The 230686-nt window shown below is 36.2% G+C and carries 239 protein-coding genes, 8 tRNA genes and 1 other RNA gene (1 of these 248 cut by a window edge); 131 read left to right on the top strand and 117 right to left on the bottom strand.

Features of this window, described 5'->3' with window-relative positions:
• Positions 1–198, bottom strand: partial view of a hypothetical protein gene (locus tag O5635_RS04465; RefSeq protein WP_036902166.1) — the 5' portion only. Its footprint begins 51 nt before the window's first position; 198 of the gene's 249 nt are visible here — the first part of the coding sequence; the start codon lies at positions 196–198; its stop codon lies beyond the left edge, outside the window.
• Between the two features lie 102 nt (positions 199–300).
• Positions 301–1602: a hypothetical protein gene (locus O5635_RS04460; protein ID WP_036902168.1), complete on the bottom strand. Its 1302-nt coding sequence runs from the start codon at positions 1600–1602 to the stop codon at positions 301–303.
• 115 nt (positions 1603–1717) lie between these two features.
• Here O5635_RS04460 and O5635_RS04455 point away from each other — a divergent pair, with 115 nt between their 5' ends.
• From O5635_RS04455 to O5635_RS04440, 4 genes are all read left to right on the top strand, one after another.
• Positions 1718–2410 (top strand): hypothetical protein, encoded by a 693-nt coding sequence (locus O5635_RS04455; protein ID WP_036902171.1) that lies wholly within the window; start codon positions 1718–1720, stop codon positions 2408–2410.
• A 13-nt stretch (positions 2411–2423) separates the two neighbouring features.
• Positions 2424–4154 (top strand): carbamoyltransferase N-terminal domain-containing protein, encoded by a 1731-nt coding sequence (locus O5635_RS04450; RefSeq protein WP_036902174.1) that lies wholly within the window; start codon positions 2424–2426, stop codon positions 4152–4154.
• A gap of 330 nt (positions 4155–4484) precedes the next feature.
• Positions 4485–5816, top strand: coding sequence for a sodium-dependent transporter (locus tag O5635_RS04445; RefSeq protein WP_036902177.1), 1332 nt, complete (start codon positions 4485–4487; stop codon positions 5814–5816).
• 101 nt (positions 5817–5917) lie between these two features.
• A complete protein-coding gene (locus O5635_RS04440; protein ID WP_036902180.1) occupies positions 5918–6403 on the top strand; it encodes a hypothetical protein in 486 nt (161 codons plus the stop codon).
• Positions 6404–6615: 212 nt separating this feature from the next.
• Here O5635_RS04440 and O5635_RS04435 read toward each other — a convergent pair whose 3' ends face one another.
• A complete protein-coding gene (locus O5635_RS04435) occupies positions 6616–6750 on the bottom strand; it encodes a hypothetical protein (protein WP_269608079.1) in 135 nt (44 codons plus the stop codon).
• A 389-nt stretch (positions 6751–7139) separates the two neighbouring features.
• Between O5635_RS04435 and O5635_RS04430 the strand changes: the two genes are divergently transcribed.
• The 6 genes from O5635_RS04430 (at position 7140) to O5635_RS04405 (ending at position 14429) form a co-directional block, all read left to right on the top strand.
• Positions 7140–8000 (top strand): hypothetical protein, encoded by an 861-nt coding sequence (locus tag O5635_RS04430; protein ID WP_036902187.1) that lies wholly within the window; start codon positions 7140–7142, stop codon positions 7998–8000.
• A 115-nt stretch (positions 8001–8115) separates the two neighbouring features.
• Entirely contained in the window at positions 8116–8562 is a 447-nt protein-coding gene (locus O5635_RS04425) for a hypothetical protein (protein ID WP_036902190.1), read from the top strand.
• A 491-nt stretch (positions 8563–9053) separates the two neighbouring features.
• Positions 9054–10151, top strand: a complete 1098-nt coding sequence (locus tag O5635_RS04420; protein ID WP_036902192.1) for a chlorophyll a/b binding light-harvesting protein — start codon at positions 9054–9056, stop codon at positions 10149–10151.
• 72 nt (positions 10152–10223) lie between these two features.
• Positions 10224–10964, top strand: coding sequence for a type 1 glutamine amidotransferase (locus O5635_RS04415; protein ID WP_036902194.1), 741 nt, complete (start codon positions 10224–10226; stop codon positions 10962–10964).
• 188 nt (positions 10965–11152) lie between these two features.
• On the top strand, positions 11153–12709 hold the full coding sequence (locus O5635_RS04410; RefSeq protein ID WP_036902196.1) for a hypothetical protein: 1557 nt from the start codon (positions 11153–11155) through the stop codon (positions 12707–12709).
• Positions 12710–12749: 40 nt separating this feature from the next.
• Positions 12750–14429 (top strand): ArnT family glycosyltransferase, encoded by a 1680-nt coding sequence (locus O5635_RS04405; RefSeq protein WP_036902199.1) that lies wholly within the window; start codon positions 12750–12752, stop codon positions 14427–14429.
• A 40-nt stretch (positions 14430–14469) separates the two neighbouring features.
• Here O5635_RS04405 and O5635_RS04400 read toward each other — a convergent pair whose 3' ends face one another.
• Entirely contained in the window at positions 14470–16095 is a 1626-nt protein-coding gene (locus O5635_RS04400; protein ID WP_052042887.1) for a 4-amino-4-deoxy-L-arabinose transferase, read from the bottom strand.
• A gap of 250 nt (positions 16096–16345) precedes the next feature.
• Between O5635_RS04400 and O5635_RS04395 the strand changes: the two genes are divergently transcribed.
• The 6 genes from O5635_RS04395 to O5635_RS04370 all read left to right on the top strand — a co-directional run bounded on the left by O5635_RS04395 (position 16346) and on the right by O5635_RS04370 (position 19305).
• Complete coding sequence (locus O5635_RS04395) at positions 16346–17140, top strand: pectate lyase (RefSeq protein WP_241462951.1); 795 nt, start codon at positions 16346–16348, stop codon at positions 17138–17140.
• A 77-nt stretch (positions 17141–17217) separates the two neighbouring features.
• Positions 17218–17670 (top strand): DUF2214 family protein, encoded by a 453-nt coding sequence (locus tag O5635_RS04390; protein WP_036902202.1) that lies wholly within the window; start codon positions 17218–17220, stop codon positions 17668–17670.
• Positions 17671–17812: 142 nt separating this feature from the next.
• A complete protein-coding gene (locus O5635_RS04385; RefSeq protein WP_036902204.1) occupies positions 17813–18172 on the top strand; it encodes a hypothetical protein in 360 nt (119 codons plus the stop codon).
• Positions 18172–18816, top strand: a complete 645-nt coding sequence (locus O5635_RS04380; protein WP_036902206.1) for a class I SAM-dependent methyltransferase — start codon at positions 18172–18174, stop codon at positions 18814–18816. Before O5635_RS04385 ends, O5635_RS04380 begins: the two co-directional genes overlap by 1 nt.
• 182 nt (positions 18817–18998) lie before the next feature.
• Positions 18999–19139 carry a hypothetical protein gene (locus O5635_RS04375; RefSeq protein WP_193742017.1) on the top strand — a complete coding sequence of 47 codons (141 nt, stop codon included), beginning with the start codon at positions 18999–19001 and terminating at the stop codon, positions 19137–19139.
• Position 19140: 1 nt separating this feature from the next.
• Positions 19141–19305, top strand: a complete 165-nt coding sequence (locus O5635_RS04370; RefSeq protein ID WP_193742018.1) for a hypothetical protein — start codon at positions 19141–19143, stop codon at positions 19303–19305.
• A 37-nt stretch (positions 19306–19342) separates the two neighbouring features.
• On the opposite strand, the gene O5635_RS04365 is transcribed toward O5635_RS04370, so the two are convergent.
• Both O5635_RS04365 and O5635_RS04360 read right to left on the bottom strand, forming a co-directional pair.
• A complete protein-coding gene (locus tag O5635_RS04365) occupies positions 19343–19633 on the bottom strand; it encodes a SemiSWEET family sugar transporter (RefSeq protein WP_036902207.1) in 291 nt (96 codons plus the stop codon).
• 325 nt (positions 19634–19958) lie between these two features.
• Positions 19959–20477, bottom strand: coding sequence for an adenine phosphoribosyltransferase (locus O5635_RS04360; protein ID WP_036902210.1), 519 nt, complete (start codon positions 20475–20477; stop codon positions 19959–19961).
• A 215-nt stretch (positions 20478–20692) separates the two neighbouring features.
• Between O5635_RS04360 and O5635_RS04355 the strand changes: the two genes are divergently transcribed.
• Positions 20693–20845 carry a hypothetical protein gene (locus O5635_RS04355; RefSeq protein ID WP_193742019.1) on the top strand — a complete coding sequence of 51 codons (153 nt, stop codon included), beginning with the start codon at positions 20693–20695 and terminating at the stop codon, positions 20843–20845.
• A gap of 78 nt (positions 20846–20923) precedes the next feature.
• Here the strand turns inward: O5635_RS04355 and O5635_RS04350 are convergent, their stop codons facing one another.
• From O5635_RS04350 to O5635_RS04320, 7 genes are all read right to left on the bottom strand, one after another.
• A complete protein-coding gene (locus O5635_RS04350; RefSeq protein ID WP_036902213.1) occupies positions 20924–21103 on the bottom strand; it encodes a hypothetical protein in 180 nt (59 codons plus the stop codon).
• Positions 21104–21321: 218 nt separating this feature from the next.
• Positions 21322–21504, bottom strand: coding sequence for a hypothetical protein (locus O5635_RS04345; protein ID WP_036902215.1), 183 nt, complete (start codon positions 21502–21504; stop codon positions 21322–21324).
• A gap of 163 nt (positions 21505–21667) precedes the next feature.
• On the bottom strand, positions 21668–21979 hold the full coding sequence (locus O5635_RS04340; protein ID WP_036903517.1) for a hypothetical protein: 312 nt from the start codon (positions 21977–21979) through the stop codon (positions 21668–21670).
• A 166-nt stretch (positions 21980–22145) separates the two neighbouring features.
• On the bottom strand, positions 22146–23558 hold the full coding sequence (gene murD, locus O5635_RS04335; RefSeq protein WP_036903520.1) for a UDP-N-acetylmuramoyl-L-alanine--D-glutamate ligase: 1413 nt from the start codon (positions 23556–23558) through the stop codon (positions 22146–22148).
• Between the two features lie 6 nt (positions 23559–23564).
• Positions 23565–23636: transfer RNA gene (locus O5635_RS04330), tRNA-Val, on the bottom strand.
• Between the two features lie 62 nt (positions 23637–23698).
• Positions 23699–24487: a photosystem II S4 domain protein gene (locus tag O5635_RS04325; RefSeq protein ID WP_036902217.1), complete on the bottom strand. Its 789-nt coding sequence runs from the start codon at positions 24485–24487 to the stop codon at positions 23699–23701.
• Positions 24484–25068 carry a hypothetical protein gene (locus tag O5635_RS04320; RefSeq protein WP_036902219.1) on the bottom strand — a complete coding sequence of 195 codons (585 nt, stop codon included), beginning with the start codon at positions 25066–25068 and terminating at the stop codon, positions 24484–24486. The genes O5635_RS04325 and O5635_RS04320 overlap by 4 nt, the downstream gene beginning before the upstream one ends.
• A 102-nt stretch (positions 25069–25170) precedes the next feature.
• Here O5635_RS04320 and serA point away from each other — a divergent pair, with 102 nt between their 5' ends.
• The 5 genes from serA to O5635_RS04295 all read left to right on the top strand — a co-directional run bounded on the left by serA (position 25171) and on the right by O5635_RS04295 (position 28965).
• The gene (serA, locus tag O5635_RS04315) at positions 25171–26757 is read left to right on the top strand and encodes a phosphoglycerate dehydrogenase (protein ID WP_036902221.1); all 1587 of its coding nucleotides are present in this window, start codon (positions 25171–25173) and stop codon (positions 26755–26757) included.
• Positions 26758–26770: 13 nt separating this feature from the next.
• Entirely contained in the window at positions 26771–27685 is a 915-nt protein-coding gene (gene prmA / locus O5635_RS04310; RefSeq protein ID WP_052042894.1) for a 50S ribosomal protein L11 methyltransferase, read from the top strand.
• A 162-nt stretch (positions 27686–27847) separates the two neighbouring features.
• A complete protein-coding gene (locus O5635_RS04305; protein ID WP_036902223.1) occupies positions 27848–28147 on the top strand; it encodes a ferredoxin in 300 nt (99 codons plus the stop codon).
• A 115-nt stretch (positions 28148–28262) separates the two neighbouring features.
• Entirely contained in the window at positions 28263–28652 is a 390-nt protein-coding gene (locus O5635_RS04300) for a hypothetical protein (RefSeq protein ID WP_036902225.1), read from the top strand.
• 118 nt (positions 28653–28770) lie between these two features.
• Positions 28771–28965 carry a hypothetical protein gene (locus tag O5635_RS04295; protein WP_036902226.1) on the top strand — a complete coding sequence of 65 codons (195 nt, stop codon included), beginning with the start codon at positions 28771–28773 and terminating at the stop codon, positions 28963–28965.
• 115 nt (positions 28966–29080) lie between these two features.
• On the opposite strand, the gene O5635_RS04290 is transcribed toward O5635_RS04295, so the two are convergent.
• Both O5635_RS04290 and rnz read right to left on the bottom strand, forming a co-directional pair.
• The gene (locus O5635_RS04290; RefSeq protein WP_036902228.1) at positions 29081–29635 is read right to left on the bottom strand and encodes a pentapeptide repeat-containing protein; all 555 of its coding nucleotides are present in this window, start codon (positions 29633–29635) and stop codon (positions 29081–29083) included.
• A gap of 67 nt (positions 29636–29702) precedes the next feature.
• Complete coding sequence (rnz, locus tag O5635_RS04285) at positions 29703–30665, bottom strand: ribonuclease Z (protein WP_036902230.1); 963 nt, start codon at positions 30663–30665, stop codon at positions 29703–29705.
• Positions 30666–30819: 154 nt separating this feature from the next.
• Here rnz and O5635_RS04280 point away from each other — a divergent pair, with 154 nt between their 5' ends.
• A complete protein-coding gene (locus O5635_RS04280; RefSeq protein WP_052042897.1) occupies positions 30820–32073 on the top strand; it encodes a SpoIID/LytB domain-containing protein in 1254 nt (417 codons plus the stop codon).
• Positions 32074–32082: 9 nt separating this feature from the next.
• Here the strand turns inward: O5635_RS04280 and truB are convergent, their stop codons facing one another.
• Complete coding sequence (gene truB, locus O5635_RS04275; protein ID WP_036903527.1) at positions 32083–33009, bottom strand: tRNA pseudouridine(55) synthase TruB; 927 nt, start codon at positions 33007–33009, stop codon at positions 32083–32085.
• A gap of 99 nt (positions 33010–33108) precedes the next feature.
• On the opposite strand from truB, the gene O5635_RS04270 reads away from it, so the two are divergent.
• Positions 33109–33858 carry a class I SAM-dependent methyltransferase gene (locus O5635_RS04270; RefSeq protein WP_036902237.1) on the top strand — a complete coding sequence of 250 codons (750 nt, stop codon included), beginning with the start codon at positions 33109–33111 and terminating at the stop codon, positions 33856–33858.
• On the opposite strand, the gene rpmA is transcribed toward O5635_RS04270, so the two are convergent.
• Both rpmA and rplU read right to left on the bottom strand, forming a co-directional pair.
• Entirely contained in the window at positions 33855–34121 is a 267-nt protein-coding gene (rpmA, locus tag O5635_RS04265) for a 50S ribosomal protein L27 (RefSeq protein WP_036902239.1), read from the bottom strand. The genes O5635_RS04270 and rpmA overlap by 4 nt on opposite strands.
• Before the next feature lie 23 nt (positions 34122–34144).
• On the bottom strand, positions 34145–34642 hold the full coding sequence (rplU, locus tag O5635_RS04260) for a 50S ribosomal protein L21 (protein WP_269608067.1): 498 nt from the start codon (positions 34640–34642) through the stop codon (positions 34145–34147).
• Positions 34643–34825: 183 nt separating this feature from the next.
• Here rplU and kaiB point away from each other — a divergent pair, with 183 nt between their 5' ends.
• Entirely contained in the window at positions 34826–35155 is a 330-nt protein-coding gene (kaiB, locus tag O5635_RS04255) for a circadian clock protein KaiB (RefSeq protein ID WP_036902244.1), read from the top strand.
• 125 nt (positions 35156–35280) lie between these two features.
• Positions 35281–36783 carry a circadian clock protein KaiC gene (gene kaiC, locus O5635_RS04250; protein ID WP_036902247.1) on the top strand — a complete coding sequence of 501 codons (1503 nt, stop codon included), beginning with the start codon at positions 35281–35283 and terminating at the stop codon, positions 36781–36783.
• A 17-nt stretch (positions 36784–36800) separates the two neighbouring features.
• Here kaiC and O5635_RS04245 read toward each other — a convergent pair whose 3' ends face one another.
• Both O5635_RS04245 and purD read right to left on the bottom strand, forming a co-directional pair.
• A complete protein-coding gene (locus tag O5635_RS04245; protein ID WP_052042901.1) occupies positions 36801–38831 on the bottom strand; it encodes a HAMP domain-containing sensor histidine kinase in 2031 nt (676 codons plus the stop codon).
• A gap of 56 nt (positions 38832–38887) precedes the next feature.
• On the bottom strand, positions 38888–40213 hold the full coding sequence (gene purD / locus O5635_RS04240) for a phosphoribosylamine--glycine ligase (RefSeq protein WP_036902250.1): 1326 nt from the start codon (positions 40211–40213) through the stop codon (positions 38888–38890).
• Between the two features lie 210 nt (positions 40214–40423).
• Here purD and purC point away from each other — a divergent pair, with 210 nt between their 5' ends.
• The 8 genes from purC (at position 40424) to O5635_RS04200 (ending at position 47764) form a co-directional block, all read left to right on the top strand.
• Positions 40424–41155, top strand: a complete 732-nt coding sequence (purC, locus tag O5635_RS04235; RefSeq protein WP_036902252.1) for a phosphoribosylaminoimidazolesuccinocarboxamide synthase — start codon at positions 40424–40426, stop codon at positions 41153–41155.
• A gap of 61 nt (positions 41156–41216) precedes the next feature.
• Positions 41217–43445, top strand: coding sequence for a BamA/TamA family outer membrane protein (locus O5635_RS04230; protein ID WP_052042903.1), 2229 nt, complete (start codon positions 41217–41219; stop codon positions 43443–43445).
• On the top strand, positions 43433–44296 hold the full coding sequence (lpxC, locus tag O5635_RS04225) for a UDP-3-O-acyl-N-acetylglucosamine deacetylase (protein WP_241462952.1): 864 nt from the start codon (positions 43433–43435) through the stop codon (positions 44294–44296). The genes O5635_RS04230 and lpxC overlap by 13 nt, the downstream gene beginning before the upstream one ends.
• 55 nt (positions 44297–44351) lie before the next feature.
• Positions 44352–44759, top strand: a complete 408-nt coding sequence (gene fabZ, locus O5635_RS04220; RefSeq protein ID WP_052043093.1) for a 3-hydroxyacyl-ACP dehydratase FabZ — start codon at positions 44352–44354, stop codon at positions 44757–44759.
• 4 nt (positions 44760–44763) lie between these two features.
• Positions 44764–45615, top strand: a complete 852-nt coding sequence (lpxA, locus tag O5635_RS04215) for an acyl-ACP--UDP-N-acetylglucosamine O-acyltransferase (protein ID WP_036902257.1) — start codon at positions 44764–44766, stop codon at positions 45613–45615.
• 2 nt (positions 45616–45617) lie between these two features.
• Complete coding sequence (gene lpxB / locus O5635_RS04210) at positions 45618–46793, top strand: lipid-A-disaccharide synthase (protein WP_036902259.1); 1176 nt, start codon at positions 45618–45620, stop codon at positions 46791–46793.
• Positions 46790–47386 carry a peptide-methionine (S)-S-oxide reductase MsrA gene (gene msrA, locus O5635_RS04205; RefSeq protein ID WP_269608061.1) on the top strand — a complete coding sequence of 199 codons (597 nt, stop codon included), beginning with the start codon at positions 46790–46792 and terminating at the stop codon, positions 47384–47386. The genes lpxB and msrA overlap by 4 nt, the downstream gene beginning before the upstream one ends.
• Positions 47387–47551: 165 nt before the next feature.
• A complete protein-coding gene (locus tag O5635_RS04200) occupies positions 47552–47764 on the top strand; it encodes a hypothetical protein (RefSeq protein ID WP_052043095.1) in 213 nt (70 codons plus the stop codon).
• Between the two features lie 19 nt (positions 47765–47783).
• On the opposite strand, the gene O5635_RS04195 is transcribed toward O5635_RS04200, so the two are convergent.
• The gene (locus O5635_RS04195; protein ID WP_036902267.1) at positions 47784–49268 is read right to left on the bottom strand and encodes a leucyl aminopeptidase; all 1485 of its coding nucleotides are present in this window, start codon (positions 49266–49268) and stop codon (positions 47784–47786) included.
• Positions 49269–49307: 39 nt separating this feature from the next.
• Positions 49308–49910, bottom strand: a complete 603-nt coding sequence (locus O5635_RS04190) for a hypothetical protein (RefSeq protein ID WP_036902269.1) — start codon at positions 49908–49910, stop codon at positions 49308–49310.
• A 289-nt stretch (positions 49911–50199) separates the two neighbouring features.
• Between O5635_RS04190 and O5635_RS04185 the strand changes: the two genes are divergently transcribed.
• From O5635_RS04185 to pyrF, 3 genes are read left to right on the top strand one after another with little or no spacing between them, the layout of a single operon-like run.
• Entirely contained in the window at positions 50200–50526 is a 327-nt protein-coding gene (locus O5635_RS04185; protein ID WP_036902271.1) for a DUF1825 family protein, read from the top strand.
• Positions 50527–50570: 44 nt separating this feature from the next.
• Positions 50571–51818 carry a tyrosine--tRNA ligase gene (gene tyrS / locus O5635_RS04180; protein WP_036902273.1) on the top strand — a complete coding sequence of 416 codons (1248 nt, stop codon included), beginning with the start codon at positions 50571–50573 and terminating at the stop codon, positions 51816–51818.
• A gap of 19 nt (positions 51819–51837) precedes the next feature.
• Complete coding sequence (pyrF, locus tag O5635_RS04175) at positions 51838–52566, top strand: orotidine-5'-phosphate decarboxylase (protein ID WP_036902276.1); 729 nt, start codon at positions 51838–51840, stop codon at positions 52564–52566.
• A gap of 5 nt (positions 52567–52571) precedes the next feature.
• Here pyrF and plsY read toward each other — a convergent pair whose 3' ends face one another.
• From plsY to O5635_RS04150, 5 genes are read right to left on the bottom strand one after another with little or no spacing between them, the layout of a single operon-like run.
• Entirely contained in the window at positions 52572–53183 is a 612-nt protein-coding gene (plsY, locus tag O5635_RS04170; protein ID WP_036902279.1) for a glycerol-3-phosphate 1-O-acyltransferase PlsY, read from the bottom strand.
• Complete coding sequence (locus O5635_RS04165; RefSeq protein WP_036902280.1) at positions 53183–54208, bottom strand: DUF3086 domain-containing protein; 1026 nt, start codon at positions 54206–54208, stop codon at positions 53183–53185. Before O5635_RS04165 ends, plsY begins: the two co-directional genes overlap by 1 nt.
• Before the next feature lie 29 nt (positions 54209–54237).
• Complete coding sequence (locus O5635_RS04160) at positions 54238–54672, bottom strand: DUF3119 family protein (protein WP_036902282.1); 435 nt, start codon at positions 54670–54672, stop codon at positions 54238–54240.
• Positions 54672–55418 (bottom strand): MlaE family ABC transporter permease, encoded by a 747-nt coding sequence (locus tag O5635_RS04155; RefSeq protein WP_036902284.1) that lies wholly within the window; start codon positions 55416–55418, stop codon positions 54672–54674. Before O5635_RS04155 ends, O5635_RS04160 begins: the two co-directional genes overlap by 1 nt.
• Positions 55418–56770 carry an MFS transporter gene (locus O5635_RS04150; protein WP_036903536.1) on the bottom strand — a complete coding sequence of 451 codons (1353 nt, stop codon included), beginning with the start codon at positions 56768–56770 and terminating at the stop codon, positions 55418–55420. Before O5635_RS04150 ends, O5635_RS04155 begins: the two co-directional genes overlap by 1 nt.
• A 134-nt stretch (positions 56771–56904) precedes the next feature.
• Here O5635_RS04150 and O5635_RS04145 point away from each other — a divergent pair.
• Positions 56905–56975: transfer RNA gene (locus O5635_RS04145), tRNA-Gly, on the top strand.
• A gap of 15 nt (positions 56976–56990) precedes the next feature.
• On the opposite strand, the gene O5635_RS04140 is transcribed toward O5635_RS04145, so the two are convergent.
• Positions 56991–59087 carry a glycogen debranching protein gene (locus tag O5635_RS04140; protein ID WP_152557304.1) on the bottom strand — a complete coding sequence of 699 codons (2097 nt, stop codon included), beginning with the start codon at positions 59085–59087 and terminating at the stop codon, positions 56991–56993.
• A gap of 76 nt (positions 59088–59163) precedes the next feature.
• Between O5635_RS04140 and O5635_RS04135 the strand changes: the two genes are divergently transcribed.
• The 6 genes from O5635_RS04135 to O5635_RS04110 all read left to right on the top strand — a co-directional run bounded on the left by O5635_RS04135 (position 59164) and on the right by O5635_RS04110 (position 62943).
• Positions 59164–59781, top strand: coding sequence for an MBL fold metallo-hydrolase (locus O5635_RS04135; protein ID WP_269608053.1), 618 nt, complete (start codon positions 59164–59166; stop codon positions 59779–59781).
• 158 nt (positions 59782–59939) lie between these two features.
• Positions 59940–60215, top strand: coding sequence for an HU family DNA-binding protein (locus O5635_RS04130; protein ID WP_036902288.1), 276 nt, complete (start codon positions 59940–59942; stop codon positions 60213–60215).
• 85 nt (positions 60216–60300) lie between these two features.
• The gene (gene gluQRS / locus O5635_RS04125) at positions 60301–61227 is read left to right on the top strand and encodes a tRNA glutamyl-Q(34) synthetase GluQRS (RefSeq protein WP_036902289.1); all 927 of its coding nucleotides are present in this window, start codon (positions 60301–60303) and stop codon (positions 61225–61227) included.
• Positions 61228–61692: 465 nt separating this feature from the next.
• On the top strand, positions 61693–61998 hold the full coding sequence (locus O5635_RS04120) for a hypothetical protein (protein ID WP_241462953.1): 306 nt from the start codon (positions 61693–61695) through the stop codon (positions 61996–61998).
• Positions 61999–62455: 457 nt separating this feature from the next.
• On the top strand, positions 62456–62632 hold the full coding sequence (locus O5635_RS04115) for a hypothetical protein (protein ID WP_193742020.1): 177 nt from the start codon (positions 62456–62458) through the stop codon (positions 62630–62632).
• 59 nt (positions 62633–62691) lie between these two features.
• Positions 62692–62943 carry a hypothetical protein gene (locus tag O5635_RS04110; RefSeq protein WP_036902292.1) on the top strand — a complete coding sequence of 84 codons (252 nt, stop codon included), beginning with the start codon at positions 62692–62694 and terminating at the stop codon, positions 62941–62943.
• A gap of 48 nt (positions 62944–62991) precedes the next feature.
• Here O5635_RS04110 and O5635_RS04105 read toward each other — a convergent pair whose 3' ends face one another.
• Positions 62992–63207 carry a hypothetical protein gene (locus O5635_RS04105; protein WP_036902294.1) on the bottom strand — a complete coding sequence of 72 codons (216 nt, stop codon included), beginning with the start codon at positions 63205–63207 and terminating at the stop codon, positions 62992–62994.
• Between the two features lie 60 nt (positions 63208–63267).
• Positions 63268–63528, bottom strand: a complete 261-nt coding sequence (locus O5635_RS04100; RefSeq protein WP_052042907.1) for a chlorophyll a/b-binding protein — start codon at positions 63526–63528, stop codon at positions 63268–63270.
• A 444-nt stretch (positions 63529–63972) separates the two neighbouring features.
• Here O5635_RS04100 and O5635_RS04095 point away from each other — a divergent pair, with 444 nt between their 5' ends.
• From O5635_RS04095 to O5635_RS04085, 3 genes are all read left to right on the top strand, one after another.
• The gene (locus tag O5635_RS04095) at positions 63973–64428 is read left to right on the top strand and encodes a hypothetical protein (protein ID WP_052042910.1); all 456 of its coding nucleotides are present in this window, start codon (positions 63973–63975) and stop codon (positions 64426–64428) included.
• Positions 64429–64538: 110 nt separating this feature from the next.
• On the top strand, positions 64539–65738 hold the full coding sequence (locus tag O5635_RS04090) for a glycosyltransferase (protein WP_036903547.1): 1200 nt from the start codon (positions 64539–64541) through the stop codon (positions 65736–65738).
• Positions 65739–65854: 116 nt separating this feature from the next.
• Positions 65855–66493, top strand: a complete 639-nt coding sequence (locus O5635_RS04085) for a sugar transferase (RefSeq protein ID WP_036902296.1) — start codon at positions 65855–65857, stop codon at positions 66491–66493.
• A gap of 7 nt (positions 66494–66500) precedes the next feature.
• Here the strand turns inward: O5635_RS04085 and cbiB are convergent, their stop codons facing one another.
• The 5 genes from cbiB to O5635_RS04060 form a co-directional block, all read right to left on the bottom strand.
• Positions 66501–67496, bottom strand: a complete 996-nt coding sequence (cbiB, locus tag O5635_RS04080; RefSeq protein ID WP_036902299.1) for an adenosylcobinamide-phosphate synthase CbiB — start codon at positions 67494–67496, stop codon at positions 66501–66503.
• 17 nt (positions 67497–67513) lie between these two features.
• Positions 67514–68509 carry a ketol-acid reductoisomerase gene (gene ilvC / locus O5635_RS04075; protein ID WP_036902301.1) on the bottom strand — a complete coding sequence of 332 codons (996 nt, stop codon included), beginning with the start codon at positions 68507–68509 and terminating at the stop codon, positions 67514–67516.
• A 116-nt stretch (positions 68510–68625) separates the two neighbouring features.
• Positions 68626–69228, bottom strand: coding sequence for an ATP-dependent Clp protease proteolytic subunit (locus tag O5635_RS04070; protein ID WP_036902303.1), 603 nt, complete (start codon positions 69226–69228; stop codon positions 68626–68628).
• A gap of 64 nt (positions 69229–69292) precedes the next feature.
• Entirely contained in the window at positions 69293–69976 is a 684-nt protein-coding gene (locus O5635_RS04065) for an ATP-dependent Clp protease proteolytic subunit (RefSeq protein ID WP_036902304.1), read from the bottom strand.
• Between the two features lie 34 nt (positions 69977–70010).
• Positions 70011–71114, bottom strand: a complete 1104-nt coding sequence (locus O5635_RS04060; RefSeq protein ID WP_036903549.1) for a PIN/TRAM domain-containing protein — start codon at positions 71112–71114, stop codon at positions 70011–70013.
• A 133-nt stretch (positions 71115–71247) separates the two neighbouring features.
• On the opposite strand from O5635_RS04060, the gene hemW reads away from it, so the two are divergent.
• Positions 71248–72471: a radical SAM family heme chaperone HemW gene (hemW, locus tag O5635_RS04055; RefSeq protein WP_241462955.1), complete on the top strand. Its 1224-nt coding sequence runs from the start codon at positions 71248–71250 to the stop codon at positions 72469–72471.
• Here the strand turns inward: hemW and panB are convergent.
• Positions 72440–73210 (bottom strand): 3-methyl-2-oxobutanoate hydroxymethyltransferase, encoded by a 771-nt coding sequence (gene panB, locus O5635_RS04050; protein WP_036902310.1) that lies wholly within the window; start codon positions 73208–73210, stop codon positions 72440–72442. The two genes, hemW and panB, sit on opposite strands and share 32 nt — an antisense overlap.
• 43 nt (positions 73211–73253) lie before the next feature.
• Between panB and ffs the strand changes: the two genes are divergently transcribed.
• Positions 73254–73350: signal recognition particle sRNA small type (gene ffs, locus O5635_RS04045), an RNA gene on the top strand.
• Between the two features lie 12 nt (positions 73351–73362).
• Here the strand turns inward: ffs and ftsZ are convergent.
• The 6 genes from ftsZ to O5635_RS04015 all read right to left on the bottom strand — a co-directional run bounded on the left by ftsZ (position 73363) and on the right by O5635_RS04015 (position 78559).
• Positions 73363–74481 (bottom strand): cell division protein FtsZ, encoded by a 1119-nt coding sequence (ftsZ, locus tag O5635_RS04040; RefSeq protein WP_036902311.1) that lies wholly within the window; start codon positions 74479–74481, stop codon positions 73363–73365.
• A 178-nt stretch (positions 74482–74659) separates the two neighbouring features.
• A complete protein-coding gene (locus O5635_RS04035; protein WP_052042917.1) occupies positions 74660–75424 on the bottom strand; it encodes a cell division protein FtsQ/DivIB in 765 nt (254 codons plus the stop codon).
• A complete protein-coding gene (locus O5635_RS04030) occupies positions 75421–75831 on the bottom strand; it encodes a hypothetical protein (RefSeq protein ID WP_036902313.1) in 411 nt (136 codons plus the stop codon). Before O5635_RS04030 ends, O5635_RS04035 begins: the two co-directional genes overlap by 4 nt.
• 47 nt (positions 75832–75878) lie before the next feature.
• Entirely contained in the window at positions 75879–76940 is a 1062-nt protein-coding gene (locus tag O5635_RS04025; protein WP_036902316.1) for a D-alanine--D-alanine ligase family protein, read from the bottom strand.
• A 37-nt stretch (positions 76941–76977) separates the two neighbouring features.
• A complete protein-coding gene (gene miaB / locus O5635_RS04020; protein ID WP_269608137.1) occupies positions 76978–78354 on the bottom strand; it encodes a tRNA (N6-isopentenyl adenosine(37)-C2)-methylthiotransferase MiaB in 1377 nt (458 codons plus the stop codon).
• A gap of 132 nt (positions 78355–78486) precedes the next feature.
• Positions 78487–78559, bottom strand: a tRNA-His gene (locus tag O5635_RS04015).
• A 43-nt stretch (positions 78560–78602) separates the two neighbouring features.
• Here O5635_RS04015 and O5635_RS04010 point away from each other — a divergent pair.
• Together O5635_RS04010 and O5635_RS04005 are read left to right on the top strand one after the other, a co-directional pair.
• Positions 78603–79889 carry an amidohydrolase family protein gene (locus O5635_RS04010; protein ID WP_036902319.1) on the top strand — a complete coding sequence of 429 codons (1287 nt, stop codon included), beginning with the start codon at positions 78603–78605 and terminating at the stop codon, positions 79887–79889.
• Between the two features lie 15 nt (positions 79890–79904).
• Positions 79905–81236 carry an FAD-binding oxidoreductase gene (locus tag O5635_RS04005; RefSeq protein ID WP_036902321.1) on the top strand — a complete coding sequence of 444 codons (1332 nt, stop codon included), beginning with the start codon at positions 79905–79907 and terminating at the stop codon, positions 81234–81236.
• 1 nt (position 81237) lies between these two features.
• Here the strand turns inward: O5635_RS04005 and O5635_RS04000 are convergent, their stop codons facing one another.
• The 4 genes from O5635_RS04000 to murA all read right to left on the bottom strand — a co-directional run bounded on the left by O5635_RS04000 (position 81238) and on the right by murA (position 85418).
• Positions 81238–82410 carry a bifunctional folylpolyglutamate synthase/dihydrofolate synthase gene (locus tag O5635_RS04000; RefSeq protein ID WP_072013288.1) on the bottom strand — a complete coding sequence of 391 codons (1173 nt, stop codon included), beginning with the start codon at positions 82408–82410 and terminating at the stop codon, positions 81238–81240.
• A 69-nt stretch (positions 82411–82479) separates the two neighbouring features.
• Positions 82480–83658: an aspartate aminotransferase family protein gene (locus O5635_RS03995; protein ID WP_072013268.1), complete on the bottom strand. Its 1179-nt coding sequence runs from the start codon at positions 83656–83658 to the stop codon at positions 82480–82482.
• 8 nt (positions 83659–83666) lie between these two features.
• Positions 83667–83748 (bottom strand) — tRNA-Leu (locus tag O5635_RS03990).
• 284 nt (positions 83749–84032) lie between these two features.
• A complete protein-coding gene (gene murA / locus O5635_RS03985; RefSeq protein WP_036902326.1) occupies positions 84033–85418 on the bottom strand; it encodes a UDP-N-acetylglucosamine 1-carboxyvinyltransferase in 1386 nt (461 codons plus the stop codon).
• Positions 85419–85663: 245 nt separating this feature from the next.
• Between murA and O5635_RS03980 the strand changes: the two genes are divergently transcribed.
• The 6 genes from O5635_RS03980 to O5635_RS03955 all read left to right on the top strand — a co-directional run bounded on the left by O5635_RS03980 (position 85664) and on the right by O5635_RS03955 (position 90007).
• Positions 85664–85746 (top strand) — tRNA-Leu (locus O5635_RS03980).
• A 22-nt stretch (positions 85747–85768) separates the two neighbouring features.
• On the top strand, positions 85769–86017 hold the full coding sequence (locus O5635_RS03975) for a hypothetical protein (RefSeq protein ID WP_036902329.1): 249 nt from the start codon (positions 85769–85771) through the stop codon (positions 86015–86017).
• A 24-nt stretch (positions 86018–86041) separates the two neighbouring features.
• The gene (locus tag O5635_RS03970; protein WP_036902331.1) at positions 86042–86899 is read left to right on the top strand and encodes a TrmH family RNA methyltransferase; all 858 of its coding nucleotides are present in this window, start codon (positions 86042–86044) and stop codon (positions 86897–86899) included.
• Entirely contained in the window at positions 86880–88334 is a 1455-nt protein-coding gene (lpdA, locus tag O5635_RS03965) for a dihydrolipoyl dehydrogenase (RefSeq protein ID WP_036902333.1), read from the top strand. The genes O5635_RS03970 and lpdA overlap by 20 nt, the downstream gene beginning before the upstream one ends.
• A 21-nt stretch (positions 88335–88355) precedes the next feature.
• Entirely contained in the window at positions 88356–89240 is an 885-nt protein-coding gene (gene trpC / locus O5635_RS03960) for an indole-3-glycerol phosphate synthase TrpC (RefSeq protein ID WP_036902337.1), read from the top strand.
• Positions 89241–89338: 98 nt separating this feature from the next.
• Positions 89339–90007 carry a hydantoin utilization protein A gene (locus tag O5635_RS03955; RefSeq protein WP_036902340.1) on the top strand — a complete coding sequence of 223 codons (669 nt, stop codon included), beginning with the start codon at positions 89339–89341 and terminating at the stop codon, positions 90005–90007.
• Between the two features lie 12 nt (positions 90008–90019).
• Here O5635_RS03955 and sodX read toward each other — a convergent pair whose 3' ends face one another.
• From sodX to O5635_RS03940, 3 genes are all read right to left on the bottom strand, one after another.
• Positions 90020–90361 carry a nickel-type superoxide dismutase maturation protease gene (sodX, locus tag O5635_RS03950; protein ID WP_269608135.1) on the bottom strand — a complete coding sequence of 114 codons (342 nt, stop codon included), beginning with the start codon at positions 90359–90361 and terminating at the stop codon, positions 90020–90022.
• A 23-nt stretch (positions 90362–90384) separates the two neighbouring features.
• A complete protein-coding gene (sodN, locus tag O5635_RS03945) occupies positions 90385–90858 on the bottom strand; it encodes a superoxide dismutase, Ni (protein WP_269608037.1) in 474 nt (157 codons plus the stop codon).
• An 81-nt stretch (positions 90859–90939) separates the two neighbouring features.
• Positions 90940–91539 (bottom strand): FKBP-type peptidyl-prolyl cis-trans isomerase, encoded by a 600-nt coding sequence (locus tag O5635_RS03940; RefSeq protein ID WP_036902347.1) that lies wholly within the window; start codon positions 91537–91539, stop codon positions 90940–90942.
• A 121-nt stretch (positions 91540–91660) separates the two neighbouring features.
• Here O5635_RS03940 and O5635_RS03935 point away from each other — a divergent pair, with 121 nt between their 5' ends.
• Complete coding sequence (locus tag O5635_RS03935) at positions 91661–93142, top strand: apolipoprotein N-acyltransferase (RefSeq protein WP_241462957.1); 1482 nt, start codon at positions 91661–91663, stop codon at positions 93140–93142.
• Positions 93143–93144: 2 nt separating this feature from the next.
• Here O5635_RS03935 and mnmA read toward each other — a convergent pair whose 3' ends face one another.
• Entirely contained in the window at positions 93145–94329 is a 1185-nt protein-coding gene (gene mnmA, locus O5635_RS03930; protein ID WP_052043097.1) for a tRNA 2-thiouridine(34) synthase MnmA, read from the bottom strand.
• A gap of 86 nt (positions 94330–94415) precedes the next feature.
• Between mnmA and O5635_RS03925 the strand changes: the two genes are divergently transcribed.
• Both O5635_RS03925 and O5635_RS03920 read left to right on the top strand, forming a co-directional pair.
• On the top strand, positions 94416–95993 hold the full coding sequence (locus O5635_RS03925) for a bifunctional ADP-dependent NAD(P)H-hydrate dehydratase/NAD(P)H-hydrate epimerase (protein WP_036902352.1): 1578 nt from the start codon (positions 94416–94418) through the stop codon (positions 95991–95993).
• A 132-nt stretch (positions 95994–96125) separates the two neighbouring features.
• On the top strand, positions 96126–97067 hold the full coding sequence (locus tag O5635_RS03920; protein ID WP_036902355.1) for an RpoD/SigA family RNA polymerase sigma factor: 942 nt from the start codon (positions 96126–96128) through the stop codon (positions 97065–97067).
• Between the two features lie 15 nt (positions 97068–97082).
• Here the strand turns inward: O5635_RS03920 and pdhA are convergent, their stop codons facing one another.
• Complete coding sequence (pdhA, locus tag O5635_RS03915; protein ID WP_036902357.1) at positions 97083–98168, bottom strand: pyruvate dehydrogenase (acetyl-transferring) E1 component subunit alpha; 1086 nt, start codon at positions 98166–98168, stop codon at positions 97083–97085.
• Between the two features lie 105 nt (positions 98169–98273).
• On the opposite strand from pdhA, the gene O5635_RS03910 reads away from it, so the two are divergent.
• The 5 genes from O5635_RS03910 to O5635_RS03890 all read left to right on the top strand — a co-directional run bounded on the left by O5635_RS03910 (position 98274) and on the right by O5635_RS03890 (position 104128).
• Positions 98274–100370, top strand: a complete 2097-nt coding sequence (locus O5635_RS03910; RefSeq protein WP_036902359.1) for an ARC6/PARC6 family protein — start codon at positions 98274–98276, stop codon at positions 100368–100370.
• Positions 100371–100418: 48 nt separating this feature from the next.
• On the top strand, positions 100419–101873 hold the full coding sequence (gene ffh / locus O5635_RS03905) for a signal recognition particle protein (protein ID WP_036902361.1): 1455 nt from the start codon (positions 100419–100421) through the stop codon (positions 101871–101873).
• An 82-nt stretch (positions 101874–101955) separates the two neighbouring features.
• Positions 101956–102336, top strand: a complete 381-nt coding sequence (gene rpsP, locus O5635_RS03900) for a 30S ribosomal protein S16 (protein WP_036902365.1) — start codon at positions 101956–101958, stop codon at positions 102334–102336.
• 8 nt (positions 102337–102344) lie between these two features.
• Positions 102345–103334, top strand: a complete 990-nt coding sequence (locus tag O5635_RS03895; protein ID WP_036902367.1) for a PhoH family protein — start codon at positions 102345–102347, stop codon at positions 103332–103334.
• A gap of 56 nt (positions 103335–103390) precedes the next feature.
• Positions 103391–104128 (top strand): Bax inhibitor-1 family protein, encoded by a 738-nt coding sequence (locus tag O5635_RS03890; RefSeq protein ID WP_036902370.1) that lies wholly within the window; start codon positions 103391–103393, stop codon positions 104126–104128.
• A gap of 67 nt (positions 104129–104195) precedes the next feature.
• Here the strand turns inward: O5635_RS03890 and O5635_RS03885 are convergent, their stop codons facing one another.
• Positions 104196–104714, bottom strand: coding sequence for a hypothetical protein (locus O5635_RS03885; protein WP_036902372.1), 519 nt, complete (start codon positions 104712–104714; stop codon positions 104196–104198).
• A gap of 51 nt (positions 104715–104765) precedes the next feature.
• Between O5635_RS03885 and era the strand changes: the two genes are divergently transcribed.
• The 7 genes from era to larB all read left to right on the top strand — a co-directional run bounded on the left by era (position 104766) and on the right by larB (position 109255).
• The gene (era, locus tag O5635_RS03880) at positions 104766–105713 is read left to right on the top strand and encodes a GTPase Era (protein ID WP_036902375.1); all 948 of its coding nucleotides are present in this window, start codon (positions 104766–104768) and stop codon (positions 105711–105713) included.
• 6 nt (positions 105714–105719) lie between these two features.
• Positions 105720–106424 carry a tRNA (guanosine(37)-N1)-methyltransferase TrmD gene (trmD, locus tag O5635_RS03875; protein WP_081934343.1) on the top strand — a complete coding sequence of 235 codons (705 nt, stop codon included), beginning with the start codon at positions 105720–105722 and terminating at the stop codon, positions 106422–106424.
• A 579-nt stretch (positions 106425–107003) separates the two neighbouring features.
• Positions 107004–107162, top strand: coding sequence for a hypothetical protein (locus O5635_RS03870; protein WP_269608030.1), 159 nt, complete (start codon positions 107004–107006; stop codon positions 107160–107162).
• Positions 107155–107481: a hypothetical protein gene (locus O5635_RS03865; protein WP_036902379.1), complete on the top strand. Its 327-nt coding sequence runs from the start codon at positions 107155–107157 to the stop codon at positions 107479–107481. Before O5635_RS03870 ends, O5635_RS03865 begins: the two co-directional genes overlap by 8 nt.
• Before the next feature lie 150 nt (positions 107482–107631).
• Positions 107632–108132 carry a 2-C-methyl-D-erythritol 2,4-cyclodiphosphate synthase gene (gene ispF, locus O5635_RS03860; RefSeq protein WP_036902380.1) on the top strand — a complete coding sequence of 167 codons (501 nt, stop codon included), beginning with the start codon at positions 107632–107634 and terminating at the stop codon, positions 108130–108132.
• 2 nt (positions 108133–108134) lie between these two features.
• Positions 108135–108587, top strand: coding sequence for a TIGR03792 family protein (locus tag O5635_RS03855; RefSeq protein ID WP_036902382.1), 453 nt, complete (start codon positions 108135–108137; stop codon positions 108585–108587).
• Positions 108584–109255: a nickel pincer cofactor biosynthesis protein LarB gene (gene larB, locus O5635_RS03850; protein WP_036902384.1), complete on the top strand. Its 672-nt coding sequence runs from the start codon at positions 108584–108586 to the stop codon at positions 109253–109255. The genes O5635_RS03855 and larB overlap by 4 nt, the downstream gene beginning before the upstream one ends.
• Before the next feature lie 235 nt (positions 109256–109490).
• On the opposite strand, the gene O5635_RS03845 is transcribed toward larB, so the two are convergent.
• The 4 genes from O5635_RS03845 to O5635_RS03830 form a co-directional block, all read right to left on the bottom strand.
• Positions 109491–109658 carry a hypothetical protein gene (locus O5635_RS03845; RefSeq protein WP_152557306.1) on the bottom strand — a complete coding sequence of 56 codons (168 nt, stop codon included), beginning with the start codon at positions 109656–109658 and terminating at the stop codon, positions 109491–109493.
• A gap of 403 nt (positions 109659–110061) precedes the next feature.
• Positions 110062–110274: a sulfur carrier protein ThiS gene (gene thiS, locus O5635_RS03840; protein ID WP_036902386.1), complete on the bottom strand. Its 213-nt coding sequence runs from the start codon at positions 110272–110274 to the stop codon at positions 110062–110064.
• Positions 110271–111308 carry a thiamine phosphate synthase gene (locus O5635_RS03835; RefSeq protein ID WP_036902388.1) on the bottom strand — a complete coding sequence of 346 codons (1038 nt, stop codon included), beginning with the start codon at positions 111306–111308 and terminating at the stop codon, positions 110271–110273. Before O5635_RS03835 ends, thiS begins: the two co-directional genes overlap by 4 nt.
• A gap of 158 nt (positions 111309–111466) precedes the next feature.
• Positions 111467–112384: a bifunctional riboflavin kinase/FAD synthetase gene (locus tag O5635_RS03830; RefSeq protein WP_036902390.1), complete on the bottom strand. Its 918-nt coding sequence runs from the start codon at positions 112382–112384 to the stop codon at positions 111467–111469.
• Between the two features lie 61 nt (positions 112385–112445).
• Between O5635_RS03830 and O5635_RS03825 the strand changes: the two genes are divergently transcribed.
• Positions 112446–113009 (top strand): DUF3611 family protein, encoded by a 564-nt coding sequence (locus O5635_RS03825; protein ID WP_036902391.1) that lies wholly within the window; start codon positions 112446–112448, stop codon positions 113007–113009.
• Positions 113010–113014: 5 nt separating this feature from the next.
• On the opposite strand, the gene surE is transcribed toward O5635_RS03825, so the two are convergent.
• Positions 113015–113803 (bottom strand): 5'/3'-nucleotidase SurE, encoded by a 789-nt coding sequence (gene surE / locus O5635_RS03820; protein ID WP_036902394.1) that lies wholly within the window; start codon positions 113801–113803, stop codon positions 113015–113017.
• 71 nt (positions 113804–113874) lie between these two features.
• On the opposite strand from surE, the gene pheS reads away from it, so the two are divergent.
• Positions 113875–114882, top strand: coding sequence for a phenylalanine--tRNA ligase subunit alpha (gene pheS, locus O5635_RS03815; RefSeq protein WP_036902396.1), 1008 nt, complete (start codon positions 113875–113877; stop codon positions 114880–114882).
• A gap of 93 nt (positions 114883–114975) precedes the next feature.
• On the top strand, positions 114976–115884 hold the full coding sequence (locus tag O5635_RS03810; RefSeq protein WP_036902398.1) for an NAD(+) kinase: 909 nt from the start codon (positions 114976–114978) through the stop codon (positions 115882–115884).
• Positions 115885–115893: 9 nt separating this feature from the next.
• Here the strand turns inward: O5635_RS03810 and O5635_RS03805 are convergent, their stop codons facing one another.
• Positions 115894–117186 (bottom strand): bifunctional cobalt-precorrin-7 (C(5))-methyltransferase/cobalt-precorrin-6B (C(15))-methyltransferase, encoded by a 1293-nt coding sequence (locus O5635_RS03805; protein ID WP_036902400.1) that lies wholly within the window; start codon positions 117184–117186, stop codon positions 115894–115896.
• Positions 117187–117275: 89 nt separating this feature from the next.
• Between O5635_RS03805 and O5635_RS03800 the strand changes: the two genes are divergently transcribed.
• The 13 genes from O5635_RS03800 (at position 117276) to O5635_RS03740 (ending at position 130878) form a co-directional block, all read left to right on the top strand.
• Complete coding sequence (locus O5635_RS03800; RefSeq protein ID WP_036902402.1) at positions 117276–117542, top strand: hypothetical protein; 267 nt, start codon at positions 117276–117278, stop codon at positions 117540–117542.
• Positions 117535–118065 (top strand): DUF3122 domain-containing protein, encoded by a 531-nt coding sequence (locus tag O5635_RS03795; RefSeq protein ID WP_036902404.1) that lies wholly within the window; start codon positions 117535–117537, stop codon positions 118063–118065. The genes O5635_RS03800 and O5635_RS03795 overlap by 8 nt, the downstream gene beginning before the upstream one ends.
• Entirely contained in the window at positions 118062–119153 is a 1092-nt protein-coding gene (ribD, locus tag O5635_RS03790) for a bifunctional diaminohydroxyphosphoribosylaminopyrimidine deaminase/5-amino-6-(5-phosphoribosylamino)uracil reductase RibD (protein ID WP_036902407.1), read from the top strand. Before O5635_RS03795 ends, ribD begins: the two co-directional genes overlap by 4 nt.
• Positions 119154–119258: 105 nt before the next feature.
• The gene (gene ftsH / locus O5635_RS03785; RefSeq protein WP_036902409.1) at positions 119259–121118 is read left to right on the top strand and encodes an ATP-dependent zinc metalloprotease FtsH; all 1860 of its coding nucleotides are present in this window, start codon (positions 119259–119261) and stop codon (positions 121116–121118) included.
• Positions 121119–121186: 68 nt separating this feature from the next.
• On the top strand, positions 121187–122143 hold the full coding sequence (gene argF, locus O5635_RS03780) for an ornithine carbamoyltransferase (RefSeq protein ID WP_036902411.1): 957 nt from the start codon (positions 121187–121189) through the stop codon (positions 122141–122143).
• Positions 122144–122210: 67 nt separating this feature from the next.
• Positions 122211–122825 carry a transcriptional repressor LexA gene (gene lexA / locus O5635_RS03775; protein ID WP_036902413.1) on the top strand — a complete coding sequence of 205 codons (615 nt, stop codon included), beginning with the start codon at positions 122211–122213 and terminating at the stop codon, positions 122823–122825.
• Between the two features lie 27 nt (positions 122826–122852).
• Positions 122853–122925, top strand: a tRNA-Ala gene (locus tag O5635_RS03770).
• Positions 122926–123189: 264 nt separating this feature from the next.
• Positions 123190–124890 carry a D-lactate dehydrogenase gene (dld, locus tag O5635_RS03765; RefSeq protein WP_081934289.1) on the top strand — a complete coding sequence of 567 codons (1701 nt, stop codon included), beginning with the start codon at positions 123190–123192 and terminating at the stop codon, positions 124888–124890.
• 217 nt (positions 124891–125107) lie between these two features.
• Complete coding sequence (locus O5635_RS03760) at positions 125108–126724, top strand: aldolase catalytic domain-containing protein (RefSeq protein WP_036902416.1); 1617 nt, start codon at positions 125108–125110, stop codon at positions 126722–126724.
• 3 nt (positions 126725–126727) lie between these two features.
• Positions 126728–127465: a 3-deoxy-manno-octulosonate cytidylyltransferase gene (locus tag O5635_RS03755; RefSeq protein ID WP_036902418.1), complete on the top strand. Its 738-nt coding sequence runs from the start codon at positions 126728–126730 to the stop codon at positions 127463–127465.
• Positions 127465–128136 carry an HAD family hydrolase gene (locus O5635_RS03750; RefSeq protein WP_036902419.1) on the top strand — a complete coding sequence of 224 codons (672 nt, stop codon included), beginning with the start codon at positions 127465–127467 and terminating at the stop codon, positions 128134–128136. Before O5635_RS03755 ends, O5635_RS03750 begins: the two co-directional genes overlap by 1 nt.
• Before the next feature lie 37 nt (positions 128137–128173).
• On the top strand, positions 128174–129220 hold the full coding sequence (locus O5635_RS03745; protein ID WP_052042928.1) for a 4Fe-4S dicluster domain-containing protein: 1047 nt from the start codon (positions 128174–128176) through the stop codon (positions 129218–129220).
• A gap of 53 nt (positions 129221–129273) precedes the next feature.
• Positions 129274–130878 carry a hypothetical protein gene (locus O5635_RS03740; RefSeq protein ID WP_036902421.1) on the top strand — a complete coding sequence of 535 codons (1605 nt, stop codon included), beginning with the start codon at positions 129274–129276 and terminating at the stop codon, positions 130876–130878.
• Between the two features lie 19 nt (positions 130879–130897).
• On the opposite strand, the gene O5635_RS03735 is transcribed toward O5635_RS03740, so the two are convergent.
• The 5 genes from O5635_RS03735 to rfbG are packed head-to-tail and all read right to left on the bottom strand — an operon-like array spanning position 130898 to position 135008.
• Positions 130898–131815: a glycosyltransferase family 2 protein gene (locus O5635_RS03735; protein WP_052042929.1), complete on the bottom strand. Its 918-nt coding sequence runs from the start codon at positions 131813–131815 to the stop codon at positions 130898–130900.
• Complete coding sequence (locus tag O5635_RS03730; protein ID WP_036902424.1) at positions 131808–132731, bottom strand: NAD-dependent epimerase/dehydratase family protein; 924 nt, start codon at positions 132729–132731, stop codon at positions 131808–131810. The genes O5635_RS03735 and O5635_RS03730 overlap by 8 nt, the downstream gene beginning before the upstream one ends.
• On the bottom strand, positions 132725–133486 hold the full coding sequence (gene rfbF / locus O5635_RS03725; RefSeq protein WP_036902426.1) for a glucose-1-phosphate cytidylyltransferase: 762 nt from the start codon (positions 133484–133486) through the stop codon (positions 132725–132727). Before rfbF ends, O5635_RS03730 begins: the two co-directional genes overlap by 7 nt.
• Entirely contained in the window at positions 133483–133914 is a 432-nt protein-coding gene (locus O5635_RS03720; protein ID WP_052042932.1) for a WxcM-like domain-containing protein, read from the bottom strand. The genes rfbF and O5635_RS03720 overlap by 4 nt, the downstream gene beginning before the upstream one ends.
• Positions 133905–135008: a CDP-glucose 4,6-dehydratase gene (gene rfbG, locus O5635_RS03715; RefSeq protein ID WP_269608001.1), complete on the bottom strand. Its 1104-nt coding sequence runs from the start codon at positions 135006–135008 to the stop codon at positions 133905–133907. Before rfbG ends, O5635_RS03720 begins: the two co-directional genes overlap by 10 nt.
• Before the next feature lie 134 nt (positions 135009–135142).
• Here rfbG and O5635_RS03710 point away from each other — a divergent pair, with 134 nt between their 5' ends.
• Positions 135143–136168: a DegT/DnrJ/EryC1/StrS family aminotransferase gene (locus tag O5635_RS03710; protein ID WP_036902430.1), complete on the top strand. Its 1026-nt coding sequence runs from the start codon at positions 135143–135145 to the stop codon at positions 136166–136168.
• A gap of 5 nt (positions 136169–136173) precedes the next feature.
• Here O5635_RS03710 and O5635_RS03705 read toward each other — a convergent pair whose 3' ends face one another.
• Genes O5635_RS03705 through O5635_RS03695 form a run of 3 tightly spaced genes read right to left on the bottom strand, consistent with a single transcriptional unit; the run spans position 136174 to position 139289 of the window.
• The gene (locus tag O5635_RS03705; protein WP_036902432.1) at positions 136174–137154 is read right to left on the bottom strand and encodes a hypothetical protein; all 981 of its coding nucleotides are present in this window, start codon (positions 137152–137154) and stop codon (positions 136174–136176) included.
• The gene (locus O5635_RS03700; RefSeq protein ID WP_036902433.1) at positions 137154–138314 is read right to left on the bottom strand and encodes a GNAT family N-acetyltransferase; all 1161 of its coding nucleotides are present in this window, start codon (positions 138312–138314) and stop codon (positions 137154–137156) included. Before O5635_RS03700 ends, O5635_RS03705 begins: the two co-directional genes overlap by 1 nt.
• A gap of 21 nt (positions 138315–138335) precedes the next feature.
• Complete coding sequence (locus tag O5635_RS03695) at positions 138336–139289, bottom strand: NAD(P)-dependent oxidoreductase (RefSeq protein WP_036902436.1); 954 nt, start codon at positions 139287–139289, stop codon at positions 138336–138338.
• Between the two features lie 158 nt (positions 139290–139447).
• On the opposite strand from O5635_RS03695, the gene O5635_RS03690 reads away from it, so the two are divergent.
• Together O5635_RS03690 and galE are read left to right on the top strand one after the other, a co-directional pair.
• Complete coding sequence (locus O5635_RS03690; protein ID WP_036902438.1) at positions 139448–140485, top strand: NAD-dependent epimerase; 1038 nt, start codon at positions 139448–139450, stop codon at positions 140483–140485.
• A 72-nt stretch (positions 140486–140557) separates the two neighbouring features.
• Positions 140558–141601 (top strand): UDP-glucose 4-epimerase GalE, encoded by a 1044-nt coding sequence (gene galE / locus O5635_RS03685; RefSeq protein ID WP_036902439.1) that lies wholly within the window; start codon positions 140558–140560, stop codon positions 141599–141601.
• A gap of 157 nt (positions 141602–141758) precedes the next feature.
• Here the strand turns inward: galE and O5635_RS03680 are convergent.
• A tRNA-Arg gene (locus O5635_RS03680) sits at positions 141759–141832 on the bottom strand.
• Positions 141833–141859: 27 nt separating this feature from the next.
• Here O5635_RS03680 and O5635_RS03675 point away from each other — a divergent pair.
• Positions 141860–142651: a hypothetical protein gene (locus tag O5635_RS03675; RefSeq protein ID WP_036903572.1), complete on the top strand. Its 792-nt coding sequence runs from the start codon at positions 141860–141862 to the stop codon at positions 142649–142651.
• On the opposite strand, the gene O5635_RS03670 is transcribed toward O5635_RS03675, so the two are convergent.
• Both O5635_RS03670 and rsmI read right to left on the bottom strand, forming a co-directional pair.
• Positions 142644–142880 (bottom strand): hypothetical protein, encoded by a 237-nt coding sequence (locus tag O5635_RS03670; RefSeq protein ID WP_036902441.1) that lies wholly within the window; start codon positions 142878–142880, stop codon positions 142644–142646. The genes O5635_RS03675 and O5635_RS03670 overlap by 8 nt on opposite strands.
• Positions 142881–142905: 25 nt before the next feature.
• Positions 142906–143802: a 16S rRNA (cytidine(1402)-2'-O)-methyltransferase gene (rsmI, locus tag O5635_RS03665; RefSeq protein ID WP_036902443.1), complete on the bottom strand. Its 897-nt coding sequence runs from the start codon at positions 143800–143802 to the stop codon at positions 142906–142908.
• A gap of 19 nt (positions 143803–143821) precedes the next feature.
• Between rsmI and O5635_RS03660 the strand changes: the two genes are divergently transcribed.
• Entirely contained in the window at positions 143822–144727 is a 906-nt protein-coding gene (locus O5635_RS03660) for a 3'(2'),5'-bisphosphate nucleotidase CysQ family protein (RefSeq protein WP_036902445.1), read from the top strand.
• 29 nt (positions 144728–144756) lie between these two features.
• Here the strand turns inward: O5635_RS03660 and O5635_RS03655 are convergent, their stop codons facing one another.
• The 12 genes from O5635_RS03655 to sppA all read right to left on the bottom strand — a co-directional run bounded on the left by O5635_RS03655 (position 144757) and on the right by sppA (position 155615).
• Positions 144757–146922, bottom strand: a complete 2166-nt coding sequence (locus O5635_RS03655) for a polyribonucleotide nucleotidyltransferase (RefSeq protein ID WP_036902447.1) — start codon at positions 146920–146922, stop codon at positions 144757–144759.
• Positions 146923–147113: 191 nt separating this feature from the next.
• Positions 147114–147416, bottom strand: a complete 303-nt coding sequence (gene rpsN, locus O5635_RS03650; RefSeq protein ID WP_036902449.1) for a 30S ribosomal protein S14 — start codon at positions 147414–147416, stop codon at positions 147114–147116.
• Positions 147417–147487: 71 nt separating this feature from the next.
• Positions 147488–148582 (bottom strand): RIP metalloprotease RseP, encoded by a 1095-nt coding sequence (gene rseP, locus O5635_RS03645; RefSeq protein WP_036902450.1) that lies wholly within the window; start codon positions 148580–148582, stop codon positions 147488–147490.
• Positions 148583–148585: 3 nt separating this feature from the next.
• Complete coding sequence (serS, locus tag O5635_RS03640) at positions 148586–149869, bottom strand: serine--tRNA ligase (RefSeq protein WP_036903575.1); 1284 nt, start codon at positions 149867–149869, stop codon at positions 148586–148588.
• A 7-nt stretch (positions 149870–149876) separates the two neighbouring features.
• Positions 149877–151355, bottom strand: a complete 1479-nt coding sequence (locus O5635_RS03635; RefSeq protein ID WP_036902452.1) for an AAA family ATPase — start codon at positions 151353–151355, stop codon at positions 149877–149879.
• A gap of 86 nt (positions 151356–151441) precedes the next feature.
• On the bottom strand, positions 151442–152590 hold the full coding sequence (yidC, locus tag O5635_RS03630) for a membrane protein insertase YidC (RefSeq protein WP_036902456.1): 1149 nt from the start codon (positions 152588–152590) through the stop codon (positions 151442–151444).
• Positions 152591–152693: 103 nt separating this feature from the next.
• The gene (locus O5635_RS03625) at positions 152694–153095 is read right to left on the bottom strand and encodes a PH domain-containing protein (protein ID WP_036902460.1); all 402 of its coding nucleotides are present in this window, start codon (positions 153093–153095) and stop codon (positions 152694–152696) included.
• On the bottom strand, positions 153088–153480 hold the full coding sequence (locus O5635_RS03620) for a ribonuclease P protein component (protein WP_036902462.1): 393 nt from the start codon (positions 153478–153480) through the stop codon (positions 153088–153090). Before O5635_RS03620 ends, O5635_RS03625 begins: the two co-directional genes overlap by 8 nt.
• 52 nt (positions 153481–153532) lie before the next feature.
• Positions 153533–153670: a 50S ribosomal protein L34 gene (gene rpmH, locus O5635_RS03615; RefSeq protein ID WP_036902465.1), complete on the bottom strand. Its 138-nt coding sequence runs from the start codon at positions 153668–153670 to the stop codon at positions 153533–153535.
• Between the two features lie 56 nt (positions 153671–153726).
• Positions 153727–154308, bottom strand: coding sequence for a DUF2808 domain-containing protein (locus tag O5635_RS03610; protein ID WP_036902467.1), 582 nt, complete (start codon positions 154306–154308; stop codon positions 153727–153729).
• 117 nt (positions 154309–154425) lie between these two features.
• The gene (gene aroH / locus O5635_RS03605) at positions 154426–154782 is read right to left on the bottom strand and encodes a chorismate mutase (protein ID WP_036902469.1); all 357 of its coding nucleotides are present in this window, start codon (positions 154780–154782) and stop codon (positions 154426–154428) included.
• A 23-nt stretch (positions 154783–154805) separates the two neighbouring features.
• The gene (sppA, locus tag O5635_RS03600) at positions 154806–155615 is read right to left on the bottom strand and encodes a signal peptide peptidase SppA (RefSeq protein WP_036903578.1); all 810 of its coding nucleotides are present in this window, start codon (positions 155613–155615) and stop codon (positions 154806–154808) included.
• Between the two features lie 52 nt (positions 155616–155667).
• Between sppA and O5635_RS03595 the strand changes: the two genes are divergently transcribed.
• From O5635_RS03595 to O5635_RS03585, 3 genes are all read left to right on the top strand, one after another.
• Entirely contained in the window at positions 155668–156624 is a 957-nt protein-coding gene (locus O5635_RS03595) for a DMT family transporter (RefSeq protein WP_269607988.1), read from the top strand.
• A complete protein-coding gene (locus tag O5635_RS03590; protein ID WP_036902473.1) occupies positions 156625–157740 on the top strand; it encodes a glycosyltransferase family 4 protein in 1116 nt (371 codons plus the stop codon).
• A 76-nt stretch (positions 157741–157816) separates the two neighbouring features.
• Entirely contained in the window at positions 157817–159577 is a 1761-nt protein-coding gene (locus O5635_RS03585; protein WP_269607986.1) for an ArnT family glycosyltransferase, read from the top strand.
• A gap of 462 nt (positions 159578–160039) precedes the next feature.
• Here the strand turns inward: O5635_RS03585 and O5635_RS03580 are convergent, their stop codons facing one another.
• Positions 160040–160177, bottom strand: coding sequence for a hypothetical protein (locus tag O5635_RS03580; protein WP_193742023.1), 138 nt, complete (start codon positions 160175–160177; stop codon positions 160040–160042).
• Between the two features lie 246 nt (positions 160178–160423).
• Between O5635_RS03580 and O5635_RS03575 the strand changes: the two genes are divergently transcribed.
• Positions 160424–161539 (top strand): glycosyltransferase, encoded by a 1116-nt coding sequence (locus O5635_RS03575; RefSeq protein WP_036902476.1) that lies wholly within the window; start codon positions 160424–160426, stop codon positions 161537–161539.
• Between the two features lie 65 nt (positions 161540–161604).
• Here the strand turns inward: O5635_RS03575 and O5635_RS03570 are convergent, their stop codons facing one another.
• From O5635_RS03570 to O5635_RS03560, 3 genes are all read right to left on the bottom strand, one after another.
• Positions 161605–163116, bottom strand: coding sequence for an ArnT family glycosyltransferase (locus tag O5635_RS03570; protein ID WP_036902477.1), 1512 nt, complete (start codon positions 163114–163116; stop codon positions 161605–161607).
• Positions 163117–163178: 62 nt separating this feature from the next.
• Positions 163179–164315 carry a DegT/DnrJ/EryC1/StrS family aminotransferase gene (locus O5635_RS03565; RefSeq protein ID WP_052042941.1) on the bottom strand — a complete coding sequence of 379 codons (1137 nt, stop codon included), beginning with the start codon at positions 164313–164315 and terminating at the stop codon, positions 163179–163181.
• A 226-nt stretch (positions 164316–164541) separates the two neighbouring features.
• A complete protein-coding gene (locus O5635_RS03560; protein ID WP_036902478.1) occupies positions 164542–165606 on the bottom strand; it encodes a pyruvate kinase in 1065 nt (354 codons plus the stop codon).
• A 297-nt stretch (positions 165607–165903) separates the two neighbouring features.
• Here O5635_RS03560 and O5635_RS03555 point away from each other — a divergent pair, with 297 nt between their 5' ends.
• Entirely contained in the window at positions 165904–167076 is a 1173-nt protein-coding gene (locus O5635_RS03555; RefSeq protein WP_036902480.1) for a hypothetical protein, read from the top strand.
• 281 nt (positions 167077–167357) lie between these two features.
• Positions 167358–168293: a glycosyltransferase family 2 protein gene (locus O5635_RS03550; RefSeq protein WP_036902483.1), complete on the top strand. Its 936-nt coding sequence runs from the start codon at positions 167358–167360 to the stop codon at positions 168291–168293.
• A 12-nt stretch (positions 168294–168305) separates the two neighbouring features.
• On the opposite strand, the gene O5635_RS03545 is transcribed toward O5635_RS03550, so the two are convergent.
• Positions 168306–169604, bottom strand: a complete 1299-nt coding sequence (locus O5635_RS03545; RefSeq protein WP_269607980.1) for a DegT/DnrJ/EryC1/StrS family aminotransferase — start codon at positions 169602–169604, stop codon at positions 168306–168308.
• The gene (locus tag O5635_RS03540; RefSeq protein WP_036902487.1) at positions 169601–171106 is read right to left on the bottom strand and encodes a GMC oxidoreductase; all 1506 of its coding nucleotides are present in this window, start codon (positions 171104–171106) and stop codon (positions 169601–169603) included. Before O5635_RS03540 ends, O5635_RS03545 begins: the two co-directional genes overlap by 4 nt.
• Before the next feature lie 515 nt (positions 171107–171621).
• On the opposite strand from O5635_RS03540, the gene O5635_RS03535 reads away from it, so the two are divergent.
• Positions 171622–172965, top strand: a complete 1344-nt coding sequence (locus tag O5635_RS03535; RefSeq protein WP_036902490.1) for a hypothetical protein — start codon at positions 171622–171624, stop codon at positions 172963–172965.
• Here the strand turns inward: O5635_RS03535 and O5635_RS03530 are convergent.
• On the bottom strand, positions 172943–173695 hold the full coding sequence (locus O5635_RS03530; RefSeq protein WP_269607978.1) for a class I SAM-dependent methyltransferase: 753 nt from the start codon (positions 173693–173695) through the stop codon (positions 172943–172945). The two genes, O5635_RS03535 and O5635_RS03530, sit on opposite strands and share 23 nt — an antisense overlap.
• A gap of 316 nt (positions 173696–174011) precedes the next feature.
• Between O5635_RS03530 and glyQ the strand changes: the two genes are divergently transcribed.
• Both glyQ and O5635_RS03520 read left to right on the top strand, forming a co-directional pair.
• Positions 174012–174890, top strand: coding sequence for a glycine--tRNA ligase subunit alpha (gene glyQ, locus O5635_RS03525; RefSeq protein WP_036902492.1), 879 nt, complete (start codon positions 174012–174014; stop codon positions 174888–174890).
• Between the two features lie 234 nt (positions 174891–175124).
• A complete protein-coding gene (locus O5635_RS03520) occupies positions 175125–176672 on the top strand; it encodes an iron uptake porin (RefSeq protein WP_036902495.1) in 1548 nt (515 codons plus the stop codon).
• Positions 176673–176743: 71 nt separating this feature from the next.
• Here O5635_RS03520 and O5635_RS03515 read toward each other — a convergent pair whose 3' ends face one another.
• Complete coding sequence (locus O5635_RS03515) at positions 176744–176983, bottom strand: hypothetical protein (protein WP_036902496.1); 240 nt, start codon at positions 176981–176983, stop codon at positions 176744–176746.
• A gap of 89 nt (positions 176984–177072) precedes the next feature.
• A complete protein-coding gene (locus O5635_RS03510; protein WP_036902497.1) occupies positions 177073–177738 on the bottom strand; it encodes a Fe2+-dependent dioxygenase in 666 nt (221 codons plus the stop codon).
• A 149-nt stretch (positions 177739–177887) separates the two neighbouring features.
• On the opposite strand from O5635_RS03510, the gene O5635_RS03505 reads away from it, so the two are divergent.
• From O5635_RS03505 to O5635_RS03485, 5 genes are all read left to right on the top strand, one after another.
• Positions 177888–178916, top strand: coding sequence for an extracellular solute-binding protein (locus O5635_RS03505; RefSeq protein ID WP_036902498.1), 1029 nt, complete (start codon positions 177888–177890; stop codon positions 178914–178916).
• An 89-nt stretch (positions 178917–179005) separates the two neighbouring features.
• Positions 179006–179090, top strand: a tRNA-Ser gene (locus O5635_RS03500).
• A 60-nt stretch (positions 179091–179150) separates the two neighbouring features.
• The gene (locus O5635_RS03495; protein ID WP_036902499.1) at positions 179151–179525 is read left to right on the top strand and encodes a hypothetical protein; all 375 of its coding nucleotides are present in this window, start codon (positions 179151–179153) and stop codon (positions 179523–179525) included.
• Positions 179526–179627: 102 nt separating this feature from the next.
• Positions 179628–179801: a helix-turn-helix transcriptional regulator gene (locus O5635_RS03490; protein WP_269607970.1), complete on the top strand. Its 174-nt coding sequence runs from the start codon at positions 179628–179630 to the stop codon at positions 179799–179801.
• Positions 179802–180006: 205 nt separating this feature from the next.
• Positions 180007–180936: a class I SAM-dependent methyltransferase gene (locus tag O5635_RS03485; protein ID WP_036902501.1), complete on the top strand. Its 930-nt coding sequence runs from the start codon at positions 180007–180009 to the stop codon at positions 180934–180936.
• Positions 180937–181213: 277 nt separating this feature from the next.
• Here the strand turns inward: O5635_RS03485 and O5635_RS03480 are convergent, their stop codons facing one another.
• Positions 181214–181723 carry a hypothetical protein gene (locus tag O5635_RS03480; protein WP_036902504.1) on the bottom strand — a complete coding sequence of 170 codons (510 nt, stop codon included), beginning with the start codon at positions 181721–181723 and terminating at the stop codon, positions 181214–181216.
• A gap of 139 nt (positions 181724–181862) precedes the next feature.
• The gene (locus O5635_RS03475; protein ID WP_036902506.1) at positions 181863–183230 is read right to left on the bottom strand and encodes a hypothetical protein; all 1368 of its coding nucleotides are present in this window, start codon (positions 183228–183230) and stop codon (positions 181863–181865) included.
• Positions 183231–183685: 455 nt separating this feature from the next.
• Here O5635_RS03475 and O5635_RS03470 point away from each other — a divergent pair, with 455 nt between their 5' ends.
• Both O5635_RS03470 and O5635_RS03465 read left to right on the top strand, forming a co-directional pair.
• Positions 183686–184285 (top strand): hypothetical protein, encoded by a 600-nt coding sequence (locus O5635_RS03470; protein WP_036902508.1) that lies wholly within the window; start codon positions 183686–183688, stop codon positions 184283–184285.
• 90 nt (positions 184286–184375) lie between these two features.
• Positions 184376–184936 carry a hypothetical protein gene (locus O5635_RS03465; protein ID WP_036902509.1) on the top strand — a complete coding sequence of 187 codons (561 nt, stop codon included), beginning with the start codon at positions 184376–184378 and terminating at the stop codon, positions 184934–184936.
• 249 nt (positions 184937–185185) lie between these two features.
• Here the strand turns inward: O5635_RS03465 and O5635_RS03460 are convergent, their stop codons facing one another.
• Positions 185186–186931, bottom strand: a complete 1746-nt coding sequence (locus O5635_RS03460) for a carbamoyltransferase C-terminal domain-containing protein (RefSeq protein WP_269607967.1) — start codon at positions 186929–186931, stop codon at positions 185186–185188.
• A gap of 350 nt (positions 186932–187281) precedes the next feature.
• Here O5635_RS03460 and O5635_RS03455 point away from each other — a divergent pair, with 350 nt between their 5' ends.
• From O5635_RS03455 to O5635_RS03445, 3 genes are all read left to right on the top strand, one after another.
• The gene (locus tag O5635_RS03455) at positions 187282–187746 is read left to right on the top strand and encodes a GNAT family N-acetyltransferase (RefSeq protein WP_036902510.1); all 465 of its coding nucleotides are present in this window, start codon (positions 187282–187284) and stop codon (positions 187744–187746) included.
• A 313-nt stretch (positions 187747–188059) separates the two neighbouring features.
• Positions 188060–188749 carry a PIG-L deacetylase family protein gene (locus O5635_RS03450; protein ID WP_036902512.1) on the top strand — a complete coding sequence of 230 codons (690 nt, stop codon included), beginning with the start codon at positions 188060–188062 and terminating at the stop codon, positions 188747–188749.
• A complete protein-coding gene (locus O5635_RS03445; RefSeq protein ID WP_052042951.1) occupies positions 188746–189426 on the top strand; it encodes a hypothetical protein in 681 nt (226 codons plus the stop codon). Before O5635_RS03450 ends, O5635_RS03445 begins: the two co-directional genes overlap by 4 nt.
• 19 nt (positions 189427–189445) lie before the next feature.
• Here O5635_RS03445 and pseI read toward each other — a convergent pair whose 3' ends face one another.
• Positions 189446–190501: a pseudaminic acid synthase gene (gene pseI, locus O5635_RS03440; protein WP_206537195.1), complete on the bottom strand. Its 1056-nt coding sequence runs from the start codon at positions 190499–190501 to the stop codon at positions 189446–189448.
• Positions 190502–190586: 85 nt separating this feature from the next.
• The gene (locus O5635_RS03435; RefSeq protein WP_036902514.1) at positions 190587–191018 is read right to left on the bottom strand and encodes a hypothetical protein; all 432 of its coding nucleotides are present in this window, start codon (positions 191016–191018) and stop codon (positions 190587–190589) included.
• 499 nt (positions 191019–191517) lie between these two features.
• Between O5635_RS03435 and pseF the strand changes: the two genes are divergently transcribed.
• Positions 191518–192213, top strand: coding sequence for a pseudaminic acid cytidylyltransferase (gene pseF / locus O5635_RS03430; RefSeq protein ID WP_036902516.1), 696 nt, complete (start codon positions 191518–191520; stop codon positions 192211–192213).
• A 76-nt stretch (positions 192214–192289) separates the two neighbouring features.
• Complete coding sequence (locus tag O5635_RS03425) at positions 192290–193291, top strand: N-acetylneuraminate synthase family protein (RefSeq protein WP_269607960.1); 1002 nt, start codon at positions 192290–192292, stop codon at positions 193289–193291.
• A 42-nt stretch (positions 193292–193333) separates the two neighbouring features.
• Here the strand turns inward: O5635_RS03425 and O5635_RS03420 are convergent, their stop codons facing one another.
• From O5635_RS03420 to O5635_RS03410, 3 genes are all read right to left on the bottom strand, one after another.
• Entirely contained in the window at positions 193334–194224 is an 891-nt protein-coding gene (locus tag O5635_RS03420; RefSeq protein ID WP_081934290.1) for a class I SAM-dependent methyltransferase, read from the bottom strand.
• Positions 194199–194858 (bottom strand): hypothetical protein, encoded by a 660-nt coding sequence (locus tag O5635_RS03415; protein ID WP_193742025.1) that lies wholly within the window; start codon positions 194856–194858, stop codon positions 194199–194201. Before O5635_RS03415 ends, O5635_RS03420 begins: the two co-directional genes overlap by 26 nt.
• A gap of 146 nt (positions 194859–195004) precedes the next feature.
• Positions 195005–195859 (bottom strand): hypothetical protein, encoded by an 855-nt coding sequence (locus O5635_RS03410; protein ID WP_036902521.1) that lies wholly within the window; start codon positions 195857–195859, stop codon positions 195005–195007.
• A gap of 315 nt (positions 195860–196174) precedes the next feature.
• On the opposite strand from O5635_RS03410, the gene O5635_RS03405 reads away from it, so the two are divergent.
• The gene (locus O5635_RS03405) at positions 196175–196969 is read left to right on the top strand and encodes a hypothetical protein (protein WP_036902523.1); all 795 of its coding nucleotides are present in this window, start codon (positions 196175–196177) and stop codon (positions 196967–196969) included.
• Positions 196970–196997: 28 nt separating this feature from the next.
• Entirely contained in the window at positions 196998–197699 is a 702-nt protein-coding gene (locus O5635_RS03400) for a cytidylyltransferase domain-containing protein (RefSeq protein WP_036902524.1), read from the top strand.
• 22 nt (positions 197700–197721) lie between these two features.
• Here O5635_RS03400 and O5635_RS03395 read toward each other — a convergent pair whose 3' ends face one another.
• The 4 genes from O5635_RS03395 to O5635_RS03380 form a co-directional block, all read right to left on the bottom strand.
• Positions 197722–199161, bottom strand: a complete 1440-nt coding sequence (locus O5635_RS03395) for an aminotransferase class I/II-fold pyridoxal phosphate-dependent enzyme (protein ID WP_036902525.1) — start codon at positions 199159–199161, stop codon at positions 197722–197724.
• Between the two features lies 1 nt (position 199162).
• A complete protein-coding gene (locus tag O5635_RS03390; RefSeq protein WP_036902526.1) occupies positions 199163–200014 on the bottom strand; it encodes a sugar phosphate isomerase/epimerase family protein in 852 nt (283 codons plus the stop codon).
• A 64-nt stretch (positions 200015–200078) separates the two neighbouring features.
• Complete coding sequence (gene gmd, locus O5635_RS03385; protein ID WP_036902527.1) at positions 200079–201179, bottom strand: GDP-mannose 4,6-dehydratase; 1101 nt, start codon at positions 201177–201179, stop codon at positions 200079–200081.
• Positions 201180–201345: 166 nt separating this feature from the next.
• A complete protein-coding gene (locus O5635_RS03380; protein ID WP_036902528.1) occupies positions 201346–202329 on the bottom strand; it encodes a GDP-L-fucose synthase family protein in 984 nt (327 codons plus the stop codon).
• A 137-nt stretch (positions 202330–202466) separates the two neighbouring features.
• On the opposite strand from O5635_RS03380, the gene O5635_RS03375 reads away from it, so the two are divergent.
• Positions 202467–203612 (top strand): hypothetical protein, encoded by a 1146-nt coding sequence (locus tag O5635_RS03375; protein WP_036902529.1) that lies wholly within the window; start codon positions 202467–202469, stop codon positions 203610–203612.
• Positions 203613–203655: 43 nt separating this feature from the next.
• Here the strand turns inward: O5635_RS03375 and O5635_RS03370 are convergent, their stop codons facing one another.
• From O5635_RS03370 to O5635_RS03360, 3 genes are read right to left on the bottom strand one after another with little or no spacing between them, the layout of a single operon-like run.
• Positions 203656–203889, bottom strand: a complete 234-nt coding sequence (locus tag O5635_RS03370; RefSeq protein ID WP_241462959.1) for a 2Fe-2S iron-sulfur cluster-binding protein — start codon at positions 203887–203889, stop codon at positions 203656–203658.
• Between the two features lie 14 nt (positions 203890–203903).
• A complete protein-coding gene (locus tag O5635_RS03365; RefSeq protein ID WP_269607954.1) occupies positions 203904–205418 on the bottom strand; it encodes a cobyric acid synthase in 1515 nt (504 codons plus the stop codon).
• Positions 205415–205789 carry an Npun_F0494 family protein gene (locus O5635_RS03360; protein WP_036902532.1) on the bottom strand — a complete coding sequence of 125 codons (375 nt, stop codon included), beginning with the start codon at positions 205787–205789 and terminating at the stop codon, positions 205415–205417. Before O5635_RS03360 ends, O5635_RS03365 begins: the two co-directional genes overlap by 4 nt.
• A gap of 67 nt (positions 205790–205856) precedes the next feature.
• Between O5635_RS03360 and O5635_RS03355 the strand changes: the two genes are divergently transcribed.
• Positions 205857–206483, top strand: a complete 627-nt coding sequence (locus tag O5635_RS03355) for a nucleoside triphosphate pyrophosphatase (protein WP_241462960.1) — start codon at positions 205857–205859, stop codon at positions 206481–206483.
• 91 nt (positions 206484–206574) lie between these two features.
• On the opposite strand, the gene psbC is transcribed toward O5635_RS03355, so the two are convergent.
• Together psbC and psbD are read right to left on the bottom strand one after the other, a co-directional pair.
• Positions 206575–207957, bottom strand: coding sequence for a photosystem II reaction center protein CP43 (psbC, locus tag O5635_RS03350; RefSeq protein ID WP_036902534.1), 1383 nt, complete (start codon positions 207955–207957; stop codon positions 206575–206577).
• Positions 207941–209017, bottom strand: a complete 1077-nt coding sequence (gene psbD, locus O5635_RS03345) for a photosystem II D2 protein (photosystem q(a) protein) (RefSeq protein WP_036902535.1) — start codon at positions 209015–209017, stop codon at positions 207941–207943. The genes psbC and psbD overlap by 17 nt, the downstream gene beginning before the upstream one ends.
• A 175-nt stretch (positions 209018–209192) precedes the next feature.
• Between psbD and O5635_RS03340 the strand changes: the two genes are divergently transcribed.
• Positions 209193–209774: a photosystem I assembly protein Ycf4 gene (locus tag O5635_RS03340; RefSeq protein ID WP_052042953.1), complete on the top strand. Its 582-nt coding sequence runs from the start codon at positions 209193–209195 to the stop codon at positions 209772–209774.
• Between the two features lie 3 nt (positions 209775–209777).
• On the top strand, positions 209778–210470 hold the full coding sequence (locus O5635_RS03335; protein ID WP_036902536.1) for a peptidylprolyl isomerase: 693 nt from the start codon (positions 209778–209780) through the stop codon (positions 210468–210470).
• Positions 210471–210492: 22 nt separating this feature from the next.
• Here the strand turns inward: O5635_RS03335 and ilvN are convergent, their stop codons facing one another.
• Complete coding sequence (ilvN, locus tag O5635_RS03330) at positions 210493–211023, bottom strand: acetolactate synthase small subunit (protein WP_036902537.1); 531 nt, start codon at positions 211021–211023, stop codon at positions 210493–210495.
• 13 nt (positions 211024–211036) lie between these two features.
• Positions 211037–211981: an alpha/beta fold hydrolase gene (locus tag O5635_RS03325; RefSeq protein ID WP_036902538.1), complete on the bottom strand. Its 945-nt coding sequence runs from the start codon at positions 211979–211981 to the stop codon at positions 211037–211039.
• Positions 211982–212075: 94 nt separating this feature from the next.
• Here O5635_RS03325 and petM point away from each other — a divergent pair, with 94 nt between their 5' ends.
• From petM to infA, 4 genes are all read left to right on the top strand, one after another.
• On the top strand, positions 212076–212174 hold the full coding sequence (gene petM, locus O5635_RS03320; RefSeq protein ID WP_072013271.1) for a cytochrome b6-f complex subunit PetM: 99 nt from the start codon (positions 212076–212078) through the stop codon (positions 212172–212174).
• 57 nt (positions 212175–212231) lie between these two features.
• Entirely contained in the window at positions 212232–213194 is a 963-nt protein-coding gene (locus O5635_RS03315; RefSeq protein ID WP_036902539.1) for an NAD(P)H-binding protein, read from the top strand.
• A gap of 76 nt (positions 213195–213270) precedes the next feature.
• Positions 213271–213486 (top strand): hypothetical protein, encoded by a 216-nt coding sequence (locus O5635_RS03310; RefSeq protein ID WP_036902540.1) that lies wholly within the window; start codon positions 213271–213273, stop codon positions 213484–213486.
• A gap of 73 nt (positions 213487–213559) precedes the next feature.
• Positions 213560–213832, top strand: coding sequence for a translation initiation factor IF-1 (gene infA / locus O5635_RS03305; RefSeq protein WP_036902541.1), 273 nt, complete (start codon positions 213560–213562; stop codon positions 213830–213832).
• A 3-nt stretch (positions 213833–213835) separates the two neighbouring features.
• Here infA and O5635_RS03300 read toward each other — a convergent pair whose 3' ends face one another.
• From O5635_RS03300 to O5635_RS03290, 3 genes are all read right to left on the bottom strand, one after another.
• On the bottom strand, positions 213836–215227 hold the full coding sequence (locus O5635_RS03300; protein WP_036902542.1) for an FAD-dependent oxidoreductase: 1392 nt from the start codon (positions 215225–215227) through the stop codon (positions 213836–213838).
• A gap of 136 nt (positions 215228–215363) precedes the next feature.
• Positions 215364–215609 carry a hypothetical protein gene (locus O5635_RS03295; protein WP_036902544.1) on the bottom strand — a complete coding sequence of 82 codons (246 nt, stop codon included), beginning with the start codon at positions 215607–215609 and terminating at the stop codon, positions 215364–215366.
• A 217-nt stretch (positions 215610–215826) separates the two neighbouring features.
• Positions 215827–216405 (bottom strand): hypothetical protein, encoded by a 579-nt coding sequence (locus O5635_RS03290; protein WP_036902545.1) that lies wholly within the window; start codon positions 216403–216405, stop codon positions 215827–215829.
• 131 nt (positions 216406–216536) lie between these two features.
• Here O5635_RS03290 and O5635_RS03285 point away from each other — a divergent pair, with 131 nt between their 5' ends.
• Genes O5635_RS03285 through O5635_RS03270 form a run of 4 tightly spaced genes read left to right on the top strand, consistent with a single transcriptional unit; the run spans position 216537 to position 220513 of the window.
• Positions 216537–217679, top strand: coding sequence for a Re/Si-specific NAD(P)(+) transhydrogenase subunit alpha (locus O5635_RS03285; RefSeq protein WP_036902547.1), 1143 nt, complete (start codon positions 216537–216539; stop codon positions 217677–217679).
• Complete coding sequence (locus tag O5635_RS03280) at positions 217679–217972, top strand: NAD(P) transhydrogenase subunit alpha (RefSeq protein ID WP_036902548.1); 294 nt, start codon at positions 217679–217681, stop codon at positions 217970–217972. The genes O5635_RS03285 and O5635_RS03280 overlap by 1 nt, the downstream gene beginning before the upstream one ends.
• 11 nt (positions 217973–217983) lie before the next feature.
• Positions 217984–219417 (top strand): NAD(P)(+) transhydrogenase (Re/Si-specific) subunit beta, encoded by a 1434-nt coding sequence (locus tag O5635_RS03275; protein ID WP_036902549.1) that lies wholly within the window; start codon positions 217984–217986, stop codon positions 219415–219417.
• On the top strand, positions 219401–220513 hold the full coding sequence (locus O5635_RS03270; protein WP_036902551.1) for an alpha/beta hydrolase: 1113 nt from the start codon (positions 219401–219403) through the stop codon (positions 220511–220513). Before O5635_RS03275 ends, O5635_RS03270 begins: the two co-directional genes overlap by 17 nt.
• A gap of 20 nt (positions 220514–220533) precedes the next feature.
• Here the strand turns inward: O5635_RS03270 and O5635_RS03265 are convergent, their stop codons facing one another.
• The 5 genes from O5635_RS03265 to O5635_RS03245 form a co-directional block, all read right to left on the bottom strand.
• The gene (locus tag O5635_RS03265) at positions 220534–220866 is read right to left on the bottom strand and encodes a (2Fe-2S) ferredoxin domain-containing protein (RefSeq protein ID WP_036902552.1); all 333 of its coding nucleotides are present in this window, start codon (positions 220864–220866) and stop codon (positions 220534–220536) included.
• Positions 220867–220881: 15 nt separating this feature from the next.
• Positions 220882–222120, bottom strand: coding sequence for a 1-deoxy-D-xylulose-5-phosphate reductoisomerase (locus O5635_RS03260; protein ID WP_072013272.1), 1239 nt, complete (start codon positions 222118–222120; stop codon positions 220882–220884).
• A gap of 84 nt (positions 222121–222204) precedes the next feature.
• The gene (gene cysS / locus O5635_RS03255) at positions 222205–223707 is read right to left on the bottom strand and encodes a cysteine--tRNA ligase (protein ID WP_036902555.1); all 1503 of its coding nucleotides are present in this window, start codon (positions 223705–223707) and stop codon (positions 222205–222207) included.
• 53 nt (positions 223708–223760) lie between these two features.
• A complete protein-coding gene (gene polA / locus O5635_RS03250; RefSeq protein ID WP_036903591.1) occupies positions 223761–226718 on the bottom strand; it encodes a DNA polymerase I in 2958 nt (985 codons plus the stop codon).
• Positions 226719–226756: 38 nt separating this feature from the next.
• Positions 226757–227785: an efflux RND transporter periplasmic adaptor subunit gene (locus O5635_RS03245; RefSeq protein ID WP_269607944.1), complete on the bottom strand. Its 1029-nt coding sequence runs from the start codon at positions 227783–227785 to the stop codon at positions 226757–226759.
• Between the two features lie 198 nt (positions 227786–227983).
• Here O5635_RS03245 and ychF point away from each other — a divergent pair, with 198 nt between their 5' ends.
• From ychF to O5635_RS03230, 3 genes are all read left to right on the top strand, one after another.
• Positions 227984–229075, top strand: coding sequence for a redox-regulated ATPase YchF (ychF, locus tag O5635_RS03240; RefSeq protein WP_036902557.1), 1092 nt, complete (start codon positions 227984–227986; stop codon positions 229073–229075).
• Positions 229076–229448: 373 nt separating this feature from the next.
• Positions 229449–230003 carry a hypothetical protein gene (locus O5635_RS03235; protein ID WP_036903595.1) on the top strand — a complete coding sequence of 185 codons (555 nt, stop codon included), beginning with the start codon at positions 229449–229451 and terminating at the stop codon, positions 230001–230003.
• A gap of 170 nt (positions 230004–230173) precedes the next feature.
• Positions 230174–230299 (top strand): hypothetical protein, encoded by a 126-nt coding sequence (locus tag O5635_RS03230; RefSeq protein WP_269607941.1) that lies wholly within the window; start codon positions 230174–230176, stop codon positions 230297–230299.
• Positions 230300–230686 lie beyond the last annotated feature (387 nt).

Below are 230686 nucleotides of genomic sequence, written 5' to 3'. Positions count from 1 at the left end.
TTCTCTTTCAGCTCTTTTCTTTTTGGCATTGCCGCCGCCGCCGCCGCCGCCGCCGCCGCCACACGCTATCCATTCAGGTGACTCACCCTTTGAATGGTTTGAGTTGTTTGACTTGGAAGATACTTCAGTACTTATTCCGATTAGTGCTGATACCAATAAAGAGGAAACCATTACAGGTAATAACTTCTTCACTTTCATGTGGCTTTCATTGAAAATACAACGTACCGACTTTAATGAATTGAGTGATTAAACTTGTATAAAAAAACTAATTGTTACAGAAAATGCAATAAATTTTACAAGTCATTTAATAAAAGGGATTAAATCGTTTGCTAAAGCACTACTTAATCGAGAAGCTCCATATTCAGTTAAATGGCTATAGTCTATGAACCAAGCTGTGCTTTCTGCTGCATTGGCATAATCCAATACTTGAATATCTGGATTTAGACGCAAGTTTTTAATAAGCTCTTCTCGGTAATCTCTTTCTATTAATTGCATCTCTTTTTCATAAATTTCCAAGGGAGCTTCTGTCCTATTAATAAGATGGCCTATCCCATTAATAGGAATATTTCTATTTACTTTGGGTTTTAAGGAGGTAAAGTAAGTTGGAGCATAAGCATATACATATTTACCACTCTCAATTAATTTTGCATTTGAATTTATATTCCTTACGACTGAATTGATCAAATAATCTCTGATATCATTATATTCTGCAATGGAAAGATTAAATCTTTTAGAAACTATTTCCTCTAACGAAGCATATGAGACTTTTGGAGATAATTCTATTATTATCTGACTTTTATCTTTAAGTTTAGTATCATTAACATCTAGATTGCTGCGGACTATGTTCATCATATAATATATATTACTATTTTTAGATATAGAAGCCATTAATGCATTGATACCACTCCTAATATTCCCATTATAGCTGCTAGTAATATCTTCTATGTAGTTAATGTTCTCTTTGGCAATCATCATTCCATTTGCATATTTATATTTGTTGATTTTGATGTCTTTTTTATTTGTTAGAAGCCTTATAAAATTCCAGAAATCTTGTATCCCTCCAAAACTTATTATTAAACTTGGCTTTGGGAGATCATCGTGGAGCGGCTCAGCATTTAGGTATCTCATTATCTCTACATGCTCTTGCCATGTGTTGTAGCCAGAGTATGCGGCATTGATAAGATCCAGCGATTTGTCTTGGATCCTTAAATTTCTTTCTAATTGACTTGCAAAAGTTTTTTTGTTTTTTGCAGCGTATAGCCCTTCTCCCATAGCAACACTATTCCCAACAAGTAATACTCCTTTAGCCTTGCTGGATGTTGACTTATAAGGAGTTTCAACTAATCCATGCTTGTTACAGCTTAAATCATTTAAACTATTAACCAAATTTTGTTTATCATTGCAATTTTTCCTCCATCCTGAAATCGGATCATAAATTGTAGTACTTGAATAGCTTGTTCTATTTAATAAGCTTTTATTTCGCTCCACAATGCTAGGTATTTTCATATACAGCCCTATAGTAAATTCAAGCATAAGAATCCCCAGAGGAGTTAAAAGAGCAGTGTATGAAAGAATTTTTTTTAGATCTTTGGAGCTAGCCATTTAAGTTATATTGTTATACTAGTAATTAATAGTTTTATTATAATGGAATTGGATTTGGAGAAAATTGTGGTTAATGCTAATAGAATCTTTGCATCATCAGATGCTGTCTTAAAACATGAATGAAGTAAATATTTTAGAGGTTTTGCATGAGACAGCATATGCAGAGCAAGGTTCTGCCTTGGAAATGTTAGCTGCTTGTAAGCATGCTTCTAAAAATACATTTGCATTTGGTTATTTTGAGCATGCTAAGGATGAGTATAAGCATGCAAAAATCTTTCTTGAAATCCTCGCAAAAAAGACCAGAAACTTTCCAGTAGAATTTTCAAAGCAATATCGCTTTACTCCTTTGGGGCTATTATCAAAAGGCTATATTTCAAAAAGTGGTTTTCTTATAGAGAGATTAAATTTAAAGGATTTCATCGCATTTGTTTATACAAATGAGTTATTAGCTAAGGAATCTTTTTCAAAAATATCTCAATTATTAGCATCAAATATAGACGAGCAAAAGCTAATATCTTTAATTATGTTAGATGAGCTTAGGCACCATGAGATGGCAAAAAATCATTTTCTAAAGTATTATCCTAATCTTCAACCATTCCATTTGTTGCTTTATCGTATCAGAGAAATTATTAAGAATAAGAGTAGAAAGTTGTATCATCAAAATCTTTTATTTTTAGAAAAAATCTTCTACCCTCTATATCGCTTAATCGCATATGGGGCTGTGCCTCTTTTAAGACTAATAAGTATTGCTGAATTCAATCGAACTAATGTTAACTTAATGTCCATTTCATCTAAAGGACTACTCTAGAGAATCTCCTTATATGTTCATTGGAATCTCCGCATATAATCATGAATCTGCTGTTGCTCTAGTAGATAGTAAGGGCACACTTGTTGATTATTATAGGGAAGAGTCATTAAGTAGAATTAAAGGAGATAAATCATTCCCTTTGCGAGCAATGAAAAGAATTATATTTCGCCATGATTTAAAGCTAAATACAATAAATTCAGTTGCTTTTTATGAAAAACCTTTAAGTGCATTTTTGCATCCTATTAAAGTCGCCTCTAATTATGTACCAAGTAGTATAGATTTCTTAGTTCATCAATTTCGTAATTTCAATAAAAGCTCCATAGCTTGCTATTTGGACATCTCGAAAGTATTGCCAGGTATAGAAAACAAGTTGATTTACCTAGACCATCATTTAGCGCATACGCTCACAGCTTTAGCCTATTCTGATATACATCAAAACATATGCTCTGTTGTTATTGATGGGTTTGGTGATAGAAGTACATCGTCAATAAGTTACGTTGAAGATTGTTTTAATATAAAAGAACTATGGTCATGTGAATATCCCTCATCACTTGGATTATTTTATTCAGCCATAACTGATTATTTAGGTTTTACGGTTAATGAGGGTGAATATAAAGTTATGGGCTTGGCAGCCTTTGGATCTACAAATAATCCCTATGCAAAGCTGATGGACGATCTCATATATTGGGATGAAATGGAGAAACAAATAAAACTTAAATTGGAATATTTTGATTTTTATAAGTCGGTTAGAAGGTCTTATAGTGACAAATTAGTTTGCTTATTAGGTGAGGCTAGGGACCCTTTTTCTAAGCTTATGCCCGGAGATTGTGGTTTTCAAAAATATGCTGACATAGCTAGAGCTACACAAGATTTAGTTGTTAATTTACTAATAAAAATTTTCAAGCATGCTCATCAAGTTACACAATCACGAAACTTTCTTTTTTCAGGGGGGGTAGCGCTCAATACAGCTGCTCTTCCTTATATTGCAAGACTATCATTTATAGACAAGATAATTATTCCCCCAAGTCCTGGTGATGCAGGAGCAGCGATAGGAGCTGCTTACTTTGCATACCTTCAATCAAACCTATCTGCGAAGACAATAATTAAACCATCTTTATACCCTTCTAATTATTCAGTTGTGGATCAAGAAGTACAATTAAGCAAAATACTAAATGAGAAATTTGAATTTCTTTCTCGGCAGCCTGAAGAATCTTTATTAATAGCGGCAGAATTAATTTCAAATGGGCAGATTGTAGGCACAATTGTATCTAATAATGAAACCGGACCTAGATCATTGGGTAACAGATCCATACTTTGCAATGGTAAAAATAGAGAAGTCGTAAATACATTAAATACTGTTATTAAAAATAGAAGTCCCTTTAGACCAACTGCGCCAGCAATGACATTGCAAACTGCAAAAAAATATTATCTAATAGATGATGCTCTTATAGAAAGTTATTTCTCTATGTCTGCAACTTGTTTCTGTAAACCAGAAAGCAATGCATTGAATTTCCCAGTAACTCATGTAGATGGCTCTGCAAGAATTCAAATTGTCCAACCAAACACACTCTTATCAGACTTGTTGCAAGAACTGGAGCCAATAGGAATTGATATACTTGCAAATTCATCTTTAAACATAAGTGGAGATCCTACTTGCTTTGATTTGATTGATGGAATTATGGTTTCTTCCCTTACTCCGTTAAATTATCTTTTGACTGACTTGGGTATCTTAAAAAAAAAGTAAATCATGGTTTTATTTAAATTTATTAAAAAACTTATTTTCTCAATTTGGAAGGAAACTTCTCCCTTGCAAGCCGCTTTGATAACTTCTTTAATGATATTTATTTTATTGATAATTATCTTTAGTGTTGTTCAGATTCTTGTCCCTTTTACTTATATAGCTATATAAGCACTTATTATTTCATAGATATTAAATCTATTTCAAATCTAGCCAAGAGCACATCCATGCGTGAGAAGTTCCAGGTGATATTCCTACAACATTTAAATATTTCTGTCTTAATTCTCTTATGTAACCATAATCAAAACAAATTCGTAGGTACCTAAGGGGTTATTTATGCAATCTAGGGAGAAATGGCGTTCAGGCCTCGGTTTTGTACTCGCAGCCGCGGGTAGTGCTGTTGGTTTAGGAAATCTTTGGGGCTTTGCTTATAGAGCTTCTGAAGGAGGCGGCATAGCTTTCTTACTTTTATATGTATTGATTGTCCTTGTTGTTTGCTTGCCTGTTCTTGTTGCAGAAATGGTTCTTGGAAGAAGTACAGCTACTAGTCCCCTATTAGCTCCATTAAAGGCTGCTGGATCACAATGGACTCCAATGGGCTGGCTTTTTGTAATAGCTCCTGTGGGCATAGGAGCCTATTACGCGGTTTTGATGGGTTGGACGGCAGATACTTTGTTGCATTCTCTTTTCTTTGGACTTCCTTCTGATATGACAGAAGCAGAAGCTTTTTTTGGTTCTATTAGTAGCGGCAGCAGCGTGTTATTAGGTCAATTGGTGAGCTTGGTTCTTACGGCAGTAGTTGTAGCGGCTGGAGTTAGAGGAGGAATTGAGCGACTTACACGTTGGTGCATACCAATTTTATTTGTTTTGTTATTGATTCTTGCTGTTTGGGCAGCAACTTTGTCTGGAACATGGGAAGGCTATAGAACTTTTCTATTTAAGTGGGATGCATCTCAATTTTTGAACCCAACAACTATTCGAAATGCTTTCACTCAGGCATTCTTTTCCTTAAGTCTTGGTATAGGAATAATGATTGCGTATGCATCATATTTAGATCGTCGAAGTCAATTGCCTAAGGAAGCAGTAAGTGTAGCGTCTTTAGATACTGCAGTTGGCCTTTTGGCAGGGATGATTACCTTCCCCATAGTTATGAGTTTTGGATTGAAGGAAGTAGTAAGTGAGTCCACTGTCGGAGCTTTATTTATATCCTTACCTACTGGTTTGGGTTCACTAGGAGTCACAGGAAGAGTTGTAGCGATACTTTTCTTTGCACTTGCTTATATTGCAGCTATCACTTCATCAATTTCTTTACTTGAAGTACCTGTTTCATCATTAATGGATCGACTTGGTTGGACTCGTTATAAGGCTGTCTTTTTCTCAACTGCGCTGTTATTTATTTTAGGAATACCTGCTGCTTTAAACCTAGACATTCTTGGTAAGATGGATAGCATTTTTGGCGGTGTTTTACTCATTTTAGGGGGTTTCTTGTTGTCTATTTTCCTTGGATGGGTAGTACCTTCTAAATTTGATGAAGATCTTGCTGGATGCAATTCCAGTATTAGTGTTCGTAGGTACTTAAAATTTATGCTTCGTTGGGTATCTCCCCCAGTTATAGCCTTTGGTTTGATTGTTAGTGTTATTGATTTGGTTAAAAATTGGACGGCATGAAATAAGTAGCTTTGTATGGTTTTTTTTGCATTTAAAACCTAAGCTAAACAGTTAGTTTAAGACCCTAAACATTAGGCTTCACTTAAGATTTATTTTTGTATATGGATAAAAAAGCTATAGAAAAATCGTCGCCTTTATATAATTATTGGCATTCTGATCAAAATGATTCTGATGAAGCAAACAGATTATTAATGGTAAATCCAGGAGACCCTGCTAAATATTTGTTTGAGAAAGAACCTTATAAGTGGGAAAATCTATATCAAGCGATTTTAAGAGAGATTGTTAGGGGGGATCTAGATTCAATAAGGGGTTTGAGGGTATTGATTAATACAATATCTCAAGTCGAGAGAGAGAAACTTATTACTTTATTGGAAAATCAAAAAATCCTCAATGATATATCTGTGAAAAAGTTAAGAACCATAGATATAGCTAATTCTGAAAAAACAAAAAAAAATATGCTTAGATTTTTGCGGATATTAGCTACAATCTTTTTGAACCCTTATCGGATACAGCAAAAGCGTCCAAGAAATCATCTTTATGAGAGAACTGGCTTTTACATATATCGTTTTCTTTCTTTATTTGGCTAGCTAAACTTTGGTTGAAATTTGCATAGCAATAGATCAGACTTGTCGTCACTATAATAGAAGCCTTCCTAGTAAGGATTTTGAAAATAAAATCTAATATCCTTGTGAAAGATTTATTTTAGTGGGTAATTTCTTTCTTTTTAGACTTTGAAATAGATCAACCTTCAGACAGTAGGAAGTAATTACTTTCAAAATCTATTGAGCTTTTCAAGGAACTATCGAATTACCAAAGTGAGTACCCCAAAAACTAAAGCTGCTGAAATGAAACCTATGCCCACCAGTACAGCAACTATCCCTGTATTGAGAAAAACCGATACAGTCGCTAATTCTTTACCTTTTTGCTCTGCCATGGCTCTTAAGAAAATTTTCCAAATAATAAAACCATTTCTTCGCATTTAGCGAGAAAAAGATTTCATTGATTCAATAATATTTGCTTTTGACCTTGGCAGCATTTCATAGGCCTCTCAATAAATGCTTGATTCGCTTCTGTAAAATTAGGCCTCAAGCTTCTTAGAATGGTTGGTATGACTCCTGCATTGCCTCCATGAGAAGAGGCTTTTGGTAACCCTAATCTCTTAGATTGGTTGAGCCTTCGAGTTGCTTTCAAAGCTTTTCAGCTTTTACTGATATTTCAATGAGAATTTCAAGAGATATGCAGGTATTTTCTTTTCAATGGATAAAATTAATCAGACACTTATTCTTTTTTTAAGATAATAGATATTGAAAAGACGCTAATAGCGTGTCAAAGGCATTAACTCAAAGAGCAGAAGAACTTCGATCGCTTGGATGGACCGATGATGGTGCAAAGCGTTATTCTGATTTACTAGATCAAAGTCAAATTAAGGAGGCTTTTTCAGAAATAGATATTGTTTTTGCCCTAGTAGCATTATTTATAATATTTTTTTGCGTAGCTGTTTATGTTAGAAACTATTATTATATACCCAATCAAAAAAGTGAAAAGCCTGTACTATTGTTTCAAGAGCCTATAGATATTCAAGAATCCATAGAAATTACAAATGTTGGCAAAAAGAATGTACCTGAAATAACTTTTCTTAAATCAACTGCAAATGTAATTACTTCTACAGCGAGTGCAATAGATAGAACGATTGATCCTATTATAAGCAACCAGGAAAACAAAAAGCCCTTTATAAGTTATTTCACAGATCAGTTTAAGGATACATCTATAGATACAAATAAATTGGCTGAGCATATACTTTTAGCTACATTGCTCACTTCCGAATCTATAGTAAAAGCCTTGAAACTTGCCTCACCATCTTTGAGATCACTTAATAGGAAAGATCCCAAACTCCTTGGCAAGGCAAAGGTTAAAGAGGCTCTCGCTGCTAAAAGTGATAACGAATTAAGAGATATCTTGGAAGGTGTAGAGGTGCTTTCTAATTGTGATAATAAGCAGTTAACTGAATTAATCTTATCTAACCCTAAAGCCTTTAAAAAAGCTTCTATTGAAGAGAGAAAAATAGAGTTATTGAGCATGAAAAATGCCGAGCTTCGAAAGCTTTTAAAAGGCGTTAATAATATATCTAGATTGAAAAAGAGCCAATTGGTTGAAAAGCTTCTTTCTATCGAATACGACCAATGAAAAAACTAGAATTCACTTTGCATAGGGATGGACAGCCCACTCCCGTTACTTAAATAAATATAAACTTGATAAACCATTAGGGTTAGGTAGTTTGATTATATATATGTAATTTCTGATGAATTTATTGCTGGAGTCTTCTAATAATAGAATAGAGCCAAGAAGTAAATATCATGTTATAAGGCATGGTTTTGCATCAGCTTATAATGAATTAAATAGTAAATTTACTTCAAAATTTCATCGGAATAAAATAGATCCTGCATCCACTTTTCAAGAGAAAAAAGTAAAGTTTTTGGTTAACTCTAAACTTTCTGATGTAACGAATAAGGATTACGTACCTAAATTTAAATTTCATGGTTTCTATAGTACTTTGTTCAAGCATTTATTTAAGGACTTTAACTATAGAATAGATTGGACTAGGAGGAGATTCTCTGGGAAGGTGGTATCAATAATTGTTGTTAATGGAGTAGTAACTGAAAAGAGATTTATAACAAAAAAAGGAGCTAAAATAACAGTGAGAAGAACTGATCTTGGCTTATTTTGCATGTTACTAGCAAGTTCATAAATGCATGCTTTTCGTAAGTCTAAATAATTATGAAAAAATATCTTATCTATATATGACTTGTTGAAAGCTTAATTTCGTATAATTATTAAAAGTATTGCAGTTATAGCTTATTTGCTATATGCCAAGGAACTAAAAATGTATACTAAAATACATTAAATTTCTTTCTAATTTGCTCCTGAAGGAGTGAAATAATTAATCTCTATACTTTAGAAGTTTATAAGAACTTATTTTTTTTCGTCTTTTTTTAGAGTCTTTTTTATTAATTTTCATGGTTTCGAAAATTAACTTTAGACAGATCTGTTTTGACACCTTTCAGCCAAATGAGTTTTATGCGTTTCTATAAGGAGGTTTTTAGCCTGAAAAGCGAAATAAATCCCAATTTAAGAGCAAAGAAAAAAAACACTATATTTACGGATGTTGAACACTGGCAGTCCAAATCGCAAAATGACTGTAATCTCTATACGTTTACACAAAAAAAGCCTTTTTAACTTATGCAAACCTATGGGAATCCAGACCCCACTTACGGGTGGTGGGTTGGTAATTCTGTAGTAACCAACAAGTCAAGTCGATTTATAGGCTCACATGTTGCGCATACAGGATTAATTGCATTTGCCGCTGGCGCAAATACTCTTTGGGAACTTGCTCGTTACAACCCTGATATCCCTATGGGACATCAAGGAATGGTAAGCATCCCTCATTTAGCATCAATTGGAATTGGTTTTGACCAAGCAGGTGCTTGGACAGGTCAAGACGTTGCTTTTATTGGCATCTTCCACTTGATTTGCTCTTTTGTTTATGGACTTGCTGGACTATTGCACTCAATAGTTTTCAGTGAAGATACTCAAAACTCTTCAGGGCTTTTCGCTGAAGGTCGCCCAGAACACCGTCAAGCTGCTAGATACAAGCTTGAATGGGATAACCCAGATAACCAAACTTTTATACTTGGGCACCATTTAATTTTCTTTGGTGTTGCATGCATATGGTTTGTTGAATGGGCCAAATGGCATGGAATTTACGATCCGGCTTTAGGAGCAGTCAGGCAGGTTGAGTACAACTTGAACTTGAATGCTATCTGGAGTCATCAATTTGACTTCTTGACCATTGATAGTCTTGAAGACGTTATGGGAGGGCATGCATTCTTGGCATTTGCTGAGATTCTTGGCGGCGCTCACCATATAGCAACAAAAATGGGTTCTGGAATTCTTGGAGAATATACAGAATTCAAGGGTAAAAATGTTTTATCAGCAGAGGCTGTTCTCTCCTGGTCTTTGGCAGGTATAGGTTGGATGGCAATTATTGCAGCATTCTGGTGCGCAACAAACACAACTGTCTATCCCGAAGCTTGGTATGGCGAACCATTAGCTATCAAATTTGGAATCTCTCCTTATTGGGTAGATACTGGAAATATGGATGGAGTTATTAGTGGCCATACTTCTAGAGCCTGGCTAACAAATGTTCACTACTATCTAGGATTCTTCTTTATTCAGGGTCACTTGTGGCATGCAATCCGTGCCTTAGGCTTTGACTTTAAGAGAGTTACTGATGCAGTTGGCAACTTAGATAACGCTAAAATTACCCTTAAAGGGTGAATTAATTTGCCGTTGCTAAGGTAAAAAGAGCCCCGCCATTTTGGCGGGGCTCTTTTTTATTATTGGACCAATATGTCTCGCTTGCTAATTATTCAACATTTGGAAAGAGAAAACGCTGGATTATTTCTTGAAGTTGCTCGAGAACGTGGAATGGATATTTGTATCTCAAGAGTTGATTTAGGTCATGAACTACCATCACCAGAAAAAGGAGATTTACTTTTGCTCTTAGGTGGACCTATGGGGATTAAAGATTTAAATAACCCTTCTTATCCATGGCTTCGAAAAGAATTAAATCTAATTAAGCAGTATTTAAATAATAATGATATTCGCATCCTTGGAGTATGTTTAGGTGCTCAATTATTAGCTTTTGCAGCAGGTGGTGATGTTGTTCCTCTGCTATCAAAAGAAACTGGATCAAAGCCTTTTCATGAGTTGGGATGGGGTCCTATTTCCCTCAGAGAATCACAAGAGAATAAAGCTTTTAATGATTTTTTAGATAAACCTTTATATGCACTTCATTGGCATGGGGACAGAATTATTTTGCCACCTTCAGCCACATTATTGGCTAGTAGTGCTATATGTACTGAGCAAGTATTTTCAATCTCGCAGAATAATTATGGCTTTCAATGTCACTTTGAGATTACCGAGGAAATGGTTAATACATGGATAGAGCAGGATAGAAATTTTATTGAAGTAGCCTTAGGTGTTCAAGGGCAAGAGATATTATATAATTCTCAAAAAATATATGGAGCAATTAGTCATCAATCGAGGCTTGGCTTTATAAGAAAAACCTTCCACTTGCTTTATCAATAAATATCTTTGAGTAATGGAAATGATAGTAATTTATAATTCCTTGATAATAACGGAACCTTGTTTATAAGAATTGCTTGGTTGCTTTAAAAGCTTCTTACCTTGAGTGCTAAAATTTAAACTTATTTATTTTTAGCATAAGGCTATTAAATTTAAACATTAGTAGTTCTGGTTAATGTTTGCTTGCCATTATGAAAACCTTGAGTAATTTCAAATTTATTAGCCGCATAAGACCCAATCAATTAGTCCCTTTTTTATTTATTTTTATAGGTTTAATAGGCGCTGCCAATCATGCTTTATGGCGTGATGAAATGCAGGGTTGGCTTGTTGCTTGGCGAAGTGACACATGGGTTGACCTTTGGAGAAACAATGCTCCTTCTGGTCACCCAATCCTTTGGTCTGCTTTGATTTATTCCATTAAAGATTTAACTGGAACTCCTTTAAGTATGCAACTTTTGCACTGGGTTTTAGGCAGTTCAGCAATATTGGTATTTTGGCGATGGAATCCTATGCCAACACTGCATAAGACTCTATTTACTTTTGGCTACTTCCCATTTTGGGAATACTTCCTTGTATCTAGGCAATATGTGCTTGCGGAGCTCCTAACCTTTATTTTTTGTAGTTCCTTCCCTTTAAGACGAAGAACTTATTTACCTGCTGCAATTTGTATAGGCCTTTTAACAAATACCCATGCTTTCTCCTGGGCAATTGCTTTTGCAATAGGTATGGCTTTATTTTTAGAATGGTGTCTTTCCCCTTATCAAAGATCTTCTTACAGAAGAAATAAATTATGGAAAGTAGATTTACTGATTAGCATTATTGTTATTTTGTTTTTAGTAGGTTTTGCTGCATTTAGCTTGTTACAAGTTAGTGACTCTGTGAATACATTAAATAGTGTGCTGGATTTGAGGCATTTATTTCGGGTTTTTGGACGAATTTTTGGAAGTTATTTTTTAGTTATACCTAATCATAATAGATGGATAGATTTAATTATTTGTGGCTTAATAACTACTTTTGTTCTAAATATAACTCTTTCCTTTTTAAGAAGATCAAAGGTCGCACTATCTTTCTTTTTATGTGGCATTTCATCTTTATTTTTATTTAATTACTTTATCTTTATTGGAGCAGGATCGCGTCATTACGGCTACTATTTTTTGATCCTGATTTCAGCTATTTGGCTTGTATTTCATGATTTAGAAGAAAATCAGATTAATACATCAAACATTATTGATTTGAATCAATCAGTTGACAAAACAAATCATTTCTTTTCTCTCTTGCTTACTTTCTCTTTGTCAATTCATTTTGTCGCGGGCATTCATAGAACCTTATATGACCTATACCTACCATATTCGGCTGGTAAGGCTACTGCGCAATATATCGAGCAGAAAGGTTGGGATCAAGCTGAAATATTTGCTAGCAGAGATGTAGAAGTGTCAACTATTGCTGGGTATTTAGATCGAGATTTATTTTATCCAGAGATACAAGGTTTAGGTAGTTATACACAATGGGATAAACGTAAGTCCCTTAGCAGAGAAGAAACTTTAGATCAACTAAAACTATATTTCGAAAAAAATTCTTCTATAAATAGAGTATTATTAGTATTGAGTAGAAGATCATCCTTTAGAGAATTACAAGAAGGGGAAGAAATGCTTGATGGATCTATTAGGGTTGTGGCTGATAAGAGTTTTGAAAGATCTTGGACTCACCCTGAAAAGTATTACCTTTATTGGGCAGAGAGGGTTAAATGATAAACCCTCTTATCTCTTCTCAATTAATCTGTGACTTTAAATGATTAATAAACTTACAAATCAAGAACATAAACCATACCAGAATGCAATCAATAAATATTTAAAAGTAAATTCATTTAAATTAGATAATTATTTACTAATTATAATTTTTATTTGTATTATATTTACTTTTGGTTGCCTTTTAAATGAAAACACACAAAGTTTTTTTGCTCATGATGAAGGCTTGTATGCAAGAAGGGCTAAATTGATTCTAGATACAGGGAACTGGTTCGCTCCCTTTGAAACTGCTCATCATAAGACTATTGGAAGTTATTGGTTAATTGCTTTGAGCATGAAAATATTTGGGGTAGGAGAGTTTGCCGCTAGGCTCCCAAGTGCTATATTTTCAATATTTTGCTCAATAATTATATATAAAATAGGTTATTTACTGTTCGACAAACGATCAGCATTTTACTCAGCAATAATATTGCAATCAATGCCATTATGGTTTCAATATAGCCATTATGCAAGCCCAGATATTTCTTTTGTTTTCTTTAATTTATTTTCCATATATATGATAGTGCGTAGTAATAGATATGTAGATAGTAAAAACTTATATAATCATTCCCTTAGCTGGTTTTTAGCAGGAGCTTCATTTTCCTTTGCTTTTGGCGTCAGAAGTTTTATGACTATATTGCCAATCGTTGCGCTTAGTCCTTATATATACTTATCACTAATTGAGCATAGAAAAAAGATATTCTATTATTTTAGTTTAGGCATCTTAATAGGATTAATTCCTGTTTTAATCAGTCTTTTTTATGCATACCAACAGTATGGGATTGAAGCTATTCTAGAGATTTTTGATTTCGCAAGAAGAAAGTCTTTGGGTGGTGGATTGTTTAAGGGCATTATATATTATCCCTTAATCCTATTTTTTTTATTATATCCCTCAAGCTTTTTAGCTTTATATGGCTTTAAGAAAATCAATATCTCTTCGCATAAAAAGTTAAAGGCAATACTTATTTTATTCCCTTTAATAATATTGATATTTCTAATGTCTTTTTCTACGGCCTTGAGTCACTATGCCATAATCATGGCTCCCTTAATTTCTCTACTAGCAGGCTTTTCAATTAATTCTTTAATCTCTTCTAATAATCCTATAGAAAGCAAGCGCTTTAGACTTTTGACAGCTTTTGTCTTGTTCTCCTTTGGACTAATAGTGCTATCTATATGCTTATTAACTATTTTTTCAATAATACCTTATGAATTATACTATCCAAAGCAAATATACATGGCAGTAATTATTTTAGGTGTCGCTAATATTATTTCTTCAATAGTTATTATCCTCGATAGAGATTTCAAAAAGTATTTCTTGTTATCTATTGCTTTTATTCTATCACTGCAAACCTTATCATTAAGTATTTTATATTCATTTGGTTTTATTGGAAACCCTAATCAAGCAATAAAAAAGTTCACAAAAATTCCACAAGTTGAAAAAATATTACAAACTGAAGTGGTGTATATTTTAGGCGCTGATAGTAATACTAAAGCACGAACTTTGCTCGAGTTTTATCTTCCTAATTATTTTCATTACGACCCAGCTGTTCATCAATTGAGAGATAATTCTTATTTAATGATTCAAAATAGATTCTTGCCAGGTATTAAGCAATCTAATAAATGGAGAGTGGAAAAAATAGCAAGCTACCTTGATTTTTCGTTTGTTAGAATATTAAGAAACTGAATTAATCTTAGCTTCATATGCCATAGTATACTAATGAACTTTACTTAGATTCTTTTGTAAAGCTATCGTCCTTAGTACAATAAAATATAGCCCACTCATCTTTAGAATCCTTTTTTGAGCAACTTTTGTCTTTTATTTCATATGTGTTAGCCATAGTTTTTACTAGATACCAATTATTCCCTTCAGATGATACGTAACTTCTGATTTTTCGATTTGAATACCAATTTAGACTTGGCCTCTCAAAACTTCCTTTAATTATTATATTAGTGGGATCATTTTTTATAACCATTTCTGCTATTGGCTTTACTGACCAATTCTCATTTAATTCCCAAATCCAATTTGGTGAGCCCATTAAAATGAATAAACTTATAAAATTACCTATTATCAAACAGCTAATACCCAATATCCTTAACTTAAATGTTTCTTTCTTTATGAAGAATCCACCACTAATCCATCCAGAACCAACAAATAGACTAATTATTCTATAATCATCGTATCCTTTTATATATCCAAAGCTACTTAGTAGGCCCAAGCAAAATAATATCGATCCAATCAATATCCATGCATTAGGAACAAATTTAAGCCATTTATCTAATCCAAACCCTTTGAATTTATTTTCTGTCAGTCTTGTCAGTGCCGGAGCGCAAATTAATGCGAAGGGAAGCCACATCGGATGAACGTACCATGGCAGCTGCGTTCTTAGAGAGAATATGGAAATTCCCATAATAAAAGACAAGCTTAATACCCACTTTCCCCACTTGGTATCTCTCTCCTTCCACGCCATGACTAGCCCAAAAGGTAATAGCAATATCCATGGCCAACCCCCTTCTGCTATTTCTATTAAAGGGACTAGAAAGCCAAGGTCACTTCCAATACCTTCCTCAAATAAAACTCTTTTTGCCCCATTATGAAACCAAAGAATTAAGGCACCTTCACCTGTATTTATACCGTTCCATATATGCCAAGCTATACCTGGAATTAATCCTATTAAATACCATTTAATCCATATAAATTTCACTCTTTTGTTGTCTCTAAACATAGCTATAAGTGCTGCTATAGCTGTTGGGATGAGTAAGGGTGCTTTTAAAAGCAGCATAAAACTACTGATGAGGCCAGCACTTAAAATTTTAAAAAGATCTTTTTTAGAATTGTCAATTGATATCAGTAAAAGCCAAAATACTGATATTGCTGTTAATTGTGTGCCATCAAGCATAGCCAATCGTCCATGCCTAATTATAGGAAGAAGAGTTAATAAAATAGAGCTTGTAATTAATGCTGATGACTTTTCATTGGGTCTTAATTTCCACTGAATTAGCCCACCAATTGGGATCACAATAGATGATATAAAAGCAGGAACGATTCTGATTATTAATTCGGAAGGTAAAATATTTGTTTCTGAAAAGGCATTTATTTTGATCATCCACGCAATTAACCAGTGAAGTCCTGGTGGCTTGTTAAGATAATTATTACCCCAAAGACTAGGTAGTAATTGATCTAACCCATCTTTTTGGCTAATTTCATAGGCTACTCTTGCGACTGTAGCTTCATCAAAATCTCGAAGTGCTACATCGCCTAAACCGTGATAAAAAAGAATAAAGGAAAAAATCCATAAAATTATTAAACCTATTAATGGAGACTTTTTAAAAGATAAACTTTTATGAATCATAGAGCTATTGCTTTTTAACTATTTTTATATACCTACTTGACCATTAAAGCAATTCTTGATTCCAAAAATCTTGTTATCTTTATATGATATTTGAATTCCTGTAAGTATGCTTGTCTGATCATTTTAAATTGTATAGGTTCAATTTTATCATTATAGTGGTACTTATCCCTTCTTAAGTATATTCTTTGTAGACCTTCACTGCTTTATCTTTGTAACCAATAATAATTCCATTAGTCAAAACTCTAACTCTATGCCAAAGTTAGTACAGTTAAGTCATTATCCCTTGGGCTCAGTATTAGCTAATTTAAACCCCTTTGCAGCTCTTGAGAAAAAAAAGATAAGAACTCCGTGGGGCAATCTAAAACCTAAGGTTGACCTCTTCCCTGTAATTTATTTGATTATTATTTATGGTTTCATTTATATTTTGCCTTACGGTAAATATGTCGTTGGCATGAGTTGGTTTGATTGGTTGCGTAGCGAGGATGGTCCGTTAGAGAATATGCAGTTCTTATTTTATTTACTTGCTTCTATTTTTGCTTTCTTAACTGCAAGAAAAAAGTTACGGGATGGTATCAACTTGAACTCTGTAATGTGGCTTCTATTGGCACTTTTGTGTCTTTTTATTGCTGGGGAAGAAATAAGTTGGGGTGAAAGAATTACAGGTTTTGGTTCTCAGGCATTACGCGATATTAATAGTCAAGGGGAATCAAATATTCATAATTTACCATTCTTCCATCATATTCTACTTGACCCTTCATTTGAAATCTCATGTATATTATTTGGATGGATTGGCTGGCACTTTTGGCCAAAATTAGACTTTCTACCAAAGAAAAGATATAGTTTGTATTTTCTTTTCGTAGCATTATTCTTTTTCTATTTTGACATTTCATACTCATCTACTATTAAGCAAATAAGAAATGATCAAGAAATCTTTGAATTTTTAATGTCTTTAGGGTTACTGCTTCACTGTTGGAGTAGTGCAATTGCTAGGCATAAAAATAGGAAACTTGATAAAAAACGAAAAACACTTAAATTAATTAGATAGCATCCGAATAATCGAATAGTTGTTGCTTATCATTTATACTTATATTGTAATCCACTGCTTGCCTTGCAAAACTTAAAATGTTTACTAGTTCTTTTGTCGCTTACTTGCATTATTTAAGTATTATTTTGTGTACGGGAGCTTTGTTATTTGAACGTCTTAAATTAAAAGAATCTCCTGATAGGTCACTTGCTATATCAATGGTTGTCGCAGATGTTATTTATGGTTTAGCAGGGATAGCATTATTAGTTACAGGTATTCTAAGAGTTATGTATTTTGGGCAAGGCTCTGAATTCTATACTCATAACCCAATATTTTGGATAAAGGTTAGTTTGTATATTGGAGTTGGCTTGCTATCCCTTTATCCAACAATCACTTATGTCCTTTGGGCGATCCCTCTAAGTAAAAATAAATTACCTGAAGTTAATTATGATTTAGTTTCTAGACTTCGGCTGATTATCAATATTGAACTTATTGGTTTTTGTATAATACCTTTATTTGCCACTTTAATGTCTAGAGGTATTGGATTATAATTCCCTAACTTCCTTTATTATTACTTTTTCATTTAAAGAAATTACTTCCAAAACTTACTCGAATCCATATTTGTGATATTTGTTTTGATTAGCTTGCGAATTTCTCTATTAGGTTTAATTTTAAGTTAGCTAAGCTATAAATTTGTACATTCATCAATTAAGTCTAACCAACCAAAGGATTAGGAATGCTTTACAGCAATACGATTCTAATACTGTTGCTCAAACAGTTCTTTTATTAGTTCATGGAGATCAAAAAAAGGCTGATCAATTGGCAACTTGGTTTAGGAATGTGGCTGAAAAATGTAAGGAAGGTGTAGATATTAATGCAGATATTGCAATAATGAGAATGTGGCAGATTGGCAATGCAGATATTAAAGATCTAGATGAGGAAGGAAGCCCCATCTTTGTTTTAACATATTCAGGTTCTCAAATAGTCAAACAAGTGCCAAAGGAAAAGTTATTTCAAGCATTACTTTTTGATTCCGAGGTGAAATCTGCATAATGTCTGTACAATATTTAGAAGATTATCAAAGGTATAAAGAGGATAATGACGATGATGAATTATTTTATACTTACCCTCGCTTTGTTAATCATTTAGATGATAGCTTTAGAAAGAGACTCACACAATTATATAGAGATAAGATTAACGTTGACAATGTCGTATTAGATTTGATGAGTAGTTGGACTTCTCATTTGCCAGAGGAAATAATTTATCAAAGAGTTGTAGGGCATGGACTTAACTTACAAGAACTTCAAAGAAATAATAGATTAGATAGTTTTTGGACGCAAAATTTTAATGTTAATCAAATACTTCCCTTAGAAGACAATTCTATAGATACTTGTTTAATGGTTGCAGCTTGGCAGTACCTTCAATACCCTGAAGAATTATCCTTTGAATTGAGGAGGGTGATTAAAGAAGGTGGACAATTAATAGTCTCTTTTAGTAATAGAGCTTTCTGGGTTAAATCTCCACAAGTATGGGTCACATCCTCTGATTCTGAGCGTATTAATTATGTTCGTCAGGTATTAGAAAGACAAGGTTGGCATAGCTTTGAAACTATATCTGAAAGAACTTCTAAAAAGTCTTTTTTACCTTTCAAATCTTTGGAGGGCGATCCCTTCTTTTCAGTTTTAGCTATTAATTGAGCTTTGCTTTAATTTAATAGTTTTGTTTGTCTCGATAGAGATCGAGACTTGATCTGCTGAACCTTAGGTGCTACATGCAAACACTTACATTCAGAAGCGAATATTACACTTCTGAAAAGAATATCAAAATGTCTTGCACTCTGGAGATTTATTTGTTTTATTCAGATTAACTTTGTAGAACAATGAACCAGACTTTAGAAACCTTTGATTATTTCATCGATGATTTACTTTTAAGTAATAGAACGATAAGTACTCTTGAATTAGATCTCTTAGTCACAGGAGTTATCAAGGACAAGGAAGATTTTTATTTAGAGCATATTTAGTATGAAAATACGTAATTCAGACCTTTTCAATTTGGCAAATGAAAATCTGCTAGGAGGAGCAGCTATGTCCATAGCAGACTTGGTTAAAATACAATCGCAAGAAATTCAGTGGTCATCACTTGGAAACAAAAAAGATCTATTCGATGAAAAAGAGTTTTCAGCATAATTTAAGAACTAACCTTGCCGGTGAGTTAATCACACTTTCAATTATTGATTCCGACATCGTTGTCTTTGTCAAAAATAAACTTTAGAATTAAAATAGTTAAACCTAAACAGAAAGTTATTAGATTAAATAGAATTACTGGCATAGAATGTATTTCCCATCCATATATCTCCCAAAGAACTATTCCAATTATAAATAGTATAAACATTAGGTAAGAAATATCTTTGGCAGACTTTGAATTCCATACCTTTAGCAATTGGGGAACAAATGCAGCTGTTGTGAGGGATCCTGCGATCAACCCTAGAATGTCAATAGAGCTTGGTATCTGCATAAGAACAACCTAGGTCTCCTATAAAAATGCCTTGTTGCCAATATAAAGTAACATGATGAGCCCATGAAATACGATCCACTGATTTGGCAGATTTTCACTCTTTACTACTTCAGCTCCTAGTAATATCAAGCCATTTGGCTTGATGTATTTTTTTTTGAGTGACTTGGATTAATTTCATAGAAGCCTTTTAGAGTACAGGCTTTCTTCAAATCGGCCTAATTAGAAAAATTAGTTGCCTTATCTCTAAACTATTTTTACTTTATTACTAACTAAATAGCATTTTACTTTTGGTTATTTGAGTACTTGAATATTGCTAAAAGCTTTATTAGTAAACCATTTCAGATGTGACTGGGAAGCTAAACTTTGCTCTCCCATTTAAATCTTTTAATTCTATGGCAACTGATAAACCTAATATTTTTTTTCTCTCAGAATCCAATATCTTTGCAATACAATCAACTGTACCTCCCGTAGCAAGTATATCGTCTACAATTACAAAATTTTGGAAATGTTTAATTGATTCCCTTTGGATACAAAGCTTATTCTCACCATATTCAAGCTTATAAGACTTGCAAATTATTTCACCAGGCAATTTCCCGTACTTCCTTGCCATAACAATGGGTTTGCCCGTTTTTATTGATATACTCGATCCTAATATAAAACCTCTTGCATCTACTATTATTATTGCATCAGCCATTTTAAAAGTTTTTGATCTAGCCATATTATCTATCAGACTGGAGAATGCTAAATAATCCTCTAGAATTGGTGAGATATCCCTAAATAATATCCCCTTCTCAGGAAAATCTTTATAAGTATTGACCTTACTTTTAAAATTTATTTTACCCATTAAGCTTGTATTGAAGTGCTAATGATAATTATAGTTTAATTCTTTCTTGATAACATTTTTTCCAGCTCGAGAGCGAAGAGACTGCTCCAGAATGTAAATAGATTATTAAAATAGGCTATAGTAATTATTACTTAGGTACTTTATATCTGGTAACTAAAAATGCTGAACTGAGAAGATCTATGCTAAAAATGAACTTCCTGAGAAAGTATCATTTTATGTCTGCCAATCGAGAACATGTAACTCTAATAGACGATATGGACTCAATAGATTCTTATTTTGAGTGCATTACTGCCTGTAGTCTCGGTGATGAAGGTGTTGAATGTGTAACTCAGTGTCTAGAAGTCCATCTTAAATCTGAAGTCGATTGAACTTTAAGGAATCCAGTTTGGGAAGTCATATAAGCGATATATTTCTAGTTATAAGAGATATCAATGAGTTTGATTGATCTAATCTTTTTTATTACTCACATCTTCCTTCCTTCCTTTCAAGTAATTGCTAATAAGAGCAGAGGCCGCGCCAAAAGCCCAGGAACCAATTAGAATTGCTATTACCACCAGAGCTATTGAAAAGGCCGATACCCCCGCATCGTTGGGGCCATAGTGAATTGCTGGGTCGAAAGGGTCCATTTTAAGGGTTTCAAAGTGAGAGTTGAAACTATTGCTTGATCTCTAAATTCTTACGATAAGGCGAGCGATTCTTTCTTTTCTGATGTCATTCTTTAAAGTAGACAGCGTTTTTAAATAGGAGAAAGCAATATGGAAGATTCATAGAGCAAAGTTTTTATAAGAAACCACTAATTATTTTCTTTAGCTTAATAAGCAGATAAGTTGCCTAACGACTTGCTCTAGTTGTTTGCGATTGAGGCAGGATCAAAATTCTGAACTATTTTTGCTTGCTTGAGATATCTTTTCCTCTGTCCACTTCCTTCTACTTCAACATGCCAGCCGCACGCCAGTCTATGGTCTTTTTCGTCAAAGCTATTCTGGTCAGAAAGCCTTTTGCTTAACTTTTTCTTTGGATTCGTCATAACACTTTTTACCTAGTTTTCAAGATTTTGTCAAATTTGCTGCTTTGAAAACGAGTGAATTCTTTTAATTAGGGGTATGTATGCAATACGGTTTAAAGTTATAAATCAATTATTGCTTAAAAGCTTTTTGCATAAAAGTGATCCCAGGAATTTTATAAATTCCTTATTTACTTTCTTCTGAAGCTTTCAACGCTTGTAATGCCATTCTTATATGAGCTTCCATTGCCCCTAGAGCTAAAATAGACTTAGGATTTTCTCTTTCACTTATTAAAGAATTTTGATTGCTCATGCTTATCAGAACTTCTTTACTAATATTTTCCCACTGGTCAAGGAGATTTTTTAATGACTTACTCTCGTCTTCTATAGTCCCTAATTCGATATCTATACTTGAAGTATTTTCTTTTCTTGCATTAACCATAAATTTGTTTAGTTTCTTGTGACTTACTGAAGAGGGAACTTGTGGAATTTCATTCATGTTATAGAACTTAGCTTTGTTTAAAGATATAACCATAAAAATTCTTTGGCTAGGCAATCTATGTCGAAATGACCGACCAAAAGTAACAAATACCTTCCTTGGAGTTAATAATTCAAAAGAACCTTTGAAAGAGAATTTGCACCCTAATAGACTTTGAAGAAGTCAATTAATTCATCAATATACTTAGCCATTGTCTAGTTAACTTTTTGAAGTGATCCCCCCTCTCTTCATAGTTTTTGTATTGATCAAAACTTGCACATGCTGGAGAAAATAAAATACTATTTACTTTTCTCTCGATAGCAAGCTCAAACGAAGCTTCTGCAGCTTCTTCTAAATCTTTAAAACAGCTTACCTTGCCAAGAAAATTAGAAGTTTTGATTAAACCTTCTATTTGCTTAGCGCTTTCACCAAAAAGCATTATGGCCGATGCCTTCTTCTTCAGTTCTTGAATCCAGCCATGAGAGTCCCCTTTTTTGCTTTGCCCACCTGCTATGACAATTGTAGGAGGCTGCATTGCAGCAAGCCCCATTTTGGCTGATTCATAGTTGGTTGCTTTGCTGTCATTGAAAATTTCTATTCCATGCAGAGATCCTATTTTTTCTAAGCGATGTTCAACTCCTTGAAACGAAGCAATCCCTTTTTGAATTTCATTGGGAGATAGTCCTATCTCTCTCGCCGCTGCAATTACTAACAAAAGGTTTTGAAGATTGTGGACTCCTCTAATTTTTAAGACAGAAGAATCTAGCAATTCTTTTGTGTGCTCATATATTTTCCCATTTTTGTGAATCCAATAATCTGCTTGGTTCTCTTTAGTTCCTGAGCCATTAGCACTAATCCAAACCCCACTTCTTAGAGTTGCTTTGTTTTTTAATAAAAACTCATCATCTAAGTTGTAGATAGCTTTATGTGCATTATCTAGAAGTCTCTTTTTTATGTCTGAATATTTTTTTAATGATTCATGGCGCTCTAGGTGATCAGGGGTAAGAGTTGTCCAAATACCTATTAATGGAGCTATCTCATGAGTAGTTTCTAATTGATAACTGCTTAATTCCACTACTAAAAATTGAGGATCTTTTTTCGCATCTTTCAGGTGATTTAAAGCAAGTTGAGCTACCGGAATCCCTATATTCCCTGCCATCTCTGAGTCGATTTCATTTTGCTTTAACACATGATTGAGCATCTGAGTCACTGTGGTTTTGCCATTTGTCCCAGTAATGCCTATCCATGGGATATGTTTCATTGATTTCCAGGCTAGAGAAATTTCGCTTTCAATCTTGATCCCCCTTTCTCTTAATTGATTAATAGTGTAATGATCCCAAGGTATTGCTGGACTAATTAGAACTGATTTAAGTTGACTTAGCCATGGCATAAAACTTTCAAGCTCTAGAGATATTCCTAGTTTCACAACTATGCCTAGGGCAAGGAGCTCTTTCGATAATTTTTCAAAATAGGAAGTATTTGCTTCTTCTATAACTACAACTTTTGCCCCTTGAGCATGTAGCAGTTTTGCTGCAGCCAAACCAGACCGTCCAAGTCCTACAACAATAGTGATTTCTTTTGAGGAATTAATTTGATCCACATTTAATGGGCGATACTGGAATCGAACCAGTGACTCCTACCGTGTCAAGGTAGTGCTCTACCTCTGAGCTAATCGCCCATCAGATTCCATCTTCAGATGGTCCTAAGACAAATAAGCTAGCAGTTAAGGTTTCAGATTTCTTATTCACGTTGTAACACTATGCGCCAGCGTTCTTTTTTCGTTTCTTCTATATCCTCAATTAATAAACTACCTTTGGCGGTTAATTGAATCCGATCGCCTTTATTAACTACACGATTTGCTTGATCAGTTTTGACCCAATTGATGCTTACTTTCCCAGTTTTAATTTGTGCCACTATTTTTGATCTTGACAGACCAAAGCCAGCTGAAGCAATAGCATCCAAGCGTTTCGAAGCCTCTACTGTTGTTATTTTTTTAGGAGCTTTTTTGTGTGGCAATTTCAACTTGCTTAAGTCGAGCATTTTATGTTCTATGGGAACGTCTCTAAGGATGCCTTTTTTCTTATCTAAAAACAAAGCTGTTTCTTTCTCGCAAATTAATTGTGCGCCATAATCACCTATGACCCATATGTCTCCAATTTCTTTGTGTGAAATTCCTATTGCTTTAAGTACTGTCAGAAAATCACTTGGTTCAGCTTTGTCAAATAAGAAGTTCCCTGAAATGTGGATCCCAGCAATAGGAGGCAAAGCTTGTAGATTCTCTTGCGGAACTTGAGTCCTTTGGAAAAAGATTTTTTTTCTTTCAGCCCCTTCGTACCCTCCATTGGTGTAATAGCTAATTTCAGCTAAAGAGGTAAATATTTTAGTGGCCTCTTCTATTAGTTCAGGATCAATAAAAGGGGACCATAAACCTTGCCAAGTTCTGAAAGCTTCTTCTCCAAGCTTTAAAAGTTCTTTTAAGGTCTCTGGGTTTTTAGACTTTTTTAATATTTCTTTGTTAGAGAATTTCAAAGTTGACCAAGGCTCACTATTTCTATTGGGTTAATTTCTTGGATTAATTGCCATGGCGGTTCTGTTTCAAAGGGTGTTTGTAAAAGTAATAGCCAATATCCTTGGTCGTGCTTTTTTCTAAGACTATCTATGTCTTCCTCATATGTATTTACACTTAATGCTGCAAAAAAGCTTCCTATCCACCCTGAAGCCATTCCTAGCAAGCCTCCAAAAAAGATTTCCCCAATTGGACCAAAGCCCATTTCTGCAAATGTATTCAAGTTTGTCATTCCAGAGAAAGTGATTCCTGCTAATAATCCAAATGGCATTAACCAACGGTTCATATTGCTTTGTCTCTCTTTGCGAGCAAGTTTTGGGTTCAGAAGCTTGACATCATTAATATTTAGTTTTCGCAACGGGGTGACTGAGCTTTTATTAGCAAAGGATTCTTCCTCTTTTAAGGTGTCTTTTATTTCAGCCTGCTTCTTTTGTGAAGGCTCTATAAGTTCTAGCTTCAGTATCTCTAGAGATTTTCCCCAGACCAGTTGATTGAATTCATGCGCAGATTGCTCATCCTTAAGGACAAGTATTGAAATGGTCATTTTCCCATCCCCTTAATTGTGTAAATTCTGACCCTAAAGGGTAGAAAAGTGATCAAGAACATTTTGCTTATTAAAGTCTACTTAGGCATATTCTCGCCTTAAATGACGAAAGTTTTGGTTTCTGATCCCATAGATCAGGCAGGTATTGAAATCCTTAGTCAGGTTGCTCAAGTTGATCAGCGCCTAGGTATTTCATGTGAAGACTTGAAAAAAATCATTGGTGAATATGAAGCTCTTATGATTCGTTCAGGGACTCAGGTCAATGCTGATGTTATTCAAGCTAGTCAGAAGTTGAAAATTATAGGCAGAGCAGGAGTAGGAGTGGATAATGTTGATGTTCCCTCTGCAACTAAGCAGGGAGTCTTGGTTGTTAATTCACCAGGAGGAAACACTATTGCGGCTGCAGAACACGCACTTGCGTTACTGCTTGCACTCTCTCGCAATGTTCCACAAGCTCATGCGAGCACCATCGCTGGTTCTTGGGATCGAAAGAAATTCGTAGGTAATGAACTTTATAAAAAAGTTTTAGGTGTGGTTGGATTAGGGAAGATAGGTTCCCATGTGGCGAAAGTTGCCAATGCAATGGGAATGAGTGTTATCGCTTTTGACCCTTTCGTGTCTTCAGATCGAGCCCAGCAAATGCAAGTTACTCTTAGCTCAATTAAAGAACTGTTCAAGCAATCGGATTACATCACTCTGCATCTGCCTAGGACTCCTGAAACAGAAAATTTAGTCAATGCTGAATTGCTTGAAACAATGAAAAGTACTTCAAGGATTGTGAATTGTGCTCGAGGAGGGATTATTGATGAAGATGCTCTGGCAGAAGCATTGGAAAAGGGAGTGATTACTGGTGCAGCCTTAGATGTCTATGCAAATGAGCCTTTAGATAAAGATTCCCCTCTATTGAAAGTGAAAAAAGGGCTGATTCTTACACCTCATTTGGGTGCTTCAACATCTGAGGCCCAAAAGAATGTTGCTATTGATGTTGCCGAGCAAATCAGAGATGTTTTGTTAGGTCTGCCTGCAAGAAATGCTGTCAATATTCCTGGCCTTAGTGCAGAAATAATGGATAGTTTAAAACCTCATTTACAGCTTGCAGAAACTCTAGGGATATTGGCTAGTCAGCTTTCAGGGGGACATATTCAAAAGTTAGAGGTTCGTTTGCAAGGTGAATTTGCTCAACATCCTTCCCAGCCTCTAGTAGTTGCTACTTTGAAAGGATTGTTAACCAGTGCTTTAGGAGACAGAATCAATTATGTTAACGCTTCTTTAGAGGCAAAAGGACGAGGGATTGATGTTTTAGAAGTGAAAGATGAAACCACTCCCGATTTTTCTGGAGGTTCACTTCAGCTAACTACTACTGCTGATGATGGCAGTCATAGTTTGACTGGTACAGTTTTTGCCGATGGAGAATTAAGGATTACGAGTATTGATGAATTCCCAGTAAATGTAGCCCCTAGTAGGCACATGTTATTTACTAGGCATCGCGATATGCCTGGCATTATTGGGAATATTGGTTCTTTGCTAGGTGTTCATAATGTAAATATTGCTTCTATGCAAGTAGGAAGGCGCATAGTTAGGGGAGAGGCTGTAATGGTTCTAAGCATTGACGACCCAATACCCTCAGATTTGCTCGCTTCGATTTTGCAGATTAAAGGTATTAATCAAGCTCATCCAGTAACTTTTTAAGTTAATTTGAAACGTGTTTGAGTTTCTACAGAATTATTTGTGGAGGTTGAAATTAGTCATACCTCAAGATCTTGAAGAGACATTGATTTGGAAATTTCAAAATCTCTCTATTCAGGCTTATTCAATTGAAAGTTCTAACGAACAAAATAATAAATTAGTCTTATTTGTATGGCTGCCTTCTAATAAATGGTCAAAGAAAAAGAGAGATGGTTTAGTGGAATCTCTTAAACCACTTGCGAAGTCTTTTGGTTTTAAATTGGATGCCCCTTGTTGGGAAAAAATCTCCCATGAAGATTGGAGTTTATCTTGGCAAAAATATTGGGAGCCGTGTCCTATAGGAAAAGAACTTTTAGTTTTGCCTGCGTGGATGGACTTGCCCGTAGTCTTTTCCGAAAGAATTATTGTAAAACTTGATCCAGGAGCTGCTTTTGGCACTGGAGACCATCCTACTACCAGGCTGTGCCTAGAGGCACTCCAGAGATATTCTGTCAAAGATTTAAGAGTGCTGGATATAGGTTGTGGTAGTGGGATTTTGGGATTGGCTGCCCTTGGATTAGGTGCAAAAGAGATTATTGCAGTCGATACAGACCCTATGGCTATAAGCTCAGCACGAAGGAATGCTGTTATAAATCAAGTAAATTTAAAAAATTTCCGGCTTTCTCTTGGTTCAATAGATGCTCTAGCAAATGAGTTACAAGGAGTTAAGGGTGATTTGCTAGTTTGCAATATTCTTGCTCCTGTGATTAAAAGTTTGGCAGCAGACTTTGAACAAGTGCTTAGCTCTAGTGGTCATGTAATTGTGAGCGGAATTTTAATTGATCAAATTGAAGATATAACTAGTTTTTTTGCTAGTCTTGGGTGGCAATTTATTGCTTCGAATTATCAGAAAAACTGGGCACTTATCCATCTCTGTAGGTCGGATACTTAAAGCATTAATCCATAAGCTCAGCTTATGGATTAATGCTTTTTGATTGGCTTGCATGTTTTTTCTTACATTTTTAAGTCTCTTTTTACCCAATACAGTGTAAAAAGGATTCGTCTCGAGGTAAAAATTTTTACCTCAAACCCCTAAGTCCCCCTTTTATATCCCATGGCTTCTTACAAAGTCACCCTTGTTAGCGCTAGCGAGGGTTTAAATTCGACCATTGAGGTGCCTGATGATCAGTACATACTCGATGCAGCAGAAGAGCAGGGTATTGACCTCCCTTATTCTTGCAGAGCAGGAGCTTGTTCTACTTGTGCAGGCAAAATCACTTCAGGCAGTGTTGACCAATCTGATCAAAGCTTTTTAGATGATGATCAGCTTGAGGCTGGATTTGTCTTGACTTGTGTTGCATATCCAACTTCTGATGTAACTATCACAACTCATGCAGAAGAAGAGCTTTATTAGTTAAGTCTTTACTTCTATCTAAAATAATTAGCTTTATGCTTGCTTTTAAAGCTCTAATCGGCCACCCTTTAAAGGTGGCTTTTTTTATAGGTAATAATTTACCTCAGTTGATTTTGTGAGTTTTCAATCCATCCCTGATAAGAAGATTGATTGCATCTTGGAGCACGGCAGTGTTTATCCAAGTGTTGGAGGGTTTTTTAGCTTTCGCGTAGTAGGGCCTTGTTGCAGATTATTTGATCGGGAAGAGCTCCCATGGCCTTGTTCTCGTTTGGCTTGGAAGAGTAAAGAGCCCAGCTGGAGGCGCATTGGTTCAAGGTTGGTTCCTGACTTTGCCTCTCGACGTTGTCCTTCCTATGCAGTTGAGATTCTGCAGCCTGGTTCAAAGCCTATGGCTACAACAATTACTTTGTTTACTGATCGTTTCACCCCAGCTATGCAGGAGTGGTGGTATAGCAGGCATCATCGCTCTAGAGACAAGGCAAATATTTCACCTGCATGCGGTTGATTATTTTAGAAATCGTAAATTTTATTGGTAAGGAATTTTGTTAATTTGACTTTTCACTTCAATATTCTCTTCTATTAACGATTTGCTGAGATACTCTTCTCAAAGGCTTAATTAACGAATGAACTTTGATTATCATGCTGTCGCAGCACTTTTGCATGCAGCAATCCCTCTAGCTGCAGGAGCTGCTGGTGTAGGTTATTACATTATGCGTTCTAAAGGTCTTGGTTTTGGTTCCTCTCATTTGCTTGTAGGGATACCAATGTTTGCTGTAGGTGCAGCAGCAGCAGCTTTTTACTACATAACAGCCCCATAATTTAAGAGACTAAAACAAACGGTTCTTGTCTAATAAAAAAAATAGACAAGGCTAAATAAAAAAGGGCCTAATAATAAGGCCCTTTTTTATTTCCTAGGTTAATGAAAATTGAAATTCAGCTAATGCCAGGGTTGAATTTGTTTTGTTCTTTTGAAGCAGGAACGTAACTCTGATTAAGTCCACCACATTGCAGGCTTTCTGCAGTCTTACCTGATGCTCTTTCACACAAAGCTTTCACTTGAGATAGATCAAGCACAGCATCTGTAAAATCTGTGCCATCAATAACTGCACCGTTGAAATAACTTTTCAACAGCTCAGCACCAGTGAAATTTGCATTTGTTAAATCAGCATTATCAAATCTAGAGGCATATGCAATAACATTTTGCATATTTGCACCGCTTAGATTTGCATTTTTAAGGTTGGAGACGCTGAAATATGAACCGCTTAGATCTGCATCGCCTAGATCCCTTCCTGAAAGGTCGTATTTGACATATTCAGTGTTCTGAAGGTTCTGGCCATGGAGACTAGTGTCAAGCGAATCAACTGATGATGGGTCGCTTGGATATAAAGCACCTACGGATATTGGACTGATAGTCAACCCAAGTATTACTGGGACCAAGATTAGTAATCTTGATAGAGACCGTTTCAAGGAAGAAAATAGAGAGGCCATTGAAGACACCAAAGACTTACGGAGCAACCGCACATAGACATTCTTTCATGATGTTGGATAAGATCGACTAGGTATCACGAACTGTTTCAGGCTTTTCTGTATCAATTTGGAGGAAATCCTTTGCTAGCAGGGTATTAGGGAAAATTTCTTTAGCTTCGTTAAGTAAGTCATTAGGAGATAATTCATTGCCTGGTGCATATCTTGGGCTCAAATGTGTAAGAACAAGCTGTTTGACTGATGCTTCTACTGCAGTTTGGGCAGCCATGGTTGATGTCGAATGCTTCCTTTGATAAGCCATATCAATGTCTTTATGCGCAAAAGTTGATTCATGTATTAATAGATCTGCTCCTTTAGCTAGTTTTATTGCTGCTTTTGAGAAAATCGTGTCAGTGCAATAAACAATGCTAGAGCCAGGCCTTTGTGGGCCGCAGAAGTCTTTCCCATGAAAGACTCGACCATCCTCTAGTTGTACTTTTTCCCCTAGTTGCAATTTGGAATAGATAGGGCCTGAGGGGATATCCAAAGCTTTTGCTTTCTTAATATTGAAACGACCTGGCCTTGGTTTTTGGTCGACTCTGTATGCAAATGCAGGGACTCTATGTATTAACTGAGTGCACCGAACAATAAAATCTTTATCTTCAAAGACTATATAGTTTTCATTATTTGATTTTTCTATTGAATGAATTTGAAAAGGGTAGGAAATTCTGCTTGAGCTGGTTTTTAAAACGCCTGATACATAACTTTTTAATTCATTTGGTCCATATAGGTCTATCCCGGAACTATTTCCTGCAAGGCCTAAACTTGCCAGTAGACCAGGCAAGCCATAAGTATGATCGCCATGCATATGAGTGATAAATATTCTGCGAAGTTGTGAAGTTTTCAGTTCACTACGAAGAAATTGGTGTTGAGTCCCTTCTCCGCAGTCAAATAGCCATAACTCTGATCTTTGTGGCAGACGCAAAGCCATTGCTGAGACATTTCTGCCTCTAGTGGGCACTCCAGAACTTGTTCCTAGGAAAGTAACTTGCAACTGCTTACTTAGCTTGATTCACTGTTTGACATTTCTGAGTCTGACCTTTTTTTGTGGAACTGTCTCCCTTTAAAAATTAGATTCGTATTCCTAGAGCTATTTATCAATCCCTTTGGGAAAAAAAATTCCGATTTTAATAGCATCGCTTTCCTTAGTGTCTCTTATTCCTTTGCAAGGAGTAAAGGCTGGTTATAGCAAATTTATAAGAGTTTTAATACTAGAAGCAAAAGATTTATCTTTTAGGTCTGATGGAGCCCAGCCAATTCTTGTAAGAGGACTTGACTTAAAATATAAAGAAAAGAGTTTAACCTCTCTGAAGCTAAAGATTGAAAACGGTCAAGTTAGATCTATTACCAATGGTTCATATGGTAGAAGTGCAAAAAAACCTATCAAAAGTGATCTTAGAATTAGGAGCAGAGATCCTAGGGGGATATGGCTTGGGACAAGAAGATATGCAGGCGAATTAAGGGTTTTTCAAGATGGCAATAAATTCAAAGTCGTAAATCATTTGCCGATTGAAAAATATTTAAAAAGTGTTGTTGGTGCAGAAGTGCCTAAATCTTGGCCTTCGGAAGCTCTTAAAGCACAAGCTATTGCCGCAAGAACATATGCTGTTAATCAAATAAAAAGTCAAAATAAGTTTGATATTGGATCTTCTATTAGTAATCAGGTTTATTTGGGACTTGAATCTGAGACACCTTCAATAGCTAAAGCTGTAGATGCAACTAATTCATTAGTACTTGTTCATAATGGAAATTTGATTCAAGCTGTATTTCATAGTAGCTCAGGCGGTAAAACCGAAAATAGTGGATCAGTTTGGAAGCATCAGAAGCCTTATTTGGTTAGTGTCAAAGATTATGATCAAAATTCTCCAAACTTTGAATGGAAGAAAAGTATTAAACCTGAAGAACTTTATTCTATTTTTTATAAAATTGGTGGAGTAAATGCAATTCGGGTAACTAAATTAACATCTACAAATAGAATACTAGAGGTACTGGTATATGGACCAAAAGGCAAGGCTTATTTGACAGGCAAGGAACTAAGAAAAAAGTTAAACCTGAAAAGCACTATGCTTAAATTTGATATGGTTCCTTATATGCCTGAAAATATAATTAAAGACAATAGCAGTTTACTTCTATCGTCTGAAAAGGCCAATAAGTCAAAAAGGGATAAATTCCCATTGCCTTTGCCGCCATTGACGAATAATAGTGCTTATGGATATCCTAAACTCCCATTCTTGCCTAGTCGATACTCATTATTAATTAGTGGGTTTGGTTCAGGCCATGGAGTAGGTATGAGCCAATGGGGTGCTTATGGAATGGCAATAGAAGGAGCAAGTTATCAAAGGATACTTCAGCATTATTATAAAGGGGTTAGGATAAAGAATTACTCTTATTTGTATAACTAATTTATCTAATTAGTAAGAATTAAATACTATTTTTGGCCTGATAATATTATCAACAGTTATTATACCAATTCCAGCAATTTTGCCTGAATGATCAATAGTTAATAGGTGATTGTTGAGAAATTCTTTATCAGTTGAATTAATATCATTACCAGTTTTTAGACGATTCTTTGATGTAATTATTTCTCGACCTGTCCTCCAAAAAAGCTCTTCTTCTGCAGTTAAATGGTAAGAACCCAAGTGATCAAGTGGTTCCGAAGGATTTATTAAAATTGGCTTTTTAACATTATGCTTTTCAAGGCTTGGCAAGGCTATTGCTTCACTCTCTTTAAATCCTAAGGCTTCGATTCTTCTTAGTTCTGCTAATAATCCGCCACACCCAATAAGGTCACCTATATCCCTAGCAAGAGAGCGAATATATGTTCCAGAAGAACAGTGAATATTTAACTCTAGGAGGCCACTCTCTTGGTCCCAAGATATAAGACTAAGCTCGTAAATAGTAATATCTTTTTTGGGAATAGAGAAAAATTCACCTCTACGAGCTTTCTTGTAAGCGCGTTCTCCATTTATATGAATACTTGAAAATAGAGGTGGTGATTGCTTGATATCTCCTCTGAAGTTATCAAGGAAGCAATTGATAGATTGCTCACTTAATTGGGGCCAGCTTTGATTACTGATAATTTCGCCATCCAGGTCATCGGTATTTGATTGTTGACCAAATTGTATTTTACCCTGGTATCTTTTAGATGTTTTGAGATATGGTAAAAGTCTTGTTGCATTACCTATTGCGATAGGAAGTACTCCTGTGACTCTAGGATCAAGAGTCCCGCCATGTCCAACTTTTTTTATGCCATACACTTTGCGAAGTCTACTAACACAGTCATGAGAGGTTATCCCAGCAGGTTTGTCTATGACCACAAAACCAAATGGATTTTCCAAAATATCAGGCTTCAAGAAAGTTTTTTGTAGTTGAGAATGTACATAGTTAAACATAAAGATATAGGTTAAGAATCGAGTCCAATTTAATTATTTTTGCTCATGGATAAATTCAATATTAATCTGAATGAATTTTTAAACACCGGTTTTTATCTTAAAGACCATTTGTCGGATTACTTGGATCTCTCTAGAGCGAATTTAGATTCCGAACTAAAAGATGGTTTGAAAAATATGGCTTCTTTTCATCCAGTTAGTTTTCAGACAGAAGAAGTGACAAGTTTCTACGAATCTAAAGTTGGTACGGCTCACCTTTTGGAATTGGCTGCTTGGCATTTGGGAAGCGCGGATTACATTGCTGATACAATCAGGCTTCAACAAATGTTTGCTCATGGAAAAGTTTTAGATTTTGGAGGTGGTATAGGGACACATGCCATAGCGGCATCAGCATTACCCTCGGTTGAGCATGTGTATTTTGTAGATTTAAATCCTCATAATAGAGAATTTGTTTCTTATAGAGCAAATCATCTTGGCTTAAATGAAAGGATTTCCGTGCATAGGGATTTAAGTAGCACTGGGGAAGTTTTATTTGACACTATTACCTGCTTGGATGTGTTGGAACATCTCCCTGATCCAGCTGAGCAGCTTTTATTATTTTTAAATAGATTATCAGCTAATTCAATTGCTTTAATGAACTGGTATTTCTATAAAGGTAATAATGGCGAATATCCATTTCACATAGATGATAAAAAAATCGTCAAAAACTTTTTCTTGACGTTACAAAAAAATTTCATAGAGCAATTTCACCCTTTCTTGATAACTACTAGAGCTTATAGACCTATGAAATCAAATTAGACTGCAATCCCTACATTTATTCTCTTCCTATTCTTAAGCCCTCTTCTGATTGTTTCGAAATTAACTACACCATCAACTAGTGCGAAGAGAGTATCATCTTTCCCTTTGCCTACATTAATTCCTGGAAGTACGGATGTACCTCTTTGACGTATAAGAATTGAACCAGCAGTAACTGATGTTCCACCATAGGCTTTTACTCCAAGTCTTTTAGAGTTTGAATCTCTTCCGTTTCTAGTAGAACCAGTTCCTTTTTTGTGGGCCATGTTTATTTAGAATTAGTGGTTTTTTAAGTTGTTTTTTCTTTGTCAACCTTTACTTTACTAGGTGACTTGCTTTTAGTGCTGGTTTTTGAAACTTTTTCTGTAGTTGCTTTAGTTGCTTTAGTTGCTTTAGTTGCTGTTTTTGCTTTGGCTGCGGAGGGCTTTTTATTCCCTAGAGAAATTGACTGAACCATTACTCTAGTTAATTCTTGTCTATGTCCATTTTTTCTGCGTGTTTTTTTCTTGGGACGCATTTTATAAACAATTATTTTTGACCCCCTCCTATGAGCCATTATTTTGACTTCAACAGTTGCACCCTCTACGTAGGGTTTCCCAATATTTAAATTGCCTCCATCATTTAACAAGAGGACCTTTTTGAGAGTTACGGTTTTATCTACATCAGCATGGATACGATCAAAATCGTAATAGCGGTTTTCTTCTAACCAGAACTGTGAACCAGAAGCTTCAACTATTGCGTAGTTGCGAACTGAGTCTGACGGGGTGTTTGTCTTATTAGGTGCCATTATTTTAAGGACATGAGCAGGCTCGGAAATTTATTTGCGTTAGTGTGAATTTAATCTCACCTTGGCTTTCCCCGATTAGGCCTGCTGCATAGTCGAAAGGAACTAACATTTTCTCTTCTAGAGGCCTATTTAGTCAAGATTTGATAGACACAAAATTAATCAAGGATTGAGAGGGTTATCTGCATGAGTCTAAGGAAAACTTACATTCTCAAGCTTTATGTAGCTGGGAATACCCCTAATTCTATGAGGGCATTGAAAACGCTTCATGAAATTTTGGAAACTGAATTTAAAGGGGTATATGCATTGAAGGTTATTGATGTTTTAAAAAATCCACAGTTGGCAGAAGAGGACAAAATTCTTGCCACGCCAACATTGGCCAAGATTCTTCCTCCTCCTGTTAGACGAATTATCGGAGATCTTTCCGATAGGGAGAGAGTTCTTATAGGTCTAGATTTGCTTTATGAAGAACTATCGGAAAAAGATTTTTTTTCTTTGAAAGCAAAGCCTTTGTAGAACAAGATCATTAAAATCAAGCTTTTTAACTTGGAGGCTATTAACCTTAATTGGAAGAATTCTTATCAGCGTTTAATTAAACCGATGTTTTTATCCCATTTTCTAGCGATTAATCGTTTCTCATAATGCATTTGCAAAAGTTGCCAACGGGTATCGAAGGATTTGACGATGTTTGTCAAGGAGGTTTGCCTTCAGCAAGAAGTACTTTGGTAAGTGGTACCTCTGGTACTGGGAAGACAGTTTTCTCTTTGCAATATTTGCATCATGGTATTTGTAATTATGATGAGCCTGGTATTTTTGTCACTTTTGAAGAGTCTCCATTAGATATTTCGCGTAATGCAGCTAGTTTCGGTTGGGATCTTCCAGAATTAATAGATCAAAATAAATTGTTTATTTTAGATGCATCTCCAGACCCTGATGGGCAAGATGTTGCAGGGAATTTTGATTTGTCTGGATTAATAGAAAGGATAATATATGCCATTAGAAAATATAAAGCAAAGAGAGTCGCTATAGATTCAATAACGGCTGTTTTTCAGCAATATGATGCTATATATGTTGTCAGAAGAGAGATCTTTAGATTAATAGCAAGACTTAAAGAAATAGGTGTAACAACTGTTATGACAACTGAAAGAATTGATGAATATGGCCCAATAGCAAGGTATGGAGTAGAAGAATTTGTTTCAGATAACGTTGTTATTCTTAGAAATGTATTGGAGTCTGAACGTAGACGAAGAACTGTTGAGATACTTAAATTAAGAGGCACTACACATATGAAAGGTGAATTCCCTTTTACTATGAGCAGTGAAGGTATAAGTGTATTCCCCTTAGGGGCAATGAGGCTTACTCAAAGATCCTCTAATGTACGAATTAGTTCGGGTGTCCCTGATCTTGATGAAATGTGCGGGGGAGGTTATTTCCAGGACTCAATCATTCTGGCAACAGGAGCAACTGGTACAGGCAAGACAATGTTGGTTTCTAAATTTGTTGAGGATGCATATAACAATAAAGAGAGAGCAATTTTGTTTGCATATGAAGAGTCCAGAGCTCAACTTCTAAGGAATGCTACAAGTTGGGGTATTGATTTTGAAAATATGGAGAGAGATGGTTTGTTGAAAATTATATGTGCATACCCTGAATCGACAGGCTTGGAGGATCATCTACAGATAATCAAGACAGAGATCGCTCAATTTAAGCCATCTAGAATGGCTATAGACTCACTTTCTGCATTAGCTAGGGGTGTCAGCCTCAATGCCTTTAGGCAATTTGTGATAGGTGTTACTGGTTATGCTAAGCAAGAAGAAATTGCAGGTTTTTTTACTAACACAGCTGAGGAATTTATGGGGAGTCACTCTATTACCGATTCTCATATTTCAACAATAACTGACACTATATTACTTCTTCAATATGTTGAAATAAGGGGAGAAATGGCTAGAGCAGTTAATGTATTTAAAATGCGTGGATCCTGGCATGATAAGAGGATTAGAGAATTTAATATAACAAGTACAGGCCCTGAGATAAAAGACTCATTTTCTAACTTTGAACAAATCTTTAGTGGTGCGCCTCATCGTATAAATTCTGACGAGACCATCCCTGGAGTATTTAAAGGTATTGATGTAAGAGACAAATAAAGAATAAATTCTACAAATCAAGTTAGTTCAACCTCTAAATCTTTTTCTCGCTCACGACTTTTTCTCTCGGACTCAACTAATAACTCATCAGCATCACTTTGTGATAGAGGTAGCTCGAACCAAAAAGTTGTCCCTATATCCTTTTCGCTGGCCATGCGAATTGTACTTCCATGCTTTTCTAGAATTCCTCGGACAATTGATAAGCCAAGGCCTGTTCCTGTCTCAGTATGAACTGCATTTTCTACTCTATAAAATCTCTCGAAGATTTTTAATTGGTCTTCTCTAGAAATGCCACACCCCGTATCTGATACTTCAATACGAAGTTTTGGTAGAGGAGAAATAACATCACAGCAAGGTGCATTATCAGACACTTTTTGAATAGAGTTTGTACATATATCTGGCCAAGTATATGCTCTAATTATTAATTTACTACCTGTATTACTAAACTTCAATGCATTGCCCACTAGGTTATCAAGTACTTGTAAAATCATATCCCAGTTGCCTAGTATAGAGGGCAAATTAGATTCAAATTCATTCATAAGTTGAACTTCTTTTTCATCAGCATTAAGCTTGTAGTTCTTTAGAGTTTGCTGTATCCCAGGGGCTATATCTATTTTTTCGAATATGGGCTTGGAACCTGTTTCTAGTCGTGATAAATCTAATACATCATTTACAAGCCTGGTAAGCCTATCGGTTTCTGAATTTGCCACACCTAGGAACTCGATTTTTTCCTTCTCACTAAGCTTGTCATTAAGATCATGTAAGGTTTCGACATAACTTTTTATATTAAATAATGGTGTCCTCAATTCATGAGAAACATTGCTAATAAAGCGACTCTGTGCGGCATTAAGCTCTACTTCCCTAGTAAGATCTTGTACAGTAACTGCTATTCCTTTTAGGTTTGAACCACTCGAATCTCTTACAGATTGTAATACAATTCTAAGTGTTCTAGCAGGCTCTTCAAGACTGCATCTAAGATCATAATTCTCAAGATCATTCTTCCTAATTGATGTGATGTAACTATCTAAATCATTAGATATCATTTCCGGTAATTCATTTAATAATTCTTGTCCTTCAAGATTTCGACCTTCCCAACGAAATAACCTTCTAGCAGTAGAATTAACTAATACAATTTTCCCTTCTTCGTCAAGCAATATAGCCCCATCAGCCATTGTCGCAATAAGAGATTGTTGTTTAACTTGAGCAGCTTTTAGTTCCTCAATATTTGCGGCATCATAATCTTCTAGTTGTGAAGCCATAGCATTGAAACCATTAAGAAGTTCGCCTAACTCTCCTCTTACTGGGAGAGAAATTCTTGATTTGAAGTTCCCTTGAGCAATTTCTTTTACACCACTTAAAAGTTCCCTTACTGGGCGGGTAATTGTTAATGCATTAAATACTGCTCCTATAATGACAAGTACCCAAATAGATATAAACACTGCAATAGTTATTTCTCTAGTTAAAGCAGCACTTTCAAGTGCAATTTTGTTAGGTGTTACACCAAGTGCAAGGTTACCTACATACTTGCCTTTGAAAAGTAATGCCACAAAAACATCAGTTACCTGTCCTTGAGGAGTTAGATGTTGCCTTACTAAAGGGAATTGAGGCCTTTTCTTTAATTCGTTAGGAAGTTGAAGACTTCTAGTTAATTGCAATTCACTATTTACCTCTCTTGGTGTAGCACTTATAGGTATGCCAAGATTGACAATTCCATCTGGATCTGTAAAGAATATATATCTAATATTTCTACTTGATCTCCAAAATTTCTCAGCAACATTAAACAGTTCCCTATCTTGATGGTTTGCTACTAATTCAGTTACATTCCCTGAGAGAAGTAAACCTAGGTCTCTTGCATATCTTGTATCATTCATTCCAGCATCACGTTGTATACTGCTTAAAGCAAAAAATGTGATGCCTGACATTAATAGGCTGACAACTAAAGTTGCAATGGCTAATAATTTAGAACGAAGACTAAATTCAGACCACCATATTTTTATATTGGTTGAGAAACCTTCTACTTTACCCTGGGTTTCATTTTCATTAATCATGTATCAATTATAGACAAGTTATGAGTCTTTCGAGTTTTCAATTGATTGACTTTTAGCTAGTCACACTTTTGGTTTCTAACTTGGTTACCAATGTCTTTTCTGTAATTCATCCCATCAAATTTAATTTTACTCAGTCCTTTATAAGCAATTTCAAAAGCTTGATCAAAATTTTCACCTTTGCCAACAACTGACAGAACACGTCCGCCAGATGTTAATAATTTGCCAGATATATCTTTTTTAGTTCCTGCATGAAAGATTTGCAAAGATTCATTTGATGTGGCTTCAATAAATATTTCATCACCTTTTTTAGGTGACTCTGGGTATCCATTTGCTGCAGCTACAACGCAAGCTGTAAATACATCTCTTGTTGTTAATGCAGGGGCTTTTTTGAGGTGCCCAAGCGCACAGGCATGAAGGATATAAGCAAATTCCGGACCCATTATTGGCATTAAGGCTTGGCACTCTGGATCGCCGAAACGACAATTAAATTCAATTACCTTTGGACCGTCAGGTGTAATCATTAGCCCTGCATAGATAACTCCTCGATAGTCAATCCCACGACTAATAAGGGCTTCCAAAGTTGGTAACAAGATTGTTTGTTTGATGGTATGTATTTCTTCTTGGTTAATAATTTGTGCAGGTGCATAAGCTCCCATTCCCCCAGTGTTGGGACCCTCGTCATTCTCAAGAAGTCTTTTATGGTCTTGAGCAGGGGGTAAGACCAAAATTTCTTTACCATCCGTCAGAGCAAAAACTGAGACTTCAGGTCCTTGAAGTAGCTCTTCTATTAAAAGTTTTTCTCCGGCATGACCAAACTTTCCTTCGAAAGCTTCGTTGATTGCATTTATTGCTTGATTTTTACTCTTGCAGACAGTAACCCCTTTCCCAGAAGCTAGCCCATCTGCTTTTATAACGCATTCTTCCCCAAAATTTTTGAGAATTTCTAAGGCTTCTTTTTTCGAACTAGCACTCAAATAATGAGCAGTAGGTATTTCAGCTTCGATCATTAATTTTTTTGCCCAATCCTTGCTAGCTTCTAGTTTTGCTCCAAAAGAACTTGGTCCAAAAACATTTAAATTAGCCTGCCGCATTTTGTCTGCAAGACCGGCTGCTAAAGGTGCTTCTGGTCCTATTACGATTAACTCAATTTCGCGCAACTTGCATTCGGAGATTAAAGATGAGCAATCTGTGGCTTCAAGGGGAATGCGTTTGCATCCCAGATGATCTTCTGTGCCACCATTGCCAGGTGCTACGAATACTTCTTCTATACCTTCGCTTCTAATTAGCGACCATGCGAGTGCATTTTCTCTACCGCCATTCCCAATGATGAGGATTTTTTTTAAAGAAGGAAGACTGTGGATAGTTTTTTTTGAAGATTCCATCGATTAAGAATTGCACATTTCTAGTAACTGGTTAAAGAAAAATGGAAGATAGGACTTTTGACCTTGTGTTCCTATTAATTCTGATGCATCTTTTAAAGCAATGTGGCATCAATCTCTTTGGGTAACCACTTTTCTTGGGTTTTACAAACCTTCTGTTAGTTTTCCCCTCAACCATAAGAATCGATTACCTCCTGTCAGTTTAATTATTGAATGAATTTACAAAAAAGAAGCCTGCTACTTGAGGGCAAGGCTAAAAAAATTTTTTCAACTGATCAAGAAGATCAATTGTTAGTTCATTTTAAAAATGACACAACTGCTTTTAATGCTTTGAAGAGGTCTCAGTTACAGGGTAAAGGGAGATTAAATTGCCAAATTTCCGCGCATATTTTTAAGTTTTTAGAGGAACAAGGTGTCTCTACTCATTTTCTAGGCATCCAGGAAGAAACTTGGATGTTAGTTCAGAAAGTAGATGTTATTCCTATTGAAATTGTCATAAGGAATGTCGCTTATGGCTCTTTATGCAAACAAACACCTATACCCATAGGCTTAGAACTCAATCCTTGCTTGTTGGACTTGTATTACAAGGATGATCAACTAGGTGATCCACTGCTTACGGATGCAAGATTGAATTTAATGGGTTTATTAACTCTTGAAAAAAGGTTAGAGCTAGAGAAAATAGCCTTAAATGTAAATAGCATTTTGCGGAAATTTTTCAACAGATTGGATCTTTTATTAGTAGATTTCAAATTGGAAATGGGTCTTAATAGAGAAGGTAAATTATTAGTCGCTGATGAGATTAGCCCTGATAGCTGCAGGCTTTGGGACAAACGATGCACTGACCCTAAAGGCAAGATATTGGATAAGGATCGGTTCCGTGAGGACCTAGGTGGCGTTGTCGAGGCCTACGGGGAGATTCTCAAACGTATACAAGGCAGCGTGTAAAAGTTGCTTTCCTAGATAATCTCTGCAGTATAAAAATCTTTTAGATTTGACATCAGAATCTATGCCCAAGAAAAATAAAGCCAAATTGATCAGTTCATTTAGGAAAAGTACCTATTTTCTGGCATTGACTGTTCCTCTTTTTGCCTCGTATGTACGTTCAGATTCTTTAAGAAATCTAGCTAATCCAAAAAATTCGAATCTTGATCTGAAAAAACTTGAGATTGCTGAATCAAAAAAAGTTTTTGAAACAGAAGCAGAGACTTCCTCAGATCCTTTGGTATTAATTTCAGAGATTGTGATTGAAGGTCTTGAGGGCCACCCAGAGCAAAAACGCTTGGAATACGCAGCTTACGATGCAATGAGCATAAGGCCTGGTAGCAAAGTTACGAGAGCGGAAGTAAAAAATGATTTAAATGCAATTTATGCAACTGGTTGGTTCTCAGGAGTTGGGATAGACCCAATTAATTCTCCATTAGGAGTTCAAATTCTGGTGAAGGTACAGCCTAATCCATCTTTAAAACAAGTAGAAATAAAACCCAAGAATACAAGACTTAATCAGGAAGTAATTGATAGTATTTTTAAATTTGATTATGGAAAAACCTTAAATTACAATGTTCTTCAATTGCGAATGAAGAAACTAAAGGATTGGTATTTGGAAGAAGGATATTCACTTGCAAGGGTTACAGGTCCAAACAGAGTAACCTCTGAAGGTGTGGTTCAATTGAATGTTATTGAAGGCACAGTTGAGGGAGTAAAAATACAATTTATTGATCAGGAGGGTAATACAGTTAGAGAGAATGGTAAACCCGTAAAAGGCAAAACAAGAAAATGGGTAATAGAAAGGGAGCTTGCTACTAGGAGAGGTTCTATTTTTAATAGAAAAGTTTTGGAATCTGATATTAAAAGATTATATGCAACTTCATTATTTAGTGATCTAAAAGTTACTTTAAATCCAGTTGCTGGTGAGCCAGGAAAAGTAATAGTGGTTTTGGGGATAAGTGAACAGAGAACAGGTTCTTTGACTGGTGGTTTGGGTTACAGTGGTGCTCAGGGATTTTTTGGTTCTATAGGCCTTCAAGAATCGAATTTACTAGGAAGGGCTTGGAAAAGTGATTGGAATTTTACTTATGGAGAGTATGGAGCTTTAATAAAATTATCTTTAACAGATCCTTGGATAAAAGGCGATAAATATAAAACTTCTTTTAGAACTTCGGTTTTTATTAGTAGAGAAGTTCCTCAGGAATTTAGAAGTGATGAAGGCGGCAAATTTGAAGGGGTGACAGATTATTCACAAGCATCAGGCTCTGCTGGTTCGGCAACAGTTTATGACATTGGCACGGCACATGGGGGAGGCGTTGGAGGGCCTTTCGCCTCAATATCTGCTGCAGAAGCAAGCAACGCAAATTTAAGTTGGTTTGATTATGCAGGCGATTCGATAATCCTTCAAAAAACAGGTGGAGGATTCTCTTTTACAAGGCCTTTTAATGGAGGTGATCCTTTTAAAAAAGCAGAATGGAGTGCTTTGATCGGGATGAACTTTCAAAAAGTTCAGCCAATAGATTATTCATCTCAAGAAAGACCTTATGGTGTAGCAAGTAAAAAATATTCAGAGGGGACTGCTACTAATGATGATGTGATTTGCGTAGCTTATAATTGTGCTCAAGAAAATACACTCGTTAGTGTAAGAACTGCTGTTAATAGAAATAAATTAAATAATGCTAGGAACCCTACTGATGGTGACTTTTTAAGTGTTTCCTCTGAACAATTTGTTTCTGTTGGTGAAAACTCTCCAACCTTTAATAGAGCTAAAGCTAGTTATTCATACTTCATCCCAATTAATTGGGTAAAATTACATAAAGGTTGTAGACCTAAATCTGGTGAAGAATATAACTGCCCTCAGGCTCTTGGATTCCAATTGAAGGGAGGTTCAATATTGGGAGATTTGCCACCATATGAGGCTTTTTGTTTGGGCGGGTCTAAGTCTATTAGAGGATGGAGCTCATGTGATTTGGGTGTGAGTAGAAGTTATGGCGAGGCTTCAGCTGAATATAGATTTCCTATTTGGCGAATGGTCTCAGGCAACTTATTTTTGGATGCTGGAACAGATTTTGATACTCAAGATAATGTTCCTGGTAAGCCAGGTGTGCTTTTAGATAAGCAAGGCTCTGGATTCTCAACAGGAGCTGGACTATCTTTTAATACCCCTGTTGGACCTTTAAGAGTAGAAATTGCAAGCAAGGATTTCGGAGATGATTGGCGTTATAACCTTGGGTTTGGTTGGAAGTTCTAGTGGATTGGCTCCCTGAGAATTATGAAGAAGCCTGGACTCTGAGTGAATCAGTGTCCAGAGAAGGTGTGTGTTTGCACAGTGGACTTAACTCATATGTAGTTCTTTCTCCTTCTGATTCATTAGGCTTTCATGTTGAATTCCTCGATCAAGACGCTTCCCCCCAAACACTTCATCCAAGCCAAGTAGTTAGCACACAACTTTGTACAACACTGAAACTCGGCAATAGGACCCTTGGGACTGTTGAGCATCTATTGGCTGCTTTGGTTGGGTGTGGTCTTACTCATGTGAATATTCAAGTCTCTGGTACGGAAGTTCCTTTGTTGGATGGCTCTTCTCTTGGCTGGGTAGAAGCAATTAAAGAAGCTGGTATAAAGTCTGCAGGCAGTGAACGCAATACAATGCGGCCTCTGAAGAACCCTTTGACAATTTATAAAGGTCAAAGTGTGGTAACGGCTGTTCCTTCTGACAGTCTCAAATTGATAGGAATAATTGACTTTCCATACCCAGCGATAGGGAAACAAATTTTTTCAATAGATCTCACTCCTAGAAAATTTGTTGGAGAGATTGCTCCAGCTAGGACATTTGGCTTTAAGGATCAAGTGGACGATTTGATGGCAAAAGGTTTAATCAAAGGAGGTAATCTTGAAAATTCCCTTGTGTGTGATGGTAGCTTTTGGTTGAATCCTCCATTGAGATTTGAAGATGAGCCAGTAAGGCATAAAATACTTGACTTGATAGGCGACTTGGCCTTGGTCGGCTTGCCAAAAGCACAGGTCTTGGTTTACAGAGGATCTCATGCCCTTCATGCTGAATTAGCAGCTGCCTTCTTAGAAGAAAACCTCTCAACTTAATCTTCTTTTGACTAAACCTCCATCTCAATCTGCTGTTTTAACCACCGAAGGAATAATGGGCTTACTACCCCATAGGTATCCTTTCGCTTTGGTGGATCGTGTAATTGAATATGAGCCAGGTAAAAGTGCTCTTGCGATTAAGAATGTCACGTTAAATGAGCCCCAATTTCAAGGGCATTTCCCAGACAGACCATTAATGCCAGGAGTTTTAATAGTTGAGGCAATGGCTCAAGTCGGAGGTTTAATTGTTACTCAGATGTCTGATTTACCTAAAGGGTTATTTGTTTTTGCTGGTATAGATGGAGTGAGATTTAGAAGACCCGTAGTTCCAGGAGATCAACTTATGATCAGGTGTGAATTAATTAGTATTAAAAGGCAACGCTTTGGAAAGGTCAAAGGAGAAGCAAAAGTTGATGGACAGCTTGTTTGTTCTGGAGAATTGATGTTCTCTTTGGTTGATTGAGTATATGAGCCAGTCAAGCAATTCTCAAAATTTGACTATTCAAAGGCCAGTGGAGGTTCATCCATTGGCTGTAGTCGATTCACGTGCAGAACTTGGTAATGGAGTGACCATTGGCTCTGGAGCTGTAGTAGGTCCAGAAGTGCAAATTGGAGACAATACTGTAATTGGTCCAAATGTAGTATTGGATGGCCGTTTGAAAATAGGGTCTTTTAACAAGGTCTTCCCTGGAGCTTGTATAGGACTTGAACCTCAAGATCTGAAATACAAGGGAGCACCTACTGAGGTTGTAATTGGAAATAGAAATACTATTAGAGAATGTGTAACTGTTAACCGAGCCACTAATGATGGGGAACAGACAAAGATAGGAGACGATACACTCTTAATGGCATATACGCATATTGCCCATGGTTGTGATATCGGGAATCAAGTAGTTATATCAAATAGTGTTCAGGTAGCAGGAGAGGTGGTAATTGAAGATCAAGCAGTAATAGGCGGTTGTTTGGGAATTCATCAGTTTGTTCATATTGGTTGTCTTGCAATGGTTGGTGGAATGACAAGGGTAGATAGAGATGTCCCTCCTTATTGCCTAGTGGAAGGTCACCCTGGACGAATGCGTGGCTTGAATCGTGTGGGAATTCGTCGTAGAGGACTTGAAAGTCAAAATCCAAAGGAATTTAAGGAGTTATTAGAGATTTGGAATTTGATTTTTAGGTCTAAGCATGTTTATGCAAAAGGCTTGGAATTAGCTAGAGAAAAAAAACTTATGCCTGCTGCTGAGAAACTATGTACTTTCCTCGAAGCATCTATTACTAAAGGACGTAGAGGCCCTATGCCATTTCTGAATTCTGCTCAGTGATTATGCGGTTGCTTATAAGCACCGGGGAAGTGTCTGGAGATTTGCAAGGCAGCTTTCTTGTAAAAGCCTTGAAAGAAGAAGCAGCAAAACGCTCTATCACATTGGATTTAATAGCTTTAGGTGGTGAGAGAATGCAAGCTGCTGGAGCGAAATTGCTCGCTAATACTTCTTCTATTGGAGCTATTGGCTTTTGGGAAGCTTTGCCTTTTGTTATGCCCACCTTGCGTGCACAAGCTGCAGTCAATGAACTCCTAGTTAAAGATCCTCCAGACGCATTAGTTTTAATTGATTACATGGGGCCTAATATTCGACTTGGGAACAAGGTTAAAAAGGCTTTGCCAAATATTCCTATTACTTATTACATAGCTCCGCAGGAATGGGCTTGGAGGATAGGAGATGGAGGCACTACAGACTTGATTGGTTTTACTGATAAAATTCTGGCCATATTTCAGGAAGAAGCTGAGTTTTATTCAAGTAAAGGGGGTAATGTCTCATGGGTAGGCCATCCAATGCTTGATAATTTAAAGAAATTACCCCCAAGAGAGGAAGCTTGTGCAAAGTTAGGAATAGATAGTTCTAACAAGGTACTTCTAGTTCTTCCTGCTTCTAGATCTCAAGAGTTGAAATATATTTTGCCAACACTCGCTGAAGCAGCAGCCTTATTACAAAAACTTGATCCCTCTATTTTTGTACTTGTTCCTGCTGGTATGGCAAGCTTCGAGAAAGAAATACAGAGGATACTTACCGATCATGGTGTAAATGGAAAAGTGATACCATCAAGTGAAGTAGATGCTTTGAAGCCAAGCCTTTTTTCTGTCGCCAACATTGCTCTGTGTAAATCAGGAACCATTAATATGGAACTAGCTTTGCATAATGTTCCGCAAATTGTTGGATATAAAGTAAGTAGAGTAACGGCATTCATTGCTAAATATTTGCTGAAATTTCAAGTGGATCATATTTCCCCAGTCAACTTGTTATTGAAAGATAGATTAGTTCCTGAATTAGTTCAAGACCTGTTTACTGCAAATTCAATTTATGAATCATCTATTAGTTTATTATATGATAACAAGGCTTGTTCTGATATAATTAATGGATACAAAAAACTTAGAGATACTTTGGGTGAAGAAGGTGTTACAAATAGAGCTGCAATTCAAATCTTAGATTTGTTAGATAAATGAAGATATCTCATCTAAAAAGAAACCTAATTTCTTTACTTTGTTTTGTATGCATTCTTTTTTCATTCCCATTATTTTCAATAGCAGTTGATGAAAATGCAATTTTAGCAGGAGGTTGTTTTTGGTGTTTAGAACATGATTTAGAAGAAATACCGGGAGTTATTTCTGTAGTTAGTGGTTACACTGGTGGGGCGTTGCATTCACCTACTTATAAAAACCATGATGGGCATCAAGAAGCAGTAATTGTAACGTTTGATTCAAATATTCTTACTTATTCCAATCTTTTAAAAAAGTATTGGAAGAATATTGATCCCTTTGATTCTGGCGGTCAGTTTTGCGATAGAGGAAACTCTTATCGCCCAGTTATTTTTGTTGCTAATTCGTCTCAATTAGAGGAAGCAAGGCTGAGCTTAAAAAATGCATCAAAGGAGTTATCTATTCAGCCAAATGAAATTAAAGTTGAGATTAGAGATGCAACACAATTTTGGTTGGCAGAGGATTACCATCAGGACTTTGCAAGAAAAAATAAGCTTAAATATAATTTTTATCGTTATAGTTGTGGAAGAGATAAGCGCCTGGAAGATCTTTGGGGCTAGAGCTAAGGTTTGAATTTGGCTCAGCAATAAGCGCAAGTAAATATTATGAGAATATTAAGAATTTAGCGCTATGTATTAAATCTTTAGTAAAGATTGTAGATATGAACATTTCTCGTACTGTTTTATAGCTATAAACTTCAAGCGTGATGTAAGTAGAGAATGCTTATGTATTTATTGATTGTAAAAGATGGTTTGGTTACTAGATATATAGGACCTTATCCAACCACTAAGACTGCATCAGATGACCTTCAGAGAGTTTTAATTTCTTGTTCTAATAGGGCTACTTGGCAAATACATGCTTTAGAGTCGTCAGCTCCTAAATCATTTAATTCTCAACAAGACCTCTTAGAAGATGAATATGAGTTGAAAGCCTCTTAGTTTAATTATCGTTTGTGGTTTAGTTTTGTTTGTTTTTCTGTGTCGCCCAGTTGACTAGTGTTCTGACTCCAAATCCTGTTGCTCCTGCTGGATCTATCCCCCTATCTTTATCTGCCCAGCAAGTGCCAGCAATATCAATATGTGCCCATGGAATTTCTTTATCAATAAATTCATTAAGAAATAAAGCCGCAGTAATCGATCCACCAGCTCTAGGACCAGTGTTTTTTAAATCTGCGAGCATTGATTTTAAACCTTCCTTATATGATTCTTTTAAAGGCATTTCCCAAAGGCCTTCTCCTGCAGCCTCTGATGAATTAAGGAGTTCTTCAGATAGTTCTTTGTTGTTACTCCAAAGACCAGCCAATTCTTCTCCAAGAGCAATCACGCAGGCTCCCGTAAGAGTAGCTAGGTCAACAATTGCATCTGGATTTAATTCACATGCATAAGTCAGTGCATCAGCAAGAGTGAGTCTGCCTTCGGCATCTGTGTTATTAATCTCAATTGTTGTTCCATTAGAAGCTTTGACAATATCCCCTGGATGAACAGCAGATCCATTGACCATGTTTTCACAAGTGGCAACTAAGAAATGGACTTCAGTTCGCTCAGGCTTTAGTTCCGCAATAGCTCTTGCAGCACCTATCACTGCAGCACTTCCACCCATGTCATATTTCATCATTTCTATCTGAGATGCACCTACTTTTAGATTGTATCCACCTGAATCAAATGTGAGACCTTTCCCAACCATTGCTATTCGGCGCGTTATTTCGCCTTTAGGTGTATAAGTTAGATGAATAAATTTAGGCTCTAGGTCAGATCCTTGGGCTACAGCGAGAAAGGCTCCCATCCCTTTTTCTTGACATTGTTCGCGATTAAGAATTTGCACTTTCAATCCAAATTTTTTAGCTATTGCAATGGCTTGATTAGCTAATTCTTCAGGAGTTAGGCTGTTTGGTGGGGCTCCAACAAGTTCTCTTGCCAGTTCAACACCTGAGCATATAGGTCCGATTTCAGTTAAAGATTTATTTGCAGAATTTGGGAGGCCTAACAGATCAACTCTTGCAGGAATTTGCCTTTCTTTTTTCTCATTGCGAAATCGGCAATCTTTAAAAATCGAAAGCCTTGCAGCTTCTCCAACAGCTTTAGCAACTATTCCTGCATCAAAAGAATCCCAAGGCAATAAAATTCCTATATTTCCAACAGTACCAATACTCTTTTTCATGCTTAGAGCAGTGGCATTGCGTAAATCATTGAGAAGAAGCTTTTCTGCTTGCCCAAGACCTATGAAAATGATTTTTTTAGGCTGTTTATCTATTAGTTGAAAAACTTCTATCTCTCCCTTTTTGGCACTAAAATCTTTTTCCTTTAGAGAATGACTTAAAACTTTTGTGTCACAAATATGATTTAAAACATTTAGCTGACTGTCAATATCCCCTTCTAGTAGACCTAGGACTAAAATTGATTCCTTCCAGCTATTAAGATTCTGCTGAAAAATTGAAACTTGCATTTTCCTTTAACGAGACCTTTTGATATTAGCTATTAGATGCTAAGGAGTGATGTCAGAGGTGAAAGGGGTGCCCCAGCGATTTCTAGTTTCTTTGTTGAACGGAGGCAGCCAAGCTTGAATCAATTTCTGCTCTAATAGCCTTCTGGCTTTTGTTTCTTGTGGCACATCACTCCAAAAGCGAATGCTTAGTTGTGCCTCCAGGCCGGCTTTCTGGAGTGACTGTAAGTAGGCTTCAACATACTTTTTGCAATCATGCTCTCCTTTCCAACGCTTTTCGGCAGCTAGAGTTTCTCCGATATAAAGCAGTAAATTTGAACTATTGCTTAGCTTATCCATTACTAGATATATAGCAGGACCTGTGTGATCACTTCTTGGCCATTTCCAGAAATTTATCGGCAATGGAGTTAATTTTAATGGATTCAAATTATTTCTAGGAGTCTCTGAGTTCTGAGAGAAAAGGGACCCTTGTAATCGAGTATTTAACTTTCCTTGAAATAAGTCTGATTGATGCGCACAAACTGTCCTTTGCCAGTTTTCGAGTACTTCCTTGCTAAGAAATAGTTCATTAGATGACTTGGCAGGTGATTGATAGAAGGAATCAAAATCATCAAACAACTCACCTTGTCTTTTAAATTGCTGCATGAGTGTATTTTTAGAGCACAGGCATGGGATCTTTAATATTCTTGAGAGAATGATTTAGGCATGCAAACTAAATTTTTACAGCATTCGTTTTTTAGAGAAATAGACTTGAGAGAATTTTTCCACCGGCAATCCCTACATGCCTAAATTTGAAACATAGTTCAAACTTATAACAAACCAAGCCCAAAGATTTTTGAATTTTTCTTTTGGCTTTCCCTAGAGTCATTTTAATTTTGCAACTGTTCAATTTTTAAAATTACTCCGCAGTAGCAACGTCATCAAGTTTGGCAGTATGGCTTTTTTTGAATCCGAAATTGTTCAGGAAGAAGCGAAGAAGCTTTTTACTGATTATCAAAATCTAATGAAGTTGGGCTCGGATTACGGAAAGTTTGATCGAGAAGGAAAAAAAATGTTCATCGGAAATATGGAGGAGTTAATGGATAGATATAAGGTTTTTATGAAAAGGTTTGAACTATCAGAGGATTTTCAGGCAAAGATGACAGTTGAGCAATTAAGAACCCAACTAAGTCAATTTGGTATTACACCAGAGCAAATGTTTGATCAAATGAATCTGACTCTAAATAAGATGAAATCACAACTTGATCAATCTTCTACCTAACAGCTAATTGTCTCACTAGTATTTGATTAAATAAAGATTTTCTAATGCTGGAGGAGCTAATTAAATTACCAAGTTGGTTGAATCGTGGAGTTGTTGATTTATTCCCGTTGACTCAAGTTGATGATCTAGGCCAAAACTTATCGCAAAGGCTTAGGGAGTCTTCTAAAAACAAGATCCCTCTGAGAGTTAAGTTAGGTATTGACCCCACAGCTTCAGATATTCATTTGGGACATAGTATTTTATTTCGTAAGCTAAGAGCTTTTCAAGATGCAGGACACACAGCAGTTTTAATCATCGGAGACTTTACTGCTCGTATTGGAGATCCAACTGGTAAAAGTAAAACAAGGACCCAATTGTCGGCTAATGAAGTTGATAGGAATGCAAAAACATATTTGGAGCAACTTGGACACGGCGAATGCAATGAGACATCATTATTAGATTTTCAAACTCCTGGACGTTTAGAGATACGTAGAAATAGTGAATGGTTAAATAACTTTGACATGGTAAAGACCATTGATCTTCTAAGTAATGCCACTGTTGGTCAAATGCTTGCGAAGGAAGATTTCTCAAAGAGGTATAGTTCAGGCACTCCAATTTGCTTGCATGAGTTCCTTTACCCTCTCTTGCAAGGTTATGACTCTGTAGCAGTTAATGCCGATATAGAACTTGGGGGTACAGATCAGAAATTTAATGTAGCTATAGGACGAGATATGCAGCGTTTATTTGGGCAGCAACCTCAGTTTGGCATGTTGTTACCTATTCTTATAGGATTGGATGGTGTTCAGAAAATGAGTAAGAGCCTTGGTAATACTGTTGGCCTGAACGAAGATGCTCTTTCTATGTATTCAAAGTTAGAAAAGGTACCAGATGAATTAGTTGATAGCTACTTTACTTTGTTAACTAATTTAGAACCTAGTGAAATATCAATGGACCCTAGAGAGAAACAGAAATTGATGGCATTAACTGTCACATCAAACATTCATGGAGTATCTGCTGCCAAGGCTGCACAGGAAGATGCTTCAAAGCTTGTCTCAGGTGTGCAAGAATCCTTACATGATGTTCCTGAAATCTCTCTTTCAAATATCACATTGCCAGTAAAGGCTTTCTATTTACTAAGCTCTATTGGCTTATGCGTGAGCAGTAGTGATGCCAGACGTCAAATACAAGGAGGAGCAGTTCGTCTTGATGGCAATAAGATCTTAGATCCAAATGTTGAGTTTAAAAATAAAGATCAACTTATAGGAAAAGTTCTTCAATTGGGCAAGAAGAAGTTTAGACGTTTTGCTAATTAATTCTATTTTTTAAATATAGATGTATTTAGCTAACCCACAAGACAAAATAATCCTTGCTTTAGACGAGATGGATGCGTTAGAAAGCCTTGAATTTGTAAGAAAAATACCTGATTTGATTTGGGTGAAGGTTGGCTTGGAATTATTTGTCGCTAATGGTCCCCAAGTGCTTGATGAATTAAGGAACGAGGGAAAAAAAATTTTTCTAGATCTTAAGCTTCATGATATTCCCAATACAATGGCGAGAACTTGTTATAGAGCTGCGAAGAGCGGAGCACAGTTAATAACAGTACATGCTTGTGCAGGCGAGAAGGCGCTGTTGTATGCAAATGAAGCTGCTCTAAAAGGTGCAGCAGAAGCTTCTTTGCCTGAACCGATCCTTTTAGCAGTTACTGTCTTAACAAGTTGGTCTACAAATGAATTTGCTAGAGATCTGAATATAGAACAGCCTTTAGGGAAAAGGGTTGAGCACTTAGCTTCATTAGCTCATAAAGCGGGCATCAAAGGATGTGTATGTTCTCCTTTGGAGGTTAAGGCTTTGAGAAAAACTTACCCTTATCCTTTTGAATTAGTAACCCCTGGGATTCGTTTGTATAATCAAGGAGTAGATGATCAAGCAAGGGTGATGACTCCTCGAGAGGCATTAACTTCTGGAGCATCGAGATTAGTTATTGGGAGATCAATAACTAAGGCTTCAAATCCAACTGAGATTTTTAAAAGGATATGCAATGAAATAAGTGAATATGGCTAATTCCTTTATTTGACTTTTGTTTCTTCTCCTTTCATTAGACGACTTATATTTGTTCTATGTCTCCAAAAAACCAACAACATTGCAGCAAAGCTTGCCAATACGTATGCAAGTGAACCTTCATCTCCTCTCAGGATAAACAGCATAAAAATAGGTAGACTAGAAGCTGCAGATAGGCTAGAGATCGAGACGATTTTAGTTGAACTAAAAATTGCAAGAAAAACGCATAAAGAAGCAAAACCTACTTGCCATGATAACCCTAGAAATACACCAAGACCTGTTGCTACTGCCTTGCCTCCTTGCCACCTCAACCATATTGGCCATATATGGCCTGACAAAGATGCAAGACCTGCAAAAACCTGCCATGTAGGACTTAGTGTTAACAATTTTGCCATTAGAACTGAGAGAATCCCTTTGCCAACATCGATTAAGAAAACTGTTAAAGCTGCTTTCTTTCCTACATGCCTTAAAACATTTGTTGCACCTGTTGAACCAGAACCAACATCTCTAATGTCTATACCTTTTAGATATTTACTAAAAATGAAGCCAGTAGGAATTGAGCCAAGAAAATAGCTGACGCCAAGGCAAATTAAACCAAAAAAGAGTTCGGATGGTTCCATTAGATAAGTTCTTCTTCTAAATAGATTTCATCTGCTGTAGCTGCAAAAGCAAGCCAAATAGGAAATTGAAGGATAGGTATCTCAACACTTCTTTCCGCTGCATCAATAATAATTAATGGAACTTCATTTCTTTCTTCTAACCTATCCGCCTTTTCAATTACTCCATCAGCTCTTTCAAATAGAACTATTCCACTGTTTGGACCAAAGTCTTCTCTGCTTAGACCTAACGCATCTTGTAGGCCTCGTCTCCATTCCCCTAGACGTTCTGGCTGACTTGCTAGCACAAGTACTTGGAACCTATCTCCATACAACTCTCCAAGAACAGAGATTAATGCAGCTGCTACTAAAATATTTTTTGACCTATTTCCTCTGCTTGGTTGTGCACCCCGGCCACCCATGCCGAAAAACCAATCTTCAAGAAGTGATATATCTTTGTTCTCAAGACTTCTGCGCAGTTTCCATGGTTCTGCATAAAAATCTGGCTCTCCTAGGAATTGGCTGAGACAATGTCTGATGAGTTCTTCATCTGGTTTGAAAGTATCTGCTACAGCAGATATTGTCTCGACGGACTCTTCAACTGTTTCATTGTTTTTATCTAAAGGAGAAGGTGCTACCACCACTGGGCTAACTACTAACTCAAGTTGTTCAACTGATTGGACCAAATCTTGAAGGGCGCCTGATAGATACTCTTGAAACCCTTTTACTTTTCTAGCGATATCGTCGGATTGACCTGTAAAAGAACTTTTAACCTCTTGCTCAATCTGAGACTTTCTTTCAGATAATCTAGATATATCTTGCTCTAGCTCGACTCTTGTGTTCTTTATATCCTTGAGTGCGAGATCTAACAACGGATCAATTTGACTAGTCGACTTCTCTTGAGAGGTTCTCTCTACCTGTTCACTATTGGAAGGTTGTACTTCCGTTTTAGATTTTGCTAAAGAGATCTCTTGATCAATAGGAACCTTTGTATCAATAGTGTGATCTGTTTCGGTGCTATTTCTGTTTGGGAGGTCAGAGTCAGTCATTAAATATTGTTTAAGTGTTCGTGTATATGTTATTGGCTAGAGCTTTCTACCTTTTCAGCATGTATTTCAAGATTACCTACATGTAATTTTAGTTGTTCTTTAAGCATTGTTGTATCAAAAAGGATTGGTAATAAATGAGGACTAGCTTCTTCGCGAAAATAAAGTAGTCCTGGTAGTGCTGGAAGTAAAATTCTCCAGGCTATCCAATTTTTAAAAGGAAACCGGCGTATTTCTCTTCCTAATTGTAAAACTACCAGCTCTTCTGAGGTGAATTTTAATCTAAGTGTGAAAGATTGAAGTAATAAAAAGGTACCGAAACCACTAATAGTTAGAGGAGGCCATAGCCCAATAGGAAACACTAATAAGATTAGACCTAGAATTATAATTAATATAGGTAGTCGATGGTAAGGAGATAAGATAACTTCTCCTTTGGGTTTTTCTAGAGAGGAAGAATTGGAAAACATCAGCCGAAAAGGATTTTGGTTAATAAAACATCAACTAAGGAGACACTTAGCAAAGTCATTACTACGGCACCGGTTGTACTGGTGCCAACTTCTTTGGCGCCACCACGAGTGGTAAGTCCCCAACCGCAGGCGATGACGGCGATTAATAGGCCGAATACAACTGCTTTTACCAGCATGAATGGAATGTCGCTCGAAGCTAACCATTCTTTAACAGAATTCCAGAACACATTTGATGGGATGTTGTAGAAAGCAGTGCTGCTTATTTGACCACTCCATAAAGCAACAGTAAAAAATAGTAAACACTGCAAAGGAGCCATTATTACCATCGCAATAACTCGAGGGACTACAAGATAGTCAACTGGGTCTGTTTGCAACATAGTTATAGCGTCAATTTGCTCAGTAACTTTCATTGTTCCAAGTTGTGCAGCATATGCAGTCGCCACCTTCCCCGTTAACAGGGTGGCTGTAAGTAGTGGTGCTATTTCTCTAGACAATCCAATAGCAAGCAAACCTCCGACTTCTGATCCCACCCCTTGTCTGCTTAGCTCAGCAGCAACTTGAATGTTAAAGACAGTACCTGCTGAAACTCCAGTTATTAAAACAATAATGAAGCTTGCAGGGCCTGCCTCCATTAATTGATCTATTAGATCAGATTTGTTGATACTGCCCTTAGTAGTAGAAGCAATTGCTTGTCCACCTATAAGAAGGCTTGAACCAAGTCTTTTTAGCCAGCGAGGAAATTTCATTAATTAGTAGTCTCAAGAAGTGATTTGTTGTCAACCCAGTCCTTCATTATGAATAGTCCTATACCTACTAATATTGAAGGAATTAACCCCATGCTCATTCTTATTGTTGCTATAGCGCTATCAGGCTGTGTTAGACAGTTGTTGTTATTTAAACAATTGTTGGTTGAGATATAGCCTGAAAATGACAAAAGCAAGCCGAGCAGTTGAACACTTAACCCGATTCCAAGTTTTTGTATTAAAACCATCCACGCTGTGTAAATACCTGCAGGCTTTTCCGGGTCAGCATCTATTGCATCTGGGAGTAGAGACCATGGTATTAAATATGCTGTTGAGGCTCCAAAACCTACAAATAAGATTGTTATAACTAGTAGGAGCATTTTATATATTTCTAAACTATTTATAGCGAAAATATTTTCTATATATAAACCAGATGAGATTGGAGGTAAAATCATTGCAATTAAGCATGCTCCAATCCATATCAAGCCACCTTTCTTTAGTGAATTAATCCTTGAGTATTTAATGGAGTGAATGCTCCAAAATTGTAGCCCAAAAAGAGCACTTACTTGAAAGGGTATGGGGATCCATTTTGAAATTTCTATTGGTACTTTCATAACTTGTTCAAGGTATATTAACGAAACTGTTTGCATTAATTGGAGTCCGCACCATAGTAGGAGATACAAGCATATTATTTGAATAAAACGTTTGTTTTTAAGTATTCTTTTTATTTGAAAATGCAAAGGTTCTCGCTTTTGCATTGGTTTTCTTGCTTTCTTTGCAAATGGGGCAAGCCCCCAGCAAGAAATTAACGTAAAAACTGCAGCAAGTGAGCCTGTAATCCTACCCATTAAAATATAACCGTCGCCACCATTAGTTAATAATTTTGCAGCGATAATTAGACCACTTAAACCGGCTAGAATTGATCCAGTAAATCTAGCTGCGTTAAGTCGAGTTCTAATAGCAGTATTTTGAGTTAATTCTGTTGATAAGGCAGCAAAAGGTAAATTGACACTTGTGTAAGCAGTCATCAAAAGGATAGTTATTGCTATGTAATAGATTGTTTTTTCACTTGTGTCGCCTGGTGGAACCCACCAAATAGCTGAAAGACTTAAGCCTAAGGGAACAGCTGCGCCAATCATCCAAGGTAGCCTAGGCCCCCATCTGGAATTTGTATGATCACTTAGCCAACCAATAAGTGGATCATTAACAGCATCCCAAATTTTAATAACCATTAACAAGGAACCTGCTATAAATGCAGGTAAACCAGCTACTCCTGTGAAGAATGGGAAAAGGTAGAAGCCAAGTTGAGTTGCAGCTAAGCCTGTCCCAGCATCCCCAAGGCCATATGAAACCATTAGTCTTCTGCGCGACCCTTTGTTAAGTAATCTTGAATTTGTCACGCTTTTCGAAAGGGAAGGCACAAGGTAATAATGTAAGAAGTGCTAGACGAATCTCAGATATTATCTGATCTGAGTACTTGCTATTTAATGCGGGCGTAGTTTAGTGGTAAAACCTCAGCCTTCCAAGCTGATGATGCGGGTTCGATTCCCGCCGCCCGCTTTTGTAAAACAGTCTTCATTTTCTGAGCTTCCTGGAATGTCGTTCGGAAACTAATAACACGAAGCTTTTGCTTTCAAGTTCAAGTTGATCTTGATTAGAAAGATGCTTGTCTTTCTGAAGAATGTCATTCCTTGAGCCGGTATCAATAACTTTGACCCAAGGTGTAATAGGGCGAGGCAATTGAAAGGTCATTTTTTGGTTATAGGCGTTTAACCCAATCCAAATTATTGAGCCACTATCACTTTCATTAATGCTATAGCCAATTGTGTTGGACCAGCTACCCCAATCTGGTGACGACAGCTTTACCCCATGCCATTGCAGCCATATCTCTTCAGTTTTTTCTGAAGCTGGTTTCTCTGATGTTAGATTTATTAAAGGATTGAAGATTTTTGAAAATTGCATACGTAGATAAATAGTTTTTTTGACAAATTCTTTCAACTCTTCATCTTCATCTGCTTGATTCCAGACCATCCAACCAAGAGGGTTATTTTGACACCAGGAATTATTATTCCCTCCTTGACTTCTACCCACTTCATCTCCCATTAAGATCATTGGAATCCCTGGAGAAAAAATAAGAGTTGCAAAAAGATTTCTTTGCTGCCGATTCCTAATTGCAATGATTTCCTTATTCGTAGTTGGCCCTTCTATTCCATAATTCCAACTATTGTTGTGATTCTCTCCATCACGATTACACTCTCCATTGGAGAGATTATGCTTATGGTTATAACTAACTAAATCTTTAAGCGTAAAACCATCGTGGGAAGTTATAAAATTTATTGACTTACTAGAGCTTTTACTTTTGTCTTTGTAAATAGCTGGACTTCCCATTAGGCGATCTTTTAGAGGCCAAGTAGTATTTTTATCCCCTTTCCAAAACTTGCGAATATCATCTCTAAAATGACCATTCCAAGTCATTACTCGTTTGGCTGGAAAATCAGAAATTTTATAAAGTCCTCCACAGTCCCACGGTTCACTAATTAGTTTTAAATCACTTAAAAATGGATCACTTTCAATTGCTTCAAAAAGGGGTGGATTCTCTAAAGGGTGAAGGTATTCTCCTCTACTTAGAGATATTCCTAGATCAAACCTAAACCCATCTACGCCTAATTCATTAGCCCAACATCTCATTGATTCAAGTATTAATTGTGTTGTAAGAGGTTTATTTGCAGCAATGGTATTCCCACAACCAGTAACATCTAAATACTCTCCTTTTTCTCCTTTATGGTAATAAGTTGAATCTCCAAATCCCTTCCAGCTAATTACCGGACCTCTATCACCTCCTTCCGTAGTATGGTTATATACAACATCTAATATTATTTCTATATTATTATCATGGCATATTTCTACAAGTTTGCGAAATTGCTCCCTTGCATTTAAGGAGCAATTTGTATCAATGAATCCTTTATGAGGTGCAAACCAACTTATAGGACTATACCCCCAATAATTATTAAGTCCAGCAGGTGAATCAGAATCATCAAATGCAAAAACTGGTAATAGCTCAATAGCAGTAATGCCTAGATCCTTTATATAAGGAATTTTTTCAATTAAGCCAAGGAAAGTTCCTTTGATGCTTGAGGGGACTCCTGATTCAATATTATTTGTAAACCCGCCTACATGTAATTCATAAATAATAGTTTTATTCCAGGGATGTTTTGGACGTGGATGGGCTGCAAAGTCAAACTTTTTTCTTTCAGATACAACACCCTTTAGGCAATTACCAACATTCTCATTCGAGCAAATCGCTTTATTACGATCGTAAACATTCCATCCACTAATTTCTCTGGAGCAAGGGTCTAATAATATTTTGTTTGAAAATCTTGTTTCCTTAAAAACTTCTTTTTGCGTAGGAATCCTATAGCAGTAATGGCAACCTATAGTCAAACCTTCCACTTCAACATGCCAATAATCTCCAGATTTATGAGTTTCATCCAGGGAAATTACTTCTTTTGGTAAAGAGTCATCTTCACTTTTAAATATAATAAGTTCTAGATAATTAGCTTTCGGACAAGCTACTGAGAAATTGACTCCTCTTTTGGTTATGCTAGTGCCTAGCGGCCATGGAGACCCTTTATAGATTTTGCTCACTAGTTTTCCATTGCTAATAGTAAGCATCAAAGACAAATTAGTTGATTAACTATTTTTGGCAACATCATTTTTCTAATTAGTTTCATTTAATTGATTTAAGTCTATGCAAGTAAGAGAACTTATTTGGGCTTTCCCTCCCAAAAGAGGTGCTGACGATCTCACATCATGGTGGCTTGACTTGGGAACGGGGCCAGTATTGATTGATTGTCCTGAAATAACAACAGAATTCTTAGCGCAATTAAAAGTTCTTTCAAAGGGACGCAAAGCGAGCATTCTTCTCACAAGCAAATATTCACATGAAAATGCAAGAAAATTGCATGAGGCTTTGGGATGGCCTTTATTAGTTCAAGAGCAAGAGGCTTACCTGCTGCCAGGCTTAAAAGGCTTGAAGAGCTTTGGAGAGGAATATCGCACAAACTCTGGATTGGAATTGCTATGGACCCCAGGACCGACTCCTGGGAGCTGTGTTGTGTATGCTCCTGCACCCCTTAATGTGCTGTTCTGCGGACGTTTGTTAATACCCGTGTCAACTTCAAAACTTGCACCTTTGGGCAAATCAAAGACATTTCATTGGACAACTCAAGAGCGTAGTTTGTTTAAGCTTAGAGAATGGCTTCCTTCAGATGCATTGCCATTACTTGCTTCTGGATTAGGTTTCTATTCCCTAGGAAAAGATAAGTTGCTCCAATGGGATGCCTGGGAGCCACTAGCAAAAAGTTGAAATGTGTGTAACTGCTTTGTATAAAGCTTTGCCTTCCTCAATCTTTCTATTGCTTCTCGCGCGTTAGCTCCATACCATTAGCACGTTCGAGTATTTGGTGAATTGATCCCTATTAAGGGTCATTTGCCATTCACTCTCTGCAACAACTATCTTTTCCAATGAACAAAGCAGACCTGGTCAACCTGGTTGCAGCTCGTACAGAGCTCACTAAAACAGACGTTGCACTAGTTATTGATGCAGCCATAGAAACCATTATTGATTCAGTAGTGGAAGGCAAGAAAGTCTCAATTCTTGGTTTTGGTTCTTTTGAACCTCGTGATCGCTCGGCTCGTCAGGGCCTTAACCCTAAAACAGGCGAGAAAATCAAAATTCCTGCCAAGCGGGTTCCTGCCTTTACTGCCGGAAAGCTATTTAAAGATCGGGTTCAAGGCTGATTTTTTAGTACACAATTTGGTTTAGTAAATTTCTTTAAGTTTCTTAGAGACCCAGCTTTCTTGGTCTCTAAGACTTTTTATAGAAATGGATAAATTGTTGTCTGTTTCTCTTGCTAAGGCATTTCAAACTGGCTCTAGCCTTAGGGAGGTTGGCTATTCTGGCCGTTTTGCCCCTTCCCCAACAGGCCCACTTCATCTGGGTAATTTTCGTACGGCTTTAATTTCATGGCTAAAAGCTCGTAGTTCCTCAGGGAAATGGATTCTTAGAATTGATGATCTCGACACACCAAGGATTTTTCCTGGCTCAATAGAAAAAATTAAGGAAGACCTTTTATGGTTAGGTTTGTCTTGGGATGACCCAATAGTTTTTCAAAGTAATAGGAAGGATTTATATGAATCAGCAATAAAATTTCTTATAGAAAAAGGGAACATATACGCTTGTAAATGCACTAGGAAAACTTTAGCGGCTATTAGTAAATCTGTTGCTGGGTTGAATATTTACCCTGGAAGATGTAGGGATTTGGGCTTGCCTTTAGACTCTTCAAATTCAATACCTAATAGTTTGCGATTAAAAGTTGATAAATATTATTTACAATCATCGGGTGATGTAATTGTGAGACGTTCAGATGGCATTATCGCGTACCATTTGGCAACAGTAATAGATGACCTTTCTCTTGGTATTACTGAAGTTGTAAGAGGTAGTGACTTGGCCTCATCTTTGCCTTCACAACTTGCCATTAAGGATGATTTACATTATGAAAAAATTATTTACAGTCATTTACCTGTTATGTTGAACTCAGATGGAACAAAGTTATCAAAACGTTATGGTGGAATTACTTTAGATTATTTCAAAGAAAAAGGGATGAAATCTTCAAAAGTAATAGGACTGCTTGCTTCGACTCTTAACTTAGTGCCAAAGTACTCTGAGTTATCATGTGACGAGCTTTTAAGCGATATAAAGCAAAGAAGTTATCAACTAGATAATTTATGTGAAAGTCAATTTATTTCTTGAAACTACTAACTTTAAAAAATACATTGAAAGGATTTATGCTATTCGCTTTACTCTTTACAGGGGTAGAGATTTTAAAGCATCCATTAAAAGCCCAGGGCAGCTACTTGAACCAAGTTAGTAGCTTGTCTGCTAAATGCATCCACTCTAGAAGGGTAAGTTCTTGTAAGGATGCTTTGAGGAAAGCAGAGTCTTTTCAGTTATATGCATCTTCAAAAGGAAGGTATTCTTGCCAGACAAGATTGTTAGGCTTACAAGCTGATTTAATTATGATCATATTAAACTCGCCTCGGAGTAAGGCATTAAGTCTAACTATGCTTAGTGATCTTCAAAAAACATGCAAATACCTTTGAAAAAGGTTTTAATCAAATTGAGTAGGCATATATTTATTGAGTTTTACTATTTAATTTATAAATAAGGGCAATTTACTGCTAATTCTCTTAAGAGGTCACCTTGGTCAATGTATTTATGGATGAAACCAAATCAGCGTCTTCTGGAGATGCGATGTCAAAAAGTCCTAAATCCATAGCTCCTAATAGTAAATCGAAGAAGGCAAAGAATTCTTTTAAAAAGTCCAGTCCTCAGGAAGAATCATCAAAACAAGAGGTCCTTTTGAAGCTCCCAGGAGGTTTTGAATATAAAATGCCTGGTAAAAGACAGAGAATTGTTGTTGCTTCTCTTGTAGTGGGTTTGAATATGCTTCTTTTAATAGCAGTGGCTCTCTATTTTTACGTTCCTCAATTTAAAGAATTCATTTATAACGTCGGCCGGTAATTGTTTTTGAGTTTCAATTTTCATATCGCGCCATCTACTCTCTCTGAGAGGTTTTCAAGTGTAGTTATAATTTGCAATGATTCTGATTAAAAGTTATAAGTGTGATGACTTGAAAGCTAATTTTAAGGACTAATAAAAATCAACTATTTAAGCTATTATTGCGATTTAATTGCTCAATTTACATATAGACAAAAAGAAACCCTGCCGAAGGCAGGGTTTCTTTGAGATTCAATAAGGAAGTCTTTCCTAGTTTCGACTCCTTAGAGAAGCTCAACTCCTCACAAGACCATTATTGCGAATGCCTTCGAAGTTACAACTTCCCTTGTTGCAACTAGCTCAACTGTCACAGTGACAGTTGGGGGAGGCGTTCCACTTGAGACAAAGATGAAGAATGCTAAAGATTTAAGCCAGAAAGTGGTGTTTTGGCGTTAAATGTATCGATTGCTACCGGGGGGGTATGGTTCCTCAAGAGAAGAAAAGTCCTGAGAGTGGTAAATCGTCGATTCAGAGGAAAACAACTCTGAAGTGGGGAAATGATGGAGAATTATCAGCCGTAGATATGGCAAGAATTCTTGAAAAGCTTGAGAAGAGTGAGCTATTAGGATGTGATTTGACGTGTAATTTGGACAATTGATATTTGAAAAGTTAATTTGTAAGCTTTTAGCTAGGCTTTCTTAAGTTTTAATAGTAAGAATGAAAGTTGCTGCCATAGTTTCAATAGCAACTTTATTTTTCACTGCTGTTCTCGTGGGGGTCTTATATTTTTCTCCTAAATTTTTATCGGCATTTGAGGCTGACCAACGGTGTCACTCTGACCTCAAAATCAGCTTTGCTCAGGATGAGAAATTTGGCTGCGACCATGATCTTGAAACAAGGCAATGGTTGCTTTTTGAGGATCATTTAGATGAGAAGCCTGCAAAAGTGTTGAAAAGATATAGATATTAAAAAAAACGTTTTTTTCGTATTGATTAACTTGTATGAGTTTGACTAATTTTATTTCCCAAACTTATTCATGAAATTAGAGAAGAGTTGGGCCCCTATAACAATCGATATTAAAGCTGTTATTGTAAATGTTGAATACTGCCCTGTTGATCCGGCAGCGTAGATATTCTTTTGAAGCAAAGGGTAATCAATTAAAGAACCAAGAGTTCCCCATATTATTACCCAAATAGATACATAGCTAATCCCAAGCCAATCTTCTTTTTTCATGGTTATTTAGAATGATTTAGATTAATTAAATAGTTTAGAAACTCTTATAAAGATGGTGAGTTAACCTAGACCAAATATACTATGAGTTGCGGCTTGTCCGCCAAAGACTATTTCAGTTACTATAAGCATCAAGAAGCCAAACATAGCTGCTCTTCCATTTACTAACTCTGCATTTTCATTAAAGCCAAAAACTTGGTCTACAGATTGTCCTGAATTATCTAGCCATCTTGCATTCTCTCTGCTCTCTAATGCTGTTTCATTATTCTTTTGAATAGTTTGTTTGATTATTTGTTCTTCTTGCTCTTTGCTTGGTTTAGTCATTGCCAAAAAGGATTTTTAAATTACCAATCAATTCTATTTGCTCTTCCTACGTCTTTTTCTTTTTTTTCTGAGTTTCTTTATCATTCGAACCGACTTGCTAGTTAAATAATTCTTCTCATGTGCATTTAATCTATACCCTGTATAAGAAACAAGAAGGATAATTAGAAAAAGACAAATGTAGTAAGTCACTTTTGAAAGAAGTATTTTGGTTGTATTCTAATGTCATTCTATAGATAACCTTAGACTGGTATTTGAATAACTTTTGACTTCTCTTAAATTATATGGTCATTTACATCGTTTCTTGCTAGGACTTAATTAAATGAGGTTAGTCATGGAAGCTATTGTTCCAATTGTATGCGGTGTTTCGTTTGCAGTACTTGCGTTAATAGGATCTGTTGAACTGTTTAAGGAGCTTGGGTTTGCAGTTAGAAGTAAAGCACGCTAATGCATTCTTTATTTGAAGCTTCTTGGTTGATCCCAGCATCCCCTTTGGCTATTTCTGTTTTTATAGCATTATTGCTTCTGCTATTTAATAGAACAATGAACAGGCTTTCTAAACCTGTTACTTTTTTATCTATTATTAGTATATTAACATCAACATTAATCAGCCTATTTTTATTATTGAGCCATGAATCTGGAATAGTTCTTGATTGGCAGGCTGATGTTTTAAATCAAAGCCTAAAACTACACTTAGCTGTAGATAAATCCTCTGAGGTTGCTTTGATCACTGTTGGCCTAATTGTTATTTTACTGTTAACAACCTCGTACTTTCGCCTGCCAAGAAAAACAGGTTATGTGAGATATGTCACTTTAGTATCCTTCGCTAGTGGCTTAATATTCCTTTCTCTTATAAGTAGCGATATACCTCAGAGCTTGATTGGTGGCTTCTCTTTGCAATAGCCTTGTTGTCAATTTCATTTCTGCACTTTTTATATCTTAAAATTCTTTCTTGTTATGAATAAACTGTACCTAACTATTTTGAGAAGGTTTTACAGGAGCCCTAGAGTTTGATCTCAAAAGAATCTAATGTGTTACCAAAGAACATTGCACTTGTGCATGAATGGTTCTTATCTCGATCGGTTGGAGGTGCCGAGCAGGTTGTTTGTTCTATTGATAAATTAATTTCTTCTCTAGGTAGTCAAGCTCAACTATTCTCTTTAACAGAGAGTGAAAGTAAAAGGAAAGAAAGTTGGCTTTTTGGAAGGTCGATTCAAACCAGTTTGATTCAACAATTGCCTTTTGGAGCAAATAACGTACAGAAATTCCTGCCAATTTTGCCATATGCAATTGAGCAAATAAATGTTTCTGAATTCCCCCTTGTGATTAGTAGTAGTCACCTCGTAGGCAAAGGAGTTATTACGTCGCCTGACCAGTTGCACATTAGTTACGTACACACGCCAGCAAGGTATGCCTGGGATCAGATGAATCTTTACTTGGAACGATCTTCGTTAAGTCAAGCTGGTTTGGAACCTTTGATTAGGTTCCAATTGCATAAATTTAGACAATGGGATCAGCTTAGTGCTCAAAGGGTTGATTGCTTTATAGCCAATTCGCGGTTTACGGCGAGAAGGGTGATGAAGTATTGGCACCGTAAAGCCATTGTTATCCATCCCCCAGTTGACGTTGAGCGGTTTATATATCAGAGAGATAGGGATGATTACTATTTATGTCTTTGTAGACTTGTTCCAAATAAGAAAGTTGATGTTGTAATACGAGCTTTTAATTTGCTGAACTTACCTTTAATTGTTGTAGGGGATGGTCCTGATTATGGGTATTTAAAACAACTTGCTGGCCCTACTGTCGAGCTTCTTGGGTTCCAATCAAAGGAGAAGGTGGAAAGGTTGATGGAACGATGTAGAGCTTATGTATATGCAGGTATAGAAGACTTTGGCATAGCTCCGGTTGAAGCTATGGCGGCAGGAGCGCCTGTGATCGGATTGGCGAAAGGAGGGCTTTTAGATACAGTTAGATATTTTGAAAAGGATCTAACTGCCTCCACTGGAGTGCTATTCCCAGAGCAAACTGAAAAATCTTTGTTTGATGCAGTTTCTTGGTTTGAGGAACAAAAACTATACACAAAATTAAGTTCTGAAAGAATTAATAATTGGGCGCAAAACTTTCGACCAGAAGTGTTTTCCAATCGCCTTTCTTCCTTCTTGATGAAGTCATATAAAGACCATTTGGGATTTTACTCTCAAACTGAAGAATAATGAGAGTGCCTTAAGAACATATAATTGCTATGTTTGACGTTAAGGTGAAACATCTAATGAATGTAAGCATAAAATAAACTTCTGTTGTCAATTCTATTTGGTATTAAATTTTTAAAATGGTAAAAACAAAGCATTCGTATGATAGAAGCCTTAAAAGGGCAGGAGACATTGTTTTCTCCCTGACAGTCCTGTTAATAGGCTCTCCAGTATATATTTTAATAGGTTTACTTGTGAAAATAAGCTCTTCTGGACCAGTCTTTTATAAACAAGAAAGGGTTGGCCGTAATTTATCTAAATTTGGATGTATAAAATTTCGTACTATGTACCCTGAGGCAGAAGATATTTTAAATAATCTTCTTGAAAATCATCCTAATTTTAGGGAAGAGTTTGAGAGAGATTTTAAAATTCGAAATGATCCACGTGTGACACCTGTTGGTAAATTCCTTAGACGTTCAAGTCTTGATGAGTTGCCTCAATTTATAAATGTATTAAAAGGTGATATGAGTGTTGTTGGTCCTAGGCCTATTATCCAGGAAGAGGTAATTCGTTATGGAGAATGTATGAATGAAGTCAATGCTATAAAGCCTGGTATAACTGGCTTATGGCAAATTAGTGGTAGAAATAATTTAAGTTATAAAAGAAGAGTAGATCTAGATATTGCTTATGTACGCAAAAGGAGTCTTTTGATGGACTTTAGAATAATTATAAGAACCATTTTTGTTTTATTGTTTCCAAGAGATAGAGGAGCTTATTGAATTAAATCTATTTAAGAATAAGGGATATAAAACCTATTAAAAATAGCCATAATATTTCAAGTCTAATAATCAGGTTTAAAATTTTTAAAATACCTTTTTGATCTGCTTCGCTGCAATTTCCCGCAAGAATTGGCTTGGTTATGGTTTCGCCCTTGTATATATTCTCCCCGCCCATTTTTATTTCTGTGCAGTAAGCAAAAATTGCTTCTGAAAGACCTGAGTTTGGAGATAGATCTTTAGAACCATCTTTGATTGCATGCCTTATTAGATAAGGTGTGTCTTTCCATTTCTTCGTGACTAATGGCAATGTTATAACGACTAATCTGCAAGGTATAAAAGTTAATAGGTCATCAAGTCTTGCACTTGCAGTCCCAAGCCACTTAAGGGTTCCTTTCTTGTAGCCAAGCATAGAATCCATCGTGCTACTGGCTTTAAACCCTAAAGCTAAAGCTAAAGGACCAGGTAAAGAAGGAGATAGTACTTGCCAAGAAAATACTCCTATTCCCATCCAAAAAAGAGGTGCAAAAACTCCGTCTACACCATTTTCGCTTGCAGTTTCTGCAGTTGCTCTCAAGATTTCTTTCTCGTTTAATAGCGAGACGTCTCTTCCGACAATTTGGCTTAGCTCTTTACGTGCTTTCTCGATTCTTTGTTCGGATGATTGATTGTTTAAGTTATCAATTACCTTTAAAATACTTTTAGATAAACTTTTTGCTGCCAATGAACTTGCTAAAAAAAATATAAGTATTGTTGAACTAATAAAAGGTGGCAGTGAAAGTCTGTAAAGCAAATATTGTTCAGTAATCCATCCAATGAGAATTGTAATAGAGAATATAACGAAAGTTATAAATGAACCTCCTATCCTTAGTCCTAAATGATTATTTCTAGCTAAATTCTCAACTACTCTTCTTAAATTATTGATAATTAACCCCATAACCTCTACAGGGTGGGGAAGTGGCCGAGGATCTCCTATTGCTAAATCAAGCAATATGGCGCCAAAAATTAACGAAATAGGATGTGTCAGTCTGTTTTTAGCCAGCTGAACATAGAACGCAAACCTTTGCCTACTTGTTCAATAGGTAAAGAGGCATCTTCATTTCGTATCCTTTTCATTTCTGGTTTACCTGCATCGCATTCCTTCACGAAATTTTTTGCAAATGTTCCGTCTTGAATATCTTGAAGGATTTTTTTCATTTCTTTTTTAGTCTCTGAAGTAATGAGCCTAGGTCCGGAAACATAATCGCCATATTCAGCTGTATTTGAGATGGAATCGCGCATAGCAGTAAGACCGCCTTTGACCATTAGATCGACAATCAATTTAACTTCATGTAAGCATTCGAAATAGGCCAGTTCTGGTTGATAACCAGCATCTACAAGAGTTTCGAAACCAGCTTTGACTAATGCAGATAGTCCTCCACATAGAACAGCCTGTTCCCCAAACAAATCCGTCTCAGTTTCTTCTTTGAAGTTGGTTTCCAAGATACCTGCTCTGGTACCACCTATACCCTTTGCATAAGCCATAGCAAGATCTCTTGCTTTACCTGAAGAGTCTTGTTCAATAGCAAATAAAGCTGGTACCCCTTGACCATTTTGGAACTCCCAACGCACCGTATGTCCGGGGCCTTTAGGAGCAATCATTACCACGTCAACAAAGGATGGCGGTTTGATTAATTCAAAACGAATGTTGAAGCCATGGGCAAAACTTAAAACTTTGCCAGGCTTTAGATGTTTTTCTATTTCATTCTTGTAAACATCTTTTTGGAACTCATCGGGTAAAAGAATCATTATCCAGTCAGCTCTTTCCGAGGCATCTGAAACACTTAATACTTCCAGCCCATCTGCGATTGCTTTGTTGGCAGACCTGCTTCCGTCGTAGAGGCCTACAACAACGTTGACACCACTATCCTTAAGGTTTAAAGCATGTGCATGTCCTTGCGATCCATAGCCAATGATTGCAACAGTTTTCCCATTGAGGAGGCTTAGATCAGCATCTGAATCGTAAAAGAGTTGAGCCATTCGGTTGCAGGTTTAGTGTTCTATTAGTGCAGAGCTTTAGAAAGATAGCGTATAAGTTTTAAACGCTTCTAAAAAAACTTTTGATAATTCTAAGAAATATTGTGATTATTAGATTACTAAGCCTCATTTGGATGACAGATAACTTTGTCAATTAATCCATACTCTTTGGCTTCTGAAGCACTTAGAAAGTAGTCCCTGTCAGTATCCTTCTCAATCTTTTCAAAGCTTTGACCTGTCATCTCAGCCAGCGAAATATTTAGCATTTCTTTGATGCGCAGTATTTCTTTGGCTTCAATCTCTATATCGCTTGCTTGCCTTTGTGAGGTCCCTCCTAGAGGTTGATGAATCATTATTCGGCTATGGGGTAACGCGAGTCTTTTCCCTTTAGTACCAGCTGACAAAAGGAATGCACCCATCGAAGCCGCAAGCCCAACGCATATTGTAACTACATCACTTTTTACATATTTCATAGTGTCGTATATGGCTAGACCTGCAGTGACAGAACCTCCAGGACTATTTATGTACAAATAAATAGGTTTTGTACTATCTTCAGAGTCAAGATAAAGCATCTGAGCTACGAGACTGTTCGCAACACCATCGTTAACTTCTTGACCGAGAAATAAGATTCTTTCTGCGCCAAGTCTTGTGTAAATATCTACCCATCGTTCAAATTGACTTCCAGGAAGTCTATACGGAACACTTGGAGTACCAATTGGCATGATGATGATTTAGGTAATGGAATTAAAGAGATTGACCAAGTAAGTTTTTATGGAGGCATCATTCTCAAGAGGTTGATCCTTTGGCTGGTAGGGAAGTCGGTAAATCTTTTCTACTTTTTAAAACTCTGTCAATTAATCCATATTCAACAGCTTGATGAGGGTTTAAATAACTCATTCTGTCCGAATCTTTAGATAGTTGCTCTATGCTCCGCCCTGTATTTTTTGAAAGGATTTCAAGCATCGCATGCTTATTGTGAATAACTTCTTTTGCACGAATTTGTATATCTGTTGCTTGTCCTTGTGCGCCACTTCTTGGTTGGTGAAGAACAATTGATGAATGAGGTAAGGCAGCTCTTTGTCCTTTTGTCCCTGCAGAAAGGATTACGGCTGCGGTGCCCATCGCTTGACCTATACAAATAGTATGAATTGGTGGCTTTATATAGCTAATAGTGTCACAGATGGCAAAAGCTTCTGTTTCAAATCCAATTGCGTCTCCTGTGTACCAACTCGTTCCTGTGGAGTTGATATAGAAATAAATTGGCTTGTCCGGATTGTCGAATTCAAGATATAGAAGTTGAGCAATAATCAATTCGGTTACGTCCATTCCAAGTTGCCTTTTTGCATCATCATCAGAAAACAAAGGCAGCCCCAAGTAAACAATTCGTTCTTTAAGAAGTAATGAAGGTAAATCAGGTGGCGGTGTTCTTAGAACTGAAGAATCACCGTAGTAAGGAGCAGAGACTGTCATATGAAACAAATTGTCCAGGATTTGAGCCTAGCTATTACTGACCAGAAGAGGGCTTTTTTTTATCAGATTTGTTAGCAGGAAGATCTCTTTCCAGTTTCCCGAAAATCATTCTTCCCGATGGTGTCTGGAGAGCTCCAGTAATGATAACTTCTAATCTTTCTCCTATTAATTTCTTAGCACCTTCAATTACTACCATTGTCCCATCGTCAAGATAAGCGACTCCTTGTGTATCTTCTTTCCCTTCTCGAACGATTTTTAAGTTTAATTTTTCACCAGGTTGTACTTCTGGCCTCAGTGCTATAACTAAATCACTAAGATTTAAGATTTTGAGTTCTCTAACTTGTGCAACTTGAGCAAGATTGAAATCAGCAGTAATTAATGTCCCCCCGGTTTCTTCTGTTAGTTTTAAAAGTCGATCATCGGTACCATTGCCTTGATATTTCGTATAATTAATAACTAGTCTTCTTCCAAAACTTTCCCTCAAATTATTTAGTAACTTAAGTCCCCGCCTACCTTTTGACCTCTTCTCTGTATTGCTTGAATCGGCAAGTTTTTGCAATTCTTCAATGACAGTTTGAGCAACAATTATTTGCCCTTCAATTAGTCCACAATCAAGTAGGCCTTTAATCCTGCCATCAATAATTACACTTGTATCTAGAATCTTACCCCTTGCAGGAGTAAGAATCCCTTCTGCAATTAAAAGGGCTTCTGTGCTATTTGGATTCAATAGCCTAAGAAATGTTCTTCCGTGAATCTCGCCAAGGTTATAGCCTAGAACTCCAAAGAAAATATTACTTAGAACTGCTATTAAGGGCTTTATGAAAGAAACTTCTTTTGGAAGAGGCAATAAAAGTATTGGAGCTAAAATTAAATTTGCTACAAGAAGACCAAGTATTAGACCTAATGCGCGACTTACAAGTAGATCTGTAGGAGTATCTTTTGTTTGCTTGGTAAGATTTTTATTTAACTGCTGAAACAATATTCCTGTGATAAGACCTATTAATCCTCCAATGCTTGAGATCAGAATCTCGGGATTTTGGAAATTATCAAATAAAGTTTCTGGTATAAAATCACGACCAAACCAAGCACTGGCTATCCCAGCAATCAAGAATAGAATGAGGACTAGCAATCCCACCATGAAATTAAGATTAGGGACCTGTTCTTTTGTACATGCAGCATGATTCATATACCAGGCATTCGCCAATAAAGATACGAATACCTTTGCGGAATGATTTATAGGTATATCTGTGAAGTGTCCCAGAAGTATTTATGTGCATATTCCTTTTTGTCATAGACGCTGTTTCTATTGTGACTTTCCTATAGTCCCTTTAGGAGATTTTGCAGATGGAGAATTTGGTTCAGGCAGTGCATCAGTTAAAGCTTACTTAGAACTTCTTTTTAGAGAAGTTGCCTTGATTCCCAAAGCTTATCCTTTGTCAACAGTTTATATAGGCGGTGGAACTCCTTCTATTTTGAGTCCAAAGCAAATATCTGCATTGTTGGGTCGCCTTGAAAGACATTTTGGCTTTCAAGATGGTGCTGAAATTACTCTAGAGATAGACCCTGCAAGTTTTAATAAGCAAAAACTTCAAGAATATCTGGGTGTTGGAATTAATCGAGTAAGCCTTGGGGCGCAAAGTTTTGATAATGAAGTTTTAGCTTCGCTTGGTAGACGCCATGATTCCAATCAATTATTGGACTCTTGCGAATGGATTTCTGCTTTTTTTGAGCAAGGTGAAATGTATAGCTGGAGCTTAGATCTTATTCAAAACCTTCCAGGACATAATCTTGCTTTTTGGGAAAAACAGTTGGAAATGATTTTAGAAATTTGTCCACCACACCTTTCTATTTATGATCTTTCTATTGAGAAAGGAACAGTCTTCGCTTGGAGAAAACTTCGTGGAGAATTGAACTTACCCAATGATGATCTTGCAGCGGATGTAGCTCAATTAACTAGCTCTAAGTTGAAGAATGCTGGCTATGCCAGATATGAAATTTCAAATTATGCTCTGCCTGGACATGCTTCCAGGCATAACAGAGTTTATTGGAGTGGAGCAGGTTGGTGGGGGGTAGGTTTAGGTGCTGCTAGTTGCCCCTGGGGTAAAAGATTGCATAGACCAAAGAAACGCTCTGAATATGAAGCTTGGTTATTAACTCAAGAAACTTATGGTCTTGATAAATCTTTGCAGCATTTATATCAACAGCCAATCGATTTGGATGAGCTTTTCATTGTTGGACTTCGTCGTAGAGAAGGAATTGATTTTGAAGAATTAGCTGAAGATTGGGGTTGGAATCCAATTCAAAGAAAAGCATTCTTAGAAGAATTAGAAAAGTATTGGAAGGATTCTTTGAAAAGGGGATGGATACAGCGTAAAGGCTCAAGATTTGCTCTTCACGATCCTGAAGGAATGGATGTTAGTAATCATGTGCTTGTGGAAATGCTTTTGTGGTGGGATTCCCTTCCTAAAGATGCTGTTGCTTTACCCATTGCTTAAGAGTATGACTAAATAATTCTTTTCCTTCTATTAGGGGCTTTGTAAAGGGGGGCTGCTTGTCTGTGAGCCCTAGTAAATCAGCCGTTACTCTTACTTGCCCATCACAATGATCTCCAGCTCCTATTCCAATAACGGGAATAATCAATTTTTCTCTTAGATTCTTTGCAATGTTATCTGGGACATGCTCTAGAACGATTGCAAAGCATCCGGCATTTTCCAATTGAATTGCTTGATCAATGAGTTTGTTTTGGCTAATAGGATCTTCAGCTTGTCTTTTGTACCCAAGATTATTTACTGATTGAGGAGTTAATCCAAGATGCCCCATTACTGGAATACCCATACGAATTAATCGATTTATAACTGTAAGCACCTCTCTTTCAGCGCCTTCAAGTTTTACTGCAGATGCACATGAGTTTTTAAGTAAAGTGCCAGCAGCTGAAACTGCTTTATCTTCTCCGCATTGATAGCTGAGAAATGGTAAATCACAAACTACTAAAGGTTGCTTATCAACTGGATTTTTAAACCCTCTTCCAACGGCTTGAGCATGATGAAGCATTTGTTCAAGTGTTATGGGCAATGTTGTTGTATGTCCATGGACAAACATTGCCAACGAATCCCCTACTAGAACTACATCTGCCCCAGCATCTTCGACTATTGAGGATGAAATACTATCCCAGGCAGTAAGTATTGTGATTGGTTTTCTAAGTTCTTTGAATCGAACTAATTCCTTTGGGATCATTTAGCTTTTCTGCTAAAGGGGGAGTAATTGCTAAAATTTAGGAGACTCGGCCCATGCGGCTTTAACGCCTATATCTGGTCAGGACCGGAAGGTAGCAGCCAAACGGGATGCTTAAAGCAGGCGTGGAATCCGGGTCACCTAAAATTCAACACTTAAGTATCAGACTCTCTTCGAATTTGTCTGAGTCTAAGGAATTCAGGAATACTTGCTCCAGGTTCTTTGTTTGTATTTTGCCTATAAAGAGATTGAGGTGTCAGTTTAGAGCTTGACCTTTGATTTTTATAAGGCTGGCTGCCATTAAATCCAGTTGCTATGACAGTTACTTGGACTTCGCCTTCAAGTTCCGGGTCAATAACTGCACCTACAATAATATTTGCCTCTGGGTCCACTACATCTGAAATCACTTCAGATGCTGATGTCATATCTTCCAAGGTCATATCTTTGCCTCCAGTAATATTTAAAACACATCCTTTAGCACCATCAATGCGACTGGCTTCAAGTAAAGGACTATTTATTGCAGCTTGAGCGGCTTCTACAGCCCTAGATCGTCCTGAGCCAAAACCAATGCCAAGTAAAGACGTTCCAGCTTCAGTCATGACAGATCGAACATCTGCAAAGTCAACATTTACCAACCCAGGACAAGTGATTATGTCACTAATGCCTTTGACGCCCATTCTTAGTATATCGTCTGCATTGCGAAAGGCTTCTTGGAGAGGAGCAGCTGCATTGACATCTTTTAATCGATCATTTGGTATGACAATTAATGTGTCAACATTTTCTGCAAGTCTTTCTATCCCTTCGTCGGCTTGACGCATTCTTCGCCGCCCTTCAAAACTAAAGGGCTTGGTAACAATGGCAACGGTAAGGGCTCCAGTCTCTTTGGCAACTTCAGCTACCACCGGCGCGGCTCCAGTGCCAGTGCCCCCTCCCATGCCCGCTGCAATAAATACTAAATCTGCCCCTTCTAGTGCCTGTTGAAGATCAGCACGAGATTCTTCTGCGGCTTTTTGGCCAATGCTTGGATTCCCTCCAGCACCTAGGCCTCTAGTCAAAGTTTGACCAAGTTGAACTCTGTTCTGAGCAGAGGATTGAAGCAACGCTTGAGCGTCTGTATTAAGGACACGATATGAGACCCCTTTTAGGTCGCTGAGAATCATTCGGTTAACAGCATTGCTGCCTCCACCTCCAACACCAATTACTTCTATCCGGGCGTTTTGACTTGGTTGAATGCCTTCAACGTTGGAAAGCCCTAAATTGTTGCCCATGCCCATGACCATATGAAGGATTTAAATACTAATTTTTTGTGCATTATGAACTAGTGAGAGAGTTCTGTTGGCTTTTTCAATAAAGTCTAGATATAAGTGGGCGTAAAATCAGTGATCACTGACTTTTCTTTAACCTTAGTTTTGAAAATAAAATCCTAATTAAGGCTAGGGAGCCTAATTTATCTTATTTGAAAAGTAATTTAGGCCTAGAAGGATCTTTTAAATCAATAGTCGTTTGTAAATCGTCTGTAAACCTTTTAGGTAAGTTCTTTGTCAGATAAACAATTGTTGAAACTTGCTCTCTAAGGATAGAAGGGTTGTAGCCCAATTCAATTAGTTCAAAGTCTTTAGTTTTAAGACTGATTTCTCCATTTGGGGACAAAATTATTTTTTGCAGAGGATTTCTTAGCTTGTCTTGGTTTTGATAAATGTATGCAATCCATTTTTGATGACTTTTCATCCAGCCATCAATAGAAAGACTCAGGTCGTTGATTTTGTACCTTGACTGAAGAGGATCACCAAGCTCTATCCAATGGGCATCTTTATCTATCAACCCTTGCTCAATCCCTTGTGGGCCAATGCGAGTTGCTTTTGCTACTGGCTCTCTCTCTTGAATTTCAAGGTAGATCCCTGGAGGATAGATCCTCCGGCTAGACCTAACTACTTTTATGGGAAGTTTTTTCAGCAGACTTTCTTCAACTTGCTTAGGGTTTATTTCTAATAATGGGACGGGTAGTTTGATTCCTAAATGTCTGACAATTCTTTTCTTATGTATATAGTTGTTGCCTTTAATTTGAATATTCTCTGCATTAATTTCTTCCCAGCCATTGTTGATTAAGCACAAACTTAAAAATGAGGATGCGAAAATAAAAAAGAAAACTCTCCAAAGATAAATCAATGTAGAGGGAAGATTTGGATCATATGAATTCTTCGGTTTTAATTTCTTCATAGATCACAACGGGCTTTTCCCATAAGTTGCCCCATCCATTGCCGAGCTCTTTCAGCATCTGAAAATGGGACATCTATTTCTTTTCCGCAGCCGATTAATCTTAATCGACATTGGCCTTGGGATTCACTAGTAAGAGGTGCTTCGCCTGAGCTAAGCGCCATGAGTTCAACAAGTTCTAATTGTTTAATTTCAAAAGAGTCTTGGTCGCTGAATTTTCCTGCTTCGAAACTGCTCCAGCAAAGTATTCCATCTTTTAATCGTGCTGCACCAGAACTATCTAGCTTTGCCAGTTCTGAATCTTTAGCCCAATTTCTAAAAAGATTTTGCCTTCTTCTTTCTATCCACCCAAGCGAGGCTAAAAGTAAAAAAACTATTAATAGAGGGAACCAGAGCAAGCCATGAGTCATAGTTTTAGTAAAAGTGTTTCTCTAGGCACCAGTGAAATCAAACTAATTCATTCTCTAGCTGTTTCAACTAATATTGAGACTAATTCATGCATCTCTAACCCAGATTCTCTCCATAGCATTGGATACATGCTTTGTTTGGTAAACCCAGGCAAAGTATTTATTTCATTGATCCAGATTTGGTTGCTTTCTTCTCTATAGAAAAAATCAACTCTTGCAAGACCTTCGGCACAAATAGCTTTGCATGCTTTTAAAGCTAAGTTTTGAATTTGCTTCGTTGTTTCTTCACAGATAGGTGCCGGAATCAAGGTTTTGCTCAAACCTTCCGTGTATTTAGTTTCATAGTCATACCAATCTGAATGATGTCGAACTTCACCAACACATGAAGTTCGAATGTCTTTTTTGCCTAGAACACCACATTCAAGTTCTCTAGCAATAACACTTTTCTCGACAACAATTCTTTTATCAAGAGATGATGCAATTCCTAGGCCTTTTACAAGTTGTTCTCTTTTGTATGCCTTGCTAATACCAACTGAAGACCCCAGGTTGGCAGGTTTTATAAAACAGGGGTATCCCAATTGGTTCTCAATTCTTTTAATTAACGACAAAAGACTATCTGGCTGTAATAGTTCATTTGCTTCACAAGCACAGTATGGGACTTGAGGTAGACCTGCTGCTGTGAAAGCGATTTTCATCGCAATTTTATCCATGCCTAACGCAGAGCCTAAGACTCCAGACCCAACAAAAGGTTTGCTTGTTAATTGTAAAAGCCCTTGAATTACCCCATCTTCTCCATTAGGTCCATGTAGTATTGGATACCATACGTCTACTTCTTCTGTGCATTTCGGTAGAGCTCTAAACCCTTCCTTTGGTAATGGGTCTGGAAGATCTTCTTCCTTCAATTCATACCCTTTCCCTAATGCTTTAGCTGCTACCGGATCACCCCACCATCTACCTTTGTGATCAATATAATTGTTAATCACTTTGAAACGGTTTGAATTAGTTCTTGTTTGTAAGGAGTTTGCTATTGCTATTGCCGATTTAATGGAGACATTGTGTTCCCTAGAAGCACCTCCAAAAATAATACCTACTTTTATTAGGGGATTAGACATATAAAATCGAAATTAAGTGTTCGGTAAAAGGTCTTTTTTATATCGCAATTACCCCGCTTAACGAGAAGGATCGAACTTCTTTGATCCTTACGTTAACTAAATCTCCTGGTTTATACGATTTGCTTTTAGAATCTTCTCCTGGGAAGAAAACTAGTCGATTTGTCCTTGTCCTTCCCATTAATTGTCTACTGTCCTTTGGATTAATACTTTCGACTAAGATTTCTTCTAGTTGTCCTTGATAGCGTTTATTTCTTTCTTTGGCTGTTTTCTCTACTAAAGCATTTAGTTTTCTTAAGCGGTCTATTTTTACTTCTTCGGAAATTTGATCGGGTCTTAATGCAGCAGGTGTATTGGGCCTAGGTGAATAAGCTGCTGTATTTAATTGATCAAAACCAATTTCTTCAACAAGTTCAAGGGATTTTTGGAATTGATGATTGGTTTCTCCTGGGAAAGCAACGATTACATCTGCACTGATAGAAGCATCCGGCATCAATTCTCTTATTTGAGAGATTATTCTTTTGTATTTTTCTATTTTGTATCCCCTACCCATCTCTTGAAGAATCTCGTTATCACCGCTCTGAAAAGGGATGTGAAAATGCTCGCAAACTTTTGGTAATTGCGAACAAGCGTGTATCAATCTAGAACTGAAATATCTTGGATGACTCGTTGCGAATCTAATGCGTTTGATCCCTTCGATATCATGAATAAAATAAAGTAAATCAGTTAATGTATTTTTTCTTCTCCCTTGAGAAGTTATGCCTGGTAAATCTCTCCCATACGCATCAATATTTTGTCCAAGCAGTGTTATTTCTTTATAGCCTTTGTCGGCAAGTATTTCTATTTCTTCTTTGATTGCTTCAGGAACTCTTGATTGTTCTTTCCCTCTCACTGCTGGAACTACACAATATGTACATCTTTCATTACATCCATAAATAACATTTACCCATCCACATACGTTGCTATCTCTTCTAGCAGTCGTCAAATCTTCTAATATTTGACTTTCTTCGGTTGCGATTACTTGTTGACCAGTGTCAACTTTATTTAAAAGAGTTTCCAACCTATTTGCATGTTGGGGTCCCATAACGAGATCCAGCTCGGGAACTCTACGAAGAAGGGATTCACCTTCTTGTTGAGCTACACAGCCTGCTACAACTAATTTGAGATTAGGAGATGATTTTTTTCTTAGAGCTTGACGTCCTAGATAGCTATAAACCTTTTGTTCAGCATTATCTCTAATAGTGCAAGTGTTATAAACAACTAAGTCTGCTTTGAGTTCAGCTTCTGCTATTTGGTAACCCATACTTTCAAGAATCCCAGCCATTCGTTCTGAGTCTGCTTTATTCATTTGGCACCCAAAAGTGGTTATCCAATAACTACCTCTGCTGGGCTTATTCCTTTGAGGTGGTTCGTTTATAGAATTTGGCTTGGTTGATAACACAGTTGGAAAGGATCCGTTACTAAAAGTTCATAGAGCTCTTAATATTCCGGTTGTGAAGGACTTTTTAGCTTTGATAAAAACTTAAACTCCATAAAATTGTTTTACAAGGGCGAGCGAGGGGATTCGAACCCCCGAATAGCGGCGCCACAAGCCGCTGCCTTAACCACTTGGCGACGCCCGCCGTGTATATATAAATTTACCAATTCGCCTTTACCGTCAGTGAAATGATTGACAAAAAAACGTCAGATTTAGATATTTCTTCTCTTGAGGCTTTGGTCCCTTTAGGCTTAATAGGCCAAGGAATTGACCTGGCAGATGCAGAAATTACAGCAGGAGGCCTTTGCCCACTTCGCATTTCATGGAGTGAAAAAGGTATTAGCAGCTTGCAACCAATTGAAACTCCATCTAATTCTTCTTTGAACTTTATTTTGCCTAGGTTTGTTGAAACCCATGCTCATATTGACAAAGCATTTACTTGGAAAAATTATCCAAATTTAGATGGAACTTATATTGGGGCTTTTGAAGCAAATATAAAAGAGCATCAGTGTCGGACTGAGCAGAGCGTTTTCTTTAATGCAGAAACTTCTTTGAAACTCTCAATAAGGAATGGTTTTCGAGCAATTCGAACACATATTGATAGTTTCGGACCCTTTGCAGACTTTACTTGGGAAGTTATTGCTGAACTTCAAAAAAAATGGGCTCAATTTATTCACTTACAGCTTGTTGCCATGGTGCCTTTGGATTATTGGATGACTGAGGAAGGTAAAAAGATGGCTAAAAAAGTTGCCAATAAAGGTGGGCTTTTGGGAGGTGTGTTAGCCCCTCCTTTTAACTCCGTCCATGCAAAAAATTGTTTACGAACATTATTTAATCTTGCAAACTCCCTTGGGTGCGGAATTGATTTGCATATAGATGAATCGCAAAGTTATCCTGCTGCTGGTTTGAATCAATTAATTAATGCTCTCGATCATATTCATTTAGAAGTGCCTATAACTTGTAGTCATTTAAGCAATATGAGTTTGCTTTCAGATAGAAGTATGAATTTTTTTTCAGATCGTTTAGCTCATCATCAAGTAAATGTTGTAGCCCTGCCTTTGACTAATGCTTGGTTATTGGGTCGAGTTGAGGCTAAGACCCCTTTGAAAAGACCAATGGCTCCTATCGCGCAGCTGCAAAGGGCAGGCGTAAATGTTGCTATAGGGGGAGACAATGTTCAAGATCCATGGTTCCCCGGAGGAAACTTTGATCCTTTATCTTTAATTGCTTCTTCAATGCCAATTACACAACTTCGACCTTGGACTAGGCTTGGTTTAGCCCCTTTTACTACTGCTGCCGCTAGATTAATGAATCTTGAATGGGATTGTACTTTTGAAGTAGGAGGTTCGGCAGACTTTATTGTTTTAGAAGCAGAAAATTGGTCAGAAGTTCTTTCTTGTTCTGCTCAGAGAAAAGTCATAATCAGAGGCAGTATTCTCGAAGACCAGCTTTTTGATTGCGTTTCATCTAAATAGCGAATACTTAATGAAATGACTAATGCATTGCCAAATGACTTCTTAAAAGAACTTCTTGAATTAGATGAATTGGATTGTTTTCAAAACCTAAATGAAAGAAGAAGATTTTCAAGAGATTTTTATGATTACTCTCCAGTACTTGCAAAAAAATTAAGTGATTGTTGTGCTGATATTGCAGTAAAGCCATATTCTATTAAGGCAGTTATTTCTGTAGTTAGCATATGTAGTCAATATGAAATTCCCATAACTTTAAGAGGAGCAGGAACTGGAAATTATGGACAATGTGTTCCTTTAAAAGGAGGAGTTGTGATCATTATGAGTGCTTTGAATTCTATAAGGGAGTTTGATTCTTTTACAGGTCAGGTAACTGTGGAACCGGGATGCTTAATGGGCGATCTGGATAAATATCTTTCTGATAAGGGTAGGCAGTTAAGGCTATTACCAAGTACTTGGAAGACGGCATCTATAGGTGGGTTTGTTTCAGGAGGTTCAGGCGGTGTTGGATCTATTAGATGGGGATTTTTGCGTGACCCCGGCCATTTGCATGGGCTTGAAGTAATTACAATAGGAGACTACCCACAGCAGATAAACCTTGACGCTTCTTCCTCAGAGGCGTTGAATCATGCTTATGGTACAAACGGAATTATTACAGCTCTAACGCTCTCTACCGCGCCTTTAGTTCAATGGCATGAAATTACTATTGATTGTGCTAGCTGGACTGATGCCGTTCACCTTTTAAAACGTTGTAGTGAAGTCGCTGTAAATCTTTTTCTGGGCAGTTTGTTGCAAAAAGAGATCGTAGAAAATATTCCAAACTGGAGTGGAGAATCTACCGGGCAACATCGATTATTGTTTTTAGTAGACCCCGATGGGATAAAAACACTTAAAAGACTGGCTATAGAAAGAGGTGCCTCTTTTAATCATTTAGGGAAAGAAGGGAATAGTAATGGTTTAAGGGAAATGACATGGAATCACACCACCTTACATATGAGATCTATAGATTCAAATTGGACTTATTTGCAAATGCTTTTACCTTTAAATGAGATCGAAGCGATAAAAATTATTAGTAAAAAATGGAAAAAAAATATACTTTGGCATCTTGAGTCAGTTCGTCAGCAAGGAGGACAACGGATTGCTGCACTGCCTTTGGTTAGGTGGCAAGGTGAAACTGAATTAAAAGAATTAATTGATGATTGTAAGAATGTTGGAGCAATTGTATTCAACCCACATGTTGTAACTGTAGAAGATGGTGGCTTGGGTGTTGTGGATGCAGATCAAGTTAACGCCAAGAAATCTTTTGACCCAAAAGGAATACTTAACCCTGGAAAGTTAAAAGGTTGGTTATAGCTCATTGAGAATATATTTCATTCGATAAGAAATTCCCGATTAAATACAGAGAGCCAGTTATTACTATGGGTAATTTCTCTTTATAGTTTCCTTTTAATAATAAACTTTCTAAGATTTCACTAATACTATTAGCGGGAAATATCCTTTTGGAGATTTTGGGAAAAATTTCCTCAATTTCTTGTACTTTCCAACTAGCTGAGCCTGGTACCGGGACTATAGAAACAATATCATTATTACCCAGCAAAGTGTTAATTATTTCAGGAGCTTGCTTATGAGCTTGTATACCAATAATCCAATAAATACCTTTTTCTTGATTCTTCCATAATAAGCGTTCTTTAGCTAAAGCTTTCGCTCCATGTACATTATGTGCACCATCAAGAATTAAAGGAATATTTTTCCAGGAAATGTTTTGTAGTCTTCCTGGCCATTGTGCATTTGCGAGACCTTTTTTAATTGCTTTATTGTTAATATTCCATCCAAGACCTGATAAAGATTCCAAAATCCCTTTTGCAACAGCTGCATTCTCCCTTTGTATTTCTCCAGGTATCCCTAGTTGCCATTGCTTAGATAAAGGCTTTAACCAATGAACTTTTGCATTTTTGTTAGATGCAACTCTTTCTATAATATTTCTTACTTCATTGTCTTGGCTACAACTAAAGATATTGCTTCCATTGGAAATAACAGCAGCTTTTTCTTTGGCAATACTAGATAAATCTTTCCCAAGGTGTTCGCAATGATCTAACCCAATGCCACCGAACCCTATTAAAGGTCTATAAGGATAGGCTGTAGTTGCATCTAGTCTTCCTCCAAGACCAACTTCAAGAATTATTAAATCAACTTTATTAGAGTAAAAATGATCTAATGCTGTAAGAATTATTATTTCAAAAGAAGTTAAATTATTTCTCTTTATTATGGGTTTAAGTTTATTCAGCCTTGCTTCGAATTCTTCAGATTGAATTTCTTGACAGTTTATTCTAATTCTTTCACACCAACTCTCAAGATGAGGTGATGTAGTGCAACCAGTTTTGATACCAGCTTCGGTTAAACAACTCTCAAGGAAGCAAGTAATAGATCCTTTGCCATTAGTGCCAGCAATTTGGATAGCAGGAATATCTTTATAGCATTTTTTTGTTTCTAGCAAAGCAACTTTGATTCGCTCTAGGCCAAGAGTCATACTTTTGGGATTGGCTGAATCTAATAATGTTTTTATCTTATTAGAGCTTTTTTGCTTAATAATTCCCAATTAAAGTAAACTAGAAAATGTTCTATTTAATTTATTTAGCAGAATATTTATTTCCTTTTTAGTAATTATAAGGGGAGGCACAAATCTAATGACATTTTCTCCAGCAGAGATGATTAAAAGACCTTGCTGAATTGCTTCATCTATAATGCCTTTCGCTTTTAAATGGGAGTCTTCTCTGATAACAAGACCTTGCATTAAACCTATGCCTCTAGTTTCTTGCAGATGTATTGGATTCTTATCAATAATTTTTAAAAGCCCTTCTTTTAACTGATTGCCTCTATGAACAACATTCTCGAGTAAATCTCTGCATTCGATCTCTTGAGCAACTGTCAATGCTGCTCTACATGCAAAAGGGTTGCCGCCAAAAGTGCTTGCATGATCACCTATATCAAAAATATTTGCATTTTCTTTAGCCAATAAGGCACCAATCGCATGACCACTGCCTAGGCCTTTTGCAATAGTGAAGGCATCTGGTTCTATATCAAGATTTTCATATCCCCATAGTTTCCCTGTCCTTCCCATGCCTGTTTGCACTTCATCAAAAATTAAAAGTATTTTGTGTTTAGTACAAATGTCTCTGATTAATTTAAAAAATTGTTTTTCACCTGGATGCAATCCCCCTTCCCCTTGGATTGGCTCGATTAAAACTGCAGCAATCTCTGACCCACTTCCAATTATTTTAGAGTGTAATTCTTGAAAGGAATTGGAATCATTATATGTAAAGAAATTAAATCCTTGAACTAGTGGAGAAAAACCTTCTTGGTACTTTTCTTGACCTGTGGCACTTAATGTAGCGAGAGTTCTTCCATGAAAACTTCTTTTAGCAGAAAGGATAATAGGATTATCAATCCCTCTTTTCTTGCTATATTTGCGCGCTAATTTAATAGCGGCTTCATTGGCTTCTGCACCACTGTTGCAGAAAAAAACACTGCTTGCGCAACTCTTAGCTATCAACCATTGTGCTAGTTCTTCTTGTTCTGGAATGTGATAAAGGTTTGAGACATGTTGGATCTTTTTTAATTGCCTTGTAAGTGCTTTCCGTATTTTCCTGTCGCTATGCCCAAGCGTGCAAGTTGCAATTCCAGCGACTGCATCAAGATATTTGTTGCCTTTCTGATCCCAAACCCATACTCCTTTCCCTTTAGCGATATGAATAGGAAGTCTTTGATATGTTTGCATTAAAGGAGTGGGAGCGGTCGGACTCGAACCGACAAACCCGAAGGTGCCGCATTTTGAGTGCGGTGCGTCTACCAATTCCACCACGCTCCCAATGGATCCCAGCGATTTCTCACTGGACATTGTAGAACTATAGGCGAGAAAATGCCTGTTTTTGGCTTCTTATGGATGAATAGAATGTTGTTGCTTTTGAATGGACGAACAAAATGAACTAGACGAATTAATTTTCATGAGTGACATATATAGAAGGAAATTAATAATTTGTATTTGAAATTTCAAGGATTCAACTTTATTATATTCAAATCTACTTCTTTTTACTTAGTTTAAATATATTAGGAAGGTCGTGAAATGAAGTTGTTTAAAATCTCTAAGGAAACTTAGGCAACCTCCTTCTCCTTCTCTGAAAAGCTTTCGTTTAAAAAGTGTGATTTATTCTTATAGCTTTTACTAGCAAAGGAGTCTATTTTTCTATGCGCTCTAATTATGTTTGCGCCAACATTGTTTAGTTTATTCTCCATCTTTTCATAACCTCTATCAAGATAGTTAACGCCTTGAATATTACTCTTTCCTTTTGCAGAGAGACTTGCAAGAACAAGGGCAGCTGATGAACGTAAATCGCCAGCTGAAATAGATTTTCCAACTAATTTAGAAACACCTTTGATAAAAGCTGTATTGCCCTGCAGGTCAATTAAAGCGCCCATCTTTTGCAATTCCCCTACATGCTGCATCCTTCTTTCAAAGATGGTTTCTTTGATAATGCTATTACCTTTAGCAGTAGCCATTAGCGCCATGAAAGGAGCTTGTAAATCAGTTGGGAAGCCAGGATAGGGCTCAGTTGTTATATCAACAGCTGTTATCAATTTTGGAATAATGGTCAAATTGTCATTATTTACTTCTATTTCACAACCACAATCACGAAGTTTTTGAATTACGGCTTCCAAATGTTCGGGTGTTACAGGTTTGATAGTGAGCGTAGATCTGGTTATTGCTGCGGCAATTAAAAAAGTTCCTGCCTCAATTCTATCTGGAATAACTTTGTGATGACAGCCATTTAGCTTTGTGACCCCATCAATAATTATTGTTTTAGTACCTGCTCCTTTGACCTTGGCACCCATTGAATTAAGCATTTTTGCAAGATCTTGTATCTCAGGCTCTTGCGCAGCGTTTTCTAAAATAGTTCTTCCTTCAGCAAGGGTTGCAGCCATGAGAGTAGTCTCTGTAGCTCCTACGCTTTGGCAATTAAATTTGATACAAGTCCCTTTTAAAGTTTTTTCAGATGGTGGCAATTTGGCAATTACTGTTCCATCGTTAATGGATACAAATGCTCCCAATGCTTTAAGACCTCGAATATGCTCGTCAATTGGCCTATGACCTATTTTGCATCCCCCTGGCAAAGGGATTCTGACTTCGCCTAATCTTGCAAGTAGAGGACCAATGCAGAAAAAACTTGCCCTTAAAGCATTGACAAGACTTGACGGGAGCTCTTTATTTGCAATTTGCTTGGCGTTTAATTGGAATGTATGAGAATTTTGTTGGGTGCTGATACCTATATAGTTAAGGAGTTTAGACATCACCTTTATATCTGTAAGATCAGGAACGTTTTCTAGAAAAATAGTGTCATCAGTAAGCAACGATGCTGCCATCAAGGCTAGAGCAGAGTTTTTAGCACCATTTATATGTATTTCTCCTGACAGAAAATTAGTGCCAGAAACTTCTAAACACTCTGTATATAGGCTTCTTTGGCTAGCTGCAATGCGAGGCATGCATATATCTAATCATTAGAGACCTATATTGACAAGTTCTTTTTGAGAAGTCTAGCTATATGAATAACAAATACTAAAACTTGGGAATTATTTAATATTTAACAAGTCAATTTTTATTTGTCTAGTTTAAGAATATTCAATTTTATTTTTAGCTGTCTGCAATATGGCAATTAGAGCTTGAATTTAGATGCTTAAATTCCTTATAGGACAATATGTTTTAAATGCTTTAAAATAAGTGAAACTATGCGGATGTGGCGGAATTGGTAGACGCGCATGTTTCAGGTACATGTAGCCTTGTGCTGTGGGAGTTCAAGTCTCCCCATCCGCATTATTGTTAGTATCTTATAGCCATGATTTTGATCAAAATAACTAATTCATCTGAATTAATTGCTACCAAGGTGGGGCAACTGATCGAACGATTTACACCGGATGGTATTGATGAAACTCTTGTAGAAGAAGCAATAATAAAACAAATGATCAAGACACTTTCAGAGGAAGGGGTGAAAGGCGAAATATCTTTAGTAAATGGACTTGAAGTTGAAAATGAAAAGTTAGTTTTAAAAAATAGTTTTGCTGTAAATCAGCTGTCACTCTTTTGAGGAGCAGTAGCCATTTCTTTTGACTTGCCAGTTATATCCAGTCGGCGTAACCCTTTAGTACGTCGTTTTAGATCTTTCTCTAATGCCAAAGGACGTTCGAAAGAAAGTTTATTGCTTTTAGAGGGAACCCATTTGTTGCAAGAAACTATAAATAACAAATTATTCCCGAAAGAAGTTATTGCAACACCTGAATGGGTAGCAAAGCATCCAAAACTATTAAAAAACCTACCAAAGAGTATTCGGTTGAATTTGGTAACTTTTCCAGTTCTTGAAGCTGCTTTAACTACTAGCACTCCAGATGGTGTTGCATGTTTACTTGATAAGGCTTGCCTCCCAAAATTAAAGCATAAACCTCACTTTGTTTTGGCTTTGGATAGGTTGCAGGACCCAGGGAATGTTGGGACATTATTTAGAACAGCTCTTGCAGCTGATATAGATATTTTGTGGCTTGCCTTGGGAGCAGACCCATGTAATCAAAAGGTTTTAAGATCTTCCGCTGGCGCAGTGTTCCAATTACCTTTTTTGCGGTGGAGTGATTCGGTAGAAAAATCTGTTGAACAACTAGCCGATAATTTACGAATATCTGCAAAAGATGATTATCAAGTTGTGGGAACTTATCCTTATAGAGGTTCTGATGGAAATGAGGTTCTGCCCTATTGGAATATTGATTGGCTTAAGCCAACTGTTTTGGTTTTAGGCAATGAAGGTGATGGCCTTCATCCAAGAATAAAAGATTGCTGCACACACTATGTGACTTTGCCTCATAGTCAGGCAGTTGAATCTTTAAATGTTGCATCTTCAGCCGTTCCTCTACTGTTGGAAAGGCGAAGGGCCAAAATGACCACTTATATGAACAAGAACGGTGAGCAAAGCAAATTTTGACTTTGACATAATTGTCATAGGCGCAGGCTACGGTGGCTTTGATGCTGCAAAGCATGCCGCTGAGAAAGGGCTAAGTGTTGCGATTGTTGAATCCAGGGAAATGGGAGGTACATGTGTGAACAGAGGCTGTGTACCTTCAAAAGCATTACTTGCAGCAAGTGGGAAGGTAAGGGAACTTGCAGATTCGGAGCATCTTGCAACCTTTGGAATTCATTCAGCACCAGTTAGGTTCGAAAGGCAAAAAATAGCTGACCATGCCAATAATTTGGTACTTAACATTCGAAAAAATTTAACGAAGACTCTTGAACGCTCTGGGGTGAAGATTTTAAGAGGAAAGGCAAGATTAGAAGGACCCCAAAAGGTAGGTATAAGAGAAATTAATGGCATAGACAGGCTAGTTACTGCACATGATGTAATTATTGCTACTGGGTCAGACCCTTTTGTTCCGCCTGGTATTGAGATTGATGGCAGGACTGTTTTCACTAGTGACGAAGCTATTAACCTTGAATGGTTACCTCGTTGGATAGCGATTATTGGAAGCGGTTATATAGGTCTGGAATTCGCAGATGTTTATACAGCTTTAGGTTGCGAAGTGACTATGATCGAAGCTCTAGAGAGGGTTATGCCTACTTTTGATACAGATATTGCAAAAATTGCTTCTCGTAATTTGATTCAAGCTAGGGATATAGATGCTCGTTCAGGAGTCTTGGCAAGTAAAATTTCTCCAGGATGTCCAGTAAAAATTGAATTGTCTGATGTTAATACCAGAGAGTTTGTTGAAGATTTGGAAGTTGATGCAGTATTGGTCGCTACCGGTAGAGTCCCAACTAGTTCAGAATTGAATTTGGAATCATTAGGAGTGAAAACAAATAGGGGCTATATACCTATAGATGATTCAATGAGAGTTCTTGTAGAAGGTAAACCTCTATCTAATTTGTGGGCAGTAGGTGATGTTACAGGGAAATTGATGCTTGCTCATACAGCCGCAGCCCAAGGCACAGTAGCGGTTGATAACATTCTCGGTGAATCTAGGGAAATAGATTATCGAAGTATCCCCGCAGCAACATTTACTCATCCTGAGATAAGTTCAGTGGGATTAAGTGATTTAGAAGCAAATAAACTTGCTCAAAGTGATAAGTTTGATCTAGGAGTTGTTAGAAGTTACTTCAAGGCAAATTCAAAGGCATTAGCAGAACTAGAGAGTGATGGGTTAATGAAATTACTTTTCAGGAGAGATACGGGAGAGGTTTTAGGTGCACATATCTTTGGAATGCATGCTGCAGACTTGATACAGGAAGTTGCCAATGCAATATCTAGACGGCAAAGTGTTGTTGAATTGGCAAAGGAAGTTCATACTCATCCAACTCTTAGTGAGGTAGTTGAAGTCGCTTATAAGCAAGCTGCTAGTCAATTAATTCAGGTTTCACAGACTTAGTTTCGAGTTAGCTTTTTAAACATGGATCTTCGACGACGTCCTCCAAATCCAAAAGTCAAGGTGGCTAATTTGGAGTATGCAATACCTCATGAAGATAGTGAGCCAAGAAATATTCTTGAAAAGATCTTATGGGAGAAAGATCACGAAATTTCTCTTTCCAAAAATCGAGTGCCATTAGAAAAACTTAAATCAAAGATTGTAGGTTTGCCTGAAACAAAAAATTTTTTAGAAGCACTCAGAACATCTAAGAAATGTCCCGCAGTCATAGCAGAGATAAAAAAAGCAAGTCCTAGTAAAGGTGTTATTCGTGAAGATTTTAACCCTATTGATATAGCGCTTTCTTATAAAGAAGGAGGTGCAACATGCTTGTCAGTACTTACCGATAAAAAATTCTTTCAAGGGGGCTTTGATGTGCTCAAGCAAGTAAGAAAAACAGTTGATTTGCCTTTGCTTTGTAAGGAATTTATTATTCAACCATATCAGTTGTATCAAGCTAGAGTCTCAGGTGCAGATGCGGTTTTGTTAATTGCAGCAATACTTTCAGATCAAGACCTTGTTTATTTAAAGAAAGTTGCATCTAATCTAGGTATGGATGTATTGGTAGAGGTTCATGATTCGAAAGAACTTTCAAGAGTATTAGATATCCAAAGTTTTGACCTTATCGGAATTAATAATCGCGATCTTAAAAATTTTGAAATTGATTTGAAAACTACTGAAAAAGTTATTAATTCCAATAGAGATAGATTACATAATCAAGAAGTCGTTTTAGTAAGTGAATCTGGGATATCTTCGCGGAAAGATTTAGATAGTGTTGCTTCCTATGGAGCAAACGCAGTATTAGTTGGAGAGTTTTTAGTTAGCCAATCTGATGTTCAAACTGCTTTGAAAAAATTAATCTCAGGTTGAATGTATTTGCTAATGACAAATTCAATATCTTTGTATGTGCGAAAAATTGCAACACCAAGCTTATTGATAAGGCAGACTGAAAGTAACTTCTTGGGAAAATGCTAGTAAGTATATTCACTGGATTTGCAGCTGGGGCTGTTCACGTTGTAGGCGGAGCAGACCATTTGGTTGCTATCGCTCCAACTGCACTAAAACACCCTCGATTGGCTTTCAAGAATGGACTGGCTTGGGGCCTGGGTCATTCTGCAGGTGTTGTCGGTTTATCCGCAATAGCAATATGCGTTAAAGATTTAGTTCAGATACAAAAAATGTCTACTTTGGCTGAATTTAGTGTAGGGATAGTCCTTCTAGTGGCAGGTGTATTTGCTCTGAAGAGAGCTTTTGGCCTCCATATACATACTCACGATCACAACCATGGCAAAGGCTATCAACATCAGCATGTACATTTTCATTTACGAGGTAATAAGCAACATGGAGTTCATACACATGCTGTGACGAGCCTAGGGGTTTTGCATGGACTTGCAGGAGCTAGTCATTTGCTTGCTGTTATTCCTGCTTTGGCGCTGCCACCAATAGGAGCCTTTACTTATATTATTTCCTACCTTTTTGGTTCTATCGCTGCAATGCAAGGTGTTGTACTTGCCATATCTTTGGCAACTTTCAAGGCAGGAAGGAAAGCTTTGCCTTTAATGGTTGGATTTATAGGCGGAATATCTATTTTGACCGGATTTTTCTGGGTTCAAAAAACCTCATCTTATATTCTTTAAATTAGCAAAAAACTATACTTTTCTTGGGATTATCTCTTCAACAATTCCCATTATTTGTTCTTTCCTGATCAATCCGAATTGACGACTATCAATACTTCTATCTTTATTATCGCCTCTGACTTCAATTAAGGGTAAGGCTAATTTAAAAATTCTCTTTACCAATAATTGTTTATTTTGGATTGGATGCTTGATAACAACTAATTTCCCCTCCTCAAGGCGGTGAGTTTGATTTTTTAAAGGCTTATAAATTAAAAAATCACCAGGATTAATAGTTGGCTGCATAGAGTCTCCGACAACACGACAGTATCGTCGAAGTCCAATAATTACAAAGAAAAGAGATTTGAGTAGCTTAATTATTGGGGAAAAGACTTTTTGGCTTAGCTTGCTGTGACCCAGCCGTCAGAACGACCCTTGGATTGCCAGAAAATATGATGGATTTTTTTTACAGCTTCCATTAGTTCTTCTGCTTTCCCTTGATCAATGTTTACCTTGCATGCGCTGCAAAGTTTGGCTGCTTTCCAGAAAGTATTGTGCAGATCTGGGTTCGCTTCTAGGTGCTCTGGTTTGAAGTAGTCAGTCCAAAGGATAAGAAGCTCTTTTTTAGCCTCTTGTGCTTGCTCTTCTTTTACGGCTACGAATCTTGAAAAGGTGTTGTTATATACGGCCCATGCAGATGGATCGTTGCCTTCTGGAGGTGCCAACGCTAGAAGCTTTTTTGTCATAGAAAGTACAGCCTCTGCTGCGACTCTTGCAGATGCGGGGTCGTAGACACCGCATGGACCATCACAATGAGCATGAACTGATTGAGATGGAACTCTATTGAGAATCGACGAAAGTACTGAATACAACATCTGTCATAAAGATGAAGCCTGATGCTACTTTACTTGGCAATCTCCCAATTTGATAATTTTTAATTGTTCTTTAGTTCAATATCATTTGATTCCTAGTAGCTCGACTTCGAAAATCAATGTTGCATCAGGAGGTATTAGTCCTCCACCTGCTCCTCTGCTTCCATATCCAAGAGAAGAGGGAATAATAAGTTTCCTTTTCCCTCCAACTTTCATTCCTGCAACACCTTCATCCCATCCTTTAATGACTCTTCCTGCACCAAGAGGAAATGAAAAAGGACCTCTTCCATAGCTGCTGTCAAATTCTTTTCCGTTCTCAAGTGTTCCTACATAGTTGACTGAAACGTTTTGTCCAGCAGTTGCTTCAGGCCCTTCGCCAATTTTTATATCAGTAATTCTTAAACCACTGGCAGTAAGAATTGATTTTTCAACTTCCATTCCTGCGCCTAAAGGAGTAGAGGGTTTGGTTGAGTTATCTTTTGCCATTGTAAATAGAGTTGGATTTGGATCATCAGGATCTAATTCAAAGGAGTTCCCGAAAGATTGATTGTCTTCCTGTGATACAGCTTGAATGCTTGATGGGAAAGTTGTAGCTTCAACCTTTGTGGGGGAAATGACTTGACTTGTAACTGCGACCACTACGCAAGCCAAGAAAATGGTGAAACTAATAAAGACTTCTTTCACGAAATTGTCTTATAAACATTTGATGATCTTCAGAAGATTAGTACTAAAAACTGTTTTTAGCTTCTTATCACAAGAGAATGTCTTCATAGAAGATTCAGACTGTCAGTAATTCCTTATGAGAATGAGTAAATATATTATTCCTGGTCGAGCACTGATTGGCGGAGGCCTTGCTGGTCTAGGCCTTTCCTCTTCTTTTGGGGGTGGGATTTTTGCAATGTCCTTTGGGATTGCATTGCTTTGGTCTATAAGTAGCTATCCAATGGCTGCTGCTCTGTGGGGGATATGTGTAGTACTCCTTAGTCATTGTTGGCTATTGGACCTACATCCACTTACATGGCTAGGAATTTCACCATTTGCTAGTTACCTCATAACATTTTTGATTTGGTCTTTTTGCGGATTATTAGGGGGTTTTTTGGTGGGCCTGTGGAGTTGGTTGGCTAAGTTGCTTTTCTTTAAAGAATTACAAAGTGATTGCCTTCGTTCAAAATTTCTTTCTGCTTTTATTTTGGCAGCGATATGGGGACTTGGTGAAGTAGTCCTCGCTAAATACCCATTTTTTTGGATAGGGATATCGAGTAGCTTTTTCCCTCAGGATAGATTGATTGGAGGTTTGGCTGCTTGGTTTGGTGCAGGGGGATTGACAGTTATTCAACTTCTTATTGGATGGTGGATATGGCAAGTATCACTTTTATTTGATAGTAGAAAAACTTGGGAAAGGCTTTTTCCTATTGGATTGCTGGTAATAATAGTTAGCCATTCTATGGGTTGGATACTTTTAGAAAAAGAGACTACTGCTTCTAGTTATTCTGCTTCTGTTTGGCAAACAAACATCCCAACTAGGGAAAAATTTCTCTCTAGCCGATTAAAACGTTTACCTATTTCTTTGCAGCATGCTTTGGATGAATCAAAAGAAATAGGCTCAGAATTAATGATTGCACCTGAAGGTACCTTGCCTCTTGGCCAAAAACTTCTTTCACCTTCACCGATTAAATTGCTTACAGGTGGATTTAGAGAAGTAAATGGAAAGCAACGAAGTTCGCTATTGCTTATCAATGAAAATCAGCAAACTTATTCAAGCTTTGTTGATAAACATCGCTTAGTACCTCTAGGGGAATGGATACCTAATCTCTTATCTCACTCTTTTAAAGGTCTTTCTGCGATAGGTGGTCTTGAATCTGGAGAGCCTTCGCGATTATTTATTTGGGATGGCCCTCCATTTGCCGTGGCAATTTGTTATGAACTAAGTAATGGTAATGCTTTGGCTAAAGCAGTTAGAGAAGGAGCCCAGTGGTTGGTCTCTATAGCAAATCTTGACCCATATCCAATAGAACTTCAAAAACAATTTCTTGCATTAGCACAATTAAGAAGTATAGAAATAGGAAGAGACTTGATTAGTGTTGCTAATACAGGACCCACAGCATTTGTTTCTCGTTCTGGTGTAATTACACAATTAATTTCCCCTAATAAAGAAGAGGTTGTTAAAGTAAGTCTTCCTTTCTCAGAGAAAAAAACTGGCTATGTAAAATGGGGGGAAAAACCTTTAATAATAACTCTTTTTATAGCATTAACATTGTTAATCCGCTTGAAAACTAAATTTCATTAACCTCAATTTATAAAGGGTTGTATTATCCCTCCTCCTAAAAGAACCTCCCCTTTATAAAAAACAGCCGCTTGCCCTGGTGTAATTGAAAATTGTTCATTTTGGAACTCTATGGAGCATCTATAGGGTCGATTGCTTTGAACATCCTGATCAGTTGGCTCTTCAGGTATTAGTTTTGCAATTACTGGATTGCTTCTATATCTAACTTGTACTTCTACAATTTGTTCTTTTTTAGGTGGAAATATTGATACCCAATTAATTTCTCCAACAGTACATTTTATTTGTCCAGACTCTGATCTAGGAGCTACTACTACTCTATTTGAAGATGCTTGCAAACTGATTACGTGTAAAGGTTCTTTCCATGCGACTCCTAGCCCTTTTCTTTGTCCAATAGTGAAGTGTTCAATCCCATCATGCTCCCCTATTACTGACCCATCTTTAAGAACAATCTCTCCTTTTCTCTCTGGTAAATAATTATCCAAAAAAGCTTTCATAGAGCCATGATGCTCAGCCAAGCAAAGATCTTGGCTTTCAGCTTTATTGGCTGTTCTCAGACCATATCTATTGGCTTGGTTTCTTGTTTGCTCTTTGGTGAGTTCCCCTAAAGGGAAAACAGCTTTTTCAAGAATCTCTTGAGAAAGATCATAAAGAAAATAACTTTGATCTTTGTTATGATCTTTACCTCTTAAGAGTTGATTTCTACCTTTTTCGTTGATGTTGAGAGATCTTTCGAGTGAGTGATGCTTTGCATAACGAATACGCGCATAATGACCAGTTGCAATTCTTTTAAGGTTGGTATTCTCCTGGGCCCATTGAATCATTGGAGAGAATTTTATAAATCGATTGCACCTGGAACAAGGTAAAGGGGTAATCCCTTTTTGATAACCAGTGATTAAATTTTCAATTATCTCTTTTTCAAATGAAGCTCTTGTATCTACTACATGATGAGTGATGCCTAATTGCTCGCAGACGCTTGCGGCATCAATTAATCCATCCGTACAACAAGAACCCTTACCTTGCATTAACCAGAGGGTTAATCCCTCGACCTCCCACTCTGCTTCCAATAGAAGGGCAGCAGTTAGGGAGCTATCTACCCCTCCAGACAGACCTACTGCTACAGAATGATCACCTTCTAATTCTTTTAGATGGGAGATGACTGAATCTTTAGGCAATGATTCATGAAGTCCCATTGACTTAGATATTTCCTTTTCTTCTTTAGAAACCATAGCCATTATCGTAATGTTTTCTTCATAGTGGAATTGTATGGAGAATAATTTTGGATTGGCCTAAACCAGATTCAGATCATTTAATTGTGACATCTGCTGAGATGGAATGTCTCGAAAAACTACTCATCTCTCAAGGTATGCCCGTTGAATCATTAATGGAAAAGGTGGGGTTGGGAATGAGAAATTGGATATTAAAAAGGTCAGATATTCTGAAAAACGGAGTTGTTTTTTTAGTTGGGCCAGGACATAACGGAGGCGATGGTCTTGTTTTAGCAAGAGAATTGTTTTTACTTGGATTCCAAGTCTCTTTATGGTGTCCTTTCTTATTGAAAAAACCCCTAACAATTAAGCATTTTGAATATTGCAAATGGCTAGGGATACAAATACTAGAGAGACCTCCAGAGGCCTCTTGCGATTCTCTTTGGATTGAGGCTTTATTTGGAATTGGACAAGATCGCTCTTTGCCTGATGAGATATCTACTCTCTTAAAGGCTAGAGATGAAAGTCAGCCAGGACGATTGATTTCTTTGGATGTGCCGGCAGGTATTTGCTCTGACACTGGTAAGAGTTTGGCTAAATCAGCAGCAAAAGCTTCTTTTACTTTAACGGTAGGGCTTGTAAAGCAGGGGCTTATTCAAGATCTCGCGCTCCCTTATGTTGGGAAATTAGTCAGGGTTGATTTTGGTATACCTCAAATAGTTTTAGATCAGAAGCATTCAAAAAATCATTTAAGGGTTATGTCTGATGACTTGAAGCATATTTCCTGGCCTCATCCTTCTAAAGAATTAGACAAGTATCATCGTGGACGCGTTTTAGTTCTAGCTGGTAGTGATCAATATAAAGGAGCAGCATCTCTTGCTTTGAAAGGAGCATTGGCAAGTGGAGTAGGAAGTACCAGTGCTTTTTTAGACAATTCTATTGCTAATGATTTATGGCAAGTTTTACCAGAGGTCGTAGTTTCCTGTGCTTTTAGGAATTTAGATGATTGCTTTACAAATCTAAAAAAAACTTTTGCAAGTAGCAATTTAAATCGGTTTGATTCTGTTTTAATTGGACCTGGTTTTTTGCCAGCTAAAAATAGTTGGACTGAATTTGGCCAAATATTAGAAGATTTTTCAGGCCTATTAGTTGTTGATGCTGATGCTTTAAATGGTATTTCTCTTTCTGAAGAAGGTTGGAAGTGGATTCGTCGCAGAGAAGGACCTACTTGGATAACCCCGCATCCACAGGAATTTTCAAGATTATTTCCCGACTTAAAAAATTTGGTGCCTTTAGAAGCCGCTTCTAAGGCCGCTATTAGGACTTCGGCTGGTGTTTTGCTTAAAGGGGCACATAGTGTAATTGCTTCCCCTTCAGGATCTGTTTGGCAATTAGGTCAGACTTCAAGTTTGGTAGCCAGAACTGGATTAGGTGATGTTTTAGCCGGATTTCTTGCAGGTATTGGCGCAGTAGGTGTGGCGTTAAAACCAAAATGCTTGAATTGTGACTTGCTCGCTGCCGCAGCTTTCCTTCATGCTGAAGTAGCCAGTAATTACACAGAAGGAAGCAATGCATCATCAATTTGTACGTCTTTGGAAAAAATTACAAGGAGGATCCAAGAGCGGAAATGTATCCAAAGATACATTTAAGCGTCTTTAATGAGTGTTTTTTGGAGAAATGTGTAGGTTTGCAAGCAAGAATCTGAAGGGTTTTTGAAGCCTCGGCCACTTTTGCAATATCTGTAGGAAAGTCGGTATCAATTAATTGGGATTAGGAAAAAGATGGTTTCATCTGCACCCAAGGCTGTTGAATCTCAAAAACGCCGAAATAGTGATCCAATAAGTTGGTATTTATCAACAATTGGAAGAGTTCCTTTGCTTACGCCAGCTGAGGAGATTGAACTAGGTAATCAAGTTCAAGTAATGATGAAATTAACTGAGGATGGAAACATAGACGCGAAAAGCAAGGATTTCACCTCTCATCAGCGACGATTAATTCGGATAGGTCGCAGGGCTAAGGAAAGGATGATGAAGGCTAATCTTCGCCTTGTTGTAAGTGTTGCCAAAAAATATCAGGGTAAAGGCTTGGAGTTGTTGGACCTAGTACAGGAAGGATCCCTTGGTTTAGAAAGGGCAGTCGAGAAATTTGATCCAACTAGAGGCTATAAATTTTCTACATATGCTTTTTGGTGGATAAGACAAAGCATGACTAGAGCAATTGCTTGTCAATCAAGGACTATTCGCTTGCCAGTCCACTTAAGTGAGAGATTAGCCACTATTAGAAAGGTGAGTTCAGATCTGGCTCATAAATTGGGTGCAATGCCAAACCGTTCTGAGTTGGCAGAAGCTATGGATATTGACCTTGAAGAACTAGATTCAATTTTGAGACAGGCTCTAACAACTAGCAGTCTTGATGCACCTGTAAATGGTGATGATGGAAGAAGTTTTTTAGGTGATCTAATAGCTGATGGATCTCTAGAAGAACCTTTGGATAAGGTTGAACAGCGAATTCATCAAGAGCAACTTGGGAGATGGCTAACTCATTTGAGTGAGCAAGAGCAACATGTCCTTAAGCTTAGGTTTGGCCTTGAAGGTAATGAGAGGCATACTCTCGCTGAGATTGGACGTCTGCTGCAAGTCTCTCGAGAAAGAGTAAGGCAAGTCGAGTTGAAATCATTACGCAAACTACGTAATCTCACTAGAAAGTTGCCAAGCGGTATTTGACCTTATAAAAATTGCTTAATCTGCCCAGATATATTTTGTGAGTTCGTTGGGGTCGGGGTCTTTAGAGCTAAGAGCATATTCAACAGCATCGTTTATTTCTTTATCAATTTCTTTTTCAATACTTTTTAGCTCATTTTCTTTAACCAGATCTTTCGATATCAATTCCTGTGAAAGGGTTTTTATAGGATCTCTTTTGGCCCAGAAATCTTTCTCTTCTTCTGATCTAAGTTCATCTGGGTCAGCTAGAGAGTGACCTCTAAATCTGTATGTAAGGCATTCAATCAAGCTAGGCCCTTCTCCTGATCTTGCTCTCTTTAAAGCTCTTATGGCTGCTCCTCTAACAGCAAGAACATTCATGCCGTCAACTTCTTCTCCAGCCATCCCAAAAGCATCTGCTTTTCGCCAGATTTCGGGGTCGCTTGTGGCTCGATCATGCGCCATTCCTATAGCCCATTTGTTGTTTTCAACAACGAAAATTATTGGCAGTTTCCATAGTTGAGCCATATTCAAGCATTCGAAGAATTGACCATTATTGCAAGTCCCATCTCCAAAGAAGGCAGCAGTTACAGAGTCACTAGTTTGATCTGAAAAAACTTCTTTTTTGTATTTACTGCTAAAAGCTGCTCCTAGAGCAACTGGTATACCTTCGCCAATGAATGCATACCCTCCAAGCAAATGATGCTCTTTTGAAAAGAGGTGCATTGATCCTCCTCTACCTTTGCTGCATCCTGTTTCTTTACCAAACAACTCACTCATTACTTCTTTTGCAGGAACTCCAGCACTTAAAGCATGAACATGATCACGATATGTGCTGCAAAACCAATCATGCCTAAGCTTCATTGCTCCAATGACACCTGAACTGACAGCTTCTTGCCCGTTATAAAGGTGTACAAATCCAAACATTTTGCCTCGGTAATACATTTCTGCACATTTATCCTCAAATCTTCTCCCTAATGTCATGTCTTTAAAAAGCCTTAAACCGGTACTACGGTCAAGGTTTGCTGACTCGCCTTGCTTTAGCAAGCTAAGGCGCTCAGCGTGTTCCCCTTCATGCTGAAGTCTTTTTGACTCTTGATGACTGGTCAAGGAAGCATTTTCCATCTGTAACTATCATTCAATCCTTTTACAACTTTAAGGCTCTATGGCGTAAGAATGTGCAGAGATCTTTCATATGCCTAGAGTTTCTTTTTAATAGCTCTTTCAAGCTTGGAACTTCCAATAGATCATTTTCGCATACTTGGAGTTAGCCCATCTGCAAGTGCAGAGGAGGTTCTTAGGTTCTTTCAGTTGAGGTTGGACCGTATACCTCATCCAGGATTTACACCTGAAGTAATGGCTCAACGCTCTGAGCTTTTGCGATTGTCTGCTGACTTGCTTTGCGAACAAAAGCAACGTGAGGAATATGAAAAGGCACTTCTCAATGGTGCTTTAGGACTTGAACTGTCTTTTAATCGTGAAGTTGCAGGTTTAATACTTTTATGGGAAGGAGGGGTTGCATATGAAGCTTTTAAACTTTCCAAAAAGGCGCTTAATCCTCCTCAAACCCCTGCATTAGGAAGTGGCAGAGAAGCAGATTTAGCCTTGGTTGCAGCTTTGTCTTGTAAAGATGCGTCTTTACAAGAACAAGAACAAAGACATTACGCCTCCGCTGCAGAACTTTTGCAAGAAGGTATCCAATTACTTCAAAGGATGGGAAAGCTTCCTGAACAAAGGAAAATACTTGAAAGAGATTTAGAGAGACTTCTTCCTTATCGAATACTTGATTTGTTGAGCAGGGATTTATCTGATGGCAAAGCGCATCAAGAGGGAATTGAATTGCTTGATAATTTTGTTCTTAAAAGAGGAGGGATAGAAGGTCGAAATATATCTAATTCTTCTGTTGAATTAACCCAAAACGAGTTTGAACTATTTTTTCAGCAAATAAGAATGTTTTTAACTGCTCAGGAACAGGTTGATTTGTTCTTGCATTGGCAAAGAAGAGGGTCTGCAGATGCTGGTTTTCTTGGAGCAATAGCCCTAGTAGCATCTGGTTTTTATTGGAGAAAACCTGAGGTTCTACAAAAAGCTAAGAAACAATTGAATGCTTTGAATCATCAAGGATTTGATGCAATGCCTTTACTTGGTTGCATAGAGCTTCTTTTGGCGGATGTTAATCAAGCAGCAGAACGTTTTAAAAGTAGCCCTGATAAAGGTTTGAAAGATTGGTTAAATGCATACCCTGGTGAGCAATTGGCGGCTTTATGTCATTACTGCAGGAATTGGCTTCAAACGGATGTTTTGCTTGGGTTTAGGGATATTGAAATTGATGCTGTCGATTTAGAAGCTTGGTTTGCAGATCGGGATGTGCAGGAGTATGTGGAGAAAATTGAACGCAGAGGTGCTTTAGGTATAGCCAGGGCAGGTTTCTCTTTCCTTTCAGGGTTTTCCCCTGATAAGAATGATCAATCAAGAGATTCATCTAAAGAGTTGACTAGTCAAGATGCTCTTACTCTCAAATCACAAAATTCAAGTGACCTTGTTTTTAATGAAATACCCCCTGTTGATGAGCTGGATAAAGAAGAGTCTACTTATAAAAGAAATTCTTTTAAAGAATTAATCCTTTTATTTGAAAACAGTATTAGTAGGTTGCAACTTTATAAATTATTTACCTATAAACAAACTAGTAATAATAATTTTTTTATAGGGATTATTGCCTTTTTGATTTTATTCTCATCAGGAACATTAATAGGCTGGCAATTCATTAGGAATCAATCCTCCCCAAAGGTGACTGTTAATAGTTCTGATGATCCAACCTCCAAAAATTTTGATACTAAGGAACCAGAGCAATTGAATTTGAGAACCAAGAAAGAAGATCAATTAGGTTCTAAATCAAAAGAAGAATTATCGGAAATAATTGTTAATGATTTCGATTTATTGATTAAAGAAGTCCCTTCAAAAGATGATATTCAACAATTGATTGAGGCATGGCTTTCAGGAAAAGCACAAATTCTGTCTGGAGCGGAAAATCTAAATTTAGATAAAGTAGCCAGGCCTTCATTGGTTAAAATAGTTAGAGAACAGAGGGAGAAAGATATTTCTCTTGGTCAAAGTCAGATTATCTATGCAGCTATAAGATCTCTAGAAATAGAAGATCAAACAGAAAAGAGGATTTCCGTAAAAGCAATTCTCTCTTATAGGGACCAAAGGATTAATTCTTCGGGTCAAATAGTCTCGGAAACTAGCATCCCATCATTAAAGCTTAAATATGTTTTAGGGAGAGATAAGAATCAATGGCAATTGCTTGACTTTTCAAGTAGTACTTGAATCAAGTAAAATTAAAAAACATTCAAAAATACTTTTTATTTATTTGAAATGTTTGATGACCTTTCTGCCAGCTTTGAAGATGCAATAAAAAGCCTTAGAGGGGAAAATAAAATAAGTGAAGACAATATAAGTATTGCTTTAAAGCAAGTTAGGAGAGCCTTGCTTGAGGCAGATGTAAGCCTCGCAGTTGTAAAGGATTTTGTAGAAGAAGTTCGTCAAAAAGCTGTGGGAGAAGAAGTTGTTAGGGGGGTCAAGCCAGGACAAAAATTTATAGATGTTGTTCATCAGCAGTTGGTTGAGATTATGGGAGGAGCCAATGCTCCGCTAGCGAATGTTCAAGATAAAACAACAGTTATTTTGATGGCGGGTTTGCAAGGAGCTGGAAAGACAACGGCAACTGCAAAACTTGCCTTGCACCTAAAGGACAAAGGTAGAAAATCCCTTATGGTTGCTGCTGATGTTTACAGGCCAGCAGCAATCGATCAATTGATTGCTTTAGGGAAACAAATTAAGGTCGACGTGTTTAGTTTGGGAAAAGATTCCAAGCCAGAAGAAATAGCATCTTCAGCCTTAGAAAAAGCTTCCAAAGAAGGTTTTGACACCTTGATAGTAGATACAGCCGGAAGACTTCAAATCGATACGGACATGATGGACGAAATGGTTCGTATCAGAACTGCTGTCGAGCCAGATGAGGTTTTATTAGTTGTCGATTCAATGATCGGTCAAGAGGCAGCTGATTTGACTAGATCTTTTCATGAAAAAGTTGGAATAACCGGTGCTGTTCTTACAAAATTAGATGGTGATTCAAGAGGTGGGGCTGCCCTCTCTATTCGCAAAGTAAGTGGTCAGCCAATCAAATTTATAGGTACCGGTGAGAAAGTAGAAGCTTTGCAGCCATTTCATCCAGAAAGAATGGCTAGCAGGATCTTAGGAATGGGAGACGTTTTAACTCTGGTAGAGAAGGCACAGAAAGAAGTAGAGATAGCAGATGCAGAGCAAATGCAAAAGAAATTTCAGGAAGCAACTTTTGACTTTTCTGATTTTGTTAAACAGATGCGGCTGATTAAGAGAATGGGCTCTTTGGGGGGGTTGATGAAAATGATCCCAGGGATGAACAAAATTGATGATGGGATGATTAAAAGTGGTGAAGACCAATTGAAGCGAATTGAAGCAATGGTTGGATCAATGACTCCAGCGGAAAGAAACAAACCTGAATTATTAGCTGCGCAGCCTTCACGTAGAAGAAGGGTTGCTCTAGGGAGTGGTCATAGCCCTGGAGATGTAGATAAGGTTTTGAATGACTTTCAAAAAATGAGAGGTTTAATGAAGCAAATGGCTACTGGTGGAGGGATCCCTGGAATGGGGGGATTCCCTGGCGTTGGTGGGCCAGGTAGTGGGATGCCACCTAATCAATTCCCTGGAAGGTCTGGCAAGGGTTCGGCTGGTTCTTCACCTAGGAGACAGCGTCCGCATAAAAAAAAGAAAGGTTTTGGAGACTTATGACCCCTCAACCGGTTAAGCTGTAAATTTGGCACGTGGATAATCACATGCCTTAAAATCACATCTACCTAGAAGTCAACACAAGATGATCAAGCTCCGCCTGAAGCGGTTTGGTAAAAAAAGGGAAGCAAGCTTCCGTCTGGTTGCCTGTAATAGCACGTCTCGCAGAGACGGCAGGCCCCTTGAGGAACTAGGTTTTTACAATCCACGCACAAAAGAAACCAGATTAGATACTGAGGCACTTAGGCTTAGGCTTAGCCAAGGAGCTCAACCAACAGATGCGGTGAGATCGCTTTTGGAAAAAGGGGGTCTGATAGAAAAAACCATTCGTCCTGCTGAGACGGCTGGTAAGGCTAATCAGGCTTTAGAAAGAAAAAAAGCCGCCAAAAAATCTGTAGAAGAAAAGAAAGAACAACCAGAATCTTCTGTAGAAGATAACTCAGGAGCTAACAATTCCGAAGGTTAACTATTTTTATGTCTGAAGTAGCGTCCAAAGGACGTTTTTCAATTGATTTACCTGATACTGATTCTGCAATTGCGCTTGCTGGTGCTGGGCAGAGGACTCTCCATCGACTAGAAGCTATTACAGGCGCCTCTATAGTTCTTAGAGGTCTTCAACTGGAAATAAGTGGACTTTCAAATCAACTAGAAAGAGCAGCTGCTTTAGTTGAGTTGGTTCGTCCTATTTGGCAAGAAGGCCAATCAGTATCATCTGTTGATTTGCAGGTTGCTCTGACATCGCTTGATAAAGGTAGAAAAGATGATTACGCATTGTTAGCTGAAAATGTTCTTGCCAAGACTCAGACGGGACACCTTTTAAGGCCAAGAACTCTTAGGCAAAAGGAATATTTAGAGGCAATGACGAACCATGATCTGACTTTTGCGTTGGGACCAGCGGGAACAGGCAAAACTTTTCTTGCGGCTGTTCTTGCTGTTCGAATGTTGACTGAAAGACAAATAAAAAGGATAGTTCTTACTAGACCAGCTGTAGAAGCGGGGGAGCGGCTAGGCTTCTTGCCTGGAGATCTTCAACAAAAAGTTGATCCCTATTTAAGACCTCTCTATGATTCTTTGCACACTTTGCTAGGTCTAGAAAAAACAACTTCTTTCCTTGAAAAAGGTGTAATAGAGGTGGCTCCATTGGCCTATATGCGAGGAAGGACTCTTGAAGATGCTTTCGTAATTCTTGACGAGGCTCAAAATACAACATCAGCACAGATGAGAATGGTTCTTACGCGGTTGGGAGAGAATTCAAGAATGGTTGTTACTGGAGATATAACTCAAATAGATCTCCCAGGAAGCCAGCAGAGTGGATTAATTGAAGCTGTAAAAGTTTTGGGGCAAGTCAAAGGAATTTCTATTTGCAGACTTACTTCAGCAGATATTGTTCGCCATCCCCTTGTTCAAAGTATTGTTGATGCATATGCCAGAAAGAAAGACGATAGTGACATCCGCACAACATAAACCACACAATAATTTTTTTTTCTGCCAAAGTAGTAAATAAGTTTAACTGGTTTGTTATGCCAGCAAGTAGCAATTTCCAACAGGCAATTCGTGAAGCACAATCTAGTGCTTTGGTTGGACCTAACGTTGTAAATAAGGCTTTGCCTTACGTAGGCGGGGGGATGGTTCTCACCGCTTTAGGAGTAATTAGCGGCCTTTCTCTTTTGGTCTCTAATCCTGCACTTTTTCAGCCATTAGCTCTTGTGGCTTTTATTGCTGAAATTGTTTTGTTTTTTATGGCCACTAGTGCTGCAAATAACGCAAACAATAGCAAGGCTTTACCTCTCCTCACTGCTTTTAGCGTATTAACTGGTTTTACTTTAAGTGGAATTGTTTTCATTGCTATTGGCACCGCAGGTATTGGTTCGGTAGGTACAGCAGCCTTTGCAACTGGTATTACTTTTGTTGTCGCATCTTCCGTTGGCAGTCGCATGAGCGACAATGTTGGCCAAGCCTTGTCAGGAGTTGTTGGACTGGGTCTTATTGGTTTAATAGTCGCAATGGTTGTTCAACTTATAGGAGGCTTTTTCGCACCAGGAATGTTTGGAGGGAGTGGATTTGAATTGATGATTGCTGGATTTGGGACAGTTCTTTTTGTAGGGATGTCTTTTGTTGATTTTTATACAATGCCTCGAAGATATAATGATGAGCAATATCTTGCAGGCGCTTTAGGTATGTATTTAACTTATATAAACTTGTTTGTTTTCATTTTACGTTTGATTATTGCATTACAGGGTGGAGGACGCAGAGATTGATTTAAAAGTTTTAATTTTATAAACTATTTGAAAAGTGGGAGTTAGCTTTATAGCTAACTCCCACTTTTTATTTATTTGCAACAGCATTAATACTCTCAGAAATCGCACTAATTTGTTCTGAATCATATCCCCATTTTTTTATAAAATAGACATCCTCTCCATTACCCTTTAGACCTTCTAAAAGTTTAACCAGCCTATCTTTTACCGATTTTGAATCTAATACTTTCAAAAGATCTATGCACCTTACTTTGATTCTATGAGAAGTATTTTTTTGATCCGAGTCGTTTTTTCTTTGATGGAAGATTTCCATTGCTGTACTCATGGCCAAATTTTTAACAATTAAATCAACAATAAATTCTCCACCTTTGATTAATTCAAAAATTATTGGCTCCGGTATTCGATCCATAAGAGGGGACTCGCTTGTAAGGCTTATTACAAAAAAACCTCTAGCACTTTCTTTATTTGTTAAGAGATTCCCAATCTTGTCGGCTAAAACTTCATCGCTAAGTTCGCCTTCATCCCAAGCTCTGCACCAAAATGATGCAGTTTTAAGAGCATCTTGAAAATTGTTGTTTTGTTGTTTCATGGCTTTATGAGGCTTTTCGAGTCAGGCTATTAGGAAGTACATCTTTTATTCATGTCTTCACTCGAGCCCACCTTAAAGGGTTATCGATCTGGATTTGTGGGTTTAATTGGTAGACCAAATGTGGGCAAATCAACCTTGGTTAATCAATTGGTTGGCGAGAAGGTTTGCATTACTTCCCCTGTTGCCCAAACTACTCGAAATCGATTGCGGGCTATCCTTACTACTCCAAAGGCGCAATTAGTTTTAGTTGATACTCCTGGTATTCATAAGCCCCATCACTTGCTAGGTCAACGCTTGGTTCAGTCTTCTAGAAAATCAATTGGCGAAGTAGATAGTATTCTTCTTATCTTTGAAGGCTGTCATCGACCTGGGAAAGGTGATGTTTTTGTAGTTGACTTATTGAAAGCCCAAGACAAGCCAGTGTTAATTGTATTGAATAAGTGGGATCTACTTTTACCTAAAACAGCGCAAAAGCGAAAGGAAGAATATCAAAACTTGTTTGAAAAATTGGATTGGCCTATTTTTTGTTGCAGCGCAATTAATGGAGATGGTTGTGAAGATTTAATAGATGAGATTTCTAATATTTTGCCTATCAGCCCCAAACTCTACCCGGCTGATATGGTTTCGGATCAGCCGGAAGAGATCTTATTAGGTGAATTAATCCGGGAACAAATTTTGTTCCATACAAGAGAAGAGGTTCCACATAGCGTTGCTGTAAAAATTGAAAGAATGGAAGAAAGACCCTCAAAAGAATTTAAAAAATCCAAACAAAATAGGCATACTTTAATACTTGCAACTGTTTTCGTTGAGAGAAAAAGTCAAAAGGGAATTTTGATAGGTAAAGGGGGCGCAATGTTAAAGAAAATTGGACAAGGAGCAAGGATTCAAATGCAAGTTTTGATAAGTGGACCTGTATACCTTGAATTATTTGTGAAAGTAGTTCCTAATTGGCGCAGCAAGCCAAGTAGCTTGGCAGATTTAGGTTATAAAGGGGATTGAGATATGGTGATTCCTTTTCGTATCGATGTTATAAGTTTAGCGCCAGAATCTTTTTCTGGGTTGAGCGAACTTGGAGTAATAGGAAGGGCAATTTCAACAGGCATAGCAGAATTACATCTCCATAACCCTCGTGAATTTGCTACTGACAAGTATAGGAAGGTTGATGATGAACCTTATGGAGGAGGAGCGGGGATGGTTCTTAAGCCAGAACCTTTTTTTGCTGCTTTTGATTCAATACCTTCAGATTTAGCCAGGAGGGTTTTATTAATGACTCCTCAAGGGCGAACTTTTACTCAGAAGGATCTTTGTAGGTGGTCTCATAACTACAAACAGCTAGTTTTAGTTTGCGGGCAATATGAAGGCTTTGATGAACGGATTAGAAGTCTTGCAGATGAAGAAGTCTCAATAGGAGATGTTGTTTTAACAGGGGGTGAGTTACCTGCCATGACAATTATTAACGGAGTGGTTCGACTTTTACCTGGTACCTTAGGCGCTCCCGAATCTTTAGTTGAGGAAAGCCATTCAGATTATTTACTAGAACATCCTCACTACACTCGACCAGCGACATTTCGTGGGATGGATGTGCCAGAAGTGCTTCGTAGCGGCAATCATCAGTTGATTTCTGAATGGAGGCAAGAACAACGGGAACTGAGAACAAAAACGAGGCGACCTGACCTTTTTTCTAGGTGGCTTGCTAATCAGTCACCTTGAAAACCATGAAATAACTTATTAATTTGATTATTTAAATTATTGTGCATAGCCTTATTTTTATTGGCTTGTCAATCATTCAATTTAGGTAAATTTTTAAGTGATTATTTTTGCTTATAGAAGATAGCACTGTTACCTAAACTGCTTTTTTGACTTATTATTCTACAGATCAAGTTTCTTTACTGTTGCCCCACTTGACTTTAATTGCTTTATATAACTTTAGCAATTGTAAAAATCATCCCTCCAAAAGTAGAAGCAAGAAGTAAAAATACCATTATTAAAATGATTATTTTTGTGATATTTTTAGGCATATACTCATCTTAAGGGGTGGTTTTAATAATGGCTAATAGAAATAATACATTATTTTAAAAGTAGCTAGTGCTGCAATAAATTTGCACTTGGCGAGATATGGAAGCTTAGGCGAGACCTCTTGCTGATTAAGAAAATATTAAGATTTAGTGAATTTAAGGCATTAAGAATTCATTAGTGATTAGTGCCTAGGTAGTTTATATTTTGAAATTAAATCTTATTTAAGTTTACTAATTATGCTATAAAACTAACCTCTTATTAGAGGAAACTATTATGCAGAAAATAAAGGAAAAGAATTCATCAATCTTGTCCTTGGAAACAATTGACTCTTATTTTGAATGCATTACTAACTGTTCTTTAGTTGGTGAAGGCATTGAATGCATTACTGAATGTGTTGCAATTCATTTAAAGGAGGATGTAGAAGATGATTGAAATTACACCCATTTATATAAGCCCTAAAGGTGGCTCTATTACTTGTTTGCATAAAGGCAATAAAAGGATTTTTCAATCTTGCTCTGCAGATACATGTATTTATTCACGAGACTTACATTCTGCGAAATATGAGCTGAGAAATATAGAATCAAAGTTGTTTATTGAACCTTGTAGAAAAAAAGTCGTTGCTGCCCAACGTAAAACAACTCTTAAATGGAATAATGACGGTGAGCTTTCTTCCATTGATAAAGCAAGAGTTCTTAGCTTGCTTTCAGAAAATGAATTAACTCAATGTGAATTAAATGAAGAGGTTGCGTAAATCTAATCAATATAGATCTTTAAAAAATTGACTAGTTCAAATGTTGGAATGGATTTTAGTTTGTTATTTAATCTTTCAAAACCCTATAGAATATATTGATTGAAGTGTAGATAGGCTACAGCTCTTTCCCTAACACTGAGAATTATTGATATGACTGCCTCTTCCCCAAAGTTTCGTATAGGCAACGGCTATGATATCCATAGGTTAGTTTCAGGAAGAAAATTAATTCTAGGAGGAGTAAAATTAAAGCATCCAGATGGCTTAGGCCTTGATGGACATAGTGATGCTGATGTTCTTGTTCATGCGATCATGGATGCGATGTTAGGTGCTTTAGCCTTAGGAGATATTGGTAAGTTTTTCCCCCCAGATGATTCTCTATGGAAGGATGCTGACAGCCTTGTTCTTTTAGAAAATGTTGAAAAACTTGTTAGAGATAGAGGTTGGAAAATTGTAAATGTGGATTCAGTAGTTATTGCTGAACGTCCCAAGCTGAAGAATTATATTGATTTAATGAGGGAAAATATAGCTGAAAGGTTAAAAGTGAATTGTGACTGTGTTGCTGTTAAGGCAACAACTAATGAGTCCCTAGGCGCGGAAGGCCGTGAAGAGGGAATTAGCAGTCATGCCGTTGTCTTGTTAGAAAAAACATAACAATGAAAAAACCAATTGGACTAATTGGAAATCCTTTGATCTTTTTATCAATTTTTTTCTTGGCAACACTGCTTGTTTTTGGTAAAAGTGACATGACATTCGCTACTTCATCAATTCCCTCAAATAACTCAATTGCAACTGTGGTGGAGTGTCTTAAATTAAAGGTTCCTATTGAAGATAGAGATGCTTGGTTAATTGCTGAAAAGAAAAGTTGGGAACCTTGGCTTGAAGGTAAAGAAGGCTTTCTTAGCAGACAACTCTTATGGGATAGGCAAAGAGAAGAAGCAACAGTTCTTATTACTTGGGCGAGTAGAAAATCTTGGAAAAGTATTTCAAAAGCTGAAATCAATCAGGTTCAGCTTTTGTTTGAAGGATTCGCTAGAGAGGAAACTGGCAAAGAGTTAGATAATCCTTTCCCTATTCAATTTGAAGCTGAACTCTCTCCTCAGTTATGACAAAAGAAGCAAGAATAGATTTTGCTCGTTTAACCAGGCTCGGGATGATTGAAGCTATTTGGGGAGAACACAAGACATCTGAGCAAATAGTTGAAATCCTAAGAGAGCTAGAGCAATATGATCAATTGGCTTTTGTTACAAGAGTGTCTAGAGAAAAAGCTGATCATTTGTTAAATACTTTTGATCAGGCTGAGTTCCATGAAAAAGCACATTGCTTAACACTTGGAGTGCCTCTACCTCCTTTTTGTGATGAGATCAAGGTTGCTGTGGTCAGTGGTGGAACTAGTGATCTTTGTGTATCGGCAGAAGCAGCATTAGCACTTCGCTTACATGGAATTAATGCCGAAATGTTTCTAGACATAGGAGTAGCAGGTTTGCACAGAGTTTTAGAAAATATGGATAAACTCAAAAAGTTTAATGTTGTGATTGCTTGCGCAGGGATGGAAGGGGCCTTGCCTACAGTTTTGGCAGGGCTTATTCCACAGCCAGTAATAGGAGTCCCGGTTTCAGTTGGTTATGGAGTTAGCAAAGGGGGTAGAGCTGCATTAGAAGGAATGCTTGCAAGTTGTGCACCTGGTTTGACGGTAGTAAATATTGATAATGGTTATGGAGCAGCTATGGCAGCTTTGAGGATTATTAAATCAAGCTTTACTAATGGACTTTTATAAAGGAATGGTCTGGCTAATTAAGAAGACTTGAGTTTTCGTTAGGCTTTATTTCAAGCAGCTTCTCAAGCCAAAGTCTCATTGAACGAGGAAGTCGGTTCTCCTCATATCTATGCATTGCTTCCATTATCACGGGAGTGTTAATCCAGCTCACTGACCTTCTAATCATCTGTATTGGGCTTCTTATTGCTTAAAGTTGATATATAAGTGAAGTAGGTGCAATAGCTAAAATTAATAATTATTCTTCTTCGTCACATTTGGCACCTAGCCAAGAAAGTTCATTGCTATTTGTCGATGACTCTACATCCAGTAATCGATTTACAAGTTCAGATAGATCTCTTTGAGCTAATTCTCCATTGCGCTCCCACTTCATTGAGCGAGGCTCTGGTTGAGAGGAAGGTGACACCTAGGGAAAAACAAAGTACATACAATTTAATTGTGTTGAAGCCCTCATTTGCGAGATATTGCGAGTTTTTAGCGGAAGAAATTGTGAAGATTTTAAAATTCGAGATTAAATAAAGAGGTTTTGCAAATGTTTTAAGTTCCGATAAGAAAGAATACGCTCTTCTGACGTCAGTGTTTTCCTTGGTTTTGAGGTTGCCAGTATAAATTTTATTGCTTGGGGAGGAGCTGAAACTACCACCTCCAATGCGCCCACCTGGTGAAGCATTTGAAATTGTAGGTATAGAAAATATGAGTAATGAAATCAGTATTATTGGCAATAGAACTCTTCTTATAAGACTGAGAATTAATTAACTAAAAGAGACTTTTGGGAATTTAGCAAATTGTTTTTAGTTGGTTCTAGGACTTTAAGAGCCTCCGCCGACAATCGTTACAATTTCTATGCGGTCACCATGTTTTACTACTTTTTCATTCCATAAACCTGGGCTTAATATTAAGCCATTTAATTCAACGACAATTGTTTTGGGGTGGTGTTTCAATTCTTGGATTATCTCTAAGAGTGATGGAGCGCTTGAAAGATGGGAGAAATTTTTAGACTCTCCATTGACAATTAGATTCATATTAAACTTTTCAAGAGATCGCAACTTGCAGCATAAGGATCTTTTGCATTCATAATCGCATTTATTACTGCAATTCGAGACACACCTTTTGAAAAAACTTCTGAGACGTTTGATTGGTTTATACCGCCAATAGCAAAAAAAGGGAGGGAAATGGTATCCTTTATCTCAGATAAATAGTTAAGTCCAATAGCCTTCGCTCCTTGCTTTGAGTTTGTTTCATATACTGGTCCAATACCTATGTAGTCACAACCACTTAATTCTGCTTGCTTTGCTTCCTCAAAGGTACTCGTGCTAAGCCCTATTAATTTTTCTGAACCTAGTATTCGTCTTGCTTCAATAACAGGTAGATCTCTTTGGCCTAGGTGTATACCATCAGCATTCAAGGCTAGTGCAATGTCTATACGATCATTAACTATAAATAAGGACTCATATTTCTTGCAGATTAAGGCAAGGCTTTTACCTAGAGAAAGTTTTTCAATATCATCACCTTCCTTGCAGCGATATTGGACCATGCTTACACCTGCATCCAAAGCAGTAGATACTGTTTCAAGAAGTTTTGAATGTGGTCTTGTTATGAGGCATAATTTGCAAGAATTAAGTTGTTGACGTAATTTGCTAACTGCAGAGACTTTTAGAATATTGATCTCTAGGTCATATACCTTGTAACGGATTTGTGAGGCGATAATTGAAAGTTGACTATCAGTATGCCTGGAGAACTCTTCGACAACTCTTAAAGCTTCTTGGACTCGAGCACAATTTGCAATGACTACTTGAATGGGTTTTGTCCGACTTTGTTGTGCAGAGTGAGTGAGCCCTAATCCCTGATCTGCCACTGTAGAACGAGCTCGCTTGTAAATATTCTTATGAGCAAGGCCGAGCTGCTGCCTGAAATCTTTGATCGTTATTACAAGTGCTTGATTTTGAAGAACATAGCGGCACCAATCCTCGATTACTCGCAGCCCTTCTCTTGCTCTGTCAAGGTTGGCATCTATGAGTTGTGCAACACGTTTGTCAGGGTTAGGGGTGACAGGCATTTATTTCGTGCGAACCTTGGCTATGTTCCATAGCCCCAAGTTCATGGAGAAAAACAATTTTGACGGCACAATTAATGTGCTCATTTGGGGAGTTTTTTTACTTGGAGGGATTGGATTTTTTATAGTTTGGGGGTTAACGAATGCATACCCTAATTAGTTTATATTTTTTTTAAGATCATCTCGGCTTGCTTAGCGTCATGAGTGATTTGCTTGCTGAGTGATTCTAGATCTTTAAATTTTATTTGCTTCCTAATCCTTTCAATTGGTTCGACTACCAGCTCTTTCCCTTCTAAATTAATTTCTTGGCCTATAAGGTGAACTTCAACTGCTGAAGGTGCATTTGGGTCAATAGTTGGTTGAGGCCCTAAGTTCATAACAGCTGGAAAGGTAATATCTTTATCCGACTCTTTTGCCCATGCGGCGTATACCCCAATATCTGGAAGTAATTTTCTGCCATCTACTCTGAGGTTTGCAGTTGGCCAACCTAATTTGCTCCCTAGCCCTTTCCCTGGAATAACCAATCCTCGAAAATTGTACGCTCTGCCTAAGAGACTTTGAGTGGCCTTTAAGTCACCTTTTTTTAACTCTGATCTGATTCTGCTACTACTCATTCTCCCTTGAATATCTTCAAGAATGGGAATCACTGAGAGATCTATAGATTTTTTTGCACAAAGTTCTTCCAAAGTATTTGCATCCCCTTCTCGATTATGCCCAAATCTAAAGTTTGCTCCAATTGCAATTCTTTTGGCTTGTAGCTTTTTTAAGAGTATCTGATCAAAAAATTCTTTTGCAGTAAGTTGAGCTAAAGACTTGTCAAAAGGCACTAAGACTAATTGTTTGATACCTAAGTTTTCTAAAATAGATGCTTTCTCGGAAGGTAAATATAGCCGAAGCTTTGATTCGCCATATAGGACTTCTCTTGGGTGGGGCCAGAAACTTACGACAGTGGGTACACCATTTCCTGTTTTAGTGATTGCTTGGATTACTTTTTTGTGACCCGCATGGAGGCCATCAAAACTTCCTAGAGCTAATGCAGTAGGAAGTTTGGCTTGTGAAGGAGAACAGAGAGGAATCAAGGATTAACGTGCAAAATTTTCGTTTAGATGGCAAGTTTGAGATATAGCTGAATCCAACTTGATGCCAGAACATCCTGATTTTCCACTGCTATCTCTAGGTATGCGAAGGATTGGTTGGATTCGTTTTTGGATCCAAACAATCCTCGGAGTTGTGGTGATAGGAGTTTTGCTTTTTAACAATGTTGGAAGCAGTTTGGCAAGGAATTCTGAAAGAGCATTGGGTTTAGGACCTGGACTTTCATTAACTACTTTTGCATTTCTTTTATTGTTATACAGTCTTTGGCATGGATGGTTGATAGTCCGTGCTGGTAGGGCCATTAATACTGCTGCTAGGCCTACGCGAGGAGAAACTAGTCGCTTGTTAAAAAGAGGCTTAATAGTTGATCTGTTGGGATTGGTCTTTTCCTCTATCGGATATCAATCTTTAGCAGGTGCTCTTTTCGTACAAGCTTCAATGCAAGCCCCAGGGATATCTTTGGGAGTTGGGAAGTTTGATATGAATAATTATCCCATCACCTCATTGGAAATGCTTTCTGTTTTAAGCAATACACAAGTTCTTTTTGCTCATTTGATTGGATTAATATTTTCTCTTTGGCTTTTGCAAAGAATTTATAGAAGTAAGTAATAATTTCAATTAAATGAAGGAAGTTCATTAATATCACCTCTCCAGAAAAGGTCAGGTTGAATAGGAGTAATTGAAGGAGAATTTGACTCTATTTGTGCAACATCACTAGGCCAAGAAGATGGACCTTCACCTGCAGAATATAGGTCCTTAACTGCTTTGCCAGCCATCCAGTAGTAAGTATTACCTCTAGGGTCTATTCGTTTGCAGAACTGCTCCTCATATTGCCTTATAGATAGCCTTGTCCAACTTAAGTCACCCATTTCTGATGAGTTGCAAGGTGGCACATTTAAGTTTAAAAGCAGTTTTTTGGGCCAAGCTTGAGTAAGTGCTTTTTCAGCAATATTTAGGGCTAATTGGCTTGCATATGCAAAATCTCTCCATTGAAAACTTGCAATACTTACTGATAATGATGGAATGCCTGCGAGAGTACCTTCAAGAGCTGCAGCTACTGTCCCAGAACAGAAAACATCTGTTCCCAGGTTGGGTCCATGATTGATTCCAGAGAGAACCAAATCGGGCTGTTCGTCAAGCAGTTCATTTAGAGCAAGTTTTATGCAATCAGCAGGAGTTCCGTTGCAGCCCCATGCAGATACTCCTTGCTCAAATAATTCGTTTGCACTCTCTGCCCGTATTGGTGATTGCAATGTAAGGCCATGACCAGTAGCAGAGCGCTCTTGATCAGGACATACAACAGTTACTTTATGCCCTCTAATGGCTGCTTTGGAGGCTAAGGTTCTTATCCCATCTGCAAAAACACCATCATCATTGCTAATTAGAATTTTCAAAGGTTTCATTAATGTGAGCATCCTTTAGGCGAAGTTTTGTCCCATTGCTGTTTAAAGTTTGTATTCAATACTTTTTACTCGTGAGTGAAACTTTATCTCTTAAGCAGCTTACTGATGAACTTGATCGTTTAGAGCAAAAGGCTGCAAAAGAAATTGGGCAGATAGCAGAAGAGGCATCACTTGAAAAGTTAAGAGTTGATTTGCTTGGAAAGAAAGGAAGCCTCTCGAAAATACTTGGTGCTATGAGCGGGCTTAGTCCTAGCGAAAGACCAGTAGTGGGTCAAAGAGCAAATTTGTTAAAGAATCTTTTATTAGATCTCATTTCAAAACGTCTTAAGAAGATCCAGTCCAAAGCTCTAACTGAATTAATAACCAAAGAAACTCTTGATGTCACTATCCCAGCTGTTGGTACACCATTAGGCCGAAGACACCCTTTGAATTCAACCAAAGAGGAAATTATAGATTTATTTTGTGGATTGGGTTATGTCGTCGAAGAGGGGCCTGAGGTGGAAAATGATTATTACAATTTCGAAGCTCTCAATATTCCAGAAAATCATCCTGCAAGGGATATGCAAGATACATTTTATTTAGGTGGAAACTCACTTTTGCGAACTCATACTTCTCCAGTTCAAATTAGATATTTAGAGAAAAACCCGCCACCTGTAAGAATTGTGGCACCTGGAAGGGTATATCGTCGCGATGCAGTTGATTCAACACATTCTCCAGTTTTTCACCAGATAGAGGTGTTAGCAATAGATGAAGGACTGGACTTTAGTCATCTACGGGGGACTGTAATGGCTTTCTTGAAGGCATTCTTTGGGGATTTGCCAGTGCGATTTAGAGCTAGTTATTTCCCTTTTACAGAGCCATCAGCTGAGGTGGATGTTCAATGGCGAGGTAAATGGTTAGAAGTTATGGGATGTGGGATGGTAGACCCAGCTGTCTTGGAAGGTTTAGGAATTGACTCTGAAAGGTGGACAGGGTTTGCAGCAGGCCTTGGTGTGGAGCGTTTCTGTATGGTGCGACATGGTATAGATGACATTAGACGTCTTTATACAAGTGACCTGAGATTTCTTGAGCAGTTTTAGGTTTAAAGTGAGGTTAATTTTTTTATTAAAATAAATTCAAAACTAAAAACATATCTACTTCAAAATGGCTTTAATCGTTATCTTTCTTGACCAGTGCCAAAGTTAGGACTGATTGTCAATGACGGGAAAGAGCTTGCTGTAGAAATTGCTCTCACGATTCAGAAAAAGTGTGAGGAATCTGGCTATGAAGTAGTTAGAGCAAGTAGCTCAGGTGGCATGGTTGGTTTCGCTAACCCAGACCAGCACATGAGAATGCTTGGTTATAGCGCATGTGTCCCAGACGGTTTTGATTCTTCAATGAAGTTGGCCATAGTGCTTGGTGGAGATGGAACAGTTTTATCAGCAGCTAGGCAGACTGCTCCAGTTCAAGTCCCGATATTGACCATAAATACGGGCCATTTAGGCTTTTTAGCCGAGACTTATCTATCGGATCTTGATAAGGCACTAGATCAAGTTTTATCAAGGCAGTGGGATATCGAGCTTAGGACTAGCCTGGTAGTGAGCGTTATGAGAGGTGATCAAAGGAGATGGGAAGCGCTTTGCCTGAATGAGATGGCTTTACATAGGGAACCTCTTACAAGTATGTGTCACTTTGAAATATCTATTGGGAAACATGCGCCAGTTGATATCTCTGCTGATGGAGTTATCCTTTCAACTCCCACAGGATCGACTGCCTATTCTCTAAGCGCTGGCGGGCCTGTAATTACCCCCGATTGTCCTGTTCTCCAGTTGACGCCTATAGCGCCACATTCTTTGGCGTCTCGAGCTCTAGTATTTAGTGATTTAGAACCAGTTACTGTTTTTCCTGCTACACCTGAAAGGTTAATGATGGTTGTTGATGGTACAGCAGGATGTTATGTCTGGCCTGAGGATCGAGTTTTGATTAGACGAAGTAACCACCCTGTAAAATTTATACGTTTATCTGACCATGAATTCTTTCAAGTCCTTAGGAATAAGCTGGGCTGGGGGTTGCCACACGAGGCTAAGCCTGACAAATCATAGAAATTAAAATTATTTTTCTAACTTGGCTTTTAAAATAAATACAGGGTTCATAGGGGAAAACCTTGTTCCTTCTGCTATTTGCACTCCTCTAGAATGTTGATGCTGGCTAATTTTTATTGAGCAATCTGACTTTTTTAAAATTTCTTCGATTATATTAAAGGACTGCAATGTTGCCAGGGGAATTACAATAATTCCTTTACAACTTATCCTTTCAAGTATACTTTCAATAAGCATTTGCTTGTCATATAATGATCCTCCTCCTAAAATTATTCTGTCGGGCTTAGATAAATAACCAGGTATTTTTTCTTTTTCAAGTGCATTTAATATATCTGATTCAATAACCTCACATGGACAAACAGATAGCCTTGAAGAGTTCTTTTCTATAAGATTTTTACTGCCAACTCGCTTATCAATTGAAAGTAATTTAAGCTCAGGTCTTATTCTTAAGGCTTCTAAGCCTATACTCCCTACACCTGCTCCAATATCCCAAAGAACGCCTTGTTTTGGTAATTCTAACTCTGAAAGAATCTGCACCCTAACTTCTCTTTTAGTCATTAACCCTGGCCGATCCGCGTACTGAAGGAAGATGTCATCTTCTATTCCAAAAAGAGGTATTTCACTCTTTAAAAAAATAGGTTTGGTTTGCTTGATTAATACTACTAAGTTTAACGGATCAATATTTTTTGGGATTAATTCAGAAGGGAGGATTTTAGTTATGCGTTCTTTGGGGTGACCAAGTTGTTCAAAAAGCCAAAAATGATAATTTCTTTCTATTTCCATAGCCCTTAAGAAATTTCGGATTTCTTTTATCCCACCTTTATTAGGGTCAGTAAGAATTGCAATTGCCTTTGGATGCTTTTGTAAGGCTTCTTTTAAAAGAGCAGAATCTCTTCCATGTAAACTAATCCATGAAGCATCCTGCCATGATCTGCCAATGCGAGAGAAAGCAAGCTGTAAACAAGTTTGTGACGGGTGAAAGATAATATTCTTATCTGGAAAGTTTTCTAATAAATTTCTCCCAATACCAAACCAAAGAGGGTCCCCACTTGCAAGTACAATAGCGTTTTCTTTTAATTGCTTTACCCAGTTAATTAGCTCATTTGTCTTGTCACTTTCGTATAATTCAGGTAAAGGATCTTCAAAACTTTTGATCTTGAACCAATGTTTTAAAGATGCAATAATTCTCTTGGAACCAGCTATCTTTAGTCCAGAAGTTATTGTTTCCTGAAGTGATAAGGGAAGGTCTTGAATTCCTCCAGCACTTACTCCAATTACTTGAATTTCACTAGAAGTTTTTTTCATTGCGGTATTCTTCTATTCACATTGACGGGCTCTTAGATAAATTAGGCCAGCTTTGGTCTAAAGCTTAGATTTGTTATTTGTTTTTTTCAGTGGAAAAACCTAATTTTCAGGAAACTAACTCTTCAGTAAAGCGTCAAAGACAGCATGAAATCTTATTGGCCCTTATTCGACGTCAGGATGATTTGGAGCTTATAGATATAGAAGCTTCAAGACTTCTTGGCACTATTAAAGGTAGGGGCGACCCTGCTCATTGGATTGACAGGAACAGACGTATCCTAGAGAAATATCAGTCCTTAGTTAGATCTGCAATCACTTTGGATTCCTTGCTCGATTCGGAACAAACGCACAATGAATGATCTGTTTAATTTTAAAAGGCTTTTCTTTGTTCTTCTTACAGCTTTAACCTTATTCTTTTCTGGGCCAAAAATTGGACATGCAACAATTCAAATAACCGAAGGATATAATGGAGAGAAAACTGAAAGAAGTTTGGAAAGTTTGAGGGACTTAGATTATCAAACTTGGCAAATTGTTGTATACCCAATAAATGAGAAAAATGAAGGGAAAACTATCTTACGAATTGTTGGATTTCCTGGGACTCTGAGATTAGATCGCCCTGCAAAATTAAAGGTTAAATCAGGAATAAAATCTTGGATTCTTGAGGATATAACTTTGCAAAATGAGCAATTAGCTAATGATTCAAGAGAAGCTGCCGCAGAGTTTAATTTAGAGCCTTTGCTGTTAGAGCTTAAAAATAATCGGCCATTAAGATTTTCCTTGGCAGGAGCCTTTAATGAATTGCCTATTCCACCCTATCTTGTTAAAGAATGGCGCACTTTAATTGGTAAAGACTTTTCAATTAAAAGCGAAGAAAATAAATGAATAACTTCAATAGTGAGAAATGGATCCCATGGATGCGTCGAGCATTACAGCTTGCTGATTTGGCAGATGGAGAAACGAGTCCCAATCCACTTGTTGGTGCTGTCGTTCTTGACAGTAATGACAATTTAATAGGAGAAGGTTTTCACTCTGCTGCGGGCAAGCCTCATGCAGAAGTAGAGGCATTGCGTCAAGCAGGTGATGCCTCGCAAGGAGGGACTTTAATGGTTACTCTTGAACCTTGTTGCCATCAGGGAAGAACACCTCCATGCACAGACCTCATTTTAAATTCAGGCATCAAGAGAGTTGTAATTGGTTTAAAAGATCCTGATCCAAGAGTCTCAGGGAAGGGTATTGCCATTTTGAAATCATCAGGGATTGATGTAATTACTGGCGTTCTTGAAGAAGAGGCTTTATATCAAAACCGAGCTTTTGTTTTTCGTGTACAAACAGGTAGACCATGGGGAATTCTTAAATGGGCCATGAGTTTTGACGGTCGAATAGGGCTTCCTAATGGAACTAGTAAATGGATAACTAGTGAGGATGCAAGAAGTAAAGTGCATGCTTTAAGAGCTAAATGTGATGCAGTTATTATTGGAGGAGGAACTCTGCGAGCTGATGATCCTTTATTAACCAGTAGAGGGATGAGTGATCCTGAACCTAAGAGGGTTGTTTTTACTAGTAGTTTAGATTTGCCAAAATCAGCAAAAATTTGGGATACAGAAACTGCAGAATCAATTATTGCTTTTGGCTCTGAGGTTCGATCTGAACAGTTAGAGCAATTACCTCAGGCACCATCCAAATTGCCTCTTAATGAAAGCAACCCTAAGGAATTATTAGAAGAGTTAGCAAAGAAAGGATGCAATCGAATCTTATGGGAGTGTGGTCCATCATTGGCTACCAAAGCTATAGAGAATGATTGTGTTCAAGAAATATTTGTTTTTATGGCACCAAAACTTATAGGTGGACTGTCTTCTATGAACCCTCTTTCTAATTTTGGTTTTTATTCCATGGAGGAAGTTTTCTCTTTGACAGATGTTTCCTTAGAGAAAATAGGTAAAGATTTTGTATTAAAAATGCTTTTGAAATAGCCCATATAGGTTTTGAAGTCAAGCTCGTTCGGTTCTTACACCTGAAAATCATTAACGGATTTCATGATATTTGTTTAGTTTGGTAATCAATAAAAAATTGTTTTCATGCCGATTCGACAAGACGAAAATCCACCTAATCGGCGGTTTGGAATTATCAACCTTGTACTGATTGGATTTGGAGCTCTATTGCTTTTTAGTAGCTTTTTCCCTAATCAAAATATGCAAGTGCCAAGAGTCCCTTACTCCCTGTTCATTAATCAAGTTAATGATGGAGAAGTAAAGCGAGCATATATAACCCAAGAACAAATTAGATATGAGCTTTCATCTCCTATTGAAGGCTCACCATCTGTATTGGCAACAACGCCAATATTTGATATGGATCTTCCTCAGCGACTAGAAAATAAGGGGGTCGAATTTGCAGCAGCACCTCCTAAAAAACCAAACATATTTACAACAATTCTTAGTTGGGTTGTCCCACCTTTGATTTTTATTTTAGTTCTTCAATTTTTTGCCAGAAGAAGTATGGGTGGAGGTGGTGCTCAAGGTGCTTTGAGCTTTACTAAAAGCAAAGCAAAAGTATATGTGCCGGATGAAGAGTCAAGAGTAACTTTTGCTGATGTAGCAGGTGTAGACGAAGCGAAAGATGAATTGACTGAAATAGTTGATTTCCTTAAAAGGCCTCAAAGGTACTCAGATATAGGAGCTCGCATACCTAAAGGAGTTTTATTAGTAGGTCCTCCTGGAACAGGTAAAACTTTGCTATCCAAAGCCGTCGCTGGAGAAGCAGAAGTACCCTTCTTTATTATCTCAGGATCTGAATTTGTAGAACTTTTTGTAGGGGCTGGGGCAGCTAGAGTTAGAGATTTGTTTGAACAAGCTAAAAAGAAAGCACCTTGCATAATCTTTATTGATGAGCTTGATGCAATTGGTAAAAGCAGATCAGGATCAATGGGTGTCGTTGGGGGTAATGACGAGAGAGAGCAAACTTTAAATCAATTGCTTACTGAAATGGATGGTTTTGCATCTGCAGATAAGCCAGTAATTGTACTAGCGGCAACTAACCAACCAGAAGTTCTTGATGCGGCTCTATTGCGTCCAGGAAGGTTTGATCGACAAGTTTTAGTTGATAGGCCTGATCTCTCAGGACGGAAGACAATACTTGATATCTATACTAAAAAAGTCAAATTAGCGGAAGATATAGATATCGATTTAATTGCTCAAGCCACTAGCGGATTCGCTGGGGCAGATTTAGCAAACATGGTTAATGAAGCTGCATTGCTAGCAGCAAGAAATAAGAGAACTAAAGTTGAACAGCAAGATTTAAATGAAGCTATAGAAAGGGTTGTAGCAGGCTTAGAGAAAAAAAGCAGGGTTCTTCAAGAAGATGAAAAGAGAGTTGTTGCTTATCACGAAGTTGGACATGCAATTGTCGGGCATCTAATGCCTGGCGGAACAAAGGTGGCCAAGATTTCTATAGTACCTAGAGGTATGAGTGCACTTGGATATACCCTGCAATTGCCTACTGAAGAGAGGTTTTTGAATTCAAAAGATGATCTAAAAGGTCAAATAGCAACTCTCTTGGGAGGAAGATCAGCAGAAGAAATTGTATTTGGGAAAATCACAACAGGGGCTTCTAATGATTTGCAGAGAGCGACAGATCTTGCTGAACAGATGGTTGGGACCTATGGAATGAGTGAAATTTTGGGACCTCTGGCTTATGACAAGCAGGGAGGAGGTTCTTTCTTAGGAGGTAATAACAATCCACGAAGGGTTGTTAGTGATGCAACTGCTCAAGCTATTGATAAGGAAGTAAGAAGTCTCGTAGATGAAGCTCATGAAAGCGCGCTAAATATTCTTAGGCATAATCTTTCTTTACTTGAAACTATCTCTCAAAAGATTCTCCAGAAAGAAGTTATAGAAGGAGATGATCTTAAAAATATGCTTGCAGAGTCTTCCCTGCCATGAAGTTTGTTTGATTAGGACTTGACGAAAGGGGCCTTTATCTCCGATAAAGGCTTTTTGATGCTAACTCCATGGACTCTGCTTCCAAAGGTGTTGCTTGTGAACTTTCTGAGTTAAAAGGAAAGGATTTTATTTCATCTGCTGATTTGACCTCAGAGCAGATTAAAGCTCTTTTTGCGCTTGCAATCCAGCTTAAGATTGAAAATAGAAGAATAGACCTTGGTAATCGAGTTTTAGGCTTGATTTTCAGCAAGGCATCTACTCGAACTAGGGTAAGTTTTCAAGTTGCAATGGCTAGACTAGGGGGGCAGATAGTTGATTTGGGATTACAAGCTACCCAAATAGGTAGAGGAGAACCAATCAAAGACACCGCAAGAGTTTTAAGTAGATACTGTGATGCATTGGCAATAAGAACATACTCTCATCAAGATTTGGTTGATTATTCAAATTGGGCTTCTATCCCAGTTGTTAATGCTCTTACTGATTTAGAACACCCCTGCCAAGCATTGGCTGATTTCCTGACTATTCAAGAATCTTTTGGCAGCTTGAAGGGCCTTACACTTTCATATATTGGAGATGGAAATAATGTTGCTAATTCTTTAATTCTTTGTGGAGCACTTCTTGGTGTAAATGTCCGAGTTGCTAGCCCTATTGGATTTGAACCTGATCCAGATATTGTTTCGAAAGCTCGTTCTGCTTCGTCCTTTGGATCAACTATTCAAATTTCAAATGATCCTGAGTCGACTATAAAAGGTGCAAATGCAATTTATACAGACGTCTGGGCTTCTATGGGTCAGGAAGAAGAGCAGTGTCAACGGGAAATAGCTTTCAAGGGATTTACTGTTGACAATAACCTGTTCTCTCAAGCAGATCCTGAAGCAATTATCTTGCATTGCTTACCCGCACATAGGGGGGAAGAAATTACTGATGAACTCATGGAAAGCACGGCTAGCAAGATATTTGAGCAAGCTGAGAATCGATTGCATATACAGCAAGCGCTTTTAGCTTCATTGTTAGGGGGGCTTTGAAATTTGCAAATTCGCAATTTTATAGGTACATATGTATTGAAGAGTGAATGATTTTACTTAATTTGCTATGGGAGAAGAAGCTTCGCTTACACCAGCTCAGCAAGAACTTTATGAGTGGCTTTCTGAATACATAGGCACTAATCACCACAGCCCTTCTATTAGGCAGATGATGCAAGGCATGGGCCTTCGTTCCCCAGCCCCTATTCAGAGCAGGCTTCGCCATCTTCAGGAAAAAGGATGGATCACATGGAAAGAAGGTCACGCAAGAACTTTGCAGTTACTTGGAGATGCATTCTCTGGTGTTCCCGTTTTGGGTTCAGTAGCTGCTGGAGGATTGGTTGAGACTTTTGATGATGTTCAAGAAACTCTTGATTTGAATAGTGTTCTTCAAACTCGCGGCTTATTTGCTTTAACAGTTAATGGCGACTCAATGGTTGATTCTTATATTGCAGATGGAGATATGGTCCTAATGGAACCTGTTAATGATCCTTCTCGAATAAGGAATGGGACAGTAGTTAGTGCAATGGTCCCAGGCTCAGGCACTACGCTTAAACATTTTTTCCGTAAGGGTTCTTTAGTAAGACTTGAGGCTGCTAACCCTGCTTACGAACCAATAGAAATAGATGCCACTCAGATTCAAATCCAAGGAAAACTTTTAGCAGTTTGGAGGAAGACGAAATGATTGAGGTGTAAAGTAAAGACCTCTTTTGGGGCCATAGCTCAGCTGGTAGAGCACCTGCATGGCATGCAGGGGGTCAGCGGTTCGAATCCGCTTGGCTCCATTTTGTTTGATTGGAACTAATCTTTTATAAAAGAACCTTAGCTTGATGTATTGTTCACTTACCTACGTTGAAAAAACACTATAGATCTATACTTAGCAATCTAATAAATTGTATAGCGGGGCACCATTAACTTGTAAGAATATAAACCATGCCATAATTTTATGCTGATAGTTTACTTGACTTTTCTACATTAATAAGTATTAAAGCATTGTAGTAATAATAAGAATTAAAAGCTTAATATTGAAATCTCAGAGGTTTAGACATATGAGGAATGACCGACTGACTGAATTAAACCAAGGCCTAAAAAAAATTGTTGGTAAGAAGAACTTACTTATAGGTGAAAAGGCAACAAAAAGTTATAGACAAGGAATTAGAGTAGGAGAAGGCAAGGCAAATTGTGTTGTTTTACCTAAAGATCTTATTGAATTTTGGGAGGTGCTCAAGTTATGCATTTCTTTGGACAAGATAATTATTATCCAAGCAGCCAATACTGGCTTGACAGGTGGTTCCACACCTGATGGTGATAAATATGACCGTGATGTTGTAATTATAAATACTTTGCGTTTAGACAGGATCATTATCTTGAATAACGGTTTGCAAGTATTAGCCTTTCCTGGCGCAACTTTATTTGAGTTAGAAGAAACCTTGTCAAATTATAACCGTGAGCCCCATTCATTAATAGGCTCTTCATGTATTGGGGCATCAATAGTGGGAGGAATATGTAATAATTCAGGGGGTAATTTGGTTAACAGAGGCCCAGCCTATACTGAATTATCTCTTTTTGCTAGAGTTAATTCCAAGGGAAAATTAGAATTAATAAATCATTTAGATATTGAACTTGGCAATACCCCTGAGGAAATATTATCTAATCTAGAAAACATAAATTTCAACCAACATGACCTACAAGAATCTAAAATGAAAGCATCAGATATTGAATATAGTGAAAGAATAAGAGATGTTAAATCTTCTTTGCCAGCAAGATATAATTCAGATAGAAGAAGATTGTATGAATCTAGTGGCTGTGCAGGTAAAGTGGCAGTTTTTGCTGCACGTTTAGATACTTTCGTTAAGCCTCGAAAAGAGCAGGTGTTTTTGATTGGAACAAATGATTCTAAGAATTTCAGTGAGCTCAGGAACTATGTACTTACTAGTTTTGAAGACTTGCCTGAAATGGTTGAATATATGCATAAAAGCTTTTTTGATGCAGCATCTAAATATGGTAAAGACACATTTCTAATAATTAAATACCTTGGCCGTGGCTTTATTCCTAAATTATTTGGAATAAAGAAAAAAATAGAGGTATTTTTCTCTTCGTTAAATTTAGATGCATCTAACTTTGTAGATAATTTTCTTCATGACCATGCACAATTATTGCCTGATCACCTTCCTAAGATTGCAAGAGAATATAGACGGCTATTTGATCACATCCTAATAATTAAGGCAGGTGATAAATGTATAGAAGAAACTAGAGAGATGCTTTCTTTTTTAGAAAGTAAGAATAAAGAATTTGATTATCATGAATGCTTAAAGGTGGAAGGTCAAGATTTACTTTTGCATAGATACGTAGCAGGAATTGCGCCAAAACGTTTTATGATTATAAATAACAATATACCTGCTAATCTTTTACCATTAGATGTTGCACTACCCAGGAACTGTACTGATTGGGATCGAATAATAACAGATAATAATTCAACTGGAATATTAGAGTCTTTTCGTATGGGACATTTTCTTTGTATGGTCTTTCATTGGGATTTAATTTTATCTAATACAGAGGACTTTGATGAACAGAAAAAAGTAATTCTTGCAAAATTAGATTCTTTAGGAGCAAAATACCCAGCAGAGCATAATGTAGGTCATCTCTATTTTGCTGAATACGACCTTTCTAATTTTTATAAAAAGATAGATCCAACCAATTCTTTTAATTCTGGGATAGGTAAATTATCAAAAAATAAATTTTATTCCTAAAATTGATAGATATTACTTCCTAAAGCTTTGATCGGTTCTCTTCATTTATCAACAATAATGCTGAATTAAAATTTCAAACCCTCAGAAATGCTTTTTAATGTTGGAAATTTTTTCTTTGCAAGCTATAATACTTTTACAAATCCTTTAATGGATAAAATTACCAAAATTTAATCCCTCAATTCTCTACTTGCTTTATAAATTAGGATAAACAGTTGTCATGGAAAAAAAGATAATACATTTAGACTGTACATTTAGAGATGGAGGTTATTATACAAAATGGGATTTCTCTGAATACTTAATAAACAACTACTTGAGTGCTTTGGATGCTATATCTATAGACTTTTGCGAAATAGGGTTTAGATATTTTGATAATAATAGCTTCAAGGGTGCATGTGCTTTCACGACAGACGACTTCTTGTCTTCTTTATCAATTCCCGATTCTATAGGAATAGCTGTAATGATTAATGCAGCTGATTTGATCCCAGATAACAATTTCAGTTTCACAAGGTTAAATAAACTTGTTCCAGCAGCTTGTAAAGACTCACCAGTCGATTTGATTAGGATTGCTTGTCCAGCTGACTCCATTCATTGTGTTAAGCCAGCTTTTGAGTATTTACATGAAGCAGGTTATAAAACAGGTTGCAATATCACTCAGATATCAGATCAAACTAATCAAGATATAGAACAAATTGGCAAGTATTTATCTAGCTCTTGCGTTGATGTTTTGTACTTTGCGGACAGCTTGGGTTCTATTAAGCCAGATCAAATTAAGAACATCATCTCTTCTTTCAAGCTTTATTGGAAAGGACAAATAGGAATTCATGCTCATGACAACCAAGGACTAGCCCTTTCCAATACTCTTCAAGCAATTAAAGAAGGGGTAGATTGGGTAGATTCAACAATAACTGGTATTGGAAGAGGTCCTGGTAATGCAAAAACGGAAGAGTTGATATTAGAGTTGAATTCTCGATTCGGTCGACAAACGAATTATGTTCCATTGTTGAAATTAATTAATAAAGAATTTTTACCTCTAAAAGCAAAACACTCTTGGGGTACCAATCCTTTTTATTACCTAGCAGGCAAATACTCTATTCACCCATCTTATATTCAATCGATGCTTTCAGATTACCGTTACCAAGAAGAAGATATTTTAGCTTCTATTAATTATCTTCGTGATCAGGGTGGCAAAAAATTTAACTTTACAAGCTTAAATGATACTAGAAAGTTCTATAACAATAAACCTAAGGGCTCTTGGTCTCCTTCGTTATATTTTAAAGGTAAAGATGTTTTGCTCTTAGGTACTGGGTCTAAATTACAATTACATCTAAAGGCTGTCGAATCTTTTATATCTCGCTTTCAGCCAGTTGTTCTTGCAATGAATACTCAGACATTGATCAATAATGATTTGATAGATTTAAGAGTAGCCAGTCACCCTACAAGGTTGTTGGCAGATCTCACCTCTCATTTACATTTACCACAACCACTTGTTGTTCCTCTTTCAATGCTCCCTTTAGACTTCTCTTCTTTATTACATAAAAAGGAAGTTTTAGATTATGGTATAGGTATTTCCCAGGAAGGTTTTGAGTTTCATGATAAATATTGCTTTATACCCAATTCATTAGTTATTTCATATGCTTTGGCAATCGCCACTAGTGGAGGGGCAAAGAAAATCTATTTAGCAGGATTTGATGGTTATGCTTCGGGAGATACTCGTAATGATGAAATCAATCAATTATTAGAAGTTTATAAAAAATATCAGCCTAAAGTAGAACTTATAGCTATTACACCTTCTAAATATAAAAATCTAATGATTCAAAGTGTCTATGGTATTTAAGCTATGAAAGCATGCGTAATAATCCCAGCTAGGTATAACTCAACCAGGTTTCCTGGCAAGCCCCTTGTCCAATTAAATGGAAAACCTTTAATTATTTGGGTAGCAGAGCTTTCCGCTAGAGCTATAGGAAAAGAAGATGTTTATATAGCTACCGATGATAACCGTATTGCAAAATTAGTTAATGAATCAGGATATAATTCTATCTTTACAAGTTCTAACCTTTTAACAGGTACAGACCGTGTAGCAGAGGCAGCTAAGGATTTAGATTATGATATTTTTGTAAATGTTCAAGGAGATGAACCCCTAGTTAATGAGACAGATATATTGCGTGCAATAAATTTTAAGAAATCTCATTATGAAAGCGTTATCAATTGCTATAATAATATTAGACAAGATGAACAACCTGAGAATATAAATATACCTAAAGTCGTTGTTTCAGAGGATAATACTTTGCTATATATGTCAAGATCTTTAATACCGGCTAATAAAAAGCAAATATTAAAAAGTGATCAGTATAAGAAGCAAGTTTGTATATATGCTTATTCCCCTGTTGACTTAGATAGATTTCTTTCTTTTGGAAGAAAGAGTTATTTAGAAAGTAAAGAAGATATAGAAATTCTTAGATTTTTTGAATTAGGAATTAAGATCAAGATGTTTCATACAAAATACTCATCCTTAGCAGTAGATGTACCCTCAGATATTCCACTTGTTGAGCAACAATTATCACAAATTTTTAAATAATGTTACTTGATAGATATAGATCAATTGTATTTGACTGCGATGGTGTTTTACTAAATTCTAATTTTATTAAAACTGATTGCTTTAGAAAAGCACTTCAGCCCTATGGTAAGGAATCAATAGATAGGTTAATAGATTACCATCAATTAAATGGAGGTGTTTCTAGATATAAGAAATTTGATTACTTTCTCTCTGTTATAGCTCCTAAATACTCATCTTTGAAAAATGGTCCAAATTTAGAAGAGCTTGTTGATATTTATAGTAAAGAATGTAAGAAATATCTATTTAAGGCAGAGGTTGCATCTAAATTAGGACTTTTACGAGAATTCACTAAGGATAAAAGTTGGTTTATAGTTTCCGGAGGGGCGGAAGAAGAACTTAGAGAGATTTTTGTAGCTAACAAGTTATTTAAATTGTTCGATGGAGGTATATATGGCAGTCCAGATACTAAAAATAAGATTTTAACAAGAGAAATCTCAAAAGGGACTCTTAATTTGCCAGCTCTTTTCCTAGGTGATAGTAGACTTGACCATCAAGTTGCGCTAGAAAATGGCCTTGATTTTATCTTTATTAGTAACTGGACAGACTTCAAGGATTATAAGTCATACTGTATCAATAATTCAATCCCTATAATTGGCCAAGTTTCTGAACTATTAAATTCTTTGCCACTTTGAATATAGCTCGATAATATAAAAATGGTTGAATAACATTATGGATAGATTCTCTAGGTATAAGGAAATTCTTTCTAATTCTTTATTTTTTAAGTTGGTTTGTGGAGCAGGTTATGAGGATTTAGATAAAGTCAGTAAACTATCTTATGTATATACACTTGCGGGTTGTAAGGGATTTGACTTATCTGCAAACCCTCTTGTTGTAAAAGCTTGTAGACAAGGGATTGACGCAGCTCTTTCTTCTAAGAACCCTTATTTTTCCGATGAGAATGATCCTCCTTTTATAACTGTGAGTGTTGGCATGCCAGGCGATCACCATGTTCGCAAAGCAGTGATTACTAATGATTGCATAAGATGTAATTCATGTATTCCAGCGTGCCCGACTAATGCAATTCCATCATCTTTAGAGGTTTATGACCATTTATGCATTGGTTGCGGTAACTGTGAATCAGCATGCCCTCCATCTGTTGAAGCAGTTCACTATCGATATGATTCTAAAAAGATTGAACAAGTCTTACCTTTATGTATAGAAGCAGGTGCAGAAAGTATAGAGCTACATGCATCAATAGCAGATGATATTACTACAATTAAAGAATGGAAGACAGTATGTAATTGTTTGCCTAATGGAATGCTATCGATGTGTTTAGATCGTACACATATGACAAATAACCATTTAATGGAAAGGATAAAATTAGCCAAGGATATAGCTGATGATAGACTTATCATCCAAGCCGATGGTGTTGCTATGGGTGGAAATAAGGATGATTTTAATACGACATTACAGGCTGTATCAATAGCAGATATAATCAATAAGGAATTAATATTAAAAGATAAAAGATTCAAAGACTTGCCATTACTTATCTCAGGAGGAACCAATAGCTTAACAGGTCAATTAGCTCGACAATGTGGCGTATCATTTTCTGGCATAAGTATAGGCACACATGCAAGGAAAATTGTTAAAACTGAACTTGATTTAATTACATTAAGAGAGACTAACATGCATTTAAATGAGGCAGTTATGAATGCATATAATTTAATTGAAAATAATCTAAGACCTTCTCGACTTATACCCTCATTCAATAAATAATGTATACCAATCTTATACGTTTTAATTATTAACTTCTCTCACAAATCTACTTAATGAAAATATTAAGAAGTAAATTCCCTTCCTCATTCTCATTTGATGATGCTAATACTCTATTTAATATTTTATCAAGAATAAGAGATATAGGTAATTTTGCTAGAAAGAATATATATCATAAGTCCCCAATATATTTACTTTCGTTTATGACGGATAGAGATGTTTATTTTCTTGACACAACTAATTTAGATACTATTTTTTTATTAGGATTTTACAATAAGTTATTAGGCAAAGATTTATTATCTTCGCTTTCAAATAAACAAAAGATAGCTTATTCAATTGGTATTTTCTTTTCGCAAGGTCAATTGCCATCTGCTTATTATCTTAAGTATATTTTTATTAGCATATTAAAGTTTTTGATTCATTTATTGATTTCAATTCTAGATTTTGTATTTATATTTATATATGCCTTATTTTACATTGGAATTTTACGGAACTATATAAAACGAAAAGCTAATAATAAAACTATTCTTTTTGAGGAGCTTTACACTATATTTTATTGGAGGAAAAAAAAGTATAAATCAATTAAATACTATTATCCAGACTATGACAAGGAAACTTCCAGGGCCACTTTAGTAACCTCATTTTTTCAATACCGCTTTAATATCCTAGGCTTTTTGGCTATCAATACTTATGACGATGTTCACACGTCTTTGGACTTTATTTCTCCATTACAAATATTTTCTACTTTAATAGATCTAGCAAGGCTATACTTATTTGAGCTTACTTGCTCCCCCAAGTTTACTTATGGAACAATAGTAAGCATAATAAATTCTTATAAATATATTAACCAGCGATTTATAGCATTATTGAATTATAAAATATCTGCAGATATTTTAAAAGTATCAAACTTACAAAATATTTTCCTTTGGCATGAGAATCAACTAAGTCATAAATCCTTATCTTTAGGCCTTTATAAGAACATAACTAAGATCAATCCTTGCGTTAAAGTCTATACATATTATGGATCAATATTTTCCAAGAACGCATTACCACAATTTGTACCTACTAACTTTGAACTAGCCATGGGTTTATGGTGCAATAACAATTTTATGCATCAAGATATCAATTCCGCTTCTGAAATGAAAAGTCTATTTTCAAGCAAGAAATATAAAATTAGTGTTGTACGTGATTCTTTGAATAGAACTGATATAACTTATAATAAAAAAAGTTATTTAGATAGTATTACTTCAGGTAGAGATTTTACAATATTTTCTCACAATGATCATAATGAAATCTATATTATCTTATTAAGGATATATAAAAATCGCTCTACTTATCATCTTTACGAAGAAATTTTGTCTGTAAGCAATCTCTTTGTCCGATTGCATCCTACTGTAAATCGAGTGGAGGCAATAAATCAATTTTATAGATTTTATCATGAATACAATATAAAAATACCAAGAATTACCTTTATTGATAAAGCAGGAGAGACAATATTTGAATCAATTAAATTAAGTAGAAATTGTATTTTTGGAAATTCTTCATATGTAAACTCAGCTATTTCCCTTGGATCAAATGTAATTGCTATAAGGACATCCTATTTACACAATCCCCAGATTCAAGCTATTAATATTAATAGTGTTAACCTTAAGGTTTTATAAACCTAATTAGTACAATTAATCAGAACCACTTTGCTTTATACATAGTATTCTTTATTTTCATTGCTAATATAGTTAAAATTGGAATATAAGAGAATAATACATAAAACAAATTTCTCGCATTACTATAACTAAAAGTAATGTCTTTGAAAAAATTATTATATTGCTTTTTAATGTACATTCTTTTACTAGCATGAACGAGCTTCTCCAATTCATAAATAGCACGATCCACTTTACTAAAATACTTGCTCTCCTTATTATTCTTTATCCATAATAACTTCTCGGCATTAAATAATTGAGGTTTTGTATACCCTTCACTTCCTTCATGTATCCGCCAACAAGCTAATACTTTCGGGCAGTAGGCGATTCCACACCTTGTTGATAATCTTGTAATTAGATCGAAATCTGATATATGACTGTAATTTTCATCAAATGATTTTTCTAATTCTCTTATATATTTTACCCTCAACATGACTGTCTCAAGCGATATATGATAGTTCGTTATCAATTTAGAACAACTATCTTTCATCACAATATCTTTGGGATATAGATTTTCCTTATTCTTATAGCTAAAAAACTCACTATTAGAATAACATATCCCAACCCTTTCATTTTCGAAAAAATGTAATTGCTCACTTAATTTATTCTTCCTCCAAGTATCATCTACATCTAATACGCAGAGGAATTCGCCTTTTATTTTATTGAATGCGTCTTGTCTTGCTTTACCCAAATTTGTTTTATTCAATGAATGGAAGTACCTTATCCTTTCGTCTTTATATTGCATAATTATTGCCCTAGAATTATCGATTGAATTATTGTCCCAGAATATAACCTCCCAATGTTTGTAACTTTGCCTAAGAACACTTTCTATCGCTTCCTCTAAATACTTTTCGCCATTAAGGCAGTTCATTAAAATGCTAACTAATGGTTTATTAAGCATATTCCTTATACCAATTAATAACTTTGTTTAGATTTTTATTCATCTCATTAGTTGGTTCCCATTTAAGTAGACTTTTGGCTTTTATTATATTTGGATATAAAGCCATGCTTTCAGACTCCCTATAAGGAACTTCTCCAAAACAAGGTTTTCCTGAACCGATTATATTTACTACACTATTAGTTAATGTTTTAATACTAACAGGCTCCCCAGAGCCTATATTTATAACTTGTCCGTAGGCCTTATTATTATCAAAGCATTTTAATATTGCATTGCACACATCACCTACATAGCAATAATCTCTTAATTGACCCCCTTCTGTTACACCAAAAGTGTTTGACGCTAAACAATTACTTATTAAATAAGGTAAAAAACGATTTGTTTCTTGGTTTTCACCAAATACTATAAAAGGACGTAAAACTATAATAGGGATTTTATATAGTCTAAACATTTGCTGTAGGAAATGAGTGGCTGTCAACTTGCCTAGCGAATATGGTGATATAGGACATTCTCTAACATCTTCACTGATTGGGGATTGGAGGTTACCATACTCATCACTTGAGCCAAGGTGAACAAATGTTCTTAAATTAACTAACCTACTTAAATCTATCAATTTCATTGGGATATTATAATGATCTTTAAATACTGACTTACCCCCATCTTTAAAACTTGTATGATCTACGTATCCAGAACAGTTGATTATATATTCTACAGATTCAATCTTCTTTTCTATATCTTTAGTAATTTCTTTTCTAATATTATGTTCTATATAATGAGCTTTTTTGACAGCTCGAATTTTATTCGGCTTTGTTCTTGAAATACTTATTACATCATACCCACAATCTATTAGCACCTTTACAAGATGTGAGCCAATGAAGCCAGAGCCTCCAGTAATTAGAACTTTTGCCTTAGCTACCATGGTTGCCTGCCTGATTTGACAAGATCATCAAGTGTATCTTTATCCCTTTTGGTATCTACACAATGCCAATAACCTTCATGCAGATAGGCCATTAATTGAGAATCACTTGCTGCTTTCTCTAGAGGTTCTTTCTCTAGTATTGTTTGGTCATTTGATATGTAATCTAGAAATTCCGGTTCTATTACAAAGTATCCGCCATTAATCCAACCTTCCATAAGCTGAGGTTTCTCCCTAAAGCTTGATACACTATTATCTTTGGAAATCTTTAGTTCTCCAAATCTAGCTGTAGGTCTAACAGCGGTTACAGTTATTAATTTACCATGTTTCTTGTGATAATTTAAAACATTATTTATATTTAAATCTGTAACAGCATCACCATAGGTTAGAAGAAATGTTTCATCTTTTATATACTCTTTAAGTCGCAGCAGTCTTCCTCCTGTCATAGTATCTTTCCCTGTGTCAATTAAACTAACAGACCAATTTGGAGAATGTCTTTGATATGGTTTTATACTTCCATTTCTTAAGTCAACTTTGAAGTCAGAGTTTAATATTTGATATTTATAAAAATAATCTTTTACAACTTCAGCTTTATAACCTAAAGCTAGATAAAAATCATTTAAACCAAATTTTGAATATATATTCATGATATGTTCAATTATTGGTTTATCACCTATCCTCAACATTGGCTTTGGTATTATGGATGTGTATTCCGATAACCTTGTACCAAATCCACCAGCAAGAATTACTACTTTCATTTTTCCACCTCTAAGAAATTCAAGAAGGATAACGGCTGGCGTTCTACTTCATTAGGGTCATGAAGAACGTTAGCTATATTAAGTATATAGCTATCTTTTTTTGAAAGGCCTCTGAATCCAAACCATATTCCAGGAGGTACAGTAAGTAAATAGTATTCTTTTTCTCCTATAACAGTATTTAAAATTAATTTCAAATCTTTATCGTAAAGTATAAACTGTACAGATCCAACTGGAGCAACAATGTTCATAGTCATATTTAAATGTCTTTTCCATGCTTTTGTTCTACCTTGCTCAATTACTGAGAAATAGGCTTCTTTGAACCCCTTGTATTGTTTATCAGTTGACTTTAATATATGTAGCACATCCCCACCTTCTACAGCTATTCTCCTCAATTGCACTCTGGATACATTCTGCTTTTCTAAATCCATTGATTACCTACCTCTCTTGATAAGTTTGTGTATGAATTGATTTGATGAAGACAGAGGTTATAAGGTTCTGTTTCTTGAGATTTTGAATAAAAATCATAATACCAAGAACCTGTATATTCTATTGTTGAACTAAAGTCAAGAGTAGGCATCCAGCCTAACTGTGCATGTGCTTTGTCGCAATTAAGTTTTAAAAGTCCTGATTCGTGCTCCTTTGAATTATTATTATTACCGATTAATTCCCATCTTTGTTCTGGCCATACTATAGAAAGCTTCTTTACTAGTTCAATTACTGAATAGTTATTGCTTGAACTTGGACCAAAATTAAAAGATTCCCCATTAAGCTCTTTTTGTTTAGATAATTCCTGTGCTAAGCACAAGTAACCACTCAGGGGTTCAAGAACATGTTGCCATGGTCTTGTTGAATGTGGTGCTCGGATTGAAACTATGTTATTCCTTGTCCAAGATCTAATACAGTCTGGGACAATTCTATCTTTAGCCCAGTCTCCCCCTCCTATAACATTGCCAGCCCTTGCTGATGCAATTAGGACATTACTATCTTCTTTGTTGAAATATGAACTATAGAAGGATTTAAACGCAATTTCTGCTGAGCCTTTTGAAGAACTATATGGATCAGAACCACCTAGCTTGTCTGTTTCTCTATAGCCCCAAACCCATTCTCTATTGTCATAGCATTTATCACTAGTAATTATGATAGCGATGCATCTATTGTTTATAAGCCTAAGTGTATTTAGAATATTTACTGTACCCAAAACATTAGTATGCCAAGTCTCTACTGGATCTATGTATGACTGCTTGACTAATGGCTGGGCAGCAAGGTGAAATAAATAATCAGGTTTGACATGATCTATTAATTTAATTAATTTATCTTGGTCTTTAACATTTATCCTATTATCGCTAATCCTACTTTCAATTAATGCTTCTTTAAATAGAGATGGATTAGTAGGTGGTTCTAGAGCTATACCATGTACTTCTGCACCAAGAGATAAAAGCCATATAGAAAGCCATGAACCCTTAAAGCCAGTATGACCAGTAATAACAACTTTTTTATCTTTAAATGTGTCCAGTAGATTCATCTTTTAATGATATCATAAGGATATTATATAGATAGTTCTAACTAAAGGACTATTGTGATTGAATAATGCCTCAAAACTTTTTTATAAATTATCTGTCTTGTTTTTTTTGACTGCCTAAATTATTTCCTTGAAAAATGACCGTAAAGCAAAATTCACTCTATTTTAAAAAAGGTAGGTTTGGATTACTATGGTTATTAAATCAGTTTCAGAGCTTTAAAGAAAATACAGTTACGCTTGTTCCTGAGTTTATTTGTAATTCTCTAACAGATGCTTTAACGAAAGCTAATATAAGGATTGCATATTATAAGGTCGACTATAAATTTTCTCCTTGCCAGAAATCTATTTTAGAATTGTTAGATAACTCTATTAAAATAGAAAGCATTTTGTATGTAAACTATTTTGGTATTCCGGCAGAAATCGATTTCCTAAAGTCTATTTGTCAAGAAAACAATATTATTTTAATAGAGGATAATAGCCATGGCTTTGGAGGAGAATCTAATGATATCCATTTAGGAGAGATTGGAGATATAAGTTTTAGTTCCCCTAAGAAATTATATGGAAATGCCATAGGAGGAGTTGCTACAATAAACTCTTTAGAACTTATATCAAAATACAGAAATAAATCAGAATTAATTTCATTGGATTATAAGATGATCCCATTAACTAGTAATTACTATTATGATAATACTATCTATAGGCTTTTACGTAACAAATTTAGAATATATAAATTAAGTTATTCTGATCAAGAAAGTCCATTTTCATTTAGGGAAAAGCAAATAAAAAATTTTTCTATAACTCCTTTAGAAGATAACTTCTCTCAGTTTATAAACTGGGATAATATATTTAAATCAAGAGCAAGAGCATGGAAAATGGCTGAAAGTTTATGCTCAGAACTAAATTTAAAACCTATATATGATATTGAAATTAATAAATTGTGCCCTTGGGCTTTTCCTGCAAGATGTTTAAGTATGGAGCACCGTAATAAAATAATCCTCCATTGTTATGAGAACTCTTTAGCAGCTTTTAGTTGGCCTTGCCTTCCAGATATCCAAATAGATAAATCTGAGAATGCATTAAGAAATTGGAAAGAACTAATATGTATACCTTTAAATAAAGTAAGTACAATATCTATGGAAAGGATGCTCAGAAACTCCTGGTAAAAATTTTAACCATTTATTATTAGCCTTGTTACTCTGGAAAAATATTTTATCAAAAGCCAATATATTTTTAAGTAAAACAGTTGAATATCTTTAAAGCATAAGTCTAATGCTATATATTCCCTATTAGGGGAATAATTGATCGTATGAGGACCGAAACAGCATCTTTCTGAGGACCTATCTATTACTTTTATCACAGTTTCTTCTTGATCAATATGGCGACGTTTTTCTTGAAAAAGCCATACTCCATCTCCATAACTATCTCGGTGCATTTGCATGGGTAAGTAATCTTTATTTTGATAAACCAACTCACCACCTGCGGATCTCATTGTTTTACCTTTTATTTCTTGAATGCAATCCGACAATATGATTCTTTTTTTTAATTTAAATTTCAAGTCTGCTCTATGATTGTCAGCAAAGAATACAAGTTGTTCTCTATTTTGAGATTCTAGACAGCTGCATCTAAGCTCTAAGCCATCTTTCTCTTCTTTTATAATTGGATCTATAATTCTGTACTTCTTATCTTCTGAGCTAAAATCCGTAGATACTTTTTTTAATTTAAGTGATAATAAGTCCTCAACTAAGTATATACAAACTCCTTTAATGTTGTGGCATTCAAAGGTTAAGTACGTATTACCATTATATTTAAATGAACGTGGAAATGAATAATGCAAAGAATTATCTAAATCTAACTTAAAGTATCTTTCTGTTGAAAGATCATATTTGAAGATACAACCATTGCCATTTCCCCTAGCTATACTTTCAAAAAGTATTATTTTTTCAGAAATAAAATAAGGGTCAGCAGCAATAATATATGGGCCGGGAGCCTTCTTGATATGAATTAATGAGGCACCTTTTATGCTTGATAGGGTTATATTCTTCTGAGAAAATAACCTCCAAAATATATCTGTGTTGATTATATATATATTCCATATGTCTAACTTTATATTTTTAAATTTGTCTTTTATTTTTCGTATAAATATTTTCATTATCTATATACTCTAGGTTTTTTAGAATTTATTTGAATACCCTCTAATGAAAATAGTATTTCTCTGATAATTCTTAATAGTGTACTATTGCTCTTAATTAAATTTACAAACTTTTTTTGGATTAGTATAAGGTAACCTTTGATTGTAGATATTCTTATATAGTCATTTAAAATATTTTTTTCACCACTCCAATTATATTTATAAGATTCATTTCCGAGTGTAAAATCTATTTGCTTTATGTTATTCTTAAAACTGAATCTTATCAAATACTCAAGCAGAAGTCTGCCAGGTGAATATTTTATATAGGATGTATTCATATAAGCGGGATATAAATAATATAGCTTGTCTTTATATCTAAGAGACCAGCAAGCAGCTAGTAATTGCCCATCCAATTTAATTCCAATCAGATCAGAAGCAATATTTGATCCATTTCCTAAATTGTAAAAAGAATTATAATAATTATCATTAATGAAAATTTTACTTGAAAAAGGTATTCTCATTTTCCTTACTTTCTCTTCCAAGCATATCGATATCTCATTGAATATTTTAATGTATTCGTCTCGATTTCTATAATGAACATACTCAATATTACCTATTTCATTTAATCTTCTAGTAAATCTACGGTTATCTTTGATCATCTTTTTTGAGACATTTTTCATCAGTTCATCTATATCTTTATAAGTCTTAGTGCAAACACTTTTAGACTGACCAATTTTTATTCCACGTAATTCAATGAGATTTAATTCTTCTTTCCTATTTATATTAGCTTTAGGATACCTTTCTATTAAAAAACAATCATGACTAGATATGCTTTCGAGAAGTTTTTCCCAGACTGCTTTTCTCTTTAAATTATTATATCGATTAGTTATAATTGGCATATTATATTCCGATAGTCGATCTCCCGCAAATTTATAAACAACATTAGTCATATGCTTTCTAAGCTCTAAAGCAAATAATGCAACAGGTACTTTTTCATCTTCGTACACTACATAAATTTCTATATTTAGAGAATTAATTCTATTATGATTAAACTCAAGCCATTTTTCAAACCAACTGTAACTCTGAAAAACAGAACAAGAGGATTCTTCTTCTAGTTCTAACCACTCACTTTTAAGTTGATGATTGAGTTTAGTATATAGCTTTGATGTTAATTTATTCATGTAATTAAACTTCGGTGTAAGCTAGATGATCTTGTTTAGAATATTCTTACCACTTATAATATTTAAACAATTTTTACACGCTTTAACCCTACATTCTATAAGGGATTCGCTGCTATAATATGCAGTATGAGGATTTACAATAATACGTCCTTGAAAATCACTATCAGCTAGCCAGGAGTTATAAAGTAAGTCCTCTTTCCTTGGAGGCTCCATTGTCCAGACATCTGTACCGTAGCCTTCTAAGTGTCTATTTTTCAAAGCTTTATATATTATTTCACTATCTTCTATTATCCCACCTCTTGATACGTTAATAAGGTAAGAACCTTTTTTCATATTAGATATGAAATTAGTATTCACCATTCCTACGGTATCTTTATTTAATGGAGTATGTATAGATACAATATCCGATGATTCTAATAGAGTATTCTTATCAAAGCATCTATTTATGCCTAATATTTTCTCTACTCCCGAAGGTAGTAAAGGGTCATAAAACTGTATGTTTCTTGAAAATGACTGAAACTTCCTTGCTACAGATGCCCCAATTCTGCCTAGCCCAATTATGCCTAGTGTCATCTGGTTTAGTCTCTTTATAGGGAGATCTATTTTTTCACCCCTCCATAAACTTTCACTCTCCTTGGCTAATACCTGAAAAGAATTTATCTTTCTTACCAGGTTAAGTATCATTGAAATGGCAGTATCTGAAACTTCGTCTATTCCGTAGTCTGGTGTATTTACAACAAGTATCTTCCTTCTCATGCATTCTTCTATGTCTATATTGTCGTACCCAACGCCATATCTTACCAACGCTCTAATATTCGAATACCTAGAGAGAAACTCTTTATTTATTCCCTTAGTCCAAACCAGAGCAATCGTTGTATTTTCGGACAACACGTTTGAAAAATAACTCCCTAGTATTTCCTTTTCTATTGAAAATTCCCTTAAATAATCTGTTACTGCTACACTATCTTTTAACATAAGAATTTAAATTTGATTACTTAGAACATTTTTTCTTCAATTATATAATGTTTTACCTAGCATGCTAATGAAATCTAACTAAGATGCGAACTTTAACTTTATAAGCTGATAATCTCATAAAATACCTAAACTATCATTCAAGCTTAAATTAATTTGCAATGCATCACCAGAAACGAGTTATTTTAGTTACTGGAGCCGCAGGATTTATTGGAGCAGCATTGATAGAGAGACTTTTGGGAACTTGTGAACAACTGATTGGTATAGACAATATAAATTCATACTATGACATATCTTTGAAGCAAGCCCGGCTCCGCCAGATCGAGCAAAATTTAATAAACTCTAATTCTCGTTGGTCCTTTTACAAGGCTTCAATTGATGATAGAGCAGCATTGCAAGAAATTTTCGAAAGGCATTCCCCAAATATTGTTATCAACCTCGCCGCTCAGGCAGGTGTTCGCTATTCAATAGAGAACCCCTCTGCTTATGTCCAAAGTAATTTAATAGGTTTTTTTAATATTCTTGATCTCTGCAAGGAATTTTCTGTAGAGAATTTAATTTATGCTTCCAGCAGTTCAGTTTATGGAGGTAATAGAAATCTTCCATTCGAGGAAACGCAAGCTGTAAATCATCCTATTAGTTTTTATGCCGCTACAAAGAAAGCTAATGAATTAATGGCAAATACTTATAGCCATTTATATCAGATCCCTGCTACAGGATTAAGATTTTTCACGGTATATGGCCCTTGGGGTAGGCCGGATATGGCTCCCATGATTTTTGCTAAATCTATTTTGGCTGGTAAGCCAATTAATATTTTTAATTTTGGCGAAATGCTTCGAGACTTCACTTTTATAGATGATATAACTGAGGCAATTTTGCTTTGCTCATACAAACCTGCTACATCAGATCCAAATTTTGACTCTATAAATCCAGACCCTGCAACATCTTTTGCTCCACATCGTATTTTCAATATTGGCAATAGCAAGCCAGTGCAACTTTTAAGGTTTATAGAATTGCTTGAGAATTCTTTAGAAAAAAAAGCAATTAAGAATTTGCGACCGATTCAGCCTGGAGATGTTGTCGCAACAGCTGCTAATACTCAAAGGCTAGAGGAATGGGTCGGATTCTCCCCTAAGACATCAATAGAAAAAGGTGTTTCACTTTTTATAAAATGGTATCGAGACTTTTATAAAATCTGAATATGTATATTTAATAATGTTCTTTGAGGGCTATTCCTTCTACTTTTCTAAAAGCTATTTTTCACATTCATCATGACTACAATATTAGTTACAGGAGGCTCGGGTTTCATAGGTAGTCATACATGCTTGATATTACTTGATAGTGGTCATGAATTAATAGTATTAGATTCTTATATAAATAGTTCACCAATTGCATTAGAAAGAGTTTCTATTTTAAATAATAATTTAGACTCTATAACTATAATTCAAGGTGATATAAGAGATGCTGAATTACTTTCAAGTATTTTCCTTAGCGCAATATCTAACGGTAAGCCTATTCAAGCAGTAATTCATTTTGCTGGTTTAAAATCAGTAGCTGAATCTGTGAATGAACCTATGCTTTATTGGGATGTAAATGTTGCTGGTGCAATAAACTTATTTCAAACAATGGATGAATTTAATTGCAGGACTATTGTTTTTAGTAGCAGTGCAACAATTTATGGATCTTCAGTAAATGAATTGCTTACTGAAGAATCTGAACTAAAACCTATTAATCCTTATGGCCAAACCAAACTTGTTGTAGAGGAAATATTAAACTCTTTATATGAAAATGTTTTAAATAATTGGCGAATTGCTTGTCTTCGTTATTTTAATCCAGTTGGCGCACACCCTTCCGGTAAGATAGGAGAGCATCCTTTGGAGAAGCCAAATAATTTATTTCCTTATATAAGTCAAGTTGCTGTTGGCTTACGCGATTCATTAACTATTTTTGGTAATGATTGGCCTACTATTGATGGCACTGGTGTACGTGATTATATCCACGTAATGGACTTAGCCGAAGCACATTCTGCAGCTTTGCAGTACTTGTTAGGAGAAAATCGTAGCCTAATTAAATTGAATATTGGTACTGGCAAAGGTACCAGTGTCCTCGAACTTGTTAAGACTTTTGAAGCTGTGAATAAATGTCAAATCCCATATGTTTTTTCTAACCGAAGACTGGGAGATGTACCATTTGCTGTTGCAAATAATCAGTTGGCTCTTAAATATTTAGATTGGAAGCCAAAAAGGACTTTGGAAGATATTTGTAGAGATGGATGGCAATGGCAAAAGCTAAATCCTTCTGGGTATAGTAGATAGCAGTTTGACAAACCTTAAATTACTTTATATAACTTAAGCTCCAGACTGTTTTTATAGTTAATTAATTAGTCGCTGAGGATTCAAATTCCATTTGTTGGATAGATAACTATTATTTTATTAGAGTATGTTGAATCAACTTTCCTAGATTAAGCTTGAACGCTCCGTGCAGGATTCGAACCTGCGACCCACTGCTTAGAAGGCAGTTGCTCTATCCAGCTGAGCTAACGGAGCACGTTTTCAATATTAATCGTTCGAAAGGTGGCAAACTATGTGTGGTTCATTTTTAAATTAATTAATTTGGCTAGAAAGCTTTCCGAAAATCAAAAAACGGAGATCGTTAAGGGAGCCCTTTTAGGTAAGGCTTTTATAGACCTCGCTAAAGAATATGGTTGCACACCAAGCACAATAACAAGAACAGTAAAATTAGTTTTGTCAGATGATCAGTATGCACAACTAAAGCGGGCTAGATCGAGAGGACAGTTAATAAAACAAGATGTCTCTTCTTTCCCTGAGGTACTTCATCAAAATTCTACGAACTCTAGTCATGAAAATACTGAGAATGAATTGACTGAAAATGATGAATTCTTAGAAGATTCAACATGGGGAAATGTCAGTGAAGATACTAATGCCCCTGATTTAGAGGAAGCCTCTACTCAAGATTCATTTACAGAATTCGTTCCTTTAATACCTGATCTTGGATGGGAAGAGCAAAAAGAGGTGGCTGTGAAACCTTTTAAGGTGGATCTTTTGCCAGAAACGATCTATATGCTCGTTGATAAAAAAGTTGAATTAGATTCAAAGCCCTTAAAGGATTTCTCACAATGGAGTTTCCTCCCTGAAAAGGATCAAAATCGCTTGGCGATTCTTCTCTTTTCGAATCAGCGATCAGCTAAAAGAAGTTGTTCTCGTAATCAAAGAGTTTTAAAGATACAAAATCGTGATGTGTTTAGGATCTCATGCCCATTTTTAGTTTCCAAAGGAATTACTAGGCTTGTAATTGACGATTGTTTAATAGCACTTGACTTGCAAGAAGAAGGTGAACCTATTTAGATTTGTCTTCTCCTGAGAAAGTTAATATCCCTGCACTGCACCCTCCACTTATAAGCCCTATAGGAACAGATAGACCTAATAGGAAACCTGTAGGGTAAGGAGGAGTTGAGGAAAAGCCTAGATTGAGTTCATGCCTTTCCTTGAGATTTTGTGCTCCTAAACAAAGTGCAAAAAGTATTAAACCAGCATTTGTAAAAGTGAATATCAGAAGAAGAGATTTTTTTAGCATCTAATTACTGAATTGCTTAACAATATTATTGTGACTGCATGTTGTCTAAATCACTAGAAGTATTAGGCATTTCGTGCAAAATTGTATACAGAAATTTCTTAGGAAGCCCAGTCTCTTTAGAAACTTCTTTTGCTGCATAGCTTGCGCTAGCCCCTTTTTTTATAAGTGAATTCATTCTCTTGAGCAGTTGAGAATTATCGACAGCTTTTTTGTCATCTGTTTTGGGGGTGAGACCTCCAAGGATAATTGTAAATTCTCCCTTGGGCTTGATCTGTTGAAAATGCTTTAGGACATCTCCAATATTCGAACCAATCTGTTCTTCATGCTTTTTGGTTAGTTCTCTAGCGACTTGCAAAGGTCGCTCACTCCCACAGAGTTCTAAGAGCTCTTGTAAAAGTCTTAGCAACCTATGCGGAGACTCATATATAACAGTTGTCCTTTCTTCGCTAGTAATAGAAAGGAGAGCTTTCTCCCGATCTTTTCTTTTTAGTGGGAGAAAACCTTCAAAGCAAAATCTATTTGAAGGTAAGCCGCTGCTGGCGAGAGCTGTTGTAGCGGCGCATGGGCCTGGAATGCAAAAGACTTTATAACCTTCGATTTTGGCTGCATTAACAAGTTCTTCTCCTGGGTCGCTTATGCCTGGAAGGCCAGCGTCGCTAATTAAACCAATACTGCTGCCTTCTTCTAAAAAACCAAGTAGTTTTGGGATCCTGCTTTTCGTATTGTGCTTATGAAAGCTAATAAGATTATTTTTAATACTTAGTTTCTTTAAAAGTTGACCACTATAACGAGTGTCCTCGCAGGCAATCAGAGAGACTTTCTGAAGTATTGCTTGTGCTCTTGGTGATAGATCACCAAGATTTCCTATTGGTGTTCCAATTACGTACAAACTTTTTGCTATTGGTTCGGTTTTTTCAATCAAAGTCTTTTTCTAGAAATCCATGAGTTCCCCTAATTTTGTTCTTCCTAATGGAATAAAACTTGAAAACCTTTTAGAAAGTCTTAGATATTTAAGTTGGGGAGCTGCTGATATTTTGATGGCTTATGGTAGAGGCGAAAAGCCTCCATTTGGTTTTCCTGAACATCTGTCTGTTGATGATAAGGGTGATGGACCAGTCTCTTCTGCTGATTTGGCTGTTAATTCTTGGTTGATAGAAGGACTGAAGGCTAATTTCCCTGGTGCTGATTGGATTGTTTTAAGCGAGGAAAATGTAAAAGGTCAATCTGGAGATAACTTTTCTGAAAATAATAACTGGATGTGGGTATTAGATCCTTTGGATGGTACTAAGGATTTTCTTAATGGGACAGGAGAATATGCTGTACATATAGCTCTCTTAAAGAACCTTTCTCCAAAAATAGGAGTTGTTTTGATACCTGAATCAGAAGAACTTTGGTTTGGAATAATTGGTAAGGGCTCTTGGTGTGAAAATCGTTTAGGTGAGAAAAAACTAGCTAATTTCAGCCATCGCAATGAGCTTTGCCAAATGATTCTTTTAGCAAGTAAAACTCATAGGGATAAAAGGCTCTCAAGCTTGATTGAAAAACTTTCTCCTGGAGAAACAAAAGGAGTGGGAAGTGTTGGATGCAAAATTGCAACTATCCTAAGAGGGGATGCTGATTTCTATATTTCTCTCTCAGGTAAAACCTCTCCTAAGGATTGGGATATGGCAGCTCCAGAGGCAGTTTTAAAAGCAGCTGGAGGTAAATTCACCCAAGCAAATGGTCAACCACTTGTATATGGGAAGGAAGGCTTTAATCAAAGTGGGTGTTTAGTTGCTAGCCATGGAGTTAGGCATGATTTTCTTAGCAATCTTATTACTCAAGCACTAAGTATGATTGATAGTTAGATAGAGATTTAATTAATAAAAATCAGATGTTAATTTAATGGTGCAACAGGTGTAGGTGTAGGTTGTGGGTAATTCATCTCATTGCCTTGAGATACTCCCCTTAAAGTTAAATTAATGCGACCTCTATTATCTATTTCTCTAACTCTTACTGTTACTTCATCTCCTACTTTTACGACATCTTCAACTTTCTCAACACGTGCTTCAGATAGTTGAGAAATATGAATCATACCTTCTTTCCCTGGGAGAATTTCTACAAACGCTCCTATAGGAATAATTCGGGTTATTGAGCCGGTAAAGATCTCACCTTCATGAACTTTTCTTGTTAGACCCTCAATGATCTTCTGAGCTTCTTCTGCTGCTACTCCATCATGAGAGGCAATAGTAACTATTCCTCCATCTTCTATATCTATTTTTGTATTTGTTCTTTCAGTTATTCCTTTAATTGTCCTGCCTCCAGGTCCAATTACTGTGCCAATTAGTTCTGGATCAATCCTGAAGCTTAAAAGCCTAGGAGCATGTGGGGATAACGAATCACGAGGTTTGTCGATTGTCTCATTCATTTTTTCAAGAATATGGGTTCTTGCCGGCTTCGCTTGATTTATTGCTTCAGCTATGGTTTTAATTTCTAGACCAGTGATTTTCATATCCATTTGGAGAGCAGTGATGCCCTTTTCTGTTCCAGCTACTTTGAAATCCATGTCACCAAGGAAGTCTTCTATACCTTGAATATCTGTAAGAATTCTTACCTCTTTACCTTCTTTGATTAAGCCCATAGCAGCTCCGCTTACAGGCGCTTTTAATGGGACTCCAGCGTCTAGGAGGGCAATAGTACTTCCACATACTGAGCCCATTGAAGTTGAGCCATTAGAACTTAGGACTTCGCTTACAACTCTAAGTACATAAGGGAAAGATTCTTTGGGTGGTAATACAGGGAATAAAGCTCTTTCGGCAAGAGCACCGTGACCTACTTCTCTACGGCCAGGTGTTCTCATTGGCCTTGTCTCGCCTACAGAATAAGGAGGGAAGTTGTAGTGATGGATATAAGTTTTATCAGAACTAGGATTTAGATCATCCATTTCTTGTGCATCGCTTGGAGTACCTAAGGTTGCAGTTGACAGAACTTGTGTAAGCCCCCTTTGGAACAAGCCAGAACCATGAACTCTTTTTGGCAGTACTCCTGCTGCACAATCGATTTGTCTGACTTCATCTAAAGCTCTTCCATCTACTCTTTTTCCATCTTTAATTATTTGCTCGCGCATAAGCTTTTTCGTTAAACTTTTAAAGCTATTGGATAGTAATTTTGGAGTGGATGAAATAACTTTTTTAACTGCATTATCTTCTTTTAAAGACTCGATTTTTTCGGCCAAGTTTGTTTTAATTTCTTCAAGTTTTGTGTCTCTTTCTTCTTTTGTAAGTTCAAATTTTTTAAGCAACTCTCCAATAGGCTTTCTACAATTCTTTTCTAAATAAGCAGGAATTGTGTCATCTATCTCTTGTTCAAGAGGTTTTTTGTGTTCAATACCACTTTCTTTAAGTATCGATTGCTGCGCTTTGATTAGTTCAGACACAGCCTCATAGCCAAAATCTATTGCTTCTATAACATCTTGTTCGGATAATTGATTTGCTCCTGCTTCGACCATTACAACACCGTCAGGTGTGCCTGCTACCACTAGATCAAGGTCGCCACGCTCAATTTCTCTATAGCTTGGATTTAATACAAAATCGTCTCCTAGCAAGCCAACTCTTACTGCTGCCATTGGACCATAGAATGGTATTTCCGCTAGAAGAGTTGCCATTGATGAGGCAGTTACAGCAAGAACATCTGCTGGCACCCGTTCATCTAAAGAAAGACAGGTTGCGACAACTTGAATATCATCCCTCATCCAATTTGGGAAAAGAGGTCTTAATGGTCGGTCAATTAAACGAGAAATTAAGGTCGCTCGCTCAGGTGGGCGTCCTTCTCTTCGCATGAAGCTTCCAGGTATCCTTCCTGCGGCGTAAAGCCTTTCTTCGTAGTCACAAATGAGAGGTAAAAAGTCTGCTCCTTCCCTGCCTGGGGACTGAGTTGCTGTAACTAAGACTGCGGTATCGCCGCATTCAATTAGTACTGAACCACCTGCTTGAGGGGCATATCTTCCTGTAGTTAGCCGTATTTCCCGACCATCAAAGGAGACCGTTGTTGTCTGACCTTGCACGTTTGCTTATGTCTTTATTATCTACTGACATTGTTGCACTTGATAGGGACTTATTCATTAGAAAAGTTCATATGCTAGCTATTGGGATTGCTAATAAGAAAGCCTTTAATTGGTGAGATCGCCCTTGATCACTTGTTTTTATGCTATGAGAATGCCCTTTAAGAGATAATTTAAATTTTGCTTTTTTGTGGTTACCAACTTGATTTAACGACTCCAGGTAGTTCACCTTTATGTGCTCTTTGTCTTAATTGGTTACGGCAAAGACCAAAATCACGATATACCCCTCTTGGCTTCCCAGTGGCCCAGCAACGGTTCCTCATTCTTGATGGGGCACTATTTCTTGGTAAAGCCTGAATTTTTCTGTGAATTTCTAAGCGCTCCATTGGGTCCTTCGCTGAATGGAACTGATCAAGTAATCTCTTCCTCTTCGCTGAATAACGCTCAACTAGTTTTTTGCGTTTCACATCTCGAGCAATCATCGATTTTTTTGCCATGAAAAATCTTAGTCATCAATATGTTTAAGACTTTACTCCTTCATCTTCTTTATAGCGAGACCAAATATGTGTTATCGATTACTAGCTAGCTCTCTAAATATTGCTAATTGACTAGTATCTCGAATAATAAGAATGATACTCAGGCCCACCAAAAGAAAGAAACCAGACTGCATAAAAGCAAGTTGTATCTTATCTGGAATAGGTTTACCTCTAATTCCTTCAATGACAATTAAGGCAAACTGTCCTCCGTCAAGAATTGGTAAAGGTAAAGAATTTAAAACGGCAAGATTGATTGATATTAATGCAGCGAAAAACATAATCCCAGGTAAACCTTGTTCTGAAAACTGTGCACCAATTTCAACAATTTTTACTGGACCACTAATTTGTTTAGAGGTTGAAGCGAAATCGGTTATAAGACCTTGATAGCCTTTTACAGTTTTTACTAATAAATCCATAAACTGAGCATTAGATTGACTTATGACCTCATTAACACCCTTTGCAGGGCTTCTTGTAGCGCTAATATTTTGTTGTAATTGAGCTCCTATTTTTCCGCTACCAAGATGTTCTGAAGGTGTAATAGTTAAAGTTTTCTTAACACCATTACTTACACTCTCTAATTTTATTAACTGTCCTGGTGATTGTTGAACTTTTTCAACTAATTTCTGAACAGCTTCTTTACCAAAGCCAAGGTCATAACCATTTACACTTAAAACTTGATCTCCCACTTTTAACCCAGCAATGTCTGCAGCTTCTTTCTCTTGAACACCCATTATTAGAACACCCGGATCAGGTTGATTAGGGAGTCCCCATACACTTATTTGACTAAATAATACAAGCCATGCAATTAAAAGGTTCGCTAAAACACCAGCAGAAATGACAAATAATCTTTGATTAATAGGTCTATTGCGAAGAAGGTTTGGGTCTTCTAATGAAATGTTTGATGATTCATCATCGTCAGGGAATGAAACAAAACCACCAAGAGGGAAAGCCCTGATTGAATAAACAATACCTTGGGACTCTTTTTTTAATATTGCTGGTCCAAAACCAATGGAAAATCCACTTACGCGTATTCCTTGTGATCTGGCAGCAAGAAAGTGACCTGCTTCATGAAAAAAAATCAACAGAGCTAGTACACCAATTGATGCTATGACATTGAAAAACGACATTAACTACTTGCCTTTAGGTTTTATTTGGCTCTTGCCAAAGTAAGGAACTAGAGCTTTTGGGAGATTGACTGTCCCATCTGAATTCTGCCCATTTTCAAGAAGAGCTGCCATGGTCCTACCAATTGCAAGACCACTTGCATTTAAGGTATGTACAAGCATGCTTTTTTTACCTTCCTTTGTCCGAATAGATGACCTTCTTGCTTGGAAATCATTACATACACTAGAGCTTGAAATTTCTCTATATGAATTAGCTCCTGGCAGCCAAACTTCTAAATCAAAAGTACGAGATGCTGAAAACCCAAGGTCCCCAGAGCACAGATCTAAAACTCTATAAGGAAGTTCAAGTGCTTTTAGAACCGCTTCTGCGTCTTCAGTTATTTTTTCATGAGCTTTTTTTGAATGTGCTGGATGAACAAACCAGTAAAGCTCAACTTTGTTGAATTGGTGAAGTCTAATGAGTCCTCGAGAATCTTTCCCATAACTCCCTGCTTCGCGCCTGAAGCATGGACTGTAAGCGACGTATCGAAGAGGAAGTTGGTTGGCAGGAATTATCTCTCCTCTATGAAGTGAAGTTAAAGGAACTTCAGCTGTAGGTGTTAGCCAAAGATCATCATCTATACAACGAAAGCTTTCCTCAGAGAACTTTGGAAGTTGTCCCGAAGCTGTCAAGCTAGCAGTGTTAACTAAAACAGGAGGGAGTACTTCTGTGTACCCTTTTTTTGTATGCATATCAAGCATGAAGTTAATTAAAGATCGTTCTAAACGTGCTCCTTCATTGAAAAGGGTTACAAACCTACTTTTCGCTATCCTGACGGATTTTTCAGTATCTAATAGGCCTAATTTATCTGCTATTTCCCAATGTTGTTTATAATTTTTACCTTTTTTTGGATCTCCCCATGATCTGATTTCAATATTGTCATTTTCGTCTTTTCCAGTTGGACATTCTTTATCAGGAATATTAGGAAAAGTAAGAATTTCTTGTTTAATTTCTTCAAAAATGGCCTTTTCTATTTCTTCTATTTCATTTACTTCTTTTTTTATTTTGTTTCCATTCTCCCGCAAGGATTTGATCTCTATGGAACTAGGTTCGCACCCATTGTTTATTTTCCTACCTACTTCTTTGCCAATTTCATTGCTTTTGGCTTGAAGTTGATTTCTTTGAAGCTCCAGATTTTTAAGCTTTTCGCTTTTTAGCTTCAAATTAATTAAGTCAACATTAATTCCACGGCTTTTTAAACCCTCTGCAATGAGGTTGGGATTTTCCCTGATAAGACGCTGATCTAGCACTATTTTTTTAAATAATCTTAATTGATGCTGGTCTGGCTCGACCACTAGCTGCCCATTCTTTTAGAAAGTCAAGTTGCTCTTTTGCTGTTCTTGAAAGAGGGACTAGTTGAGAGGATGCAAGGATGAGGTCTGTTTCTAAAACTTCTCTTCTTTCAGTAAAAGCAAAATGCATAGCTTCAATTACGGCTTGTTCTAATTCTGCCCCTGAAAAACCTTCTGTCCTATCAACCACTGATTCGAGCGGAATGGATAACTTTGGTCTTCGTTGGGCAATATGCAGTTTAAGAATGCTCATCCTTTCAAGACTGCTTGGCAAGTCAAGCAAAAATATTTCGTCGAATCGTCCTTTCCTAAGAAGCTCTCCAGGTAGGCGATCAACACCATTTGCTGTTGCAACCACAAAAACAGGAGATTCTTTCTCAGCCATCCAAGTGAGAACATTTGCTAAGACTCTTTGGCTAGTGCCTCCATCACTTCTTGCATCTCCTCCAAACCCTTTGTCAATTTCATCAATCCATAAGACACAAGGAGCCATCGCTTCTGCCCGTTGAATAGTTTCCCTTGTTCTAGCTTCACTAGCACCTACCAGGCCTGCAAAAAGTCTACCCACATCTAGTCTCAGTAGAGGCATTGACCAGCTATGAGCAATTGCTTTGGCTGTTAAAGATTTTCCCGTCCCTTGCGGACCTATTAGAAGAACACCTCTTGGTAAGGGTAATCCAAACTTTCGTGCTTCATCTGAGAATGCAGCATGTCTTTGGTCTAGCCATTTTTTCAATGCATCTAAACCACCAATATCAGATGGAGTGGCTGAGGTTTCGCAATATTCAAGAACTTCACTTCTTGCTATGGCTTGACGTTTTTCTGCTAAGACCTCTACGAGGTCTTCTTTCCCTAAGCGACCCCGCTGGGCTAGAGCCCTAGCAGCTACTTGGCGAACTCTTATTTCGCTTAAGCCACTGCAGGCATGTGTTAGTTCTTCTAAAACATCTTCCGATAGGAATGAGTCACTTGCTTTAGCAATGTTGCTAAGTAGTATTTTTATTTCATCTTCTTTTGGCAATGGTAGATCTAAAATAGTTATGGATTCTTCAAGTTCATTAGGAGGATTCCAATCCACAGCAGAAAGAACAAGAGTATGTGTTTTCTTACGTAAATCACTAGATAAATTCCTTAGCATTCTGGAAATACCAGCATCTTCTGAAAAGCGATGAAAATCTTTAGCAAGAAGAATTGTTGGAGATGAATCATCTAATGTTTGCAACCATTGGAGTATGGCCATTGGTTGACGTGCACCTAAGCCTTCTGAGTTAAGAATTCCTTTTAAGCCTTCGATATAATCCCATGTTGCAATACGTCTATTATTGAGTCTTTTTGAAGCTTCGTTTATGAGAGACAGAATTCTTTGCTCTTCCCCGCTTCTAATAAATATGAGTGGAGTTCTTGATTTAATTAAAAGATCAAATTGATTATTCCAGTTATGCATAGGTCTCTAAAATGTTGGGAATATAAAATTGATGTTTTTTATGCTTTCAAATTATTAAAGTAAATTATAAGGTGAAATAAAAAGATTTATTTGTTGCTTTTTGGTTCAAAGGGTAAGCGATCTGATTCTCCGAGTGTTGAAGATGGCCCTGCTATCGCAGCTTTGCCTTGTTGATTAACTTGGTCATCAAGTATTTTTTGTAAGTTTGCTGGCAAAGCTTCTTTACTCAATAAGAAAGTTTGCACTGCCTGGAATATATTTGCAATAACCATATATAAGAGAACTCCTGCTGGTAGCGGGAAGAAAAGAAACATACCAGTTATCATTATTGGTGTGATTTTATTTGCAGTTGATTGTTGAGGGTTTGCTGGCATGCCTTGCCCTGAAAGGGCTTGAGATATTAAAAGTGTTAACCCGAAGCCTCCCACAAGAATTGCTATATCCCAATTAATAGCTCCATCAACATAAAAACCTACCTGTCCCAAAGCTTTGATGAATAAGAATCCACTTTTAGCTGCGAGACCAGGAATCTTGCCTTCTATTGTTGCATCTCCAGGATATCTCGCCGAAACTTTTCCTTCAGAGGAAACCTGTACAAGATCATCCCCTTTAGTAACTTTCCAAGTAGGAGTAAATTTGCCTCCATCTTTAAATCTAGATAGTAAATTTGTATATACTTCACCACTTGGAGTTTCTAGCTTTATATCAACTGATTCACCAGCAGCAATTTTATTACCTCCTGGCAACGAAGCCACTACTGGGAAGTGGTCTTTCTCAGTAATGAATATTGAGTGTTTAGGACTTTTAAATGGTTTTGGTTCAATAGTTGCAATTTGTTCTGGTGGAAGAACCTTTATATTTACTAGATAAGGGACATCAGCAAAAGGTGATCCTCTGAGGGTTGCAAACAAAGCAAAGAGAATTGGCATTTGGACTAATAGGGGAAGGCAGCCTGCTAAGGGACTCCCAAATTCACCCATTAGTTTGCTTAATTCTTCCTGCTGTTTTTGAGGGTTACTTGCATAACGAGTTTTAATCTCTGCTTGACGTTTTTGCATTACAGGCTGGGCTATTCGCATTCGCCTGGCACTTCTAATGGAACCAGCACTCAAAGGGAAAAGTGCGAGACGAATAACAATGGTTAACGCGACAATTGCAAGCCCATAGCTTGGGACTAATCCGTAGAAAAAATCCAGGATCGGGATAAGCAGATTGTCAGAGATGTACCCGATCACGATTGTTCAGTATGAATGGAATGGAAAAGTTGGAAGGCTTAATTTGCCTTGCATCAATAAAAGATAATAAGTTCTCTTAGACTTTTTGTGTATTTTAAGAGTATTAAAACCCCACCACCTTATCTGAGGAACTGTTGCTAGATCTTTGGTTCACTTTTTCTTGAATATAACTTGACACCTCTCTGAAATTTGGCATTGATCTCATTTCTAACCTTGCACCATCTTTTGTTACAAGAACCATATCCCCATATGAGCCAAGACCTCGGGGGATAGATCTGACTTCTTCGATTTGGTTATAGGCTATTTGTGTTTTATCTCTTCCAAGCCATCCACCAGTTACAGAAATTCGCTTATCAGTAATTTTAAACCTGAGCCATAAGGCCCTAACGACAGCTCCAAACGTAAAAGGAAGACCAATTAGAGTAACCCCTGCTAAAAGATTAAATATGAGGTCCTCTTTTGCGGGAGGACCTTCGTAAAAAACTTTTTCAGAGGTGCTAAGCATTTTTCAATTCAGCCTTATGAAGTAACTGGTCGACTTCTTCTAGCAAATTCTTAGACCTTTTGTCTAAGGCATTAGGTCTTAGACTTATGAGTATCCAATGGTTTTGCAAGGTTGCTGACTTTAGCAATCTTAATTTTAAGTGCTCATGGAAGAGACGACGAAGTCGATTTCTTATTACAGCCTTCTTGCTTACTTTATTACTGATTGAAATTGCACAGCGGCATGTATTGATATTTTTTTTTTGAAATGACTTTTCTCTGATTAAATGAGAATTTGAAACAGCTACTTTTATTAGCATTGATGTGCTGTTGTACTTAATACCAGTTTTATGAATATATTCAAAACTCTTGTAACCCTTTATTCGCATTGATCTTGGAAGAACCATTCGCTTTAAAGAAAGTTTCTTAATAATTGATTTTGATAGAAATTATTTGTTTTTATACAGCAATTTGGGCTCTGCCTTTTTTCCTTCTTGCTCTGATTACTCTTCTGCCAGTATAAGTTCTCATCCTAACACGAAATCCTGACACTCTTTTCCTTTTTCTGCTGGTTCCACCAAGTGTTCTTTTAGTCATTGTGAGATAGTCCTTAAAAAGGATTAATTACTTGATTATTTAGTTAATTTATCAGTTTACTCTACTTCAAAAGTCCATGTTCCAACATAACTAGATATTGGCATCGCTCCAGGAGATTGAGCGTACGCATGAAATTGGAACATGCCTCCTTTCCTTGGGTTCCATAGTTTCATGACAACAGCATATGGCTTTGAATCGACAGGTATAGGCTGATCAGGGAAAATATCAATTGACGTTTGGTCCTCATTGATTTCAAAAGCAGCAGGAATATCTTTTAAGCACTTTGTTCTATCTTGCCATCCGCCTATTTTTACCTGACATAAACTCATCTTTTCAGGCTTAATTTTTGCTTCGAAATAATCAGGGACCTTTATAGATAGTTTTAATACACCTGTTTTCCTTTCGCTTGAACGAAGAAAGAAATAATAGGTTGCCCTATCTAACCTTTCATTTGATGTTTGGAATGATTTCAGTCTCCTAAAGTTTGGATCAGGATCCCATTGAAATTCAAATGATCCTGGACCGGCAAGAGAAGCTTGTTGAGTCGCTTTTTCAATTCCTATGATTCCAGTAAAAAGTAATGCTGAGATAAGAACTCCTTTAAAGATAGATTTAAGGTTCTTTTTAATAGTGGGCATTTTTCAGATAAGGCGAAAGTGCAAATTTGGTTATGAGATTAAATTGATTAGTTAATTCTCTGTGTAAAGGAAAGCACAAGGGTAAGGATTCTTACTGCAATGTGGCTGGTGAAAAATTCACATGTCTGGACGCAGTTTACTAGCTCTTCCTAGGTAAGTGTGATGAGGCTCTTGATTCTCAGGTATCCATACATGAGCAAGAATACGAATACACTTCTCTAAATCTCCCTTGACAAACATTTGTTGGCAATCAAGAAGGGCTATCTTTTCCCACCCTGGCTGTCGTCTTGCTATAGAAGCAGGGAAACAAGCATCTAGATCTCTTGTTACTGAAAAAGTTATTGAAACAATTTGACTCGCATCAAGTCTGTTCCTTGTTACTAATTCTGATACAAGTTCGCTAACAGCTTTTTCAATTGATTCAATTGAGTTCTTTGGGCTAGTAGTAGCTCCTCGCAAAGCCTGTAATTTCATATCTTGCTTATTGAGGTTTTGATTTAAGGACGAAATAGCCAAAGAATTTGGCCAGAATTGGAAAGTTCAATATTTAATAATTCAAAGAACTTTGCAAGAGTATTACTTCCAGGAATCAGTCCTAATAGCTTTTTCTTAGGACGGCCTAAAGTGATTGGCTGTAGTTTCTCATCTAGCCCTGCAAGCTTTGCTGCTAAAAGCTTTGCATGGTTTTCATCTCCAAGCTCATCTACCAATCCAAGTTCTAAAGCTTGCGTACCGGTAAAAACTCTTCCATCAGCGAAGGCCTTAACGCATTCCTCGGTTAATCCCCTACCTTTAGCAACCGCGCTAACAAACTGGATATAACTACTATCTATAAGAGATTGAAGCAAATTTCTTTCTTCTGGAGTAAGAGCTCGATCGGGAGAAAGAATATCCTTATAAAGGCCACTTTTGATTGTTTCAAATTTAATACCTATTCTTTCAAGTAATTTCGATAGGTTATTGCCACGGAGGATCACTCCAATTGAGCCAGTAATTGTTCCAGAATTGGCAACGATTTTTTCGGCTGCCACACCAACATATACTCCTCCTGAAGCTGAAATGTTTCCAAAACTTGCTACTACATGACAGCCTTTCTCTCTAAGCCTAAGAATCGCAGCATGGATTTCTTGACTGTCCCCAACAGTCCCTCCAGGGCTATCTATCCTTACCAGCAATGCTGGGAACTCTCTTTCTTCAATTTGTTTTACAGCTTTCAAGAAAAGCTTTCTTGTTTCACTATTGATGGCTCCATCAATAATGATTCTTGCCATCCTTTTTTTGGATTTACGACGCCAAGGCCAGATCATTGGATTAGTTCTCATTTAATTGGATCTTAAAAGAAGCCAACAGGCTTAAGTCATGTTTGAAATGTTCAATTGGTTATTAATGATTCTGCCCTTTGCATTATGGGGCACAGCCATGGCTGCAATGGCACCTCTTGTGCAATCTGGAGGGCCTGAAATTGTTGCTTTTTTAAGACTTTTCCCTGCTGGAGTTGCTGTTCTGTGCACATTAGTAATTTTAAAAAGAACTTTGAAGATTGCTAAAGGTGACTTGGGATGGTTTGTTGTTTTTACTTTAGTTGATGCGACATTTTTTCAATTTTTATTGGCAAGAGGGTTGTTAGAGACAGGGGCGGGACTTGGATCGGTTTTTATAGATTCCCAACCTTTAATGGTTGCAGTGCTAGCAAGAAGTCTTTTTGGCGATGCAATTAACCCTTTCGGCTGGGCAGGATTAATGCTTGGTTTGGTAGGAATAATATGTTTGGGGGTGTCCCCAGGTTTGCTTAGACATTGGCTTTTGATGGGAGATGCTGTTTCAGGTGGGAATCTTTTTAGCAATGGGCAGGGGTGGATGCTTGCGGCAGCAATAGCAATGGCTTTGGGGACTGTATTAATTCGTTTTACATGTAAAGAAAGTGACCCAGTAGCCGTAACTGGTTGGCATATGACTCTGGGTAGCTTTCCTTTGATAATTTGGCATTATTTCGATAGCAATTGGTCTTTTTGGCCAGATTGGACCGTTGTTCAATGGGGATTTATGGCTTATGCAAGTCTTTTCGGAAGTGCATTAGCTTATGGATTATTCTTTTGGTTTGCTAATAAAAAGGAGCTGACTAGCTTTAGTACCCTAGCGTTTTTAACGCCTGTATTTGCACTTTTGTCCGGTGGAATATGGCTTGGAGAACGACTAGAAAGTTTGCAATGGATTGGTGTTGCTTTAGTTCTAGTTTCAGTCTTTTTAGTAAGTCAGAGGAATCGCTTGTGGATACCTTTTGATGAACTTTCAGAGGAAAATCAAAGAGGCATATAAATGACTGTTAATGCTTTGAAGCTTTTGCTAGTTAGCACTCCTATAGGTTCTTTAGGAAGCGGAAAAGGAGGGGGAGTTGAAGTGACATTGCTTTCCTTAATACAAGGTTTATTAAGAATTGGCCATGAAGTAATACTTGTTGCTCCTAATGGATCTCAACTCCCTGAAGAATGTAAAGATATTGAAGTCTGTTATGTATCTGGCTTGGCACAAGCTAGTTGGCAGCACCAAAATTACATTTCTCCAGTAACAATCCCTGTCAAAGGTGTTTTGCCAAGCATGTGGGACAAGGCACTTGAAATAGCTTTAGAAAAGGGGGTAGATGCAATATTAAACTTTGGTTATGACTGGTTACCTTTGTGGATTACACCTTATGTAAGACCAAATATCTTTCATCTAATAAGTATGGGCGGTGTCTCTGAAGCTATGAAAAATCAAATAAATAATTTATCCAAGACTCATCATTCTAGACTTGCTTTTCATACTCATAGACAAGCTTCAGATTACGACTTGGTTCAGCAACCGATAGTTGTTGGCAATGGATTTGATTTAGATAAATATAAATTCAACCCCAGGTCTGATGGCCCACTTGGCTGGGCAGGAAGGGTTGCTCCTGAAAAGGGTTTAGAGGACGCTGCAGCTGTAGCTGCTCATTTTCAAGAAACTTTATTAGTTTGGGGGGTTGTTGAGAATGAACAATATGCAAGAAATATTGAGGAGTCATTGCCAGCAGGAACAATTGATTGGCGAGGTTTTTTGCCTACTAAAGAGTTCCAAAATCAATTAGGAGAATGTAGGGCTTTTATTAATACTCCAAAATGGAATGAAGCTTATGGGAATGTAGTAGTAGAGGCAATGGCTTGTGGAGTACCTGTAATTGCTTATAATCGAGGAGGACCTGGGGAATTAGTTAATTCAGGTGTCACTGGTTGGCTTGTTCAAAATGATGACATTGATGAATTGATTTTGGCTGCAAAAAGAGTTGATAAGATTGATCGTAATAAATGTAGAGAATGGGCATTAAATTCAGCTTCATATCAATGCTTTGCAAAAAAAATTGCCATGTGGATAAGTGAGGAGAATGCGTACAAAAATATAAATTCAAATCAAAATTAATACTGAATCAGTGGCACTACTAATACCTAGAAATAAATATAAAAGATGCATTTGCTTGATTTTTTTCTTAGGCACATTGATTTTCTGCTGGCAATTAGGTTCCACAGGATTAGTTGACGAAACTCCTCCTTTATTCGCTGCTTCAGGAAGGGCGATGAGCATTACTGGTGACTGGTTAACCCCTAGAGTTAATGGCCTTACTCGATTTGATAAACCACCTTTGGTTTATTGGTTGATGGGTTTCTTTTACTCCTTGCCTGGACAAAGTATTTGGGATCCCCTTGGCACATGGTCGGCGCGTTTACCATCAGCTCTTTCAACATTGATGCTCATGTTGATTCTCGGGGATACTGTAATGAGATGGCCAGGGGTTCATATTGCTGCACCGAGGAGGGCAGCATTAGTCACTTCCCTTGCTTTTGCCCTTTCTCCTCTTGTACTTATTTGGAGCAGAATTGCTGTAAGTGATGCTTTGCTTTGTTCTACTTTGGGTATAAGCTTACTTCTTAGTTGGCGAACTTATGTAAGACCAATAAAAAAATATTGGTTGTGGCAGTGGATATTTTTAGGACTTGCAGTACTTAGTAAAGGTCCGGTAGCTATTGTATTAGCATTAATGACCTTGTTTGCTTTTGCTTTTATACAAAAAGATTATATAAATATAATCGCAAGGCTCAAACCTTTAAAAGGTTTGAGCGTTGCCCTTCTTGTAAGCATCCCTTGGTATTTGTTGGAGTTGCTAGTCGAAGGAAAACCTTTTTGGGATAGTTTTTTTGGATACCATAATTTTCAGAGATTAACCTCTGTTGTTAATAGCCATTCTCAGCCTTGGTGGTTCTTTATATTTATTATGTTAGTAGCATCTTTGCCATTTACACCCTTCCTATTATTAGGTTTATTTGAATCAATTTCTGCTTTAATTAAAAGTAAGAATCTAGACTTTATAGAGCCAGATAAATCTATCTTAAAGTTTGCTTCTTGCTGGTTAATTTCCGTTTTTCTTTTATTTACTTTTGCAGCGACTAAATTACCAAGCTATTGGTTACCAGCCACTCCAGCAGCAGCAATTTTGATAGGGATCTCCTCTAATATGAATATTAATAAGAGTCTAAGGTATAAAGCTTCTTTATGGGCTTTGATATCTTTATCTTTTTCTCTTGCATTAGTACTTTGGCTTTCTAAAACATGGATATATTCTGTTTATGATCCTGAGATACCTAATTTTTCCAGTGAATTTATCTCAAGGAACTTGCCGTTTAAAGGGTCTTTACTTCTTGGACTTACAGCGTTATCAGGATTGATTTTAGTTGTTAAAAATAATCATAGAAGATTTTATTTAACCCAAATACCTTTAATACTTTTCCAGTTATTTTTTATGCTACCTTTGTGGAATATTAGTGATAGCCTAAGGCAATTACCGTTACGGCAGGTGTCCAATCTATTGGTGTCTTCTCAAAAGGATAATGAGGCAATTGCTATGGTAGGCATAAATAAGCCCTCAATACATTTTTACACTAAACAAATTATTATTTTTGAAGCTAATGATGCAGAAGGACTTGTCAATCTGGCAGATAGATTGAATGCTGAAGTAAGACAAGGATGGGCAGGAAAACCTATTGGATCGGCGAATTCCTCCCAGACTGTTTTGGTGGTTATTGATAATCAAACAAGCGGCCATCCTCACTGGAAGGCTATGCAGCCTATTAAACTTGGAAAATTTGGAATATATAATGTATGGAGAATAGATAGAGTAAAGCTTCAGGATCGCGCTAATTACCTAATGAATTATCGTGGAGAGTCTCCTGACTGGAGAGCCCCTAACCCGGAGAAGATATAGATAAAATATATTTTTTCTGAGGATTGGCTGGTAAGAAATTCTTATTTGTTTTTCAAAGATTCAAAATAATATCCCTCTAAAATTAATCTATATTTACCTTCTTGATACTTCACGATATAGGAAAGATATAAAGTAAATTATGCTTCCATAGCATAGGAAGCTAAAAATAGGATTGTAAATGATCATTTAATCGAAGTTTTGTCTCAGGCGTGGGAGGTCGTCCCCCCGTTCGATTCTTAGACAAGCAATGGCCTTTATAAGGTAGTGGGCCAGACGCCTCCTGTCTCCCCTTGAAAAACAAATCTTGTTTTTATAGCCTCGAGCAATGCTGCTCATGCCAAAAATGAAGAAAACCTTAAGAACTATACCTTGTTGAGGGTCCCTTGGCGCAATATATTCCTTGAGCATTGTCAGCTCTTCTTAGGATTGAATATTAGGAGTGTGTAGTGAGATTGAGCGAAATTATGAGCCAGGTGGATTAAAAAAACCATTTGAGCTTAAAAACAATCCCATAATCACTATTGGTCCAATGCCAAATAAAAGCAGTACTATTTTTTGAATAAAAGGACTTGCCTCTTTATCTTTTTTTAGCTTGGTCATTTTTCTATAGTTTGCATGGGGTCTTGGAGGTCACTCAATTCGGATTTTTCATTATTCACATTGTATACACTGTAAATAGCTTTAAAAAGAAAACTCTTTAGTCAACACTCTTCGAAAAATAAAACTAATCACAGTGCTATTGATTAAGGTAGTCCAATTCTAGTTAGTGTTCTATAGTCTTTGTATGGGTTGTTTTCATGATGAGAAATCTTCTTACTTCAAGATCTTTGATAATTAATATATTTAATGGATAAAAATATTATTAAAACAAATCGACTATCTATTGTCTTACCTACCTTTAGAGAGAAGGAAAATATCTTTTTAATAATTGAAGAATTAATAGATTTAGCTAATTCCTATGAGCTTGAAATTTTAATTGTTGATGATGATTCAAAAGACGGCACCTTTGAGCTTGTTAAGAGCATTTCATTTCAAGATCCACGCATAAGAATTATTCGTCGTGTAGGCAGATCAGGTTTGGCTAGTGCAATAAAGGAAGGTTTATTAAATGCGCAGGGAGATATTGTTGCTTTAATGGATGCCGATGGCCAGCACCTGCCTAAGGATTTAATAAATGCTGTCAATTTCTTAAATGAAGGAGATTATGACTTGGTGATTGGTAGCCGTTTCTTAAAATCAGCAAATATTAGGGGCCTAAGTCAGAGAAGAACAGGTGGTTCGTCTTTTGCTAATTTGTTAGCTCGAACAAGCTTGCCAAAAAACTATCAACATATAACAGACTATATGAGTGGATGCTTTGTCGTTAAGGTTGAACCATGCTTGCCAATAATTTACAAGGTTGACGTTAATGGTTTTAAATTCTTGTATGAGTTTCTTTCAATCAGTAGAGGATGTTTTTGTGTGGGAGAAGTGCCCTTATCTTTTCAACCTCGACTACATGGAAAATCAAAATTAGAAGTATCTATAGTATGGGACTTTTTAATTTCACTTTTACATACTTTGACATGTAGAATTTTGCCAAGAAGAGCAATTAGCTTTGGAATTGTAGGACTTAGTGGTGTTGGGGTTCAATTAATTACTACAAATATAGCCATGAATTTGTTTTCACTTGGCTTTAGTTCATCATTGCCAATATCAGTTATTATAGCTGCTACTTCTAATTATTTAATTAATAATATATTAACTTTCCGATCTAGACGTTTAAGTGGGATTCCTCTGCTAAAAGGTCTTTTTAAATTTCTTATTGTTGCTTCATTTCCTGTGATTGCGAATATTGGACTTGCAACCGCTTTTTACAATACAATTTCTAATAATACAGTTTTAGCTCAAATAGCTGGCATTTCTATAGTTTTTATATGGAACTATGTCGCATCATCTCGCTTTGTTTGGAATAGCCCTTAAGTTAACAAAGATAAAAAGCATATTTAAATTTACTTATTGAAATTGTATTGGATAAAATAATCAATCTATTTGTTAATAAGTTTCTCCAAGGGAATAAGATAAGTAAAATGCGGAGGTTTAGGACAGAATTCAGGAATATCTTTCTTGCAAATTAAATCTTTGAATAATTTTTTATTTTCATTGTCCTTTGTTTTTGAATAACTTTCATTCCAGTTCAGACTTCCTACCAAAAATCTTGCACCTTCATTATACCAATTATTAAGATTGGATAGAGTCACATTCCTAGAGGATGTTAACCATCCTTGACGTCGGGCTAAATTAAGTAAAGTCGGATCACTATTTGTAACACTTACTATTAGTTCATCTTTATTGACACGTTCTCTTATGTCTAAAGCTAGAGGCATCCAAATATCATTCTGCTTACTTTCTATTAAATAGTAGTCAATTGAAAGAATGATTAGACTTATTGCAGTAGTGAGAGCAATGCAAGTTCTAACTATATTTGAATTCTTTATATCTGTGATGCCTTTACCTATTAAAGGGCAACAAAATATTAATAAGGGTAGTTGGTAATATTCATGAACACTACTTGATTTAATTGCCATTATTGTAGTAACAAAAACACCCACAATTCCAGAGATTAGTATTTTGCCTTCAACACCTTTATATGTATTTTTCAAGCCAATTAATAAGATAGGAAATAATACAAGAGCGAAAATTCTTATCATAACTCTAACAAGCATATTCAACCATATATTTATTTCGAATAACATTTTTACATTGCTTCTATCAGAATCCCAAAAGCCAAATGTTAATCCACTATCTTGCCCTAATGAATAAGCATGTGAGTACCAAAAAAATAATGCAGTTAACGCAAATAGAAAGTATAAAATAGATATAGATAATCTACGCGTATTACTAATATGATAAGTTATTCTTTTACCAGAGAATTTTCTAGGCTTATAGAATAATAAAATTGTGAATATTGGTAAACCCAACCATATCATTGGAATTACTTTTATTAGACAGGCTAATGTGAAAGCAAGACAACTAATTATGAGATTAATATTTGAATAGTATTTAAATGTAAATATTAGTCTTTCTATGCTTAAGGCCGAGAGGCATAGCATTAATGACTCAGCTTGAAATGTCCTACCATAATAAACACTTATGGGCAGTATTGCGAATATTAAGCCAGCCCACCAGCCTTCTTTCTCTCCAAATAAATGTGTCCCTATCTTTATTAATAAAACTATTGTAATCAGACTAAATACTACTGATAAAGACCTTCCTATCCATTCATTTACTCCAAGTAATTTGTAGAGTATGGATACCAAGTATGGAAATATAGGAAACTCTGACTCAACATAACCATTACTAGAGCCTATCCAATCTATTTGAGGCAACCATATAGGTGTGCTATGAATATAAAAATTTCTTGCTATAGCAGCCGTATCTGCTTGCCGCCAGCTATGAATCCCCAAAATAGGGGAATTGATATTTATTAGTCTTAGAATTAAACCTACAATTAAAGGTATATTATTTTTTAATGATAGCCTTTTCTTAATTAGAGTCATAGTTTAGGTTAATTAAGGTTCAAAATATGTATTCCTAGATTTTTAGTAAGTATTCTCTCTATTTATATATTTCTTACGAGGTCATAGGCTAGATTCTCATATCTTTCTACCTCTATAGATCTAAGAATTCCTATTGCTATTGATAAATTTAGTTTATTGTATGTTTCTTTACTAGACTCTATTTCATTTTTGGGAAGAGCATGTTCAAAGAAATAGGTACAATGCCATTCCATAGCATCTGGAAGATTCTTTGTAGGTATTTGATGTTCTTTCATTAATTGAACACATTTGGACCTTTCTTCAATTGTCTTTACGAAAAAAATAAATGTATCGTAGCTACCTGTTTGATGTTGTCTTAACTTACGAACTCGGAAGTGTTTTTCTAAGATACTATTAAGAGCATTAAATCTTCTTTTATTACTTTCTAAAATTAAATTTAACTTATCTAATTGGGCTTTGCCTACCGCAGCTTGAAGTTCTGTCAATCTGTAATTAAATCCAGGCATTGATTTCTTGTCTAGACCTCTTGGTATACCTTCTTGATATGCATGCCCATGATCAGAATAGCTTACAACGTACTTATGAATCTTTTCAGAATTTGTTAATATCATTCCACCTTCTCCACAAGTTATCATTTTACCATGATCAAAACTTATAACACCACAGTCTCCAAATGAACCTAGATTCTTACCCTTATATGTAGCTCCAATTGATTCACAATTATCCTCTACTAATTTAATATCATTCTCTTTACAGAAGGACACTACTTCTTCTATAGGGCCTCCAATACCAAGCATATGAACCAAAATAATGGCTGATATATCTTCATTGTCATCATATATTTTATTAAGATCATTGATATCTAAGTCTAAATTATCATCAACACCACAAATAATTGGATGAGCACCACAGTCAATAATCGCTTCTATTACCGCTATGAAATTAAACGCTTGAGTAACTACCTTTGATCCTTTTTTAACTCCAATGGCCTTTAACGCGCATTTAAGAGCAGCAGTACCTGAAGTTACAGCCCTAGAGTAATTTACGTCAAAAGCCTTAGAAATATTTGATTCAAACTCTCTGACATGATATTTCTTTCTAGCATTATCCCATCCATGAGCAAAGAGAACCCCTCCTTCTTCAAAAACTTCTTGTACGGCTTTTGCTTCGCTCTCATCTATCCATTCAAATCCTGGCATGGAAGTAATTCTAATTTATTTATATAGCATATCACTAGATATAAGAAATCTATTTAATTGTATGCCTTATAGTACGATTTCTTTTTTCATAGGTATCTATTATTATATTATTATTGATGACTTACAAGAATTTTATGCAGTCAAATAAAAGCTATAAGTCGAGTTCAATACAAATCAATATTATTTAGGCTTTAATTTTATAAATGTTTTTAGAATCAAAAATATATTATAACCAATTAAACAATTCGTCTCCTATAAGTTCCTTGCAAGGTTTATTAATTTTACCAATTCCGTGAAAACCCCTTTCGTAGTTTTTGTAGGAATCAATTAAGTATTTTAATAGAGCTGTTGAACTTACAGGGTTGTCACCTATAGCAACTTCAGCAGCAAGAACTATGCCTGAAACTCCAGCAGAAAGATGGCTATATATGTCAGAAATCTCTGCTCTCGAAGGTAAACTTGCTTTCATCATGCTATCGAGAACATTGGTAGCAATATTTACGGGTTTTCTTTTTTCTCTTGCTATCTTTATAACATTAAATACTGCCATTGGAATAGCTGCAATACTTATTTCTCTACTTAAGTCACCTCTATCAATTAATATTTCATCAGATAGATCAATTATTTTAGAAACATTTGCTATACCCATAGATGTTTCTATTTTTGATATCAGTTTTATATTTTTACCAATTATATCTCTTAGATATCTGGCATCAGATTCTGTTGATATAAAAGAAGCATATACTTCCTTAATGCCATTTGATAAAGCGTATTTAATTGCCTCCTTATCAAATTCTGTTAGTACCGATAACTTTAGACTTTTGGATTGAATATCAACAGCTCTATTTTTTAACACCGATCCAGATGAAATGGTTTTTGCCTTAAGACAATTATCGCCAGTTTGTTCTAGGATTTCTAAAGCAAGTCCATTAAAATCCACTTTCATTATGTCTCCTGCAATAATTTGATCTACAGCCTCAGGATGGTTGAGCGCTATATATTCATTGTCATGGGTTATTTTCTTATATTCATCAGTAAAATACAAGTTGACTATATCTCCCGCTGGAATGCTTTCAAATAATGAAGTACTTTTAATTCTTAGCTGAGCCCCTTGAGTATCAATAGAAGGAGTAATACCAACGCTTTTAATTATGTTTATGTACTCTTCAAGAGAAGAATGAGTAGCATGCGAAAGATTTATTCTGAATCTGTCAGCTCCACACAATTTTAACTTCTTTAGCTTAGAAGGTTCAATAGAACTAGGACCAACTGTGATAATAATGGAAGTCATATTATTCTTAGTAATACTTTGTTTTGAAGTGAAGTGAAGTGCTTAATAAGGCACATTTTCTAAATGATAGACTAATTTCGACAATGATTCTTAACTTCTTCTAATAGATAATATCATTTTTCAATTAGTGACTTCTAAGTTTATTAATAAATATATATCCCTCTGTTCCTATACCATGTTTATATAGAAATTTGAATTCACTCATTCTTTTGACTACTAGATCATCCTTTCGCTAAGTTTTCAATGTGCTATTATTACTATTATAAAACCATTTTACTTGGAATTATATAAGTAGTAATGAATACCCTGTTTAATCTAAAAATTGCTGCAATCACCCATTACCAATCTTGTACTGGCAGTGTTTTTATACATAGTTTGCTCGATGGTCACCCTCAAATATGTACCATCCCTGGCGTACCAAATTTAATACCTTTAATACATAATGAATATCAAACAGCAGAAGAAGCGCTGAATATTTTTGAATTACATAATCCAAAGTTCTATGATACTTCAAAAATGAGCTTAATAGATCCTAATAGTTCTGGTCTCCATAATTTAGGTGATAATATGAATGAAGGAATCAAGACTAATAGAAATGATTTTATATTTTATTACTATCAACATATTCTTAATGAAAATATTACGCCAAGGAATGTAATCCTATCTCTTTATTATGCATATTCATGTTCACATGGTAGAGACATTCTCAAAGATAAGGTTGTTTTACTTCATCCGCATGAACCCTGGATAACATTTGAGTTTCTTAAGATTTTTCCTGAATCTAAACACTTGATCCCTGTTAGAGATCCTATGCGCGCGTATTGCTCAAGGATAAAACTTACTAAAGAGAAGGCTTATCTTCGTAAGCAACCTTACTCACCTATAGACCAATTGTCGAGTATGGCGAATAACTTATATGACTATTGTAAACTCGATATGGATATGTGCGTTTTCAAAATAGAAGATTTCGGATCGAATAGAGACCCTCTTCTTTTAAAAATATCTAAATATTTGGATATTGACTTTAATATTTCTATGACCAAAAGTACATTTGGTTCAAAAATCTATTGGGGAGCTAATCCTTCAGCTAGAACCTCAGTTTTTGATCCTTCACGTCATAGCAGAAAAGTACCTTTAAGAAGATATGAAAAAAATCTATTCTATGCTTTAAATGGTAATATTAACTCTATTTTTTCATACTCTGATAAGAGCTTTACTAAGCTAGAAAAAATATTCTCAATTTTTTGGCTATGTTTGCCAATGCAGGAAGAATTACATTGGCTTAATCAAGCAATAATTAAAAGAAGGTATGCAAAATCAGAATTTAATACTGACAAATCATTCTCCGTAGTTAAATGTTCTCTACTATTATTAAAAGAAAGGCTATTTTTATTTTTTATATTTTTTAGAAACTTTAGATCTAGTCATTATAATAAAATAAGAAGTGTGTTCATCAATCTCGATGATTAACTATTCATCTTATACTAAATTAAACTAATTTCTGATTTTTGACGATAATTTTTTAGGCTACATTTTGACAATTTCCCCTCTTCAAATGTCCTATTATATTTACCCCCCGCCTTTTGAGAGGTTAATATTATCAGCCTTATCAACCTTCTTCACCTTTGCTTATTGCAGCAGCTTCTATATTTGCCTAAAATATTAGTGTAAAGAAACCTTATGATTTAGCGAAAGTATGAATCAATATTAATTTATATATCCTTATTCATTCTTTATGTATATTAAATCTTATGGATAAAAACACAATCACTTGGGTCGTTCCTTGCTTTAACGAACAAGAAGTCATAACACAGGCTGTAGAGAGAATTGATAAAGTTTGTGAATCACTGGATAAATATAAATGGGAAATAATTTTTATAGACGATGGAAGCATCGATAACACTAGAAAGCTAATTAAGGAAGCATTTACATATAATTCTCGAATCAAGCTAATAGGTCTATCAAGAAATTATGGACACCAAATAGCTGTTCAAGCCGGAATTAATAATGCCATTGGCGAGGCAGTCATTGTTATAGATGCTGACTTACAGGATCCTCCTGAATTAGCGGCCTCAATGCTAGCTAAATGGGAGAATGGGTTTGATGTAATATATGGGAGACGAATAGAAAGGCAATCTGAGTCCAGATTTAAGAAAATATCTGCAGCTATCTTTTACAGGTTATTGAATTTACTTTCAGACATTAATATACCTTTAGATGCAGGAGATTTTCGATTGATTGATAAGAAAGTAGTACAAGCTTTGAGAGCGATGCCGGAGAGAGGTAGATATTTGCGAGGTCTTATTACTTGGTCTGGCTTTAAGCAAACGCATGTAGACTATTCAAGAGAAAAAAGATATGCAGGTACTAGCAAATATCCATTGATAAAAATGATTAGATTTGCTGTAGAGGGAATTACATCCTTTTCAAGGAAGCCTCTTCAGTTAGCTACTCTATCCGGTTTATTTGCATCACTAATTTCTATCATTGGAATCATCTATGTCCTTTATTCTAGACTTATGACAGATAATTGGGTTGAAGGTTGGGCTGGCTTAGCACTCGCAATTCTTTTTAGTAGTGGTCTACAGTTAATATTTATAGGTATCTTAGGTGAATATATTGGTAGGATTTATATTGAGTCAAAGGCAAGGCCGCTCTATTTCATAGATGAGGTTATAGAGCAATAACTCATTAAAAGTCTAACTATATATACTTATCCTTTTTAAAAAATTATCATCAATAACTATTAATTTGTGAGTTTCTAGTAATAAAAATATATTTTTGTAATCATTAATATCTAAATGTTCATGCATAGGAATAAATATAAAATTATTTTTTAATCTATTTGCATTCCTCAAGTTTTGATTACAGCTTATGGAAAGATTTGGAAGATTAGTGTTACCAGTCTCAATACCATTTTTAAATAACAACTCTTTAGCCAAATCTATATCTTTAACTTCTATAACAAATTGCCAATAATTATTATACCTCTCTTTTTCTAGATATGAATTGTATATATCTCTAGTTAACCCTATTTCTTTTATTGCTGTTAATACTATTTTAGCGTATAATCTCCTCTTAGAAATTAATATATCTAACTTACCTAGATATTTTCTAATGGTTATAGATTGGAGATTTGTAATGGACTCAAAATAAAAACCAGGAAGAATTGAGCTCTTCTGAAGGCTTATAGATGGCCCAAGTAATTTTTTAAAAAGTTTTGGTTTGAATATTGAAATTATGCTTAGTAATCTATAAGTAAAGATATTAAAGATGTGTTTATTCAGTAATATATTCCATAACAAAGTTTTAGAGACAATTCCTCTTATTCTATTTTTGTCAGGATTATTTAGCTTCTTTTGATAATTTTCAACAGATTTGTAAATCGAAGCAGAATTAGTTATAGCAAAGGCGCCATTATACCCATCAACATATTTCGTTAGAGAGGCACTGTATATTGCAGCGGAACCAAAAGTGCCTAGTAATTTCTTATCAAATTTTGATCCTATGCTCTGAGAAATATCTTCTATTAATCTTACATTATATTTTTTACACAAATTTACTATAACCTCAACATCTGGCACATAACCAAATAGATATGTTAAAAACAAACAACTTGGACTTTCAGCCAACTTATCTTCTAAATGTATATAATTGGGGCCAAAATCTACAAGGTTAACATCAACAAAGTCTACATGTAAATCCAAGCTTTCTATAATATTAAGCATTGGTCCTATATTGATAGGAGTCATTAATACCTTAGAGCCCTTAGGGATATCTAGACTTTTTAATACAGCATGTAGAGCAGTTCTGGCATAAGGAAAAAGAGTTACATTGTAATTATCAAAATATGAACTAATGGATCTCTTTGCTTTTAAGATTTCGTTTCTATCAATCTGACGAGCATAGCTTGGGTTAAGTATTAACTTGGCAAATGCATTTAAGTCATTGGATATTTCATGCTGAATGGATCCTCTAGCGATAGCTCTTTTGATCATTTTAGGTTTGCCTCTGCAGCAATACGGTAAGCATTAGTCATCGTTAGTAAAGCAACACTACTTCCAGGAATTGATGGAAATGTAGATGCATCTGTAACAAAAACATGCTGTATTCCATTTAATTGTCCAGTTACTTTACAAAAACCTTTTGAATTATTTGTTTTAGAAAAAGGTAAAGTAGCACCATAGTGCCACCCTCCTAGTTTGTTACCTCTAGCTATATTTCCCAACACCATAGAGAATGGTATTGGAAGCATAAGGAGTTTTTTGAAATTAGAAAAGACTCCACACTTTACAGCTATTACTTGCCCTAAATTGCATGTATACTCTGGTTCAATTATTTTAATACTCTGGATTAATTTGCTTTCATGCACGTGTTTAACTTCAGTTATTAATTTCGAGTCAATTCCCTGAGAAGAGTGAAATACACTAATTGAGAATTGAAAGAATATTTTTATTAAATTAGTAATATTCCATAAAAATTTGGGAAGTTTCGATTTTAGTTTATCTATTATAATTCTATTTAAGTCTCCTATCTGTGTATGGCTCCAATAGCCGCCTGTATATTTATTATTTATTTCCAGAAAGTATTTACATAAGGCATAGTCTGAATTTTGGGATGACTTTAATTTTCGCCAATTTATAATACTCAGCGGGTTGGCTAATTTAAAATGTAATTGAAGCAAGAATGGAGCTGACTTAATGGTGTAATTCCTTTTGCCGGCTCCATATAAGCTTATATCTACAATAGCTGTAGTATTTATACAGCCAGCTGCTAAAAATACGTATTCGTATTCTAAATATTCATTTCCATTCGCCTTTTCTATCTCAACAATAATATTTTTATTTTTATTTTCCTTCAAGCTTATAACCTTTCTATTATTATAATATTTTATTTTACCTTTATCTATCCACTCGTTAAATATCTCAGAACAATCAAAGGGATAAATATTAATTCTCCCTTGCTTATCCTTCTTATAAGTCTTTGCAATTCTTGAATAACCTAAATAGGACTTTTTTGGTAACCTGGTGCATTTTTCATTGGGATTAAGTGGGAATATAGTATTTAGCTCATCAAATTTTTGGTCTATCTGAAGTGTAGATAATATATGGGAATAGTGCTTTGCTTTAGGTAATGCCTCAAGTGGCCAATCTTTAAGATCCTCATTTTTGGGCTGTAATATAGACCCGCTATAAGCTTTGCTGTAGCCGCCGTAAGCATGGCTAGAGCACATTCTTTCTGAGTGTAACTCGCTACTCCATCTTTTATCATTTATTCCATATGGGAAGAAGCTACCATTAATATCTTTAGAATTGGGTACAGAAATATTTTTTTGATTAAGGTATGGCTTTGTTAGACCAATATCTATAACATCTACTTGTAAATAATCTTTTTCTAGTAAACCTAAGCAAGTGCCATAAGAAGCTAGTCCAGTACCTATTACGAGCACCTTCTTTGGATAGTTATTACTGTCTTGAGCATCGGCAATTATAGTGTCCACTATAAAAATTGAATATGCAACTATTATACCTTTTTAGCTAGCCTATAATGTACAAGTGATAGGAAATTAATTACTCTTGCCATTATTTAGACTAAACCAAACTTTATTCAGATTTGTCTCAGTAGGGATGATCTCTGAAGTGATTTATTTGGTTCTCTTCTTTATTTTTACTAACTCAGGCTTTAAAGGAAACATAGCAGTACTTTTGGCAGGATCAATTTGTATACTGATGACTTCATTCTTACACGCAAGAATTACTTTTAAGACCAGATTTGATTTACAATTTCTTTTATCTTATTTAGTTATTCAATTCATATGTATGCTAGCATCTTTCATAATTGGTTCTCAACTTGTTGCATTAAATGCATCCGACTCTTTGATTGGTTTTGTAACCATGATTTCCTGGGCTTTTATTTCATATGCACTTTGTAAAGTATATTTTAAGCGTGCCCTTTGATTTAATTCACAATAATTGTTAGTATTACCATATCTCTGCCTACTATATATAGCTATTCATGCTTACACGCAAATTAAGTTTTAATGTACGAGAATATCTACCTTTGCTTATTCTTTTAGGCGTTATTTTACCTTTAGCAATACTTCTTAACCCTAACCTTATTCCTAGGCTACTAGGTCAAACATCTCATATTTCAAAATATGGCTACTTGGATATGGAGCACTATATATTTCTAGCCCAGAATAAATATATAGACCTTCAAAGAACAGCTTATTATCCCCTTTGGCCTTTTCTTCTATCTACGTTTACTAAGCTTACAAGCTTGGAAATTTATAAAGCAACAATATTACTATCAAGCATTTTTGGCATTCTTTCAATTACCTTAATCAAGCCTTTGTTTTATAGGGTTTCTAATAGCAGACTTTTTGCAAATTGTTCATTCTATTTATATACCCTAAGTCCTATGACAGTAGTTTTTTTTATGGGATATACCGAATCTATTTTTGCTTTTCAAAGTATTGTCCTCCTGCTTTCTATGCATAATATATTAACTGCTAAAATTTATAGACCTTTTTCACTATTTTTAAATTACTTAGTTATCTTTGCATCTTCAATTTTGCTATCTTTAACAAGGCCAATTTTAATTCAAACTATTTTCTCTATAGCTCTTTCAATCTCTTTTTTGATTATCGCTAATAAAATTAGATTTAGATTTTTAAAGAAATACCTCTTCTTAAGTTCTTTAATCTTGCTTGGAACTTTCGCTGGATATGTGATCTATGGAAATATTCTAGTTGATCATCAATTTAGATTCTTTGAGCCATTTTACGCTCAGGAGATGTGGAATAAATCTTTAGGTTTTCGGCCTATTTACTTTCTTACTTCAAAATCACCATTAATAGATTTCTGGGCTTTATATTATCCTTTTATATTATTAATTGGTTACTTTAATGGATTGTCTAACTATTTTTTTAGAAAAATCTCTACCGTACCTTTTAGAAAATTAGCTTTAACTTTGCTATATCCTCCAATCGGAATAATCTCAGGCATATTCTCTAATGATATTTCTAAAAGAACAGCTTCAGAAAATTTAGATCAGCCTAAAAATACACTGATAACAACATATACCGCAGACAAAGACTTTCTTTTCTATTTCTCTACATTTTTTGCATTCTCACATTCATTAATCTGTTTTTTAACACAGCCCTTTTATATGGCTTCGCTAGGAAGATATGTATTTGGCCAGCCATTCTTCTACCTTTCTTTATGTTTATTTTTAAACAACCGTATCGAGCTTATATCCATTAAGCAAAGATATTTATTTCTCGCAACCCTATTTATATCTAGCCTTTACTTGTTGATTAACTTTATAAATTATGCTAACGCTGACTTCTTACCCTAGTTTTTCTGGCTACTAGAAGAATTGAACTTCCAATTAGGAATGGGATGAATCTTGAAAGAAGATTCTCTATCTCAAGTATTTTTATCATTAATTTATTAATTAATTTAGACGGCATTTCTAGAGATGATTTATTAACTATTATTTTTTTCTTGAATTTCTTTGAAACTTCATACCATCTACTTTGAAGCCATATTACTGGAGATAATAATGTGTTCCAATAATTTATGCTAACTATCTCTAAATCAGTTTCTAGAAGTAATTCCTCTAAATCAGATTTTACGAACCTCCTAGCTCCCCAGTCCCTCTCATCATGAGCCCTTCTAAGACTAGGGATAGCAGCCACATTCAAAATCAGTATTCCATCCAACTTTAGTAAATTTGAAATGATTTTTATAGCTAGTTTGGGATCAACATTTCTATGATATAAAACATCCATAGACAGTACTATGTCAAAACTTTTATCTTGTATATTTAATTCTTCTATAGCGCAATTATTTATATTTAACCCTTGTTCTTTACAGTAATTGTAAGCCCATTCTTCAGGTTCGCAGCCACATGCTGTGCTTATCAAACCTGTTCCTTTTAGTTTCACCAGCATCCCGCCTGTACCGCATCCAGCATCAAATAAGCTTAGTTTCCTTTCTTTTTTTTTAAACTCTTTTCCTATTAAAGCCCTGATAAGTTTTAGTCTGTGAATAAACCACCAATGTTTTGCCTCGACCCTGGCCATTACTTTGTATTCATTTAACTCCATTTTTTAAGTAATTTTCTTTATTATAATTGAAATCATTTTTATACACCCCTTGTTTATTTTCTTGTTTAATTAATTATAAAACTTATGCTTTTCTTTATGCGAAACCATTTGATGTCGTATGGATTCACTTATGCACTCTTTTTATAACACCAATGATTTGAGATAATCGCCTATGAGGTTTTCCACCTATCAGCAGATCTTTCGATTTGAGACCTGCTTGCTTCGGTTTCATAGACCTATTAGTACCCTATCAATGAATATGAAAGCTAAAAACCCTTGCAATAACTGACTTATGTACTTCCAGGACATCATTACTCAATTAAATTTATTCTGGTCTAATCAGGGATGCTTGCTTCTCCAGCCTTATGACACCGAGAAAGGAGCTGGAACTATGAGCCCTCATACGATTTTGCGAGCTATAGGCCCAGAACCATGGGCAGTTGCTTACCCTGAACCTTGCAGAAGGCCAACGGATGGCAGGTATGGCGATAACCCCAATAGAGCCCAGCATTATTTTCAGTATCAGGTGCTAATTAAACCTTCCCCAGATTCCATACAGGAAAAATATCTTTGCTCTCTAGAGTCGCTAGGTATTGATCAAAGTAAGCACGATATTAGATTTGTTGAAGACAATTGGGAGTCTCCTACACTGGGGGCCTGGGGAGTTGGATGGGAAGTTTGGCTTGATGGAATGGAAATTACCCAATTCACCTATTTTCAGCAATGTGGGGGCATTGATTGTAAGCCTGTATCGATTGAAATTACTTATGGGTTAGAACGACTAGCAATGTATCTTCAAAATGTGGAGAGTATCTGGGATTTAATGTGGGATAAAAATTACAGCTATGGAGATATATGGCTTAATCAAGAGAAAGAAAACTGTAAGTTTAATTTTGAATATTCCAATGCTGAAAGATTAAATAAGCTTTTTGATATTTATGAATCAGAGGCTAAGCAATTAGTTTCCCAAAATCTTCCTATACCCGCTTTAGATTATGTCCTGAAGTGTAGCCATACTTTTAATCTTTTAGAAGCAAGAGGGGTTATTTCAGTTACAGAAAGAACCGCAACAATAACAAGAATTCGCAACCTTTCTCGTCAAGTAGCAGAACTTTGGTTGGTTGAGAGAGAAAGGTTAAGTTTCCCTTTACTGAAAAATAAAAATCTCTAAGTAAAAATCGAAACTATCAAAATATTGAGATAATTCACTATGCTAAAAGCACTTCGGCATCGCTGGATGGAAGAAGTAAAAAGAAAGAAGATGTAAAATTTTATACATCACGCAATTACACGATTAGTAAAAGTAATTAATGATACTTGAGGATGTTCCAAAGATAACCTTCTTTGATTTGTATATATATATAGTATAAGTGCCCATTTTCTGGGCATCCGTGTGAGGAACTCAATGAAATTATTCCAGCAGTTGCTGGTGATCCCTGCTGCTTTGGGATTGGTTGCTCCTTTGGCTGCTAATGCAGCTGAAGTGAATATGACTGATGTATCAAAGTACGCTTCGAAACCAGCTAAAAAGCTAAAGGCTCCTTCCAGTTCACAATTCTCAGATATTGTTCCTGGAGATTGGGCTTATACAGCACTTCAAAATCTAAGCGATTCTTATGGTTGTGTAGACAATTCCTACACTCAAAACCTTAAGTCTGGTTTGGCTTTAACTCGTTATGAGGCTGCAGCATTAGTAAATGCATGCTTTGAAAATGGTCTCATGGCAAATGCCGAGGGAGTATCTTCTGATGCTTCGCTTTTGGCAGAAGAGTTTGGCGTTGAAATGGCCATTCTCAAAGGAAGAGTAGATGGTCTTGAGTACAAGCTTAATGAACTTAGTGCTGGCCAATTCGCCTCTACTACAAAGTTAAAAGGTAGAGCAGCTTTTGTTGTTGGTGGAGTTAACTATGATTCAAATGCTGATGCAGCTGTCGATCATGGTGACAAAATCAGCGGAACATACAGCTATAGAATTGAATTAAATTCAAGCTTTACAGGTACTGATCGTCTTTACACAAGACTCATGACCGGCAACATGGGTACTTCAAACCCTTGGGGCGATAAGGATGGTGGTACTTATTTAGCAGTTGCAAATGGTAATTCCGACATTATCGAAGTAGATAAGCTTTGGTATGAATGGACCCATGGGGAAGTTAAATACTGGGCTGGTCCTAAGATTGAGAACTACTACATGTTGGCTACAGCGCCATCTATTTACAAGCCAGTTCTTAAGCAATTTGCTCTAGGTGGTAATGGAGCTACTTATGGCTCAAGTACTTCACCAGGTTTTGGTGCTGCTTGGACCCAGCCAACAGATTCTTATACAGACAAGCGTTGGACTGTAAGTCTTAACCACGCTTCTTCTAGTGGAAGTGATGCGGACGCCGGTATCTTGACAGATACTGAAAGTAAGACTTTAGGTCAGGTTTCTTACGGTAACCATAGATGGCAAATTATTGCCGCTGTAGCTCATCACGGTTGTGATGAAGCAGATAACTGCAAAAACTGGTCTGATTATTATTCAACAGCTGCAGGTAATGATGTAACTGGTGAAGGCGAAGATGCCTACGCTCTTCGTTATTACTGGAAACCTGCTGAAACTGGAGCTATCCCTGCTTTCCAGCTTGGTTTTGATTGGAGGACTTTAAATGAGCCTGACAATAATGAAATCAAAAGAACTGCTTCTTGGATGGCAGGTCTTATGTGGAAAGACTTCATGAACTCTGGTAACAGAGCTGGATTGGCATTTGGTTCACGCCAGCACGCTACTAGCTATGAAGGAACAACAGGTGAGGATGATGCAGAAGACAACTTTGTTTGGGAAGTTTATTACGACTACAAAGTTTCTGATGGCATTACAGTTACACCTGCGCTCTTCGGTGGAAGCGAAGTTTATGACGGTTCCGATGACAACATTATCGGTGCTTTAGTACAGACAACCTTTAAGTTCTGATCTTCAAAAAAAGATCACTTCTTAAAAAAAAAAGGATGCCATTTTGGCATCCTTTTTTTATGTTAAAAAAATTACCAACAATTTTCCCCTTCTCCTATTGGTATGCAGATGTCTTCTTCTTTTGCCTTTTCTTTTGCTGCTTTTGCTTCCTTGTCAAGGCTGCTTTCTTCATCAATGCCTTGATCTGTAGTCCATTCTTTTAATCCACCTAAACTTTTTTCACCGGCATTTACAAGATTTGCCTGCAAAGAACCTGAAGCAATAAGTGCTGTAGCAGCCATAAATATTGCCACTGGAGACCTTTTGACCATATCCTTGTTGAAAACTTTTATTATATTGCCGCTAATTAGCTTAAAACATTACCACCTATGTTACGAATGGATGTATAAAAGGTTGCAAATTAATCTCCAAGTCTTCTTAAAAGATTGCTATAAGATTGAAATACAAGATCTAGTTCATTAGATCTTCCATACTTTGCTAGTAGTCCTCTTGAGCCAGCATCTAAGCTAAATAGATAATTTCTGTCATCATTATTAGATACATAACTTTGGATCCAACCAACGCACACTAATCTTTTCCCCTTTGTTACTGTGTTAACAGAATGAAGACTTGTACTTGGGTAAATTATTATTTCGCCCTTTTTTAATTTAATTTCTTTTGTTTCATTAATTGTTTGTATGCATAGCTCACCCCCTTCGAAAGAACCTGGTTCACTTAGAAAAACAGTAAAGGATAAGTCACTTCTACCTGTAGACATGTAAGGATTATCAACATGACTACCATATCCTTGACCAACTGATGATTGGGTGAACATCACTCCATGAACTTTTCTTGGTAGAGAAAAACTTTTAACTAGTTGATCTGAAGTAATTGCTTGGACAATTTTCTTACTGTTTTGTACTGCTGAGATTGAGCTTTTATTTAGTTGCAAGTTGTTTTTTACTGCTTTTGCATGAGAACCTGCGGTTGTTTTTCCATCTTCCCAGGAAGCTTTTTCTTCAAGAACCCCTTTAACAATAGATTCAGTAATCTCATCGCTTAAGAGCTGATGTATTAAATAATTCATCTGAGCAATAAGTAACCTTGAAAATGTTTAGTATTAAATAATTGCACCAAGGATCAATTAATACATATATATGTATAAAAAGATTAACATGAAAAAAACTTCGATTTGTATAAACTATTTATAACTATCTTTTGTCTCTTAATCAATTAATGAAAATCTTAGAACGTTTTCTTCCTTCTTTTATACTTACAACTGTTTTCGCTGCTAGTGGATCTGTTATTGGCCTAAATGCAGAATCTAAGGAAGTTAGAGTTTATTCTGGCCGCCACTACAATACAGACCGCCTGGTATTTAAAAAATTTGCTGAACAAACTGGCATTCGAGTCAGGTTGATAGAGGCTACAGGTATTTCCTTAATTGAAAGGCTTAAGAGAGAAGGGAAGAATTCAAATGCAGATGTTATTTTATTGGTAGATGCTGCAAGGATTACCAATGCAGCTAAGCAAGGATTACTCCAACCTTACAGGTCAGTAAAGTTGGAAGAAAGCGTTCCCGCTAAATATCGTGACCCTAAATTCCGTTGGTTTGCTCTTACTAGAAGAGTAAGAGTTTTAGTTGCTAATCCTAATCTGGTTGATATAAATAAGATTAAAAGTTACTCTGATCTTTCTGACCCCTCTTTAAAAGGTTTAGTTTGCTTGCGTAAAAGGAATAGCCCATATAATCAGTCGCTAGTTGCAGATCAGTTGGTTCTCAATGGGGATGCTAAAACTCAAAAATGGCTAAAAGGAATGATTTCAAATGTTTCTCAACCATATTTCCCTGGCGATATAGGAATAACTAGAGCCGTAGCTCAGGGGAAATGCGGGATAGGAATTGTCAATCATTATTATGTCGCACGTATGCTTGCAGGGGTGAATGGGAAAAAAGATATTGAATTTGCAAAGAAAGTTCGAGTAATTACACCTGACCCAGCTCATGTCAATGTTAGCGCTGGTGGATTAGCTAAATATGCTCAGAACAAATCAGAGGGTATACAATTACTAGAGTTTCTTGCTTCCCCGACAGGAAGCAAAGGCTTAGCAGGGCCAACATATGAGCATCCATTAATTGGCTTTAATGAGTCTAAGGAAGTAAAAATATTTGGTAGATTTACACCTGATAAAGTTTCAATTAACCAACTAGGTGATTTTAATTCAAAAGCAATTAAATATATGTCTCAAGCAGGATGGAAATAATATTTTCATCTTTCTTTCTAAATACAATTTATTTTAAAAATATATTAACTTTTTCATTAATGATATAAGACTATTACAATCGGGATTCGGGAGAGGTGGCTGAGTGGTCGAAAGCGAGCGACTCGAAATCGTTTGACAAGCAATTGTCCGTGGGTTCGAATCCCACCCTCTCCGCATTTTTAATTTTTTTAGTTTTACATGTATCCAAGTTTATCTCTCGTACTAATTGGAATCATGACCTTCCTAACTCCAATAAAAGTTTTAGCATTAGACTCTTGTAGTTCGGCAATGAAAAAAACTGGTCTTGATTTAATAGTGGTCGATGGTAAGTATAAATTGGTCTCAACACAAATGGTAAAAGTTGATTCTGATTTAAAAGAGGATTTTGTTAAATCATTATTTGAAGCAGAGTCGATCGCTAGAGTTGAAATTTTGAGATATATAGAATCAATATGTAGTGATGATGAATGTTTTCATCCTAAAAAGATAAGTGATACGCCTACTTTAGATTCACAATTAAAAATGATGGTTACTACTTCTAAATGTCATAATCGTAAGAAATATGTGCACGTAAGAGTTGAGGCTATCCCTGAAATATCACATTTTTAGGTTAATTAATTACATTTTTAGTGGTCAGTAGGATGAGTACAGAAAATCTTGAAGGGGTGTGGTTGCAATAGCAATAGGAGAGTCCTTTCTCTTTTGAACACTATGTTCACGACAATTTCCCAAGGCTTTATCCTTTGGCCTGAGGTGGTCCATCCCACTGGGGTATCCAGAGCAACCGTTTATCAAAAAATGGTTGACAAGACTTTCCCTCGCCAGATTTCTATAGGTTCAAACTTAGTGGTTGTGTTGGAAAAAGATATTAAAAATTGGATATAAGAGAAAGCTAATCAAATCAAGGTTTTACCGCTGCTTTCTTTACTTATGAACGTTTCATATAGTGTCATTGTGATGTTAGGCTAAGTGTTAGATTATTCAAAATTAATTGGTATAACTTGTTTCATGACATCTCATATACGTTGAGGTATGCCCAAGTCGACAGACAACCTCTGCGTAGTAAAGTTCAAGGAGATTATTTATAACATTGGCTTTCACTGACAAACTTGCAAGTATTACAAGGAATGTCATGCACAAAATACATATTAGGCAAAACATTACTGAGATAAGTCGCCAAAGGATGCAAGGTCTGCTTAGTGAAGAGTATCTAAAAGTACCAAAAAACTATTTTCAAGGGAAAAAGTGCTTAGACATTGGTTGCGGATCAAATGCAGCTGGCACGGTTAACCTTCTCAATCTTGGCGCAGCTTTTGTTAATTTAGTTGATGTTGATGATTCTTTTATTAAGCCTGCTTCTGAATTATTGAAGAAGTATGAATTCTCAAGCGAAAAGTGGGAGCCGAGAGTTGCAAATGCTACAGACCTTCCTTTCCTTGAAAATAGTTTTGACTTCATTTTGTGCCAAGGAGTACTCCATCATGTTGGAGATGAAAAAAAAGCTCTCTCAGAAATCCACAGAGTGCTCGCTCCAAAAGGTAAATTCTTTGTTGCTGTTGAAGGATCAGGTGGATTAATTGGAGATTTCGTAATGAAAACCATGCGAGATGTGTATCGTGACAATGAGGTTTTTAAAGATTTAATAGATAACAATCTAAATCTAGAAAATATTCGCATATTGATTACTGAAATGAAAAATAAGATTCCTAACGATCAAACTCAGTCTTATATTAGCTCCCAACAATTTCTTGATTCATTATTAGATTTAATAGATCAAGATCTTCTGCTAACGATAGAGGATAGACTCTTGGCTCCATCTTATAGACAATCCACTGAGAGTGAATACCTTAAAAGGTTATCTGAGGCTGGATTCTCTTCAGCGTATCGAGTTAGCAAGTCTCCCAAATTCTCAAATATTCGTAAGATTGTTGCACCTTTTTATAAAGACTATAACAGCCCAATAGCAAAGATCCTATATGGTGACGGAGGTGTAATGAGTTTTGTAGTTTCTAAACAATAATTGATAGGTATATATTTAGATTGAGACTTGGTTTAGTAACCTCCTTTTATAGCAAGTTCAAAAACCTTTTTTCTCTAAGCTTGAGATAGTGCTATGCCTCTTTATAATTGACTGACAAAATCACTGAATAAATTGAATTTAAACACTTTCCTTTTGCTATTGTTAGTAGTAGCTAATTATACGAACCTTTACATGACTCATATTAAGAAGAGGCGTTAAATTAAGCCTTTTTAAAAATCAACTTTTATTAATTCCTCAATTCTGAGCTAATTGATATTCAACAATCAGCACTAGTTAAGCCCATTCCAAGAACTGCACCTAGGGGGATAGACCATCCATAAGCATCTTTTTTGGATAGAGCAGCAGCAATACCCCCACCAATCAATCCCCCAGTAGTTTTGTTTGGGCTATTACAAGAACTGGCAATTTTTCTTGGAGCATAGCCCTGCCTTGGTACTAGGTAACCATAATTTCTCTTAAGAGGCTCAGAAGAATATCGATTCCCATGTATTAGATAACCTCTTTTAGTTCTTTTATTCCAATGGGGTTTGTAATTCTGGTATCTTCTAACAGTTCTCCAATTAGTGGAGATGCAAGGAACAGAAACTTCATCCTTAAAATATCTGACGTAACCTGGCGAGGATTCTGAACCAGGAATATATTCTTCTCTGTACTCAGTTTTAAAACATTTTCGCTCTGAGGAGAAGCCAGGTTGGTACTCGTCATATGCCTGTACCTGAGACGGTGCTATCAATAGTGAAGTAAGTAAGACAGATAAGGCCTTCATAACATTAGCTTGTATATATAGATAATACATATATTCAATACTACTAGCATAAAGAGGGACAGTAAATTTTCTAACTGTATAAAAAAATAGAAGTTAATTTCTTTTGAAAGAACTACAAAGACAAGTATGCTAATTTTTATTAGTTATCAACAAAATCAATTTCTACTTTTTTAAGCTCTCTCAGCATCTCTAACTTAATATCTAGTGCCATAAGATATTTTCGACTAGTAAAAATAACTTGTTCACGATTTATACCCCCAGCCCAAAGAGAAAATCTTGGTAAATATTGATACAATCCATAGCAAATATCACACGTTTTTACTCCATACCAACCGACTTCAACTAAATTAGTTCCTGTCCTATACTCATCAACTACATTGCGTAGTAAGTTGGAATGAACAGAGTATTGCTTTGCATATAAGACATTCCCATAAGAGTCAAGTAATTTGATTCTTATAGGATTAAAATAAGACACATCATTATTATATTGTTCACTATTTTTATGCAGATTCCATATCCAATAGTTATAGAGCTCTTTCTCATTGTATTTATCTCTCATGTATTCATAAATATCATTAATGCGATAAATTGTCTGCTTAGCTTGAGGTAAATTCGTATCAAATATTGTAAGCAAGTGATCATTTTTACTATGAGCTAATTTTAAATTTGGACTTGTTCCACTAAAGGCTATTTTCTTTTGATCACTAATATTATCAAGTATATTTATGATATTTTCTTGGAAATTCTTTTTCAACTTAATTTGAAATGGAAATATGAATGTTGTTTTGGTATTCCATCCAGACAGTGCTCCATTACTTTTACAGTAAGAGTAACTAGGGTTTTTTTTACAATAATCAGAAGACCAGAAGTCAACTAAATTTATTGGCTGATCGATTTCAATTTTATATACTTCACCGTTCCTAACTGGCTTGAAAATTTTGTTTATTAGTAAATCATACTTAGATGCTAAATTATCTGTCTCTGCAGCAGCTTTGGCAAATAAATTAATAGATACATCTTTTGAACCATAAGCTAATTTCTTTACATATGCTTTAAAATCTTCGACCCTTATATCAACTCTAGCTTTTACAACATAGAGTTCATTCTCAACTCTAGTATCCAGAATCTGGAAGGACTTTATAGAACCTTGAGAATATTCTCTTATTACTTCCTTGTAATCTTCATTAGATTGGAATTTAAAATCAACTTTAGATTCAGAATTAATGCCACTATTAAGTTTGGTTTGCATTTTTAGCATTGTTTCTGTATCAACAAAAGATCCAACTACTTGCATTAAGGCATTTTTTGCAGCATTTTGAGCAGCGTCTGGGACCGAGGAGCCAAAACCTTCAATTATAATAGTTTTAATTTTCTTATATTCAGCTACTAATGGGCTTTCAATATTATTAGTTGTAAATTCTTTATTAGTTTTATAGAAAATTTCTTTAGCAGAAATGTTAGGGATATTAATTGCTGCTAGGCCCAGCAGACAGATTATCTTTTTCACGAGATTAACAAATAATAGAAGAAGGCTTTTAAATTTTACTTTAATAGCCTATGGATACTACAAGTCTACATTTTGACAGCCTAGTGCTTCTCTTTTGTAAATTAAGTACCTGCATTCCTCCTTTTTCCCTAACTAGATATTATTCCAAATTAATTATGTAGCCAGCTTCCCTATCCTTACCATGACTTTTATTAAGTGAGAGACACATACCATCAAATTAGGGGCCTTTAGAAATCACTTACCATTTTCTTAGGTTTAAGTCCAAGTTTTCAGAACTGATGGGGACTAACCCTTCACTGAAAACTCAATTAACTTAATTTCTTACATACTATTTTCCCAACGCTATAAAGCGATCTAGATCTGCGGAATTGTTTTGTTACTGAGGCTGTCAGTTGATTTTAGAAAAGTAAGTAATATTTGCTAATCTGATGTTTGCTTAAAATTAGATTAATTAAATGATCAAAAGTTCTAATGCAATACCCAGCCTTCTAATAGCTCTTAGCCTACCTGTCTCTGCTTACGCACTTCCAACATGTGAGGGTGCTCCAGATGTTGGAGTTGAAGCGGTGTTAGTAGATAACTCTGGCAATTTTAAATATCGAGGCACTGCTGCTGTAAGAGCACCTGGAGAGAACCCTTCATTGCTTTTAATGGCAAGAAAAAGAGCTGAAACCGCAGCTAGGCGAGAACTAGTAAGATTTTGGGAAGGTACTGATCTTGTAGATATATGTTCTGACGATAGTGAAGAGATGCAAAACATCACCGTTGAAAATGATGTTGAGAATATTAATTACTCTGAAGTAACTAAAGTTACATGCTCAATTCGGACAAGTTCTAGTGGCCTTGTCAAAGGAGCAAAGTTTGGAGGAGCTTGTAAGTCGGGTGGAATGTATTACCTTTCACTGATAATTACACCTGAATCGATAAAAGCAGCAAGTAGTGGCAGCAGGCAAATGAGTGGGACTAGTGGAATGAGATCTATAAGGCCAAATCAAAACAGCAACTCATCAGGATCTAATAGCGATTTCTCCTCTTACGATAAATATGAGTTTTAGATACTTGTGCCATTTCATAGGCGAATTTCTCCTTTTGGGATATCTTCCTATAATTAAAGTAAGATGAAGTAAGGAAGGGAACTAAAAACTATGGCCAAACGATATGAGAATGAAGATCTAATTATAATAGACAAAAGAAAAGATGAAGGGGAAGAGGCTTTTGCCTTGGCTTTTGGGTGCCTTGTCGGGCTAATAACGGGCATAGGGACCATAATATTTAAGCTATTTGAATTTTTATCGCAAGAAGAGAATCAAAAAAAAATAAAGGTCTTAATAACTAAAATTGCATCAACTTCTAAAAAATACTCAAAGCAAATAATTTTATTCTGCAAAATTCATTGGAAGAAGATATTAATTGTTTATGCAGCCTTGATATGGACTGAATTCGTTTTGTTAGGCTTGGGAGTATTTTACTCTGTTAAATACTTAAACCCCAAGATTCTTCCTCTTTTATCAAGAAGAGCACCTTTTCTTGTGAATTCAAATCCAAAAAAGAAAATCCTAAGTTTTCTCATTGCATTACTATTAGCTTACTTAGGCTTTTCTTTTGGAAACTATTATCAGTCAGAAGTTGGTGGTGGATTTCATGCTCCTTCAAAGGAAGAGAGTATATTCCCCTATAACTTTTTTTATAAATCAAATAATGTATAAAATAGATAATAATCAGTCGATAGATTTGGGCACAGTTAGCAATAGTATTAAAACTAGCCTTTCAGAAAAATTCTAAAAGATTTACCTTAAATTTTTCTAATCTGGAGTACCTTTTATCTGATCAATCCTTAATATTATCTTTCTCAAAGAAGTTCTATGCATTGTATTTTACCTATTAGGCCATTTAAGGTGTATCAAATAACTGATAACTTCATAAAACCTCAAGTCAAGCAGAGTATATAAAATTAATTAGATCAGATTGTTTTTTAAGATTATTAAATTACTTATTACCAGAACATCTAGACCACTAGTAAAGAAAGTCCTTATAGCATCTATTTCTGTTTCAACATTTGGCTCACCATTTAGGTTGAATGAAGTATTTATTAATACTGGTATTTCCTTCTGATCATACATAAATTTTAAAATACTCACCAATAGACCTTCAGTATCATCGTCAATAGTTTGAAGCCTAGCACTACCGTCAGAATGAGTAATAGCGGGCAAATCTTTTACAAACTCTTCCTTTACGTATGCAACCTTCTCCATTGCTGCACAAGAGTATCCATCTTCAACTTCAAAATATTTAGAAGCTTGGCTCTTTAAACACACTGGAGCGAAAGGTCTGTAATCCTCTCTATATTTTATTTTTTCGTTGATCAAGGCTTTGTTTTCCGATTTTGATGCAATACAAATAATACTTCTGGCACCAAGAGCCCTCTCACCAAATTCTGATTTGCCACTACAAATGGCTATTACCTTATTCTCTTTTAAGTATTTATAAATATCTTCTACTAAGCTTTTTTGTTCTTTATATGATTTATACGGTATTTGGAATTTATCCATTATTCTTGATGGTTCTTCTGATAATGACTTCCCAGTAAATAAAACCTGAGAATCTCTAATCCTTCTTTTCCCATATAGTATATTATGGTATGTAAACATCGCAGACCCAATTGAGTTACCTAAATCGGCAGGTGATTGTGATATAAATACGTTCTTATATAATGATGATCTTTCTAACTGACCGTTAAAAACACAATTCATAAAGAAGCCACCTGACAAGCAAATATTTTTTCGGTTTGAATTGTGTTCTTTTGATACTTTTTTAAGAGCTCTAAATGTATAATCAGTGATAAAAGTTTGCATTGCTGTTGCTACATCAATCTGCCAACTTCTTATTTCTAGATCATTCCTATTATTAATAAGTTCTGGGCAATCTAGCTTTTCTCTTAGCAGTTTGGTTGTTAGGTACTTTTCTCTTGGCTGATCTGTATTGAAGTATTCATTTTTTAAAAATGGCGCAATGCCTTCTTCAAGTGTACTTTCCTTAAAAACTTGAATATACTTATCAACCTTATTTTTATCCGATTCACAAGCACTTAATGCCATTACCTTCCATTCATCAGAATCACTCTTATATCCTAGTAATTCAGTAATAGCTGCATAAAAAGCCCCTGTTGAAGATGGTTGCTTTGATATGTATTTCTTGTTGATATTACTTTGATCAAACAAGCCGTAGATTCCAGTTTCTCTTTCACCCATAAAATCAAGACTTAAAAAGTCTCCTTCTTTAAAGGGTGATTGATATATTGCATTGCTAGCATGAGCTAAATGATGTCTAACAAAGTAGATATCAGGAATGCTTTCTCCTGATGTCCTAATCATAGACCAATCTAAATCTTTATCTAAATTATTTGATTGTGATAAAAAAGCTTCAACTAATTTATAAAAGTACAGTTCTCTTGGCCTGTTAGGCAAAATACCATTTATTTTAGTAGCTTCTACAATAGGATTCCAGCCAACAGCAATTGCATCAATTTCAGAAAAATTAATTTCCAGATGAGACAACCCAGCATTTATTGAATTAAATGGAAATGATTTATCTCTCTTAATTCGGCTAAATCTTTCCTCACACATAGCAAAAAGTACTTCCCCATCTTTAATAAAAGCTGCTGAGGAATTAATTTCGAAAGCATTTAGGCCAAGAATTAGCAATTTACGTTAGCAAATAAGTAAATCTAATTATACCAACTTTACAAACAAGCTATGTAGCTTTCAAAATTTGTCAAATATTTTGCCACACTCCTTACTTCCCTTTTGCCAGTGAATATCCAAATCTTCTTACAAAATTCTTTGTCATACTTATCTAATACATTTAACCTATCAGGTTGATAAATTGAGTCTATTCTGCTTAAATTTGCTTGAGTGATAACTTTTGAGCTTTATTTAATGTAATAGTAAAAGCAACATGTAGATAAGAAATTTTAAACACTTAGGCGAAAATGAGTTATGATATAATTATATTATAAAATGACCACTAAAAACTTTAAGATATTTAGCGAAACATGAGTGGAATAGAAGTAGTCAAAGCTGGATATGAACATTCTAAAGTGATATGGCAGTGGCGTAATGATCCACTCACTCGAAGAATGTTTATTAGTGAGGATGAAATCTCATGGGAAGAACATATGATTTGGTATGAAAAGCTTATAGAGGATAATTCTAGAAAGTTATATGTTGGGATTCTAAAGGATTTACCAATAGGAGTTGTTAGATTTGATAATTGCTTTATGACTAATAAGTCTTTTGATATTAGTATTAATATCTCTCCAAGCAATAGGGGCCAAGGTATTGGTAAAGCTTTACTTGGTAAATCTATAAAAATATTTTCACAAGAAGTAAAATCTTGTAGATTGATTAGAGCTGAAATTAAAAATCATAACTTATCAAGTATCAGGATCTTCACTTCTTGTGGCTTTATTTCTTCTGTATTAAATTCTCAAACAACTATATTTGAATTATCTATTTAAGGTTTTTTTGATTAACAAATATTATAGAATCAAGCATCCTTTCATTTTGTACCAAGTCTCTTAGCTAAACCAATTTTATATCACAAATCTATAATTACTTGATTTCTATCAGTGATTAGAACAAAAATCATTTTATCAACAATTTTGGGCAAATTTATTGGTAGGCGACTTTTTCAACGATTGTACCCATACCTTGAGTAGTTTATAGATCGGGTTACTCTCACTCTGCACATATGCCTTTCGGGCTTATTATGAAAATATCAAACTAGATTTATTCAAGTAAATCTAACCATCACTGCTTCAAGTAATTAAAATGAACAATGATACTAATAATAAAGTTCTAATCATAGTAGCGCATACAGATGATGAAACTCTAGGACTAGGCGCAACGATAGCTAAGCATGTATCTAATGGAGACAAAGTTTACGCTTTATCTATGACCAATGGGATAGGAGCAAGAGAAAATGTCAAACAAGAGGAAATCGATATTAGAGCTAAAGCAGCATATGAAGCATCTAATGTTCTAGGGTTCAAATGGTTAAAAGGTGGAAATTTCCCTGATAATGCTATGGATTCAGTTCCAGTTCTCAATATTATTAAATTCATTGAAGAAGCAAAGAAGGAAATAGAGCCATATTTAATTTATACTCATAGCTCAGCCGATTTGAATATTGATCATAGGGTAGTAAACCAAGCTACATTCACTGCATTTAGGCCACAGGACAAAGAAATCTGGCAAGAAATACGCACATTTGAAGTTCCATCTTCTACAGACTATGGACACAAATCCATAACAAATTCATTTTCTCCAAATTTGTATATAAATATTTCCGAATGGTGGAACAAAAAATTATGTGCATTACAAATATATTCTAACGAAATTCGCAAATCACCTCACTCAAGATCCATAGCCGGCATAGAAAACTTGGCTAAATATAGGGGTAATCAAGTTGGTCTATCTTATGCAGAGGCCTTCGAGATCATTAGGAAAATAGAAAGATGATGAATTATGTAGTAGCAACATCAAAAGATTGGTTTTTAAATCTTCCTAAATCAGAGGAATATAGGCAATTATCGATAGATTATATTTCTGACAGAGCAGATCTTTCAATAGAGAACTTAGAAAAAATTAATCCACGTTATATTTTCTTTCCACATTGGAGCTGGAAAATAGATTCAGAAATTTATAATAGATATGAATGCATATTATTTCATACAGCACCTCTTCCATACGGGAGAGGTGGCTCACCAGTTCAAAACCTAATTTTAAAGGGCTTTAAAAAATCACCGGTATGTGCTTTAAGAATCAATGAGACTTTGGATGCTGGACCAATTTATTGCAAACAAGAAGTTTCCTTGAAAGGTAATATCGATAGCATTTTTGCGCGGATAGGTGCACTCATAGAGGATATGATTATATATATTTGTATTAATAAACCTACCCCAATAGATCAAGAAGGAGATCCATATACTTTTAAAAGACTTAGCTATAAGGATAACGAATTAAATTCGGCATTTTCTTTAGATGAGATTTATGACAGGATAAGAATGGTTGATGGAAAAGATTATAAAAGTTCTTATATTAGTTTTGGTCAATATAAGATTGAATTCACTAATGCTGAAATTAAGAATAACGAGATATCAGCTAAAATTAAAATATCCTATAAAAATAAAGAGTAGCTAATATTATCTGTAAAATTCAATTAAAATTTGATTTGTTTATAACATCCCATGAAACACGATCACCACGTACAAGGTCTACAGAAACTGTTTTATTAATAATTTGATCTAAGTATTTTGGAGCCAAACCATATCCTGGTCGAATTCTTCTCACATGATCTTTAGTAATAACTTCGCCTGCTTTTATATCTTTAACAAAATACAATGACCTTCTAAAGATTTTATTTTTAATTTCAAGAGGTGATCTTTTCAATTCTTTAGTTCCTAAAGCCTCCCAGCATGACTTTGTTTTAAGTACAAGTTCTTTTAGTTCCTTAGGCTCTATAGAAAAATCACTATCTGGCCCCTTATCTTCCCTACTAATTATAAAATGCTTCTCTATAGCTACAGCTCCTAAAGAGATAGCTGCCAAAGCAGAAGTGTTAGATCTGGTGTGATCAGAAAGACCTATTTCAACGTTAAACTTCTCTCTTAAAAAATCAATTGTTTTAATATTTGCTTCAGAAGTAGGCGTAGGATAGCTACTTATACAATGAAATAAAAGAATATCTTTACAGCCTGCCAAAAAAGCCGTATCTATAGCTTCAGAAATTTCTTCAAGGCTTGCCATGCCAGTAGAAATAAGCATTGGCTTTCCTTTTTTTGCGACATATTCAATTAATTGAAGGTCAGTTAACTCAAAAGATGCAATTTTATATGCTGGTACATCCAAGTTCTCTAGAAGATCAGCAGCTTCCTCGTCAAAAGGAGTTGAAAATATTGTTATGCCTATTTCTTTTGCGAAATTAAATAATTCATGATGCCAATCATAAGGAGTGCTTGCCTCTTCATATAAATCAAAAAGTTTGTACCCATCCCATAAACCTTCCTTTATTATAAAATCTTCCATGTCACAATTTATTGTCATAGAATCGGCATTATATGTTTGTAATTTTATTGCATCAGCCCCGCAATCCTTTGCATATCGAATCGTTTCCTTTGCTTTTACAATCGAGCCATTATGATTAGCAGATAACTCGGCAATGATGTAAGGAGGTTTTTCCAGGCCTATCTCCTTACCATTAATTTCAAACATGTTCAGGACCTGTTAATTCATATTAAATATATCTCCTCTTAATATAATTGTACAGATTTTAATTAACTCTCAACTGAGATAGCGATTATAAATTTGTCTTATAGGCATAAGAACTTTGAATATGATGCATTTTTAGATGTTTTAAAGCCTTGATCAAGTTAGAGTTGTCTGGATTGGCATTGATAATAAAATACTTAGATCTAATTGATGCTATTGGTGCTAATGGAACATGATTATTAATTACTAGTTTAATTATTTCAACATACTCCTCATATTTATTTGAACTTGTATTGATACCAATTGTATTTTCATTTGTTAAATATACCGATCCATGATACTTGTTCATCTTTTTAATTAGGTACCATTTTCTATATTTACAGGACTTGACAAAAATTATATGTTCTTCAAATGTTGGAATTGATTCATGGCTAATATTAAACTTTTTATTTTGCAAAAGAGTATATAAATATTTAATGTGGTCTGCATCATCTACATTTACTTCTACTAAGGCAATCATATTAAAGCAAATATTTTTCTTATTCTAGCACTTTATTCTTTAAAATATCAAACCCTTTACTTATATCAGTTATAGGGCTAGCATTAATCTAATTTATTAAAGAAGTTGTAAAAGCAACTCTTATTTTATATCTATTATTCTAATAGGAATATATTCTATTATATTTCAGCTTTAACCAGTAATTATCATAGGCTAAATCAAATCATTATGCACAGACAACCTTCTCACTGTAATTAGGCAATAGCAACCTATGCACTGCTTTGAATTCATTAATGCCTTAATTATTCTCCAGATATTATCAACTCTTATTTCAATAGTAGAGCAATAAACTACATTAATCATCGTTGATTTTAAAATCAAACTTATTCTTGTTATTGTCCTAAAGGAAATCCTTTGTAAACTTCTTCTATAGTAAATGCTTTAAAATTTGAAATTTCCTTGGATTTATATATAATTAAATGTAATTTTTAATTTTAAAAGATTATAAAGCAAGGTTTTGATGAATATCGCTTTAATTCCAGCCCGAGGGGGAAGCAAGCGCATCCCCAGGAAAAATGTAATTAATTTTCGAGGGAAGCCTATGATCTCATGGTCAATAAAGGCCGCTATAGATTCAAAATGCTTCCAAAAAGTTATTGTGAGTACGGATGACAAGGAAATTGCAGAAATAGCACTTCAACAAGGAGCAGAAGTTCCATTTTTAAGACCGTCTCATCTTGCTACTGATCAAATAGGTATTCAGCCTGTCATTAGACAGGCTATTGAATGGCTTGAAAGCAATTCTTTTAGTATTAATTCAGTGTGTTGTCTTTTAGCTACAGCACCATTCGTTAAATCATCAGATCTTTATAAAGCTTTTGAATTGTTGAACACTATAGATTTAACTTCATTTGTTTTTACAGCCACCTCTTTCCCTTTCCCTATTCAGAGGTCTATAAAGATAGGGTCTGATGGACGCTCTAGTATGTTTTATCCTGAGAATTACAACGTACTAAGTCAGGATTTAACAGAATCTTTTCATGATGCTGGTCAGTTTTACTGGGCGAGCCCTACAGCGTGGAAGCAAACAGCTAATATTTTTAACAATGGATACCCTTTACTTCTTCCAAGATGGCGGGTGCAGGATATAGATACAATGGAGGATTTACTTAGAGCTGAAGTATTACATGAAGTAATCAGCAAGAAAGCAGAATGATCATGTGAGACAATTTTTTATAATTTAATTAGAAGCCTATAATGTACGAGATAATCCAATTATTGCTTATCCCCACATGTATATAGTTGCGGAAATTGGAGTTAATCATGATGGATCACTTGAAAAAGCAATAAAATTAATCGACGCCGCTGTTGAATGTGGTTGTAACGCTGTTAAATTTCAAAGTTTCTATGCTAATAGGTTAGTTTCTTTAAACGCACCCAAGGTTAATTACCAACTTAGGTCCAGCTCAGAGTCGGAATCACATTATGAAATGATTAAGCGATTGGAATTTAATGATGATAAGCTTGAAAAAGCATTACAGCATGCAAATCATAAGAAGATAGATTTTATTACCACACCTTATGATCCTCTATCTGCTGAAGAAGCTTATAAAATAGGTGTTCGAATGTTTAAAACTGCATCAGCAGATCTTGGGGATCAGTTTATTCATAAATGCTTGAATTCATTCAATACAAAAAAAATTATATTAGCAACTGGAATGTCATCTATTAATGAGGTCCAAGATTGCTTGGTCAATTATTCAAGCATTAACCCTACTATCCTTCATTGTGTTTCAGCTTACCCATGCCCTGACTCTGATATTAATGCAAGATGTATAACCACTATGAAAAATAGTTTACCTAATAATGAGATTGGCTTTTCAGATCATAGCGAAGGAATTACATCTGCGATTATTTGTGCATCAATTGGAGTACGATTCTTTGAAAGACACTTTACTTTATGCCGATCAGACCAAGGACCAGATCATTACGCATCATCTGATATTAAGGAAATGAAATCATATGTGGAGGAGTTAAGAAGAGTAGAAAATATTCTTGGCTCAGAAAGTAAAAAATGTAGAGAAAGTGAAATTGGTATGTCTAAGATATCTAAAAAAGGAATTGTAGCTAAGAAAGATTTAAAGATCGGAGATTATATAAATTATGAAAATATCTATGCTATTCGGCCAGCCATAGATGGCATATCAATAGATCAACTAAATCAAATATTAGGACGCAAGGTTATTAAATCAATAATTAGAGGTAAATTTATTAAATGGGAAAATTTAAGTTAGGTTTACATTTTTATATCTTTTAATTATTTCTATAAACTATATTTATATAGTTGAGAGGTCTTTAAGTTTAAAGTAAGCTATAAACTTTTTATTATTCAGGTGAATCTTTCCAACTCTTTTCAAGAAAAAATATAAATCTATTAGTTCAGCATATTTTAAGCAATTCAATGTTTCCCAACTTGCTATAGATTTATATATTTGATCACTTTTATCAACACTCTCCCAAATATCATCACACATAATAATGGTAGATTGATGTGCTAAAGCAATTGAATTCATTATATCTGAACAGACAAAAGGGTATCCATGTGCGCCATCTATCCATATTAGATCAAACTTTTTCTTGCGAAGTGTGGTTTGCATTATTGCCAAGGAATTCATTTGGATAAACTCTATATTATTTCTGGAAGCTATAATCTTATCCCTGGCAATATTAAATCTATTTCTTATTTCGCTATCTTCTCTACTATATGTCTGCTTATAAATAGGGTCATTATTTTTCAAGTCTATTGTATATATTTTTGAGTTCTCAAATAATGCAGACAAAATTGTTGTGCTAATAGCATCATATGTTCCAATTTCAAGTACAGAATCTATATTCTTCTTCTCTAGCGCTATTCCTGCGAATATAATTAAATGTTCTGAGTACATACCATAGTCCTCATCGTATTTATTTAATCCTAATTGTTTAAGTATTACATTTAAATGCTTAATACTCTTATCCCTTTGCAGGCCAAGTTCTTTATATATTTTAGTTTGGGAATCTATTCTTTTGTTTGTATTACACCTAAACTCTAGATATTCTAATTTTATCAGATTAATTATTTTTAGAGGATTTTTAATTAATTTTAGTAGCTTAAAAGCCATCATGCCTGATTCTTTTATAAGGATTCTAGCATTTGAATTTTTACGAATGAAAGACATCGAAGTCATTTTCTTCAAGACTTGGATTCTTAAATATTAAGCACCTGCATATCGGAAGCTTTGAGTAAAATGAAATAGTACCTTCATAGTTTATAATATCAAAGTAATCTGTACCAAAAGGTGGTATGGATTTACTAGATATTATAGTTGAATCTCTATTATAATTTTCTTTTAAATCTACTTTCAAATTTATTTTGGTGGGATTATTAAATACGAGGTGGTAATGGTTAAACTTATTGAAAACATACATTGGTGTGTAGCAATAAAGCTTATTTCTCTGCTTTGCTGCACTTAGAAATAAATTAGGTGGATATATGCCACCAAAATTGCCATGTACGACACTACCTAAGCTACCATTAATTTTCGTATATACAGAGTATCCTCTATGTTGGCTATGAATATTACTTTCATTCCTAAAAGTCAGATTCCTATTTTTAATTTTATATGATTCATGAGTAAATGATATATATTCACTCTTTTCTTTTATAGAAGGCAGTTCCATCCTTGAAAAGTAATTACTATCAATTATTTTATGCGATTTTATTTGCTTGCCATATTTGTCGTAAAATCTAAGCATATGACAAACTTCTACTTGTCTCCCTTCGAATAGTGCGTAGATATTCTCAGCAATAAAAGTGTTCATATAGCACCCTCTCGAATATATAAAGAAATCACTATAAGATTTTCTAGGTAATATTCGTGACATTAAGTTATATGGCTCATAATCTCTCTCTAGAAATCTATTTACAAGTTTTCTTTTTCTAGTAGTCAAAAACTCCATAATTGTATTCATATTCCTTTGACCCAATTGCTTCTTAGCTTTTTGATCGATAAATTATTTTTGTACGGCCAAAAAAGTTCACTAGGAGGATGAGTATGTTCAACTGTGATTTGATATTTTAAATTGCTTATTCCAGCAGTGATAAATATAGGAATAAATGTTGCCTTATTGCATATAATAAACAAATTATCATTGCTAGCATTACTGGTTGCCTTTAGATTATCAGGCAGTTTGTAAGAAATAAATGAATTACATTTAACTTTTAGGTTGTCTAATTCTTTTCGGTCTGAACTTCTAAATATTGATACTTCATATTCGTCCCTAGCTCTAGCATCTACCTTTAGATTCATAAGAAGCATAAATGAACTACAACCTTCAACATTGTCTTGCCTTAGAGTGTCAAAAGTTAAAAATGAACTTTTCATAGCTTTAGCAAGCATGTGGGGATACTCTCCTTGATAAGAGGATGTTGAGCTTCCAAAGGTGAAGTTGTAAGAAGCCCTCTCTGCTATTGGACTTTTGTCAACTCTAGAAGAATATGGCTCCGGGAGAATTAAGCATCTATCGGGGTTGTCACTTTTATTAGATCTTACAACTACTGCCATGGTTGTTTCTGGCAAATTAAGATCACCACGCTTTATCTCTATATAATCTCCATAAGCACAATTAATTTGACTATATTTTATCCAGCAATAATCTTTTATATAGTATATACAATAGTGTATATCACTGCTTTTAATTTCATAATTCATTTCAATGCGATTACTTGCCATATTAATTAGAGTTATTGATGAAGAGACCTTTGATTTGCTTGAACCAGGATTTATATAGAAATCACACGGAATTGGATAATATGAACTCATCCTTCAGGAACTATTCTTACTTATTCTATATCTTACTAATGTCAATAGTACTAATTTAACCATTTCTAACTAAACCAATTCCATATTTGATCGTCCCTATTACATTAATATTTGACTAATGTATTGCGAATTAGCAATTATAGTTAGTTGTAAAAAATATTACAGTTGTACTTTTTGTTTCTAGTTCTAGCCCCTCTAATCTATTATAGTTTTAATTTCTTCCTGCTTAGGACATTATTTTTAGGAATTCCATTGAAGCCTTTCCCAGACTATCCCTGGTAATTACTTTGATTTTGCTCAATTATAATTAAATCTATGAACCAGGTAAATCAGAAACCTAATCAAATATTCAGTCAAGGCGAAATATTTTCAGCACACGCAAAAACTATCTTTAATAAGACTAGCGCAATACAGCTTCGCCAGCTTGTAGATAAAAGTATTTGCTCGAAAGCTCTAAATTATTTGGTCGATAATGAAAGTGATATTATTGCGAAGTATTCTTCTGATAAAAAGGGGCTTTCAGTTGATGAGATAGATGGTCGTAAATACATTAAATATTTTGAATACCCTTTGAATGAATCCAGGGAATTGTTCGGTAAATTCATTAATTCTAATATTTTCGAAATTGCAACTTTTTTTCTTGGACAAAAAGTTTATTTAAATAGCCTAGAAATACATTCCCGTTGTCCATTGGGCTCTGCCATACCCCCCCATCAAGACAACGCTTATTATGGTCTAATAAATGGATCTGGTTTGACTTTTTATATACCTATTAATGAAGAATATGCTTCTAAAGGAGGTCTGAAATATTATATTAATTCATCCGATATAGATTTTGCACATAAGCCTTCCGAAGCCAAAGGCTTTTCATTGACAATATCAAATCCAAATGTTATCAATTTTGATACATTTGAGCCGAATTATAGGCCAGGTGACTGCACTATTCATCATTCAAGAAGCTTACACTTTGCAGATCCTGTCCCTCCTTCAGCTGAGCGTGGATTTGTTGTAAGACTTACTCTTCATGGTATTTCAGAAGTTAAGAAAGAAGGTCATGATCTATGGTATGAAAAAATGATCAAACTTAACCGTTTGAAAGCAAACCCTTGATCACAAGATATTATCTAACTCGTTTCCCATGCATAAATTAGCAGTAATTATTCCTGCAAGATCAGGCTCAAAAGGTCTACCAGGAAAGAATCTCAAGAAACTCTATGGAAAGCCTTTGGTAGATTATTCTATAGAGCTTGCGAAGAAACTTAGTTGTGTAAGCAATATAGTTTTAACTAGTGACTCTTTAGATATCCTGAAGAGAGGAGAAGAGTATGGTGTTGAATGTTTGCAAAGACCTTCTTACCTTGCTTCTGACAATTCTTCTGTAATAGATACACTCATTCATGCTAGCGATTGGATAATAGATAATTTAAACCCTTCCCTTAAATCAATTTTGCTTTTACAGCCAACTTACCCTATAAGAAGTTTAAATGAGATTAATAAATCAATGGAATTATTTGTTAATCAGAACTATAAAACATTAGTATCCGTAAGTGAAATGAGGGAGCACCCTTGTGAATGTGTAAAATTAGATGATACAACGGATTCATGGAGTTATATCGTAGATCCTAACGGCCGAGTAAACAGGCAATCCTATCCAGGCGGATATTATTTCATTAATGGAAATTTTTATTTTTCTGAATTAAATATTTTAAAAGGCAGAAGAACATTTTTTCATGCTTCAACAAAATTTTATAAAAGTAAAGATAGATATCCGGTCGATATTGATAGTATTGAAGATTTTCACTTTGCAGAGTATCAATTACTTAATAATCTAAGCAATTAATTATTTTAATTTTTATTCAAAATTAAAACATTTCCAAAATTGAATCTTTCAATATATCTACAACATAGATCAACTCATCACTTCTTAGGCTTGCCGAGGATGGTAGGCAAATACCATTTGAAGCGATATTATTGCTAATTTCTAAACCTGATGATTTTCTATATTTTTCATATGGAGGCATTTTGTGAAGTGGATAGAATGTAGGGCGTATATCTACTCCTCTTCCTCTTGAGTTTCTAATAAGTCTATCTCTATCAATACTCTCTTCTAGTATCAATGTATATAACCAATTTGAATGGTAAATTTTCTTTTCTATATAAGGTAGCATTTTTATACCTTTAATTCCCATTAGTTTATTTTGGTATTCAGTTAACAGTTTTTTCTTCCGAGCTAAAATATTATCTAGATTTTCAAACTGAGCAACACCTAAAGCGGCTTGTAAATTTGTTAACCTATAATTATACCCAACCACTTCATGCCAATACCTTTTGTCGGGTTTCATTCCATGATCACGAATAATTCTAGCTTCGCTGGCGATACTTTTATCTTTAAAAAGAACCATCCCTCCTTCCCCAGTTGAAATGGTCTTGTTCCCATAAAAACTAAATGTTGCAGCATCTCCGAATGTACCAACAGGCCTGCCATCCCTTTTACTACCTAATGCTTCGGCACAATCTTCGATTAAAAGCAATTTATTTTCCTTTGCAATTGAAATAATCTCGTTCATATTACAAACTTGACCGTATAAATGGACAGGTATAATGGCTTTAGTATTAGTTGTAATCAGCTTTCTTATTTCGTTAGGCTCTATGCACCAAGTTTTCTTATTTATTTCGCAAAATACAGGCTTCGCTCCACAATAGATAACTGAATTTGCAGTAGCTGCAAAAGTAATATCCGGAACAATTACTTCGTCCCCTGATTTGATACCAAGAGCTAAAAGAGCAAGGTGTAATGCAATGGTTCCATTGCATACAGCTAAGGATTCCATTTCAGAATGCATTACTTTAAACTGCTGCTCAAATCTTCTTACATATTCCCCTTGCGAAGAGATCCAATTGGTTTCCAAGCAGTCAAGAACATATTGCGATTCCATGCCTTTAAGGAAAGGCTCTAACAAGGGTATCCTATGAGAGCCAAGTTGATCTGCAGCGCCTACTAGACACCCATTGTTATCAATTAAAGGTATTAGTTTTAAGTTTGGCTTGAATGTTTCCCTAATTAACCTCTCATCACTTTCAACCGGAAGGGATATAAAATCTCTTACCATTATTTTAGATATAGGTTCTTTTAAAATTGACCCACTAACAATTGCCCTTCTGATATCACCATCAGTTACTAACCCAACAAGTATTTCATTATCTAAAATGAAACATATTCCACGCTTATTTTCAGAAATAATTATCATTACTTCTTTTAATGTCATATCACTTTGCGCAACTAATGACTTTAGAAATTCCATATTAACTATTTAAAAAACTCTTAACTATCAATTGTTGGTTCAATAGTTCAGAAGTTGCTGTGTTATACACCTCTAAGCTATAATATTGTAGATCTTTTTTAAGATATGGCCAGAACCAAGAGTTTAAAGTTACAGGTTTATTTTCATCTCTTATTCCATTGTTATCGCTTAAGTGATAGCCTTTTATCCATTTAGATACAAGATTAAGGAATTCTATGGGATTATATGAAAGAGTTGTGGCTGAAACTTTTAAGTGAGCCAAATCAACTAACAAATTTATATTATCAGGTGTATTTTTCATTACATAAATGCATTCTTCACAAGTACTCATTAGAAATGGGTCAGATTGGAACTCTTTGAAGTTTGCTTTAGATATGACATTATTTTCAACAAGTAAATCAACTCCAAGTTCCCTTGCTCTCTCTGAAATTATATTTAGCCTATCAATAAATAATTTTAATCCTTGATCTCTTGAAAGAAGTTGTTTTTTTTTAATTCTTTTCCCGAGTTGATCCACTTTAGGATCAATTAGGAAACCTGCATGAAAACTATATCTAGGCTGATCAAGTCTTAAGGATAACTCCATAGCCTTATATATATGTTTAATACTAAGTTCTGAAATATCAGGATTTTTAGAAGCTAGATTTAGGACAAAAGGCTCTTCTGGAGGGGGGAAGTAATTGTGGACTTGGAAATCTATCTTTGCTCTTAACTTTACAATTTCCTCTATAGCATTAGGACAATGAACACCGCCAGATAGTTCGACAGCAGTTATACCATTGCTGTAAAAATCTTTAGATGCTTCTAAAGCAGTCTTTTTATTATAGCCACCTGTAGAAAGGAAAATAGTCACTTTGTGAGATGCAAATTTATAGTTTTGAGTAGATTTTTTATTATCATTTTAATATATCTAAGATTTATTCTTTACTGCCAATAACCTTAAAGCCTTCTTTTTTTAGTGTTACTTCTTTAGCAGCTTCTTGCTTATCAAGATCAACCATCTCTGAAACTAAATTTTCTAAGCTTGAGCTGGGGTCCCAACCTAGTTTGTCTCTTGCTTTGCTTGCATCTCCTAGTAAATTGTCAACTTCTGAAGGTCGGAAATATCTTGGGTCAATTTTTATCACTACTTTCCCATCTGATCTTTTCCCAATTTCATTCAAACCTTTACCTTCCCATTCAATTTTTCCCCATCCTAGCTTTTTAGCTACTAGTTGAATAAACTTTCTAACTGACTCTTGTCGGCCAGTTGCTATCACAAAATCCTCAGGAGTCTCTAGTTGAAGCATCTTCCATTTCATTTGAACATAATCACGAGCATGTCCCCAATCCCTTAGAGCATCTAAATTGCCCATATACAAACATTCATCCAAGCCAGCATCTATCCTCGCTAGACCTCTTGTGATCTTTCTTGTGACAAATGTTTCTCCTCTTCGCGGAGATTCATGATTGAACAAAATTCCATTGCAGGCGTACATGCCATATGCTTCTCGATAGTTAACTATTATCCAATAAGAATATAACTTTGCTACTGCATAAGGAGAGCGTGGGTAAAAAGGTGTGGTTTCTTTCTGAGGTGATTCTTGACACAGGCCATATAGCTCTGATGTACTTGCCTGATAAATTCTAGTTTTTTGGGTTAATTTTAGTATTCTTACTGCTTCTAAAATTCTCAAGGTGCCTAAGGCATCTGCGTTTGCAGTGTATTCTGGACTCTCAAAACTTACTGCAACATGACTTTGAGCACCTAAATTGTATATTTCATCCGGTTGAATCTGTTGGATAATTCTAATTAAATTTGTGCTATCAGTAAGATCTCCATAATGTAAAACAATTCTTGGGTTTGGTTCATGTGGATCTTGATATAGATGGTCAATTCTCGAGGTATTAAAGTTGCTTGCTCGACGCTTTATTCCATGAACTATGTAGCCCTTATCTAGCAATAGTTCAGCTAGATATGAGCCGTCTTGCCCGGTAATACCGGTAATAAGTGCGACTTTGGGATTAGTGCTCATCATTTTTATTGTATTTCTTCAAGTGGAGATACAAGAAAGTGATTAAAGGTTTGTGGGATTTTTAAAAGAATTGTTCAATTTAGTTTTCTTAGTGCATAGCCTTCTGTTGCCATTAAAGCCTTTTACAGTTAAAAGATTCGTCCATCTTTGGTTTATTGCAATTATGAGGTCAGTCATAGCTTAAACAACAAGTTTTTATACCTTCCTCCAAAGATATAGTCGGTTTCCAGCCTAACTTTTGAAATCTTGATGAATCCAATATTTTGCGTGGAGTTCCGTCAGGTTTGCTTCTATCCCAATCGATTTCTCCTTTATAGCCAGTTGATTTTGCTATTAAACATGCTAGCTCTTGAATGGTTAGTTCTTCTCCAGAGCCTACATTTAAATAGTAGAGCTTTGATCCGTCAGAGGTTGTGGGTGAAGATTTGTCGGAAGGGTTCCAATATTCAAGGGCAAATTTGCATGCAGAGGCAAGATCACTGACATGTAAAAACTCTCTCTTAGGGGAGCCACTCCCCCAGCATGCAACTTTTTTTAAATCATTATTAAAGCCCTCTGAAAATTTCCGAATCATTGCTCCCATTACATGACCATTTTCAAGGTCAAATTTATCGCCTGGGCCATAAAGGTTTGGAGGTATAAGCGTTATGGCATCGAAGTTATATTGCCTTCTTAAAGCTTCACATAATTTTATGCCTGTAATTTTAGCTATTGAGTACCACTCATTACTAGGTTCTAGAATCCCACTAAGCAAAGCTTCTTCTTGAATGGGTTGCTCTGAATATTTTGGATAGATACAACTACTCCCTAAAAACAATAAACGCCTAACACCTTCTTTCCATGCAGTATTTATCACACTGTTTTGAATGGATATGTTCTCAATTAAGAATTCATATGGGTATTTAGAATTAGCTTTTATTCCACCCACTCTTCCTGCTGCAAGGATAACTACAGAAGGCTTATAGGCTTTGAACCAATTCTGAACATCTTTTTTTTCACAAAGATCTAGCTCATGTCTTTCAGCAGTAAGAATGTATTTGTAGTTATCTTGTTTTAAAGACTTTACAATTGCTCTGCCTGCCATTCCTCTATGGCCTGCTACGAAGATTCTGTCTTCTAAGTGAATAAGTCTCTGGTTCGATGATGTTTCCATATATATTTAAACCTTATAAAGAATCTTAACTTAAAACTTTCTTTACCTTCTGCTTTGTTTGAAAATTTTAGGATTGCTCCTACACTGAAATATGATTCAGGACTTCACTCTTAAATACTATTAAATAATTAAAGTTAATGAAAAGAATTTGTTTTTGTGTACTATCGCCATTTACAGAAAGGGATTATATTCGTTTTGGCATAGGAGAGTTATTATCTATTGGTTATTCTGTATTGGTCATAGATTGCACTCCCTTCTTGAACGCAAGATTTGAAAATTATATTAATGGTAATCAGATAAGATTTAAATCCCCAGTGGTTTATAGCTGTTACTCCTTATCAAGTTTTATAAAAAAAGTTTTTGAATTCTCGCCTGATTGGTGTGTTGATATTTTGGGGGGATTTTCAATTGAAAATTATTTAAAGAGAGTACTTATTAGATTATCTATTAAATTGAAAGCAAAAATTATCCAGTATAAGCTAACATCTTACCCGTATCCTAGCCTCCCAAGAAACCAATCTTTCTGCAGGAAAACTTTAAATTTACCCAAGTCTGCTGTCACCTATTTCTTGTCATTACCTTGGAAGATTGCCTCAACAGATAGGATCGCTGTTGGGGGATCTTTTGACTTTAATAAATTTACTAAATCTAATAAAACAGTAGTAAAGGTACACAATTTAGATTTTGATAATTATAAAAAATTCATATTAAAAAATAATTCGATAGAAACTTCTAATACGATTTTGTTTTTAGATGAAGATTTCCCCTGCCACTGCGATTTATTTAACCTAAAAGTGGAGCCGCCTGTAAGTGAGGCAAAATACTTTCAAGAAATCTCCAATAACCTAAATTTTCTTGCAAAGAAGTTGGCATTAAATCCATTGATCAAGTTACACCCTAGGGCTAATTATTCAAAATCATCATCACTATATAAGATTCCAATAACTAATTTGGATACAGTTAAGGCGATTGCTCAATCAAGTCTTGTTATTGCCCATTGCTCAACTGCTATTCAGCTAGCAGTTTTATTTATGAAACCAATAATACTTTTGATACCAAATGAGCTAAGTAAAAAAAGTATTTACTTTAAATCTATTGTCAAATTTTCTACTTTCTTAAATGTACCAGCTCTTAATTCGCAGGACTTAGAAAAGATTTATAAAATCCCTGAGGTTGATCAATCTAATTATGATAATTATTTGGAGAATTATGTAAAAATGAAGTCTTCATCAGATAAATTTTCTTGGGAAATTATTGCATCAGAAGTTTTTAGTAAAAATTAAAATTAATTGCTTCCTAAAGATTGCTATATATATAGCGATGTATTTACCAGTAAGGATCAGAAAATAAAGCCACATTCAATTTGCTTGAATTTGTTTTAGGAATTGAATGTATACAGGCTCTTAAAGTCTTTCCTTCCACTTCTATCTCGCAAGCCCCACAGCTGCCTTTTAGGCACCCAGTAGGTATGTCAAAACCTGCTTTGCAAGCTTCTTCAAGCCAGTTTGTACCTTCTTTTGCAATCGAAGTTTTACCATTTGGCCAATTTATTTGAATCATCTTCTCCTTCATTTTTAAAGAATCCTTTGAAGATTAATATGCTTTTGAAACGAATGTGATAGGCGATTTATTAATTCATCTCTCTCAATAATATAGTTTTTATGATGAATGGCTAATGGTTTAAGTCCCTTTTTTCTTCTTATTTGATTAATCCAATACCGCCTCCATTCGCCATTCTCAAAGATTCCATGAAGATACGTTCCACTAACTATTCCTGTCCCATCTCTATTACTTACCCAACCCAGTAGTGAGTCCTCGCTAAATGGTTGTAACTCTTCAGAAAATGAGTCAATTGATTGAGTAAAGCCGTGATGAAGTTCGAAGCCAGAAATTATACATTTCTGAGGCCAAAGAGCTAATACTTCACGTTTTAAAAGAGACTTACTTTTTTTAAATATTGTCTTAATAGGAAGTAGTTTCAGACCTTCGTATTGATTTTTGGCATTATCACTTTTTAGATTTTCTATATAATAGGGGTCTTCAAGTGTTTCCCCTAACATCTGTAAACCACCACATATTCCAAAAACTTCACCACCTTTTTTTGCAAACTCTTTTATTTCTGTCGCAAGATTACTTGTATTTAGCTTTTGAAGATCTTTAATTGTTTGTTTACTCCCAGGGATAATCACTGCATCAGGATTCCCTAGTGAATTGCCTGGTTTGACCCATTTTAATTTCACACTATCTTCTGATTCTAACGGATCTAAATCTGAGAAATTACTTAAGGAAGGCAATTGAATTATCGCTATTTCTATCTCTGAAAATGGTTTAGTAGGTTTTCGTTCGAGTAGGTCTAATGAGTCTTCTGGAGGGAAAATTTCGTTTAACCAAGGCATTACACCTAAAACAGGAATATTAGTTTCTTTTTCAATCCATTCTCGACCTGAGTCAAATAATGAGCTATCTCCTCTGAAACGATTAATTATTATTCCTTTTACTAATTCCCTCTCCTCAGGACTTAGGAGTGCAAGAGTACCTATTAATTGTGCAAAAACACCGCCTCGCTCTATGTCCGCTATTAAAAGGCAATTCGCATTTAGATATTTTGCTATACGTAAATTTGTAAGGTCTCTATGTTTAAGATTTACCTCTACTGGACTTCCCGCACCTTCTATAATCAATCTCCCATTAGGGAAGTCACTGTCTAATATTTTCAGTCCTTTTTGAATTGCTTCCCATCCTAAATTAAACCAGTTTTGGTAGTAATCTTTGGCTTTTGTAATTCCTACGCTTTCTCCAAGATGAATTATTTCGCTAATGCAATCACCTTGAGGTTTTAGAAGGATAGGGTTCATCGAACATATCGGATCAACCCTCGCTGCCCATGCTTGCAATGCTTGGGAGTAAGCCATTTCCCCCCCATTATTATCGACCCATGCATTGTTGCTCATATTTTGGCCTTTAAATGGGATAGGTCTTTCCCCTTGGTTACTTAAAACTCTGCAAATAGCTGTCACCATTAAAGATTTGCCAGCACCACTTGACGTACCAAGCACCATTAAAGGTTTTGAGGTTGAATTTATTATCATTGAAGAATTAGTTTCCTAAACAACCAGTTTCTAAACCTTTCGTATAAGTTGGCTTGTTGATTTGGAAGATCGGGGTTCATCTGAAGAAATTGCCTTCCTAATGGTGTTAGTCGAACTTTTGATGTTAAGCCTTGTCCGTCAACCTCACGCCTTAGAACCCCAATTGTTATTAACCATCTAAATGCACTTTCAATGCATTCAGAATCCTTGAACCAATGCAAGCTTTTATTGGAATACCTAGCTCTCATTTCAAAAACATTCTTTGCAGTTAAGCCATTTGATTCGACGTCTTTGTAAAAATTGGAATTTAGAGCAAGGCATTTAATTGCTCTACTTGTCCGTTTTAAAATGTGTTTATCAATTAATTCCATTGCTTCTAAAAAAAATAGCTTCTAAGCTTGAAAAATTTAAGAGTAGATTGATTTTAATTCTGATTTCATGATGCTGATACTTGGCTCTGCTTCAAAAGCTAGAAGAAATCTTCTCAAGCAAGTTGATATAAAACATAAGGTTATTGTAAGTGATGTTAATGAAGATCAATTTTCTGGATCTGATGTTGGGGAGTTGGTTCAATCTCTTGCAGTTGCTAAGGCTAAGGCTGTTTTATCAAAAATTTCTAACAAAACTCAAAATAGTATTTTTGATTGCAAAGAGATAGCAATACTTTGTTGCGATTCATTGTTTGAGTTTGATGGTCAAATCTATGGGAAACCCAAAACTGAAAAAGTAGCTATGGATAGGTTATCCAAGATGTCTTCTAAAAGTGGATACATTCATACAGGCCATTGTTTGATTATGCGACCAAATGTATCTACCAGTTCACCAAAGTATTCTGGAATGATTGTTAATGTTATTACAACTAAAATTAATTTCGCAAAACTTGCAGATTTAGAGATTGAGAAATATGTGAAAACTAACGAGCCAATTTGTTGTGCAGGAGGATTTGCTATCGATGGTAAAGGAGCTACGTTAATTGAATCAATAGAAGGTTGTTATAGCAATGTGATTGGACTTAGCCTGCCTTGGTTAAGAGACTCATGTTTTAAAGTTGGTTTTGAGTTGTGAGATGTATTAATAATTCCCTAAGAGATAAAAAAAGCCCTCAATGGTTAATTGAGGGCTTTTAAATGCAATTTAATTTATTTAGCTCTAGAAATTAGTCTAGATCAGGCATTGATAGAGCAGGCTCAGTCTTGCGATCTATACCTTTTTCAAATCCGCCAGCAGCAGCTCTCGCTCTTCCAGCATGCCAAAGGTGACCAATAAAGGTAAACCATCCTAGGAAGAATTGAGCAGCAGCAAGCCATTGACGCAAATTAACGAAGTTAACTGCATTTGGCTCGGTAATGATTCCACCAACTGAGTTGATTGAAGCATTTGGAGCATGTGTCATATACTCGGCTGCTCGACGTACTTGCCAAGGCTGAATATCATTTTGGATTTTATCCAAACTTAATCCATTCTCTCCTCTGAGAGGCTCTAGCCATGGACCTCTAAAGTCCCAAAAACGCATTGTCTCTCCACCAAAGATGATTTCACCAGTTGGGGAACGCATTAAGTATTTACCTAAACCTGTTGGTCCCATTGTGGTGCCAACATTTGCGCCAATACGCTGGTCTCTTACTAAGAAAGTAAAACTTTGTGCTTGAGATGCTTCTGCATTAGTTGGACCATAGAACTCAGATGGATATGCAGTGTTGTTAAACCAAACAAAAACAGATGCATAGAAACTTGCTACACAGATTCCACCTAAGGCATAGGCTAGTAGGGCCTCTCCATTCCATATAAAGGCTCTTCGAGCCCAACCAAATGGTTTGGTTTGCATATGAAAGTGGCCACCTATTAATTCAATAATTCCTAGGTAATAATGTCCGCCAACAATATCTTCAACTGAATTAACTCCTACCATATTTCCACCACCACCCCAGGGTGTTTGGAAAAGGTATCCAAAGATAATCCCTGGATCAGTTGTAGGAGTAATTAAGCGAACTTCACCGCCACCTGGTGCCCAAGTGTCATAAAGACCACCCAGGAACTGCCAGTTAACTGAGAAAGCTATTGCTCCAAGACCAAGTACACACAAATGACGTCCAAGAATGGTTGTCATTTGATCTTTGTCTCTCCAGTCAGTAGAGAAGAATGGAAACTCTTCTTCTAATTTCTCTGGTCCAGCAAGTGAATGGTAAATGCCACCAAAACCAAGTACTGCCGAGGCAATTAGGTGGACAACACCAGCTTGGAAATATGGCATTACATCTACAACTTCGCCTCCAGCACCAATCCCATAACCAAACATGGCTACATGTGGCATAAGGATTAAACCTTGCTCCCACATTGGCTTGTCAAAGGTGAAGTGACTCACCTCGTAAAGCATCATTGCTCCTGCCCAAAAGACCATTAGACCTGTATGGGCGATATGTGCTCCTAAGAGTTTTCCCGAAAGATTAATTAGACGTGCGTTGCCTACATACCAGGCATAACCAGTCTCTTCAATACTTTGGTTTGGAGCTTTTAAAAGACTATTAAAGGGCGTTTCCACGTGGGAGTACCTCCTCAGGGAATACAAAGTTTTCGTGTGGCTGGTCCACAGAAGACATCCAGGCTCTCATACCTTCATTCAAAAGGATGTTTTTGGTATAAAACGTTTCAAACTCTGGATCTTCAGCAGCTCTTATCTCTTGGCTTACAAAGTCATAGGCCCTTAGGTTAAGAGCTAACCCAACAATGCCTATAGCTGCGCACCACATTCCCATTACAGGAACGAAGAGCATTAAGAAATGAAGGAATCTTTTATTTGAGAAGGCAATTCCAAAGATTTGACTCCAAAAACGGTTAGCAGTAACCATTGAATAAGTCTCTTCTTCTTGAGTTGGATCAAAAGCTCTAAAAGTTGAACTTTGAACCTTGCCACCTGTATAGATGCTTGTGTCCTCATAAAGAGTGTTTTGAACTGTAGCTCCGTGAATTGCACAAAGCAAAGCTCCTCCAAGAATCCCAGCAACTCCCATCATGTGGAAAGGGTTGAGAGTGATGTTATGGAAACCTTGAATAAAAAGGATAAAGCGGAAAATAGCTGCAACCCCAAAAGAAGGAGCAAAGAACCAACTGTGCTGTCCTAAAGGGTAAATAAGGAAACAAGCGCAAAAAACAGCTATTACAGCTGAAAATGCAAGTGCATTGTATGGACGTATTCCTACAAGTCTTGCAATTTCAAATTGACGAAGCATGAAGCCAATAAGGCTAAATATTCCATGAAGAGCTACGAAATTCCATAGTCCACCAAGTTGCAGCCAACGAACAAGACTGCCTTGGGCCTCTGGTCCCCATAGGAATAGGAGACTATGCCCCATGGCGTCTCCAGGGGTACTAACAGCAGCTGTAAGGAAATTACAACCTTCCAGATAAGAGCTGGCTACACCATGGGTGTACCAGGAAGTGACAAAGGTTGTGCCTAAAAACCACCCTCCTATTGCCAAATAGGCAGTAGGGAAAAGTAGAAGACCAGACCAACCAACAAATACGAAGCGGTCGCGCTTAAGCCAGTCATCAAGGACGTCGAACCATCCTCTTTCTTGGGCGCCACCAACAGCTATCGTCATGAGAGCAACGTTGCTTAGCTTTTTGGATACTGGGTGACTTTAACAATTAGGAATACGCAACGGGGAATATTTTTATTAGATGAAACCCCTTGTTGTATTGCTAATCATTCGGAAAAATGGTTTTTATACTCTAATCAGGCTATCTATTAGAGAATATCTTCAGTAATGGCATGCCATGTCAGCTGATTTACAAGAATCCTCCAAAATGGAAAACCAATCAGAAACCTATCTTGAACAAAGTATTAAGGGTTCCAAAAAAGTATCAAATTACATAGTTTCCTCAATGCTTAGTATTGGAGGCGTTGGTTTTTTGCTCGCATCTGCCTCTAGTTATTTTGGAAGAGACTTTTTACCTTTGGGCAGTCCTTCTACTCTAATTTTTGTGCCTCAAGGGTTGATTATGGGACTTTATGGAATAGCAGGCTCTCTGGCAGCAATATATTTATGGTCTTTAGTAGCAGTGGATTTCGGATCAGGCTTAAACACCTTTGACAAAAATAAAGGGTCTCTGATGGTTTCTAGAAAAGGTTTTTTTAAAGAGTTAAAAGTTGAGATACCTCTTGAGGATATTAAAGCTGTAAAAATGGAAATTCGTGAAGGGTTTAATGCAAAAAGAAGAATATGTTTAAGAGTGCAAGGTAGAAAAGATCTTCCTATCAATGGCGCTGGAGCCCCTCAACCCCTTTTGGAGTTAGAACAAGAAGGTGCGGAATTGGCAAGATTTCTAGGGGTGGATTTAGAAGGTTTGGCAAATTGAGATATGAACTTTTTAAAGAAATGTAGCTTTCTATTTTTAGTACTTTCTTTAAGCCCTCTCTTTAGCGCTTGTGTTATTCAAAAGAATAATAATTCTTCTAATAATTTTTGCATAAACAAAACTATCCAATGTATTAATACTACTCACACAATAGAGATGGTTACTAATAAAGGAGTGATTACCTTAGAAATAGATGGCAAATCTGCTCCATTAACTGTTGGTAATTTTCTTGACTTGATAAATAGAGGTGTTTATAAACATACAACCTTCCATAGAGTAATAAATGATCCTATTCCATTTGTCATTCAAGGTGGTGATCCTATGTCTAAAAAACTTAAAACTAATAAAAATATTATAGGAACTGGTCATTTCATTAACCCTGAAAAAGGCAATGCTCGATTCATACCTTTAGAAATTAAACTTAGGAATGAAACACTTCCTAGATATAATCAACTTATTTCTTCTCAGGATGACTTTAGCCGAATTATTTTAACTCATCAAAGAGGTTCTTTATCAATGGCAAGGTCTGAATCATTGAACTCGGCAAGTGCTCAATTTTATATTTCCCTTAGAGATCTACCGGAACTTGACGGAAGATATGCTGTTTTTGGAAAAGTAGTTAAGGGGATAAATGTTCTAAATAAAATAAAAGAAGGGGATTACATTATTAATGTAAAAAGTATTGGAGAAAATTGATTAATTAAAGTTTTCTCAAAATTTATGCAGGTAAATTTTTCCCTTTAGAGGTTGATTTTAGCATTTCTGTACTTATACCTGAAGCTCTTTCAAGGGCAACTTTCCCCGTCCTAGCAATCTCAAGAATGCCATATGGTTTCATCAGCTTCTCTAATGCAACCAGTTTGCCTGGATCACCAACTACTTCTAAAATTAGAGCTTGATCAGATACATCTACAACTTTGGCTCTAAAAACTTGAACAAGGTCCAATATCTCTTTCCGGTGGTTTGATTTTGCAGAAACTTTTAATAGCATCAATTCTCTTTCTACGGCAGGTAGGCTAGTGAGATCGATTACATAAAGGACATTTACTAATTTGTCGAGTTGTTTAGTCATTTGTTGAAGAGTTTCATCATCTCCTTCAACAACCATTGTTAATCTTGATATGCCTGGAGCTTCTGCTGGCCCTACCGCTAAGCTCTCAATATTAAAACCTCTTCTAGCAAATAGGCCTGAGATTCTGCTTAATGCTCCTGATTGGTCTTCTACTAATACTGAGAGAGTGTGCTTCATGGGCTTTAATTCTTTATAAATTAATTTTCAACCAATTTAAAACGTATTGATTGAAAGTTTTAGGAGATTCGTCATGAGGGCAATGACCGGCCCCCTCCATTATTAACAATTGCAGACAAGGGTAGTCCTTTGTTAGTTTTTGGCCAATTTTTAAAGGGACTAATTTATCTTCTCTTCCCCACAAGAGCAGAATTGGAGGAGTATAAGCTTTTTTCATTAAACTATTAAGCAAATTTGGCGCAGTGCATTCTGCTTTCCTGATAGACATTCCAATACACATTGACCTAAGAGCCCTGGCCGCTGTTTTCCTTTGTGCAGGTTTTCTAATTATTCTTTTTAGTTCTATGTCTTTCAGGATTGGTTTGTTATAGGCAAGTTGTAGACCGGAATTAATTACCCCAGTTCTTATTATAAGAGGTATTAAAACTTCGAGTGGCAAGAGTGTAAAAAAGAGGATGATAATTTTATTCTTTATTGTTCTTATCCAACTAGGTATATTTAATTGTTTGGATTGCATTAAGGCTGGGTCAGGTAAAGGTGAAGCTATTACGGCTTCAACAAGGTTTGGTTTTAGCTTTAAGCTTGTTATTGCAACAAGTCCACCTAGAGAATTCCCTACTAGAATAACCTTTTCTTCTTTGCTTATCTGAACAATTTCTTTGATGAAATCAGTAACTTGATTTGCCCAAATTTCATTATCTAAATATTTGTTTGCCGACCCTTTTGGTTGTTCAGATTTCCCAAACCCTATTAGGTCTAGTGCATATACTCTAAAACCTTTTCTTGCAAAAAAAAGACCATTGTTTCTCCAGTGAGAGCTACTTGCACCAAACCCATGAATTAGGACTATGGCTTTTTTGTTTTCTTCTCCTAACACCCTCCAGTGACAATAAAGTCCTTGCCAAGACCAAAAATTGGCTTTGCCCCATGCGCTATCAGCTTCTTGAGAGGTTTTCATTTGGAAATGTCTTCTATTTATTTCTATGAGGGTTAATTTGCTTGGGGATTTAAATGTTAGGGGTTTAAATAGTTAAATGATTTAGAATATTTGAATGGCTTCAGAGATTTTCGGTACAGCAGCAGTTTTCTGGGTATTAATTCCAGTGGGCTTATTGGGGGGCGCACTTTTGTTAAAGCTCCAAGGAGACTAATTATCTCACCAATTTGCCGCTATTCCCTTTAAGCTGCTCATTCACAATGACATTTGCATGCAGGTTCTGGTTATCGGTGGAACAGGGACGCTTGGACGTCAAATAGCCAAAAAGGCAATTGATTCCGGGCATCAAGTGCGATGTATGGTTCGCAGGCCCAAGAATGCTGGCTTTTTGCAGGAATGGGGTTGTGAGCTAACTCAGGGCGATTTGTTGAGGCAGGGAGACATCGAATACGCCCTTAGCGGGATAGAGGCTGTAATTGATGCATCTACCACAAGACCTGAAGACCCAAGAAGTGTTTACGAGACCGACTGGGAAGGGAAGTTAAATCTTTTTAGAGCTTGTGAATCTGCATCCATTAAAAGATTGGTTTTTATTTCTTTATTTGCAGCAGAAAGATTTAGAAATGTCCCTCTAATGGATATCAAATATTGCACAGAATGTTTATTGGCTGAATCCTCTTTTGATTACACCATTCTGCAAGGTGTGGCTTTTATGCAAGGCGTGATAGGCCAATTTGCAATTCCTATTTTGGATAGTCAGCCAGTTTGGATTAGCGGAACTGCCAGCCCAATTGCGTATATGAATACTCAAGATATGGCTCGATTTGCAGTGGCTGCTTTAAGTCGAAATGAAACAATTAGGAAGAGCTTCCCAGTAGTCGGACCAAAGGCATGGACTCCAGCAGAACTGATCCAATTGTGTGAGGGTTATAGCGATAAAAAAGCAAGAGTCCTAAGGGTATCCCCCTTTTTAATAGATATTGCAAAGTCTATGGTTTCCTTTTTTGAATCAACTTTAAATGTTGCAGAGAGGCTTACTTTCGCGGATGTCAGCTCCAGTGGCGTTCCATTGGATTCTTCAATGGATGAAACATATAAGGCTTTTGACTTGCAGCCCTCTGAAACAACCACTATGGAGTCTTATCTCAAAGAGTATTACGAGGTAATACTTAAGCGCCTACGAGAAATGGAGGCTGATCTAAATAAAGAGCAGAGAAAAAAACTTCCTTTTTAAAGACTTTTCAGAGAGAAGGAGCAAAGGGTTGCAATTTTTTAGTTTATTTGTACTATTCATTTGATGATCAACCTTTATGTCTGTCGCTCAAATTAAAAACCTCAATCGAAGATTGGAAAACATTTGTTCTGAAGCAACCGATGAACTTGATAAGGCTTGCGGGAATGAATTGTGGAGAAAAATTGGCTTTGAAGCTTTTGATGGGCTAGATGATACAGATCGTAGAGCAAGGGCTAATTATTACTATGGCCAATTACAAACGGTAAGAGAACTTCAAGAAGTGTTGGGTTAACCTCTTAATATTGCTACTGACATCAAGTTTTTAATAGAATTAGATTATTAAATTATCTTTTTATTCAACCATAATGATTGAAACATCAGGTGTGATTGAAAAAGAACAAGGGAATGGCTTTTATTTAGTTACTCTAGAGCAGCCAGAAGGTCATCAGTGCTTATGTAGAGCCGCTGGAAAACTAACTAAATTCAGGATTAAATTGCTTGCTGGAGATAAGGTTTTAGTTGAGATAAGTCCATACGACTTAACTAGAGGAAGAATAACTTATAGAGAACGCAATGCAGGTGGAGGATCAAGAGGTCCTCGTTCGGGTAATAGACCCGGAGGACCACGGCGTAAATAATTTTTAGGAATCAACCTTTATAAGATCATATATAGCTTCTTTGAAGATTGATCTTTGTTTTACGCCTTTCCATTCTTTAATAAGATTTTTTGATTGAAAGAGTTGGATAGTTGGAGTTCCATTAATGCCAGCTTGCTTAGCAATCTCTTGATCTACTTCTATATCAATTTCAACTCCAAGAGCTTTTCCTTCTAACTCTTTCAGGACTCTTTTTAATTGAGGTTTTAATACATGACATGGTCCGCAGTTCGCTGAAGTGTAAATAACTAATAGAGGCTTTTGACTCTCGTGATATAGCTTTCTGAGTGGATAACTACCTTTTTGCCAGATGTGATTTTCATCGAATGTATTTGCTGTTGTTATTGCGTCAGATTCAATTAGCTCAGATGGAGCTGGTTCAGAGGGATGCCTTTTTATTATTGAAGCAAGATTGTTTTGGCTAAGCCACCTTTCTGCAGCCAAAGCAGCCTGGCAACCACTTCCAGCAGCAGTTATTCCTTGCCGCCATTCTGGGTCAGCAACGTCACCGGCGGCAAATACTCCTGAGATGGAAGTTTCTGGTCTCCCAGGCTTAGTTATTATGTAACCTTTTTCATCTTTTTCTATTTCAGAATCAAATAGATCTGTATTTGGAGTATGACCAATAGCATAAAAAAGACCTTTGGCTTTAATTACATTCTTCTTCCCAGATAATTTGCTTCTTATATGAATAGTATTTAACCAATCATTTCCTTCAATATCAATTATTTCAGTCTCGAAATGGATACTTATTTGAGGATTGGAGATCACTCTATCCGACATTGCGGCAGTAGCCTTTAGATGTGTTGAACGAACAAGTAGATGAACATGACTTCCGTATTTAGTTAAATAAACAGCTTCTTCACAGGCTGAATCTCCACCACCTACAACTACTAATTCTTCTTTACGGAATTGCGGAGTGGCACCATCACATATTGCACATGCACTAATTCCTTTACTCCAGAATAAAGGCTCATTAGTTAATCCAAGTTTATTTGCACTTGCTCCTGTAGCAATGATTAAAGAATTTGTAAGAATATTTTCACTTGAAGTTCTAATTAGGAAAGGTCTTGTTTTTAACTCAATTTTTTCTGCATCTTCTTCTAAAAGTTTTGTGCCCCATCTAATGGCTTGGGCTTTTATTAAATCCATTAACTCCGGACCTTTTATCCCATCTGGGAAACCTGGATAGTTTTCAACAAATGTTGTAGTCATTAACTGTCCTCCAGGAATACCTCCTCTTTCAAAACCAGTTATTAGTAAAGGTTGCAAATTTGCTCTTGCCGCATAAATGGCAGCGGTATAGCCTGCAGGCCCAGAACCGATAATGACCAGATTCTCTACCTGAGGTCTGTTTTTTTTATTTTCATCGCCCATAGCAAAAGGCGAATTCCAGCTAACTAACCCTAAAGATAATTGAAAAATTTATTCATTGTGGAAGAGATTAATAATATAAATAAGCTTTCGATAGCAAAAATTAGGCTAAATCAAAGAAGGGTTGGTAAAACTATTTTCATAATTCAAGTAATTCGTCTTTCTCATTAGAATCTTCGTTTAAATGAGTTGCTTGAGGCTTGGGTAGCTTCAGTATGGAAGCGTTTATAAGATCTGATTTTGCTTCAAGACATACTATCCACTCTTTAAACTCTTGAGTTATTGCATAGCTATCCTCATAGCTCTCAATGCTATCTAAGAGAGCAATTCTGCTAGATGCCCAGCAAGTCGCAATATTTACCCGCCTTTTAAGAGAGTTGTTCATGCTTAGTTCCCCAACGGGGGTACCTTTACACAGAAAAGGGGCTAAAAAGTGTTTCGATTTGTACAAACATGCATTTTGTGTACAAAAAGAATTATTGCCTTAATAAATTCTTTATATAGTCAATGAAATTACTAGGTTTCTCGGTGAATGAGTGTTTTCTTTTAATACTTTTTTAATAAAATCTAATTCCTTAAATATAGGAACATTCTTGTCTTCGTTAAACGGCTTCTGTGTGGTTTAAAAGTAGTTTCTCTACTTCGGTAATGCCTTCATTGGCAGATTTTCTTGCAAGATCAAAGTTGCCATTTGCTTCTTCTAATAAATTTTCAGCTAATCGATCTAGAAGCTCTTCTTTCTTTTCTTCGAGCATTGCCATTATTTCATTTTCTATTAATGAATGAACTGCTTTAGAGCGAAGACTGTCATTAGTTGCTTCGGCAAAAGTACCTTGAACTAATTCTTGAATAAATAAACGGTGAACTTCGCTGCTGCGCAGAAAGCTTTCTGTGGCATTAATAATTCCTTCTACTAAAGCCTCATCTGGTTCTGAAGCTTCATCTGTTAATTTGAATTCCCAGTCTAGATGCCTTCTTTGCCATCCTGATGAGTGAAGACTTGGCATTACAGTTTGAGAAAAAGTATCAACGGACATTTCGTAGATTCTTTCAGCAAGTCTTTCGCACCATTCTTTGCCATGACTTTGCAAATTCTTTTGCATTGCAGTGCGTGGTACAGCATGACCACCGTGATGACTATGACAAACGCCGTCTGGACATTCGATTGCAGTAAGGCCCATTTTTTAGCTGGATTTTTAGTTTCCTTTCTCTTCTTAGCTAAAAACCTTATGAAGGAAAACCTTTTTTCATAAAAAGTCCTGGTCTTAGAACCTTTTCAGTCTTAATCTTTAGATGAAAAAGGTAGCCTATCTTGCCAAGTTTATTAATTCCTCTTGATTCAGTTCCGGGTGAGACCCGTGTTGCTGCAACGCCTGAAACGGTTAAAAAGTTTCTTGACCTTGGATGTACTGTTTGCGTTCAGCAAGGGGCTGGAGTATTGGCTGGCTTTTCGGATGAAAACTATATGAAAGCTGGAGCAGAAGTGGTTTCTTTAGAGGAATCAAATCTTTTCATCACAATTGATTTGGTTCTTTGCGTGAATACCCCGCAATTAGAGTTTTTGTCAAAATTAAAATCGAAAACTTTGATAGTGGGATTACTTTCCCCTTATGGCAATTTGGATTTGGGAGAATCTTTAAAAGTTAACGAACTTTCAGCTTTAGCACTTGAACTCCTTCCTAGAATTAGCCGAGCACAGTCATCAGATGCACTTTCATCTCAGGCCAATATTGCAGGCTACAAATCAGTTTTATTAGCTGCTAGTGCTCTAGATAGATATTTCCCAATGTTGATGACAGCTGCTGGTACTGTCCAGCCAGCAAAAGTTGTTGTTTTGGGTGCAGGTGTGGCTGGGCTTCAAGCAGTTGCTACAGCAAAAAGACTTGGGGCAGTTGTATATGTGAGTGATATTCGTCCTGCAGTAAAAGAACAAGTTGAATCTTTGGGGGCAAGATTTATAGCTCCGCCAGAAATTGAAGATAGCCCTAGCGAATCTGCAGGATATGCACGTCAGGCTTCCGAGGCATTTCTAAATGCTCAACGTAAGCAATTAAAAGAGCAATTATCAGAAGCTGATGTTGCTATTTGTACTGCTCAAGTCCCAGGCAAAAAAGCACCTCGTCTTTTGAATGAGGAGATGTTGGATGGTATGAGGCCTGGTTCAGTGGTAATTGATCTTGCTGTAGCTCAAGGAGGAAATTGTGCTGGAACTAAACCTGGAGAAACAATTGTCAGGAAAGGGGTAAATCTTATAGGTGCATCAAATTTGCCATCTAGTGTGCCTAATCATGCGAGTGTTTTGTATTCAAGGAATTTGTTTTCTTTAATTCATCCATTCCTAAAGGATGGAAATTTGTTGCTTGACACAAACGATGAACTTATTAATGGTTCTTTAATTAGTCACAATGGCTTCCTTCGGCATGAAGCAGTATTTAATTCAGGAGAGAAAATCTAATGTCTTTTTTAAGTGAAGCACTTTGGGTACTTTTGCTAGGAAGTCTTCTTGGATTGGAATTAATTGGGAAGGTCCCTCCTACTTTGCACACACCACTTATGAGTGGAGCTAATGCTATTTCAGGAATTACTATTCTTGCTGCGCTTACTTTAATAATTAAGGCAGGAGATAATACTGCTTTGTTAGTTATGGGGTCGGTTTCTCTTGGGTTCGCTTTATTCAATGTCGTAGGAGGCTTCCTTGTCACAGACAGAATGCTTGCGATGTTTAGTCGTAAAACATCACGCAAATAGGAGAACTTGTAATGACTTTCACTGAAATTCTTAAATACTCTATTGACCTTATTGCTGTACTCCTTTTGGCTTTAGGCATTAAGGGGCTTTCAAAAGTTCGTTCTGCTAGGGAGGCCAATCGTTTGGCAGCTGTTGCAATGCTTCTGGCAGTTGTAGGTCTATTAATTAATGCTTTAGGAGATACAGGGATAACAATCAGTTCTTGGGTGTGGATAATTATTGGTTCCTTAATAGGTGGTGTCCTGGGAATGATTACTGCTAAACGGGTTTCTATGACGGCAATGCCAGAAACAGTTGCTTTATTTAATGGTTGTGGAGGAATGTCTTCCTTATTGGTTGCTTTGGGAGTGGCACTTTTCTCTAATACAAATGCCGAGTTGAATGGGGGATTGATTGACAAAATATCTATTGCTATTTCTGTTTTTGTTGGAGCGATTACTTTCTCTGGTTCAATCGTTGCCATGGCGAAGTTGCGAGGATGGCTTTCCACTCCTTCATGGATGGAAAGCAAATTTCGTCATGTAATCAATATTGGTCTAGCCGTAATGTCTTGTATCGGGATTATTGAAGTTTTATTTGGAGGAGCAACTGGCCTGCCCTTATTGGTTGTTAGTTCAAGCTTGCTTGGTATTGGTGTCACCCTCTCAATCGGAGGAGCTGATATGCCAGTAGTTATCTCATTATTGAATAGCTACTCGGGTGTAGCAGCAGCAGCAGCAGGTTTTGTCGTTAGAAGTCAACTTTTGATTGTGGCAGGAGCAATGGTTGGAGCTGCAGGCTTAATACTTACTCAAGTTATGTGTAACGGAATGAATAGGTCTTTGATTTCTGTTTTGTTTGGCGGAGCACTTGCTGCTAACTCAACTTCTGGAAGTAATGGTTCCGGAGAGTATCTGAACATAACAAGTTGTAGTGTTGAAGAATGTGCTTTAACACTTGAAGCCGCCGAACGTGTTGTAATTGTTCCCGGTTATGGACTTGCTGTTGCCCAGGCTCAACATACGCTCAGGGAGGTTACTAGATCATTAGAAAATAATGGAATCGAAGTGAAGTATGCGATCCACCCAGTAGCCGGTCGTATGCCAGGACATATGAATGTCCTTTTAGCAGAAGCAGATGTTCCTTATGAACAATTAATGGAAATGGATATTATTAATCCTGAGTTTCCTGCAACAGATGTTGTTCTTGTTCTTGGGGCAAACGATGTAGTCAATCCACAAGCAAAGAATGATTCAACTTCGCCGTTGTATGGGATGCCAGTACTGGATGTTCAAGAAGCTCGTACAGTTTTTGTAGTTAAAAGAGGAATGAGTGCAGGTTATTCAGGAATAAAGAATGATTTGTTTGAGCTGCCTAATACTTCAATGGTCTTTGGAGATGCAAAGAAGGTTTTAGGAGATCTTTTAGTTGAGCTTAAGGAGTTAGGAATTGGCAGTAGAAGTTGATGGTTCTTGTCAGGTTATTAATGATCTTGGAATAGATCCCTTTAGGCAGAGATTCCCTTGGATAGGAGGAGACCTTCAAACTTTAAGGGATTCATTTGTTACTGATGAGTTGCTCTCGCAAAATGGCGAGGTCTTGAAAATTAAGATACCTCCTCTGCCTAATGGTGGTGATACCAGCGGCTACTTAATGGCACTTTTGAATAGACCTAGTGAGTCCTCTGAGATGCGTGGTGTTGTTCTTATGCTTCATGGACTAGGGGGGTCTAGCCGTAGAAGAGGTTTGAGACGTATGGCTTTAAAGCTTTTAAACGCAGGCTTCGTTATTTTGCGATTGAATCTTAGAGGTGCTATTCCTGGGAGAGATTTAGTTGCTGGAACATATGCAGCCAAGTGTAATAGTGATTTAATCCCCGTAATAGTTAAAGCTAGGGAGATTTGCGATCTATTATGGAAACAAAATGATATTACAACAAGTTATATACCTCTATTTGGAGTAGGTATTTCTTTAGGAGGAACAATTCTTCTTAATGCTTGCTTTGAGTTGATTAACCATCCCTTCATCCCTCAGCCGCCTTTAGATGGGTTGGTTTGTATCAGTAGTCCGTTAGATTTAGTTGCATGCAGTGCGGCAATAGAACAGCCACGAAATAAGTTTTATCAAAAGTGGCTTTTGCAGCGTTTAGTTAAGCAAACACTTGCGGACCCTTTTGGAGTTAAGCCTTTTGAGAGAGAAGCTTTGACAGATGAAAGAAGTATTTCTGCTTCAAAGATTACGTCAATTAGGGACTTCGACTCTGTTATTACAGCCCCAAGATGGGGATTTAATAATGTGGATGAATACTATAAAAATGCTTCTCCGTTAAGCACTCTTTGTCAAAATCCTGCGGGTATTCCTGAAACTCTTTTCATTCAATCACTCGATGACCCTTGGGTTCCACCTGATGCAGCTATTGAACTATTTAAGAAAACACAAAAACTTGGTTGCAACTCCAAGATAGAAGTTTGCATTACTTCTAATGGAGGACATAACGGATTTCATGGAATTGGTGGATGCTGGGGTGATGAACTTGTAAAGCGCTGGCTGCTAAAGTTTTGATATGTAAAAATTGTTTTGAATTATTTTTTAAACAAGGTTTGATTAAATATAAATTCTTTTACTGGACTTCCTTCAATTATATGTTGTTTAACTATTAATTCTATCAAGTCTGGATTTACTCGTCTATACCAAATCCCATCGGGCCAAATTAACATTATAGGACCCTCTTTGCAGACTCTTAAACAGTCAACTTTGCTTCTTAAAACAATACCTTCTTTTCTATTAGGTTCTTCTAGTCTTAAATCCCTTATTACTCTTTTGAGCCTATTCCAACTTTTTATTCCGGTTTCAGGGTCGCAGCACAATGCTTTAGAAGGTGATGCACAAAGAAGAATATGGTGACTAATCTCCATCTTGATTTGAGTACACTATCTTGTGAATTGTTGGACATCTTTTTCTACAGACTCCCTCACTATTTTTCGGGCCCAAGTATCAAAATAAATAACATCATTTAATTGTGGGTTGTGCTTTAAATCATTTTTATGCTTTTCGCATGCGATTTCAATTGCTTTTGGAATGTTTAAAAAATGAATTTTTTCTTCTAGGAACAATGCAACTGCTTCTTCATTTGCTGCATTAAGAACCGCTGGCATAGTGCCACCTAATTTGCCTGCTGAGTAAGCAAGTCCCATGCAAGGATATTTGACGGTGTTTGGTTCTTTGAAGGTTATTTCCCCTATCTCAGGAAGATTTAATCTCTTCCAAGGTGTTTCAATTCTGTTTGGCCAACTCATGGCATACAGAATTGGGAGTTTCATGTCAGGCCAACCCATCTGAGCTAAAACAGAGGAGTCAGTTAACTCAATCATGGAGTGAATAATGCTTTGAGGGTGGATAACTATCCCTATCTGATCGTAATCAAGACCAAATAAATAATGCGCTTCAATCACCTCAAGCCCTTTGTTCATAAGAGTGGCTGAATCTACGGTTATTTTCTGGCCCATACTCCAATTTGGGTGACTAGTTGCATCCTTAATAGTCGCCTTCTCTAGATCTTCAATGGACCAGTCCCGAAACGCTCCGCCTGAAGCAGTTAATTGAATACTTCTGAGCCCTGGAGTTGGTACTCCAGTTGAAAGTCGTGCATTCTCTGCCCAAGGAGTGCCTTGCAGACACTGAAATATTGCCGAGTGTTCTGAATCAGCTGGTAGTAGGCGGCTGCCACTCCGCTTTAATTCAGGTAGTACAACAGGTCCCGCAGCTATAAGAGTTTCTTTATTAGCTAGAGCAATATCTTTCCCGGCTTTTATAGCCGCCAGAGTAGGCAGAAGACCAGCACATCCGACAATTCCAGTAACCACAAGGTCGGCGTGATCCCATGAAGCAGCAATACTTAGTCCTTCTTGGCCACCAAATAATTCTGGAAGTTTCGCTGGTTTTTCATCAAGGGATAGATTTTTTAACAGTTGTTGCAGCTGAGGGACAAGGGATTCATCCGCAAGTGCAACTACTTCTGGATTATGTCGTTGTATTTGTTCTATTAGGAGATTTAGGTTTCTCCCAGCAGTTAACCCAACTACTTTGAATTGTTCTGGGAACTCTTCAGCAATTTGGAGGGTTTGGGTGCCAATAGAACCAGTGGAGCCCAGCACGCTGATGGCTTTCACAATGTCCTTACAGATATAAACAGTCTCTCATTTCAAGGTTCTTACTGTCTAAAAAGTAAATTATTGGAAAGTACTGAAAAAAAACTAAATTCTTTTCCAATCAGTTATCCCTTCTGACTTGTCAATTAATTCAATACCTTGCTCTTTTAGTTCATTCCTTATTTGATCTGCTTTCTTATAATCCCGAATTGATTTTGCAGCTCTTCTTTCTTTAATCGCTTCTTGGATATAGGCCATGCTTGGGACAGAATCGTCTTTAGAAAATACTTTTTTAGTTGGTTCATTTTTTAACCCCAGAACATCCGCTAATTCAACAAGAGTTATCCATCTGGAATTAAGATTTCTAGAATTATCATCAGTAAGCCTGCTCACTTCTAGTTGCTCATATTCAATTTGATTTGCGATTGTCTTTAATGGACGAGCAAGTTCAAAAAGAACTGCCAGAGCTGAAGCGGTGTTCAAATCATTGTTTAATGCATCTGTGAAAGATTGACGTAATGAATTTAACCCCTCTAAACAAGAGACTTCAGATGCTGTAAGAGGTGATTTTAAATTTCTTGATTTAGACCATTTCAAGATTCCTTTGTGATTTTCTCCTAAGGCAAGTGCTTTGTTTAATCCAATCCACCCTGTTGCTGCTGCCTGTATTGCTTCATCAGTAAAATCAAGAGGCTTTCTATAGTGTGCTTGCAATACAAAAAATCTTATTGTCATTGGCGTAACCCCTTTGTCTGTTAAGTCTCTTATGGTTGTGAAGTTTCCAATTGACTTACTCATTTTTTCTCCTCCCACATTGACCATTCCATTGTGCAGCCAAAAATTTGCCAACTTTTTACCATTGGCCGTTTCAGATTGAGCTATCTCATTTTCATGGTGAGGGAATATAAGATCAGTACCACCAAGATGAATATCTATTGTTTCACCTAATTCTTTTAGAACCATTGCAGAGCATTCAATATGCCAACCAGGACGACCTTTGCCCCAAGGTGAAGGATAGCTTGGCTCTTCATCCTTTGCGGCTTTCCATAATGCAAAATCAAAAGGATGATGTTTACGTGCTTTTTCTTTATCAGTTACACGTCCTTCTGGATTGATCTGTTGCTTCGATAAGTCTCTGCCGCTCAGTTTCCCATAACTACTATGCTTACTGACTGTAAAATAAACATCTCCTTCTGTTGAGTAAGCTGCTCCTTTTTTCTCTAGATTCATAATCATAGAGCGGATCTCATCGAGACATTGGGTGGCTCTTGGAGTTCGGTCTGGCCGTAAAATACCTAATGAGTCCATATCTTTATAGAACTCTTTAATATTTCGCTCGCTGACCTCATGCATAGTTGAATTTTCTGTAGCTGCTCGATTTAATATTTTGTCGTCAATATCTGTAAAGTTTTGAACGAAGGTTACTTTATAACCTTGCCAAATAAAATATCTACGCAAAGTGTCCCATGCAATATAACTTCTTGCATGTCCAAGATGGCAAAGGTCGTAGACGGTAACACCACAACAATAGATATTTACTTCATTAGGCTTCAGTGACTTGAAAAGTTCGACTTGCCCACTAAGTGTGTTTGTTAATTTGAGGGACACTTGATTAAAACGATGAAAATGTTTGGGTAAAAAAAATCATTTTTCTTGATTTCTTATTTTGCATCCATCCAATTTTTGCCAACTGCAGATTCTACAGTTAGAGGAACGCTAAGATGAATAGCATTTTCCATTGTTTTTACAACTAACTCTCGAACTTTTGTCATTGCTGACGGCTCTACTTCTAAAACTAATTCATCATGGACTTGCAATAGCAAATTTGCAGGTACTGATGCTTCTTTTAATTTTTTATCCAATTGGACCATGGCTACTTTAATAATGTCAGCACTAGAACCTTGAATTGGAGCATTTGCTGCTGCTCGTAGTTGTTGTGCTTCCATTCCAGCCCGTCGGGCAAGTTTAAGATCAATATCCATAGGGTTTTTTCCTAATAGTCTTCCTAAACCATTTTTGTCGAAATGAAAATACCTTCTACGACCAAGTAGAGTTTCTACATAACCTTGACTGAGCGCAAGTCTTTCTTGAAGCTCTAAAAAAGAGAATACCTTTGGATACTGATCTTTATATCTATTTAGAAAATCTTTGGCCTCTGTTTGTGAAACACCAGTTGAACGAGCAAAACGTTGAAAGCCCATTCCATAGATAACCCCAAAATTGATTGTTTTACCTAGTCTTCTTTCGTCGGCATTTATTGACTGTTTATCCAATAAACGCTTTGCCGTTAATTCATGAACATCGTCTCCATTACGATAGGCTTGTTGAAGGAACTCCTCTTCTGAGAGATGGGCAAGTATACGAAGTTCTATTTGGGAATAATCTGCACTTAACAGCACCCAATCTTCCCTAGGTAAAAATGCCTTCCGAATACGTCTACTAAAGTTTGTTCGAATAGGAATGTTTTGTAAATTAGGATTGCTACTGCTTAATCTACCAGTAGCTGTAACTGCTTGATTGAAATCGGTATGTACTCTTCCAGTTTCTTTTTCTACTAATTGTGGCAAGGCATCTACGTATGTGCTGAGAAGTTTGCTTAGGGTTCGGTGCTCTATGATCATTGGTACAAGTGGATGGTCTTGCTCTAGTTTTTCTAAAACATTTGCATCAGTACTCCAGCCTGTTTTTGTTTTGCGAGATTTCTTTTTGTCCAGTTCTAATTGCTCAAAGAGTATTTCACCCAATTGCTTTGGAGAGTTTAGGTTGAATTCATTGCTTGTAATTTCATAAGCTTTCTTTTCGATACTTTGCAGTGTTTTATTTAACTCAATCGAAAGTTTTTCTAGGTAAGGTATGTCCACTCTTATCCCCCTGGCTTCCATATTTGCAAGTATTGGCTCTAGCGGGAGCTCTACTTGATTTAAAAGATCAATAAGATTTCCACTAATACCTTTCAATTGTTGTTCAATTACAAAACAAAGCTTTCTTGTTAGATATACATCCATTCCGCAGTACAGGCTTGCAGTCTTAATATCAACCTCTCTGAAGGTTTCCCCTTTCTTAACAAGGTCTTTGAAGTTAAGTGGCGTAAAGCCAAATTCCCTTTTGGCCATTTCTTCTAAACTATGTTTCTTACTAGCATCAAGTATGTAATCAGCCAGGAGAGTATCCATGACAACTCCTTCTAGAGGTATGCCATATTGAAGAAAGACTAATCGGTCATATTTTGTATTCTGAAGGACTTTAGGATGTTGAGAACTGCCAAGCCATGGAGATAAAGCTTGGATAACTTCGAGAAGAGGTAGCTGCTTATCATGTTCAGTGTTCGTTATAAGCTCGCTAGAATTATGTCCCACAGGTATATAGGCTATCTCATCAATACCTTCTCCCCAACATATGCCTACACCTACAAGCTCTGCTTGGCAGGGATTTAAACTAGTTGTCTCAGTATCAATAGCTACTGGCTTAGATGATTGAGTGCATTCTGATAGGACTTCAAGAAGTTCAGTAAGCTGGGATTTGTTATTAATTACTCTTGGATTTAAAATTGGCATCTTATTTTCGACATTGACTTTTGTTTTTGTATAGTTCTTCTCGTTAATACTCTCTATTGAGTTCTTTTTCTCACTTGCTGTTGATTTGTTTGCTAAAAAACCACCAGATGAAAATGTTGCTATAAAAGTTGGTATTTGCCTATAAAGACTGTATAATTCAAGATCTTGTAAGGAGTTCGCAAGACTTTCTTGATTTATTTTGGTTAATTCAAAACCTGATGTTTTCAAAGGAACTTCGATTAAGATTTCGGCGAGCTTTCTAGAAAGGTAGGCATTCTCTTTACCTTGCCTAAGTTTTAATTTCACAGCTCCTTTGATTGAACCCTGGAAAGCTTTCTCTCCTTTCTCTTCGAGAACTTCTAATAATTGAAAGACTCCATCAAGATCATTATTTTCATTTAAAAGGTTGATTGCTGTTTTTGGTCCAACACCTTTAACTCCAGGTATATTGTCTGAACTATCTCCAGTAAGAGCCTTTAAGTCGATAACTTTGTTAGGAAGAACACCAAGCTTTTCTTTGACAGCCAATTCATTGATTAAGGAAGGATTACCACTTTTTGAGTAAGGCCCACCCCCCATATACATGATTGCTATATCACGATTATCATCTACTAATTGGAAGAGGTCTCTATCTCCAGAAAGTATACGCACTCTCCAGCCGTCTTCGGCAGCTTTGTTCGCTAGTGTTCCAAGCACGTCATCTGCTTCATATCCAGGGGCTGTACAGATTGGTATCCTTAGGTCTTCTTTAAGGATTGTTTGTAGCTGCTCTAGGTCTTGAAAGAAAGTCGGAGGAGCAACATCTCTATTGGCTTTGTAGTTTGGATCTGCTTTGTGACGAAACGTTGGCTCAGCTGTATCAAAAGCAATCGTTACTCCTTGTGGGCTAAGGCTTTTGCAGTTATCTAATAGACTTTTTAGAAACCCAAATGTAACACTTGTTGGAAGACCATCTTTTGTCGTCAACCCCCCTTCACCTCCTTTGCTAAAAGCGTAAAAGCTTCGAAAAGCTAGCGAGTGACCATCTACAAGAAGTAAAATAGGCCTTGATTGTTTTTGGGACATGGCATTAATTTCTGGCTCCATTTTTATAGAGACTTAAGTTAGTTGCTTTTTCTTTTCGCCCATGGCGGTAAATCTATAAAAAATTGCTCTCCAGGAAGTATTCCTTTAATAATTGCTGTTTTACTTCCACTGCTATAGCCGAGTTCTACTTTTTGGAAAAGAGGTTGCTGTTTTTCCCCTACAAGTAACAGCCCTGGCTCTCCTTGCCTAGTCACGATGGCAACAGTTGGCACTAGTGTCTTTATTTCACTTTTCCCTGCTTGGAATTCAACATCTGCGGTCATACCAATCAGTAGTTTCTGGGGCGGCTCCACTAAAGAGAGTTTTACTTCAAATGAAGTCACATTATTATCCTTAATAGCTCTTGGGGAAATATTTTCTACAACAGAGTCAAATATTTCATCTGGGAATGCTTCAACTCGAATAGTTGCTTGTTGACCTTTGCTTATACGGCCTATATCACTTTCAGGAACCTTTGCTATTACTTGAAGACCGTATGAAATCTCCACGACGGACCTTTTGCTTGAGCTTTGATTAGTCGAGGCTTGAGAGTTTGGCGAAACGTATGAACCTGGTTCTGCATAACGTGCTGTAATAACCCCTGAGAAAGGAGCTTTAATTAATAATTGCTCTTTTTCAACTTTTATTTGATCAAGACGAGCTTTGCTTGTTAGATAATCTCTTTGAAATTCATTATATTTTTCAGCGCTAATAGCACCTTCTGTAAAAAGTTTTTTTCTCCTGTCATAGGCAGATTTTTTATTTTCAAACTCAGCATTTAATTCATTCAGCCGAAATGGGAGTCCCTTGTCTACTATCTTTGCAATGACTTGCCCCATTTTTACTGAATCTCCTTCTTCAATATAGATCTCTTCAATTAAGCCTTGCCTGTCTGGATTAATATTTATACGTTTGATAGCTCCTAACTCTCCACTTGCATTAATAACGGAAGAAAGCATTCCTTGCTCAGCAGTCATTGTGTAGCTTGTTATATCTCTAGAATTTTCTTCCCCTAGTCCTAATTTCCATAGAACCCCACCTCCTGTCATTACTAAAAGGAATGACAAGAGACTGACAAGCTTTTTACGCTGAAATGAGCCTCCTAACTTTGTTTTGATGAAGCCCAGTACCTTTTGTTTTTCTATGGCCAATGTGGGAAAACTTTTTGATTGGTGAAAGGTTTAGTCTATTTTGCTGGTTTATGGAGCCATTAGGGACTATTTTAGACAGATTAATTTTAGAAGATTGTTCAAACTGGTTTTTTTATGCTTAAAGCTGGAATAGTTGGACTTCCTAACGTAGGGAAATCAACTTTATTTAATGCGCTTGTAGCAAATGCAAAAGCTCAAGCTGCTAATTTCCCTTTTTGTACGATTGAACCAAATGTTGGAACAGTCTCTGTCCCAGATAAGAGGCTAAATTTGCTTGCAGAACTTAATTGCAGTAAAGAAATAATTCCTACAAGAATCGAATTTGTTGATATAGCTGGACTTGTTAAAGGTGCCAGTCAGGGAGAAGGACTAGGCAATAAGTTTTTATCCAACATTCGTGAAGTGGATGCAATTGTGCATGTTGTTCGATGTTTCGAAGATGAGAATGTTATACATGTATCTGGCTCAGTGGATCCTATTAGAGATGTAGAGGTCATTAATTTAGAGTTAGCCCTAGCGGATATTGGTCAAATTAATAAAAGAAGAGATCGACTAAAGAAGCAAGTCAGAGCAAGTCAGGAGGCCCAGCTTGAGGACAATGCTTTGGGAAGTGTTCTTGTTGCACTTGAAGACGGTAAAGCAGCGCGAAATGTTGAATTGTCAGTTGAAGAAAAGTTGATAATTAAGCCTTTAGGTCTCCTTACCTTAAAGCCTATTATTTATGCAATTAATCTAAGTGAAGATGATCTTTGTAAGGGTAATACCTATTCTCAAGCAATCATTGACTTTGCTTCTAAGGAGCAATCACAGCATGTATATATTTCAGCTCAAGTTGAATCTGAGTTGATCGATTTAGGTGAAGCTGAGCGAAATGATTATCTTGATGGACTTGGTGTAAAGGAGGGTGGGCTTAAAAGTTTAATCAAGGCTTCTTATGACTTATTGGGCTTGAGAACATATTTTACTAGTGGTGAGAAAGAAAGTAGAGCCTGGACTATTAAGGCAGGGATGACTGCTCCTCAGGCAGCAGGTGTTATCCATAGTGATTTTGAGAAAGGTTTTATTCGCGCTCAAACGATTGGATATGAAAAACTTATAGAGGCTGGTTCTTTTGTTGAAGCAAAAAATAAGGGTTGGTTAAGAAGTGAAGGCAAGGAGTATATTGTAGAAGAAGGTGATGTCATGGAGTTCTTATTTAATGTATAGTCAGATCTATTTCATTGCAATGAATCTGAGCACATTTTTATTATATTTAGATTCGAGTAAAGAGCTGGCTATTTAATAGTGTAAAATGTTTTAAGTTAATAAAAATAACCCTTGCATGGTGGGTGATAGTTGATTGATATAGTTGGATGAATATCTCATTGCTATCTTTTCGGTGAAAAAGCTTGTAAACCTTTGAAAATTCAGAACAATTAAAGTAGGAGTGCTGGAAAGAGTAGACGTTTATTATTCATAGCAAAAATCATTTCTTCTAAAACTTTGATCTAGCTTGACTAGTTAAGGAAAGAGTCTTGACTTCAGGGTTGTTAATTAATAAAAGAAGGTATAATTTTTATAAGATAAGATGGATTTGAAAATGCCAAGGGAACGGACTCAACTCAATATTAAAATTGACCCTGAATTGTTGGTTAAATTAAAATCTGAAGCTATTAAAAGTGGAAAAACATTAACAGAATTTGTTGTTGAGCAATTAAAAAACATACCAGAAAAATCTTCTGAATCTTCACTTGAAGAAAGACTTTTGAGAATTGAAAAAATTCTTCTTATAAATGAAGACTCCCCGAAGCTAGACAAAAAGATAGGAACCATTTTTACTGATCAGGGAGCAAAGGAATATGGCGAAATTGCAAGATCAGAGTTCGAGTCACATGCAAAAAAGAGGGGACTTACAATTTCTGAAGCATTACAGCAGCTAGCCAGTCATATTAAAAATTATCCCTACAGCAATCCCGAACTTATTTTTCAGATCCTATTAGGAACTCATGAGCTTACTGGTTTAGAGATGACGACTGCCTATAGGCATGGTTCTTGTGGAATGAGATCTGCTCTAAATGATTGGACAAAACAACCCTTGGAAACACTAAACAAAGCTTTTTTAGATGCCGTTATTACTAAAAGTCTTGCTAATTAACTTAATCTGAGATTAAATCTCAAGATTGTTTCGTCTTATATATCGAGGCTCTATGTCTTTGGTGGCTAGATTAAATAACTGGATTGACATGAAAGAGAAGAATGTTGTTGAATCTGAGGTAGTGGTAGGTGTAAAAGTAATTTCTAAGGAGGATTTCTGAAGTGATTAAGATGCGCGAAAGGAATTTAGATGACGACTCTTACGATGAGGTGGAAGAAAGTCTAAGAGTTATAAATCCTGACGAGGAAGATCGACCATACTTCCCGCCTGAAGAATCAGAACCACCTCATTACTAAAAATTGTTTATTTAAGGCAAGGAAGAATTTTATGAGATGTTTATAACTGTAGATGACCTTGGCTAAAATCAATCTTAAGAGGTTAATACCTATAGAAAATTATATATGAGAATAATTTTATAAATCTCTTCTATGAGGAATTGTGTTTTAAACCTTTTGATAGTTTAGATTTTTAAGGCTTTTCTATTTAATAAAAATTCGAAATCAAAAGTATTAAATCGATTTTTGCTTAGTTCTTAGAGAGGGTCAATTTCCCTCCTAGGAATAAACTTGCTAGCTGCAACGGTGGAATAATTAGTTCTAATTTTATCAATTTATAATTCTCTGGCTTATATGCCTAGGTGATTACACCGAAGTAAAAGAACTCGAGCGTTAAGACGGATTTAC

It is taken from the genome of Prochlorococcus marinus str. MIT 0919 (assembly GCF_027359375.1).
Classification (GTDB): Bacteria; Cyanobacteriota; Cyanobacteriia; order PCC-6307; family Cyanobiaceae; genus Prochlorococcus_D.
The sequence above is the reverse complement of the archived record's forward strand: the minus strand, read 5'-3'. Positions and strand labels throughout refer to the sequence as shown.

What these genes read in the sequence shown, in the direction of transcription:
- O5635_RS04460 (WP_036902168.1), bottom strand. Translation starts at nt 1,602, where the DNA reads ATGGCTAGCTCCAAAGATCTAAAAAAAATTCTTTCATACACTGCTCTT.
- O5635_RS04455 (WP_036902171.1), top strand. Translation starts at nt 1,718, where the DNA reads ATGAATGAAGTAAATATTTTAGAGGTTTTGCATGAGACAGCATATGCA.
- O5635_RS04450 (WP_036902174.1), top strand. Translation starts at nt 2,424, where the DNA reads ATGTTCATTGGAATCTCCGCATATAATCATGAATCTGCTGTTGCTCTA.
- O5635_RS04445 (WP_036902177.1), top strand. Translation starts at nt 4,485, where the DNA reads ATGCAATCTAGGGAGAAATGGCGTTCAGGCCTCGGTTTTGTACTCGCA.
- O5635_RS04440 (WP_036902180.1), top strand. Translation starts at nt 5,918, where the DNA reads ATGGATAAAAAAGCTATAGAAAAATCGTCGCCTTTATATAATTATTGG.
- O5635_RS04435 (WP_269608079.1), bottom strand. Translation starts at nt 6,750, where the DNA reads ATGGCAGAGCAAAAAGGTAAAGAATTAGCGACTGTATCGGTTTTTCTC.
- O5635_RS04425 (WP_036902190.1), top strand. Translation starts at nt 8,116, where the DNA reads ATGAATTTATTGCTGGAGTCTTCTAATAATAGAATAGAGCCAAGAAGT.
- O5635_RS04420 (WP_036902192.1), top strand. Translation starts at nt 9,054, where the DNA reads ATGCAAACCTATGGGAATCCAGACCCCACTTACGGGTGGTGGGTTGGT.
- O5635_RS04415 (WP_036902194.1), top strand. Translation starts at nt 10,224, where the DNA reads ATGTCTCGCTTGCTAATTATTCAACATTTGGAAAGAGAAAACGCTGGA.
- O5635_RS04410 (WP_036902196.1), top strand. Translation starts at nt 11,153, where the DNA reads ATGAAAACCTTGAGTAATTTCAAATTTATTAGCCGCATAAGACCCAAT.
- O5635_RS04405 (WP_036902199.1), top strand. Translation starts at nt 12,750, where the DNA reads ATGATTAATAAACTTACAAATCAAGAACATAAACCATACCAGAATGCA.
- O5635_RS04400 (WP_052042887.1), bottom strand. Translation starts at nt 16,095, where the DNA reads ATGATTCATAAAAGTTTATCTTTTAAAAAGTCTCCATTAATAGGTTTA.
- O5635_RS04395 (WP_241462951.1), top strand. Translation starts at nt 16,346, where the DNA reads ATGCCAAAGTTAGTACAGTTAAGTCATTATCCCTTGGGCTCAGTATTA.
- O5635_RS04390 (WP_036902202.1), top strand. Translation starts at nt 17,218, where the DNA reads ATGTTTACTAGTTCTTTTGTCGCTTACTTGCATTATTTAAGTATTATT.
- O5635_RS04380 (WP_036902206.1), top strand. Translation starts at nt 18,172, where the DNA reads ATGTCTGTACAATATTTAGAAGATTATCAAAGGTATAAAGAGGATAAT.
- O5635_RS04375 (WP_193742017.1), top strand. Translation starts at nt 18,999, where the DNA reads ATGAACCAGACTTTAGAAACCTTTGATTATTTCATCGATGATTTACTT.
- O5635_RS04370 (WP_193742018.1), top strand. Translation starts at nt 19,141, where the DNA reads ATGAAAATACGTAATTCAGACCTTTTCAATTTGGCAAATGAAAATCTG.
- O5635_RS04365 (WP_036902207.1), bottom strand. Translation starts at nt 19,633, where the DNA reads ATGCAGATACCAAGCTCTATTGACATTCTAGGGTTGATCGCAGGATCC.
- O5635_RS04360 (WP_036902210.1), bottom strand. Translation starts at nt 20,477, where the DNA reads ATGGGTAAAATAAATTTTAAAAGTAAGGTCAATACTTATAAAGATTTT.
- O5635_RS04355 (WP_193742019.1), top strand. Translation starts at nt 20,693, where the DNA reads ATGTCTGCCAATCGAGAACATGTAACTCTAATAGACGATATGGACTCA.
- O5635_RS04350 (WP_036902213.1), bottom strand. Translation starts at nt 21,103, where the DNA reads ATGGACCCTTTCGACCCAGCAATTCACTATGGCCCCAACGATGCGGGG.
- O5635_RS04345 (WP_036902215.1), bottom strand. Translation starts at nt 21,504, where the DNA reads ATGACGAATCCAAAGAAAAAGTTAAGCAAAAGGCTTTCTGACCAGAAT.
- O5635_RS04340 (WP_036903517.1), bottom strand. Translation starts at nt 21,979, where the DNA reads ATGAATGAAATTCCACAAGTTCCCTCTTCAGTAAGTCACAAGAAACTA.
- O5635_RS04320 (WP_036902219.1), bottom strand. Translation starts at nt 25,068, where the DNA reads ATGACCATTTCAATACTTGTCCTTAAGGATGAGCAATCTGCGCATGAA.
- serA (WP_036902221.1), top strand. Translation starts at nt 25,171, where the DNA reads ATGACGAAAGTTTTGGTTTCTGATCCCATAGATCAGGCAGGTATTGAA.
- O5635_RS04305 (WP_036902223.1), top strand. Translation starts at nt 27,848, where the DNA reads ATGGCTTCTTACAAAGTCACCCTTGTTAGCGCTAGCGAGGGTTTAAAT.
- O5635_RS04295 (WP_036902226.1), top strand. Translation starts at nt 28,771, where the DNA reads ATGAACTTTGATTATCATGCTGTCGCAGCACTTTTGCATGCAGCAATC.
- O5635_RS04290 (WP_036902228.1), bottom strand. Translation starts at nt 29,635, where the DNA reads ATGGCCTCTCTATTTTCTTCCTTGAAACGGTCTCTATCAAGATTACTA.
- O5635_RS04270 (WP_036902237.1), top strand. Translation starts at nt 33,109, where the DNA reads ATGGATAAATTCAATATTAATCTGAATGAATTTTTAAACACCGGTTTT.
- rpmA (WP_036902239.1), bottom strand. Translation starts at nt 34,121, where the DNA reads ATGGCCCACAAAAAAGGAACTGGTTCTACTAGAAACGGAAGAGATTCA.
- rplU (WP_269608067.1), bottom strand. Translation starts at nt 34,642, where the DNA reads ATGGCACCTAATAAGACAAACACCCCGTCAGACTCAGTTCGCAACTAC.
- kaiB (WP_036902244.1), top strand. Translation starts at nt 34,826, where the DNA reads ATGAGTCTAAGGAAAACTTACATTCTCAAGCTTTATGTAGCTGGGAAT.
- kaiC (WP_036902247.1), top strand. Translation starts at nt 35,281, where the DNA reads ATGCATTTGCAAAAGTTGCCAACGGGTATCGAAGGATTTGACGATGTT.
- O5635_RS04245 (WP_052042901.1), bottom strand. Translation starts at nt 38,831, where the DNA reads ATGATTAATGAAAATGAAACCCAGGGTAAAGTAGAAGGTTTCTCAACC.
- purD (WP_036902250.1), bottom strand. Translation starts at nt 40,213, where the DNA reads ATGGAATCTTCAAAAAAAACTATCCACAGTCTTCCTTCTTTAAAAAAA.
- purC (WP_036902252.1), top strand. Translation starts at nt 40,424, where the DNA reads ATGAATTTACAAAAAAGAAGCCTGCTACTTGAGGGCAAGGCTAAAAAA.
- O5635_RS04230 (WP_052042903.1), top strand. Translation starts at nt 41,217, where the DNA reads ATGCCCAAGAAAAATAAAGCCAAATTGATCAGTTCATTTAGGAAAAGT.
- fabZ (WP_052043093.1), top strand. Translation starts at nt 44,352, where the DNA reads ATGGGCTTACTACCCCATAGGTATCCTTTCGCTTTGGTGGATCGTGTA.
- lpxA (WP_036902257.1), top strand. Translation starts at nt 44,764, where the DNA reads ATGAGCCAGTCAAGCAATTCTCAAAATTTGACTATTCAAAGGCCAGTG.
- lpxB (WP_036902259.1), top strand. Translation starts at nt 45,618, where the DNA reads ATGCGGTTGCTTATAAGCACCGGGGAAGTGTCTGGAGATTTGCAAGGC.
- msrA (WP_269608061.1), top strand. Translation starts at nt 46,790, where the DNA reads ATGAAGATATCTCATCTAAAAAGAAACCTAATTTCTTTACTTTGTTTT.
- O5635_RS04200 (WP_052043095.1), top strand. Translation starts at nt 47,552, where the DNA reads ATGTATTTATTGATTGTAAAAGATGGTTTGGTTACTAGATATATAGGA.
- O5635_RS04195 (WP_036902267.1), bottom strand. Translation starts at nt 49,268, where the DNA reads ATGCAAGTTTCAATTTTTCAGCAGAATCTTAATAGCTGGAAGGAATCA.
- O5635_RS04190 (WP_036902269.1), bottom strand. Translation starts at nt 49,910, where the DNA reads ATGCAGCAATTTAAAAGACAAGGTGAGTTGTTTGATGATTTTGATTCC.
- O5635_RS04185 (WP_036902271.1), top strand. Translation starts at nt 50,200, where the DNA reads ATGGCTTTTTTTGAATCCGAAATTGTTCAGGAAGAAGCGAAGAAGCTT.
- tyrS (WP_036902273.1), top strand. Translation starts at nt 50,571, where the DNA reads ATGCTGGAGGAGCTAATTAAATTACCAAGTTGGTTGAATCGTGGAGTT.
- pyrF (WP_036902276.1), top strand. Translation starts at nt 51,838, where the DNA reads ATGTATTTAGCTAACCCACAAGACAAAATAATCCTTGCTTTAGACGAG.
- plsY (WP_036902279.1), bottom strand. Translation starts at nt 53,183, where the DNA reads ATGGAACCATCCGAACTCTTTTTTGGTTTAATTTGCCTTGGCGTCAGC.
- O5635_RS04165 (WP_036902280.1), bottom strand. Translation starts at nt 54,208, where the DNA reads ATGACTGACTCTGACCTCCCAAACAGAAATAGCACCGAAACAGATCAC.
- O5635_RS04160 (WP_036902282.1), bottom strand. Translation starts at nt 54,672, where the DNA reads ATGTTTTCCAATTCTTCCTCTCTAGAAAAACCCAAAGGAGAAGTTATC.
- O5635_RS04155 (WP_036902284.1), bottom strand. Translation starts at nt 55,418, where the DNA reads ATGAAATTTCCTCGCTGGCTAAAAAGACTTGGTTCAAGCCTTCTTATA.
- O5635_RS04150 (WP_036903536.1), bottom strand. Translation starts at nt 56,770, where the DNA reads ATGGTTTCATATGGCCTTGGGGATGCTGGGACAGGCTTAGCTGCAACT.
- O5635_RS04140 (WP_152557304.1), bottom strand. Translation starts at nt 59,087, where the DNA reads ATGCTTACTATTAGCAATGGAAAACTAGTGAGCAAAATCTATAAAGGG.
- O5635_RS04135 (WP_269608053.1), top strand. Translation starts at nt 59,164, where the DNA reads ATGCAAGTAAGAGAACTTATTTGGGCTTTCCCTCCCAAAAGAGGTGCT.
- O5635_RS04130 (WP_036902288.1), top strand. Translation starts at nt 59,940, where the DNA reads ATGAACAAAGCAGACCTGGTCAACCTGGTTGCAGCTCGTACAGAGCTC.
- gluQRS (WP_036902289.1), top strand. Translation starts at nt 60,301, where the DNA reads ATGGATAAATTGTTGTCTGTTTCTCTTGCTAAGGCATTTCAAACTGGC.
- O5635_RS04120 (WP_241462953.1), top strand. Translation starts at nt 61,693, where the DNA reads ATGGATGAAACCAAATCAGCGTCTTCTGGAGATGCGATGTCAAAAAGT.
- O5635_RS04115 (WP_193742020.1), top strand. Translation starts at nt 62,456, where the DNA reads ATGGTTCCTCAAGAGAAGAAAAGTCCTGAGAGTGGTAAATCGTCGATT.
- O5635_RS04110 (WP_036902292.1), top strand. Translation starts at nt 62,692, where the DNA reads ATGAAAGTTGCTGCCATAGTTTCAATAGCAACTTTATTTTTCACTGCT.
- O5635_RS04105 (WP_036902294.1), bottom strand. Translation starts at nt 63,207, where the DNA reads ATGAAAAAAGAAGATTGGCTTGGGATTAGCTATGTATCTATTTGGGTA.
- O5635_RS04100 (WP_052042907.1), bottom strand. Translation starts at nt 63,528, where the DNA reads ATGACTAAACCAAGCAAAGAGCAAGAAGAACAAATAATCAAACAAACT.
- O5635_RS04095 (WP_052042910.1), top strand. Translation starts at nt 63,973, where the DNA reads ATGCATTCTTTATTTGAAGCTTCTTGGTTGATCCCAGCATCCCCTTTG.
- O5635_RS04085 (WP_036902296.1), top strand. Translation starts at nt 65,855, where the DNA reads ATGGTAAAAACAAAGCATTCGTATGATAGAAGCCTTAAAAGGGCAGGA.
- ilvC (WP_036902301.1), bottom strand. Translation starts at nt 68,509, where the DNA reads ATGGCTCAACTCTTTTACGATTCAGATGCTGATCTAAGCCTCCTCAAT.
- O5635_RS04070 (WP_036902303.1), bottom strand. Translation starts at nt 69,228, where the DNA reads ATGCCAATTGGTACTCCAAGTGTTCCGTATAGACTTCCTGGAAGTCAA.
- O5635_RS04065 (WP_036902304.1), bottom strand. Translation starts at nt 69,976, where the DNA reads ATGACAGTCTCTGCTCCTTACTACGGTGATTCTTCAGTTCTAAGAACA.
- O5635_RS04060 (WP_036903549.1), bottom strand. Translation starts at nt 71,114, where the DNA reads ATGGTGGGATTGCTAGTCCTCATTCTATTCTTGATTGCTGGGATAGCC.
- panB (WP_036902310.1), bottom strand. Translation starts at nt 73,210, where the DNA reads ATGATCCCAAAGGAATTAGTTCGATTCAAAGAACTTAGAAAACCAATC.
- ftsZ (WP_036902311.1), bottom strand. Translation starts at nt 74,481, where the DNA reads ATGGGCATGGGCAACAATTTAGGGCTTTCCAACGTTGAAGGCATTCAA.
- O5635_RS04035 (WP_052042917.1), bottom strand. Translation starts at nt 75,424, where the DNA reads ATGAAGAAATTAAAACCGAAGAATTCATATGATCCAAATCTTCCCTCT.
- O5635_RS04030 (WP_036902313.1), bottom strand. Translation starts at nt 75,831, where the DNA reads ATGACTCATGGCTTGCTCTGGTTCCCTCTATTAATAGTTTTTTTACTT.
- O5635_RS04025 (WP_036902316.1), bottom strand. Translation starts at nt 76,940, where the DNA reads ATGTCTAATCCCCTAATAAAAGTAGGTATTATTTTTGGAGGTGCTTCT.
- O5635_RS04010 (WP_036902319.1), top strand. Translation starts at nt 78,603, where the DNA reads ATGATTGACAAAAAAACGTCAGATTTAGATATTTCTTCTCTTGAGGCT.
- O5635_RS04005 (WP_036902321.1), top strand. Translation starts at nt 79,905, where the DNA reads ATGACTAATGCATTGCCAAATGACTTCTTAAAAGAACTTCTTGAATTA.
- O5635_RS04000 (WP_072013288.1), bottom strand. Translation starts at nt 82,410, where the DNA reads ATGACTCTTGGCCTAGAGCGAATCAAAGTTGCTTTGCTAGAAACAAAA.
- O5635_RS03995 (WP_072013268.1), bottom strand. Translation starts at nt 83,658, where the DNA reads ATGCAAACATATCAAAGACTTCCTATTCATATCGCTAAAGGGAAAGGA.
- murA (WP_036902326.1), bottom strand. Translation starts at nt 85,418, where the DNA reads ATGCCTCGCATTGCAGCTAGCCAAAGAAGCCTATATACAGAGTGTTTA.
- O5635_RS03975 (WP_036902329.1), top strand. Translation starts at nt 85,769, where the DNA reads ATGATTTTGATCAAAATAACTAATTCATCTGAATTAATTGCTACCAAG.
- trpC (WP_036902337.1), top strand. Translation starts at nt 88,356, where the DNA reads ATGGATCTTCGACGACGTCCTCCAAATCCAAAAGTCAAGGTGGCTAAT.
- O5635_RS03955 (WP_036902340.1), top strand. Translation starts at nt 89,339, where the DNA reads ATGCTAGTAAGTATATTCACTGGATTTGCAGCTGGGGCTGTTCACGTT.
- sodN (WP_269608037.1), bottom strand. Translation starts at nt 90,858, where the DNA reads ATGTTGTATTCAGTACTTTCGTCGATTCTCAATAGAGTTCCATCTCAA.
- O5635_RS03935 (WP_241462957.1), top strand. Translation starts at nt 91,661, where the DNA reads ATGAGTAAATATATTATTCCTGGTCGAGCACTGATTGGCGGAGGCCTT.
- mnmA (WP_052043097.1), bottom strand. Translation starts at nt 94,329, where the DNA reads ATGGGACTTCATGAATCATTGCCTAAAGATTCAGTCATCTCCCATCTA.
- O5635_RS03920 (WP_036902355.1), top strand. Translation starts at nt 96,126, where the DNA reads ATGGTTTCATCTGCACCCAAGGCTGTTGAATCTCAAAAACGCCGAAAT.
- pdhA (WP_036902357.1), bottom strand. Translation starts at nt 98,168, where the DNA reads ATGGAAAATGCTTCCTTGACCAGTCATCAAGAGTCAAAAAGACTTCAG.
- ffh (WP_036902361.1), top strand. Translation starts at nt 100,419, where the DNA reads ATGTTTGATGACCTTTCTGCCAGCTTTGAAGATGCAATAAAAAGCCTT.
- rpsP (WP_036902365.1), top strand. Translation starts at nt 101,956, where the DNA reads ATGATCAAGCTCCGCCTGAAGCGGTTTGGTAAAAAAAGGGAAGCAAGC.
- O5635_RS03895 (WP_036902367.1), top strand. Translation starts at nt 102,345, where the DNA reads ATGTCTGAAGTAGCGTCCAAAGGACGTTTTTCAATTGATTTACCTGAT.
- O5635_RS03890 (WP_036902370.1), top strand. Translation starts at nt 103,391, where the DNA reads ATGCCAGCAAGTAGCAATTTCCAACAGGCAATTCGTGAAGCACAATCT.
- O5635_RS03885 (WP_036902372.1), bottom strand. Translation starts at nt 104,714, where the DNA reads ATGAAACAACAAAACAACAATTTTCAAGATGCTCTTAAAACTGCATCA.
- era (WP_036902375.1), top strand. Translation starts at nt 104,766, where the DNA reads ATGTCTTCACTCGAGCCCACCTTAAAGGGTTATCGATCTGGATTTGTG.
- O5635_RS03870 (WP_269608030.1), top strand. Translation starts at nt 107,004, where the DNA reads ATGCAGAAAATAAAGGAAAAGAATTCATCAATCTTGTCCTTGGAAACA.
- O5635_RS03865 (WP_036902379.1), top strand. Translation starts at nt 107,155, where the DNA reads ATGATTGAAATTACACCCATTTATATAAGCCCTAAAGGTGGCTCTATT.
- ispF (WP_036902380.1), top strand. Translation starts at nt 107,632, where the DNA reads ATGACTGCCTCTTCCCCAAAGTTTCGTATAGGCAACGGCTATGATATC.
- O5635_RS03855 (WP_036902382.1), top strand. Translation starts at nt 108,135, where the DNA reads ATGAAAAAACCAATTGGACTAATTGGAAATCCTTTGATCTTTTTATCA.
- larB (WP_036902384.1), top strand. Translation starts at nt 108,584, where the DNA reads ATGACAAAAGAAGCAAGAATAGATTTTGCTCGTTTAACCAGGCTCGGG.
- thiS (WP_036902386.1), bottom strand. Translation starts at nt 110,274, where the DNA reads ATGAATCTAATTGTCAATGGAGAGTCTAAAAATTTCTCCCATCTTTCA.
- O5635_RS03835 (WP_036902388.1), bottom strand. Translation starts at nt 111,308, where the DNA reads ATGCCTGTCACCCCTAACCCTGACAAACGTGTTGCACAACTCATAGAT.
- O5635_RS03825 (WP_036902391.1), top strand. Translation starts at nt 112,446, where the DNA reads ATGCCAGAACATCCTGATTTTCCACTGCTATCTCTAGGTATGCGAAGG.
- surE (WP_036902394.1), bottom strand. Translation starts at nt 113,803, where the DNA reads ATGAAACCTTTGAAAATTCTAATTAGCAATGATGATGGTGTTTTTGCA.
- O5635_RS03805 (WP_036902400.1), bottom strand. Translation starts at nt 117,186, where the DNA reads ATGAAAAAAACTTCTAGTGAAATTCAAGTAATTGGAGTAAGTGCTGGA.
- O5635_RS03795 (WP_036902404.1), top strand. Translation starts at nt 117,535, where the DNA reads ATGAATGATCTGTTTAATTTTAAAAGGCTTTTCTTTGTTCTTCTTACA.
- ribD (WP_036902407.1), top strand. Translation starts at nt 118,062, where the DNA reads ATGAATAACTTCAATAGTGAGAAATGGATCCCATGGATGCGTCGAGCA.
- ftsH (WP_036902409.1), top strand. Translation starts at nt 119,259, where the DNA reads ATGCCGATTCGACAAGACGAAAATCCACCTAATCGGCGGTTTGGAATT.
- argF (WP_036902411.1), top strand. Translation starts at nt 121,187, where the DNA reads ATGGACTCTGCTTCCAAAGGTGTTGCTTGTGAACTTTCTGAGTTAAAA.
- lexA (WP_036902413.1), top strand. Translation starts at nt 122,211, where the DNA reads ATGGGAGAAGAAGCTTCGCTTACACCAGCTCAGCAAGAACTTTATGAG.
- dld (WP_081934289.1), top strand. Translation starts at nt 123,190, where the DNA reads ATGAGGAATGACCGACTGACTGAATTAAACCAAGGCCTAAAAAAAATT.
- O5635_RS03760 (WP_036902416.1), top strand. Translation starts at nt 125,108, where the DNA reads ATGGAAAAAAAGATAATACATTTAGACTGTACATTTAGAGATGGAGGT.
- O5635_RS03755 (WP_036902418.1), top strand. Translation starts at nt 126,728, where the DNA reads ATGAAAGCATGCGTAATAATCCCAGCTAGGTATAACTCAACCAGGTTT.
- O5635_RS03750 (WP_036902419.1), top strand. Translation starts at nt 127,465, where the DNA reads ATGTTACTTGATAGATATAGATCAATTGTATTTGACTGCGATGGTGTT.
- O5635_RS03745 (WP_052042928.1), top strand. Translation starts at nt 128,174, where the DNA reads ATGGATAGATTCTCTAGGTATAAGGAAATTCTTTCTAATTCTTTATTT.
- O5635_RS03740 (WP_036902421.1), top strand. Translation starts at nt 129,274, where the DNA reads ATGAAAATATTAAGAAGTAAATTCCCTTCCTCATTCTCATTTGATGAT.
- O5635_RS03735 (WP_052042929.1), bottom strand. Translation starts at nt 131,815, where the DNA reads ATGCTTAATAAACCATTAGTTAGCATTTTAATGAACTGCCTTAATGGC.
- O5635_RS03730 (WP_036902424.1), bottom strand. Translation starts at nt 132,731, where the DNA reads ATGGTAGCTAAGGCAAAAGTTCTAATTACTGGAGGCTCTGGCTTCATT.
- rfbF (WP_036902426.1), bottom strand. Translation starts at nt 133,486, where the DNA reads ATGAAAGTAGTAATTCTTGCTGGTGGATTTGGTACAAGGTTATCGGAA.
- O5635_RS03720 (WP_052042932.1), bottom strand. Translation starts at nt 133,914, where the DNA reads ATGGATTTAGAAAAGCAGAATGTATCCAGAGTGCAATTGAGGAGAATA.
- rfbG (WP_269608001.1), bottom strand. Translation starts at nt 135,008, where the DNA reads ATGAATCTACTGGACACATTTAAAGATAAAAAAGTTGTTATTACTGGT.
- O5635_RS03710 (WP_036902430.1), top strand. Translation starts at nt 135,143, where the DNA reads ATGACCGTAAAGCAAAATTCACTCTATTTTAAAAAAGGTAGGTTTGGA.
- O5635_RS03705 (WP_036902432.1), bottom strand. Translation starts at nt 137,154, where the DNA reads ATGAAAATATTTATACGAAAAATAAAAGACAAATTTAAAAATATAAAG.
- O5635_RS03700 (WP_036902433.1), bottom strand. Translation starts at nt 138,314, where the DNA reads ATGAATAAATTAACATCAAAGCTATATACTAAACTCAATCATCAACTT.
- O5635_RS03695 (WP_036902436.1), bottom strand. Translation starts at nt 139,289, where the DNA reads ATGTTAAAAGATAGTGTAGCAGTAACAGATTATTTAAGGGAATTTTCA.
- O5635_RS03690 (WP_036902438.1), top strand. Translation starts at nt 139,448, where the DNA reads ATGCATCACCAGAAACGAGTTATTTTAGTTACTGGAGCCGCAGGATTT.
- galE (WP_036902439.1), top strand. Translation starts at nt 140,558, where the DNA reads ATGACTACAATATTAGTTACAGGAGGCTCGGGTTTCATAGGTAGTCAT.
- O5635_RS03670 (WP_036902441.1), bottom strand. Translation starts at nt 142,880, where the DNA reads ATGCTAAAAAAATCTCTTCTTCTGATATTCACTTTTACAAATGCTGGT.
- O5635_RS03660 (WP_036902445.1), top strand. Translation starts at nt 143,822, where the DNA reads ATGAGTTCCCCTAATTTTGTTCTTCCTAATGGAATAAAACTTGAAAAC.
- rpsN (WP_036902449.1), bottom strand. Translation starts at nt 147,416, where the DNA reads ATGGCAAAAAAATCGATGATTGCTCGAGATGTGAAACGCAAAAAACTA.
- rseP (WP_036902450.1), bottom strand. Translation starts at nt 148,582, where the DNA reads ATGTCGTTTTTCAATGTCATAGCATCAATTGGTGTACTAGCTCTGTTG.
- O5635_RS03635 (WP_036902452.1), bottom strand. Translation starts at nt 151,355, where the DNA reads ATGCATAACTGGAATAATCAATTTGATCTTTTAATTAAATCAAGAACT.
- O5635_RS03625 (WP_036902460.1), bottom strand. Translation starts at nt 153,095, where the DNA reads ATGCTTAGCACCTCTGAAAAAGTTTTTTACGAAGGTCCTCCCGCAAAA.
- O5635_RS03620 (WP_036902462.1), bottom strand. Translation starts at nt 153,480, where the DNA reads ATGGTTCTTCCAAGATCAATGCGAATAAAGGGTTACAAGAGTTTTGAA.
- rpmH (WP_036902465.1), bottom strand. Translation starts at nt 153,670, where the DNA reads ATGACTAAAAGAACACTTGGTGGAACCAGCAGAAAAAGGAAAAGAGTG.
- O5635_RS03610 (WP_036902467.1), bottom strand. Translation starts at nt 154,308, where the DNA reads ATGCCCACTATTAAAAAGAACCTTAAATCTATCTTTAAAGGAGTTCTT.
- aroH (WP_036902469.1), bottom strand. Translation starts at nt 154,782, where the DNA reads ATGAAATTACAGGCTTTGCGAGGAGCTACTACTAGCCCAAAGAACTCA.
- sppA (WP_036903578.1), bottom strand. Translation starts at nt 155,615, where the DNA reads ATGATCTGGCCTTGGCGTCGTAAATCCAAAAAAAGGATGGCAAGAATC.
- O5635_RS03595 (WP_269607988.1), top strand. Translation starts at nt 155,668, where the DNA reads ATGTTTGAAATGTTCAATTGGTTATTAATGATTCTGCCCTTTGCATTA.
- O5635_RS03590 (WP_036902473.1), top strand. Translation starts at nt 156,625, where the DNA reads ATGACTGTTAATGCTTTGAAGCTTTTGCTAGTTAGCACTCCTATAGGT.
- O5635_RS03580 (WP_193742023.1), bottom strand. Translation starts at nt 160,177, where the DNA reads ATGACCAAGCTAAAAAAAGATAAAGAGGCAAGTCCTTTTATTCAAAAA.
- O5635_RS03575 (WP_036902476.1), top strand. Translation starts at nt 160,424, where the DNA reads ATGGATAAAAATATTATTAAAACAAATCGACTATCTATTGTCTTACCT.
- O5635_RS03570 (WP_036902477.1), bottom strand. Translation starts at nt 163,116, where the DNA reads ATGACTCTAATTAAGAAAAGGCTATCATTAAAAAATAATATACCTTTA.
- O5635_RS03565 (WP_052042941.1), bottom strand. Translation starts at nt 164,315, where the DNA reads ATGCCAGGATTTGAATGGATAGATGAGAGCGAAGCAAAAGCCGTACAA.
- O5635_RS03560 (WP_036902478.1), bottom strand. Translation starts at nt 165,606, where the DNA reads ATGACTTCCATTATTATCACAGTTGGTCCTAGTTCTATTGAACCTTCT.
- O5635_RS03555 (WP_036902480.1), top strand. Translation starts at nt 165,904, where the DNA reads ATGAATACCCTGTTTAATCTAAAAATTGCTGCAATCACCCATTACCAA.
- O5635_RS03550 (WP_036902483.1), top strand. Translation starts at nt 167,358, where the DNA reads ATGGATAAAAACACAATCACTTGGGTCGTTCCTTGCTTTAACGAACAA.
- O5635_RS03545 (WP_269607980.1), bottom strand. Translation starts at nt 169,604, where the DNA reads ATGATCAAAAGAGCTATCGCTAGAGGATCCATTCAGCATGAAATATCC.
- O5635_RS03535 (WP_036902490.1), top strand. Translation starts at nt 171,622, where the DNA reads ATGCTTACACGCAAATTAAGTTTTAATGTACGAGAATATCTACCTTTG.
- O5635_RS03530 (WP_269607978.1), bottom strand. Translation starts at nt 173,695, where the DNA reads ATGGCCAGGGTCGAGGCAAAACATTGGTGGTTTATTCACAGACTAAAA.
- glyQ (WP_036902492.1), top strand. Translation starts at nt 174,012, where the DNA reads ATGTACTTCCAGGACATCATTACTCAATTAAATTTATTCTGGTCTAAT.
- O5635_RS03520 (WP_036902495.1), top strand. Translation starts at nt 175,125, where the DNA reads ATGAAATTATTCCAGCAGTTGCTGGTGATCCCTGCTGCTTTGGGATTG.
- O5635_RS03515 (WP_036902496.1), bottom strand. Translation starts at nt 176,983, where the DNA reads ATGGTCAAAAGGTCTCCAGTGGCAATATTTATGGCTGCTACAGCACTT.
- O5635_RS03510 (WP_036902497.1), bottom strand. Translation starts at nt 177,738, where the DNA reads ATGAATTATTTAATACATCAGCTCTTAAGCGATGAGATTACTGAATCT.
- O5635_RS03505 (WP_036902498.1), top strand. Translation starts at nt 177,888, where the DNA reads ATGAAAATCTTAGAACGTTTTCTTCCTTCTTTTATACTTACAACTGTT.
- O5635_RS03495 (WP_036902499.1), top strand. Translation starts at nt 179,151, where the DNA reads ATGACCTTCCTAACTCCAATAAAAGTTTTAGCATTAGACTCTTGTAGT.
- O5635_RS03490 (WP_269607970.1), top strand. Translation starts at nt 179,628, where the DNA reads ATGTTCACGACAATTTCCCAAGGCTTTATCCTTTGGCCTGAGGTGGTC.
- O5635_RS03480 (WP_036902504.1), bottom strand. Translation starts at nt 181,723, where the DNA reads ATGAAGGCCTTATCTGTCTTACTTACTTCACTATTGATAGCACCGTCT.
- O5635_RS03470 (WP_036902508.1), top strand. Translation starts at nt 183,686, where the DNA reads ATGATCAAAAGTTCTAATGCAATACCCAGCCTTCTAATAGCTCTTAGC.
- O5635_RS03465 (WP_036902509.1), top strand. Translation starts at nt 184,376, where the DNA reads ATGGCCAAACGATATGAGAATGAAGATCTAATTATAATAGACAAAAGA.
- O5635_RS03455 (WP_036902510.1), top strand. Translation starts at nt 187,282, where the DNA reads ATGAGTGGAATAGAAGTAGTCAAAGCTGGATATGAACATTCTAAAGTG.
- O5635_RS03450 (WP_036902512.1), top strand. Translation starts at nt 188,060, where the DNA reads ATGAACAATGATACTAATAATAAAGTTCTAATCATAGTAGCGCATACA.
- O5635_RS03445 (WP_052042951.1), top strand. Translation starts at nt 188,746, where the DNA reads ATGATGAATTATGTAGTAGCAACATCAAAAGATTGGTTTTTAAATCTT.
- pseI (WP_206537195.1), bottom strand. Translation starts at nt 190,501, where the DNA reads ATGTTTGAAATTAATGGTAAGGAGATAGGCCTGGAAAAACCTCCTTAC.
- O5635_RS03435 (WP_036902514.1), bottom strand. Translation starts at nt 191,018, where the DNA reads ATGATTGCCTTAGTAGAAGTAAATGTAGATGATGCAGACCACATTAAA.
- pseF (WP_036902516.1), top strand. Translation starts at nt 191,518, where the DNA reads ATGAATATCGCTTTAATTCCAGCCCGAGGGGGAAGCAAGCGCATCCCC.
- O5635_RS03425 (WP_269607960.1), top strand. Translation starts at nt 192,290, where the DNA reads ATGTATATAGTTGCGGAAATTGGAGTTAATCATGATGGATCACTTGAA.
- O5635_RS03420 (WP_081934290.1), bottom strand. Translation starts at nt 194,224, where the DNA reads ATGACTTCGATGTCTTTCATTCGTAAAAATTCAAATGCTAGAATCCTT.
- O5635_RS03415 (WP_193742025.1), bottom strand. Translation starts at nt 194,858, where the DNA reads ATGAACACTTTTATTGCTGAGAATATCTACGCACTATTCGAAGGGAGA.
- O5635_RS03410 (WP_036902521.1), bottom strand. Translation starts at nt 195,859, where the DNA reads ATGAGTTCATATTATCCAATTCCGTGTGATTTCTATATAAATCCTGGT.
- O5635_RS03405 (WP_036902523.1), top strand. Translation starts at nt 196,175, where the DNA reads ATGAACCAGGTAAATCAGAAACCTAATCAAATATTCAGTCAAGGCGAA.
- O5635_RS03400 (WP_036902524.1), top strand. Translation starts at nt 196,998, where the DNA reads ATGCATAAATTAGCAGTAATTATTCCTGCAAGATCAGGCTCAAAAGGT.
- O5635_RS03395 (WP_036902525.1), bottom strand. Translation starts at nt 199,161, where the DNA reads ATGGAATTTCTAAAGTCATTAGTTGCGCAAAGTGATATGACATTAAAA.
- gmd (WP_036902527.1), bottom strand. Translation starts at nt 201,179, where the DNA reads ATGATGAGCACTAATCCCAAAGTCGCACTTATTACCGGTATTACCGGG.
- O5635_RS03380 (WP_036902528.1), bottom strand. Translation starts at nt 202,329, where the DNA reads ATGGAAACATCATCGAACCAGAGACTTATTCACTTAGAAGACAGAATC.
- O5635_RS03375 (WP_036902529.1), top strand. Translation starts at nt 202,467, where the DNA reads ATGAAAAGAATTTGTTTTTGTGTACTATCGCCATTTACAGAAAGGGAT.
- O5635_RS03370 (WP_241462959.1), bottom strand. Translation starts at nt 203,889, where the DNA reads ATGATTCAAATAAATTGGCCAAATGGTAAAACTTCGATTGCAAAAGAA.
- O5635_RS03365 (WP_269607954.1), bottom strand. Translation starts at nt 205,418, where the DNA reads ATGATAATAAATTCAACCTCAAAACCTTTAATGGTGCTTGGTACGTCA.
- O5635_RS03360 (WP_036902532.1), bottom strand. Translation starts at nt 205,789, where the DNA reads ATGGAATTAATTGATAAACACATTTTAAAACGGACAAGTAGAGCAATT.
- O5635_RS03355 (WP_241462960.1), top strand. Translation starts at nt 205,857, where the DNA reads ATGATGCTGATACTTGGCTCTGCTTCAAAAGCTAGAAGAAATCTTCTC.
- psbD (WP_036902535.1), bottom strand. Translation starts at nt 209,017, where the DNA reads ATGACGATAGCTGTTGGTGGCGCCCAAGAAAGAGGATGGTTCGACGTC.
- O5635_RS03340 (WP_052042953.1), top strand. Translation starts at nt 209,193, where the DNA reads ATGTCAGCTGATTTACAAGAATCCTCCAAAATGGAAAACCAATCAGAA.
- O5635_RS03335 (WP_036902536.1), top strand. Translation starts at nt 209,778, where the DNA reads ATGAACTTTTTAAAGAAATGTAGCTTTCTATTTTTAGTACTTTCTTTA.
- ilvN (WP_036902537.1), bottom strand. Translation starts at nt 211,023, where the DNA reads ATGAAGCACACTCTCTCAGTATTAGTAGAAGACCAATCAGGAGCATTA.
- O5635_RS03325 (WP_036902538.1), bottom strand. Translation starts at nt 211,981, where the DNA reads ATGAAAACCTCTCAAGAAGCTGATAGCGCATGGGGCAAAGCCAATTTT.
- petM (WP_072013271.1), top strand. Translation starts at nt 212,076, where the DNA reads ATGGCTTCAGAGATTTTCGGTACAGCAGCAGTTTTCTGGGTATTAATT.
- O5635_RS03315 (WP_036902539.1), top strand. Translation starts at nt 212,232, where the DNA reads ATGCAGGTTCTGGTTATCGGTGGAACAGGGACGCTTGGACGTCAAATA.
- O5635_RS03310 (WP_036902540.1), top strand. Translation starts at nt 213,271, where the DNA reads ATGTCTGTCGCTCAAATTAAAAACCTCAATCGAAGATTGGAAAACATT.
- infA (WP_036902541.1), top strand. Translation starts at nt 213,560, where the DNA reads ATGATTGAAACATCAGGTGTGATTGAAAAAGAACAAGGGAATGGCTTT.
- O5635_RS03300 (WP_036902542.1), bottom strand. Translation starts at nt 215,227, where the DNA reads ATGGGCGATGAAAATAAAAAAAACAGACCTCAGGTAGAGAATCTGGTC.
- O5635_RS03295 (WP_036902544.1), bottom strand. Translation starts at nt 215,609, where the DNA reads ATGAACAACTCTCTTAAAAGGCGGGTAAATATTGCGACTTGCTGGGCA.
- O5635_RS03290 (WP_036902545.1), bottom strand. Translation starts at nt 216,405, where the DNA reads ATGGGCCTTACTGCAATCGAATGTCCAGACGGCGTTTGTCATAGTCAT.
- O5635_RS03280 (WP_036902548.1), top strand. Translation starts at nt 217,679, where the DNA reads ATGTCTTTTTTAAGTGAAGCACTTTGGGTACTTTTGCTAGGAAGTCTT.
- O5635_RS03275 (WP_036902549.1), top strand. Translation starts at nt 217,984, where the DNA reads ATGACTTTCACTGAAATTCTTAAATACTCTATTGACCTTATTGCTGTA.
- O5635_RS03265 (WP_036902552.1), bottom strand. Translation starts at nt 220,866, where the DNA reads ATGGAGATTAGTCACCATATTCTTCTTTGTGCATCACCTTCTAAAGCA.
- polA (WP_036903591.1), bottom strand. Translation starts at nt 226,718, where the DNA reads ATGTCCCAAAAACAATCAAGGCCTATTTTACTTCTTGTAGATGGTCAC.
- ychF (WP_036902557.1), top strand. Translation starts at nt 227,984, where the DNA reads ATGCTTAAAGCTGGAATAGTTGGACTTCCTAACGTAGGGAAATCAACT.
- O5635_RS03235 (WP_036903595.1), top strand. Translation starts at nt 229,449, where the DNA reads ATGCCAAGGGAACGGACTCAACTCAATATTAAAATTGACCCTGAATTG.
- O5635_RS03230 (WP_269607941.1), top strand. Translation starts at nt 230,174, where the DNA reads ATGCGCGAAAGGAATTTAGATGACGACTCTTACGATGAGGTGGAAGAA.